Genomic DNA, 203323 nt, shown 5'->3' on the forward strand with positions numbered 1-203323 from the left:
GGTGGAGGTGGCCGAGCAGGCCTGAACCCCTCCTTCCGGTTAAGCGCCCCGGACTTCTTTTTAAGGCCCTTGCGAGCGTTAACTGCAGATGGAGGTGGAGCTGGGGAAGGGGAAGCTGGGGAAGAAGCTGGTGGAGGTGGCCGAGCAGGCCTGAACCCCTCCTTCCGGTTAAGCGCCCCGGACTCTTCGGGCGGGGAGGATAAACTATTGTACTTTAGTTACCGATCAGATGGAAACCGGCCCCGCCGCCGGTGAGATGGGGGTCATTTCGAAGTCTACCCTCTCTTCCACTTCAAACCGGCCCCGCCGCCGGGGGAGGCGCGGTCAGGACTTGATGAAGCCGGTGGGCGGTTTCCCCTTCTCGGCTACCTCGATTATCAGCCGGTAAGCCCTCTCGAAGAGCTGGAAATAGGAATCAGCGTCCCGGTATTTCTCGCGTTCCTCTTCCCCGGCGAACTCCAGGTAGCTGCGCACCAGGTCCAGGGCCACCTCGGCCTGGGTCTTGGAAAATATGCCGTCGGGCATGGTCTCCTCCTGTTTTTCTCGCAAGAGATGGCGCATTCCGCTTTAGCGGTCCCCGCCCTCCGGCGGACGTATTCCGCCCACCCTTTCCGGACCGCACATTCCTTTTTCTTACCAGAAGGGAGGTCGTATTTCAAACGCGTCCGTCACGCCGCGAGGGCAAGCCGACCGGCTACAGGGTTGGCGGAAGACAACCCCGGACATATGATATCCGTATGCGCCGCGCCTTAAGGGTCGTGGGCGCGAGCCACCCCACTAGGTCACGACCGGCGGGGATCGCGAGGAAATGGAGGCGCAGTCCGGTTTTGTCCGGACCGTTTCTTGAAAGGACAGGTTTTGGGTTACTCTCTGGCCGTTTTGGTATTTTTTGCCACGCTTGGCGTTCTTATCTTCCTCTACGCCCTCCACTTCCGGCGGCGCGCCTTCATCCTGGGTCCCGATAGGCTGTGGTCCGCCCTCTCCCGAGCCCTGGAGGGCGAGGAAAACCGCTCCCAGGAGGAATTGGAGGAAGCGGCTCGCGAGCTGGAGGCCAGGTTCGGCCGGGCCGTCCTGTTCTCCTGGGTACTCCTCGCCCTGAATCTCGGGGCCTGCCTGATCCTGACCTTTTTCACCATCCAACCCGCGCCGGCCCTCGCTCTTTGCGGACCTGCCGTCTTTCTCCTGTCCTCCGCCCTCTCCCTCGAGCTCCTCCGGGAGCTTCCCCGGACCCTACTGAAAGGGGGGCGGGATCGGAACCAGTGAACCGCGCTGCGCTCGCGCGGCGAGAGTGTTAAGTCAAGTGGAAAGGGCATGCCATAGTGATCACAGTAGTTTCAACGCTGTTGGGAGAGGGAGCAGGATAAGGAGACCCGATCCGTTCCGCTCCGTGGGGAAAGCGGAGAAGACGGGCCATCCGGAAGGAAAGCATCGCTACCATGAGGTATATTAACCATAGCCGTTGCGCCTCCGCACGGAGACCGGGAGTCGGGCCGGGGCGAAGTTGAAGAGACGTGCGCTACATCGCCCTTGACCCGGGGGCGGCGATCGGCCGGAAACCCGAAAACGGCGGGCGGAAGTGGAGCGAATGAAGCGAAGATATACCCATGACCCATGAGCGTTTTGCCCCGCGCGGGGAGCGGAACGGGAACCGGGGCGGCGGGCAAAGGGGGGCGCGATAGGTGCCCAAAACTCCGGGGCAGCGGACGACCGTTGAAGGGGAGCTGACGGAAAGCGAATACATCCATGGGCGAAACGGGAGGATCCGGTTGAGGAAGAGGGGCCTTCTTCTTTTCCTTCTGGCCATGGCAGCGTGGACGACCTTCGCCGTGCTCTGCCGCCTGGAAATGGCATTCTGGGGAGCGGCAGCCGCCCTGGCCCTCTCCTTACTGGTGCTCCTGCTCCTTCCCCGCGGACACAGGTTCAACATTCTTTCCGCCTTCTCTCTGCTCTTCTTCGCCGTGGCCACCGCCGCCGTTCCGGCTTTGGGAGAGACCCTCACGAACCGCCTTCCCAATCTGCTTGCCGGCGGGTTCGCCACCCTGTGCATCATGGCCGGCTACGGGGCGCTGGAGGGGGCGCTTTTTCCCGCTCACTTCCTGGAGCTGGATTACCCCGAGAGCATGCGCCGTAGCCCCATCCTGCGCCGGGCCTTCTGGGTGGTGACCCTGGCCTGGAACCTCCTCTTCCTCGCCGGCCTGGTCGCTGGCCTGGTGAGCATGCTGGCCTTGCGGGAATCCGCCGCCCTTCTGGTGTCCTCCACTTTCGCCATCGCCCTCTTCGGCCTGGGCATCCTGATCACCCCGCTTGTCCTTTCCCTCCTTCCCAGGCGAATGGAGGTGAGGCTGGTGGAAAAGGGGCCCCTGGCGCCCAGGTGGAAGCCTCCCCTTCTCACCCCGGGGACTTCCCGTGCCGCCAACGAGTTCGACGCCGTGGTGGTGGGTTCGGGCATAGGGGGCCTGGCCTGCGCCGCCCTCCTCTCCCAGGCGGGCATGAAGGTCCTGGTGGCGGAGAAGGGAAGGCTGGCGGGAGGGTATTCCCAGACCTACGAGTGGGAGGGTTATCCCCTGAATTCCGGGCCCACGGTGCTCCTAGGCGGCGGGGAAGGCGGAGTCCTCAACGCCTTGCTCCGGAGGCTCGACCTGGAGCACAGGGTCCCCATGCGCCGCCTCTCCTGGGGCATCGCCAACGGCAGGCTGGCCCTGCGCCTGGGCCAGGGGGCCGAGCCCGATATGGAAAAACTTTCCAGAAAATTCCCCACCTGCAGGGAAGGGCTGCAGCGGCTCCTCTCCGACCTCCGGCGCTTCCGGGGCGAGCTGAGGGACCGCGCCGACTACCTCTCCTCCCCCCTCCCCTCCAGCATCGAGGATTACCACGAGCAGTTCATCCGTCATCCCCTCTCCGCGCACTGGCAGAACCTTTCCTTCCGGGAGATGCTCGAGGATTACCTGGACGACGACCGCCTGGTGGACCTCCTGGGAAGGCTTTCCACCATACTGGGAGGCGAGCCCTCCACCTTCCCCGCCTACGAGGGGGCGCGATTGCTGGTCTCCCTGTTCATAGACGGCATCCACTATCCCGCGGTCCACATGTCCGGCCTGGTGGAGGCGCTGGCGGAAAAGGTTCGCCGTGGGGGCGGGAGGATAACCACCTCCTGCGGCGTGGAGGAGATACTCCTGCGGGGTGAGGGCACAGCATCCGTGCCCCTCGGCGTCCGGCTGGCCGACGGTACCCAAGCGCGAAGCGGCGTGGTCATCCTGGACGTGGACCCCCGCAGGGCGGCGGGAGGGCTTCTCCCTCCCTCTGCACTGGGGAGCGACTTCCTGCGGGAGATGGAAAGGCTCAGGCCCTCGCCCTCGGCCTTCCTGCTGCACCTCATCTTCGAGGAAGAGCTGCGCATCCCCGATCGTGTGTTCCTCTTCCCGGCCCGGCCGCGGCGGGTGCGCACCGGCGACACCTTCGTGGAAATCGACTCCCTCATCCTCTCCCGGGAAGCGTCCACCAAGGCCCCCCATGGCGGTTGCGTGCTCATGGTACGGGCAAACATACCGGCCGCGTGCTTCCCCGCCTTCGAGGACCAGCGGGACTCCGAGGAACTGGGGACGGAGCTCACCGCGCTGGTCAAGGAGGAACTGGCCTCCGTGCTCCCCGCCGTGAAGAGGGCGGTGAAGGAGTTCGTCACCCTGCCCACCCACCTGGCGCGGCTGGCTTCCCACGGGCAGGGAGCGGCCTTCGGGTTCGCCCCCCTGCTGACCCAGTGGTACTTCCGCCGCCCCGGACCCCGCCTCGCCCCGGCCAACCTCTACCTGGTGGGGGGCTGGAGCCGCTACGGGGGCGGCCTGGAGGGGGCGGTCCTGAGCGGGGCGGTGGTGGCCCGCGAGTTATGCGGAGAAAGCCCTTACGGATCGGCCGGTCCGTCATCCGAATACGCGGCTGTGAGAGCTCCGGCCGGAGAGGGTGCGCCGGGAGGCCGGAGCGGAGAGATGCCGGACGAAGAGGTGGGTACCGGTAAAGAGGCTCGGACCAGGAAACGCTCGAGGGGAAAGAGGGAGGACGGCCGCAAGAGGCGGTCGCTGTCGGGCTCGCTCCGGCGCGGCCGGCGGGCCGAGCGGGAGGAGGACGGGGAGGACGGGGAGGATGGGGAGGACTGAACGCAGGTTCACCATAGCCCAGATATCCGACCTCCACTGCGGGGACTTGAGGTTCGACCCCCGACTCATGGACAACTGCATCCGCGCCGTCAACGCCGTGCAACCCGACCTGGTGGTGGTGGCCGGGGACCTCACGGCCAACGGCTACCGCGAGGAGTTCGAGGAGGCCCGTGAGTATATAAGTACCATTGAATGCCCGCGCAAGATAATCATAGCCGGGAACCACGACTGCCGGAACGTGGGTTACCTCCATTTCGAGGAGCTCATGGGTCCCCGCACCTCCAGCATGAGCTTCTCCCACAGCGGCACCTGCGGGAAACACCTGAGCGAGCGGGTGGAGGTGGTGGCCGTGGACTCCAACAAGGCCGACCTCGACGACGGAGAGGTGGGCCGCCACAATTACAGCTTCATCAGGAAGGAGTTCTCCGCGGAGGTGACCTTCAAGGTCTTCGTGCTTCACCACCACCTGGTGCACATCCCGGGGACGGGCAGGGAGAGGAACATCGTCTGGGACGCCGGTGACGTCCTGCAGGTGCTCAGGGACACCAAGGTGGACATCGTCTTGAACGGTCACAAGCACGTCCCCTACGTGTGGCCCCTGGACCGCATGTACCTTATCACCTCCGGCACGGCCTCCACCTGGAGGACCCGGGGCTTCACCCCTCCCTCCTTCAACCTCATCGAGATAGTGGGGGAGGAGATAACCGTGCACATGGTCTCCAGCCCGGACGGGGAGAGGCGCACGGAGGTCTTCCCGCGCTGGTGGTGTCACGAAAGGTTCGCCAGCTACGGGCGTTAAGCCTGGCCGGGGACCGTCTTTTCCTCGCCCAGGACTTTCTCTATCCTCTCCAGGAGGTCGCTGAATACGTAGGGCTTGGCGATGTAGTCCGCGGCCTGTAGCTTCCTGGCCCTCTCCACGTCCTCGGGTCGGTTCTTCACCGTGGAGACAATTACCGGGATGGAGGCGGTCTCGGGATCCGACCTCAGGTCCCCCATGATCTCCCACCCGCTCCTTCCCGGCATGAGGATGTCCAGGACGACGAGGTCGGGCCTTTCCTCCCGGCACCTCTGGACGGCCGCCTTGCTGTCCATGCAGGAGATTACCCGGTATCCCTGCCTGGAGAGGCGGCGCTCCAGGAGCTCCACGATGACCTGGTTGTCCTCGATGATCATTATCTTGCCGCCGGGCATGATCGAACACCTCTCCCCCGAGGAGCAGGAAACTCCTTCCATCCGCACCTTCTCCATTATAGGGCAGGCGGCGGGCAGATTCCCACCCGCCGGGTATAGGAGTGTGGCCGTTACTTCGTGTCCTTCCCCGTTATTCGCCGGAGATAGTGGGTATAAGAGTATGAGAATGAGGTATGATTTGGGGAAGGGTTCTGGTAAAGTCCGGAAGGTAAGGGGGCGGGTAATGCCCACTCGGAAGTCAAGGGCCGATCCAGGGCATGAAGGGGCGGGAAGGGAACCATCGGATAGCAAACCAGTTCCCGCTCCGGCTTGACTTCGAACCCGGGCGGGAAGGAACCATCCGAACCCGTCCGGCGTCCGTTGAGAGGAAGTTCGCCGGGGCACCTGTTGAAGTCAGCACAAGGGAGACCACAGGGGGGTAAAGCGTCGGGATGCCGGAAACGGAGAAGGAAAGGAAAGGCGAGAACATGCGCGTCACGCTCATCGAACCCAAGGCGCCGGGGGTCCACGTATACGCCAAGTTCAAGCTCCCTCGCCTGGGGCTGCCCCTCCTGGGGGCCATGCTGGAAAGGGAGCTGGGAATACGACCTACCATCTATTTCCAGGAACTGGGGGGCATCAACTGGGAAGCGGTGGCCTCCTCCGACCTGGTGGGCATCTCCACCATCACCCCCACCGCCCCGGAGGCCTACTCCATTCTGGAGGAGGTCAAGAGGCGGGGCGACATACCCGTGGTCATGGGCGGGCCCCACGTGACCTTCCTCCCCGAGGAGGCCCTGAGCAGAGGGGCCGACTTCGTCATCCGCGGCGAGGGCGAGTACTCCTTCCTCGAGCTGGTGAGGCGCATTCGGGAGGGGCGGCGGGACTTCGACGACATCCCCGGCCTCTCCCACCGGGACGGAGAGGGGTTCCGCCACAACCCCGTGGTCCCCCGCGTGGACAACCTGGACGACCTGCCCTGGCCGGACCTGACCCTCATCCACAACTGGGAGAAGATACGCATCCTCCCGGTGATGACCAGCCGGGGATGTCCCTACAACTGCAAGTTCTGCTCCGTGACCAAGATGTTCGGGCGGCGCTACCGCTTCCGGGACACGGAAGACGTCCTCGCGGAGCTGGAAGCCCTCCACCGCCGCAACCCCAAGGCCACCATCTTCTTCTACGACGACAACTTCACCGCCAACGTGCGGCGTACCAAGGAACTCCTCCGGGGAATGATAGAGAGAGACCTTCGGGTGCGCTGGACGGCCCAGGCTCGGGTGGACGTGATCAGGGACCGGGAGCTCCTGGGGCTCATGCGCGACAGCGGCTGCCTCTTCCTCTACCTGGGGCTGGAGTCCATCAACCCCAAGACCCTGGAAAGCTACCGCAAGGAGCAGACGGTCCAGGACATCGCCGAGGCGGTGAAGGTCCTCCACGACTATGGCATCAAGGTACACGGGATGTTCGTCCTGGGTTCCGACGAGGACGACGTGAAGACCATCCGCGAGACGGTGCGCTTCGCCCGGAGCCTCAAGATAGACACCGTCCAGTTCCTGGTCCTCACCCCGCTTCCTGGCACCGAGACTTACGAGGAACTTCGGCTCCAGGGGAGGATACTCATCGAGGACTGGTCCAAGTACAGCGGGCACCACGTGGTTTTCAACCCCCGCAACATGACCCCCTACCAGCTGCAAAAGGAAGGGTCCATCCGCTCCATGCGCCGTTTCTACTCCACCTGGCAGTGTTGGAAGCTGGGGCTGCTCTTCCGCTGGAAGGAGATGGCCCTCTACGTCTACGCCCACCACGCCGTGAACCGCTGGCGCTCCCTCAATCGGGACTTCCTCAAGGAACTCAAGCAGAGGGGGTTCCGCATCCGCAAGCCGGGCACGGAGGATGGGAGCGCCGATGAGGGACAGGTTTCCTCCGGGGCGGAGATGGGGGGAGGTCCCCAGTCAGTGACACCCCTGAACCACAAGTCGGCATGAGAGCCGGGGGAGATAATCATGCCTCCGAACATGGGTCGTTCGTTGCCGGATTTATGCTGCTTCATGCATATAAACACGCGTGTGGCAATCACTCCGATCATGGGTCGTCCGTGAGTTCCTGGACGATCCCGTTCCATCACCCTGGCGTTCAGATGGAGCGGATTCGGACAGGAAAGGAAACGAATACAGGAGGAGCGGGGAAAGCTTGGGTCATCCGCGTAGCGTGAAAGTGGGGCGAATAGCGATAATCGTCTCATCGGAAAGGGCAGGCCCGCACCGGAGTTGAATATAATAAAGGTTCGTAGAAAAGGGGTCGTGTGGTCCTTGGGACTGCGGGCTTGAGGACAGCGTGGAACCATAACCGTCCCTGCTGCGGGCCAGGAAACGACAAGTGGGTCCGGGTCCAACCGCAACCGGGTTACGGAAGGGACGGGGCGTAAGACGGCTGTCCAGAACACAGCTTTCGGTGCGCAGGGAAGGGCGCCCGGGAGAGGCGCACGCGAGGAATCATGGAGGTGTTGGAGCATGAGGAAATACCTGGTGGTAATGCTGGCGGGGCTCCTGGCACTCACCGCGGCCGTCACCATAATCGGCTGCGGAGGCGAGAAAGACCTGGAAACGGCCAAGTCTCTAATGAAGGACGGAGACCTCTCCTACGACAAGGTGGAGACGGCGAAGAGTACCCTGGAGGAGAAGCAAGCCGACATAGCGAAGTCCCTGCTTTCGGGAGATAAGTCCGGCGTCACGCCCGAACAGATGGAACAGACCAAGGAAGATATAGGCAAGATCGTCTCCGGGGTGAAGGCCGACCTCCAGGCGGCCAAGGCCAGCTACGAGCAGATCCTCCAGCTGGAAGGCGTGGAGAAGTACAAGGAGTACGCGGAGAAAATGCTCGAAGTGGTGGAGAAGGACGAAGAGCTCCTGGCCCAGGTGGAGGCCCTGATCGCCAAGTTCATGCAGATGCTGTCCTCCATGCAGCCTGGAACCATGCCCGACCTGTCCGTTCTCCTTGAGAGCGAGGAGATGAAGAAGATAAACGAGCTTTCCGAAACTATAGACAACCTGATGAATGAGGCAAACAAGCTGAAGAAGGAGCTGGAATAGGAGGACTCCGGGCCAGAGGGAAGAGCAGCTCGCGGGCCGGGGGCATTTCCGCCTCCGGCCCCTTTTGATTTATTTTGTTATAAAATATTTAGCAGTACTTGCTGGTGCGGCTTTTACCGCCGGTAAACCAGACATGTTCGTTCGGAACAGGGGTGTTTCACCTTGGAACTCAAGGTCGGCTGCTGCGGTTTCCCCCAAGCCAGATCCATCTACTACCAGACCCTTCCCCTGGTGGAGCTGCAGAAGACCTTCTACCAACTCCCCAGGGTGGCCACCTCGTTGAAGTGGCGGCAGGAGGCGCCTCCCCACTTCGAGTTCACCCTCAAGGCCTGGCAGCTCATCACCCACCGGCCCTCCAGCCCCACCTACCGGCGGCTGACCCATCCCATCCCCGAGGAAAAGAGGGAGGCTTACGGGTCCTTCAAGCCCAGCCCGGAGAACTACCAGGCCTGGCAGGAGACCCTGGAGGTGGCTCACGCCCTGGAGGCGGAGATCGTGGTCTTCCAGACCCCGGCCAGTTTCGGGCCCGGACCCAAGAACATCGCCCAGATGCGAGAGTTCTTCACCACCATCGAGCGCGACGGGCTGAAGCTGGCCTGGGAGCCGAGAGGGGCCTGGAGCCCGGAGGAGGCGGGCAAGCTGTGCCGGGAACTGGATCTCATCCACGTGGTGGACCCCTTCCAGGGTCGCGAGAAGTGGGGGTCGATCATCTACTGGCGCCTTCACGGAATCGGGGGCTACAAGCACCGCTACACCGACCAAGAACTTAACAAGCTGGTTACCATCCTGAAGAAGAGCAAAAAGAAAAGAGCCTACGTCCTCTTCAACAACATTTACATGTGGGAGGACGCCCAGCGTTTCCTGGAGATATGGGAGAAGCGCAACTGAGCGCCGCGCCCCGAGCGTTTTCATCCCCGGGTGGGAAGTCACAGGTCCCAGGCCTCGTCCCCTTCATCCTCTTCGGCTACAGAGAATCCCATCATCCCTGCCACCTCCTCGAGGAAGGAGCGCGCATCGTCCAGGCAAGCGGAAGCGGTGACCGGGTCCGCCTCCATGTCCCCGGCGACGAAGACGCGGCGATATAACTCGGCCACCACGGGGAGAGCCCTCCGGTTCTCGGGGCTCAGCCCGTTCTCGAGGGCGGCTTCCCTGAACCGGCTGATGACCTCCTCCCAGGTAGTGACCTCGCCCTCCCTCCCCACCAAGGCGGCGCGGGCAGCGTAGATCATGGCCAGGAAGGAATTGGTGATGCACTCTCCCGGCAGGTCGCCGAGGAGCATCTCCTCCGCGACGCGGAAGGTGAGCAGGGCCTGGCTCATCCATTCCTCCCTTTCCTCGTCGCTGCTCCAGTCGAGGTTCAAATCTCCTCCTTTTACGCCATCAATGTCTTGTTGGGGTCCCCTCGTTTTTCCCTCGCGCGCCGTGAGGGCCTCGCCGTCCTTCCCCGATTAGCCTCCACGCCGGTCAAAAGGGGCGCCCCCCGGTCGAGCCCCGGAACCCCCACATCTCTTCTCTCCACGGATAGCATCCCTGGCCAAGGACCTTTCACCTTGGAAGGCGCTCAACGAGCTCCATCATTACTTGGCTCTTTGGATAGAATCCCGATCCAAGGAACTCCACCCAACATCATAACCTGATTGGCATGCGAACGACATCCGTGATCCTGGTTACGGGATGAGGAAGGGTTAATGCGCTTGGACTACGCAGGCCGGCCGTGCCCCGCATGCCAACCATGTCTAAGACCCGCACGACGGACGAGCGACATCCACGAAGTCCGGCTTTGCGTGCAGAGGGGACCAAGCACCGGCCACAGACATCGACCGTGTCCCGGTCCACGTTCTGTGGTATTTTGGGAGCAGCCAGGAACGCGTTCATGGAGGCGGCACTAAACATCCAGGGGTCCGTTTCTTTCCCTCCGGAACCAGGAAGCGGAAAAGGTTTCGCGAGGATATGGAGGTTCGTCTTGACAAGGCGACCGGGAAATGACTGAACGACGTAGGTATACCATGTGTTTGGCAGTATTGAACTGGAAACCATCGGCTTTCGTCCTGCAAGATTTCCATTTTCGGTCAACCTGTCGAGAGGACACTGGGCTCCTCAGGCATCAGGATACGGAAAAAAGTACTACCGTTTGGATATGCCGGGGAAGCAAAAGAGCAGGATAAGAAGAGTTCATGTCGAAAGGCGGCTATATCGTTAAAAAGATGGTGAGGGAGCCGGGAGCTGGGTTGGGCAGCTCGTCCTTGTAAGTATTCAGGAGACGCAGAGTATATCGTTAAAGATGGTGAGGGAGCCGGGGACGGAGGCCCTGGTTCTTCAACATGCCATCCCGGGACGGTGCGGCTCCGTCGGTGAAGGGTGGCTTTGGCGAAGCCAGGTGGTGCGTCAACTCCCTTGGATTCCGGGACGGTACGGCTCCGTTGGTGAAGGCAAGGAACGACTCAGGAGGGAGAGGTGGAGTTCTTCAAATATCACAGCCTGGGCAACGACTTCATCCTCATAGACGCGCTTAAATCTCCCGTGCGCCTCTCCCCCGAGGACATCCGGATGCTCTGCGACCGCCACCTGGGCATAGGAAGCGACGGCATTATCCTCATCGAACCCTCGCAGAAGGCCGCCTGCCGGATGGTGAACTACAACCCGGACGCCAGTGAGGCGGGGGTGAGCGGAAACGGCCTCCGCTGCCTGGCCAAGCACCTCTACGACACGGGCGGCTACACCGAAAAGCGCATGAGGGTGGAGACGCCCTCCGGAATAAGGGATATCACCATCCACACGGCCATGGGCAGGGTGACCACCATAGAAGTGAACATGGGCAAACCCGACTTCCGCCGCTCCTCCATACCCATGAAGGGCGAGGGGGAAGAGGCGGTAGACCAGCCCCTGGAGGTGGGCGGAAGGCGGCTGAACGTTACTTGCCTTTCCATGGGTTCCCCCCACTGCGTCCTCTTCCTGGAGGAGCCGGACGGGCACCTGGTACGGGAACTGGGGCCCGCCCTAGAGAACCATCCCGTCTTCCCCCTGCGGGTTAACGTGGAGTTCGCCCAGGTGATAAACATGTCCGAGATGAGGTTGCGCTCCTGGGAAAGGGGGGCGGGCGAGACGCTGGCCAGCGCCGCGGGAGCGGCGGCGGCGGTGGCGGCCGCCCTGCGCACCGGGAGGTGCAAGAGGAAGGTCCACGTTCAGCTTCCTGGAGGGCTCATGGAGGTGGAGGTGACCCCGAAAGGCGAGGTGCTTACGCGGGGACCGGCCCGGCGCGTGTTCAGGGGAGAGCTGGACGAGGACTGGAAGGAGAGAAGCCGCATCATCCTGGCTTAAGGAACCCGGACGGCTTCGGCGCAGGGGATGCACAGCTTCTTCCCGTCCACCTCCACCAGGCGGGTTTGCATGGTGGGCTCCCCGCAGCGCTCGCAGGGCACCGAAGGATGTATGACCGCTTCCTCCGGGAGCCGGAAATCCACCTCCTCCACCCGGAAGAGCTCCTTGAGGGGGGCTTCCAGCAATTTCCGCAGCACCCTCTCCCTCCTCGCCGAAGGCTCCTCGTCACCCGGCGGGGGAAAAGCATCCGCCCTCAGGCTTACCCTCACCGCTTTGCCGGGGTGGCTCCTAGAAGCGAAGGTGAAGACCTGTTTCCCATGATCACGGAAAACCAGGTTTCCCTTGCCGAAGGTGCAGCCGGCCAGGTACTGCACGGCATCCACGCTGCAGGAATCGTTTTCCACCACGCAAACCAGCTCCTCGTCCCGGGAGCGTTCTAGGCCCATCCTATCCATGGCCGCCCGGACGGCCCGGTACCCCAGGGCCAACCCCGGGCACAGGTGGCCGTGGAATCGGGCCGTCTCCTGCAGGTCCTCCGGCACCTTTACGTCACCGGGAATATCCATTCTCATCATCTCCCTTTATGTGTCCCAGGCCTCGACAGGTTGACCGAAAATCGTAATCTTGCAGGATCAAACCTGGTGTTTTCCCCATACCATAAAGGCAATCAAACGGTACATCTACGGCATTTGTCAATTTACGGTCACCTTGCCGAAATAATGAAAAGTCGTCTACTTCGATGCCCTGATGATATCCTCAATCGGAAGATGGGGGCCTGATTCAGAGCAGCCTCAGCCTGGCCGCCGCCTTGAGCGGCCAGACCAGGGCGCGTTTCATCAGGCGTGGGGAGGCGTGCATGACCTTCTCCACCTCCACCAGCTCCACCACGTTGCCGTCGGGGTCCTTGAGGTAGGCGAAGGAGCCGATGGTCCCAGAGCCCATGTCCACGCGGGTGGGGGGATGGTAGAGCTCCGCGCCACGGGCCAGGACCTGGTTGACCGTCCCCGGGAGGTCAACGACGTCGAAAGCCATCTCCATGAGCCCGATGTCTCCCCACCTCCGCCCCTCGTAGATCACCTTGCCGTGGTATTTCGGAGTATGGACCAGCTTGATTACCGCGCTCTCCAGGAGGGGCAGGGCGCTCTCCCCCTCCGGCCGGTGCCTGAGGACCACCATCTCCGTCTCCTTGCCCCCGGTGACCGGCTCCATCTCGGGAAGCGAACCCCGGAACTCGTAGAGGGTCTCCTCGAACCCCAGCACCTGGCGGTAGAAGGACAGGGACTTCTCCATGTCCCGCACCCCCAGGGCCACATGGCGGACCCCTCCCACCTCGGGCCTCCTTCCTCCCTCCTCCTCCACCAGCTGGATGAGGAGACCGTCCGGGTCCCGCAGGTAAGCGTACTTCTCGCCTCTCCCTTCACCCCATTCCATCCTCCTCACCGGGGTGAGGAAATCCACGCCCTTCCTCTTGAGATTCAGGTAGAGGTCGTCTAGCCGGAAGGCCTTGAGTCCCAGTTCCAGGTAACCGATGTCCCCCCATTCCACCGGCTGGGGGGGATCCTGGGGCCGGGTGGAGGTGTGCTCGATGAGCTCTATGGCCGCCCCTCCCCTCACGTTCATGGCCATGAGGGCCCGCATCTCCACCACCGCCCCGACTATGGGGGCCATCTCCTCCAGGTAGCTGGTCTTGTCGCTGAGCTTCACGCGGAATCCCAACAAGTCCCGATAGAATCGGTAGGTGCGCTCGGTGTCGTGCACGCCCATGCCCACGTGCTGGAAAGCGGTGATCATCCGTCATCCTCTCCTTTCCCGGTCCGTTCCGAAGCCCATCGGCCGGCTCCCCATACTTCCCCATACTTTATACCCACATCGAGGGACAAGTTACGTCGCTTATGCGAGAATGGGAGACGAAAATGGTGATGGAAAGAGGGTAGCGGTACATCCGGAGGTCGCCGTAAAAGTTCGCGTCCGCTCCGCGAAAGGGCACGGGAAGGCATGAAGGGCGGCGCGGTCACCCGAATACACCCCCGACCACGAGCCGTGCAGGTACAGGGAAAGGAGGGCGAGATGGAAAGAGGGTTGCGGGAGATGAAGGAGACGCCTCCGCGGCTGGTGGAGGGCGGCCAGGTTGTGGACTTCGGCGTTTTTCGGGAACCCTTCCGGGAACTCAATATCAGGGAGGCGGATATTTTCCGCCTCAAGCACCCCCGACTGCAGCCTTTGGCCGCGCTGCGCCTCAAGGAATGGCAGCATTTCGGGGTCATCCACCCGGAACATTACCTGGGGATGGTGGTCTTCGACGCCAAGTTCATGGGGGTCTCCTTTATCTACCATTACCGCCGGGGCACGGGCGAGATACACGAACACTCCCGCCAGGCCCCGGGAGCAAAAGCCCGCGTGGCGGAGTCGGTTTGGAGAGGAGAATGCTCCTTTTCCGCCCGTGGCTACTCCCTGCGGGTGGAGAACCGCCTGGAGGACGGCTATCACCGCGTGCTCCTTAACGCGGAGTCCCGGGGCATCCCGGGCATCCGGGGGGAATTCCGCATGCTCGAGGACCTGTCCCGTTTCCAGCCCCTGGTAGTGGTGAGCCCCTTCGCCCCCAACCGGCCCCTGTACACCCACAAGGCGGCCTGCCCGGTGGAGGGGCGGGTGACGGTGGGCGAGGAGGTCATCGAGCTGGACCCCGCCCGCGACGTCTGCTTGCTCGACGAGCAGAAGGCCTTCTACCCATACCGGAGCTTCTGGAGATGGATGACCTTCGCCGGGTACGACACCGGGGGCAGGCTGCTGGCCGCCAACCTGTGCCACAACAACATCGCCGACGACGAGCGATACAACGAGAACTGCTACTGGGTGGACGGCTGCATCTACCTGACCGGCGCGGCGCGTTTCGGCTACAGCGAGGCGGACGTGCTCGGTCCCTGGTTCATCCGGACCACGGACGGCTCCGTGGAGGTGGAGTTCCGGCCCCAGGGGGAACGGGCGGAGAGGATACGCGTGGGCCCGCTCCTCTCCGATTTCCACCAGCCCTTCGGGCTCTTCCGGGGGAAGATGGGCTCGGGAGGGGAAACGTACGCAGTTGAGGACCTTTTCGGGCTCTGCGAGCACCACGTGACCCGGTATTGAGAGGGCTGGTAAAACACGCGCCCGGGATCGACGGCAAAGCTCTTCTAGAGTCCGGCCACGTGACCCTGCATTAAGAGGGCTGGGAAAGCGCGGGCAGGAGTGAAACAGATTCGAATAAGTAAGCCCCTAAACGCCGCCTCCCCGCTTTCTCCGGCGGAAGGCCTCCCATGTTAGAATGGCCGCAGGAGGTGATAGCATGGAGATGCTCGTCTGCCCAGCCATGTCCGTGGACGATAAATACCGCACCCTCTACGCCGCCCTCATGGGCGTCTTCAACGACATCGCCCAGTACGCCACCTCCAGGCTTAGCCCCCGGCAACTCCAGGACCTGGTCAACGCGGCCATGCACGGCGTGGGATGGAGCGCCGGCAAGCGTCTGGTGAGGGTCTATCGCCTCAAGCCCACGGTGGAGGACGCCATGAAGCTCCTCCTGCTCCTCAACAACGAGTCCCTGGCTTACCTTCCCAAGCTGAAGCAGATCTACGCGGAGTTGGACGGCGACGTGGGATACCTCACCATACGCAGGGACCCCTGGTATGACTGGTACTTCAAGCACCTGCCCATCAACTGCGAGGAGAGCTGCTCTCAGCACGAGTTCACCGGCCTGGTCTCCCACCTGGGCGGCGATTTCCGGATAGAGGTGCTCGAGTCCCTTCCTCGCGGCGACGAGCGGTGCCGCTTCCGGATCACCATGGGCAGGTGAATGCGGGACCGGGAAGGACGGCGAGGGGGAAGGGAGCCAGCGCACCGGGAAGCGCCGCCCCCTGGACGGCGCGGAGTTCGAAGGAAGAGCGATGCCGGGGGCCCAGACGATCCTCGGGGGACCACAGATCGCGGCCGCGGACGAGGTTTAAATGGGGTGGAGAGGTACCGGAGACCCTCCCTGGCCATCGAGGTACCAACAGTCATAATCGGTCCTCTCTTCCATCTAAAAAGGAAGGGCGAAACAACTTACGGGCCATCGAGGTATCACCTGTCATGGCCGGAGATGACGCGAAGAACGGCAGCGGAGGGGCGCCGAAGGGAAACGCGGCGAGCGGCGAGCTCCCCGGGGAGGAAAGGGAATTCGCCGGCCCTACCCGGCTGGCCGCCGCGCTGCGTTCCGGGCGCTTCGCGGTCACCTGTGACCTCCATCCCCCGCGCGGCACGCGGATGGATGACTTTTCCAGGGAAGCCCTGCTCCTCGCCCCCCTCGCCGACGCCGTCTTCGTGACCGAGTCCCCGGGGGCCCGCCCCCGGGTGAGCAGCCTGGCGGGGTGCATCCTCCTCCGGGAGCTGGGGGTAGAGCCGGTCCTCCAGCTGACCTGCATCCGCTCCAACCGCATAGCCCTGAAAAGCGAGCTCCTGGGCGCCGCCGCCTGGGGGATATACAATCTACTCCTCCTGGGGGGCGACCCCGCCCGCCTGGGCGACCATCCGGAGGCCGTGGACGTGCGCTGCCTGGGCACCCCGGGCCTCATCGCCCTGGCCGCGGGAATGCGCAAAGGCGGCCCAGAGGTGGAGGGCGGTTCCCCGGGGATCCCCTTCCTCATCGGGGCCGCCGTGGACCACCGGGGAGGCCGCGCGGAGTTGGAGCGGGCGCGGGCCAAGCTGGAGGCGGGCGCGGACTTCCTGGTCACCCAGCCGGTTTTCGACGCCGCCGCCTTCGCCGGGTGGTGGGAAGAAGCCCGCGCCGTACTGCGGGAGCCCTCCCTCCTGGCCGGGGTACTGGTGCTGGGGAGCGCCCGGGCGGCGAGGTTCCTCTCCGGCGGACTTCCCGGCGTGGAGGTTCCGGGGGAAGTGATCCTGAGATTGGAAAAAGCTGCCAATCCAGACTTGGAGGGGGCGGCCCTGGCCGCGGAGACGGCGCGGGCCCTGCGCGAGATACCCGGCCTTTCCGGAATCCACTTCATGAAGGCCGCCCCCGCGGAGTCGGTTCGCAAAGCCGTGACCCGAGCCGGCCTGGTTTAGGCGAAGTGGCAGGGGAAGTACTCAGACGACTTCCCGGCGCAGCTCCTCCAGGTAGGCCCCGTAGAACCTCCCCTCCCGGAGCTCCCGGATGAGGTCCTCCTCGGTTCTTATCTCCCGCTCGAAGACAGTGACGCACTTCCCTACCTGCCAGAGGGCGTGCGCGTCGCTTCCTCCCGTCCCCGGCTTCCCCCACTCGCGGGCCAGCTCCTGGGCCTGGAGGTTGCTGCGGACCTTGTTGGCCCCGTTGTGGGTCTCGATGGCCACTATATATTCGGCGATTTCCCGGGGGAAAGCGTGACAGTGCCCGTGCTTGGGGTCCCACCCCCGGCAGGGATGGGCGGGGATGATGACCGCCCCGTCCTCCTCGACCATCTCCACCAGCTCCCAGAAAGTGGTAAGGTGGTACCGGGTGTCCCTGCGGAGACCGAAGACCAGCATGTCCCCGTAGTCGGTGTAGATCTCCACCCCCCGGAAGATGGGGTACCCGCGGTCCCCGGCGTACTCCAGCATGCGGTCGGCGCCGCGGTGGGAATGGTGGTCGGTGATGCAGATGGCGTCGATGCCCAGCTCCTGGACCCTCTCCAGGAGCTCGTCCGGGCCCAGCTGGGAACATATGGAACCCAGGTTGGTGTGGATGTGCAGGTCTATGATCAAGGCTACCTCCAGGGGCGGGAAAGCTCTATCCCCTCTACCTCGTGCGCGTAGGCGGCCCGGCACCTGCCGGCCTTTACCTCCCGCACCAGGTCCTCCTCGCACTCGACGTCCCGCTCGAAGACGGTGAGGCAGCGCCCCACCTGCATGAGAAAGTGGGCGTCGCTCCCCCCGATGCCGGGGATGCCGTACTCCTGGGCCACGGCCTCGGCCCTCAGGTTGGCCTCCTCGGTGTTGCCCCCGTTCTTGACCTCCAGGGCGTCCACGTGGGCCAGAAGGAACTCGGCCTTATCCCGGCCCATCTTGTCGTGGAAGCCCCGGTCGCTGCGGCAGGGATGGGCGGGGATGATTAACCCGCCCGCCTCCCTCACCTGCCGCAGGAGTTCCTCGAAGGGCACCCGCAGGGGGAAGGACGGCATCTCCAGGCCGAAGACCAGCATGTCGCCGCAATCCGTGTACACCTCCACCCCGCGCAGCACCGGAAACCCCAGCTTCTTTCCCAGCTCCCAGGCCACCTGCGCACCCTCCATCTCCTCGTGTTCCGTGACGCACACGGCGTCCAGGCCCAGCTCGCAGGCCACGTTTATGAGCTGCCGGGGATCGATGCGGGAGCAGGGGGAGCTGACCGCGGTGTGCACGTGCATGTCGATGAGCATGACTTTTTCGCCTCCTCCGGCCGTGCTGTGGTGCGCGGCCGGGGATATTCTTTCACAAACCGAAGGCACTTTTCAACAAAATCGATCACTTGCCAGGGAAAAGTACCCCATCCACATGCCGCAGGGTAACTATTTTCCATTATATGGCATCAAGGCCTGCCCGGTCCCCGCGTCCCGAGCGGTGTGATGGTGCCTTCTCGAGGGACTCTCATTTCTTGCCCGATTGCATCACCTTCTCCAGTCGGAGGGGGGCGGGAAGACTGCTTCATCTACATGCTTCGCTTTATAATTTCCCCATGGAAAGCGGAGTGAACCGGGACCTGCCCGAGGAGGGCATGTTCGCCGCCTACACCGTCCAGATCCTCCGGAGGCCGGTGCGCACCGAGGACGGCGTTCTTTTGGACACCCTGCGCCTGGGCCGCTTGCCGGAAAGGGGGGTCATCCTCTGCCACGGCTTCGGGGGGAACAAGAACATCCGAGGGCTGGTGGCGCTGGCCCAGGAATTATCCCTGGATTACACGGTGTATACCTTCGACTTCCGCGGGCACGGCCTTTCGACAGGCCGCTCCACTTTCGGCTACCGGGAGGTGCTGGACCTCAAGGCGGTGGTGGAGCTGGCCCGGGGCGACGGAAACCGCAAGCTGGCCGCCCTGGGCTTTTCCATGGGCGGGGTGGTGGTCATCCGCTACGCCGCCCTCTACGGGGGGCTGGACTCCACCCTGGCGGTGAGCGTCCCCGCCGACCTGTGGTCCGCCCGCGCCCCGGGGGCCAGGCTTATCCGCCTGCTCATGGGCAACCCCCTGGGGAGGCTGGTGGCCCGCATCCGGTACCGGGTGGCCGTGGATGCCTCCTGGAAGAAACAGGCCTCCCCCGCCGAGCTGGCGCCCCTCACGGGCCCCCAACCCCTGACCATCATCCAGGGGGAAGACGACTACATCTTCGAGGTGGAACAGGCCCGCGAGATAAAGCGGAGGGCCGGGGACCACTGCCGCCTGAAGACCTTCCCCCGCTTCGGCCACGCCGAACAGGGCTATGGACCTGAATTCCTGGCCTACGTGAGGGAGGTTCTGGCCAAGGACCTACGGTGACCGGCGGCGTTTAAGACCGCTTCTTCGCGAAAGACGAATCCCCGCCCGCGGCGGCACGGAAAACGACGTCGGTATGTGTCACCTGACCCCTTCTCCCGGTAAGGGCGATGGCGCGAACAACACGCTCCGCGGCTTCCTCCCGCCGGAGTCAACTACGCCTTCCAGGCGTGGAGGGTCAGGCCCCGGTAAAGATCGCTCTTTTTCGTCCGGGTTCAGGAAGGATGTCGCGGGATACCTCGGAGGCGAGGTCAACCACGCCGATGCTCACCCGTTTTCCACCAGGTCCAGGAGCACCTGCTCCAGGCGCTCCACGCCCTTCTCCCAGGAGAAGCATTCCTCGGCCAGCTCCCGGGCGCGTTCCCCCAGCCGGCAGCACAGCTCGTCGTCCCGGAGCAAGCGGACCACGGCCTCGGCGAATTCCTGGGGATCGTCGGCGATAATCATATCCTCCCCGTTCCGAGCCTCCACTCCTTCCGCCCCCAGGGAGGTGGTCACGATGGGGAGCCCCATGGACATGGCTTCCAGGATCTTTCCCCGGAACCCGCCCCCGATGCGCACCGGGTTGACGAAGACCTTGCTCCGCTCGAAGTAGGGGCGCACGTCCTCCACCGTGCCGGTGACCACCACCGAGGGATCGCGTCGGGCCAGCTCCAGCAGGTCGGGGGTGGGGTCCTTCCCCACCACGTAAAAACGCGCCTCCGGTACCCTCTCCCTGATACGCGGCCACATCGATTCGTGGAACCAGAGCACGGCATCACGGTTGGGGTCGTGGGGGTAGTTCCCCAGGAACATGACCGCCTCCTCGCGCTCGCATTCGCCGGACGCGCAGAAGTGATCCACGTCCACGCCGTGGGGAACCACCTCGATCCTGAGATCGTGGCGTATGTCCAGAAGCTCCTGCTTCCCCTCAGGGGTGAGGGTGAGCACCAGATCGGCGTCGGCGTACATGTCGAACTCGAACTTGCGGAGCCCCTTGAGGTTGAAGAGGGCGGAGATGCCCTCGCGGGAGAAGCGCTGTACCCTCCAGGCCTTGCGGCGCGCCAGGGAGTAGCACTCGTGCACGGACATGACCCGCTTCATGCCCGCAAGATCCGGGTTGCGGAACAAGTACTGGGCCACGGCGGAGTACTCGGAGACCACCACGTCGTAGCGGTGCCTTCCCACCATTTCCCGCAGGCAGGCGTACATCTCCGGGGAGTAAGCGTTCAGGAAATAGATGGGGACGGGCGAGAAGAGGAAATCCCAGGCCTTGCGGGGGAAAGGCCGGGAAGGAGGCATGGGCACCCCCCGGTAATCCAGGCAGAAGCGGGCCACTGTGTCCTGGTATTCCCGCTCCTCCTCGGAGACAAAGCAGAGAAGGGAAACGTTGTGTCGTTGAGAGAGGATGCGCACGCGGTTATACACCAGGATAGGGCCCCCGATGACCTTCTCGTGGGGCAACGTCTTGCACAGGAACAGGATGTCCATCTTCCTCACCTTCCTCGTTTCCTCCCTGGTTCCCGTTATCTTCCGTCTTTACAAGCCCTCCCGTTCAACGGCCCTTCCCTTCTCCGCCTTTCGCTCTCCCTCTTCTTATCAGCCTGGTATCTACCCCGACCTTCCCTGTCTTCTGCCACCGGACCATGCCCTTCTTCCGCCAGTGGTCCATTTCCTCGAGGCGACGCACCCGCATCGCCATCCTTGCATCGGCAAGAAAGCGCCCGCCTTTTAGCCTTCGGTATCACGGATGTTCCGGCGTTGAGCGACGGGCATCGGCATTCGCGCTTTCAGGCCCGAGTTCTTTTCTAACCTATGCAGGACCGTGAGGAGCAAGCCCGTTATATACCACGTCGAAGAAGAAGGCGCCCGCAGGAACCAGTGGGTTTGCCCCAGGGTCAGGAACATGGTGGACACCCCCTATACTTCCCCTCTTGTCGTAGAAGTAGGGCAAGGAGGTGTCCAGGTGAAAGGTTCAGTTGGAATCACCGCAAGTATCTACCACACCAGGCTTCCGCACCTACGCGCCCTGGAGAGGATGGCCAGGTGCCTGGACCTCTCCAGGGCGGCCGGGACAAGGCTTCCGGATTTCGAAGAACACCTTCTGAAGGTCGACCGTGCCGGCCGGCTTTCCGGAGCCTCAGGGCATGGCCTCCTTGACATGCTCGGCTATGGAAGAGGCCCAGGCTTCCACTTCCCCCCACTCGCGAAAGTCACCCACCGGTGCCTTGACCTTGTCAATCACCTTCCTCTCCAGGGACCCAAGCTCCCCGGGTTCTATCTTCCCCTTGAAGAGGGCGATGTCGAGGGGTTGAAGGGATTCCAGAAGCGACCGGAGGGGTTTCGGGGAACGCCAGCCGCTGGTCAACTCCTCCGGCTCGCCTTCGCCGGTGGGACCGCTGGAAAAGACCCACAGCGGGACCTTCGCCAGTTCCTCCCGCCACCTCTTCAGGAACTTGACGGCGGACTTCAGCCAGCGGCCGTAGTACACCCCGCTCCCCAGGACCACCGCTCCGTAACCGGATATATCTTCCACCTCGCCGGCAGGGATCACGTCCGCCTCCAGGCCCGCCTCCCGGAGCGCGGCCCCGATCCTCTCCGCCAGCTCCCCCGTGGCCCCGTGCTTTGTCCCGTAGGCCACCAGAACCTTCCCGCCCATTGATTTTCCTCCCTTCCATAAGCCGCGGAAAAAGCGAGGGCCCTTTACGCTAAAACCCGCGTCGGCCGTCCTCGTGTCACGCCGCTCTCCCGGCGAGTCCCCGTTGCTTTCCACGTCCAAGCGTTAATCGAAACGGTTTGAGGGCCCGCCATGAATATACCGGTCTCACGCGGGGCTCTCGTTCCCTCCCACACCCATGCTTCCCTTCCGCGCAGGAAATTAAATATGGTAAATGATGGTATCCCGATGTCGGTGCACATAATGACGCCCTCCCCGGGGATACCGGGGAGGGCGGTGCGGGTAGTCAGTTCTCATCGAGCCAGGCGGCGCAGCTCCCGCTTAAGGATCTTCCCGATGGAGCTCTTGGGAAGGGTTTCCAGGACGCGCACCTCCTTGGGCTGCTTGAAGGTGGGGAGGTTCTCCCGGCAGAAGGAGAGGATCTCCTCCGGCGTGGCATCGGCACCGAACTTGAGCGCCACGTAGGCCACGATCTCCTCCCCGTAGGTGGGATCGGGCACCCCGATGACCGCGGCCTCGGCCACCGCGGGATGGCGGTAGATGACCTCCTCTATCTGGGTGGGCATGATGTTCTCGCCGCCCTTGATGATGATGTCCTTCTTGCGGTCGGTGATGTAGAGGTAGCCGTCCTGGTCCAGGAAGCCCACGTCCCCGGTGTGCAGCCACCCATTGCGCAGGGCCTCAGCCGTCTCCTCGGGGAGCTTGTGGTAGCCCTTCATCACCTGGGGCCCGCGGATGACGATCTCTCCTATCTCCCCCGGCTTCAACGGCCGGTCTTCCTCGTCGAATACGGCAAGCTCCATGTTGTCGTAGGCCTTGCCCACCGCCCCGTCCCGCCATTCCTGGCTGGGGCGGAGGATGGCCCCCATCCCCGTGGACTCGGTTAGCCCGTAGAGCTGGCGCATGCGGCAGCCGAACTTCTCCATGAAGGCCCGCCGGAGCTCCAGGGGAAGGGGAGCGGCCCCGGCGATGGTGTCCTCCAGGGAGCTCAAGTCATAGTGGTCCACGTTGGGGTGGTTGAGGATGAGGGAGAACATGGTGGGCACGGCGGGGAAGAAATTGATACGGTACTTCTGTATGAGGCGCATGCACTCCTCCGGCTCGTACCAGCGCATGAGGATGGCCCGCGTCTCGCGGTGCTCGGAGAGGTTGCCGGCGTTCATGGCCCCCACCCCGTAGATGTGGGCCATGGGAAGGCACACCAGGCTCACCTGGGGTTTTTCCACCTCGTTGGCGTAGTAGGCGCTCTCCGCCGAGGTGATGAGGTTGCGGTGGGTGAGCATGACGCCCTTGGGCTTGCCCGTGGTTCCCGAGGTGTACATGAGCATGGCCACGTCGTCGGGGTCCCGGTCCTCGATGTCCAGGTGGGGGGAGTTCTCCTCCAGGAGCCTCTCGTAGGACAGGGTGCGCTCGGAGTCCTCCCCGCCCACCACGATGATATGCCGCACGCTCTCCAGGCCCGACGCGGCCTCCAGGACCTTGGGGGCGATGATGGTATCGGTGATCACCGCCGTGGCTCCCGCATCGTCCAAGATATAGCGGAACTCCTCCGCGGTGAGGACGAAGAGGATGGGGAGGGCCACCCCCCCGATGCGGAACACGGCACCAAAGGACTCGAAGACCTGGGGGCAGTTGGACATGGTCACCGCCACCACGTCTCCCGTCCCGATGCCCAGCTTCTTCAGCGCGTTCCCCAGGCGGTTGGAGTTCTTGATGGTCTCCAGGTTGGTTATTTCCCTCCCCTCGAAGACCATGGACACCGTCTCGCCCAGCCGGTGGTAGTGCTCCTCTCCCAGCATGGCCACGTTCATCCTTGACCTCCCTCCCTTCAAGTCCACGCGGAAATCAAGGCTTCTCGACCCGAAGATCCAGCCTTCCGGCTATAAAAACCCTCCCTTTTGTGCAAGGCGGGACCGCCGGGTCCAAGGCCTCGATGCGTTTTCTATTGCCGCAGAAGAAGCGGTGTGAAATGATGCAGGGGAACCGCCTCGCCCGGTTCGTTCCTCCCGCCGGGACAGCCGAATCTCGCCATCAAACCCCGATTGTAGTGTGGATAAATATATTCCATAATGTCAAGTTCGCTGCTTGTTCAAGGCCTGGAGAATGCGAGGAACGGAGAGCTCCAGCTGTAGTCTTCTTCCCGCCGCGATCTCGGGGGCGAATTCACGGATTAAATCCACCTCCTCCCGGGTGGGCGGGGGCAACTCCACCAACTCCTCGGCTACCTTCAGCTCCCAGGGCACCTCCGCCTTGATCTCCCCCACGGTATGACCCGGGAAGAGTCCGTAGAGGAAGATCTCGCCGCTCTCTTCCTCGAAATGAAAGACCCCTTTCGCGCTGTATAGTACCTTGGGTCCGCTTCCGGGAGGAAAGCCCGCCCGCTCGCGCGCCCCGTAGCCGTCCAGGTAACCGGGAGAGGACACATAATCCACCTTCTCCACGAACTTGCCGCCACGCATGGTGAGAACCGCCTTGCGGGCATAACCGAAGAACTCCGGCGCTCCTCCCGCTCCCATCATGCGCATCCGGAAGTTATCGTAATCCCCGAAAACGGTGGAATTCATGTTCCCAAAGCGGTCTATCTGCCCCACTCCCAGGAAGGTAACGTCAACCAATCCGCGGTTGACGATGGTGGCGAAGATGTCGATCATGTCGCAGGAGTAGGTGTAACCCCGTGTACAAGTGGGGTCGGCGATGTGCAGGGGGTTGCGGAAGGGCCGGATGTCCACCAGGCCCGCCTCGGTGAGGATGATGCAGTTGGGGGCGTGGGTGGCCTTGGCCAGGACACCGGCAGCCATGGGGATACCCTGGCCGATGACCACGATATCGCCGTCCTGAATTTCCTTGGCCGCGTTGGCCACGATTATCTCCGTTTCCGTATATTTAACCATTTACGAAACCCCCTTTCTCTTCCAGGGCCCGAAGGAACTCCTCGCGGGTCATCTGAAAGTTGAAGCTCACGTCATTATCGTCCCAAGCCCTCCTTCCCGTGGCCCCGTAATCGGCGGGAATGCTCGGATAGGGCTTGGCGCGAAGCTCCTGCAGGTACCTGACTCCAAAACGTTCCACGTAATGCTGCAGGTATTTCTGCCGGTTCTCGACCCCGTAAACCCACTCGTCCATCCAGGCTTGACCGCCCTCCTCGCTCATGGTCTGCATGAAGTAGACGCTGCGGAAGACCATGTCGTAATCATAGAAACCAAGCAGCTCGGATGGGTGTGCTCCCCAAGGCTCCTCGACCACCGCACAGACCCGGAAACCGGGAACGATGGTTAAATGAGGCGTCCTCAAGATGGTTTCCTCGTCCACCACCTGCTCACAGGACACGATGACCCTTTTCGAGGCCAGGCAAGCCCACTTGGAATTGATGAGGGCGCCCCATAGCTGGGCATTGCCGAACTTGTCCGCCCGCTGCACGTGCAGGACGGCCACGTCCGGGTTCCTTCCCTTCACCACCACCACCTTCTCTCCGGTGAAGGGGCAGGTCACCTCGCCGAACTTCTCCCCCTTGAAGGCGCGCTCCACGTGATAGACGTCGGTCTCCCGGATTCCGGACATCACCGGCAGGAAGGGATAGCCCATGGCTCCCGCCTGGAGCATGGTCAGGAGGGTATAGTTGGAATAGTCCTCTATCTCCAGCTCCCCCCTCCGCAATGCCCGTTCCAGGACGGTCTCGATCCGCTCCCCCGCTACCCGGAAGTTGTAGGCCATGACCAATTTCCGGACACATTTCCCCATTATCAACTGGTCTAACTCGTCGATCCCCCCCTGCTGGAACACGGTGAGGTCCTTCTTGCCTTGCCGTATGATCTCGTGCAATAGGGCATAGGGCGTGGCATACAGACAGTTGGCGATGACCAGGGAATCCCCGTCGGAGACGAACCTTTCCACTGCCTCCCGGGCAGTCATCCTCTTGTCCCTGTCCATGAATTTTTCAAGCATCTTCCTCTCCCCTCCCACGTGGCAATCGATCCCGTGCAAAGTTCTTCCTCGGGCCGCGCTTGCCGGACCCCGATACTTCCGGATATCCGGAAAGGTATCCGGCTTCCAACCATGGGGATGCGGATCCCCTTGGGATATGGTCATTCTTGTTCTATTCCAAGAAGGCGGGCGGCGTTATGGTAAAGCCACTTCTCCAGTATTCCCTCCTTAAGCGGCATCTGCTTTATTTCCTCCACCATCTCCGGAACGCTCATCCCCACGTAAAGCCAAGTGGAGCCGAAGACGATACGGTCGGCCAGGATGCTGTTGCCATATTCTACCAGAGGCTCCCAGCTCGTGTTGTGCCGTCCCACGTAGCGGGGGCGGACGGAGGAGAAGTCGATGTAGAGGTTGGGGTGTCGCCAGGCTACCGCCACCAGCTCGGCGGTCCAGGGCCAGCCGCCGTGTCCGGCCACCACCTTCAGCTCGGGGAAATCCAAGCATACCTGGTCGAGGTGGGAGGGATGAGCGACGTACATGGGAAGGCTGGCGTAGCTTATGGAGGTGTGGATCCACACCGGCACCCCCAGCTCCACGCACTTGGCATAGATGGGATAGAATTTCCGGTGATCGGCCGGGATTTGCTGCATGAAGGGGCGAAGGGCCACTCCGTGCAAGCCCAGTTCTTTCACCGCCCGCTCCACCTCACGCACGGCGTCCATCCCCTTGTGAGGGTCCACTCCCGCAAAGCAACGCAAGCGATCCGGATGCCGGCTCACCACGCCGGCATAGTAGTCGTTGGTGAGGCCCCTGACGCCCGATACGGTCTCCTCGTCAAAATTGAAGAGAACGGCGATCTCCACTCCCCAGGAGTCCAGGGTGGAGATAAACTGCTCCTCGCTCTGGGCAATGTGCCTCACCTTGGGTTCCATATATTTCCAGAGCTCCTCCTCGTTCATCTCCTCCTTGGCTCGGGCCAGCTCCTCGGCGGTAAGCCCGAACATGGGGGCAACCCGGGGACCGAAGACGTTCCTCAGGTATTCGGTCATCTGGGGAGGCAAGCCTACCACCTGGTCGATGATGCCCTCCAGAGTGGGGAGATTGCAGAGGCAATCGATGATCTTCAACTTCGCCACCTCCTTGCAGACATGCTCTTTCTAAATCACGTTTCCACCGGCAAAGACGCCGGGTATCCTGGTATTCCGGTTCTCGTTCACCACCGGCCCCCGGTTACTGCCTCCAGCTCCATGCCCATCTGGACGGAGAGTACGTGCTCCGGGATAAGCCAGGAGGAGAGGAGCGGGCAGTCACAGGCGATTAACGGCCGGTACGATCTACCTCTCCCCGCCTACCCGGGAGATGGCAACACTCTGTATTCGGCTCTCTTCGTGGATGAAGGTCAACGTATGCTCCAGGAGGAGGATGCCGAATCGTGCAGGCACTGTACCTCGTTGCGAATCAGTCCACCCGGCCAAAGTATGATCTCCAACACCGCCCCCACCGACGCCCCCTCCAGGGTCAGCCGAGGGCCATGATCATGCCGATATCCCCCGAACCCAGGATGGCCAACCTCCTGCCGAGGATACAGCCCCCGATGTTCATGTAGCGCCGGGAAGTTCCCGCGGTGAGGACCCCGAGCCGCCGCCTCACTCGGAATGCCCGCCCCGATGATGAGCGCCTCAGTCGCGGTGGTGAACATGCTCCCTCCCAGCACTATAAGTAATTCGCGTGCCTATCATATTGCGGCATCAAAGCGTGCGTCAAATTTTTGTCCTGCGGGATGGAAGGTGGGGAGAACGCGGGGGCCTCAAGATATCACCCCAGGTGGCGGGCATGGGCGGGCCATATTCGGGAGATATTTTCGCTCTTGAGGGATGGGTAGGGAAAAGACTGGGGATTACAATCCACAGTGTGGGGATGCTCGTAGTGGGACAGGTAATTTCAGCTTTTTGCGGGTGACCGGCGGGGAAAATACCGGTTAATTCAAGAGGTTATGCGGACGGCGGATGAAAGCGGCCGGGTGAGTAGGGGCGGTTGCGAAACATTGAGGTGGAGAACAGGGGACCGACGCGAGCCGCATCGCTTCCGGTAAAGATATACGCGACCCATCAACGAGAAGCGGGCCTAGCAGGCTTTTTCCCTTCAGACATCAGGCAAACCCTGATCCTACTATTTTCCTTTATTAAATTTTTGCATATTGCAATTATTCACTAATTCGGTTACCATGGAAGCGGTTCCTGGGAGAAGGCATCGAGTCCGGAACCGGGCTGGCCGGACACAATCGGCGGGATGCGTTACGCACCCGGAAATTCGAGACCGTCCCGGGATGAGAAAGGTCAACCGACCTGGATACGAGCCGGGCGGACCTCGGGATAGGGGCGTGCGTTCCCCGGGTTCGGAGCGGATGCCCTTTACCGCCACGTGAAACGGCCAGGTAGCCTCCACCGGAACGAGGAGCGGGATACATTGAGTCAAGCGGAGGATTTAAAGCCATGAGGTCGAGGATGGATTGGAGGGGTCGAACGGTGCTGGTCACCGGAGGGGGAAGCGGCATTGGGCTGGCTGTGGCCGCCGAGGCGGCGTCCCGGGGGGCCGTGCCCCTCCTGGTGGACATCAACCCGGAGGCGTTAGCAACCGCGGAGGCAACGGTGCGCCGCCAGGGCCACGGGGTCCACGCCTTCCGGGTGGACGTGACGGACATAGAAGCGGTGCGGGAACTGCGTCGTGCCCTCCGGGAGAGTTCCCTCTCCCCCGACGTCCTGGTGAACTGCGCCGGCATCACCCTGGTGGCCCACGTGACATCCACGGAACACGAGGAGTGGAAGCGCATCATCGACGTCAATCTCATGGGCACGGTGAACGTCATCCAGACCTTCCTGCCGGACCTCCTGAAAAAAAGCAGCGGTCACATCCTGAACATCGGATCCATCGACGGGCTGGTGCCCATACCCGGCCAGTCCGCTTACTGCGCCAGCAAGTTCGCCGTTACCGGTCTCAGCGAGGTCCTTTACTACGACCTGAAACCCCAGGGGATAGGGGTCACCCTGGTTTGCCCGGGGTACGTGAACACGCCCATGGCCAGGTCCCACCCGGTCAAGGACCTTCCCCTCCGCTTCCGCGGTTGGGAGAAGGTGGCCCGGCTCCTGGAAGCATTCAGCAGCCGGCCGGAGAAGATAGCGTCCCGGGCCCTGGACGGGGTGGAAAAGGGCCGCTTCCTGGTCATACCCGGCCTCCCCTCGCGCCTCATGTACCACTACCGGCGCCTCTTCCCCCGCCTGGCCGCGGCCTCCGGGGTGGCGGTGGGAAAGCTCTATGCCCGCCTGCGCCGCCTGCAGAGCCGGAGGGCCCTCCAGGGGTGCTCCTGAAGGATTCCCGAAAACGTCGTAACGCCCCGGAAAACCCCCGATAGAGAGCACCTTCCAATCGCTTCTTCCACTGCTTGCCTAAAACGCGGCGGCGTTCATCACCGCCCCTGGTCGGCCTGCCGGAGGGAAGCTTCGATGCTTTCCGGGGCGTCGATTCCCGCGCGGACTGGGAGACCGGGGAGGACCGTCCCCTGCGGGTGGAGGTCTAATCCGCGGTTTTAACCGTGGGGTGCCTGATGGGGAACCCGACAGTGCCTCCCTCTCCGTGAAGCCTCGTTAATCAAGCCTCACGAGTCCCCGACGATGCGTTCTTGGACTTGGAACCCCAGCCGCCTCGACCCCTATCGGCCGCCTTGAACGTCTTCACCATTCCATGGCGATGCATCCTCGGATTGGAAACCACCCTGCATGGGGAGGCAAGCTGGAGTTGACCCGTACGCGTCTACGGGGCATAATAAATATACCGACCGGTTGGTATGTTTTTTGAAGGGATCCGCTGCGGCGGGCGGGGTCGCGAGGGAGGAAGGAAATGGAAGAGAGCTTGTATCACCGGCTGGCGGAGCACCTGGACCGGGCCATCAACGGCGTGCCCATGTCTCCCCAGCTAATGGAGATCCTGCACATCCTCTACCCCGGGGAGGAGGCGGAGGTGGCCCTGAACCTGGCCATCTACGAGAACCGTACCCTCCCACAGCTTAAGGAGCTGATGCCGGACAAGGCCGACCGCCTGGAGGACCTCCTCATGAGCATGGCGAGGAGGGGCACGGTGCTCACGGTTCAGAAGCCCGGCAGGGAAAGGATATATCGCCTGCTCCCCAGCATCGTGGGCTTCGTGGAGGTCCCCTTCCTCTCCGGCGAGGACACCCCGGAGATAAGGCGCCTAGCCCAGCTGTGGAAGGAGTACCTGGACGGCAAGTTCGGCGAGGAACTGGCCCGCAACGTCCCCCTCATCCGGGTGGTGCCGGTGGGCGAGTCCCTGCGCGATGGAACCCAGGTGCTTCCCTTCGACGCCCTGGAGGAGCTCCTGGAAAAGGCTGGATTCTACGCCGTGGGACACTGCCCCTGCCGGCAGATCGCCAGGTACACCGGGGAAGGATGCGACCACCCCACGGAGAGGTGCATGCACTTCGGGACCCTGGGACGGTACATGGTGGAGGTGGGAAAGGCCCGGGCCATCGACAAGGAGGAAGCCCTGGGCATGCTGCGCCAGGCCACGGAGGAGGGACTGGTGCACGTCTGCGACAACGTCGACGGTCTCCTGCACACCATCTGCAACTGCTGTCCCTGCTGCTGCGGGTTCTTCCGCGCCAAGCTGAACCGCGGCCTGCACACCGTGTCCTCCTCCAGTTACGTGGCGCGGGTGGACGAGGAGGAATGCGCGGGCTGCGGCATCTGCGAGGAGCGGTGCCCGGTGGGGGCGGTGAAGGTCTCCGGGGACACGGCGGTGGTGGACCCCGAGGCGTGCATCGGCTGCGGGGTGTGCACCCCCACCTGCGGTGAGGAGGCCATCCGCCTGGAGGTACGGGAGAAGGTCTCCCCGCCTCCCAGCCTCCAGGACTTCATCGCCGCCCGCATGAAGACGTGAGGCGGGAAGGCGACCGGGATACCGGGCGTGGCGCGCCGGGGGAGGAGAAAAAGACACCCTCGGATCCCCTCCTTTCGCCAGGCGGGGAGGGGGAGGATGAAGCGAGGCGCCGGAGGTTCAACTGGTAATATTTGCCTTAAGGTGCAGACCCGATCCGAATTTCGAGGAGGCCTGTAAATGGGACGCAAAAGCGGGACGACCCTCCGCGCGGACGGCGGACCAAAGGCGGGCGCCTGCGGGAGCGGCGGCGAGCCCGCGCGAGTGGAAGCGACGCGGGACGAGCGCCCCACCAAGGGCGCGCGCACCCGGCAACGCATCGTGGGGCACGCTACCCTCCTCATGTACGCCAACGGCTACGCCCGCACCTCCATCGAGGACGTCATCCGCGCCGCGGGCATCACCAAGGGCAGCTTTTACTTCCACTTCCGGTCCAAGGAGGACCTGGGATATGCGGTCATCCAGAGCGCCGCGGATTATATCCTGGGCCGCCTGCGGGAGGCCCTGGAAAAACCCGGCCTCTCCTCCTGGGAACGCCTGGAGGCCATGCTGCGGGAGATACAGGGCATCGTGGAGGCCGCTGACTGCACGCGGGGCTGCATCCTGGGGAACCTGGCCCTGGAGACCAGCCACGACCATCCCGGCTTCCGGGAAGCCATCGCCGCTGCCTTCCGCGAGTGGTGGGACCTTATCGCCTCCCATCTGGAGAACATGAAAGAGGAGGGTCAATTGCCTCCCAACTTCGACTGCCAGGCCTACGCCCAGTTCGCGGTGAGTGCCCTGGAGGGCGGCATCATGATGAGCAAGGTGACCCGGGACCCGGGGCCCATGCGCACGGCGGCAAACCTCATGCTGGAACTCCTAAAAAAGGCATGGGAAGGGAAGCTTACCGCTGCGAAGCGGGTTCCCGCGCCCGGCGCGATCCGGAAACCGGGAAGGAAAGGACCGGGAAAGGAGGAGAAATGACCGAGGACGTTTACCGCCGATTGGCCGCTCACCTGGACAAGATGCCCATCGGGGCCCCCATGAGCGAGGAGCTCCTGGAGATCCTCCGCCTGCTCTTCACCCCGGAGGAGGCAGATCTCGCCTGTAAGCTACCCTTCACCAACACCGGCCTCGAGGACCTCGCTTCGCAGCTCGGCGGGGACCCGGAGGCCCTGCGGGGGATGCTCGACACCATGGCCACAAAGGGGACGGTCTTCAGGAGCACCAAGCAGGGGTTGACCAGGTACAGGCTGCTACCCACCCTGGTGGGCTTCTCGGAGACTCCCTTCTGGCCGGGAAAGGAAAACGAGACGGTGCGCCGGCTCGCTCCCCTGTGGATAAAGTACCTTTACCGGGGAGGATGGGGAAAGGAGATAGCCGGCCGCAAGGTTCCACTGGTAAGGGCGGTGCCAGTGGAGGAAGAAGTTTCCTCCACCTCCGAGGTCCTCCCCTACGAGACGGTGAAGGACCTGGTGAAAAAGGTGGATTACCTCGCCGTCGCTTACTGCCCCTGCAGGCAGATGAAGGCCTACGTGGGGGAGGGGTGTGAACACGAAAGGGAGAACTGCTTCCATTTCGGTTCCATGGGACGGTACATCGTGGAGCACGGAATGGGAAGGCAGCTCACCCTGGAGGAGACACTGAAAAAGCTGCAGGAAGCCCACGAGGAAGGCTTGGTCTTCTCCGCGGACAACTACCAGGGAAAGATTTCCACCCTGTGCTGCTGCTGCGGCTGTTGCTGCGTCTTCCTCCAGTGCCGAAAGGCCCTGGGCTACACCAACGCCATGGCGCCCTCCAATTACGTGGCCTCGGTGGATGAAGACGCCTGCACGGGATGCGGGACCTGCGAGGAACGCTGCCCGGTGGGGGCCATATCCCTGGACGGCAGGGAGACCGCCGCCGTAGACGCCGCCGCTTGCCTGGGCTGCGGCGTATGCGTGCCCACCTGCTCCGGTGAGGCGCTGGCCCTGAAGCGCCGGGAAGGAGCCGCGGGGATCCCGACGCTGGAGGAGTTCCTGGCCAGCCAGCTGGAAAGCTGATGGACGACAGTAGAAAGGAGACGGGAGGGAGAACGGGAAGATGAGCGAGGAAATCTACGAAAAACTGAGGGAGCTCCTGGACCGCCATCCGGCTGGATGTCCGCCGGCCGAGGAGATCATGGAGATTCTCAAGACCTTCTTCACCCCCGAGGAGGCCCGGGTGGCCCTAGGGCTGGGGTTCCGGCCCTTCCCCGTGGAGGAGGTCGCCCGGCGCGCCGGGGTGGGTCCCGAGGAAGCCCGGGTCCGCCTGGAGTCCCTGGCGGACAAGGGCGTGGTCTTCGCCCGGGAAAAGGACGGGGCCTGGGGGTACGCCCTGCTCCCGGTGATGCCGGGCATCTTCGAGTTCCCCTACATGAAGGGGCTGGACCCGGGGACGCGGGGGAAGCTCACCCCCCTGTGGAAGAGCTACCTGCCCAAGCTGTCGCGGGAATTCGGGACCCCGGAGGTCTCCTTCTCCCGCATCGTCCCCATCCAGGAGGAAGTGGAGAGCCAGCCGGGGGTGCTCCCTTATGACAAGGTCTACGACATGATAGACAAGGCCAAGGTGGTGGGCATCGCCCGCTGCGCCTGCCGGGAGCTGGAACAGAAGTGCGACGCCCCCCGCGAGGCCTGCATGCTCTTCGACGAGACCTGCACCTACCTCGTGGAGCGGGGCTTCGGCCGCTACTTGACCAAGGAGGAGATGAAGGAGAAGCTGCGCGAGTTCGACCGCGCCGGGCTGGTGCACCAGATAAACAATGTACAGGAGCGGCTGACCTTCGTGTGCAACTGCTGCCCGTGCTGCTGCGGGCTGCTGCGTGCCTCCCTGGAGTGGGGGAACCCTAACGTCTTTACCTCCTCGGGGTTCCTCCCGGAGAACGACCCCGGGCTGTGCACCGGCTGCGGTATATGCGCCGACGAGAGGTGCCCCGTGCGGGCCATCACCATCGACGACGGGCGGGCGGTGGTGGACGAGTCCCGCTGCATCGGCTGCGGGCTCTGCGTGACCGGCTGCCCTAACCAGGCCATGAGTCTGAGAAAGAAAGCGGGAGTCGTCACTCCTCCCGCCACGACCGCGGAGATGGGCATGCGTATCCTGGAGCAGAAGGGAAAGCTGGAAGGGTTCCTGGAGCTGCTCAGCCCGTAAGGTACCTTGTAGGCGGCATCTCCGGGAGAAGCCCGGAAGCACCGGGACGACGCCCGGAGGGCTCGAGGCTCCGGCGGCCGCGCGGCCCCGGAGAGACGCCCCGGGTCGGGCAGGGTTTCCGCCTCGGCCGCGGGAGGGTCCTTATCCCTGCGAGACGACCCGGGGCGAAGGCTCCGTGGCTTCCCGGCTTGCCGGCGCGTAAGGGGCCTGCCGGCTCGATCGAGATCACCAAGACATGTCCTTGGGGAAGTCCGGGAATCGCCGGAAGTCAATGCCTGGCGCAGCCCACTCCTGCTGCAGGCCCCCGGTTTTTTATACCAACATTTACCAACCCATCGGCTGCGCGGGGGGGCTTCGGTTCACATCCGCAGCACGAAGGGCCCCGGGATGGCCGTTCGGCGGACCGGAGCAAGGGGCCGCCCGGACGAGCTCAGTTGGCCATTACCGGTGCGCCGCTCCGGGCGATAGCCTGTAGTTTCTCGTTCAGGTACAGCTCACGGCAGAGGAAGCGCCTCTTCTTCCCGCTGGAGGTCTTGGGGAGGGTACCCGCCGGGACCAGGACCACCTCGCGCACGGGAACCCCGATCTCCTCGCGAACCAGGGAGGAAACGGCGCGGGCCGTCTCCATGGCGGCCTGGGGGCAGGAGAGACGGGTCTCCCCTACCAGAACCAGCCTTTCCCGTCCCCTCCGGGTGGTCACCCCGAAGGCCACCGCGTTGCCCTTGCGCATGCCCTCCACGCGCTCGGCGCAGCGCTCCACGTCCTCCGGGAAGAGGTTGCGCCCCCCGATGATGACCATGTCCTTGATCCTCCCCACCAGGAATAGGTTCCCTCCGGCCAGGTACCCCAGGTCCCCGGTGTGCAGCCAGCCACCCCGGAGGGCCTCCGCGGTGGCCGCGGCATCGCCCCAGTATCCCTGCATTAGGGAAGGACCACGCACGCACACCTCCCCCACCTCGCGCTCCCCAGCCGGGGTGCCGTCCTCCTTGACGATGCGGACCTCCAGGCCACGGAGCGGACGTCCCAGGGATACCAGGCAGCGGGCATCCGCGCTCTCCGGCGCGCAGGGGACGGCTTCTCCTCCTTCTTCGATTCCCCTCCTGGACACGTAATCTTTCTGGTAGATGTTACCAGGCTCCGGGAAGGTTACCGCCAGGGTGGCCTCGGCCAGCCCGTAGACCGGGTAGGGAACCTCCGGCTTGAGGCCGTACTCCGCGCCGGCCTCCACCAGGTCGTCCAGGACCTGCGGGTCGATGGGCTCCGCCCCGTTCAGGGCCAGGCGGAGGGAGGAGAGGTCTGTCCCCTCCAGCCCACCGGACCGCAGCACGCGGGTGGACAACGCGAAGGCGAAGTTGGGACCCCCGGTGATGGTGGCCCGGTATTCGCCGCAGGCACGGAGCCAGAGCGAGGGGTCGGCCACGAAGCGCTGTGGCGACATGAGTACCAAGCTGCAACCCGCGCCCAGGGCGGTGATCAGGAAGCCGATGAGCCCCATATCGTGGTAGAGGGGCATCCAGGAGACCACCGTGTCCCTGGGGCAGGCGCCCACCTTCTCGGCGATGGCCCGGGCGTTGGCCAGGATGTTACCGTGGGTGAGGATGACCCCCCGGGGCTCGCTGGTGGAGCCGGAGGTGAACTGGACCAGGGCCACGTCTCCCCTTCCCCGAGGCACGGGAGAGGCCTCCTCCCCGGCGGGGAGGTCTTCCATGGCCACCAGGCGGAACCCCCCACCCAAGTCCGACACCAGGGGGAGGAAGGCACCGGGGAGGGCCAGCACCTCCGCTCCCACCTTCTCCAGCCTCCGCCTGCTCTGCTCCATGAAGGAGGAGGGATCCACGGTGCGCATGGGGAGTGGAAGGGGCACGGCCACCGCCCCAATGGCCCAGCATCCCAGCAAGGTGAGCACGGTGTGAGGGGTGGTCTGGGCCATAATACCCACCCGGTCCCCGGGCCTCACCCCCAGCCCGGCCAGCCCCGCAGCCGCGCGCAGCGCCTCCCGCATGAGTTCACGAGGCGTGAAAACCCGCTCACCTTCCTCTTCAAGTATGATCAAGCCCCGGCTGGAGCGCTCAACACCCGATGCTACCCCTTCCCAGACATTGCTCGCTCTCCTCATAGGCACCTCCTCTCTTCTCCATCGGGCCGCGAAAATATCCGCTACCCACCTTCCCTTTCACGACTACCAAATCGGTTTACCCGGGATGGAACGGCGCGAACCAGCAACCGAATCCCGCACGAGCCGCGCATTTTCCCGAAGCCTGTCCTTGCCCTCTATGAACGCGCCTCTCGCAAGAAGTCGGAACGGTCCGAGCCGGGAATCGGAACCCGGAACTTGGTTTTTCCGCCCATCCTTCAACCAAGTAAACACGCGGGGCCGCACATGGTTACCGGAAATCCGGATTTTCCAAATCCACGGCACTGGAAATGAGGAATGGCGAGGCCGGCACGATTTGGAAAGGACACATCCCGGCATCGGGATGGGAATGGCGGGACCCCCGGTCCGGGGGTTGAGGGGCAGGCAAGTGGAGGGGAAGAAGAAATAGCGACCTTCCGCAAGCACACTCCCGTCACCGGGAGGAAACGGGAAGACACCTCCTCCGCAGGCTGACGGAATACAACGTGGGCGGAGGGAATCGGGCTTGAATCGGAAAGGCGACGGTTTCGATGCAACGGGAGCCCGACCGGGTTTGAGAAAGAAGGATCCGGACGAGCGCAGCGGAAATAGCGAAAACCCGGCCCTCGCCTGCAGGTGCGGGGGAAGCGGAGGTCAAGGGAGTCCAGGAAAGAAATGGGGCCTTTTGCATGCCCGGGTGAGGGGTGAGAACGAGGGTGTTAGAATATACCCCGGAGGGAGGATGATCCAGGAGCGACAATTCCGGAGCCACATCAGGGAAAACGCGGACTTACGCTTGTCCGGTCTGGGACCTCCGTCGACGGGTCACCTCCCGGCCACCCCTTCAATGTCAGCGGGGAAAAGGATGCGGATGCGGGGAGGAGGAGCTTAACGTCATTGCGGGGCAAAGCCCACGAAATCCATCCGGAGAAAGCGTGGATAGAGGAGGGAGGATCCATGGTCCGTCTTCCGACCAACCCTTCAACTGCAGCGAGTGGAGGGGGCGTGAGGGGAAATGGGGACCTTCGCCATCCCCGCGGCGTTAAGCCCACGAAATTCTGATCGATGACGAGTTGAGTGAGGAGGGAGGTGGGGAGCATGGAGCTCCAGGGGAAGGTGGTGCTGATCACCGGCGCAGCGCGGGGCATGGGCAGGCTGCACGCCGAGAACTTCTGCCGCGAGGGCTCCCGGGTGGTGATGACCGACGTCGACGAGGCGGAGCTCAACCGGGCGGCGGAGGAGCTCCGCGGGCGCGGGTACGAGGTGTACGCTTACGCCTTCGACGTCTCCGACCGGGAGGCCTGTTTCCGGGTGGCGGAAAGGGTGCGCCAGGAGGTCGGGCCGGTGGACGTCCTGGTGAACAACGCGGGGATAACCGACTGCCGGGCGGTGCTTGACCTGCCGGAACATTCCGTGCGCCGCATGATGGAGGTCAACTACTTCGGGTACGTGTGGATGATGCAGGCCCTGGTACCGGACATGGTCAGACGGGGAAGTGGCCACGTGGTGAACGTTTGTTCGGTGGCCGGGAAGACAGGCTCGGCCAGGATGGGTGGTTATTGCGCCACCAAGTTCGCGGACATCGGCATCACCGACGCCATCCGGCAGGAGCTGAGGGGAAGCGGGGTGAACTTTACCATCGTCAACCCCGGGTACGTGGCTACGGGCATGTTCGAGGGGGCCAAGGTGCCCTTCATCACCCGCTGGCAGGACCCCCGCAAGGTGTCCGAGGCCCTGGTGGAGGCGGTGAAGAGAAACCGCGCCGAGATATGCGTGCCCCGTTTCAACGTGCGGCTGGTGGCCTTCCTGAGGGGACTCTGCCTGCCGAAGCTGCTGGATTTTCTCTTCCACTTGCTGCGCGTGGACCGCTCCATGGACACCTGGAAGGAGGACCGCGGCCGACCTTTCTGAGGGATAAAGGGCTTTTCATTTCCTGCGGATTACCCACTCGCAGAAGGAGTCGCCGCGCGGGAGGGAGGCGGTGATCTCGAAATCCAGGGAGGGGTCCACCGCCCGCAGCCAGTGGCGGAAGATGGTGTTGTCGATGTCCTCGCAGGGCACCACCTTCTCCCGGCCCGCCTTCTTCAGGTTCTCCCACCACGAGCAGCGGGTCACCCGGAAAAGGACCTCATCCCCGCCGCGCACCTCACCCCGGCATTCCGTCCCGTCGATGCGGCAGATGTTCTCTATCAGGAGGTTCACCGTCTCCAGGTCCGGCGGCTCTCCCGAGGAGAGGTCCAGGTTCAGCATGCGGACCATGCGCTTGAGGACCACCAGCCCGTACTTCTTCCACACCTCCAGGTCCAGCCTCAGGGCGACCTCGAACCCGTATGTCGCTTCCACCTCCAGGAACCACAACCCGTCGATGGCCGTAAGGGCTCCCAGCCGCAGTTCTTCAAGTTGCCGGTCCGTAAGCTCCATGTTCACCCCCTACGCGAAACGTTTTCGCGGACGCGCCCAAGCGGAGGGCAGTGGGCCTACTCTGTCGCCCATGCGTTCCCTACCAATATTTTACATATTTTACCAGGAACCAAAAGTCCCCAAAAATGAGGTCCGGCAGGTGCGCCGGAGCCCCTACCCCAGGTGCTCCTCTATCTCCCTGGGTATCTCCAGGGGAGCATTGCCGGCGGAACACCGGGGAACGGCGGCCACCAGGGCAGTCAGCCTTTCGTAGGGCACGGAGACGAAGACCACTTCCCTCGGGTATTTCTGCATGCGCCGCGCCGTCCAGTCCCCGAAGGTCACGTTGGTGCGCCCCGTGACCACCGGGTAGGCGATGGCCGAGTGGCACAGGGCTCCGGTCACTTCCACCCGGAGCGGAATCCCGTCCCAGTAATGGTCAAGGGTGATGAGACGGCAGGCCTGCTCCGGGTCCACCAGGAAGACCACCAGGTCCGGCCGTATGGAGGCCTCGTCCGCCGGACCGACGACCACCCGGTCGGCCAGGCCGGTGGGGGGCGGGGAGCCCAGGGCCTGCATGCGGTGGAAGCTGACGATGGAATGGGTGAGCTTCTCGCCGCGGGTGAGGAAATTCTGGATGAAGCGCCGGCCCGGGCCGGAGGGCGGCTCGGACAGCCCGCAATGCCACGACCCTCCGGGACAGGAGGAATTACCGGCCTCGATGACGAAGGTCTCCCCCGCCGCGGCCCGCTTCAGGGCCCGGCAGAAGGAAATCCTCTCCCGGCCGACCACCTCTACCTCGTCGTTGGTGAAGGTCACCGCCACCGGTTTCCGCTCCAGGCCCAGGAGCTCCACCAGGATACCGACCTCTTCCTTCCACGGTGCTTCCATCTCCTTCCTCCTCGTTCCGCGCGAAGTTCTCCAACCCTCCATGTCGACCAGGATTCAACCGTAAACGATCTTACAGATAATACCAATTAACTTATCCTCGCTCCCTTCGAAGAAGGAACCGGTGCGCTTTCGTTGCTTCGAATATCTCGGCATCGCCCATCCTTATCCCACGTTCCCGCGGGCCGTGGCGGCCGATCGCCCGCCCCGTCACAATCCGGTCACCAACATCTCCGGAAGCTCCCTCAAAGCTCCAGCAGCTCATCTTCCAGCTCCGCCCCTCATCCACCAGTTCCGTCAATTCCTCGCCAATCTCCCTGAAGCGGGATTCCAGCTCCACGGCCAGGAGAGCCATGTCGTTCTGCCACTCCCCCAGGCTGGATTCTACGGAGGAGAGCTTGCCTGCATCCCGGCTCAAGAGTGCGGCCCTCAAATCGGTGATGATCGGCGCCAGCTCGCTCCATGCCTCGAGGAAGCGACGGTGGAAATTCCCCAGGCCTTCCGGCTGCTCCACTGCCTCGAGCTCCTTGAGGGATGTGCTGTAATAATCTTCCAAGGAATTCAGCGCCCGGACGGCCACCTCCTCCGAGGTCATCCCCATCGCCAGTGAGTCTTTCAGCTCCGCGTATCCCCTCGTCATGGCGGACATCAGCTCCTGGCAATATGAAACGAAGAGGTTGAACTCTCCATAAACCCGCTCTGCCTCCGCGTAGAAGTCGAGGAGGTCCCGGTGAAGTGATTCCGCCTCCTCCGGGGGCTGCAATCCCTCCAGGTCATTTCGCGCCTTTACAAAAGCCGCCATGGAGTCCTCCAGCAGCCCCTCCATCTTGACCAGGGCATCACGGATCTCCGAGGGGTCCTCCGGTTCTGATACGGAATCGGCGACCTCCTCCATTTCGGCAGCCAGCCTGTAAAGGGTCTCTCCCGCCTCTCCGTGTATGGCCCCGGCCTTATCCTTGTATTCCCCCCAAGCTCATTCCCTTCCCACGGGAAAGAAGAAGGAGGCAGAGAACGGCCGCCGCGGCCACCACCAGGATTAAGGTTCCCACAAGCGGATATAACCACCTCCTTCCGCCCTTGACGGCGGGGGGAGGGGGCGCGGGTATCCGTGGTCCCCCTCCCGGGGGCACGGGTACCCTGGCTTGATCCTCTTTACCCCTTCCGGAAGGTGGCGTCGCGGGGGCTTCCCTCAGGCATCTCCCGCAGCGGGGGCAGAAGACGGCCTCCTCCCTTACTTCCCTACCACAGTCGGGACAGAACGGCATGCAAACCTCCTTTCCTTTATCCTTCCCGTCCCAGACACCGTCGAGGCCTGCCGGACCGCCCCGGCGCTGCTCCAAAGCCTCCCCTCTAATTTTTCTCTCGACCGCCATATGCTTCAATTACGACCTCGGCGATTCCTTCAGAGCTTCAAGGCCGCTCCTCTATTTTTTCTCCCTATTCTCTTCCTACCGCGGGCCCGCATCATTTTCCCGATCCGGCACGTGTCCGTTTTTCTTCCCTGCGTTCAAGCATGGTGAGGAGGCTTGTGACGGCACTTTTCCCGGTGCGGCGGGGCCGTTATTTTACTCCGGTGTTTAAGCCTCGTGGAGAGGCCGATACTTGATCCTGAAAGCCAGTGGTTGGTCGCAGCGAGCGTCTCAGCGAGCGAGACCATTGCCACCGGCCTTTCCGCAAGAAGGAGGTAGCGTAGATGGCTGCCCGGCGGCACGTTTAATCCCTATACCCCGGGGGTACCAAAATTCAAGACCTGAGCCCCTGGCATGGGCAACCTTCACGCAGCCGGCGCCTTCCGGGCGTGCCATCCACGAAAACTGTTAGAATATCACCGAAAGAGTCCGGAGGAAACCTCGTCCAGGGAGGTCGATTGGTGGTGACATCACGCGGCCTCCCCGGAAGAAGGAAAGGCGGGAGCGGGAACGGAGGAGGTACCGCAGGTCGTGCGGCAAGAGACCCCGAACCCCGGAACCGGGCAGCACCGGGAAACGGAAACTGTGACCTCCGCGGGAGGAGCAGCCTCGGAAGGCCGGGGCTTGAGGGCGCCTCGGAAGGGTTCCGTAGGGGAGGCCGGCTCCGAGGAATCCGTGCGGGAGGTCGCCTACCACGAGCACGTCCTCGAGGAGGAACCCTTCTACTTGCCGGTGGGCGACGAGGTGGAGATCTTCCGCGCCGCCTACCGGGCCCGTCTTCCGGTGAGCCTCAAGGGTCCCACCGGGTGCGGTAAAACGCGCTTCCTGGAATACATGGCCTGGAAGCTGGGCCGGGAAGACGGGGAACCGCTCCCCCTGATCACCGTGGCCTGCCACGAGGACCTCACCGCCGGCGACCTGGTGGGCAGGTACATCCTGGTGGGCGAGGAAACGGTATGGGTGGACGGTCCCCTCACTGCGGCGGTGAAGGCGGGAGGCATCTGCTACCTGGACGAGGTGGTGGAGGCGCGTAAGGATACCCTGGTGCTCATCCACCCCCTGGCCGACCACCGGCGCATCCTGCCCCTGGAGAAGAAGGGCTGCCTGGTGAGGGCGCATCCCCGTTTCCTCCTGGTCATATCCTACAACCCCGGCTACCAGAGCATGCTCAAGGACCTGAAGATAAGTACCCGGCAGCGCTTCGCGGCCATCGATTTCACCTACCCCCCTCCGGCGGTGGAAGCGCGCATCATCGCCGGGGAGGCCGGGGTGGAGGAGAACCTGGCGAGGGAACTGGCCCGCCTGGGGGAGCTGGCCCGCAACCTGGGGGAGCCGGGGATGGAGGAAGGGCCCTCCACCCGCCTGCTCATCTACGCCGCCCGCCTCATCGGCCAGGGTGTGGAACCGCGCCGGGCCTGCGAGACGGCCCTGGTCTCCGCGGTGTCCGATGACCCGGTGGTGCAGCAGGCAATGCGGGACCTGGTGGCCGCCGTCTTCCCGTGACCCGAACGCCAGGGGTGAAGTCTTGACCTCTCCGCTCAATCTCGCCATCTACGCAAGGTCCGCGGCCTTCCGCCTTCGGAACGCGGCGTCAGGGGAAGGCGTGGAGGACGTCGGCGACGGCGATCGTCATGGCATTTTTTACCATGTGAGGGGCGGCTTCGGCATCTCCGACCGCCCGGAACCCCAGGCGCCGGGAGCCTTGTCGGGGAGCACCGCCCGGACGGCGGGAAGCGCGGCGCCGTGGTCCCGGAACCACGGGTCCGCGGCCCGGCAGGAACGGCCCGCAAACGCGGTGAGCCTGGAGGAGGCGCGGGCCTCCCTCTCCCTCTTCGGCAAGGGCATATGTTCCCGTTACCTGCAGGCCAAGCCCCTGGAGGAGGCGCCGGCGGCCCTGGCCAACCCCTGGAGGCCCTTTCCCTTCAGCGACGGGAGGGAGATATACCTCCCCGGCCTCCTGGACCTCTACGCCGACCGCAAGGATAACTGGAGGGTCCTCCGCCTCTACGTCTCCGCCCAGGTGGGTCAATGGGAAGCGGGCACCTTCGACCGTCCCCTTGAACCTGGAACCTTTCCCCGAAAAACCCGCCGCCTGCCTCCCGCCGCCGAGGAACCCCTGTCCTTCATCCGCCGCTTCCTGGAACTTTTTGCCATACCTGGGCTGGCGGGGGAGATCTTCCTCTTCCTGGAAAGCGCCCGCGTGCTCTCCCACCTCTCCCGATGCTACCTGGGCCTGGCGGCCGACCTCTCCTGGTATCTACCCCGCCTGCGCGCGCCCCTCGAGCCGCTGGACCACCGCTGCGCACTCTGGAACCTTTACTTCGACCTCCTCCAGCCCCTGGCGGGACCCGCGGGAGGGGGTTACCCCTCCGGCATGCTGGAGGCCGCGGAAGGGGTGGTTCGCGCTGGGGCCCACCTGAGGGACACCCTGTCCTGCACCGCCTCCGTATACCGGCTGCTGGCCCCCCTCTACCGCCGCCTCCCGGAAGGGATTTCCGGTTTTCCCTCCACGAAGGAGGGTTTCCCGGGCCTGGAGGTTCCCCTTCGCCGCCCCGGGGGCAGCAAACCCTCCCGCGGAGGTGAGGCGGAGGACGTCGAAGCCCTCGCCGTCCCGGAGGAGATGGAGGAGATCCTGGGCGCGGATTTCGTGTCCATCCGCTTTCCCGCAGGCCTGGGGGAATTCCTCCGACCGGGCATGCTGGGGCGGAAGCTGGAGGTCGGGAAGGCGGAAGGCCCCGGCCGGGAAAGGGCAACGGCGGGAGCGGCGGGCGCCGAGGGGAAAGCGCCGGGGCAAGAGGAAAGGAGGCTGCGCTATCCGGAATGGGATTACCTGGCCCGCGGCTACCGCCGGGACTGGACCACCCTCGTCCAGCTGCGGGCGGAAGAAAGGGGCGCCGCGGAGGCGGACCGCCTCATCCGGGGATGGGAGGAGCTGGTGAGGGAGGTCACCCGCCAGTTCCGCATGCTGCGCTACCGGGAGTGCAGCTGGAGGAAAAAACTGGTATCCGGCGAGGAGGTGGACATCCAGGCGGCGGTGGAACGCTGGGTGTCCCTGCGCTGCGGGCTGCCGCCCTCCGAGAAAGTGTACATGGAAAAGAGGCGCCTCACCCGGGAGGTGAGCGCCCTCTTCCTCCTGGACCTCTCCGCCTCCACCTCCGCGGAGATCACCAAGGGGGACCACGCCGGGGAGACGGTGCTGGACCTCCTCCTGGTCTCGGTGGCCATCATGGCCCGGGCTCTGGAACAGCTGGGCGACCGCTACGGCATCTTCGGTTTCTCGGGATACGGGCGGGACCGGGTGGAGTTCCTGCGCATCAAGTCCTTCGACGAGGCCATGGACGAGGCCGCCTGGCGTCGACTGGGAGGCCTCAAGCCCATGAAGAGCACCCGCATGGGGACCGCGGTGCGTCATGCCCGCCGCCTGCTGGACGCCGAGGCTTCCTCCCTCAAGCTCATGCTCCTGCTCTCCGACGGCTATCCGCAGGACTTCGATTACGGCGAGGACCGCTCGGACCGGGAGTATGGACTGCGGGACACGGCGCAGGCCCTGCGGGAAGCGGAGGCGGGACACATCGTGCCCTTCTGCATCACCGTGGATGCCGCCGGTCACGACTACCTGCGGCGCATGTGTCCTCCCCACGGGTACCTGGTGGTGAGCAGCGTGGAGGACCTTCCGCGGGAGCTGCCCAAGGTTTACCTCCGCCTCCGCGGCGCCTGAGAACCGGCCAACATCTTCAAACCCCGGCCCGTTGCTCGACTTTACCCATCCCCTTCCCTCCCTCCCGGATGCGCAGGGCAATGAACAGGGCGGCCACGAAGGCCAGAGCCACGAAGACCATGGCCCAGAAGAAGGACCCCTCCACCCCACCCATAGCTCCCTTTATCCCCTCCATGGCCAGGGTGATGACCACTCCTCCGGCATTCCCCAGCAGAAGGAGCACGCTGGTTGCCGTTCCCGTCAGGGCCGCTCCGGTGGTCTCCTCCGCCAGGGCCAGGAGCACGGGCAGGGCGCTGAGGAGGAAGAAACCCAGCAGCCCGCCCACCACGAATATATGTGCCGAACTCCTGAGGACCCCTATCAGGAATAGGGTGGGGGCGGCGGCCGCGGCGGCTAAGACCAGAAACGGCTTGCGGCGCATGAGGCGGTCCGAGATGGCGGGGATCACCAGGCATCCCACCACCCCGGCCAGGACCATCACCGCCCCGATGTTGCCCGCCGTCCCCGTCTCGATGCCCTTGGGCTTGAGTATCTTCTCGATGAGCTGCATGAGGCCCACGAAGACCCCGTTGCCGATGAAGATCACCGCGCAGAGAAGGCGAAAATCGTGCAGCCCGAAAAGGGCGCGCAGGGCCTTGAGGTCTATGGCCACCTCCTCCCCCAGGGCCTCGGACTCCGTGCGGCGCGGAGGTTTGGGCGGACGGGGCCTGGCCAGGAGGGCAAAGAGGACCAGCGCCGCAAGGGAGACGAGGCTGTAGATGAACACCACCCAGCGGAGGGAAGCGATGTGCCCCTCCCCGAAGGCCTTGAGGAGGGGCGGGGTGAGGGCCATGGCCACGATCATCCCCAGGAAGAGGGAGAGGGAACCCAGCCCGTTGGCCAGGGCCGATTCCTCGGTGGGAAACCAGGAACTCACCACCTTGGTGATGCTGTTGAGGACGAAGGGCTGGCCGACGGAAATTCCGATCATTCCTAAAAGCACCAGGACGTAGTTATCGGCGAAGAGGCGCAAGAAGGAGAAGGCGGTGGTCAGGACGGCCCCGATGAGCACCGCGGCCCGGAAACCCCTGCGGTCGATAATAAAGCCGGCGGGTATGGATACCGGTATGTAGACCAGGGGGAACATGGTGGCCAGAAGGACCACCTTGAACTCGCTCACTCCCATGAGCTCCTGGGTCTGGGAGGTAATGGGCGCGTAGTTGAGCCACATGAGCTGGGTGACCGCGGCCACCAGCATGAAGGAGGCCAGCACCACCCACCGGTAGCCATAAAGCCCGTATTCACCTTCTCCCTTCATTCCTGTCCCCCTTTCAGTTCCCCTGTCGCCTGGGCGGAACCGCCTTAAACGGTCACCGGCGGGGGTGTGGCTCCGTGGCTCGGAACCCATGTGCACCTGCCCGGATGGCCTCCAGGCGACACGGCTGTTCCTCAGCTTCTTTTTCCCTCCTTCTCCGCCGCGGCCATCTCCAATGCCCTACGTTCCAGCTCCTCCGAGTACCTCTCCCATAGGGAAGCCTCCTCCCCCGGGGCCTTCCACAACTCGAAGTGGCAGGTCTCCGCGCCGGCGGGGATGGTTCGGGTAAAGCGCACCTGCCAGTCGGTAAGCCAGCCCCTTTCCCTCAGGGCTTCCAGCATGCCCTGCACGAAGTAGCGCTGAACCCGGCAATCGAAAGCCCCGTACTGTTCCTGGTGGGGACACCAGAGGATATGGAAGCTGACCCGCTCCGGGGAATCTATGGTAGGTTTTTCCAGGGAGGCGTAGGCCACACAGTTGATCACCGTGGCGTAGAAGCTGGCCATTTCCGCCTCGGACAGGTCCTCGGGCCATTCCAGGCCCTCCAGGATCTGCCGGCCCACGTCCAAACCCACCCGGCGTAGGGCCTCCCTCACCACTTCCTGGCCCGCCTCCCCGAACTCGCGTTCACAGGCCTTGAGGACCTCGAGGACCGCCGTGGCCTGCATGGTTCCCCAGACCCACAGCACAGAAGGGTCGAAATCCGGGTTGGTGAGGACCTCCTCGCGCAGCCGTCTCAACCCCGCTTCGTAGGGGAACCGGAACCGAAATTCCCCCCACCTCTCCTCATCCTTCCTCTCGTAATGGGCCATCTTCACCTCCATCCACGTTGCCCCGCGGCCTGCAGGGGGCCAAGCTTTCCGCTGGAAGGTATTCTTCCATCCTCAGCATTCGGCTTGCGCCTCCGTAATCAGGGTATCATGCTGACAATTATCCCGTCTTCCGACGGTAAGGGAACGTTCCTGTAGGCTCCTTTGTAGGCAGAGACATCCCGATGTAAATGGAGACTCCTGGATCTACATATTTTTACACGAACCAGGGGAGCTTCACTAATCAGCGCAGACAATTATTTGTGACCATGCTTGAGTCCGTTTGGATGGAAGTAGTTACCATCACGCCACCTTCCGAGCGCCGCCTCGGAAAGGGAAAGCGGGCGGGCCGAAAAGTTGGAAAAAGTATCCCCTACCCAATAGCCGAAGGTTCCCACGGGAGGAGTGGATGGGAGACCCTGGAGGTCGGAAGGGACATGCGCCCGCAAGCCGTTCACCAGCGTTCCCGTGCGGAAAAGGTGAATGGGCGGAAAGGGATTTGAAGAGCCGCCTATATGCCACCCATCGCCGGTCTTATGGCGCGGAAAGCGGAAGGGAACCCGGCCATCACGCCGGAAGTAGTATGATGATAACTGCATAATGCGAAAACGCACGTGGCCGGTGCCGGCGCACTCCGGGCACCGTGAAGAGCGACGGATGACCTGCGGGCAGCGCTTGAGGAGGGTCCGGGAGGATAAGCGGCGTCGCCTGCAGACCCGATATCCATAAGGATGTCGGGCAGGCGTGGCGGAACCACGGGACCCTTCCCGCCCTGCGGTCGAGGGTCACCGACCAGTACAGGGATGTCGGCCAGAAGGGGTTGGGGAAGAAGGCTTTGAAGGGAAAAGGAGGGCTTATGAGAAGATCGCATTGGCCATACGTCCTGCTCGCGACGGTGTGTCTTGCGCTCCTGGCCTCGCTGCTGCTCCCAGGATGCGGGAAGGCCAAGCAGGTGACCGGGGAGGACAAGGGCGAGAAGGAAGAGGAAGTCGAGGGCGATAAGGAAGAAGTTGAGGGGGGCGGGGAGGGGAAGACGGTCACCCTGACCCTGTATTTCATCAAATCGGAGCCCTCGGATATATATCTCGTGGCGCAGAAGCGGACCATACCCTACACCACGGCGGTAGCCCGGGCGGCCATGGAGGAACTCATCAAGGGGCCCTCGGAGGGCAGCGGCCTGGTGGCCGCTTTCCCCAGCACGGTCAAGGTCCTGGACGTGAGCATCAAGGACGGCGTATGCACGGTGAACGTAAGCAAGGAGATCCTCACCGACAAGGCCAAGCATGGCGGCGCGGGAGCGGCTATCGAAGGTCTGGCGCTTACCTCCATCGCCAACACCCTCACCGAGTTCCCCACCGTCCAGAAGGTGAAGCTGCTCATCGAGGGCAAGCAGAGCGGGCAGGTAGACGGCTTCTACGTGGAGGACTTCTGGGGGCACGTCGGCCTTCCGGAGTACCTGGAAAGGGACATGTCCGTGGTCAAACAATAGGGGGTCAGGTCTTGAATTTTGATGCCCCCGGGGGTATGTGCTCCCCATCACGGGGCCAGGTTCTGAACCTGGAAGGCACCCGAGGCAACATGTACCGAAAGCATATCGGGCATTAAAGATTCGAGGCTTTGCCGCTCAATAGAAAAGCTTGGCCATCTCGTAGAGTTCAAGGTCCACTTTCTTGATGCCCGCCAGGGCCTCCGCGTAAGGGGCGGCCTTCACTTCCCCGGAGCACATGCAGGCCATGTGGTCGAAGAGCCCCTTCTCCACCATCTCCACCGCGAAGACCCCCAGGCGGGTGGCCAGCACCCGGTCGAAAACCGTGGGAGTCCCGCCCAGCTGCAGGTGCCCCAGGTGGGTGACCCGGGTCTCGTATCCCGTCTTTTCCTCGATCTCCCGGGCTAGCCACTCCCCCACCCCGCCCAGGCGGACGTGCCCGAAGGATGCAAGAACAAGATCAGGCCTCCTTTCAGGCTTTTCCGGCGCAGCCGAAGAGCCGCATCTTGCGGGCCACCACCTCCCGCATGGCCTCTCGGGCCGGGGCCAGTATCTTGCGCGGGTCTATGACTTCCGGGTTGCGGCCGAGGAAATCCGCAACCGCCCGGCGGAAGGCGTCCCGGACCTCGGTGTCGATGTTTATCTTGTCCACGCCTATGGAACAAGCCTCCCTGATCATCTCATCGGGGATGCCGCTGGCCCCGTGCAGCACGAGGGGCACGGACACCTTCTCCCGAATGAGACGAGGCGCTCGAAATTGAGCCGGGGTTCCCCCTTGTACCAGCCGTGGGCGTTGCCTATGGACACGGCCAGGGCGTCTATTCCCGTGCGCTCCACGAACTCCTCCGCCTGGTCGGGATCGGTCATGGAAGCCTCCCGCTCGGAGACCGAGATGCGGTCCTCGGTCCCCACAAGGCGGCCCAATTCCCCCTCCACGGAGACCCCACGGGCATGGGTCATCTCCACCACCTGCCGCGTCAAGGAGACGTTGTCCTCGAAGGGGAGGGAGCTCCCGTCGATCATAACCGAGGAGAAGCCGTGGTCCAGGGCGGTCCGCACCTCTTCCAGGGAGGTGCCGCGGTCCAGGTACAGGGACATGGGGACCTCCACCTGCTCGCTGGCCACCCTGGCGATGGCCGCCGGGTAGGCTACCCCGGCGTATTTCATAGCCCCTGGGGAGACGGCCAGGATGAGGGGCGACCTCTCCGCCGCGGCGGCTTCCACGATGGAGAGGGTGATCTCCAGGTTGTTGGTGTTAAAGGCTCCCACGGCGTAACCCCCGGCCATGGCTTTTTCCAGCAGCTCGGAATTGGTCATAAAAGGCAACTACGGCACCTTCTTCACGCTTCCGTATGTCTCCTAACCTAACGCCATCGATTCCGCCGGCCGAAGCCCGGGCCGCGGGCACTCTCGCCTGCCCGTTTACCGGTCGAGCCGGGGTTCCTCGCAAGATTCAAAAGATTCAAAATGTCATATCTATCATCTAGCCACAGGTACAAGGGCGGCTTACGGGTTCCTCCGGTCCTCTCCCCCTCGCTGCGTTAACCGTCCTTCCTTCTCCGCAAAACCGGGGGGTATCCGGGCCATACACCCGCCGCGATTTCCCGCTGACGCCTCAGCCGTTCTCGTGATATCCATGCCGGTCGACGACCGGTACTTCCCATGTATCCATCATCCCTTTTCCATCATTCCCACTTTGGTCCATGTTGACACCAGTACGTACCTCTTACCGGAAAAGAACCTTGAGGAGATATGCCTGGCGACATCCGACACCCTCGGCAGGGGGACGGTAGAAAGCGATTCCTTCGTGCCTTGCGATTCCATCCTCGAGAACATTACCATATCTTACCAAGCGGCGCACAAGTGTCGTTGAAAAGCGATTCCTTCATATCTTGCGATTCCCTCCGACCCATGCCCCTTGGAAGGCGATTTTTTCACATCCTGCAATTTCACGACTTCACTATCCTCGCGGGTCCTCCGGCAACCGAGCATGGAAAGGGCCTATCCGGGCATTACGTGCCGGAGAGGAAGCCCTTTCCCAAATCACTATAGCGTAACGGCCTGGCTTGCTTTCCGTATTACCTTCGTCTACGGGAGGTCTTGGGGTATGATGGTCTATCATATGCCCGCGCGGCCGGGGGACCGCCCGGTTCCGGTCCCCGGGCGCCTGAGAGTCACCGAGCTTCGGGCGAGGAGCTTGAGGGAGGGAGAGAATGCGTGTAGCTCTAGTCTACCCCGATTACTACCAGTCCGGCTGCATCCGCGGTGAGCCGCAGGGAAGGATACACCTCGGAAGCGGTTACCTTTCCGCCTGCCTCAAACAGTCCGGCCACGAAGTGGCCTTTCTCCACCTTGTGGAACCGATCGGCCGGGAGGAGTTCCTGCAGTGGCTCTGCAGCCAGGACGCCGGTCTGGTGGCCTTTTCCGCTACCAGCCTCATGTTCCCCAAGGTGAAGGAGATGGCCCGCTGGACCAAGGAGGAGACCGGCCTCCCGGTGGTGGCGGGAGGGGTGCATCCCACCCTGGATCCCGCGGGGACCCTCCAGGTCCCTTATATCGATTTCGTCTGCATCGGGGAGGGAGAATGGGTGCTGGTGGAGCTGGCCGAAGCCCTGGAAGGCCGGGGCCGGGTGGAGGATATCGAGAGTCTCTGGGGCCGGTGGCGGGGCCGGGAGTTCTCCACTCCCGTGCGCCCCCTGGTGGAGGACCTGGATACCCTGCCCTTTCCCGATCGCTCCATATTCGACATGTCCAAGATGGCCCCGGACCAGCGGGAGAGGATAACCGTGATGGCCTCCCGGGGCTGCCCCTACCGCTGCCGGTACTGCTCTAATCACGCCCAGCGCAAGGTGTACCCTAACGGGGACCGTTACGTACGCTTCCGCAGCGTGGACAACGTGCTCACCGAGGTGGAGGAGCTGGCGGAGAGGGCGGACGGTGTGGACCACGTGCGCTTCGACGACGACATCCTTACCCTGCGTCCCAAGTGGTTCGAGGAGTTCGTGCGCCAGTATCCGCGTCGGGTTAAACTGCCCTTCATCTGCAACTGCCGGGCCGACCTCCTGGATGAGGAGAAGGTGGCCAAGCTCAAAGAAGCCGGCTGCAAGACCATATGCATGGGCATCGAGAGCGGCAACCCCTGGCTCAGGAGGCACGTGCTGGGGAGGAGGATGACCGACGAACAGATACTCCGCGCCTTCCGCCTCTGCCGCAAGTACGGCATCGGGACCGTCTCCCTGAACATGATGGGCTTTCCCCACGAGGACTTCTCCATGGTCCTGGACACGGTGAAGCTCAACGCCCGGGCCGAGCCCGGGGTCACCCAGATAACCGTCTTCCACCCCTTCCCGGGGACGGAACTTTACCGCTCCTGCATCGAGGAGGGATACTACGTGGAGGAGGAGGAGACGGACACCATCTTCACCCGGCGCTCCGCCCTGCGCCTGAGGAAACTGAGCCACGAGCAGCTGGAGCTGGTGAGCGAGTTCATAACCCCGCTGGCCTACCTGTACAACCAGGTCTTCTCCCTCCCCTCTTCCCTCTCCGCGAGGCTGGAGAGGGCCCTGGACGCCTTCCTGGCCAGCCCGCGGGTCCCCTTCTCCTGGAAGCGTAGGCTGGGAGAGGAAATGCTGCGTCGCCTGCCCTGGGAGTGGTTCCTGGCCACCAAGTACTGAGGCTCGGCGACCCGGCCGCCCCTATTCCAGCGCTACTTCGACACGGGAATCCTATCGGCCCCCAGGTATTAAACCGGGAGACAGAAAAGGCAGGCGTGCTCCCGCCTTGGGAACTTCCTTCTCGCCCGCCGCGGCCGGGTGGCCGAAGATGGAAGATAGCGGAAAATATGAGGGGTTTTCACCGCGGGGAAATGCCTCCATGACCAGAAAAAAGGATCGAACTTCATGGACCTGGGTCATACCCGTGTTTCACCACGCCGGGAAAACATCCATGGCCGGAGAAAAAATCAAACCCGGCCACTTCACGGAACCGGCCGGGCTTTCCACTGGTAGCGGGGGGTGGATTCGAACCACCGACCTTCGGGTTATGAGCCCGACGAGCTACCTGACTGCTCCACCCCGCGTCGGCTCTGTTTATATTATAACGCACATTCAATGTGTGTGCGCTTTCGTCCACCAAGATACCAAGATAATATATTACCCTTGAAATCGAGAATGTAAAGTTTTCAGGTGCCAGGCCGGCCATGGAAGTGGGGAGGGAGGATTCCGGTCTCGAGCGAAATCATCCATGGATCGATGCATGGGTTCTGGCGTAGTGCCGGTGCAACGGGATCCCGAGCGCGCTGAGGCCCTCCTGGATTTCCATTATATTTCCAAAGAATTCACGGAGGGGGAAACGGCGGGGCAAGAACTCCAGATTAAAGCCTAAAATGGGGTACGGGAAACCTGGAACCGGCCCGGGAGGTGAGGAAGCTTGAGGGGCGGAAGGAGCGCCTGGATCACCCTTACCGCGTCGGCGGTCCTGGTCGCCTCCTTCGCCGTGGGCATGCCCCTGCTCTACGACCACCTGCGCAACAGCGCCGCGCGGGAAAGCGCGGCACGGACCGAGGAAGAGCCCCGGGTCCGTCCCCTCTACCACGACGAGCTCCTCGGCCCTCCCCTGTCCTTCGAGACCCCGGCCTTCATCAGCATCCCGTCCATCGGGGTGGATGAGGAAGTCAGGGAGGGAAGCGACGACGAGGATGAGCTCTACCGCCTCCTGGCCCAGGGACCCATCCACCTCCCTCACACCGGTTTCCCTGGCCAACCGGGTAACTGTGTGATAAGCGGCCACCGCACCACCTATACCCGCCCCTTCAACCGCCTGGACGAGCTCAAGCCCGGGGACTCCATCTTCATCCGGAACCCTCGCGGCATCTACGAGTACCGGGTCTACCAGGCCAGGTACGCGGACCCCGCCGAGAACGTGACCCTCCAGACCGAGGAGCCCGTGCTCACCCTGACCACCTGCGCCCCGGAGGGCAGGTCCACGCAGCGCCTGGTGATACGCGCCTCGCTGGCCGCCTTTACCCCGGTGGAGGAACTGGAGAAATGACCGGGCGGCGCGCCAGGCTTGTGTCTTTACTCTACCCCGAGGAAGAACCTTGGGAAAATTAAGGCAGCCTTGCTCCTACCGCATCGGAATCCCGGCGATCCCCTGACCCGGCCACACCACGGGAGACCCGGCGTCCTGGAAAACCGCCGGGCTCAGGCGGTCCTGACCTCCAGCCGCAGCACGCGACTTTCCGGAAAATGGTAGGAAACGTCCGATTCACTCTCCTCCAAGGTTTCGAATACGGAGGTCACGTAGCCCACCAGCCGGGGCGGGTGGAAGGGGTTTCCCAGGGCCATCTCCAGGTACCCAGCCCCGTAGGTCAGCTGGAGGGGCACCCCGTAACCGAACGCCATCAGGCGTTCCGCCATCTCCCGGTAAACCTCGCCCTCGCTGCGGGCGGAGAAGGCCGGTGGGTTTTTCAGGTGGTAATTCCTGGTTATCTCCACCAGTTCCCGGTCCAGGCTGCGTCCGGTCATCTCCTCCAGTTCCCTTATTATGCTCAGGAGGACATACCCGGTGCTGAAGATGTAGCGCGCCCCATTGAGGCGGTGATATATGGCCCCCTCCTCCTCCCGCCACTCGAGGACGGTGAGGGGGGAAGGCAGCCCGCAAGAGGGACAGGACTCGAACCCCACTTCCGCCGGCCGGACATCCTCACTCACGTCAGCCAGCTCCTCCTTGGCCGACCGGAGGCGGATAAGCGCCGCCCCGTCCGGCTCCCCGGCCTCCCGGGCTCCCGCCGCGGGCATGGCGGTGAGCAGGTAATCCTCTCCTTCCTTAAACCAAGCCATCTCGGCGGGCCTGCCCTCCACCAGCTCGTAGAACCCCTTGGCCCCCCAGGCTATGGATATGATGTCGAAGGGGTTGGCCACCCTGACCACGACCATCCCGTGCCGCCGGAAAGCCTCGAGCCTCAATCGTCCGAAGCCGAAAAGGGACATCTCGTCCACCACCCGCTGGATGACGGTCGCGAAGGGAAGGGAGCGGACCAGGAGGCGGCGCCACCCGTAGAGCACGTTGCGCTCCAGGTACTCATGGACCGAGGCCTTCTGCCCTCGGACGTAGAGTTCGGTGATGTTCACCCCCAGCCTGCCCTCTAGCTCCGCCCACAGGAAGGGGTAATAGGAGGCTTCGAAGAAGACCATACGCGTGGTGGGATCGGCACGCGAGGTGATGGACCCGTTAGCCCGCCAGGTATAGCGGTGGGAAAGGTTGCGGGGCAGACCGCAACGACGGCACCGGGAAAGACCCATGCTCGCCAACCACCTCCGACGCTCCGCCCGGCGGGCTCCACCGAGTAGAACCCACAAGCGGGAGGACCTTCCGTATCATCGCCATTCCAGTATAACCCGCCGAGCCATGACGGCAGGAGCCCGGGCCTACCTCCGGTAGTAGATCGGCCTCCTCTAATCACTGGGGGCAGGAGATCGGCCTCCCTTGAGGTCCATCCTTTTCAACCCATGGAGTTTATGTATCTCACCAACCCGGCACCAGGAGGCGGGGTTTCCCTTACTCGCTGACAAAAGGAGATCGGCCCCCCTTGATAGGCCTCCCATAATTAGATATCTCGTTTGAAGAAAGTCCCCTCCCCGCCGCCAGGGATTCGCGGTCAAGGGCCCAGAAAGGCACGGCCGAGGTGCGGCACGCCCCATTCTCAAGGAGTCGTGGTCCCGGTGAGCTCGGACATCCGGTCCAGCACCCGGCTCAACTGCTTCATCTTCTCCCCGTATGTCGCCCAGTCGCCGGAGCGCAGAGCCGCCTGGGCCTCGTCGTAGAGGCGGTTGGCCTCCGCCACCAGGGCCGCTAGGTCCCCCTCGGGCTGGGGTTGGGGCTGGGGTTGGGGCTGGGGTTGGGGTTGGGGTTGAGGCTGGGGTTCGGGAGCGGGTGTTGCCCCCAGGAGGGCCTGCAGGGCCTCCTTTAAGGTAGGCCGCATCTCCACCCGGTCTCCGTAGCCCACGATGACCCTCTTCAGCTGGGGGATGGCCGGGTTGGTGGCCAGGAGGTAAAGGGGTTCCACGTAGATGAGGGAATCCTCGATGGGGATGACCAGGGTGTTTCCCCGGATGACCCGGGAACCCGCCTGATTCCAGAGGGTTATCTGCTCCGAGATTTCCGTCTTCTGGTCCACCAGGGACTCGAACTGCTGGGTTCCCTTCACCAGCTTGCCCGCTGGAAAGGAGAAGTTGAGTAGCTTCCCGTAATTCGGAAAATCGCAGCGCGCCGCCACCCAGTCCACCATGTTGTCCTTTCCCCGAGGGTTGAAGGGGAGCATGAGCACCATCTCTTCCCTCTCCTCGCCGGGGATCTTCATGATCACGTAGTAAGGGGTGACCGGCTGGGGCTCGGCGCCCGCCCCGTAGGTCTCGGTGGAGACGTCCCAGACGTCCTCCTTCTGGTAGAAGGCGCTGACCTCGTCTATGTGATAGGTTCGGTACATCTCCATCTGGATGGAGAAGAGGTCCTCCGGGTAACGGACATGGCGCTTGATGTCCTCCGGCATCTCCTCCATGGAGGTGAAAAGGCCGGGGAATATCTTCCCGTAGGTGAGGGCTATAGGATCTTCGGGATCCGCCAGGTAGTAGGTTAGCCTTCCGTTATAGGCGTCGATGACTACCTTCACCGAGTTGCGGATGTAATTGAACTCGCCGTTGTAGGACTCGGAATAGGGGTAGAGATCGGTGGTGGTGTAGGCGTCCAGGATCCAGGCCAGCCGTCCCTCGTCGGTGAGCACCAGGTAGGGATCCCCGTCCAGGCGGAGGAAGGGAGCCACTTCCAAGGCCCGTTCCCTGATGTCGCGCCGGAACATGAGGCGCGAGTCGCGGTGGATGTAGCCGCTGAAGAGGAAGGATATGTCCCGGTTGCGGATGGAGAAGGCCAATCTCCTCAGGAAGTTGGAGACTGGTATCCCCCCCTCCCCCTCGTAGTAGGGTTCCACGAGCTTGTTGGTGTTACCCAGGGGATAGTCGATCTCCGGCGCTCCCGTGCGCACTACCACGTAATCGTGGGCGCGTTCCCCGTAATAGATCTCCGGCCGGGTGATCTGAAGCCCCAGACCCTCCTCCGAGACCGGTGGTATGTCCCGTATCAGGAGAACGGGATCCCCCTCCTCGGTAAGCTGGTTGGTGGGGCTCATGACCAGCCCGTAGCCGTGGGTGTAAGAGAGGTGCACGTTCTGCCAGGAGCGGGCGTCCTCGCGGAGCTGGTCGACGACCAGCTCCCGCCCGGATACCAGCATCTGTGTATAGACGCCGTCGAAGATCGTGTAGCGTTCCACGTCCACGTCGGCGAACTCGTATTCCTGCCTCAGCTCCTGCCGCTGGTTATATACTTGCTGGACCAGGCGGGGATCCCATAGGCGGATGTTGTTCACCGTGGCCGCGTTGTTCTCTATATCCTGGTAGGTTAGATCGGTCTCCGCGGGGAACAGGCGCCTCTCCACCGTGGCCCCTTCGCCCTCGTCCTGGATGCGGTAGGCGTCCTGGGTGAACTCGATGTTGTAGCCTATGTACTCGCTCTCCCGGGCCAGTTCCTTGGGCTTGACCACGTAGGTCTGGACGATAAAAGGATAGAGGGACCCGGCCAGGAGGGATATGACCACGATGCCCACCACCCCCGCCAGGGGAAGTCGCCAGCCCCGGTAGCGGATGTTGAACAGGAAAAGGACGGCGCACACCAGGCAGGTGGCGATAAGTATCCAGTAGGCCGGTATGCGGGCGTGAACGTCGGTATAGGTGGCACCGGCCACCGGGCCGTGGTGGGTATGGAGCAGAGCGAACATGTCCAGGCGGAAACGCCAAGCCTGGACCAGGAGCAGGACCCCGGCCAGAACCGAAAGATGGGCCTTCACGTGGGGCGCGAAGCGTTGTCCCTTGGCCCCGAAGTTGATGGCCCCGTAGAGAAAGTGGACCGCCGCCGCGGCGAGGGCGGCGAAGATGAGCACGGTGAAGAGCCAGCCGCTGAAATAGCGGAGGAGGGGGAACTCGAAGAGGTAGAAGCCCAGGTCCTTACCGAATACGGGGTCCACCCTGCCGAAGGAGGAATGGGTGAAGAATTTCAAAACATTCTCCCACTGGGCGGCCGATCCCCACCCGACAAAAAGGGAGATCAAGGCGGAGCCGATGAGCAGGCCCCGGTCCAGCCACCGACCGGCGCCCTCCCGAAAGCGCAGCACGGACTCCTCCACGGGGGAGAGCTCCGAAAGCGGTCTCTCGTAGCGGGGGGTGAGGCGCCGTGCCAGGTAGACGTTCCCGTAGAAGAGGGCGAAAAAGAGGGCGGCGAAGGCGAAGAAGAGCCATACCTGGGTCACGATCCTCTTCCAGAATACGGATGTGTAGCCCACCTCCTTGTACCACAGGTAGTCGGTGTAGAAGGTGGAGAGCCAGGAGGCGCTCAGTATGAGCACCACCAGGACCAGGATGATGATGCCCACGATCCACTTGGTGCGCGGGCTTATCCTCTCCCACCTCTCCCGGAATCCGCCTCCCTCTTCCCGGCGTTCTTTACGGCGCAGGAAGGGGACTTCCTCCCTGCTGGAGCGTCGAAAAAGGGATTCCCAGGGAAAACGGTCATTCTCCAAGTCGTCTCTCCTTCAAGTCATCTGCGGGAAAGTCGTGAACCGACGCCTCCTCAGGAGCCGTATCCCGCAACTTTCCTTGATTTCCATTCACCATCCGACTCCCTGCCCTTTCGTACCTTTCGAGCACGATCATCCTTAATAATATTCCCGCCGCGCCTGTAAAATAATTATCTCGCTCCCCTTGCCGGCAGGTGTAACGGCAGCGAGGAAGCGCGGGTTCACGAGATGCCCGCCAGCTTCTTGTAGGCCTCCACCACCGCGGGAAGGTTCTCCCCCGCTTTCCCCAGGCATACCAGGTCGGCCAGGTGATCGTGATAGGTGGTCACGGTGTTGAAGAAGATGAGCCTCCCTCCCCGCCGCTTGGTGTACTCGGGAAGGGCGGCGGCGGGATAGACCTCCAGGCTGCAGCCGATGACCAGCATGAGGTCCGAGGTGGAAGCCAGCTCCGCCGCCCTGGCCAGCACCCTCGAATTGAGCGGTTCCCCAAAGAAGATCACGTCCGGCTTGATGAGGGCCTGGTCGTCGGGGCAGCAGGCCACCCGGTCCCCGTCGGCGCTTAACTCTTTCATCTCCTCCAGGCTGAAGACGCGGCCGCAGCTCATGCAGTGCCCGGTGCGGTGGGTACCGTGCAACTCCAGGACGTCGGTGCTGCCCGCCCTCTGGTGCAGGTGGTCTATGTTCTGGGTAATCACCGCGCGGCACTTCCCAAGCCTTTCCAGTTCGGCCAGGGCGTAGTGAGCCGGGTTGGGTTCCGCCTTCTCCAGGGTGGGATTGAGCTCCCTGGCCATCTCCCAGAAACGTTCCGGGTGATGGATGAAGGACTCGTAGGTGCCGTACAGCAGGGGGTCGTACTTGGTCCACAGGCCTCCCGGGCTGCGGAAATCCGGGATGCCGGATTCCACCGATATGCCGGCCCCGGTGAGGGCCACCACCTGGATGGAATCTAAGATCATCTGCGCCGCGCGCCGGATGCAATCCTCGCTCACCTTCAGGTCACCTGCCGAGCAGCTCATCATGACAACCTTTCGTTCACCGCATGGGGAGATTATAACACGGGCGCAGGCGGGCGCTTCATGCCGTTTCGGGAAGGGTGAAGGTGAGGGCACAGGGCTCAGGGTGCCGTTCCCAGACTGTTGTGCCCTCCCTCCCAGGCCTGGTGATATAGGAAGTACATGGAACGCTCCGCCACCAGGCCCCGGTCCGATTCCACCCGGAGGGAGACGTCCCTGCCCTCTCCCACCTCCCGGTTCACGAAGAGGGTGGCGCGCCGCCGCGGCGGCACCTCCAATTCCTCTCCCTTCGTTTCCCCGTCGGGAAAGGCATAGGTGATGCTCACCCGCGCCGTCTCCTCGCCGGGATTGAAGAGGAGAAGCCACTCCTCGAATCCGGCGCGGGTGCACCCCTCGGCGAAGTACCAGTCCTGGGAGGGAGCGGCGGCGCCCACGGTAATGTGGCCGCCGTCCCACATGCCGCCGTAATTGAAGTACATGGGGCGTTCGGCGACGATGGGGCGGTCGGAATGCACGGCCAGGGCCACGTCACGCCCCGGTCCCACCTCCTGGTTGACGAAGATGGTGCGGCGCCTCCCCGCGGGCACGGTGACCTGGCTCCCTTTCTCCTCCCCTCCTTCGAGGTGGTAGCGCACCTGGACGGCGGCATCCTCGGTACCCGGGTTGGCCAGGCACAGCCACTCCTCGAATCCAGCGTGGGTGCACCCCTCGGCGAAGTACCAGTCCGGGGAGAGGGAGGGGACGCCCACGGTGATATGGCCCCCGTCCCACATGCCGCCGTAATTGAAGTACATGGGGCGTTCGGCGACGATGGGGCGGTCGGAATGCACGGCCAGGGCCACGTCACGCCCCGGTCCCACCTCCTGGTTGACGTTGACCGTGTACCGTTTCCAGGCCGGGACGGTATAGCTTCGGGTCTCCGAGTCGCCGTCGCCGAAGAGGTAATCCACTTCCACCGCGGCCTCCTGGGAACCCGGGTTGGCCAGGCACAGCCACTCCTCGAATCCGGCGTGGGTGCACCCCTCGGCGAAGTACCAGTTCTGCGAGGCCTCCAGCGCCGGGGCGGAGCAATGGCCACCCAGCCAGTCCGTGCCGTACCGGAAATAGACGGAGCGCTCGGCGTAGATCCTCTCCGTGGCGGTGACCTGCAGGGCCACGTCCCGGTCGGAGCCGATCTCGGAGTTCACGTAGACGTTGGTGCGGGAATGGGCGGGGAGGTTGTAATAACGGATGCGGTTGGCTCCCTGGGCCACCATGTAGGTCACGGTGACCGTGTACTGACTGTCATGGGGGTTGAAGAAGGTAAGCCATTCCTCGAACCCCGACCGGGTACACCCCTCGGCGAAGTAGGCGGGCACGGCCTGGGGCTGCTCATAAACGGTGAAGGGATAGGGGTTGCTGGAGCCCATGAGGGTGGTCACCACCACCGGGCCGCTGGTGGCGCCCTCGGGGACCATCACCACGATGTAGGTGTCCGTCCACAGGACGGCCGTCCCGGCGTCCACGCCGTTGAAGGTCACCGTGCTCACCGTCGGTACTTGCATGGGCCCGAAGTTCGTACCCTGGATGGTCACCGGGGTCCCCGGCCAGGCTGCGGAGGGCAAGATGTTTTCGATGACCGGAACCTGCTGGGCGACCACATCTTCCGCATCCGCACGCGCTCCTGCGCCTTCATCAGGCGCCGCCGCGGCGGGCGGCATGAGAAGGAGCAATGTGGCCAGCGTGATGAGCATCCCCCAAAAGAGGCGGCTTCGACGCGCAGAGGTGTTCATGGGCCTCCCCCCCGAATCATGTCCATCCAATCTTTATATAATGAACCGGGGCGCTTCCGAAACCCCGCCCGCCGCGGCCCCTCGAACACCCGCCCGGAGGGCTGCATTCCCATTATAAACCCAGGGCCACCGAAAGACCGCTTTCCGCGGCGGGTGCGCAATTCCTTTCCGGTCGGCGGCGGTTTTGCGATGAGCAATCAGTTCCCTTTCCGGCCGGCGGCGGCTTTGCGATAATAATAAGGGCGGCGGATAGAAAGGGTTGCCGATGCAAGGAAGGATTCTCATCATCGACGACGAGCCCGAGATACTCCACGCCGTCAAGTTCTACCTCGAGGACGAGGACTTCGAGGTCCACGTGACCACCGACGGGACCAGGGCCGTGGAGCTCGCGGAAGCCCTTCGCCCGGACCTCATAATTCTGGACGTGATGATGCCGGTCCTGGACGGCATCCAGGTCTGCCGCCAGCTGCGCTCCCGCACCCGCACGCGCATGATCCCCATCATCTTCCTCACCGCCCGGGAATCGGTGGAGGACAAGATACAGGGCCTGGAGGCGGGCGGGGTGGATTATATTACCAAACCTTTCGTAAACCAGGAGCTCCTGGCGCGCATCAGAGCTCACATCCGCCACAGCCGGGAAAACCTGGCCGGACACCCAGTCACCGGGCTCCCTGGAGCCTCCACGGTGGAGGGCGAGGTGAACCGCCGGCTGCAGCAGGGCAGGATATTCGCCGCCGTGTTCGCCGAGGTGGACCACCTGCAGGAATACCGTGAGGCCTACGGGGTGAGCCGCAGTGACCGCCTGCTTCTGCGCCTCTCCAGGATGTTCGAGGAGGAGATGAAGGCTCTGCCCGAGGAGGAGGGATTCCTGGGGCACCCCGCCTACTACGATTTCGTCCTCCTCTGCCCCCCGGAAAAGGCGGAGCCCCTGTGCGCCCGACTGGTGGAGCGCTTCGAGGCGGAGAAGGACCAGTTCTACCTGGAGCAACACCGCAAGAGGGGCGAGCTCGTGTACTACGACTACCGGGGGAACACGGTGAAAGCCCCCCTGGCCAACCTGGTGCTGGGCGGGGTCTGCAATTCCCGCCGGTTCGTGACCACTTACACCGCCCTGGCCGAGTGGTCGGCCCAGGCGCTCATGAAGGCCCGCTCCTACGGCAGGAGCGCGTATGTCCTGGAGGAATGAGGGTGGCCGGAGAACTGGTCCTGGTGGTGGACGACGAGCCCAACATCGTGGAGCTGGCCCGCCTCTACCTGGAAAAGGAGGGCTTCCGGGTGACCGAGGCGCGCAGCGGGGAGGAGGCGCTCCGCCTCTTCGAGGAGCTGCACCCGGCCCTCATGGTCCTGGACATCATGATCCCCGAACCGAACGGGTGGGAGGTGTGCCGTCGCATCCGCTCACGCTCCACCCTGCCCATCATCATGCTCACCGCCCGGGAGGACGAGGTGGACAAGGTGGTGGGACTGGAGCTGGGGGCAGACGACTACCTGACCAAGCCCTTCAGCCCCCGGGAGCTGGTGGCCAGGGTGAAAGCGGTCCTGCGCCGCACGACGTACTCGGGGGAACCCCGGGACGTACTCCACGCCGACGACCTGGTTATCGACGCCTCCCGCCGCAGGGTCTTCCAGCGGGAAAGGGAGGTGGAGCTGACCCCCCGGGAATTCGATCTCCTCTACACCCTGGCCCTCAACCGCGGCATCGTGCTGAGCAGGGAGAAGCTCCTGGAAAGGGTCTGGGGATACGACTACTACGGGGACACGCGGACCGTGGACGTCCACATCCGTCACATAAGGGACAAGCTGGGAGACAACCCGCAGGAGCCCCGCTACCTGGAGACGGTATGGGGAGTCGGGTACAAGTTTCGGGAAGGTAAGTGATGGGGTTCCACCGCAGAAGCAAACCCCTTTTCCGCTCCCTGCGCGCCCGCTTCCTCTTCCACTTCCTCCTCCTCACCGCCCTCAGCCTCCTGATATTCGGCTCCCTCTTCGCTTACTTCATCTGGAGGGAGAACCGGCGCCTCCTTGAACGGGCCCGCTCGGAGCTGGTGGAGCAGGCCAGGGAGATGGCCAACGACCTGCAGTTGGCACTCTCTCTATCTCGTCGCTACCCGGAAGCGCCGCTGCTCAACCTGGAACGCCTGGCCCAGCTGCTGCGTCTGGAGGGCAAGCTCATAAACGCCTTGAGCCTGGTGGTCGACCGAGAAGGATCCGTCGTCGCGCCACGCCTCCTCGCCCCGCGCGTCCCTCGCCGCCTGGACACCAACCTGCTGGCCGAGGACGAGGTCAGGGCGCAGGAAACGGAACTCCCCCAACTCGGTAAGGTGATGGTGGTTTCCCTGCCGCTGGCCCAGCCGGGCCTGGAGGGCAGGGAGGAATACTTCAACTTGGTGGTCATCAAGAGCACCGGAGAGCTGGTTACCTCCCCCGCCTCCACCCTCACCCGCTACCTGGCCCTGGCCGGCGGCGTGGCCCTGGCGGTCAGCGTTCTCCTGGCCCTATACCTCAGCAATTACGTGTCCCGTCCGCTGCACCGCCTCAGTCTGGCCGCCTGGGACCTGGCCCACGGCAACCTGGAGCGCAGGGTGGATGTCTCCGGCGGGGATGAGATCGCCAGGCTCGCGGAGTACTTCAACTACATGGCGGAGAGGGTAGCCCTGAGCGCGCGCCTGCAGAAGGAATTCGTGGCCAACGTCTCCCACGAGATACGCACCCCCCTGACCTCCATCGAGGGGTTCTCCCAGGCCCTCCTGGACGGGGTGGTGGAGAGCGAGGAGGACCGCAGGCGCTACCTGGAGATCATCGTCCGGGAGTCCAGCCGGCTGAAGAGAGTCCTCTCCCAGCTGCTGGCCCTCTCCCGCATCGACACGGGGGCCTGGGCCCTCCATCCCTCCCCCCTCTCCCCGCGCGCCTTCCTCGAGGGGCTGGCGGAGAAACTGCGCCCCCGGGCGGAGGAAAAGGGGCTGGAGTTCTCCCTGGAGCTCGCCGAGGGGCTCCCGGAGCTGGAGACGGACGCCGATGCCCTGGAACAGGTCCTGACCAACCTGGTGGACAACGCGGTGAAGTTCACACCGCCGGGGGGAAAGGTCACCCTCTCCGCCGACCTCATGCCCGCCGGCGACCTGCGCATCCAGGTTCGGGACACGGGGAATGGCATCCCGCCCGAGGATCTGGAGAGGGTTTTCGACCGCTTCTTCCGGGTGGATCGTTCGCGCTCCCAGGATCATGGGGGCTCCGGCCTGGGGCTGGCCCTCTGCCGGGAGCTGGTGACCCTCCTGGGAGGGGAGATCACCGCCTGGAGCGAGCCGGGCAGGGGGAGCGTCTTCACCGTGGACCTTCCGGAGCGTCCTCCCCGCGGGAGGTGAGCATGCCCGAACTCCCGGAGGTGGAGATAGTCCGCCGTCAGCTGGACGAGGAACTCGGGGGGGCGTGCATCGCAGCGGTGGAGGTCCTCCTGCCTCGTTTGGTAAAATATCCCAATCCAACCTCTTACCGCCGGGGGCTGCGGGGAAGGACGGTCCGGGGGGTAGGACGCCGGGGAAAATACCTCCTCATCCACCTGGACGATGATCGTATCCTGGTCATCCACCTGGGAATGACCGGATCCCTGCGCTTCGCCTCCCCGGGCGTGGAGCGGCCTCGCCACACCCACCTGGTCTTCCGCCTGGAGGACGGAAGGGAGCTCCTTTTCGTGGACCCCCGGACCTTCGGGGAGACCGCCCTCCTCAGGGAAGGAGACTTCCGTCCCCTCCCCGGCCTCCACCGCCTGGGTCCCGAACCCCTGGACGAGAGGTTCACGCTGGGGGAGCTGCGGCGTGCCCTGCGGGGCAGGTGCCGGATCAAGGCGGCCCTCCTGGACCAGTCAAGGGTGGCCGGCATCGGGAACATCTACGCCGACGAGGCTTTGCACCGCGCCGGCATCCATCCCCTGCGCCACCTGGACGAGCTCTCCCCGCGGGAGGTCACGCGGCTGCACCGGGCCATCCGCGAGGTACTGCGGGAGGCCATAGAGCGCGGGGGTTCCTCGGTGAGCGACTACGTGGACACCAGGGGCGAGAAGGGGAACTTCCAGGACCACCACCGTGTGTACCGGCGCGCCGGGAAGCCCTGTCCCCGGTGCGGGGAGATGATATGCCGAAAGCGGTTGGCAGGGCGCAGCACCTACTTCTGTCCCCGCTGCCAGAGGTGAGGGGGGCATGCCCCGGCTCGCGCTCGCCGTCACCTCCGGTTCCGGTCCCGCTGGAGCTCCTCTCCAGAGCGTGAAGGCGGGCAGGGGCGGCGGTCCGCCTGGACCACGGTCATCACTTTCCGGTACCGGCGGTACGCACCGGGAGGAACGTTGGCTCTCTTCGCCCCGATCCCGGCGTACCCCATCCGGAATGGAAAAAGGTGAGGGTGGCCCCCCAGAACATGGAGAGGACGCCCTTCAAGCCCAGGCTCGACCTCCCGTTGTGGCGCCGCCTCATCCTCACCGGAGCCTCCGCGATATCCAGGCCCCGGAGGGATGAGAGGCACAGCTCGGAGACCTCCGGGTAGCGGGCCGGTTTCCTCTCCACCAGGAGGGACATGGCACGGCGGGAATAGGACCGGAAACCCGAGGTGGGATCGGAGAAATCGCGCCGCACCCACAGCCGGAGGAGGAAACGGAAATAGGCCATTCCCACCCGGCGGGGAAGGGTTATCCTGCCCTCGTAACCGCCCCTCTCCATAAAGCGCGAACCCACCACTACATCGGCATTTCCCTTGAGGACCGGCCATAGGAGGGAGGGAATGTATTCGGCCGCGTGCTGCCCGTCCCCGTCCACCCTGACCGCGGCCCGGTAACCCCTCTGAAGGGCGTAGGCCATGCCCAGGCGCATCATCTCCCCAAGGCCGAGCTTCCTCTCCGACCTCAGGACCATGGCCCCCGCCCTCCGGGCCTCCACCGCCGTCCGGTCGGTGGACCCGTCGTCCAGCACCAAAACGTCCAGGCCGGGACATGTCTCCCGGACCTCGCTGACCACCTTACCCACGTTCCCTTCCTCGTCACGGGCCGGGACCATGACCAGGGCCCGGACTTCTCCCCGCCCGCCGCTTTCCCGCGGTTCGGCAGGGAGGTCATGGTGGTCCCCGCCACCCCCTTTCTCCCCCCGAAATGGCCTCCCTACCAGGACATCCACCAGGATCACCACCGCGGCCAGGGCCGCCAGCATATAGGCCATCCACATGGGTATGACCGTCCCCATGTCCTTCACCTCCTTGTCCTCCACACGCTTCGCATTCCTCTTTAAAACCAGGTGGGGCCCCGCTCCACCCACCGCCGACCATCCCCGGCGTGAGAACGGCGTTCCGGCCGAGGTCCACCCGAACAGCATCCCGGTCAGGACAGGCGCCGAGATGACCGCCAGGTCGGCCTGGTCCGGCGCGGCCTCCCCTACCTCCGGACGCACCTCGTGAAACATGCCCCGGGTCGCGTACCTGCCGGTCATGGCGTAGATGAAATCGCCCAGGATGCCGTTGGTTACGAAAACCAGGTCGCCGGGTTCGCTCCACTCCTCTACCAGCCACACCAGTTCCATGTTCTCCGGCCCGAAGGTCCTGGTACCCCCCGCCGGCATGCGAAGCTCATCGAGCCCCGCAAGGGCCGTTAAAGAGGTGGGCTGGAGCTCAAGTTGCAGCGAAGAGGAAGCGCCGCCGGCCGAGAAGGCTTGCGTACGCGGTGAAAGGCTCCCGGCGGCGGGCGCGCCCCTTCCTCCCGGAACCGCCGGTGCCGCGGGAAACGTGGTGCCGCTCCCCGGAACCGGCGGCCGTGGTGCGGAGGCGGTGCGGGAACCCCAGGAGAGCACGGGATCCACCAGCAGCAGGGGAAGGAGCAGGGAACAGGAAACCGCGGTCCACAGTGCCGACGACCAGGCCGGCGAGTTCACCCCCCTCTCCAACCATCCGCGCCCAGCCTCGTGGAGTGCGTCCAGGGCCACTGCCCCAAGCATGGCCAGGGGCAGGAAGACGTGTCCCTGCCAGAAGCGGTGAGGGTAAAAGAAAGCTATGGGCACCATGGAGAGAAAGTAGGAGGGCAGTAGGTACCAGCTCCCCTTTCTCCGATAGCAGTACACCATCCCGGCCACCGCCAGCGCCCAGACGGTAAGGTGGATGGCGACGCCGCCTCCCCCTCCCGGCCCCGAAAAGCTGAGGGCGTGGAGGTTGCCCAGGATCACCAGCGCCCAGGGGAGGTAGAGGAGGTAGGCCACGCCCAGCACGGCGAGTATCCTCCTCCAGGCCTTCCGGCGGTGGAGGAGGTAGATGAGCAGGGCCAGGGCCAGGAGGTGGCCCAGGACCAGGTGGGAATAAAGGCTCATGGCCAGGAGGACCACGGCCGTCACCGTCCGTTCCCTCTCCATGGCCAACAGGACCAGGGGAGAGATGACCAGGACCAGGGAAGCGGCGATGGTCACCCCCGTCTGCCAGAGGAACACGCCGGGAACGACCAGGAGGAGCAGGGAGAAAAAGGCCATGCGGGACCCGAAGAGCCCGCGCATGGCCCACCAGAGGGAGAGCATGATGAGGGGGAACATGGCCATGCAAACCAGGGTCACCGTGGCCTCCAGGGAAAGACCCAGGTCCTCGAGGAAGGACATCGCCACGTGCAGAAGGGGTGGATAGAGATGGGGCCTTCCCTCCGGGGCGTAGTCCCAGAAATCCCAGGTGGTCACCCCGCCCGCCTCCCGGAATCCCCGGGTCACGGCCATGTGGTAGGGAGCGTCCAGGAACACCGGGTACAGGGAGTGGTTGGCCAGGACCAGGACCAGGAAGAGGAGGACCAGGAGAGAGGAAAGCGCATCCCAGGCATCAAGCCTGCTCCCCAGCCTTTTTACGGTCCCCGCCATCCCCGTCATCTCCCGCCTCCATTCATCCCGCCGTATTTTTCACCCCCCGAGTAAGTAATCAGCCCCAGGTTTTAAGGATCTCTTGGGGAGATGTAAAGATTCGGTTAACAAAACCGCCGGGAAGCGGCAGGGGTATCGGCATCATGGGACTTCCCGCGGGATGCGAGGATTTCTCGGGGCCGTTCTCCCCAGCAAGGCGGGAGGTGGACAGGAGATGAAAATCGGTTCGAACTCCATGACCGGCTCATCCTCCATGGCAGGAAATGGGAAGAGTCGGCCGTTACCTGGGATACCGGAAGTACATGGGGCGCTCGGCCACGATGGGCAGGGAGGAGTGGACGCGCAAGGAATGGTCCCTTCCCGGCCCCAGGAGGTGGTTGACGTTCAGGGTGGTGCGGGAGTGGGGCGGGAGCTCCACCTCCAGGGGGATGACCTCCCCCTCCCCGGTGTGGAAGGCGAGGGTGCAGGGGGACTCCTCCTCCCCGGGGTTCTGGAGGCAGAGCCAAATCTCGAACCCCTCCCGGGTGGTTCCCTCGGCGAAGTACCAGTCCGTGGCCGGGGAGGGGGTGCCCAGGACGCAGTGGCCCCCGGACCACTCCAGCCCCCCGCCGAGGTCCCAGCGGTGCACGGTCATGCGGGCCGGGTCCATAGTCACGTCGTGCCCTCCGGCGGCCAGCACGGAAGTCGTTGACTGGAGCATGATGCGGAAGGCGTTGTAAGGGTAGCCGGTGTTGCGAGTTCCGTCGTGGTAGGGGTTGGTGTTCTCCGTGTAGGGCGTATCGGGGTCGTGCCTCCCGTAGCCGCTTACGGGATAGAGCACGTACTTAGCCGCGTACCAGTCCAGGGCCACCGGGTCGGTTCCCGCCAGCAGGATGTCGGCGCGCACCGCCTTGGAGTAGGGGTCGGCCGGACCGTCTGGGTGTGCCGGGCTGACCCAGATGGCGTCGATGATGTTCAGGTCCGGGTAGATGACCTGGTTCATTATCCGGCCCATGAAACCCCGGTAGAGGAGATCATAATGGACGTTGCTGGTCATGTGAATGCCGAGGACCCCCATGAAATTCTTGAGGGCGGCGGTCACCCCGGCCAGGTGGTGGGACTTGAGCACCGGCACGTTGATGAGCTTGACCCGGCCCTTGTCGTACCCGCTCCCCGTCCATATGCCCCGGCGCAGGGACATGCAGGTCCCCCTTCCGGTGATGAACTTGGGGTAAGAGACGTTTTCGCCCAGGATTACGTAGCCCTCCCGGTAGTCCCCGGAGTCGAACTCGTAGACCGCGTTGTCGGTGAAGGACCACCAGCTCAAGGCGGACACCCGGGAGGGGTCGCCGAAGGAATCCACCACCGCCTGGAAGGACTGGTAGATGTTCTCGGCGTTGTTGTAGCGCTGCGCGTAGTCCGGACCTCCCTTGCAGTTCTCCACCAGGACCACCTCCCCGGTGAAACCGTCGGGGTGCTCGAGCACCGCGGTTATCAGCCCCTTCACCAGGTCGGTGTTGGTCATGCCTCTTTGGTCCCAGGCGGCGTTGACCTTGATGAGCACCACGTCGTTCCGGCCGATGATCCCGTCAGGTCCCGCCCCGGGGTAATACTTATCGCTGCGGTAGAAGTTGAGCCCTCCTTCCCCCATAAGGCGGATGAGTCCCCTCACCCCGAGATGGTGGGGATCGGCCGTCGAGGGCACGGGCACGTGGTCCACCACGAAGATGTGGTGAGCGTCACCGGCGTCGGCGGCCTGCCAGGCCTCGGGGACCAGCACCGCGGCGCGAGAACGGGCCACCTCCAGGTCCGGCACTCCCTCCGGCACCCCGACGCCGGTAACCCTTCCCCAGTTTGCGAAGGGCAGGAGCAGGAAAAGAGTGGCGATTGGAAATATTATCCATCTCCTCCCCGTAAAGCGCGCTCCGAGGGTGCGGGCCAGCAAGGCACTACCCAGGGACACGATCCACCCGGAGTGGAACATGGCCGCCTGCTGGCAGGGATAACGCAGGCGGGAGGGCTTACTATCGCTCCTCAGGAGCAGCCACAGGAGGCAAAGCAGTGAAAACAGCGGGCAAGCGGTACGGCGCAGCAGGGCCGCCACCCGGCCGATTCGCGCCCTTGCCGGAGGAATCCTACGGATGCCCTCTTCACCCGTGCCACCCTCCGGCTTGGCCAGGTTAGAACACCGTTTTTTTGCCCGCGTCCCGTGTCCGCGATGGCGTGACCACTGCCGGAAACTTGAGGCAGAAAGGCATCACGGACCGCACCGGTTCCCCGGCGAGCTTGGAGTTCCGCGGTCTACTCTCGCTCCCTTTCCAGCTCCCTTTCAACCGGGCCTCCTCCAATTCACCACGGCCCGCGACGCCAGCCGTGGGGTCATAACCGCGGACGCTTCAGACCTCCCGCCTACCTCCTGCCCGCGACTTCCCGTTTCCGTTCCCCTTTCAAGCCGCCGCCTCCATGCCTTATTCTTCATGCCTTATCCACATTTCCCTCATGCCCCTTACCGGTACCATGCCCCGTACCGGTACCGCATCGCGACCCACCTCCCCAGGCCACCGGCCCCTACTCCATCCTCTCCAGGGCCTGTCGGGCGGCTTCCCTGACCTCAAGGTCCTTGTCCCGCAGGAGGTCCCGAAGCCGGTGCACGGCCTCGGAGGCACCTACCCTTCCCAGCCTCCGGGCGGCTTCAGCCCTCCTGGCCGCGGAGCGGGAGCCGAGCTCCTTCATCCTCCGGGCCGTGAACCCGGCCAGTCCGTAAATCCGCTCCACCTTTTTTCTAAGGGGTCCATCGGCCTGCTCACCCATCCTCAGGAGCACCTCCTCCAGGGCCGCGGGATGGGGATCCCGCAGCAGGTCCCGCAGGGCCTCCTCGGGGGAGATGCGGGGAAGAGCGGCGTAGAGGATGGTCTCGTAATTACGCATGGTCTCCAGGGTCCTGGCCCGGCGGTATATCTTCACGATGCGCGCCAGAAGGTAGAGGGAGAAGACGGCCAGGGCCAGAACCACGGCCGCCAGGAGGTAAAGAAGTATCCTGCCCACCAGTTTCCCGCTCCCCCGTTCCGTTCCCCGACCGCCTGACGGTGATCCGGCGCGCCATCATCTTCCGTCCCGGACCGGGACATCCTTATTATAAGCCGGTTATATGTTATAAGCCGGTTATATGCCGGGAAACGACATGCGGGTTGCTACCTCCCTTCCGTACCCCCTATGATGACTCAAGGTCCGGGGCCCTCCCGGTCCCGGCAGGCAGGAGAGGAAACCGGGATGCAACAGGCAAGGAGGGCGACCTTGATCATAGACGCCCACACGCATCTCTTCCCTCCCCGTGCCAGGGAGAGGCCGGCCTCGGTGAGCGAGGAGGAGCTGACCTTCCACCTCCTGTTCGCCTCCGGGAGCCAGCGCATGGTCTCCCCGGAGGAGATGCTTTCCGAGATGGACGAGGAAGGGGTAGACGCGGCCGTGCTCTGTCCTTTCCCCTGGACGACCCTGCGGGCCTGCGCCGAGAACAACGATTACATCCTGGAGGTCTCCTCCTCCTTCCCCGGACGCTTCATCCCCTTCGCCGTGACCAACCCCAAGTGGGGAAGGCAGGGCGTGGAGGAGGCCCGGCGCTGCCTGGAGGCGGGGGCCAGGGGCATCGGCGAGCTGCACGCCCAGCCCCAGGGGTTCGACCTCCTGGACGAAGGGCTCATGTCCCCCCTGCTGGAACTGGCCGTGGAATACGGGGTGCCGGTCATGGTGCACGTCAACGAACCGGTAGGCCACGTCTACCCCGGCAAGGGACCGGTGACCCCGGAGACCGTCTACCGCCTGGTCAGGGCCTACCCCGAGGCGGTTTTCATCCTTCCCCACTGGGGCGGCGGCCTTCTATTCTACGAGCTCATGCCCGAGGTGGCCGAGGAATGCCGGAACGTGCTCTACGATACCGCCGCCTCCCCCTTTCTCTATCGGCCCTCCATCTACCGGCTGGCGGCGGAGGCCGCGGGCAGCGGGAAGATACTCTTTGCCACCGACTACCCGCTCCTGCCCTACCGGCGCACCCTCGCCGACGCCCGCGCCGGATTGGAAAATACTTCTTTCCAGGACGCCATCCTGGGCGGGAACGCTGCCCGCCTCTTCGGCGTCGCAAGGAGTTGAGATCGCAGTGCGGCGCGGCGAGGAGCAGGGGCGAAGAAACGAGGGTGAGCCTCGCGCCTGGGTCCCGCACTCCGGTGGCCGGTCAAGGTCTCCGCGGTAGGCGGCTCCGGAAGCGGCTCCGGAAAACGGGCGGAAGGATTCGGGTTCTTCACAAGTGAATAAGGATAAAGAGCGGATGGACGGCGCGGCTCCGGCGGGAAAAGGGGTCCAGGCATGGTGGCGGGCGCTATCGCCACGCCCCTCTGCAGGGCCGGTTGGGAGTCGACGGCATCGGTGCTCCACCACGGTGAATTTTGCGGACGACGACAAGACAGGAGAGGGAAGCGGATGAAGGTTCTCCTGTGAGGCGAAGGAGTGTGGGGTGAAGGAGTGACGAGATGAGGACGCACAGCCTTGGAGGAAGGAAGGTCCTGATCGCCGGAGCGGCCCTGGGGCTGCTCCTGATCACCGTCATGGCGGGCTTATGCGGTTGTTCCCCGGCCAGGTCCTCGCGGAACGGGACGGGGCCGGTCCCCGCGCCGGAAAAGCCCCCCGTGAACCCCCTGACCGGCGAGGAGGTGTCCTCCTGGGACCTCCTCACCCGCCGCCCCCTGGCGGTCAAGGTGGAGAACGATCCCAAGGCCAGGCCCCAAAGCGGCATCGTGGACGCCGACCTGGTCTACGAGGAGCTGGTGGAGGGCGGGATGACCCGCTTCATCTGCGTCTACCTTTCCAGGGATTCCCAGGTCATCGGCCCTACCCGCAGTGCACGTCCCTCGGACATCGACATCACCTACTACCTCGACCCCCTGCTCATCTGCAGCGGCGGGGCCAGCCAGGTCATCTCCATGGTCAAGGCGGCGGGGTTGAAATACATCTCCGAGGACTCCGTGCATTTCTGGCGGGACCGCACCCGGAAGGTGCCCCATAACCTGTATACCAGCACCACCCTCCTCCGCCAGTACCTGGCGGAGACCGGCGATACATGCAACAAGCTGCCCCAGAGCGGGCTGGTCTTCACCTCGAGCGGCGGCGCGCCGGGGGAGGAGAACGCGGAGGGGGACTCGCAGAGCGTGATGTACTCAACCGCCACCACCATCACCATCCCCTACAAGGCAACTATCTGCGCCGCCTCCTACCAGTACGACGCGTCCACGGACACCTACCTGCGTTCCGTAAACGGCGTTCCCCACGCCGACCTTACCACGGGAAAGAGGGTGGCCCCGCGCAACATCATCGTGCAGTTCATCACCGTGACCGGGAGCGGCATCTACGACGTGACCGGCGCGGAGACCCCCAACCTGCAAGTCATCGGGAGCGGCAAGTGCCTGGTCTTCGTGGGCGGCAGGGTCTACCACGGCACCTGGAAGAAGCCCAATCGCAACTCCCCCACCCGTTTCCTGGACGAGAACGGGAGGGACATCCCCCTGCACCCGGGCCAGACCTGGATCCACCTGGTCACCGAGGACATCGGCGCCGTCTATAAATGAATGAAGGGCCTCCGCTCGGGGAAGGTGGAACCCGTGGCGCTTTCCGGCCATCTTCCAGCCGGATGCGTTCGCTCGTAAAGGAGTAACCAACGCTCAGGGGATGTGTAACTTCCCCGTCCGCTTCGCTCTCCGGTAATACCACCTGCCGTGCAGGTTCTGGTATCCCCAGGCCAGGCGGATGAGCCAGGGCAGGTCGGGGATCCAGAAGCCGTCCGGGGGCTCCTCGGAGGGCTTTACCCTCCCGGGCCGGATGTCGGCGATCACCATCCCCTCCCCCTCCTCGCGGGACCTGCGGGCCAGCACGCGGCCGGCCCCGTCCACGATCATGGTCTCCCCCAGGTAATACGAGCGGTAGGGGAGGCGGGGGAGGAGGGGCATACGGGCCTCGAAATCCTGGGCGTGGGCGGCGTGCACCACGGGCACCCCCAGCAGGCGGGCCATGCGCACCGGCGTCTCCCGCATTATCTCCAGGTTGCGCCGGTGGGCTTCCCCCTTCCCCGGCAGGGGGATGGCCCGGTCGGGGACCGTCCACCAGCATGAGCCCCCCACCAGGAGGTCCACCTTGCCACGCAGCCGGTGCACGGTGCGCGTGCGCACCAGCTCCCAGCACAAGGCCACCCCCACCGGTCCCAGCGGCGTCTGGAGTATCCCCTCGTCCTTCCCTCCCAGGTAGTAGCAGTTCTCCCACATGGTGGGCTGGTCCTTGTCGTGGACGGCGTACTCCCCGTCGGGGAAGGCCAGCACGAAGGTGTTGTAGTTGTCGCCTTCCCGCGAGGCGATGAAGGACCCTCCCACGTAGCCCCCGTGGCGGCGGGCCGCTCCCCGCAGCATCTCCAGGGCGGGCCCGTCGAAGGGAAGGGCCGCCCCCAGCATGTCCGGGTGAAAGGCCACCGCGGAGGTGAAGAACTCGGGGAGGATGACCATCTCGCAACCCCGGGAGAAGGCCTCCTCCACCAGTTTTTCGGCCCGCTCCAGGTTGTAGTCCACGTCCGCCAGCCTGGCGGTCATCTGCACGGCGGCCACCTTCATGACCGATGCCTTCATGCTCTCTATCCTTTCCACCGTAGGCCTGAGTTCCTTCCCGTCACTTCGATCCGCAGAAAGGCCTTGACTACCACTTTACCCCTCCAACGCTCCCGTGAGCAGGAGCTCGGGAAGCTCGGAGAGGCTCCTTATCACCGGGCAGTCGGGGTTCTCCGCCCTCCCGGCGCGGTCCAGGAGGACGGGACGGATGCCCGCCGAACGCGCCCCCAGCACGTCCGCGTAGTAATGGTCCCCCACGTGGACCGCCTCGCCCGGCTCCACCCCTACGCGGTCCAGGGCGGCGCGGAAGATGGAGGCCTCCGGCTTTATGCGCCCCAGGTTGGCCGAGCTGATGACGAACTCCAGGAAGCGGCTGAGACCCAGGTGGTGGCAGAGCCCCGGCAGGCGCACGTCCCAGTTGGAAACTATTCCCATACGCATACCCATCTCGTGCAATCTCATTACGGTGGGCATCACGTCGGGGTAAAGGGCCCACCGGTCCCCCTTCCCGAACTCCTCGTAGAGCTCCCTACCCAGTTCCCGAGAGGGTTCCACCCCCGCCTCCCGCATGGCCAGGGCGTACATCTCGCTCCACATGGCCGCCGCTTCCTCCTCGGAGGCCCAGAAGGTATCGTCCTCCCGGTAGCGCTCCTCGTAATAGCGGTCCGCCAGTTCCAGCCCCCTGCGGATGGCCTCCGGGTCCGCCCGCAGGCCGTGGGAGGCCAGGACCTCGGCGCACACCTCCTCCACGGAGGGGTGAGGCAGGAGCAGGGTGTTCCCGGCATCGAAAAAAACGGCTCTGATCATGTCCTTCCTTTCCCTGCGGGGATAACGCTCTTCACAAGGCGATTGTACCAGCCGGGGCCGACCTGCGGGATCGAGTCCCGGTGCCCTTCTCGCCGTGACCCCATTCCCCGCATCCGAACGCACGTCAAAGGTCCATCCCCGCAATCCCCCTCTCCCGTGCTTTCCCCGGCAAGAGCCGTCGAGGTCGATTGCCTCGGACAATATTTCCTGGTTCCCCGGCTCCCGGTAAAAAATCGTTCCAGGACAGGCCGCTGTGGGCCGTTGCCCTGGGAGAATTCCCGCGGGTCCGCCTTTTCTCCTTCTCCGCGCGGACTGCGCCCCGCCTCCCGACATAGGTTTTTCGCCCTGGGTGAGGGCAGGTCTTACAATATACGCATGGACGTGAGGCTCACCTTCGCCGTGGTCGCGGGGAAAGCGGCCACCACCGTCTCCCGGCGCCTGGGGCTAGGGGCGGGTTCCAACTTCCCGGGCCGGGTGGTCCTGCGCCTGCACCCCCGGGCTCCGGAGAAGATGGCCTCCAGGCTGGAACGGGGTTGCGTACTGGTCACCGGGACCAACGGAAAGACCACCACCTCCAACCTGCTGGCGGCCATGCTCCGCGAGGCCGGGTTGCGACCGGTGCACAATCGGGTGGGAGCCAACCTGATCTCCGGCATCACCGCCGCCCTGGCCCAGTCCTCCGACCGGCGCGGAAACCCCCAGGGCGACATCGGCCTCTTCGAGGTGGACGAGGCCACCCTGCCGGCGGCGGTGAAGCGCCTGCGTCCCCGCATGGTAATAGTTACCAACCTCTTCCGGGACCAACTGGACCGCTACGGGGAGCTGGAAACCCTGGCCCGGAAGATGGACGCGGCACTGCGGGAACTGGAGCCCGGGAGCCGTGTTCTCCTCAACGCCGACGACCCCCTGGTGGCCTCCCTGGCCAAGGACTCCCCGGCCGACCTGTACTACTACGGCATCGAGTCCGAGGAAGCCGCCGAGGAGGTGTTCCGCCACGCCGCCGATTCCAAGCACTGCCGAGCCTGCGGCGCGCCCCTCGCGTTTTCGGTGCACTTCTTCGGCCACATGGGAAAATATTCCTGCCCGGGCTGCGGCGCCTCCCGCCCCCGCCCTTCCTTCACCGCCGTCCGCGTGGAACTGCGGGGCGCGGCGGGCACCGAGGTGACCGTGTCCACGCCCGCCTGGGAGGCTCCCCTCCACCTGCCGGTGCCCGGACTGTACAACGTCTACAACCTGCTGGCCGCCCTGGCGGGGGCCCAGCTGCTGGGGATCTCCCGGGAGGAGGTAGAACGCGGGGTCCGGGGATACGTGACCGCCTTCGGGAGGGGGGAGCGCATCCCCGTGGAGGGGCGGGAGCTCTTCCTGGTCCTCTCCAAGAACCCCACCGGCTTCAACGAGGTCATCCGCACAGTGCGGGGGGAGGGAGAGGGACTGGTGGTCCTGGCCGCCCTCAACGACCGCATCGCCGACGGGCGGGACGTCTCCTGGATATGGGACGTGGACTTCGAGGAATTGGCCCCCCTTCCCCGCATACTGGTAGCCACGGGTACCCGGGCCCTGGACATGGCCCTGCGCATGAAGTACGCGGGCATGGAGGAAGGGCGCATCGAGGTCCACGGGAAGCTGAAGGAGGCCCTGCGGGCGGCCCTCTCCCATGCCCGGGAGGGGGAGACGGTGTACGCCCTCACCACCTATACCGCCACCCTGGAGCTCCGCCGCCTTCTCATCCGCCTGGGCGCGGCTCCCGGGCTGTGGGAGGGGGGAGGACCATGAAGGTTCGCGGACCCCGGGGAAAGCGCGTCGCCGGGAAAGCCATGACCACATCAGGAGGCCATGAGCCTCATGGCATGGGTATCCAAGATCAGGGGAAATCCAGCGCCCCGGGGCACGATCCCCTACACCGGGAGGCCGGTTTGGAGGTGAGACACGCATGAAGGGACTGACCTTGCGCCTCTGTCACCTCTACCCCGAGCTCATGAACATCTACGGGGACCGGGGAAACGTCATCGCCCTGGAACGCCGCTGCGCCTGGCGGGGCATCCGGGTGGAGGTGAGCCGCCTGAGCATCGGCGATTCCCTGGACTCGGAGGCCTTCGACCTTTTCTTCATCGGCGGAGGCCAGGACCGGGAGCAGATGATGGTCTGCGAGGACCTTTCCGCGGAGAAGGGCGCCGCCCTGCGGGAAGCGGTAGAGAACGGTGCCGCCCTGCTTTCCATCTGCGGGGGCTACCAGCTCCTGGGGAAAAGCTTCCTCACCTGGACCGGGGAACATCTCCCCGGCATCGGGCTCTTCGACGCGGAGACGGTGGGAGGCGACACCCGTTTCATCGGCAACGTGGCCGTGTTCTGCGACCTGGAGGGCGCCGAGGGCACCCTGGTGGGCTTCGAGAACCACTCCGGGCGCACCCGGCTGGGCCCGGGCTGCCGCCCCCTGGCAAGGGTCCTTCATGGGTACGGCAACAATGGCGAAGACGGGACGGAGGGCTGCGTGTACCGCAACGCCGTGGGCACCTACCTCCACGGCTCCATCCTCCCCAAGAACCCCCGCCTTGCCGACTGGCTCATCCTGCGCGCCCTGCGCCGCCGCCACGACCTGGAGGCGCTGCCTCCCCTGGACGATTCCCTGGAGGAGGCCGCTCACCGCGCCGCCCTCTCCCTCATCCGCCGGGAGAGCTTCCGGCGCGGGAGGATTTTCAGACTTGGAAAACGGTAAGGTGCTTTCGCCCATGGCGCTGATCGGACGGGCACCGGCGAAGGATGTTCGTCAAGAGAAGGAATATACTGGTAAAGAAAGGCTGAAGGAAAGGAATGTGACATGCGCTACGTGATCGTAGGCAATGGAGGCGCGGGGCTGCGGGCGGCGCAGACCATCCGCAAGCGGGACCCCAAGGGGGAGATAACCATCTTGGACCGGGAGCCCCATCCCTGCTACTACCGCATGCGGCTGCCCGATTACATCAGCGGCTGGAGGGAAAGGGACTCGGTATTCGTGGTCAAGGAGGATTTCTACCGGGAGAACGGCATCCGCTTCCTGGCCGGGCAGGAGGTGACCGCGGTGAAACCCGGAGAAGGAGCGGTGGAACTTTCCTCCGGGGAATCCCTTCCCTACGACCGGCTGCTCCTGGCCTGCGGTGCGCGCCCCCGGGAGCTCCCCGTCCCCGGCGGCGACCTGGACGGGGTGGTCTACCTGCGCACCCTGGACCAGGCCGAGGATATCCTCCGCCGCGGGAAGGAAGCCCGGAACGCCGTGGCCCTGGGCGGGGGTCTCCTGGGAGTGGAGATGGCCCGGGCCTTCAACGAGATGGGGCTGCGCACCCGCTACCTGATCCGCGAGGATCGCTTCTGGCCCCAGATGCTGGACGCCGCGGGTTCCCGCCTGGTGGAAAGGGTGCTGGAGGAGAAGGGCATCCAGCTGCTCAAGGAGGAGGGCATCGAGAAGGTCCTCGGAGAAGGCGGCAGGGTCAGGGCGGTTCACACTACCTCAGGACGGGAGCTGGAGACGGACCTCCTGGGAGTGGCCATCGGGGTGATCTCCAACCTGGAGTTCCTGGAGGGTAGCGGGCTGGCGACCGACCGGGGAATCCTGGTGGATGAGCGCCTCCTCTCCAACCTGCCCGACATCTACGCCGCCGGGGACGCGGCCCAGGCCCTGGACCGGTCCTCGGGTGAACACCGGCTGGTCACCTCCTGGCTCAACGCGCAACGCCAGGGGGAGATCGCCGGCACCAACATGAGCGGCGGCGAAGCGGTGCTGGAAGGAGTGGTGCCCTACAACGTCATCGTCATCTACGGGCTTCCGGTGGCCTGCGTAGGACTGGACCTCCCGCCGGAGGGCGAGGGATACGAGGTCCTCACCGGCGACTATCCCAGGGACGGGCGGTACCGCAAGCTGGTGCTCCGGGACGGGGTGCTGGTGGGGGCTACCTTCATCGGGGAGATCGGCGAGGCCCGCGCGGCGGAGACCCTCATCAAGCGGGGCATCGACCTCTCCGCCTGGCGCGGAAAGCTTTTCCAGCCCGGCTTCGACCTGCGCCAATTGGTATAATATACCAACCGGAAACGGGATCGCCATTCGGCGATCCCTTTCCCGGCAAGGGCAGGTACGGCACGGAAGCCGCCCCCTCACGGGAACTTCCGCGACAATGCGCTCCGGGCAGAAGGGGGAAAGGACTATACTCTTCCCGGTTACCACCTCGACATGACATTCCTTTGGGAAGGAGGAATCGCCCCCCTCTCCCACTGCGCATGACTTGTGGTTCTTCCCCACCTTAAACGGATGAGAATAATGGCCGACCCCCTTCCCTTACCGGCCCCGGCAGAGAACGATGGTTGATATTGCCTGCCCCGGACTACTGTGCTATAGAATATGAGGGATTTGAGCCCCTGGGTCGAGAGTCGGGAAAAGGAGGAGTATTTCATGGGAGAGCCAAGCGACAAGAGGCCGGTCATCGATCAGGACGAATGCACGGGTTGCGGGCTCTGCGTGGACGAGTGCCCCAACGACGTGCTGGAACTCAACGACGACGACGTGGCCTTCGTGGCGCGGCCTGAGGACTGCGACGGCTGCGGGACCTGCGCCGAGGAGTGCCCCTCCGAAGCCATAACCATGGAATAGGCGCGGATCGAGCAACGGGGGGAGCCCGGGCTCCCCTTTTTCATCTGGGGGGACGCATGACGGAGGGACAGGGGGGCGACCCGAAGGTCAACATCTTCTGGAAAATACCCATGTTCGAGTTCCTGGAGGCGGAGGAACTCGACCGGCTCTACTCTTTGTGCGCCAGGGAGCGATTCTCCAAGGGGGACTACATCTTCCTCGAATGTGACCCGCCACGCAGCCTTTATGTGCTGGTCAAGGGGGAGGTTAAGCTCCTCAAGCAGACCGACGACGGGCGGGAGATGATCGTGGAGATGGTTTATCCCGGCGAGATCTTCGGCGAGGAGGCCATCTTCGACGGCCAGCCCTATCCCATGACCGCGCAGGCCCTGGAGGATGTGGAAGTTCTTTCCATCTCCCGCAGCGACTTCTTCTCCTTCCTCCGCGACAACCCGGACCTGGCCCTGGAGATCATCACCCAGCTGGGAGCCCGCCTGCGCGAGGCGCAGAACACCATCCGGGCCCTGGCCATGGAGCGGGTGGAATGGCGCATCGCCCGCGTGCTGCTCATGCTGGCCCGAAAGGCCGGGGTCAAAGGGAAGGACGGGGTGAGCATCGACCTGCCCCTCACCCGGCAGGACATCGCGGACATGGCCGCCACCACCGTAGAGACCACCATCCGCGTGCTCTCCAACCTCAAGAAGCTGGGCCTGGTGGACACGGAGAAGGGGAAGATAATCCTGCGCGACCGCGCCAAGCTGGAGGAGATGGTAAACGAGGGCTGCGCCCAGCGCTGAATCCCCAGGCCGCCGTCCACCTGACGGCGATCATGGTGAGGGCGCCGGAGAACGTACTAGGATAGGCCCTGAAACGTGGATTGCCCGTGGGGCTCAAGGAGGAAGGAACATGGCGGAGGTGAAACTGTACTCCACTCCCACCTGCCCCTACTGCCGCATGGCCAAGGACTTCCTGGAGAAGGAGGGGGTCGAATTCACCGTGGTGGACGTCTCCGAGGACGAGCGGGCGGCGCGGGAAATGGTGGAGAAGAGCGGCCAGATGGGGGTTCCGGTCATGGAGGTGGAAAATACCATCGTCGTGGGTTTCGACCGCGGGGCCTACCACAAGGCCCTGGTCGAAGCCGGCGTCCTGGCTGAATGAGGGCATCGCTACGGCCCCCAGCACCCCTTTCCCCGGACGGCGCTTGCATAACGCGACGAACGTCGGGGGTGTCCCGAAGGGGAAGACGTTTCCATCCACGTCCAGGCCTACGGAGATGAACGAAGGGAAAGCACCGGACGGACGACTCCCGACCTTTGACATCCCCCTGCCCACCACGGCCATGGGCATCCTCCCCCATCGCGACCCGGAGAGGGCCCTTGACCTGGCCTTCTCCCTGGACATCCCCTTCTGGCCCCAGCTGCCCAACGTCTCCTACTCCGAGGACACCTACGTGCAGACGGTGCGCGGTTTTCCGGGAGCGGTGGTGGACCACCAGGGGCTGCGCATCGTCTTCGACGAGGAACTCTTCCTGGCCGGGCTCGAGGAGTACCTGGAACTGGATCCCACGGACGACCTCTTCGCCGTCTCCCCCGAGGAATCGCTGACCTACGCGGGTTTCCTGGAACGCGCCTCCGAAAAGCACACGGCCCTGCGGGGGCAGTTCATGGGCCCCATATCCCTGGCCCTCATGATCAAGGACCGGGAGAACAAGCCGGTCATCTACCGGGACGAGGTCCGGGAACTCCTCGTCCGGCACGTGGCCAACCGGGTGAACCGCCACCTCCACGACCTACGGGAGATAAACCCGCGCTCCTTCGTGTGGGTGGACGAGCCCGGGTTGGAGTTCCTCTTCACGGGCATCACCGGATATGCCGCGGAGAGCGCACGCACCGACCTGGCCCTCTTCTTCTCCCTGCTGGAGGGCCCGCGGGGAGTGCACCTGTGCGGGAACCCGGACTGGGACTTCCTCCTGCGCTCCGACCTCGACCTCCTCTCCCTGGACGCTTACAACAACCGGGAGATCCTCACCGGTTACCGGTCCGGCCTGGCCGCCCTCTTCCGCCGCGGGGGATCCGTGGCCTGGGGCGCCGTTCCCACCCACACCTCCCTGCTGGAGGGCGAGAACCCGCGGAGCCTGGCGGACAGGCTGCTGTCCATATGGAAAAGCCTGGAAGAAGAGGACCTGGAGCCCGGGAGGCTCCTGTCCCGCTCCCTGCTCACCCCGGCCACCTGCTGCCTGGTCAACCCGGACCTCACCGCCACCATGGAGAAGGCCTTTTCCATGCTCCACGAGGTGCGCGATCTCCTCGCCGGACGGACGAATTGAAAGAACGTGACGGCCGTCTTGTGTCCTCACGCACGGGTAGAATAACTTAGTCGGTGAGGTGCGGATGCCTTCCTGCCCGCCGCAGGAAAGAAGGGGAAAGGAACGGCCATGACCATGGAGAGGATTCGCAAGAGAGACGGGTCGGTGGTGCCCTTCGAGAAGGGGAAGATCGCCGCCGCCGTCCGCAAGGCCCTGGAGGCGGTAGGCGAGGGGGACCCCTCCCGGGCCGAATCCCTGGCCGACGAGGTGGTGGCCAGGCTGGAGGAGCGCTACGTCGGCGACATTCCCACCGTGGAGGAGGTACAGGACCTGGTGGAGGAGACCCTCATCGAGAGGGGACTCCCGCGCACCGCCAAGGCCTATATCCTCTACCGGGAGAAGCGGGCGGAGATTCGTCGCACCAAGGACTTTCTGGGGGTGCGCGATGAGCTCAAGCTAACCATCAACGCGGTCAACGTGCTCAAGAAGCGCTACCTGCTCAAGGACGAGAGAGGCCAGGTGGTGGAGACCCCGGACCAGATGTTCCGGCGCGTGGCCCGCGCCGTGGCCCAGGCGGAGAGGCTGTACGACCCCGGGGCCGACGTCTCCGCATGGGAGGAGGAATTCTACCGCCTCATGGTCTCCCTGGAATTTCTTCCCAACTCCCCCACCCTGATGAACGCGGGCACCGAGGTGGGACAGCTTTCCGCCTGCTTCGTCCTGCCCGTGGAAGACTCCATCCCCGGGATCTTCGACGCGGTGAAGAACATGGCCCTGGTGCACAAGTCCGGCGGGGGCACCGGCTTCTCCTTCTCCCGCCTGCGCCCCAAGGGTGACGTGGTGCAGACCACCATGGGCATCGCTTCGGGCCCAGTTTCCTTCATGCGCATCTTCGACGTGACCACGGAGATCATCCGCCAGGGGGGGCGCCGGCGGGGGGCCAACATGGGCATCCTGCGCTGCGACCACCCGGACATCCTGGACTTCATCACCGCCAAGGACCAGGAGGGTTTCCTCTCCAACTTCAACCTCTCCGTGGGCATCACCGACGAGTTCATGGAGGCCCTGGAGAAGGACGAGGTGTACCTACTGCGCAACCCCCGCAACGGGGCGGTCACCGGGAGCCTGCACGCGCGGGACGTCTTCAACCTCATCGTCACCCAGGCCTGGCGCACCGGGGACCCAGGGCTGATCTTCCTGGACACCATCAACCGCCACAACCCCACTCCCCACCTGGGGGATATAGAATCTACCAATCCCTGCGGGGAGCAGCCCCTGCTCCCCTGGGAAAGCTGCAACCTGGGGTCCATCAACCTCAAGGCCATGGTCCGGGACGGGAAGCTGGACCGGGAAAAGTTCCGGTCGGTCATCCGCACCGCGGTGCGCTTCCTGGACGACGTCATCGACGTCAACCGGTGGCCGCTGGAGGAGACGGAGAGGGTGACCAAGGGGAACCGCAAGATCGGCCTGGGGGTCATGGGCTTCGCCGACGCCCTGCTCATGATGGGCATCCCCTACGATTCCGAGGAAGGCCTGGAGGCGGCGGAGGAGATCGCCTCCATCCTGGAGGAGGAATCCCACCGGGCCAGCTCCGAGCTGGCGGCGGAACGGGGCAACTTCCCCAACTACCCGGGCTCGGTGTGGGAGAAGAGGGGTATCCCCATGCGCAACGCCACCACGGTAACCATCGCCCCCACGGGGACCATCAGCATCATCGCCGGCACCTCGTCCGGCATCGAGCCCCTCTTCGCCATTTCCTTCGTGCGCAACGTGATCGAGGGCACCCGGCTCATGGAGGTGAATCCCATCTTCGAGCAGGTAGCCAGGGAGAGGGGCTTTTACGGGAACGACCTGATGATGGACATCGCCCGCAGCGGCACCCTCCACTACGTGGAAGGCATACCGGAGGACATCAAGCGGGTCTTCGTCACCGCCTTCGACATCGCCCCCGAATGGCACGTGCGCATGCAGGCCGTGTTCCAGAAACACTGCGACAACGCGGTGTCCAAGACCATCAACTTCCCCTCCGACGCCTCCATCGACGACATCGAGGAAGCCTACCTACTGGCCTACCGCCTAGGATGCAAGGGGATCACCGTCTACCGCTACGGGAGCAAGCGGGAGCAAGTCCTCTACCTGGGAAGCGACTCCATGATGAGGCTCATGGAGAGGCCGGATTACACCATGGCAGAATCGGATTACGCCGGCGGCTGCCCCACTCCCCTGTGCTTCTTCTGAGGCCGGGGCGGGTGAACGGGAGCCGGTTTCTCGCGGAAGCCGAAGCAAAACCGCGGAGAGGAATCCGGATCCGCGTGGAAGCCGGGCAGCGCCGCGGCGGAGCGGGGTCGCGCGAGAGGTTTCCCATAACGTGCCCGCAGGGCGGAGGGGGTTCGAGGTTCGCCCGGTCCGCTGACCGGCTACTCGTAGGATTCGACCCCATGCTTGCCCCGGCTGGAGGGGAGAGAGCATGTTCTCCGGAAAAACATGAGCTGCCACGCGCCCCCGCGGCTCCCGTTCCAGGAAGGCCAGACGTGGACGCATGAGAGCCTGGGATCATGAAACTGTTGCTGATCTACTGTGGGGGTTCCATCCCTCCCCGCCCGGACCCTTTCTCGGTGACCTTCGATGACACCTTCGCGGAACGTTTCCTCCGCCACCTGGTCAACGAGGAGGGATACTGCAACGGGTGCGGGGCCCTTTGCGACCACTGCCGGGACACCTACGGGATCGATTTCACCGCGGATATCGCGGACGTAATCCAGCTTCCCCCCGTCCTCCCCTACTACCTGGACGACCCGGTGGAGCTCCTGGGAGGCGAACTCCCTCCCCACGAGGCCACGGTGGCCGTAAACGTGCACCAGGAGATCCTCCTGGCCCTGCCCGACCTTGCCTCCCGGGCCGGCTCCCGCGTCCTCGTAGCTCCCGCGGAGGGCCCGGAATGGGTGAGCCGGTGGGTGCGGGGAGAAGTGCGCAAGGCCTGCCGGCGGCTGGACATGGGGTGTGCCTTCCCCAAGCCCTTCTGTTCCCTGCAGCCCGGCATCCACCCCGCGGTGGACGAGTTCATGGAGCACTTCCGCATCGGGTATCCCCGCCTGAGCCTGGAGCTGGGGGAAGGTTACATAAAGGAGGCGCGGGTGCTGCGCAGCGCACCCTGCGGGAACACTTATTACGTGGCCTTCAACCTGAAGGGCGCTCCCCTGGACCCCTCGGTTGCCGAGGTGGTGGCCAAGTACTGGCACAGTTTCCCCTGCGTGGCCTCCATGGAGCTGGACCGCGAGTTGGGGGAGACCATCCTGCACGTGGGCGGTTTCATGCATTACCGCGCCGTCCAGGAGGCCCTGGCCGAGGTGGGGGTGGAGGTGGAGCTTCCCTCCTCCCCCGCCCTGGCCCGGATATCGGCCTGATCGGAGGCCAGGCCGGAGGGATATCACGGCAATCGATGAGTCTCGGTTAAACCTGGCGGTCAATCTCTGCTCCTCCGCTATCCCCGCAGCTCAAGAAACAAGGGAAGCCTTCTTCGTGACGGTTTCCGCTCCTCAACGCCTCATGAGTGGGACTCGGACAACAGGCGGACAAGCAGCGGACGGGTAGGAGAGAGTTCACGGTTTACGGGCGGGCACCGATCTGGAGGGCAGGATCTGGAGGAGAAAAACAAGGGGAAGCGAAAAATCATCAATTACCTCACGCGCGACAGCGTGTATCAAACGGCGACGCTGGGAGGAGAAAAGACAACCGGAACCATTCCAGTTATCCCGCGCTCGCCAGTATACGAGCGCATTAACCCCGGAAGGAGGAGAGCAAGGGAACCGGAACCTTAGTACCGTTCCCGGCTTAATAGAGGATGTCCCTTTTCCGATTATATTCATGGTGTACGGTAAGAAACCCGGGGAAAACAAGCGGACCCCCTCCGGGGGGCGAGTGCCATAGACGTCAAAGTGGCGATGGCCGGGGGAGGAAAGGCCATGGCGGGCAAGAGGATTCTCATCGCCGACGACGATCCCCATATCCGCCGGCTCATCTTCGAGCTGCTGACGGCGGAGGGCTACCAGCCGCTGACCGCCGAGGACGGCGAGGAAGCCCTGCGCGTGTGCCGCGAAGAAAATCCGGACCTCATCATCCTGGACATCATCATGCCCAAGGTGGACGGCATGGAGGTGTGTCGGCGCCTGCGCGATGAAACGGCGGCGCCTATCCTGTTCCTCACCGCCAAGGACGACATCACCGACCTGGTCAGCGGGCTGGCCATCGGCGGCGACGACTACATCACCAAGCCTTTCAAGGGAGCGGAGCTCATCGCCCGGGTGAAGGCCGCCCTGCGCCGCGCGGACATGGTGCGGGACTCCACGGAAAAGGAGGAATACATATCCGTGGCCGGCCTGGAGATCGACAGGCGGCGTCGGGAGGTGTCCGTGGACGACCGCCCCGTGGAGCTGACCCAGACGGAGTTCGACCTCCTGTGGCTCCTGGCCAGCCATCGGGGCACCGTTTTCTCCCGCAAGGAGATCGTCAAGGCCCTCTGGGGTTACGACGACCCGGGCATCTCCCGGACCATCGACACCCACATCGCCCGGCTGCGCAAGAAGATCGAGCGCGATTCCTCCAACCCGGAGTTCATCAAGACGGTCACCGGGGTGGGCTACAAGTTCTTTTGAACCGCTTCTGGATCGCCCAATCTGCTCGCGGAGGGAATGAACGCCCCCACCAGGAGCCTTCGTGGTGGGCCGTAAATCCTTCCAATCCGCCTCAATTCTAAAATACCACCCTGGTTGCGATCGCTCGAGAGGATGCGAACAGGAAGGAGACATGAACTTCGGATGGAGGGGCGAAAGGATAGGGGCGATGTGTTCACTATGTAGTGGACCAGGACAACACCTTCTAATCCGGAGGCGATTCTGGTAACATAAGGGGTTGCAACGGGCGCTTAGCTCAGCGGGAGAGCGCTGCCTTCACACGGCAGAGGTCGAGGGTTCAAATCCCCCAGCGCCCACCAGGAAACGGGCTTCCAGCCACGGGGCTGGGAGCCTTTTAAAAACGAAGGGTACCGCATGGGCGTACCGGGTGTGTTCGTCCTCCGCCGTCCAGTGATCCATGATCACCTCTGAGTTTCCCCAGATGAGGTATTCTCCTTTCCGCCAGTAGAAGCCGTTCTTGAGCTCCGGTACGATCCGGATTATCTTATAACGCCGCATTTCGCCGCTCCCCCCCGGGGATGTCTCTAATAAACTCATTGCCGCACCGGGCGTCGGGAGCCCAGGCCGTATCCTCGCTAAATACGTTCCATTTCCCTTTCGCCACTTTCCTTCCATGCTCTCGTTTTCGGGAAAGCCCATGGTCCGTTTAGTGGTGAACAGCCGGGCCCGCGCTCGAGCCTTTCCGGTGCACCCCGGTCAGCTCTTAAGAATATGCCGCCGCGGAACGATAAAAGATACGTTACCGGGCGGTTATCAACCTGGACGAGGGATGATCATGGCTGCAAAATGTCCTTCCTGCGGAGTTCCCCGCATCATCTCCCGAACGCACAGGTGGGAAAACGGATGCATTGTGAACAGGGCCGACGGCAGTGCCAACTTCAGCATCTACGAGGCCTCCTTCCACAATGGCGTCTTCGAGGAGCTGGAACGCCGCCTGGGTTCCACCATAAACCGCATGGTGTACATCGCCGGAAGAATTGCCGCCGCGGAGATCGCCAGGAATCTCTTCACCGCCAAACCGGCCGCCCAGAGGCTCATCTTCAGGACTCCCCTCTATCGCCTGACCCAGAAATGTCTCCTACTCTTCACTCGCTCCATCGGCATGGGCCGCATCGAGCTGCTGACCCACCGGCGGGGAAAGGAGGGGGCGGTAAGGGTGACCGATCCCTTCCATCTGGCCCACTGCACTGCGGTCATCCTGGGAGGACTGGACGTGATGTACGGATTCCCGGTATCCTTTACCGCCCGGGTGGAAGGTGAAAGTTACATAGGTGAGCTCATTCCCGGAAAGAGGGATTCCCTGGGCAGTGACGAAGCGTACCGCCGGTTGACCTCGGAGAAACTCCTTCCCTCACCATTGCGGGAGAAGATGTCGTTCTCCCCCTGCCGGCGTTGTGGGGCCCCCTCCGAACTGGGGCAATCCTTTTGTTTCGATCTCGAAAGCGGTGTCATCACAGAGAGGGAAACCGGCGACCGCCACATCTTCTATGGTCACCAGTCACTCCATGCCATATTGCGGGAATTCGAGCTCGAGCTGGGCCCTGAGGTAAGGGACCTCTTCGTGAAGGCGGAAAAGGACAGCTTTTCCGCCAAGCTGGCAGGAAATACGGATTACGATCTAGCTTGGAGAATAGAAACCCTCCGCCCCTACCTGGCCCTGCGGGGGATGGGTTTCCTGTCCCATCTCGAGGATGGCAGGGACGGAGCAAGCCTTGAGGTCTTAAACGCCTTCGTGCCCACGGTGGTGGTGGGGCGGGTGGCGGCCCTTTGGGAAAAACACAGGGGGAAGCCAGCAAGGTACGCATACAGGACGAAAGGGAGCACCCTATTGCTGCGCATCACCCCCACGACTTGATGCTCGCGTCGCCTGATGTACGACCCTCCCCCGGCGGGCGATGGAAGACGGCCGGCGTACAATTTTTCAAACCGCACGTATTCCCTTCATCCATAAAGATTCGAAAGTTCCGCGGTACGCTTGATGCTGAAGGCTGCGGCCCGGGCGGCGATCGCCAAGATGGTCATAAAGATTCGAAAGTTCCGCGGTACGCTTGATGCCCCGCTTAGTCGGGATGGAGGAGGGGGAGGAGTTCCGCGGCCTCGTCCAGCCAGGCGCCCTCCAAGCAGGAAGCTGCGTTGCGGTTCAGCTCCCGGGGAGAGGAAAAGGCCGCGTGGACGACGCGACCCCTCTCCAGGACCAGATGACAACAGGTCTCTCCCTCCGGTCCCTCGCAGCGCCCGAACCCCCGGCCGCTCCCATGCCGTCCCCGAGGTGCCTCCCAGGGGCCCTCAAGGGGATGCTGAAGCAGCGCTTCGATGATGGCCAGGGAATCCCCCACCTCCCCCGCTCTTACCTCCACCATTCGCCGCAGCGTTCCCTTCTTCCCCGCCGTCACGCGAGGAGACCAGCCGGGAGGCATGGAGAACGCCGGATCCTCCGCCCGTGCGTCCCATCCGCTTCCCAGGGCCCTGGCCAGGGGACCCACCCAGGCCTCCCATCCTTTCCAGGGTCCGCCGCACGCCGCCGTACCCGTCCCGCGTTCCCCGCTCCTCCCCTCCCGCGGAAGCCGGGCCAGGCGTCTCTCCGCCCAGCGGGGAGGGGAAAGAGCCGCCAGGCGCCGGTATAACCCCGCCCATTGCCGGCCCATATCTTCCATATCCTTCCATAATTCGCGGACTACCCTTTCCGCCACCCCGTTCCGCACCCCTCCGGGAACCAGCGCCTCCGCTATTCCCCTCCCGCCGGTCACCGTCCTTTCCAGCTCCGCGATCCCTTCACCCCAGCGCTTTAACCTTCGGGAGAGTCGAAACCGCCCGGAGAGCGCCGCCGCCGCGAAGAGCCAGGAACAGTGATATCGCATCCGCAGTAGCTCCAGCAGGACCGCGCGCACCGCCCGTGCGGAAGGAGGGACTGCGCATCCACGACCCTCCTCCAAGGCCAGAAGGAAAGAAAGAAGGAGGGGCAAATCCCCGCCCAGCGCTTCCCGTGCCCGTTCCGTCTCGCTCCCCGCCTTTCCTCCCCGGAGGCGCAGTGAGGGAGCCATGCGCAGGCACTCGATCACCCGAAGCACGCGCCCTCCCGCCGTCTCCACCAGCAGCTCCCCTCCCGCGTAGGGGAGGCAGCTCCTGGCGGGCTCCTCCCTTTCGCCGCGGCTTTTCCCCACACCCGGTACGCCTTCGCGGCTCGCCCGCCGAATGCTCCCCTCGCAGCCGACCGCCCCGTAGAGCAGCTCCAACCACCGGGCAGCGGAGGGGAAAAAGGAGGACGCCTTCTCCACCAGCCCTCCCCCTTCCCGTGAGAGCAGGTGAAGGGTCTTCCCCTCCCGGGGATCGAAGAAATGCAGGGATTCCCGTCCCACGGGGTCCACGTCCGCCATGAGCAATCGGAGACCCCGCTCGGCCAGGAAACGCAGCCTGGCCTCCCTCTCGCCGCCCGCTTCCGTCAGCCATACCCCGCGGGAAATGCCCTCTTTCAAGATTACCTCCGGGAAAAACCCGCTCCCAACCATTTCCGCTCCCGCTCCAGCAACCGCAAAGCACGGGACGGATTCCCGCCGGGGGAAGGGCCCTCCGCAGGATCGCCGAAGGCCGTTACCGCGTTGCGAGCGTTCCCGCCTTCAGCGCAAAAGGACAAGGGTCATCGCCCCCCACCAGCCCAGGAACATCGCCACTTCCGCTGTCACCGCCGCCAGCACCCAAACCCTCCCCCGACACCGGAAAGGATAAGGATAAGGCATGAAGCCCACCGGCGTCGCGGTGAGGGCCTTAGATCCTCGCTCCCCGTCGGGCATCCCGGTCGTTCCCCGCACCCGCGTCCCCCAGAGGAGTCCCAGCCCCGCCAGCACCAGTATGGAAGCCCAGGCAAGCGAACCCCAGGAGGAAAAGGGCACCTCCATGGGCAGGCCGTACTCCCGCATGAAGAGGTCCACCACCCGCCCCGGGTAGACCCCCACCAGGACAAGAACGGCAAGGAGCGGCAAAGAAACCGCCGCGGCAACCCAGGCCGGCGCGCCGTCCGCTTCACCGCCGGGCGCGAGGAGGGTCACCGTACCGCCCACCAGAAAAGCCAGGACCACGACCGGCCAGCCCAGGAAGAACACCGCCCCACTTCCGCCCGCATGACCCTCCACCAGGGAGCTCCCCGCCATCCACAGGGAACCGAAGCCGGCCAAGGGGGGAATCCCCAGGAGCGCGGCGCCGCCGGCCACCCCCGCCCACCGCCGCCACCCTCCTCCCTCCGAGGCCTCCAGCAGCAGGAGGGCGGGAATCCCCGAAAGTAACACCAGCCTGGCCGCCGCCGCGCCGCCCTGCCCTCCGCCGGAGAGGGAGAGGGCGAAGGCGCCCCCCAGGCAGGCCGCCACCCATCCCCGCACTCCTCCCCGGTTCGCGGAACGCAAAAGGGACAGGGCCGAGGAGGCCAGTACGGCGGAACCCACGCCCAGCATCACCCACTGCCATTCCCTGCCCGGGGAGAAGACCACCCGGACGGCCAGGAAGAGAAGGTACCCCCCGAGGACGGGGTTTACCACCTGGAGGTAGGGCAGCCGGTATGCCCTCCCCCGCCCGGAGAGAAAGGCAGCGCAGGCGTTGAGGGGAAAGACCCCCAGGCGCAGCAGGGCGGCGGCCAGCATGAGGACGAAGGCGGGAAGACAATCAACCTCCGCGGCGGGAAAGGAGGAGAGAAGTAGTCCCCGGGAGAGGCCCTTGAGGGCCATGAGCAGGACGGACAGGGCCAGGCAGAGGTCCGAGGCCAGGAAGGGGAAGAGCGCGGCCCAGCTTCGCGACCGTTCCCTCCCCGCCCGTTCGACCAGGAGGGCGGTGGCCGCCGCACACCAGGTAGCCAGGGCGCACCCGGCGGATAGGAGGATGAGATGACCGGAGAGCGCGGCGGTCATGGCCCCGGCTAGGGAGAGGTGGCCGAGGGCGCTGAGAACCCGCCGCTTCCGGCCCTCCGCCCCCTCCCTTCCGGCGAGAAGGAGCAGGGAAAGGGGCCCGGCCACCGCCAAAAGGACCAGGAAGACAAGGTTTACGGCCGTAAGGGTCCACCACCCCCAGCGGAAAGGTCCGGGGCCGACGTGCCTCTCCCACCCCCGGTAAGCCAACACGAGGAGCGTGGAGGCGGACAGGAACGACCATATGGATGGAACATATTTCCATCTGCTCTCCCCGGCGGGCACCACGCTCATCAGGGCCGCCACCAGAGCAGCCGCAGGCATGAAGGGAAGGAGGTAAACGGCCTTCATCTTCCCGAGACCACCCCCTTTCCCCCAACTGGTGGGTTACCCCCCAGTCGTGTCAGGACGTTCTTCTTCGCCATCCCCGCCACCCCATTCCGCGCCGTGATGCCCTCCGAGGGCCGATCTTAGAACCGCGACCACCATCCTCCGCGACGACGCCCTGGTCACGGCCCGAAGGCGGCCATGGACCCCCGGACCCGCGTTTCCGTCCCCGGGTCGTGCCGCGGCGCGTAAGCCGGCCCCGGACGCGTTCCCGGAACCCGGAAACCCCCTTCGGCCCTTTTCTCAACCCAGGGCGGAGGCGCCCACCATGAGGGCCAGGGAAAGGAGGGCGGGGACCGCCGCCCACCATTGCGACTTTCTCCTCCCCACCCGGCCCCAGCGGGAGAAACCGGCGCGCAGAAGGATGCTCAGCAGGAGCCATCCCAGCGTGGCCGGCAGCCAGAACGTGTATCCGCCGTTTCCCTCCCCAGGGTACCCCAGGAAGAGGACCGGGAAAACGGCCACCAGAAAGCCCCGTTCCGCGGCCCGCAGGCAGCGGGCCGTCAAGCCCTCGTGTCCTCCGCCCGGAAGGATAAGCCCGTTCTCCCATCCGGGATCACCCAGGACCAGTAGAACGGCGGAGAAGGCACCGGCGCCCAGGGCCGCGGCCACGGCGAGGCGGCCCGGTCCTTCCCAGAGGGCCAGGGAGGCGAAGAGGTGCTCGCCCTGGAAGGAGCGCAGGGAGATGTCCGGCCCTCCAGGGTAACGGAGGGAGGCAGCGGCGAGCAGGAACAGGAAGGTGGTGGCGCGCAGAAACGCGGTGCGGAAGGCAAGGGGTAGAAAGGCCTCCCCCCTCCAGGTTCCGGCTTCGCGCAGCGCGGCCAGGGGCAGCGCCTCGGCGGAGGCGAAAAGGAGGGCCAGGACCAGGAGGTTCCCCCTCGCCCCGATCAGCGACAACACGCCCAGGCCGAGGGCCACCAGGGAGGTGGAGAGGAAGAAGCCGGCCTGGGGAGACCACGTCCACCCGCCTTCCTGTCCCTCCAAGCCTACTCCGCCCCCGTCAGCGGGTCCTCCGAGGATGAGCTCCGCGGCCTTCCGGTCCAGGAAGAGGAGCAGGCTCCCTCCGGCCAGAAGGGTGCCCAGGCCCGGAAAGAACAGCAACCTCAGGACGTCCAGGACCGTCCGCATGACCACCATCCGCTCTATCCGCATTGAGGCTCGGCTACGCCCTCGTCTACCCCCGCAAAAACGGGGCGCGATTCCGGCGCGGCCAGGGTTTTCCCGGAGCCTCATCCCGGCCTCACCCGCGTCGCGCCCCGGTGCGGCCTAATTACGACCTCGCCTCCCGGCAGCCGGACGGGGCTGGACCACGCCCAGTGGCCGTCATCCTGCTCCAACCGCAGACGCGGGGAGGCCTAGCGCATACCCGAACTCCGGGTCCTGCCTCGATACAACCCACGCCCCTCCCACCTGACGCCTCAGCTCAAGCCGTGGCGCCGCCATTCCCCAGCAGCCAGATGGGGCTGGACCACGCCCAGTGGCCGTCATCTTGCTCCACCCGCAGGTAATAGAGCCTATCCCCTTCATACCCGTCGGTCAGCCGGAATCGGGCCTCCATCCCGCCCGAGGAGGACCAGGCCACGCGGAAATCCCCCCTCACCCCGCGCACCAGCTCCACGCGGCGCAGGGGCGCCGTTCCCAGCACCCTTCCCTCCAGTGTGACCGAGCCCGAGGGATAGTACTCCGTGCCCATGGGAAGCCCGTCGGCGTAAAGCTCCAGAACGATGCGGGCTCCCGTGGTGCCGTAGACGCGCCGGTTCCAGAGTGCCTTCCAGATCTCCTCGTCGGTCAGCTCCTCCGCCCACACGGCCGTCAGCCCCCGGGGGTACACGTCCACAGGATGCACCCTCTCGTTCACCGCGTAATCGTGGCGGTCGCTCCCCGCCACCACCCCCAGCCGGAGGCCAGTGGCCAGGGCTTCCTGGTAATAGTTACCATATCCGGGCGGGACCCGGTCGTCGCGCAGGGAGCGGGGGAACCAGCCCCGCGGGTTACCGTGGGTGACCGGGTAGGGACCGTCATATTTCTCGGATGCCCCGTGCATGCTGTAGATCTCCACCAGGCGCTGCTGCTCCGCATCCGCATCCCACCAGGTATAGGCTGGAGGAATCCTCATCCTCACCATCTTGGCCCAGTTGAAGGGGAGCACGAACACCCGTCGCCAGGAGGTGTGGTGGGGGACCACCAGGGCATGATGGCCGCGCAGGCAATCCCTCAGCTTCGAGGGGTCGTCGCTCTCCGGGCTCAGCCAGCCGTAGACGCGGGGATCCCTCTCCCAGGGCGCGAAGTAGACGCCCCGGTGACCGTAGCGGTGGTCGGACCACTCGTAACCCAAGAGGACCACGAACTCGCCGGGCCGGTTGAACTCGTCCCGCAGCTCGCGGATAAGCCTCCATTCCTCCTCCCTCCCCGAGGGCTCGAAGACCTCCATGGTGTCGTGCATGGTCACGGCCGCGAAGTCCAGGCCCTCCTCGTCCCGTGCCGCGCGGTAGAACTCCCGCGGCTCGAGGTTCCCATCGCAGAGGCAAGTATGCACGTGGAGGTCCCCCCAGAAGAGGCGCATCCCGCCGCCGAAGGTCACCGGGTTGCTCTCCCCCCGCAGGGAATCAGAAGATGCCCGCAGCCGGTAAACGCCCGGGTTGGCCAAGCGGTAGGGAACGGTGACCACCCCCCGGTTCCGGGGAGTGAAGACCACCTCGCGGGCGACCTCCATGCCCGGCGGAGGCTCGATCCGCGCCGCTCCCGCGAAGGTAGGGTCCACGTCGCCCCTGTGGTCCACGGCCCGGAGGTAAATCCTGCCAACACCCTCCCGGTCCGGGGAGGAGAGGACGGGCTGGAGAGCCGCCGCCTCCCCGCCCACCGCCTCCAGGACCGGGCTGCGCCCGATGTAGCGGTAGAGGCCCGAGGCCCTCTCGTCCACCTCCACCGCCAGGTCCACCCGGGAGGGATGGGCGGGAACCTTCCACCCCCGGCTCCCGCGGCTGCGGTCCCCCAGGAGGACCAGGATCTCGTCCCCCTCATCCAGGCGACCTCCCCGCACCCGGAGGCGGATCTTCCTCTGTTCCAGGTAGAGGTATCCCACGTCCAGGGGGTCCAGCCTCACGCCGCAGCGCCGCAGGAACTCCCGGCCCAGGAAGCGCAGGGCGCCCCGCAGGGGGAAATAACCCTGGGAAGCCACCTCCAGCCGGGCCCTGCCCGAGGTGCGCAGCTCGCAGCGGTAATAATTGGGAAGGCGGGGGTAGCGGTTCTGTATGAGGCCCCAGCCGTGGGCGTAAAGAAAGGCGGGCCTTTTCCCTTTATTACCAAAATCTACCAAACGGCATATGCCGATCTTCAAGCCCCCGTCCTCGGAGATGCCGCCCGGACCGCAGCGGAACCTCAGGGTGACCTCTGCGTATCCCGAACCTGCCCGTAACATAGCAGGCTCCAGCTCCGCCTCCCCCGGCGCGGTGTCCTTTGAGGGGGCGGGCTTGCGGCCGGACCGGAAGAACTCGGGATCGTAGAGGTAATCCATGATCCCGAGGAACAGGATGCCGGTGGCCGCTCCTGCCAACCCGGCCACGGCCTTCAACAACCTGCGCCACGCCTTCCTCATCCCGGCCCCCATTCCTTTCTCTTTCCCTCCCGCCCCCACGGACAAGGTTCCACGGGGTACGGCCAGCCCGGCCACGGCCTCCAACGCCCCTGTCAACAACTTCCCCATCCGTCGCTTCCTTGCCCTTCCCCACCCCTCCCGCTCCGCCGCACACGGGTTTACCGGGGATATTCTACCAGCATGGGAAAAGCCGAGTCCTTTCCAACCAGCCCGTCCGAGGGAAACCCTACCGGGAGGGCAGGGGCGAGCGAACCGGCCACCGCTCCAGGGGGGAAGTAAACCCGGTCCTTTCCATCCGGAAAGACAAGGTGCAAGGTTTAATCGGGACGGAGGCTCGGCATGACGACCCGCCCAGCCTTCCGGTTCTCCATCCAGAAAGAGAAAGTGCAAGGTTTAAAGTTCTTGCTCCCGGGGAGCGGGAATCGGGAACTTTCTGGCGGCCGGGAGCCACCTTCTTCATACCCCGGTCTCGACGGGCAAGGACCTCCACGGGCAACGTGAAATCGCGCATCCTGGCCTAAACGTGGATGCCCAGGAAATCCTCTCCCGGACGGGCTTTCTCCGGGTTGGCGCATTCCCGGCGGGCCGGCTTTTTCCCAAAAAGGACAAGTGGGCCGCGTCGTACCGTGCACGGCCGCGCGCGACCGGATCAACGGGCCAGGTTCATGCCCGAGAGGGCGAAATCGCCCAGCAGGGAGGCGCGGGTGACCACGTCCTCCCCGTAGCGGTCGCGGATAGCGTCCAGAACGGCGGTGAGCCTCTCCTCCCGGGAGTCCAGGCACTCCCAGATGGTGACCTGCCTCCCCTCCTCCTTGCGGCGCAGCTGGGACACGGAAACCCCCACCGTGGTCACCGGCTCCGTCCACAGCCCCGAGGAGGCCTCCCGGCGCAGAAGGTCCCGCGCCGCCGCGTAGATCGGCGAGGTGAGGTCGGTGTACTCGGCCAGGCTGCGGGCGCGGGCGTACCCCAGGGCGTAGCCCACGCGGAGGCGGAGATTCACCGTCCTCCCCAGGTACCCCTCCCGGCGCATGCGGCGGGTGACGGCGTCGCACAGTCCCAGCAGGGTGTTCTCCAGGTATTCAAGGTCCCGGGTCCCGCCCCGCAGGGAGAGGCTGTGGCCGAAGGACTTTATCCCCTGGTCCTCCCCGCCCGCCCTCACCGGGCTCCCGTCGCGACCGTGGGCCGCCTCCCAGAGCAGGCGCCCCACCACGCCGAACTTCCACTCCAGCACCTCCCGCGGCGCCCGCGCCAGGTCCCCCACCGTCTCCACGCCCATGGCCCGCAGGTGGCGGCGCATGCGCTCCCCCACCCCCACCAGCCGGTCCACGGGCAGGGGGGCCAGGATGTCCGGGAGCTGCTCGGGGGTGATCAGGGTCAGGCCGTCCGGCTTCCGGAACTCGGAGGCCATCTTGGCCACCAGCTTGTTGGGCCCGATGCCCACCGAGGCGGTCAGCCCCAGCCGGCGGCGTATCTCCCCCTTGAGCTCCCTCCCCAGCCGGAGGGCCTCCTGCCAGTGCCCTTTTCCCGGCGGCCGGGATCGCAGAAGGGGGGTGAGGTCCACGAAGACCTCGTCTATGGAAAAGACTTCCACGCGGTGGGAAAGCCGCTCGCAGAGGCGCCGGATGCGCCGGGCGTTGTCCAGGTACTTGGGGATGTCGGCATGCACGAAGCAGGCGTGGGGACAGCGGCTCCGCGCCTCCCACACCGACATGCCCGCCTTTATCCCCCAATGCCGCGCCTCGTAGGAGGCGGTGGCCACCACCCCGTGGGTGCAGAAATCGCTGGAGGTGTGGCAAACCACCAGGGGCCGGCCCCGGTACAGGGGCACGTCCCTCTGCTCCACGGAGGCGAAGTAGGCGTCCATGTCCAGGTGAAGGACGCACCGCCCCTCCACCGCGGCCCGCCCCTGGTCCGCGGCGCGCAGAAGCCCGTGCGCCACGTACTGGGTCATCTCCCGCCTCCACCTATCCCTCGCCGTGCACCCGCACCAGGCTCCACCTCATGCCGTCGGTGGAGAAGCGGAGCTCGTAGACCTCCGGGGTGTCGCTCATCACCGAGTAATAGAGCTCCAGGTAGCGCCCCCTGAGATCCCGGTAGGTTCCCAGCACCCGGCGGACGCGGTACCGGCGTCCGCGCCAGAGGAAAGCGGTGGGCCGCAGCCTTCCCCCGCGGAAGACCGCCGCCACGTCCACCGGTTCCTCCACCAGGGTGACCATGGCATCCCTCCCCGTCTCCAGCCGCTTTCACGCGGCGCCTGGCCTTTCCTTCCACATAACGTCCGGGCCGCGGAACCCCATCCCTCCGGAGGGTCTCCATCGTCCCGCGAAAGCCTCTGGCCGGGCCTGCCCGCGGCTAGTCCCTCGGCATCACGCCGGGCTGGGGCGGCCCTCTCCCGCCCCGCGGTCTCCGGAAGGCCCCCCGCCGCTCCGCGAAGGCCCCCTCAGGGACGCGAGGAGGGCTTGCGCCCTCCTTGGAAACGTTTTCCTGTTTCGCCCGCGCTCCGTCGCGCGGGCCCCCCTTCACACCCTCTCCCGCAGCAGGGAGACCACCTTTCCCACCACCCTCAGGTCCGCCTCCCCCTTCCTCACCCGGATGGGCTCGTAGCGGGGGTTGGAGGCGTGGAGCTCCACCACCTCCCCCCGGCGCCGCAGGCGCTTCACGGTGGCCTCCCCCTCCACCAGGGCCACCACTATCTCCCCGTCCTCCGCGCCCGGGTGGGGGTCCACCACCACCAGGTCCCCGGGGTGGATACCGTCGCCGATCATGCTGTCCCCCCTCACCCGGAGGAGGAATCGCCCCCTCCCTCCCCAGCGGCCGGGGACCGGGACCCATTCCTCCACCTCCTCGGAGGCGTAGCGGAGGGGGCCCGCCGGGACCTCGCCCACCAGGGGCAGGTAGGCCACCCCGCCCCGGAGGTCCTCCCGCACCTGTATGGCGCGCGCGCCGGGCGCCCGGGTTATGAAACCCTTCCTCTCCAGGGCCTCGAGGTGGCGCAGGGCTCCCCGGGTGGAGGAAAGGCCCAGGGCCTCGCAGAGCTCCCGCACGCTGGGCGGATAGCCCCTCCTTTCCAGGGTGGAGAGGACGAACTCCAGGGCCTCCTCCTGGCGGGGCGTGAGGCCCCTCCTGCCGCCTCCCTCCCCGCGGGCGAGGCGGGACCCTCTCCGCCGGGATGCCGGTCCGGCCATCTTCCTTCACCCCCCTCCCATTATAGTAAACATTTGTTTATCCGTAAACACCCGTTTAGGGATGAATTTCCGCAGCGGGTTTCCGGTCCGCGCTCTCCGGCATCTCTCCCCGTGGGGCGCAACCCCCCTCGCAAGGGGCGACATCCGTGATAGAGTAGGAAGAAAGGATACTTTTCTCCCCTTGCCGTACGAGAAACAGGTTTTAAACCTCCGGCGGGGGGGTAAATATTTGGTGGACCTCGCCGAAGCGGGACCAAGGTGGCGTTTCCGAAGAAACAACGGAGGTGAAAAAATGGTGCGGGGGCCTCACGGTCATGAGAAGACAGGCGTCGAAGTGCTGCGGGTTCTCTGCCCGAAGTGCAACAATCGGGTATCCATAGACCCCGGGGAGGACAAGGCCAAGTGCGCCAAGTGCGGTACCGTGGTCAAGCGTCCCTCCCGTCCCCGCTGAGGGACCCCCGCTTCTTCGACCCCCGGGCCGTCATCCCGTACGTGAAGAAGCCATGGCGAACGACGAGGTAAGGGAAGGAAACGAGCTGGACATCGTCCTTGAGGACGTGGGCGACCATTCCGTCATCGTCCTTTCTGGAGAGGTGGACGTCTACAGCGCCCCCAAGCTGCGCGACACCATAAGGAACCTGGTGGAGGAGGGCCGCTATCATATCGTGGTGGACCTGGAGAACGTGGCTTTCCTGGACAGCACCGGCTTGGGAGTCCTGGTGGGGGGACTGAAAAGGGTGAAGCACCACCAGGGCGACCTGGGGATAATCTGCAACCAGGAACGCATACTGCGCATCTTCCGCATCACCGGTCTCACCAAGGTCTTCACCATCTATCCCTCCCGGGAGGACCTCCTGGCGAACATCAAGGGGGCGTGAGCTTGTCCGGAGACAAGAAGGTGGCCTTCGAGCTGGAGATCCCGGCGAAAGCCAAGTACATCAGCTTGGCGCGCCTCTTCGCCGGTTCCATCGCCCGCCGCATGAACTTCAGCGAGGACAGTGTGGACGACCTCAAGATAGCCGTCTCCGAGATGTGCACCAACGCCGTGGTCCATACCGGGAACGGCACCGCGGATAAACCCCCCATAAACATCCGCTTCATCGTGGGGGAGGAATCCCTGACCATCGAGGTCCAGGACCAGGGCCCGGGTTTCGACCCCCGGTGCGTGCTGGAAAGCCAGCCCTCCGAGCTGCTGGAAAAGGGGTTCGGCATCCCCCTGATCCGCAGCCTGGTGGACGTGTTCGAATGCCATTCCAGCCCGGGGGGAGGGACCAAGGTCAGCATAACCAAGTTCCTGCCCGGCAGGGAGAGGCGTTAATCCCCCGCCGGGGCCCGGACGGTGCGTCCGGAAGGGGAAACCCCCACAGGAACCGTTTTCCCGGCCCGGACACCGATCGAGGCAGTTCACCCATGGATGAGGAAACGTACTTCCGCCGGCTCCGGCAGGAAATGGTTCGTACCCAGATAGCCGAGCGGGGCGTCCGGGACCCCCGGGTCCTGGAGGCCATGCTCCGTGTCCCCCGCCACCTCTTCGTTCCCGAGGACCTGCGCCACCGCGCCTACGAGGATACCCCCCTGCCCATCGGGGAAGGCCAGACCATAAGCCAGCCTTACATGGTGGCCTGGATGACCGAGCTCCTCGAGGCCGAGGAGGGGGACCGGGTGCTGGAGATAGGCACCGGGTCGGGATACCAGGCGGCCGTCCTCTGCGAGCTGGTGAAGGAGGTCTTCAGCATAGAGAAGAACCCCCTTCTGGCCCGGGAGGCGGAGGAAAGACTGCTCTCCCTCGGGTACACCAACGTGCGCGTCAGGGTGGGGGACGGCACCCTGGGATGGCCGGAGGAAGCCCCCTTCGACGGGATAATGGTAACCGCCGGCGCACCCTCCGTGCCCCAGCCCCTGCTGGAGCAGCTGGCGGAGGGAGGGCGGTTGGTTATCCCCGTGGGCTCGGCCACCATGCAGATGCTCACCGTGGTCAGGAAGGAGGACGGTGCCCTCCGCACCACGGAGGAGGGCTCCTGCATCTTCGTGCCCCTGGTAGGGAAGTACGGGTGGCGGCGGTTTAGGTGACCTCGACCCTCCGCCCTCACGGCGGCGGGCGGCTTTCCCCGCGAGGTGAAGGGGGGCGCCGGTCGGGGCGGCGACCCCTTTCCCCGCAGCGCGAGGTGACGATCTCGACTTCGAAGGCGGGAAAAAACCAGCCGGGTGGTATAATCTTCGCATGCGCGAGATCGTGGTGGTCATACCCACCTACAACGAGAGGGAAAACCTGGAAAGGATAGTGGAGGCCGTCCTGGCCCAGCCGCTGGACCTTTCCGTCCTGGTGGTGGACGACAACTCCCCGGACGGCACGGGGGAGATCGCCGACCGCCTGGCAGCCGAGGACGAGCGGGTGGAGGTCCTGCACCGCGAGGGAAAGGGAGGACTGGGCACCGCCTACCGGGCGGGCTTCCGCTACGCCCTGGAAAGAGGCGCCCAATACCTTTTCGAGATCGACGCCGACTTCTCCCACAACCCCGACGACATCCCCCGCCTCTACGAGGCGGCCAGGGGGGCGGATGCCGCCGTGGGTTCCCGGTACATCAAGGGCGGAGGCTGCAAGAACTGGAGCCTCTTCCGCTGGATGATCAGCCGGGGAGGCAACCTGTATACCAAGCTGGTGGCCCGCACCAGGACGGTGGACACCACCTCCGGTTTCCGCTGCTACACCCGCCGGGTACTGGAGGCCATCCCCCTGGACCGGGTGACCTCGCAGGGTTACGCCTTCCAGATCGAGATGACCTTCGTGGCCGAGGCCCTCGGATTCCGCATCGTGGAAGTGCCCATCATCTTCACCGACCGCAGGGGCGGGGAGTCCAAGATGGATTTCGACATCTTCTGGGAGGGCCTCAAGGTGGTCTGGGGACTGCGCCGCAAGTACGCGGACCTCCTCAAGGGCTGACCTTCGCCGCCCGGGCTGTCCTCTCCATATCCTCCGCGCGGGGGCCGGCCTTCCCGTATCCTTGCCGGCCGCAGCAGCGACTCCTACATCCCCTCCGCGTAGAGGCGCACCCGGTTGGGCCCCTCCGCCCGGGCGGCGGCCAGGGCGGCCAGCGCCCTCTCCAGAAGCGTCTCCTCGCTGTCGGCGCAGGCCGGGTAGGAGGCCACGCCGGCGCTCATGGTCAGGGTCTCCACTTCCTTCTTCTCCCGTGACGGGAAGGGGTACTCCTCCACCACCTTGCGGATGCGCTCCGCCAGGCGCATGGCCCCCAGCCTCCTGGTCTCCGGGAGGAGGACGGCGAAGGTGTGGCCCTGGTAACGGGCCGCCGTGTCCACCTCGCGCGTGTTGCGCTTGATGATGCTGCCCACGTCGGAGATTACCAGGTCCCCCAGGAAACGGCCGTTCCTCTCCACGTAATCCTCGAAGCCGTCTATCTCCAGGAAGACCAGGCACACATTGAGGCTGTAGCGCCGGGCGCGGCTTATCTCCTCGTGCAGCCGCTGCAGGAAGAAATTGCGGTTGTAGAGGCCGGAGGCGGAATCGGTCACCACGTTGGTCTCCAGCTCGGAGTACAGGCGGGCGATGAGCACCGCCAGGCCTCCCTGGTCGGCCACCAGGGCCAGGAGGGGCAGTTGCCTGGCTTCCGGGACCCCCCGGAAGACCAAGGCCAGTATCCCCGCCACCTTCCCCTCCGCACGCATGGGCAGGGCCAGGAGGGTCTCCACCTCCTCCGCCCCGAGGAAGGCCGCTTCCCCCGTCTCCGCCTCCACCGCGTGGTGCACCATGGCCCCGGTGTCGAAGGCCCGGCCACATATGGAATTCCCCACCTCGAGGGATCTGCCCACCGCCGACTCCAGCCTCTCCCCCCGGGCCAGGACCACCCGCATGGAATCCACCGCCTCACCCGGGAAAAGGATCATGCCCTCCCGGGCCCCGGAAAGGGCCATGGCTTTGTCCAGCAGCTGGGAGAGCTTGGGAAGGGGATCGGAGTAGGCCTCCACCACCCCGGCGCCGGCGCACACCGCAGCGATCTCCTGCAGCTCACCGCCCAGGCGGCGGCTGTCCGCGGCCAGCATGGAAAGCCTTTCCAGAAAAAGCGCGAGCGGCGAATCCTTCCCTACTTCCAGTACCTGGTAGTCACCGGCCGGGAGGCTCGAGCCCTCCACGTCGTCCGCCACCAGGAGGAGGTCAGGTGAGGCTTCCTTGAGGAACCTGCCGCGGGCGGTGAAGAGGGGCGGGGGATCCACCTCGGAGGGCCACTCCGGCGGCAGCTTCCCGGCCAGGATTCCCGTGATCCGCACCCCCTCGCACTGCGCCAGGACCCTGGCCAGCCTCCCGCAAAAGGAGTTGAAGCCCGCGAAGGCCAGGCGGATCTCCGTTTTCTCCGACCCTCGAGGTAGATCTTCCATTTCTTGCCAGCCGATTCAACGGGGCGAGCTGGAGCCTCGCCGCGCGGACTCGCCGCCAACATTGTAATCCATTCCTGCTCGGCTTGGGAAGAAAACCCATCTCTCCCGGGGACTTCGGGCAAACCGCGCTTTAAGGCCCGCGGAGGAAGCCCGGGCCGGGGCGCGGAAACGGGCGCCTCAGGGGAAGGCGCAGCGGGCCTTCCGGTGCTCCTCGTCCACCTCGTAGATGGGGAAGGGGAGCTCCGCGCCCTCGGGTATCTTGTGGACGTACTTGCGGCGGAACTCGGGGTCCTGCATGCGGCAGGTCATGGCCTTACGGTCGTACTCCGGGTGCACCTTCATGCGGTGCCAGATGTCCCAGAGAGGCTCCTCCTTGACGTTTCCGAAATGCAGGGGGGTGAAATCGCAAGGGGTGACGAACCCGTTGTGGGTGATGTGTATCTGCCACTTCACGCCGAAGCATCCCATGATGTGGGGGTCGTTCACGTGGCACATCATGCACACGCGGGGGCCTCGGAGATCCTTCCACTGTTCCTCGTGGAGGACCCGGAAGACCTCTCTCTCGGCATCGGTGAGGATGAGCTCGTCCTGCTTGAGGCATTTCCCGGTGGGGACAAGGTCGAAGACGGTGAGCTCCCGCACTCCCAGTTTTTTGCAGAGGGCCAGGAAATCGTGGTGATAGCCCCTGCGCACCCACTCCCGGCTCATGTAGGTGGAAAGGCCCACGTACATCCCGCGCGCCACCGCCCTCTCGATCCCCTCCATCACCCGGTCGTAGAGGCCGGGCACGCCGCGCAAGCGGTTGTGCTCCTCGGGGATGGGGCTGTCCAGGCTGACGAATATGGTGTCGCATCCCGCCTCGCTCAGGCGGTTCAGGTTCTCCTCGGTGAGGAGGGAACCGTTGGTGAAGAGGTCGGCCACGCAGTCGTTCTCCACGATGCGCCGGATGAGGATGTCCAGGTCGGGCCGGAGGAGGGGTTCGCCGCCGGTGATGATGATATCCGTGATGCCCAGTTCCGCGCACTGGTCGATGACCCGGCACCATTCGTCGGTGGTCAGGGTCCCCTCGCGGGAACGCCGGAAGGCGCTGCAGTGCACGCACCGGGCGTTGCAGTCGTGGGTGACGGCGATGGTCACGGCATGGGGCCCCCATTCCCTTCCCAGGCCCCGGTTTACGATATTGCGGTAAAACCTCTCGTAGGCCCGGGACTTCACCGGGGGCAGGTGATAGGAAAAGCGGTCCGGCCTGGCGAAGCGGATGAAGGGGATGTGAGGCCCGAGGCTCTTCAGCAGCCACCCTCCGGCGGCCATGAAGAGGGGGAAGGTGGGAGGCCCGAAGGCGCGGTAGAACTTGCGCCGCAGCCGGCGGGTGAGCGTCGGTCTTTTCTTGCTGCCGTCGTTCGAAGGCCTACCGTTCATGTTGTTCTCTTCCTCGCTCTCCTCCCTCCCCGGACGACGACCAGGGTGAATTATACAACAATCCCCCACCCGCGCCATGATCCGCTCCCATGCGGACCCATGCTCATACTCGACCATGGATCGACATGACATGAATGGTTATTATTAAAATACTTTCAAGTCATTATTGCTACCTGTTTTGAAATGCGTTCATCTTCCGCCTTCGAAATCCGCCAGGATCTGTCCTCGTGAAGGCCCGAGACCCCCGGTCGGAAACGGGATAACCATCATCAAGGACCCTCCAGGGCCACCGGCAGGCGCGTCGTCTCGGGAGGTAGCTCGGGGGTATGGGACCCTCTCAGCCGGGGCCGCCCCCACCTTCCACTGGGCCCTCTCCGGTCCCATCCACTCCACCGAGGGCCTCCTCTTCCTCCCTCTCCAGCTCGCGGCCGCCCACCACGATGCGCGGGAGGGTGGTGGCCAAAAGGCTTACCACCCCCATCCCCAGGAGCGCGAAGATGAGCGTGCGGGAGGCCACGAACTCGAGGGAGAGGGCGATCCCGGTGAGCAGCGCGGTCCACAGGTAGATGATGAACACCGCCTGCCTCTGGGAGTGGCCGATGTAAAGCAGGCGATGATGGATGTGCTCCTTGTCCGCGTAGTGGAAGGGTTTTCCCTTGCGCGCCCGCCGCAGGATGGCCAGGCCGGTATCCGCGATGGGCACGGCCAGGATGATGAGGGGGGTAAACAGGGTTGCCACCGCGGTCCTCTTGAGGATGCCCTGGATGCTCACCGCCCCCAGGATGAAGCCCAGGAACATGGCACCGGAATCGCCCATGAAGATGCTCGCCGGGTGGAAGTTGTGGCGCAGGAACCCCAGGCAGGCGCCGGCCACGGCGGCGGATACCACCGTGGCCTGGAGGGTGTTGGGGTCGCCCCCGATGCGCGTCCCGTAGAAGAAGAAGGCGGCGGCGGAAATGGTGCAAACCCCCGCGGCCAGCCCGTCCAGCCCGTCTATGAGGTTGATGATGTTGGTAAAGGCCACCATCCATACGAGGGTGAGGAGTATGGAGAGCAGGGGGCTGGCGCTCAGGTCGAGGACGTTGCCCCGAGGCAAGGCCACGGTGCTTATCTCCACCCCGAAGGAGATCAGCACCAGGGAGGCGGCCACCTGGCCAGCCAGCTTCATCCAGGGCGAGAGGCGCCGCATGTCGTCCACCGCTCCCAGGACGGCGACCAGGGAGGAGGCGATGATGATTCCCAGAAGCTGGTAGGAGGAGAGGGCGTCGGACATGCCCACCGGCCGGGCCAGGGAGGGGACGATGCGCACCAGCACCTTTCCGGCCAGGATGGAAAAGACCACGGCGACGAGGATGGCCAGTCCGCCCAAGGTAGGGGTGGGGTTCTCGTGCACCTTGCGGTCGTGGGGCATGTCCACCGCTCCCAGCCTTTCCGCCCACCTCCGGGCCACCGGGGTGAGGAACAGCGCCAGGAGCAGGGAAGCGGCGAAGATCAGGAGGTAGAGCAACCGGGTCCCTCCTCCAGCATGGGTATCAGCTGCAGTCCCGCCTCATCCGCCAGGTCATCGGCCAGGGTGTCCCGGTATCCCTCCCGGTAGTAGATCCTGGTGATTCCTGCGTTGATGAGCATCTTGGTGCACAGGACGCAGGGCTTGTGGGTGCAGTAGAGGACTCCCCCCCTTACCGCCGTGCCGTGCATGGCCGCCTGGATGATGGCGTTCTGCTCGGCATGCAGGCCGCGGCACAGCTCGTGCCTCTCGCCCGAGGACACCCCCTGCCGTTCCCGCAGGCATCCCACCTCCTCGCAGTGGGGAAGACCCACCGGGGCCCCGTTGTACCCGGTGGCCACGATGCGCTTCTCCACCACGATTATGCAGCCCACCCGGCGCCGCAGGCAGGTGGAGCGGGTGGCCACCTGTCCGGCGATGGACATGAAGTACTCTTCCCAGCTGGGTCTGCTCACTGCATCCTCCCGGTTTCCGGCGGCGTCAGAGGCCGGGATAGAGGGGGAAACCGGCCAGGAGCTCGTCCACCCGGCGGCGCACTTCCCGCATGACCTCCTCCGAGCCCAGGTTGTGGACCACGGTGGCGATGAGATCGGCGATTTCCACCATCTCCGCCTCCCCCATCCCCCGGGTGGTCACCGCCGGGGTCCCCAACCGGATCCCGCTGGTGACCGCGGGAGGCTTGTCGTCGAAGGGAACGTTGTTCTTGTTCACCGTGATGCGCACCGCGTCCAGGGCCTCCTCAACCTCCCGGCCGGTAAGACCCAGGGGGCGCAGGTCCACCAGCAGGAGGTGGGTGTCCGTGCCCCCGGAGACGATGCGCAGTCCCCTCTCCGCCAGGGCCTCCGCCAATTTCTTGGCATTTTTTACCACCTGGCGCTGGTAGGCGGCGAATTCCGGTTGGGCCGCTTCCTTCAAGGCCACCGCCTTGGCGGCGATGACGTGCATGAGGGGACCTCCCTGCAGGCCGGGGAAAACGGCGTGGTCCAGGTCCCGGGCATAGCGCTCCCGGCAGAGGATCATCCCTCCCCGCGGCCCCCGCAGGGTCTTGTGGGTGGTGGTGGTGACGAACTCGGCGTAGGGCACCGGGTCGGAGTGGATCCTGGCCGCCACCAGTCCGGCGAAGTGGGCCATGTCCACCATGAGCAGGGCTCCCACCTCGTCAGCGATCTCCCGGAAGGCCCGGAAGTCGATGTCCCGGGGATAGGCGCTGGCCCCGGCGATGATCAGGCGAGGCCGGCAGCGCCGGGCTATCTCCGCGATCTCCTCGTAATCCAGCCTCTCCGTCTCCCGGTTGACGCCGTAGAAGCGGGCACGGTAGAGGACCCCGCTGATGTTGGCGTGGGTGCCGTGGGTGAGGTGTCCGCCCGCCGCCTTGTCCATGCCCAGGATGGTGTCGCCGGGCTTGAGCACGCAGAAATAAACGGCCAGGTTGGCCTGGGCCCCGGCGTGAGGCTGCACGTTGGCGTGTTCCGCCCCGAAGAGCTCCTTGGCCCGCTGGATGGCCAGCCTCTCGGCCACGTCCACGAACTCGCATCCCCCGTACCAGCGGCGCCCGGGGTACCCCTCTGCGTACTTGTTGGTGAGGACGGAGCCCGCCGCGGCCAGCACGGCGCGCGAGGCGAAGTTCTCCGAGGCTATGAGCTCGATCTTGCGCCTCTCCCGCTCCAGCTCCCCGCGGATGGCCTCCGCGATTTCGGGATCCACGCGGGCGATCTCCTCCCAGTCGTTCATGCTTCCCCTTTTCCGGAGGCCTCCATCTCCGCCATCTTCCCGAGGCGCCGGGAATGCCTGCCTCCCTCGAAGGGAGTTTCCATCCAGGCGCGGACGATCTCCTCCGCCAGCCCGGGGCCGATGACCCGGGCCCCCAGGGCCAGGACGTTGGCGTCGTTGTGCAGGCGGCTGTAACGCGCGGTGTAGAGGTCGTTGCACACCGCCGCCCGCACCCCGGGGACCTTGTTGGCAGCCATGGCCATTCCGATGCCGGTGGCGCAGACGGCGATGCCCCGCTCCGCTTCCCCTTCTGCCACGCGCCGGGCCACCTTGAGGGCGAAATCCGGGTAATCGCAGGATTCCTCGGAGAAGGTACCCTCGTCCAGGACCTGGTGACCGTCACGGATCAACCACTCGGCTATCATCCGCTTGAGGGCGTAACCGGCGTGATCGCAACCCAGGGCCACCTTCATACCCGCCTCCCTAACGTGTCCACCTTCATCCTTCTCCGGCAGGCCTTCCCCTTCCGCCGGGAGCGGGAAGTCCGAAGAGGGCGTGCATGGCTTTCTCCAGGGCCATGTCCAGGTCCTCGGCCACGCCGATATAGACCTGTAGCGAGCTCCCGATGGGGTCAATTATATCAGAGGAGGATGACTGCATATCCGCCAGGTAGAGCGGCCCGGAGGGCGAACGGCGCAGTATGCTTAGGACCTTCTCCAGCCTCTCCGCCGCCTCGTCCTCGTCCCTGACCGTCGCCTCCCCCAGGCGCTCGAGGATCTCCCTTTCCCGGTGAGCCAGGTATCTTAAGGTGGTAGTTTTTTCCAGCGCGCAGGGGTTCATCCTCTCCACGGAGAGAAGGTGTTCCCGGGCCATGGCCAGTACCAGGTCCGCCTCCCGCAGCAGGCGGTCGGTGAGGGGGGATGCGCGGTGGCCCTCCAGGTCCACCCCCCAGAGGTCCACGGCCTGGACGGCGGCGGTGGTGGGCGGGTTCCCCTCCACGGCCGAAGTCCCCGCCGAGGCCGCGCGGATGAAGCGAAGGTGGGGATAATCCCTCTCCAGGCGTCGCTGGAAGAGGGCCTCCGCCATGGGGCTCCGGCATATGTTCCCGGTGCATAGAAAAAGGATCTTCACGCCTTACCTCCGGTTACCGGCGCCTGAGCGCCTCCTCCAGCTCTTCCCGGGTAAGGCTTCCGGGGCGGAGTATCTCCACCCCATCCTCCACCACCCGGACGACCGTGGAGGGCCTTCCCGTGCCCGCCCGACCCTGGTCCAGGACCAGATCCACCCTCTCCACCAGCAAGGGGTCGAGGTCCCCGGAATCCGCGGGGGGTTCTCTCCCGGAGAGATTGGCGCTGGTGACCGCCAGGGGCCCGGTCTCCCGCAGGAGTCGCAGGAGGAAGGGGTGGTCGGGGACGCGGATGCCCACGTTATCCGAGCACGGGGCCACCCACTCCAGCCATTCGAGGGAGGCCGCCCTGACCACCAGGGTGAGCGGACCGGGCCAGAAGACGGCCAAGCGGAGGAGGGGTTGCCTCCATTCCGTTGCCGCCAGTTCAGCGGCGCGCGCGGCGTCCTCCACCATCACCGGGAGAGCCCTGGCCGCATCCCTCCCCTTGACCTCGAAGATGCGCTCCACGGCCTCCCGCCGGTCCACCCGGGCGGCCAGTCCGTAGACCGTCTCCGTGGGGAGGATAACCAGGCCCCCGCCCGCCAGGGTCTCCGCGCAACGGGACAGCAGTTCCTCCTCGGCATGCTCCTCGAAACGCAGGATCTCGGGCATAAGGACATTCTACCCCAAGGGAGGAGGCGGGGTCCGATCGACCCATCGCAGGAAACCTGGGCCGGTGTGCGGCCGTGGGATCCCATGCGGCACCGACGGAGGAGGTCAGGCAGAAAGACTTGACCCATGGGAGAGGACAGGGCGGGAGAGGATGGGGACCGCCGGACCCCAAGGCCGGGAATACGGTCTTCGGACGCACCCGCTCCTAATGCCCGCCGTCCCTGTTGACGATAAATAAATGCTGAAAGGAGACCGGGGATGGTGAAGAAGACCCGGAGGCCACGTTCGGCCCCCCGGAGGCGGATTCCCTCCCGCGGCCCGGAGATACGCAGGAGGCGGCGGGGGAGAAGGATACGTGGAGAGGGAGATCGGTCTCCAGGCGGACACCGGCATCGGAGCTTCAGTTGAAGAATGAAATGGTACTGCCCGGAAGGGGATGAGGTCCCCGGGAAAGGAATGGCAGGATATGGCAGGTGACCTCCCGCGCGGAGAGGAGGCCGCCGGGGCGCTGGAAGCCGGCGAGGAACTGGCCCGGAGGGCGGTGGAGTTGCTCATCGCCCTCAACGCGGCCATGATCAACATCCACATGTATCCGCCCACCAGCGACATGATCAGCGCCTCGGTGGAGACCGCCTACGCCAGGTTGGAGCCGCTGCTGGCGGCCACGGGAACCCTCACCCTGGGAGAGGCAGACAACCTTCTCCTGGTCAACGGGGAGAGGCTCCACGACCGGGACCAGGCCCGCCCGCCCGTGCTCTCCTTCCTGGAGGGGCTGCGGCGCCGCGACGTGTACAGCATCTCCTTCGAGCGGGGCATGGACCAGCAGGAGTTCCTCACCTTCCTCTACATCATGGCCCGCGAACCCGAGGAGCTGCGCCGCAGCGGGGGCCTGGCGGAAGAGGTCTCCCGCCAGGGATGCGCTCACATCCAGGTCAACGAGAGGCGCTTCGTCTCGGTGACCGACGAGGATATGGTCACCACCGAGGCCCGGGAAAGGGCGGAGGAGATAAAGGCCGAGGAGGAGGAACTCCGCCGCCTGGAGGAAAAGCTGAAGGACGAGCGCTTCGTGGCCTACGTCACCGGGGCCCGGAGCCGACGTGAAGTGGGCGAGGAGGCCATCCGAGACGTCATCTCCAACCCGCCCCGCCTGGGGATGCTCCTGCGGCAGGCGGTCCGGGAAATCGTGGTGGTGAAGGAGAACCCGGAGGAAGCCCTGGAGGAAGTAGTGGGAGGGCTGGAAAGGATTGCCGTCCTCCTCGAGGAGGTCCCGGACCCGGAGCTCCGCCGCATGGACGGGGAGGAGGTGGCCCGCGCGGCGGCTTTCCTCGAATCCTCGGAGCTCAAGGACTTCCTCCTCCTGGAGAAACCCCCCGTCCTGGAGGCCCTCACCCCGCGCAAGAAGATCCTGGAGAGCCTGCGCGAGAACAAGACCCTGGACCTCCTGGAGAGCGTCATCCGCGAGCACGAGTACCTGCACCGGCTGTCCGAGGACCAGGGGGTGCCCTACAGCGAGGAGCAGGAGCAGAGGCGCCGGGAGCTCTCCACCCTCATCGACGAGATCTACCAGGCCTCGGTGGGCAAGCCCTGGGAGGGGAAGGTCAGCGACCGCATCTTCCAGGCAGACATGTGGAAGAAGATCGCCGAGGGCAAGGGGGAGAGGGGTAACGCCGGGGCCAGTACCCTCGTCTACCAGATAAGCAACCTGCTGGTCAACGAGGGACTCACCCTGGACATCGACGAGCTTTCCCGCACCCTGAGCATCGACGAGAACATTCCCCGTCTTCTCCAGAAGCTCTACCGGGCCCGAAGGCCCGAGACGGTGATCAGATTGGTGGAAAGCCTCCTGGACAACCTGGAGGACATGAGCCCGGAGATCCGCCTCAAGACGGCGGAGACCCTGCGCAACATCCCCGACGCCCTGGAGTTGAGCCGCCACCTCCAGGAGTTCCCGGTGGCCTACGAGATGAAGGATCGCCTTCTGGACCGGCTGGAGAGGGAACGGGAGCTCACGGAGATCTACACCACCCTGGCCGGTTGTCTGGCCGCACTGGCCCAGACCTTCATCCTGTCCAAGGATTACGACGCCGCCCTGGAGATCATCGACACCTTCTGGCGCCACCACGGGGAGGACGGGGGGCGCAAGCCGGAGCAGCGCAAGGTGGCCCTGGACGCCGTGGTCACCGTGGCCAGCCCGGAGGTCCTGGACAACCTGGCCGAGGTGCTCAAGGAGGGGGACATCCAGACCATCACCGAGGTGGCCGAGCTGCTCATCAAGTTCGAGGACCGCTCCGTGCAGCCCCTCATCCAGGTACTCAAGGACAGCGAAGACCTGCTGGTGCGGAGGGTGACCTTCGAGGCTCTGGAAAATATAGGTAAAGACGCCATCCTCAGCCTCATCAACGACCTGGAGAAGTACAATCCCTGGCACATGTACCGGAACATCATCTCCATCCTGGCGGAGATCAGCAACCGTTCCATCATCCAGTCCCTGGCCCGCTTCATCAAGCACCAGAACCCGGAGGTGCGCCGGGAGACGGTGAAGGCCATTTCCCGCATCCGCACCCCGGAGACCACCTCCCTGCTGGTGGAAGCCGTGGACGACCGGGATGAACAGGTGCAGAGGGAGGCCTGCCTGGGCCTGGGCCGGATGAGGGACGTGAGCACCGTCCCCGTGCTGGTGGAGGTGGTGCGCCCGCCGCGCAGCTTCCGTAAGGAGAAACGCCGCACCGGTTCGGTGAAGGCGGCCGCCCTGTGGGCCCTGGGGGAGATCGGCGACCACTCCGCCATCCCCTACTGCCGGCAGATCCTGCGGCGGGGGTCCTGGCTGCCCTTTCGACTGGGACGCCACGACCAGGTGAGGGCGGCGGCCGCCCTGGCCCTGGGCGCCATCGGCAGCGAGGAATGCCGCTCCATCCTGCAGGCCTACGCCGCCGACCGCAGCGAGGAGGTGCGCCGGGCGGTGGCGGAGGCCCTGCGCCGCATGCAGCGCCGCAAGGCCGCCTCCTGAACCTCATCACCCGGCTCTATCGCCGTTCTCCCCACAATGGTGGCCTACGCCGCAACCCAAGAAAGGGTTCCGCGTCCATGGCGTGGAGAGGTCCCGGGCGATGCCCGTATACAGGTTCGCGCCCTTGTTTCTTCCGACCCTCGACCGGCGCGGGAGGTCGGCGATGGCTTTCCTTAAGCTTCCCCTGTACCGCCCGCCTCCACGGCGAAGATGGGCGGGATGGAAAAATGGATGAGAGAAAAATCCCTGCCCAGTATCCTCTCCGTTTCCTTCCAGGCGTCCTCCAGGGAATCGGCCCACTGGAATCCCAGCCTCTCCACCACCTCCCGGCGCCGCGCCCCCACCACGATGACCCTTTCCAGGTGTTTCAGGGCCAGCCCGCACCAGTACCACACGTAGAAGGGGTGCACCCCGTGGTAGGAATATTCGTGCCGGTAGGCGTGGATATATTCCTTGCGGGCGGCGAAGTCTTCCTCGAAGCGTGCCTCCATCTCTGCCGGGTCGCGGGTGTGGGAGAGGACGCGTTCAAAGAACTCCACGTAGGGCAGGTGGTGCCGGCGGTGGAAACCGGGCCGGAAGGGCTGCAGGAGTACCATCACCCCTCCCTCGCGCACCGCCGGCCGGCCCAGGTGGAGGTTGAAGACGTAGCCCAGGGCGGAGTTGGCGGCCAGGAGGGGATTGATGCGCGAGAAGACCGCGTAGGGGCTGATGTCCGGCAGGGCCAGGAAGAGGGCGTCGCCCTGCTCCTCCAGGCGCACGTTCTGCTGGCGGAAGAGCTCCTCCAGGGTGAGGCGGTGCACCTCCCCCGGGTTCCCGGCATGCACGGCCACCGGGGCATAGGCGCTGCGCAGCCGGGAGGAGACCGCCGCCTTCGCCGCCGCGGGAAGGGGCCGGGAGAGGCGGAAGGGCAGGGGTACCCAGTCCCGGGAGAGGGAAAGGAGCCTCCCCAAGGGTCCCGGCCAAACCCGGTTGTTGAGCACCGTCTCCACGCTGAGCAGGCGGGCGTGCCGGGCCAGGTACTCGCCCTGGGCCCGCAGGACGGCGTGAAAGCGGCTGGCGGGGTCCATGACCGAGCCCCCCTCCACCAGCACCTTGACGTTGTGATGCTCCCGGATGGTACGGTAGGTCCCCAGCCCCACCAGGTAGGACTTCCAGCCCCCGTTCATGCTGGTCCAGTTGACGTTGACGTAGATGGTGAGGTCGGATTCCATTAATTTCCTATTGACCTCCACCCGGTAACCCTCCGGGGTGGTCCCCAGGTCCACCACGCCGGCGGGGTCCTCCGCGTCGTGGTTGGTTATCCGGGCTGGCCCCATCACCGCCCAGACCCTCTTTCCCAGGAGATGACGCAGCTCCCTCTCCGTCCACTTGCGGTGGAGCCCGACGGCGCACACCAGCTCCACGTCCTCCCGCCGCACCCCGAGGGAGAAGAGCTCCTCCAGGACGGCTTCCACGGCCAGGCCCCGCACGTCCCTCCACGCGGGAGGGAGGGGAAGGCAGGGGTCATCAAAGGCGATGGTCACCCGGGAGCCCGGGCCCACCAGCTCGGGGAGGGGCGGCGAGCCCACCGGTTGCCTGAGGGCCTCCCTTACCCTCACCTGGTAATCGGGGAGGGACGGGAGCGGGGGCGGGGCCTCCAGGACCCGGGTGCGCTCCGGAAGGTCCACCATCACCAGGTCGTCCCCGTAGAAGACAAGCCTCCTCATCCTTCACCCCCTCTGTCCTTCCTCGCGGCTTCCCCCGGCCCCCGTCCCCGGAGGCCAGTATCCTCTCCACCTCCGCGGGGTCCTTTCCCTGAAGCTCCTCCAGGGAGACGCGATGTCCCGGTTGGCCGGGGCGGACCGCCCGCCGGTTTTTCCTATCCCATGGCCCCGGAGGCCAGTATCCTCTCCACCTCCGCGGGGTCCTTCCCCAGCAACTCCTCCAGGAACCAGCGGTTGTGCTCCCCGAGAGCGGGCGCTGGGCCCCGGGGGCGGATGTCGCTCTCCGCCGCCTTCAGGGCCGGCCCGAAGATGGTGATGGTCCCCGCCCCCGGCTGCTCCAGGTCCACCAGCATGCCCCGGGCCCGGGTATGGGGCTCTTCCACCACCTGCCTCACGTCCCGGATGGGAGCTCCCGGCACCTCGTATTCCTGCATGAGCTCCCAGACTTCATCCGTGGTCAGCCGGGAGGACCATTCCTCGACGATCTCCTTGAGGGCCGGCTCGTTCGCGTTTCGGGCCATCAAATCCCGGAAGCGCTCGTCCTCCGCCAGCTCCGGGCGGCCCATGGCCCGGCAGAGGTTGTGGAACGGCTGGTCGCCCACGCAGATGATGAGCACGAAGCCGTCCCGGGTGCGGTAGGTATCGAATGGCGTCACGTAGGGATAGCGGTTTCCGGTTCGCCGGGGGACGTTACCGGTCACCGTGTAGTCCACGAACTTGGCCTCCAGGAGGTTGATGCCCACGTCGTACATGGAGATGTCCAGGTATTCCCCCTTCCCGGTCCTCTCCCGGGCGAAGAGGGCGGCGCACACCCCGAAGGCGGCGTAAAAGGCGGTGGAGATGTCCACGATGAGGGTGCCGGAACGGAGGGGCGGGCCGTCCGGAAACCCGGTGGTGCTCATCAGCCCGCTCATGGCCTGGATGACCGCGTCGTAGGCGGGCAGGTGGGAGAGCGGCCCGTACTGCCCGTATCCGGAGATGGAGCACATCACCAGCCGGGGATTGACCTCCTTCAGGGTCTCGTAGTCCAGCCCCAGCTTCTTCATCACCCCGGGGCGGAAGTTCTCCACCAGCACGTCGGAAACGGAGACCAGCTCCTTGAAAAGGTTTACCCCCTCGGGGTTCTTGAGGTCCAGGGTGATGCCCTTCTTCCCCCGGTTGAGGACGGCGAAGGAGGCCGAGAAGCCATCCTTATAAGGAGGGAAGAGGCGCGCCTCGTCGCCCAGCCCCGGCCTCTCTACCTTGATGACCTCCGCGCCCATGTCGGCCAGGAAGAAGGTGCAGCCCGGTCCGGCCACGGTGGTGGTGAAATCTATGACCCTGATGCCCTCGAGCATGGAACGCATGGTAAAACCTCCCTCCTCAAGCTTCTCCACGCATGGTTCGCCGTCCAACCGGCACCCATATAGATTTTTCCCGGTCATCCGCAGTTAAAACGCGTGGTCCCCGCGCGGCTCGGGCAACCGGTCGGTCGGTGTGGATAAACTTGTCCCTTCCCTGGAAAACATCGCCTGCCTTTTCTGCGGGCCGAATGACATGATCGCGGGCGCGGAATTATAATAGCCCGGGCCTATGATTGCGGATAAGGAAAGGGAATCGCCATGCGGGAAACGATGCGCGGTTATTCCCGAAGGGCGCGCCTTGCCGCCAGCCGGCGCCTGAGCATGTCCAATCTTTTCGAGATGCTGGCGATGGCTTACGACCAGGCGACGGCGCTGGAGCTTACCCATCCCTTCCTGCCCACCCTCTTGCCGCGGAGGGAATTATCCTTCGCCCAGGCCCTCCAACTAACCAACCTGGCGGCCGAGGCGCTCATCCGCGGCCTGGACCTGCGCAAGGGGCAACGGGTGCTGCTCCTGGCCCCGGAGGCGGGGGAGACACTCCTTTTGACGGCGGCGATGATCAAGGCCGGTGGGATCGCCGTTCCCCTTACCGGGTTCCCTGAGGGAGAAGTCCTGGACCTTCTCTTAAGGGAAGGCGGGATCCAAAAGGCCCTGCTGGGCAGCGGGTTTTTCCGGCAGGCGGCCCCGGGGAAGGCGGATCTCCTGCGTGGCCGGGAAGGCCTGCGGACCATGCCCGTGAACCGCGCGGACACGGGTCCCGGAGAGCTCTCGCTGGAGGAAGCCTGTGGGGAGTCCTCCGGGTTCTTCCTGCCCTACACCCTGAAACCCGCCAGCGTAGTCCTCCTCTCGCTGCGGGAAAAAACCAACGGGAATCCCCTCCTGGTAATGGCTACCAGCCGGGCGCTGCTGTTCCCGGCGCGATTCTGGGGACCACTCCTCCCGGTCAAAGCGGGGGAACGCTGCCTTTTCCTCCTGCCTCCGGACACTCCCTCCTCCCATGCCGCCGCGGTCCTGGCCCTTTGCGCCGGCCTGCGCCTGGAAACCTTACGGTACGACGACCCCGGTGTAATCCTTTCGCAAGTTAAGGCAAAAAGTCCAGGCGTGCTCATGGCCACGGCGCGCCAACTCCTGCTTCTGGCAAAGGAAGCTTCGGCATCTTCCTCGCTGGCCCCCGTGAGGTTGTGGATATCCGTGGGAAAGCTGGAAGAGGCATCTTTCGATCTGGTCAGGGAATGCGCCGTAAGGCGGAGCCGGAACGGGGAACAAGTCCTTTTATTGGAATTTCTTTCCATAAATGAAGCGGCTCCCCTGGCGCTCTTTCGACTTTCCCTCTTCGGGAGGAAACCACTTCTCCGTACGCCCTTCCTGCCCGTCCCGCCCCACCGGGTGAAGAGGTGCCCCAGAGGCCTTGAGGGTGGACGGGAAGTGGCGGCCATCAGGGGTCCCGCGGTGACCCCGGGCTGGTGGAACGACCTGGAGGCCTCCCTGCGGGCCTGGAGGGAGGGATGGTTCTATCCGGACGCGCCCTCCGGCCAGGTGAGCCTCCCGGGAATGGAGACCTAAAACCTTGGGGAAAAAACTCCAGGAACCTTTAAGAAGAGCCACTTGCACCGCCGAACCCTTTCCTAACATGCCGTCGCGGTAAGGGTATTCCGGCAAAGAGTTCAGCTATGTTTTCAACAAGCGAGTCCGGGCGTCTCGAGTACCCTAAGTATGAGATAGCTGAGCCCTGGTGCCTATCGAGAAGCCCGCCCACCACCTTTCAGAACATAGGACATGCTCGGGTTCAAAAACGTGGTGGATGCTCTCAATCCTGCCCTGGAGAAGAAAAATAAATAGGTCAGGGCGTGTCCATCCAAGCCAAAATTGTGTCGGGAAGGGCCGCGTGCTATCATCGATACCGGGTGATGGCTGTCGTTCTCACCACCTTGAGCGCCCTGGGAGGGAGTGGAACGCCGTTCCACGCTGTCCGGAAAGGAGGAAAGGTGTCCGCTTCCCGAGGCAGGAACAGGAAGAGCTTCGACCGCTTTCTTAGGCTTTACCGCTACAAGGACCTGGCCTTCCGCATGACCAACTGGCCGATCATCCGGCAGCTGGGAGGGCTGGTGGTCGATCCCCGCAACACCAACCTGACCTACGTTCCCATTTACCAGTATATGGAAATACCTCCGGGCGTCGCCGCCCCCATCTCGGTCATCGAGCACTTCATCCGCGAGGCCTCCCACCACGTCATCCTGTACCGCTGCCCCTGCCGGAGCGAGAACGGCTGCCGGGACTTCGACCCCTACTTCGGCTGCACCTTCCTGGGCCCGGCGGCGCGGGACGTGGACCCCGAGGTGGGACGCCACGTGACCGCTGGGGAGGCCCTGGGGCACCTACATCAGGCCACGGAGATGGGCTTGGTCTCCTGCCTGGGCAAGTTCAAGGGAGACGCTGTCATGCTGGGGGTGAGGGACCATCACCGTTTGATGACCATCTGCCACTGCTGTCCCTGCTGCTGCATCTCCACCGCCATCCCCCTGGCCTCCCGCGATGCCCGGGACCTCCTGGTGAGGATGGAGGGGCTGGTGGTGGAAGTGGACGGGGAAAGGTGCCGGGGCTGCGGCAAGTGCGTGCAGGCCTGCATCTTCCGCCAGGTGAGCCTGGAGGACAGGCAATCCATAACCGCTTCACTCACCGCGGGGGAATCGACCCTACCCGCCGGGCACCGGGCGACCGTCCCGGAAGACGCCGGCGCATCCCCCGGGATAGAGGAGGCCGGCGGTACATCGGAAGTTTACGGGGTCACCGCAAGCGGGGGCGCTAGGCGGTCCCGCAAGGTGGCGGTGATCGGCGAGGAGTGCAAGGGCTGCGGCCGCTGCGCTATGGTCTGCCCGGAGAAGGCCGTGCGTATCCGCATCGAGGATCCCTCCTACATGGAGGCCTGCGTGCGGCGCATCGCCTCCACCGTGGAGGTGCGGTGAACCCGTTCCCTTAACCCTCGTTTACCTTAACCCTCGTACCTCTCGATGAGCTTGGAGGCGATGAGGCCGGAGGCCACCGTGGAGGGCACCCCGCCCCCCGGGTGGGTGGAGGCCCCGACCAGGTAGAGGCCCTTGATGCTCTTGGACCTGGCCGCCGGGCGAAACACCGCCTGGGCCGGGAGGTCCATCTGCAGACCGTAGATGGCCCCTCCCGGGGAGAGCAGCCGCCGCTCGAAGTCCAGGGGCGTGGATACCTCCAGCACGGTGACGTGGTCCTTCAGCCCCGGGATGGCCTTCTCGGAGAGTCCGTCGATCATGCGCTCCGCCACCCTCTGCCTCTCCCGGTCCCAGTCGGTCCCCTCCAGCTTGTAGGGACCCATGCCCATGATGTTCAGGACGTGATGTCCCTCCGGGGCCAGGGAGGGATCGGATTCCGTGGGCCAGCAGATGAGGCCGTGCACCTTTTCCGGTATCTTCCCCCGCCGGAACTCGTTCCACCAGAAGTCGTTCATCATCTGCAGGGGGCCTATGGTCAGGCTGTGATGGGCCTCCAGGGGAGGGCGGTAATCCACTCCCACGTAGAGCATGACGCAGGACATGGAAACTTCGTAGCTCTTGATGCCGTAACGGGCCAGCCAGGGCAGGTGTTCCTCCCCGATCATCTCCAGGTAGAGCTTCTTGGCGTTGACATTGGAGACCACCAGGTCGGAGGTGATCTCCGTCCCGTCGGCCAGCCGCACCCCCTCCACGCGGCGGTCCCTCACCATCACCTTGTCCACCCGCGTGTTCAGGCGCACCTCCATGCCCAGCTTCTCCCCGAGGCGCCGGAAGGCCTGGGGGATCTGGATCATCCCCCCCTTGGGGTACCAGATGCCCTCGTGCTCGGAGTAAGGGATGAGGGCGATGAAACCGGGGGCCAGCTCCGGCGGCAGCCCGCAGTAGAAGGACTGGAAGGACATGGTCTGCTGCACCACGTCGTTCTTGAAGTACTTGAGGATGACGTCCTGGTAGCTTTGGAAGAAGAGGGGGAGGAACCTGAGCATGCGCGGATTGCGCAGGCCCATCTTCACCATGTCCAGCATGCCGTTGCAGGGATTGGTGAAGAAGGTCTCGATGGTCTGGCGCATCATGTCCGCGAAGTAGTCGGCCAAGCGATACCACTGCCTGGCGTCCTCCGGGGAGATGCGGGAGATGACCTCCGCCGTCCCCTCCAGGGAAAGGGGGTAGTTGATGCGCGAGCCGTCCTCGAAGATGTAACTGTAGATGGGGTCGCAGAGGACCAGGTCCACCTCCTTCTCGAAGCTGGTGCCCAGCTCCTCGAAGGCCTTACGGATGGGGTAGATCACCTCCACTATGGAGGCACCTACGTCGAAACGGTATCCTTCCCGCTCGAAGGTGGAGCAGCAACTTCCCACCCGGTCCGACTGTTCCAGGACCAGGACCTTCCTCCCCTGCCTGGCCAGGAGGGCGCCGGCGGATATCCCACCGCAACCCGCCCCGATGACGATGACGTCGTAATCGGCCATCTCTCCCAACCTCCTCGGATCACAAAGCGGCCTTCTTCATGCGCAGGGTGTCGTACTCGAAGCGCCGCAGGCAGACGTTGTTGGGGTCGTAGATCATCTTCATGGTCCGGTAGGTGTCCACGTAGGTGGCCGCCTGGGGGAAGACCAGGCCGATGAGATCGTGCAGGGGGCCCGCCCCCTCCAACAGGGGCCAGATGCCGAAGCACACCCCGGAGCCCTTGCGGAAGGAGGCGGCCATGGCCGCCAGGGTTCCGCTGATGGTGCGCAGGCTGTCCTCGGGGTTGGACTGGTCGATGAAGATGTCGAACTCGATGAAGCCCAGCCTCCCCATGTCGTAGGGCTGGAAGTAGGTGGCGATGAGGTCCGCGGAGATGACGTTGTCATCCGTCCCCACCTGGGAGGTCATGGCCCGCATCATCTCCCGGTTGATCTCCGGTAGATACTCCAGGTGGTCCAGCCCGAAGCCCACGAAGAAGGAGCCCTTGACCCGCTGCACGCGCACCGATTCCCGGAAAAACTTGGTAAATTTATCCACCCCCAGGATGCGCCCCTCGGAGATGTCCTCCACCACCTCCCAGTCCATGAACTCGAATTCCGGCGCCACGGCCAGGATGTCCTCCTCGCAGACCCGGCACTTGATCTCCGTTTCCTCCTGGGAATATCCCCCGGTTACCGGGACCACGTAGTGGCGGGGGAACATGGGGATGAGCTTGGCGGACTCGGCGTTGGTCTCCGCCAGGAAGATGCCCATGTAGGTGTTCTGGAAGTAGGCGTTCTCCACCACGATGTTGCGCTGGCTGACGGCCTTCAGGGCGGGAGCGATGTGCTCCCACTTCTCGCTGTCGCTTACGGGCACGGTGAGCTTCAGGTGGTTGGGCTCGGGGTAGAGGCGGATGGTCATCTCGGTGATGATGCCCATGGTTCCCAGGGAGCCCCGGATGAAGGCCCGCACGTCGGGCCCCGGCCCGGGCAGGTGGGCGTTGTCCGCCCCGTAGGCCTGCGGCCCGCAGACCATGACCTTGCCCTCCGGGAGGACGATCCTGTAGCCGATGATGTGGTCCAGTCCCACCCCGTACTTGTTGGCCAGGGTGGAAATATTTCCCATCATGATGTTGGAGACCACCGAGGCGTTGGCGGAGGTGGAGGGGTTGATGAGGCGCAGCCCCCTCTTGAGGGTCTCCGTCTGCAGCTGGGCGAAGGTCACCCCGGGGCCTATGGTGCAGTACATGTTCTCCTCGTCGATCTCCAGGATGCGGTCCATGCGCCTCAGGTCGCAGAGGATGCCCCCATAGGGCGTGATGGTCATGCCCAGGGTGTTCAGTCCCGTCCCGTAGGGGGTGACGTCCACCAGGTAGCGGTTGGCTATTTTCATGATGGCCACCACGTCCTCGGTGGAGCCCGGAAGGGCCACGATGTGGGGGTGGTTCATGGGCACCACCGACTGGTCCCTGGCATAGGCCACGGTGATGTTGATGTCGTTGGACACCCACTCCTCCCCCAGGGCTTCCTGGAGCTCCCGGTAGGCCTTCTCCAGGTTCTCCGGCCGGTTGTGGGTACCGTCTATCTCGTGCTTAACCGGCACCTTGATGATTTTCCTCTCCCGCAGGTCCTTCCACAGATCCTTCCCTTTCATCTCTCCCTCCTATGGGGTCAGGTCTTGAATTTTGATACCCCAGGGGGTATTTGTGTGATTATCCTGCACCTCCCGAAACCGCGCGGGTCCGCTCCACGGCGGCGGGCGGCCGGGGGCGTTCCCCCGTCGCACGCCGTTTTTTTAGGCTTCCCCCGGAGAAACAACCATCCATGATCCCCTCTCCCTTTCACAGCAGCTCGTAGATCTCGTAAACCGGCATGCCATTCCGGGAGAGGAGCTGGTCCGCGCAGTGGGGGCAGGCGGTGATCACCGCCTCGGCGCCCACGGCGCGCGCCTCCTCCAGCCTCTCGTCCGCCGTCCAGGCGGAAAGCTCGGGCCGCCCCGCCTTCACCCCCCCGCCCGCGCCGCAGCACCAGGAGTTCTCCAGGTTGCGCTCGAACTCCAGGAGCTCCAGGCCGGGAACGGCGGAAAGCAGCCGGCGCGGCGCCTCGTATATCTCGCACCACCGGCCCAGGAAGCAGGGGTCGTGGTAAACACCCTTGAGCTTCCTCTTCCCCTCCGGGGAGAAGGCCCCTTTCTTCAGGGCGCGCGCCAGCACCTCCGTGGCGTGAACCACCTCCAGGTCCATGGCCCGCGCGTACTCGTCGCGGAGCACCTGCAGGCAGTGGGGGCAGGCGGTGACGATGCAGGTGGCGCCGGTGGAGCGGAACAGCTCAATGTTCTCCAGGGCGCGCTCCTCGAACCCGTCGTGGTCTCCCAGGGCCAGGTTGAGGCTCCGGCAGCAGGGCTCGGCCTCACCCAGCACCCCGAAGTCAAGGCCGGCCGCCCGCAGTGCCCGGACAAGGGAGGAAAGCCTTTCCTCCCGTCCAGGGGCGGCGTAGGCGCAGCCCACGAAGAGAAGGTACTCCGCCTTCTCCCTGGTGAGGTCCCGCACTTCCAGGTCGCGGACAGCCTTGCCCTTGAACCCCTTCTCCAGCCCGAAGGGGTTGTCCCGCTCCCGCGTGGACCGGAGCAAGGGGGCATGGGCGGGCAGCGGACCCCATCCCTCCTCCACCGCCTTTTCCCGCATCAACTGGATGATACGGGTGGTGTGCAGCCCCTTGAGGGGGAAGCACATCTCCTGGCACAGGCCGCACAGGTTGCAGGAGTAGATGATCTCCGCCGTCTTCTCCGTGGGCTCGAATTCCAGGTTGGTGATGGCCCGGGCGATCTCCATCATCCCCGCCGCGTAGTAGGACTCGAAGCGGTACCGCGTGCCGCAGGGGCAGTTGGCGGAGAAGCGGGCGCTCACGAACTTCTGCACGTTGATGGACTGGCACATCTTGCACTTGCCGCACACCCAGTAGTCGTCCCGGTAATCGGTGAGCTTCTCCCTCTTCCTAGTAAGTCCCCGCTCCATGGGCTACACCCCCTCCATCAGCTGGCCGGGATTGAGGAGGCCCTTGGGATCCAGGACCTGCTTGAGCTGGCGTATCATACGGATGTTTTCCGGGTCCAGGCGCGAATAGACCAGGCGGGCCACCTCGCCCCGCGGCCGCCCCACGTGGGCCCCCCGGTCCAGGACTTCCCGGTAAGCCCGGAACCACGGCTCGGAAAGGCCCCGGTCGTCGGGACGGTGGTAGATGTCCGTCTCGCAGTAGAAGGCGGCCCCGTAGTAGCTGGGGATGGCCACCCGGCCCAGCTCGTATCCCTCCGCCGCCTCCGCCACCACCTCGAAGAGAGGAGCGACCTTCCTGGCGAAGGTGAAGCACTCCACGGTCTCCACCGCTCCCCGGTAGTGCGCCCGGTCCCTCACGTACCACGGCCACTCGAACTTCTCCCGCATGAGGGAGGCCAGCTCGCCTTCCTGCCGTTCGCCGCCCAGCCCCTCGGCCATTTCCCGCGTCTGCCGGTCCCATATCTCCACCAGTTCGGGGTGGTTGTCGAAGCCGAAGACCACGCTCCAGGGCGGGAGCTCCGCCGCCAGGGCGTCCGCCTCCGAGGGACTCCGGGTGAGGAGCACGGAGAGGTACCTCCGGTCGGCGACCACGCACTCGAAGACCTGGTCGTGCCGGGAGGCCAGGCGGGCGGCCTCCACCGCCGGCACCGCCTCCCGGAAGGCGTAGGCCGTCACCCTCCTCTCCTCCCACCTCCGGTAAATCCAGGCCTTCATGGCGTAGGGCATGCCGAAGACGTCCTCGCTGGCATGGAAGAAATTGGAATACATGGGCCCCAGGTCCTCGCGGAACTCCGAGTGGCCGTCCGGGGTATACTGGTCGGTGCCGCTCATCCACAGGCGGCCGTCAGCCAGGATGGCATGGAAGGTGGTGAACTGGTAGGGCCGGGTGGCCCCGTTGGCCAGGATGACGTCCCGGTCCAGGTAGGTCCGGACAATGGAGGAGGAGGTGGCCGCCGCGGGCATGAGGATGCGCAGTCCCCGCCGATCCAGCTCCTCCTTGAGACGCTCGAAGGTGACCCCGTATTCCACGAAGGCCAGGAGGTTCTCCTCGTCGATGCGGACGATACGATCGATGCCCGAAAGGTCGACGAGGACGCCCCCGGAGGAGGCGATCTCCGGGGAGAGGTATCCCCTGCGGTGGGTGTAGATGGGCACCCCCCGGGAATAGCACCAGGAGGCGACGTCCGAGAGCTGGAAGGAATCCCGGGGCTTCACCAGGGTGAGATCCAGCCGGGTCGGCGGGTCATGGAAATAGGCCGCCAGCTCCCGGGGATCGTCGGAGGCGATTCCCGGTCCCAGCGCTTCCCTCAGGTCCTCCGCCACCTTGGCCATTCGACCCACCTCCCTTCAGGTCTTCCACCAGGACCACCCACGCGATGCTTGCCATCCCGCCGGAAGCCGTCTTCACCTGCGTTCCCGTAACCCGGGCACCGAACGAAGGACCACGGGCCGCCGGTATCCTCCTCGGTCTTGCGCCATATGCGGGAATCGTTCCCTTTCCCCTTTCCACGGGTCCCCCTCCCACGACCCGATGCGGAAGGGCCAACGGGTCCGAAGCCTGTCCACCGGTCACGCCGGCGAGGTGGGAGCGGCTTACCGACCTCCCCCGCCGGATTCCGGCGCCCGGGAGGGGAGCTGTCTTGCTCCCGTGACCGGGAGCCGTTCCCGAGCGCCGCGACCCCCCACGCATTCCACTTAACCCCCATCCGTGCTCCACTCCCGGGGTTCCTCGCCTCGCCTCACCGGTCGTCGTACCTGCGCTCCGCGCTGCGCGCCAGGGCCCAGGCAGCCTCCACGCTCCTCTCGATGGAAAAATATACTGGTATGCCAATATCTTCCAACTCAGCAAACCAGCGCTCACCGTCCTCCCGGGAGGCGCCCAGGAAACAGGCCAGCACCGGCTTCTCCGGGTGTTCTTCCCTCGCCTCCCCCAGGAGGGCGGCGGCGTCGAACTCCGACTCCGGTACCAGGGTGAAGAGTACAACCAGCAGGTGCACGTCCTCCTGGTCCGCCATGGCCCGCAGGACTTCCCGGTAGCCTCCCTCCACCCCGGAGGAGAGGGTCGCCGACCAGATGTCGGCGGGGTTCCCCAGGGGAGCCCAGGCGGGAACATTCTTCCTTATCCGGTGCAGGGTCTCCTCCCGCAGGGGCGGAAGGCCGAGTCCCCTCCTGCGGCAGGCATCCGCCGCCAGCACCGTCCCCGCGCCGGTTATGGACACCACGCCCACGTTGGACCCCCGGGGTGGAGGGCAGTAGGAAAGGGCCTTGGCGCAACCGAAGAGGCCTTCCAGGTCCTCCACCTGGACCACGCCCGCCTGGGCCAGGGCTCCCCGGTAAACGGCGTCCTCTCCGGCCAGGGAGCCAGTGTGCCCGGCGGCCATTCGAGCCCCGAGGTCGGTCCTTCCCCCCTTGAGGAGCACCACCGGCTTGCGCGCCGTGACCTGCCTGGTCAGCTCCCAGAAGCGGCGGCCGCGCCCCAGGCCCTCCGTGTACACCGCCACCACCCCGGTCTGCGGGTCATCTCCCAGGTAGGAGAGGACGTCAACCTCGTCCACGTCGGCCTTGTTCCCCAGGCAGGCCACCTTGGCCAGGCCGAAGCGTTGGGTGGAGCTTATCCAGCGCGCGAAGCCGCCGGCGAAGAGACCGGTCTGGGCCACGATGGAGATGTTTCCGGGCCTCACCGGCTCGAGGGTCATGAGGGAAGTCGCCAGGCCCGATTCCGTGGACAGGGTACCCACGCTGTTGGGCCCCATGAGGCGCATGCCGGAGCGCCGCGCCGTCTCCACCAGCTCCTCCTGCATCCTTCGCCCCTCCTCGCCGTCGTCGGCGAAGCCCGCCGCGGAGACGATGACCCTCTTCACGCCCGCCGTGGCGCACTCCTCGACGAATTCACGGGTTCCCTCGCGGGGAAGGACGGATACGGCAAGGTCCACCTCTTCCCCCACCGCCCGCAGGTCGGGATAGGCGGAAAGCCCCATCACCTCGCCTCCATCGGGGTGAAGGGGATGGACGCGGCCCCGGTAGCCGAGGCGGATGAGGTTGGAGAGGACCACGTTCCCCAGCTTCATGGCCGTCTTGGAGGCGCCGGCCACCGCCACGCTGCGGGGGTTGAAGAAGCCCTCCATCTCCGAGATCACGTCGCCGGTCATGCCTCCCTCCCGTGCGCGTTATCGAGGATGCGGCGAGTTCGCGGCGCTCCTACTTGTATGGTGATGAACGATCCCGCGCGAACCTCACACGAAGTAGCGGAAGGGCATCTTGGGAAGCTGGGTGATGAGGAGCTTGGGATACCTCCAGTCGGATGGTTCGGTGGTGGCGGCCAGCCATGCTGCCAACCCCGCCGCCGCGCCCAGCGCCAGCATCAACCTCGTCCTCTTCTTCAAGCTATCGCCTCCCTCCCCCACCTTCGTGAGCGGCACGTCCTTCCCCGTTCTTTCCGTACCCAGGCCGCTTTCCGCGCTCCCGCCCCCGTTTTCCGATCCGCGGGCTCCAATCCCGATGGATCCCCTGGGTTCCCGGTGTCTTCACGGGTAGCGTCCCCGCGGCACCTCCATTTCCCGCCGGGCCCGGAAAGCCGCTCCACAAGCCGCCTTCTTGAACCCCTGGTCCGACCCCTCCTCTACGCCCGTCGCCTCCCAATTTCCGACTTCCCCCGGGGCCCGGGCTGCCCCAATCGAGACGCCGTCCCGGGCACCCTTAAAGGCTTCAGGCGTTGTCCCTCACCACCAGCCCCCCGGTGATGATGCCCCCGGCCACCACCGCCGGCACCCCTCCCCCGGGATGGGTGGAGGCTCCCGCCAGGTACAGGTTGCGGATGCACTTGGAGCGGTTGGCGGGGCGGAAAACGGCCATGTGGCTGATATCCGTCTGGATGCCGTACACCGCCCCACCGGGATGCAGGAGCATGCGCTCCAGGTCCTTGGGGGTAGCCATGTCCCGGTAGACCACGTGCTCGGAAAGGTCGGGTATCACGTAGCGCTCGATGGTCTCGACGGCCAGGTCTATATACCTCTCCTTGAAGCGGTCCCAGTCGTTCCCGGCCAGGTTGTAGGGAGCCAGGCCCATGTGGGTGAGCACGTGCTTTCCGGGAGGGGCCAGGTTGGGGTCCACCTTGGAGGCCCAGGAGATGAGCCCCATGACCTCGATGCGCCCGTCCTTCTCGTAGAGCTTGCCCTTCAGGTAGTAATCGCTCCAGTAATCGTTCATGGCCCGGGGATCGGTGAGGGTCAGGGTATGGTGGGCGCGCAGGGGCGGCTCGTAGTCCACGCCCAGGTAGATCATGGGGCAGGGCATGGAGAGAACCAGGGAGGTCACCCCCCTCCACACGTGCCAGGGTATGTGTTCCCTCCCGATCATGTCCATGTACAGCTTCTTGGCGTTGATGGCCCCTATCACGTTCCGGGCGGTGATCTCCGTTCCATCCCAGAGCTCCACCCCAACCGCCCGGCGGTTCTCCACCATCACCCGCACCACCCGGGCCCCCAGCCGGGTCTCTCCGCCCAGGTCGTGGAAGGCCTGCTGGATTCCGGCGGGGATGCGGATCATCCCTCCCTCCGGATAGAAGATGCCCTCGTGTTCCAGCAGTCCCACCACGGCGTACAGCCCGGCGCACATGTCCGGGGGCAACCCGGCGTAGAAGGACTGGAAGGCCATGGAAGCCAGGACGTCCTGGTGCTTGAAGTACTTGGCCACCACCTTCTGGTGGGTGGTGACGAACATGGGAAGCACGGTAAGCAGGCCGGGATACCTGGCGACGAGGCGCAAGGTGTCCATGAAGCCCAAGGAAGGGGCGTAGAAGAAATTGTCCACCAGGCCCCGTATCTTGGGCGCGTAATCCTCGGCAAACTTGAGGAAGGCCCTGGCGTCCTCCGGGGAGAACTCGGCGATGACCCGTGCCGTGTCCTCCACCGAGGTGGGATAGGCGAAGCGTACTCCCCGCGTGTTGTCGCAGTAGTCGTAGAGGGGATCCACGGGGATGAGGGGAATGTACTTTTCGCGCGGCAGCTCCAGGCGCCGGAAGAGCTCCTCGAAGGCGCGGGTCACCTCCACCACGCTGGCACCCACGTCGAAATGAAATCCCTCCGGGGTCTCGAAGGTGGAACAGCAGCCCCCGATGCGGTTCGACTGCTCGAGGACCAGGGTCTTCATCCCCGCCTTCTGGCAGAGTGCGGCGGCGGTAAGTCCCCCCACCCCCGCGCCGATCACCACCACGTCGTAGTCGGGCACCGGTATCCCCTTACCAGATAGTATTGGTGACTTATCGTTTTTATTATACTATCCGATTTTGATCTTGCAACCCTTCGGAAACGGCCGACCCTTATTGACCGCCGACTCCCTTTTCTCGGGCGGCAACCCGGAAGGAACGCACGGGGTCATCCAAGATCCTCTCAAAGGGCAGGAGCCCTTGCGCATCAATACCCGACTCGAAGTCCCGAATCCCATCTCCCCTACGGAATATAGACGGTCGCGGACCCCTTGCCGGGCCACGCGGCGGTGCATGGAATATATTTCCATGGTAACCCTTTTCCCACCCTCGCGTTTTCATGCGTAGAAAGACCCGCCGAACCAGGCCGCAGGGAGGGCAGGAAGATCTCTTTTCCAGGAGGTGACCCTGCACCATGCGTGCCTGGAAAACGGTTCAACTCGCCCGCCACCCCGCGAGGCCCTGCGCCGGCGAGCTCGTGGAGCTTGTGGCCGATTACTTCTTCGAGCTGCGGGGTGACGGCCGCGGCCGCGACGACCCCGCCGTGCTCGCCGGCCTGGCCTCCATCGCCGGCCATCGGCTGGCCCTGGTGGCCGTGGACAAGGGCAGTGGCAACGTCGAAAGGAGAAAGCGCCGGCAGGGGATGCCCCTGCCCGAGGGACTCCACAAGGCCGGGCGGGTCTTCTCCCTGGCGGCCAAGCTCCGCCTGCCCCTCCTGTGCCTGGTGGATACCCCCGGTGCCTTCCCCGGCCCGGAGGCCGAGGAGGGCGGACAGGCTCGGGCCATATCCGGGAACCTCTCCCGGCTGCTTTCCCTTCCCGTTCCCATCCTGGTGATCTTCACCGGGGAGGGGGGCAGCGGGGGTGCCCTGGCCCTGGGCATCGGGGACACGGTGCTGATGATGGAGAACGCCTACTTTTCGGTCATCACCCCGGAGGGATACGCTGCCATTATATGGAAAGACGCCGGGCGGGCGGGCGAGGCCGCGGAGAGCCTGGGCCTTGCCGCCGCCGACCTCGTGCGCCTGGGGCTGGTGGACGGGGTGATCGAGGAGCCGGGCGGCGGGGCCCACGCGGACCCCCGGGCCGCGGCCCTCAACCTGCGCCGCGCGGTGGATGAAAACCTTTCCCTCCTGGAGGCCATCCCCGTTCCCCGGCTGCTGGAGCGCAGGAAGGAACGTTACCGCCGCATCGGGGGCTTCCTGGAGGCGGAGGAGGTGGAGGATGGAAGCCTTCTGGCCGCCGGCGGCTGAGCTGCGGGACCTCATCATCGAGGTTGCCCGGGACATGGATTCCAACCTGCTGGTCGAGTTCCGTTTCCGGGCCGGTCGCCTGGACGGGGTCATGATCCTGCGAAAGGGCGGAGGGGGCGGGGAAACTCCTTCCCCGGAACACGGGGGAAGAGACGACCCCGGGGCATGCAGGCCACGCGCGGAGAAGGCGTGGACGTGCCTCCACCCGGACCCGGAAGCGCCCGAAGGTCCCTCCCCCGCTCCGGCGGGCGGACAAGGATATGGAAAAGCATGCCATGCGTGGTCCGGTTGCCTCCCCCGCCCGCTTCCCGGGGGGAACATGCCCGCTCACGGGAGGGGAGCGTCGGAAAGACCCCGACTTGGCGCTACCGGCCGACCGGCAGGGGAAGCAATTCACGGGAGCCATGCCACCGCGGAGGAACCCCGCGCCCGGAAAAGGTTCCTCGTGCTGCGTTCGCCGGAGGTGGGCGTGTGGTGCGGTGACCCTCGAGGAGAGCACGACGAGATCCTGGAGGCGGGCGCCGTGCTGGGCCGCGTGCTCACCCTGGCCGGTGACGAGTTGGTACGCGTTCCCCGCGGGGGAAAGGCGGCGAGGAGACTGGCGCGGGAGGGCGATCCCGTGGGGGTGGGGGAACCCCTGATCCTCTGGGAGGTGATGGAGTAATGAGGCCGGTATACGTCTTTCCGGGGCAGGGAAGCCAGCACCCGGGCATGGCCTCCGGGAGAACCACGCGGGACCCCGATGCGGCGCGCGTCTTCCGGTTGGCCTCCGAGATCTCGGGGATGGACATCGCCTCCCTGTGCCTGGAGGGAGACCCTTCCCTGCTGGCCCGCACGGACGTCTGCCAGCTCTCGGTGGCGGCCGTCTCCCTGGCCTGGCTCACCCTCCTGGAAAAGGATGGTTACCGCCCGAAGGCGGTGGCGGGACACAGCCTCGGCGAGTATTGCGCCGCCTGCGCCGCGGGATGCCTGGGCGCGGAGGACACCCTGCGCCTGGTCTGGACGCGCGGCAGGGCCATGCTGGAGTGCGCCCTCGAAAGGCCCGGCTCCATGCTGGCGGTGATCGGCCTGGGCGAGGAGGAAGTCCGGTCGCTGGTGGAGGAGGCGCGGGAAGACGGTTTCCTCCACCTGGCCAACCACAACAGCGAACTCCAGTGCGTGGTGGCCGGAGACACCGCCGCCCTGGAGCGTATGGAAGCATTTGCCAGGAAAAGTGGCGGGCGCACGGTGAGCCTCAAGGTCTCCGGGGCCTTCCACACCCCGGCCTTCAGGTCGGCCGCCGCGGCGGTGGAGGAAGCCCTGCAGTCCATGCCGGTGAAGGACCCCTCCGTGCCCTTCTTCTCCGGCTACTCGGGAACCGCCCTGGAGGACGGCGACTCCGTGGCCCGCGCCCTGGTGGAAGGCATGTATTCCCCCGTGCGCTGGCGGGACGTGCAGCGCGCCCTGCTCCCCCTGGCCGCGGAGGGCCAGGTGGAGGTGGGCCCGGGAAAGGCGCTCAACATCATGGCCCGCCGGGATCACCCCCACCTTGCCGTGTACCACGTTTCGGAACTGGTGGGCGGCGGATGATGCCGATGGACCTGGGAGTAGGCATGACTTTCGGGTGCATCCTAGTGGCCAACCGGGGGGAGATCGCCCTGCGGGTGCTCCGTACCCTCAGGGAGATGGGCATCCGGGGTGTGGTCGCCCTTTCCTCCCTGGACCTGGCCGATCCCCCTCCCCTGGCCGACCGGATCATCTGCGTGGGTCCCGGCGAGCCGGAAAGGAGCTACATGGACGCCCACCGGCTGCTCACCGCCGCCGTGGCCTGCGGTGCGGAGGCGGTGCACCCGGGATACGGCTTCCTCTCCGAGGACTCCCGCTTCTCCCGGCTCTGCAGGGAAATGGGGCTCGCCTTCATCGGTCCCTCCCCGGAAACCCTGGACCTCCTGGGAGACAAGGAAGCGGCCTGCCGCCTGGCCGGTGAAGTGGGCATACCCCACCTCCTCTTCTCCAGGGTGGACGGCGAGGCGGAAGCCCGCCGCGTGTCCCGGGAGCTGGAATACCCGGTGGTCATCAAGCCCGCGCGGGGAGGCGGCGGGAAGGGCATAAGAGTGGTCCGCGAGGAACGCGATTTCCTCCGCCTCTTCCGGGAAGCGGCGGCGGAAACCCCCTCCCGCAACCGGGAAGCGGGGTTTTACGTGGAGCGCTTTCTACCGGGAGCCAGGCACCTCGAGGTGCAGGTGATGAGGGACGGGCGGGGTAGGACGGCGACCTTTCCCGTCCGCGACTGTTCCCTGCAGTACCGGAACCAGAAGTGGGTGGAGGAGACCCCCGCCGCGCGGTGTACCGCCGCCCTGGTGAAGGGCATGGCGCGGGACGCGGCGAGGCTGGCGGAGGCCTCCGGCCTGGTGGGCATCGCCACCGTGGAATTCCTGGCGGCCGGTGATGGTTATTTCTTCCTGGAGGTCAACCCGCGCCTGCAGGTGGAACACGCGGTCACGGAGTTGGTCACCGGCGTAGACCTGGTGAGGGAGCAGGTCCGCCTGGCGGGGGGCGAACACCTCGAGGAACCGCCTCCGCCCCGCGGACACGCCGTGGAGGCCCGCCTTTACGGGCTTTCCCGGGGAGCGAGACCGCGACTTGTCCTCCCCGGTGGACCCGGGATAAGGGTGGATACCGCGCCGCAGAACCCCCGGGCGCTCCTGCGCTACGACCCCCTCCTGGCCAAGATATGCGCCTGGGGACCGGACCGTGCCCCCGCCGTGGCCCGCCTGCGGCGCGCCCTCGAGGAAACGGAGGTCGAAAACGCAAATACCAATCTATGCCAGCTACTGCGACTGGTCACCTCGGAGCCTTTCCGCTCCGGCGACTACCATCTCCAGACCATGGAAAGCGTGACCGGGGGGAAACCTTGGATCACTTGCGGGGAATAGGGAAGCTTATGCGCCGGGAGGGCAAGGCGGGAAGGTCGCATCGACCGGATGGATCCGCAAGTGGTTGTCCATCGCCTCGGCCGAGGAGCCCCGAACCTTGCCATTCGAGGGAGAAACGTACCAGGACCACGAAAGCCGATGTCGGGAGGAAAAATTGGATTACCTGCGGGGAATAGGGGAGTTCATGCGCCGGGAGGGCATCCGGGAGCTGGAGATCGAGGACGGCGAATGCCGGATATACCTGCGCCTCGCCCTCCCGGAGGAAGCGGCTCCCGGGACCGCAGAACGGGAACGGGAGATCATCACCGCCCCCCTGGCGGGCATCCTCCACCTCTCCCACCCCGGGGAAAAAGGTCCCTGCTGCGCGCCGGGGGAGGGCAGGAGACGAGGGGAGGTCCTCTTCTACGTCGAGGCCCTCAAGCACCTCAACGAGGTCCACGCGCCCTTCGACCTGGTGGTGGAGGAGGTGCTGGTCGCGGACGGTGCACGGGTGAGCGAGGGCCAGGCCGTACTCCGCGTGAGAAAGGAGGCGCCGGGTTGGGGGGAGTGACCATGACCGCCTGCGGTTCCTTCCTCCCGGGGCACGCGCTGCACAACCGGGACCTGGAAGGCTTCCTGGACACCAGCCACGAGTGGATATTCTCCCGCACGGGAATCGCGGAGCGGAGAATCGCGGGGCCCGGGGAGGACAACCTAACCCTCTCCCTGGAGGCCTCCCGGCGTGCCCTGCGACGGGCGGGGCACAAGGGAAGGGACGTGGACCTGGTGGTGGTGGCCACCACCACCGCCGACCGCATGGTCCCCTCGCTGGCCTGCAGCCTGCAGAGAGAGCTGGGGGCACGCGGCCCGGCCTTCGACCTCAACGCCGCCTGCAGCGGTTTCATCTACGCCCTGGCGGTGGCCTCCCGTTTCCTGGAGACGGGCGCGGCGAGGAGGGCGCTGGTGGTGGGAACGGAGACCCTTTCCCGTATCCTGGACTGGAAGGACCGCTCCACCTGCGTCCTCTTCGGCGACGGGGCCGGGGCGGCGATACTGGAGCCCTGCGGGGACGGGGAGGGCATCATCTCGGTCTGCCTGGGCGCCGACGGGGAGGGTGACCGGCTCATCCGCGCCGAGGGAGGAGGGGCACGGATGATGGCCTCCCTGCGCGGCAACCTGGACGGAGGCGAGGCCGGCCTGCGGGAACATCTCCCCTTCCTGGCTCGTGCCTGGGAGAAAGGGGACCCCTTCCTGCGCATGGACGGAAGGGAGGTCTTCAAGTTCGCGGTGCGCAAGCTCGAGGAGGTGGTGCGGGACCTCTGCGGACGGGCCGTCGTGGACCCCCGCGAGGTGGACCTCATTATCCCCCACCAGGCCAACCTGTGCATCATCGAGGCGGCGTCAAGGAGGCTGGGCGTCCCCCTGGAACGCTTCCACCTCAACCTGGAACGCTGCGCCAACACCTCCGCCGCCTCCATACCCCTGGCCCTGGATGACGCCCTTGGCCTGGGAAAAATTGACAAAGGAGACCTGGTCCTGCTGGTGGCCTTCGGCGCCGGCCTCACCTGGGCCGGCGCGCTCATGAGGTGGACAGGTAAGGCTTACGGAAAGGAGGAAAGATATTGAGCGCTGAGGGAAGGACGGCGCTGGTGACCGGCGGCTCCCGCGGCATCGGGCGGGCCATCGCCCTGAAACTGGCGGAGGGCTGCTCGCGTATTGCCATTAATTACCATAAGAACCACGCGGCGGCCGAGGCATGCCTGGAGATGCTCTTCGCGGCGGGGGTGGAGGCCATGGCGCTACCGGCGGACGTGTCCCGTCCCGAGGAGGTAAAGCCGATGATGGAGCGACTGGAGAGGACGTGGGGCGGGGTGGACATCCTGGTCAACAACGCCGGGGTCCGCCGCGACGGCCTGGCCGTCCGCCTGGGAGACGAGGACTGGGACCGGGTGCTGGACACCAACCTGAAGGGGGCCTTCAACTGTTCCCGCGCCGCCCTTCCGGGCATGATCCGCCGCCGCTGGGGACGGATAGTGAACGTATCCTCGGTGGCCGGCCTGGTGGGTAACCCCGGGCAGGTCAACTACTGCGCCTCTAAGGCCGGACTCCTGGGGCTCACGCGCAGCCTGGCCCGGGAGGTGGCACGCCGCAACATCACCGTGAACGCCGTGGCTCCCGGCCTTATCGCCACGGAGATGGTGGAGGATCTGGCCGGGGAGTGGCGGGAGCTCATTACCTCGCGCATTCCCCTGGGAAGGGCGGGTTCACCCGAGGAGGTGGCGGAAGTGGTAGCCTTCCTGGTTTCTGAGGCAGCCTCCTACGTCACCGGCCAGGTTATCTGCGTGGACGGGGGGATGACCTGTTGAGCTCCGTCCGGGAGATGCTGAGGCGTAGAGAGAGGGCCTCCCGGCTCTGGAAACCCTGTGCCGGTTGTGGACTGCGGGTGGAGGTCGAGGTGCTGGCCGGAAACCTCGGTGTCTGTCCCCTGTGCGGACACCACCACCGCCTGGCTCCCCAGGAGCGAGCCGCATGGCTCTTCGACGCCGGAACCTTTCGACCCCGGCGTCACCGCATGCGTTCCACCGACCCCCTGGGGTTCTACGCCCACTCGGACGACGGCGCCGGGCCCGGCCCCGAGGAGCCGGTGATCTACGGGCCGGGAAACATCGCCGGCAGACGGTGCGTGGCGGCGCTGATGGATTTCTTCCAAGCCGGCGGATCGCTGGGCGCGGTGGCCGGGGAGCTCATCTGCCGGGCTGGAGAGCTCGCCCGGAGCGAGGAACTGCCCCTCCTCCTGGTCACCGCCTCGGGAGGGGCGCGCGTGCAGGAGGGCACGCTGGCCCTTCTGCAGATGGCCAAGACCATGGTGACCATGAACGAATTGCACGAAGAAGGGATCCCCGTGATTGCCCTGCTCTGCGATCCCACCTGCGGGGGGGTCGCCGCCAGCTTCGCTTATGCCGCCGACTTCATCCTGGCGGAGCCGGGGGCCCTCATCTGTTTCACCGGCCCGCGGGTGGCGGAGCAGGCGGCAGGCATCAGGTTTCCGGAAGGCTTTGCGCGGGCGGAACGGCTGCTGGAGCGCGGTCTGGTGGATATGGTGGTCCCGCGACGCGAGCAGCGTCGGGTAATCGGTGACCTGCTGGCCTTCCTGGAGGGAAGGGGGTGAGGGAAAACCTCAGCGGGGAGGGAGGTTTTCGCGATTCCTCATCGCGGGCCGAATGCGTCGGATTTCCTTCCCACATGCACGGGAACGTTGGGTCATCGGGTCGGCAGGCCGGAAGATGACGGCATGGCCGGCCCGGAGAGGAGGAAAGGAGGACGAGGTGGACGAGCAGGCGCTATTCCGGAAGGTCCAGTCCGTGCTGGCCGAGAGGCTGGCCCGGGACCCGGGGGAGATAACCCGGGAATCGCGCCTCCAGGAGGACCTGGAGGTGGACTCCCTGGACCTGGTGGACCTCTCCATGGTCCTGGAGGACGAGTACGGCATCGACATCCTGGAGGGAGAAGTCGGCGACATCGTGACCGTGGGCGACGTGGTCAGGCTGGTCCTGGATCGCCTGCTGCAAAAGGAAGGTGAGGTGAAGTGAGGCGCCGCGTGGTCATCACGGGCATGGGACCGGTGACCTCCCTGGGCATGTGTCTTTCCAGTTTCTGGAATGCCTTGAAGGAGGGGCGCTCGGGGATCTCGACCATCACCTCCTTCGATCCCCGCGGGCTTCCCAGCCGCATAGCGGGGGAGGTCTCCGACTTCGATCCCCAGGCCTTCATGGACGGCAAGACCGCCCAGCGCCTGGACCGCTTCTGCCAGTTCGCGGTGGCCGCCGCCCGCCTGGCTCTCGACGACGCCGGCCTCCCGGAAGGGAGGGAGCTGGAGGAGGCGGGGGTGGAGGACCACCGCGCCGCGGTGGTGGTGGGCTCGGGCATCGGGGGGATGTCCACCCTGGAAAGCCAGCACCGGGTGATGCTGGAGCGGGGGTATGCCCGCGTCAGTCCCTTCACCATCCCCATGATCATCCCCAACATGGCCGCCGGGGTGCTGGGCATGGTCCTCGGCTTCCGGGGACCCAACCTGTGCACGGTCACCGCCTGCGCCGCCGGTGCCCACGCCCTGGGCGTGGGTTTCCAGCTGGTGGCGGGAGGTTGGGCGGACCTCTGCCTGGCGGGAGGGGTGGAGGCCAGCGTAACCCCCCTCTCGGTGGCCAGCTTCTGCTCCATGCGCGCCCTCTCCACCCGCAACCACGACCCGGAAGGGGCCAGCCGGCCCTTCGACGCCGATAGGGATGGCTTCGTCATCGCCGAGGGGGCCGGCCTCCTGGTGCTGGAGAGCCTGGAAGGCGCCCTGGAAAGGGGAGCCCGCGTATACGCGGAGCTGGCCGGCTTCGGGATGAGCTGCGACGCCTACCACATGACCGCCCCGGACCCGGAGTCGCGGGGGGCCGCGCTGTGCATGGAGGAGGCCCTGCGCTCGGCGAAGATGCGTCCCGAGGAGGTGGGCTACATAAACGCCCACGGGACTTCCACTCCCTACAACGACCGCGCGGAGACCCTGGCCATCAAGAAGGTCTTCGGCGAGCTGGCCTACCGCATCCCGGTCTCCTCCACCAAGTCCATGACCGGCCACCTCCTGGGAGCGGCGGGGGGCGTGGAGGCCATCGCCACGGTCATGGCCCTCCACGAGGGGGTACTTCCACCCACCATCAACCTGGAGAACCCGGACCCGGAATGCGACCTGGACTACGTCCCCGGGGAAAGCCGCCCGGCCGAGGCGCGGGCGGCCCTGAGCAATTCCTTCGGCTTCGGTGGCCACAACGCCTGCCTGGCCTTCCGGGCCTGGGAAGGAGAATAGAAGGCGGGCGGGAGCGGGGCGGCGTTCCGCCCGCCTCGCCGCTGGCTCCCGGGAGACAAGCGGAGCCCGCGGAAAGCGACCGGAAAGGCGGAAGGGGCAGGGGCGACGCCGAAGGCAAGTATCCCAGGAGGGGGAGCGTTTTCCTTGCCCCGCGAGGAGGAGGTTTCCCGGCCTGGCGATTTCAGGGGCGCAGGAGCTGGATGGTCACCTCCGAACCGGGCTCCAGGCGCCCCACTTCCTCCGGCAGGACGGCCAGGGCGTTGCCCAGGACCATGGACTTCAGTATCCCGCTCCCCTGGGGCCCGGTGGGGCGCGCGTGCCAGCGACCGTCCCTCCACTCCGCGATCACCCGGATGAACTCCGTCCGCCCCGTTCGCCTCCCGATGGGGGCATCCAGGACGGCGGTGACCTGGGGACGGAAGAGGGAGGAGCGTCCCATCATCTTGAGCAGGGCGGGACGGACGAACTGCTCGAAGGAGACCATCACCGAAACGGGGTTCCCGGGGAGGCCGAAGAGGGGCTTTCCCCCGATGTGCCCGAAGGCCTGGGGCTTTCCCGGGCGCATGGCCACCTTCCAGAAGTTCATCTCGCCCAGCTTTCCCAGGACGTCCTTGACCATGTCGTAATCTCCCACCGAGACCCCACCGCTGGTGACGAAGAGGTCCACGCGGTCCAGGTTGTCCATGATGGTCCGCTCCAGGAGGGCGGCGTCGTCGCGCACGATGCCCAGGCGCAGCGGTTCCCCGCCCGCCTCCCGGACCATGCCATAGACCGTGTAGCTATTGGAGTCCCGTATCTTTCCGGGAGGGAGCTCCGCCTCCACCTCCACCAGCTCGTCCCCGGTGGAGATGATGCCCACCACGGCGCGCCGGAAGCAGCGCACCCGGGCGTAACCCAGGGAGGCCAGCATCCCCAGCTCGGCGGGACCCACCGGGGTCCCGGCGGCGATGACCCTCTCCCCGGCCCGCACGTCCTCCCCCGCGCGGCGCACGTTGTCTCCCCTGGAAACTCCTTCCACCACCAGCACCCGCCCCTCCTCGGCGCGGGTCACCTCCACCGGGACCACGGCGTCCGCTCCCGGCGGTAGGGGTGCCCCGGTCATGATGCGCAGGGCCTGGCCGGGTCCCACGGCCACTTCCGCTGTGTACCCCGCCGGGAGGTCCCCGAGCACCTCCAGCTCCACCGGGCTGTCCTCCGCTGCCCCGCTCACGTCCTCCGCCCGCACGGCGTAACCGTCCATGGCCGAGTTGTCGAACGGGGGGATGTCGTTGACCGCCACCACGTCATCGGCCAGGGTCATCCCCAGCGCCTCCAGCAGGGGGACCTCCACCGGCTCCAGGGGCCGTATGGTCTCCAGTACCCTACGCCTGGCTTCCTCCACGCTCAGCATCTTGTCTCTCCTCCTACCCTGCACCTCGATCCCGGCCACCCGGGGCCGCCTTTTTCCTCACAGCGCAGGAGAATACCCTGCTTCACTCCGGCGGAGACCAGTCGCCTTTTTCCATATATTTCCTGGCCTCCTCCGAGAGCAGGTAATCGGCGAAACACCGCGCACCCTCGGCGTCAGTGTCCGGGTAAACCAGGGTTCCGACGGCCATTACGTGGTAGGGATTGGGAAGCTCCCCGTTCATCCCGAAGAGGGGCTCTGACTCCAGGTCCGGGGCCAGCCTGAGGAAGGTGCTGCTGTCCGCCAGGGTGTAGGCACCCTCCCGGGAAGCCTGGGCCAGCACCTGCTCCATGTCCCCCTCTACCACCCTGACCCAGTCGGTCGTCTCTCCCGCTTGCATGCCACTCAGGAGAAAGAAGATCCTGGACGCGGTCCCCGATTCGTCCGACCGCACCAAAAAAACCCTTCCGGAGGTGGCTATCCTCTCCAAGGCCTCCTCCGGGCTCCCCGCCTCCCTCACCCCGGCGGGATCGTCTGGCGGTCCCACCAGGAGGTAGGAATCGCGCATCACCTCCAGCCTGAATTCCAGGTAGCCGTTCCTCTCCAGGCGTTCCTCCTCCTCGGGGACGTGCAGGAGCAAAAGGTCGCACTCCCCGTGGACGGCCATCTCCAGGCCCTCGGCGTCGGAAACCGTTAAAAGCTCCACCCGGCTCCCGGTGCGCGCCTGGAAATCCTCAATCCAGGCCTCCAGGATGCCGAATCCCTGCAGGTCCGAGGTGGCCGCCAGGACCAGCGGTCGCCCGCCGTCCCCCTCGCAACCCCCGAGGGCGAGGGAGGAGAGGACGAGCAAAGCCGGCAGGAGTGCCGCCAATAAATGCGACTGCCGGAATCCTTTCCTCTTCATGCCTGGTGTCCTTCCTCGGTCATGCCCGCTGAATCAGTGCGGGGGCTACGTACGTCACCTATCCAGTATTCACCCTCTCCGTCTTCCCGTCAAAAGCCCCGAATTACCCTCAAAATCCTGAGGTCGGATGAACAATCCCAAACACATTCTTGTGAATTCTATGGAAGTAATACTCTGGGCTTCGGGACCCTAAAGCGTATATTAACCGCCGAATATGTCCACTCGGGAAGGGGCGGGGGTCCGGATGGTCCTGTAAGGCGGAACGCGAACGCCACGACGGTACCTTTTTCCAATCTCGAAAAGCCCGAATGCCTTCCCGCCCTTTCAAGTCGCCCTTTCGTGAACTCAGAAAGGCACCGGTCTCTCGGGTTGAAAAATCGATGTACCGGCCCCCCGTTCTCCCCTGCCCGGCAAGGCTGGTCGGCAATCCGAGATAGTCCCTCGTTCCCCGGCGTGGAAAGGTTTTCTCCCCTCTTGCCCGTCCTTATGTTCAGCCTCCAAGACCGACCCATCCCGTGCTCACTACTCCCGTGCCCCGCTGAAGGGCATTATATGGAGGGAGGTGGCCTTCAGGGCGGCGGTGAAAGCCTTCCCCGGGGCGATGCCCATCTCCTCCCGGGAAGGGCGGGTCACGTGGGCGGTGAGGGGGAACCCGCAGTCCAGGCGCACCTTCACCATCCCTCCCATCTCCCGCACCTCCAGGACCCGGGCGGAAAGCCGGTTGCGCGCCGAACCGGCCTCCTCCCCGGGGACGTGGAGGACCACCTCCTCGGGATGCACCAGGACCTTCACCCGGGAGCCTACCGGGAAATCCCCCAGGGCCAGCAGCTCCCCCTCCCCCACCCGAATGCGCACCATCTCTCCCTTCCCAGCCACCACCTCGCCTTCCAGGAGGTTCTCCGCCCCCAGGAAGGAGGCCACCTCCTCGGAAACCGGTCGGGCGAAGACCTCCCCCGGCTTCCCCACCTGTTGGAGCGTTCCGCCTATGAGCACCGCCAGGCGGTCGGCGACCTCCAGGACCTCGTGGTAGTCGTGGGAGACGTAGACGGCGGTGACCCCCGCCTCCCGCACCAGGAGGGGGAGGAGGCGCAGCATCTCCCGGCGGGTGGGAAGGTCCAGGTTGGAGAGGGGCTCGTCCAGGAGCAGCAGGCGGGGCCTGAGGATGAGGGCCCGGCCCAGGGCCACCTTCTGGGCCTCCCCGCCGGAGAGGGTGCGCACGTCCCGGGAGGCCAAGTGCTCCAGGCCCAGGCGCTCCAGCATCTCCCGCACACGTGCTTTTCTCTCCGCTCGGGGCATCCCCCTGACCTTCAGCCCGTAGGCCAGGTTGTCCTCCACGGTGCGACGGAAGAGGATGGGGTCCTGGAAGATCATGGTCATCTGCGCCGCCAGCTTCCGCCGCTCCCCGCGCTCCAGCGTGGAGAGCTGCTTCCCGTCCCAGAAAACGATCTCCCCCCTGGTAGGTCTTTCCAGCAGGTTGATGATGCGCAGGAGGGTGCTCTTCCCCGAGCCGTTGGGCCCCACCACGGCGGTGACCGACCCCTCCTCTATGTCCAGCTCTCCCACCTGGAGCACGCGCCGTCCGTCGTACTCCCGCTCGACGCCGCGCAGGGACAGGAGGGGAGTCATGCCACCTCCCTCCCCCTCAGCCTGGAGAGGATGCCCCTGGCTACCCTGCCCGGACCGTGGAAGGCCGTGCCCTGCTGGAGGAGGGTCATGAACCACACCAGTAGGAAGGTGATGCCCAGGAGGATGACCCCCAGGGCGATGGCCCGCACGCTGTCGCCGCGACCGACCTCCAGCACGGTGGCCGTGGTCAGGGTGCGAGTGTAGGGCTGGCCGTTGAGGAGCAGGTTGCCCCCCACCATCATGGCCGCCCCCACCTCGGAGATGACCCCCCCGAAACCGGCGATGACCGCGGCCAGGAGGGAAAGGCGGTTCTCCCGCAGCAGGGTCAGGGCGGCCCTCATCTCCCCGGCCCCCAGGGACCTGGCCTGAAGCCTTATCCGCGGGTCGGCGTTCTGCAGCGCGGCCATGGTTATCCCGGCGATGAGGGGCATGGCCAGCACCACCTCGGCCAGGATGATGGCCTTGGGGGTATACAGCCACTCCAGGAAACCCAGTGGTCCCCTTCTTTTGAGGAAGAGGTAGACGAAGAGCCCCACCACCACCGGGGGGAGGCCCATTCCGGCGTTGACCAGGGTGACCAGGAGCCGGCGGCCCCGGAAACGGTAGAGGGCCAGGACCGACCCGAGGGGGATACCCAGCAGCATGCCGACCAGGGTGGCCAGGGCGCACACGTAGAGGGTGAAGAGGGTGATCCTCATGACATAGGGGTCCAGCCTGGCGATGAGCCTGACGGCCTCCACCAATCCCTGCCATATCTCTCCCATCTTTTCCTCCCGGACTTAATGCGCCGTTTACCTCTCCGTCCCGGCCGCCGCTACCCAGGTCACCGCGCGCAACCTCGCACCCCCGAGCATTGTTCCCCCGCTACAGGGCGTCGGGGAAGAAAAGAGGTTCCCCGTACTCCTTCACGCCGAAGGTCTCCAGCAATTCCTGCGCTTTCCTCCCGGTGACGAAATCGGAGAAGGCCCGCGCCCCGGCCTGGTTCACGTCCGGCCACCTCTCCGGGTTGACCTCCATGACATGATAATAGTTGAAAAGAAGGGGGTCACCTTCCAGGAGCACGACCAGGTCGAGGTCCTTCTTCAGCTTGAGAAAGGTCCCCCTGTCGGTCAAAGTATAGGCCTTCTCCTGGGAAACGATGCGCAAGGTGTCTCCCATGCCCTTCCCGCTCTCCATGTACCAGGGGCCTGAAGGAGCCAGGCCGGCCTCTTCCCACAGGCTCAGCTCCTTGGTATGGGTTCCGGAATTGTCTCCCCGGGACACGAATTTGGCTCCCGCCTTAACGATCTTCTGCATGGCATCCGACGCTTTCACACTTGACCCCACGCCGGCCGGGTCCTCGGGGGGACCCACGATAACGAAATCGTTATGCATCACCGCCCGACGGTTGACGGCATAGCCTTCCTCCACCATCTTTTCCTCGTCCCCGGGGCTGTGCACCAGCATGACATCGCACTCACCGTTGCGGCCCATCTCCATGGCCTTGCCGCTTCCCACGGCGATAACCTTGACGGAGTAAGGGTATTCCTCCTCGAACATGGGTATCCAGGCGTCGAGCAACCCAGAGTCCTGGGTGCTGGTGGTGGTGGCCAGGATGAGCTCGGCTCTCGGCGCCTCTTCAGCGGCCCGGTTGCCGCATCCCGTGATCCATACCGTCACCGCCAGGGCCAGGACCAGGGCCAACATGAAGGTTTTCCTCGGCCTGCGCATCTTCTGCTTCCTTCCCCTTTCGCATGCTTTCCTACTTCTCTCTCCTGCTTCCCCTGCCTTGAACAAGCCAGCGAACCATCCGGCTATTCCCCGCCGGGAGACCGGAAGACCCCTCCATGGTCCCGGAGGTGACCCGGTCCCGCTCACCGATCTTCCGTTCCTCCGCGTGCTCCTTGCCGCCCGTGAACGGGTTCGCGCGCTCCCGGACCTCACTCGGGAGGAGACCGGGAAGGTACCTCCGTAAAAGAAGGAGTGAAAAAGCCCGCTCGGAGGCGGGCGTACCGGCAGTAAGCCGTTTTCGCCACCTCCTTTCCAAGCACGGGAGGCATGGAGGTTTCCCCCCACACCCTATCGGCTCATATCCATAGCCCTACGGCCTTAGGAACGGAGCTCGGAGGTTTTCGGTTCTACACCAATGTCAAGGTACCGGGCAAGAACCTCAGAAACAGCCCAGCGAGCATTTCACTATCTTGATGTTGAGGGCGTTGGCCGCCTTTCCCACCTCCAAGGGCGGCACACCCAGCTCCTCGGCCAGCTTCAGGGCCACGGCGCAGGGGATGCGCCCCTCCTCCGCCTTCTCCTTCACCGCTTGCAGGACCCTCTCCTCCACGTCCGGAGACATGAGCTCACCTCCCAGTTTTCCCGCGGTCCTCGAGAGCACCATTTCCCAGGCCCTTTCCCTTCCCAGCTCGGATACCATCACCAGCTTGGCCCGGGGATTGTGCTCCTTTATCCTCCTCTCCAACCCCAGGGCTTCCTCCCCGGGAATATCTTCCATCCCGTTGACCACCACGGTATGCGCCTTCTCCAGGGCCTCGAAGGCCGAGGGCTTGAAGTCGTCGAACCCGGTGGACATGACGAAGACGGCGTAGTCCGGCTCCAGGTGGCGCAGAACGCTGTTCCCTTCCACGATGACCACCGGGGCATCCAGGCGGGAGAGGGCTTCCCGGAGGTCCTGGGCCAGGGTCTCCGGGGTGGATCTCACCCACAGGACCGGGAAGGCTCCCGCCGCCCGCAACCTGGCGGTATCCGTGTCCGGCCGTTCCGGCTCCTCCCCCTCCTCCAGGATGACCTCTCCGGGCGGCCTCCTTTCGTGCACGGACACCTTCATGGCCGCGCAGGAAGGACAGCGCGAGGCGATGAAGGCAGCCAGGGAGCTCTTTCCCACGTCCTTGCCGGAGCCGGAGATGGTGATTATCTTCCTATCTTTTCCACGAAGCTCGTCATTTCGCCCCCGGGGGTCGGACGCCTCCATCCCCTTCCCAGGGGTACGAGAAATCTCGCCCTTCCTCCCATCTCCCCTCCCGCGGTCCCGGTCCGAAGCCGCGTAGGAAGAACCACCCTCCCTGGTAGTGACCACTCCAGGGATGCGGCCATGGGCTTGGACTATCCCGACCGATGCCGCACGGCAGGAATCGTCCGTGCAGGAAGACATCATTTCAGCGTGGAGTTCATGATCCTCGATAATCCTGTAAGGGTACGCACAGATGGAACCACCAGTGGGACGGGAAAGGGTTGGGGGACCAGTCTCCCTTCGGTCCAATGCGGACGTAGGCTCCGAAAAAAGCCCGTCCGGAGAGGACGGGCGTACATCACCACTCATTTCCCTCTCCTTTCCAAGCACGGGAGGCACCGGCGTTTCCCCCGGCACCCTATCGGTCCAGCCCCATAGCCTCCGGGCCTTAGGCGACTGGACTCGGAGAGCGCCTGTATCGGGTGTCAAACCGCAAAGGCGAGGGTAATTATAGACCCGCGGTGGGAAGGAGAGCAAGTCGCGTAGCGCCCTCGACCCTAACCATCCGCGCCGATGCCGCCGAAAATATACCGTGATGACGAACGACGTTCGAACGGATGTATAATGTCCACGGCTTCCGGTGGAGGGGAACGACGGCCGGGACGCGGGCCCGGCGAGGTGCCCGGGGCTTGGCCGCCGCCGGCAGGAAGGGGGCTCCGGTCATGGGCAAGCGGGACGAGGACGAGGAACGCTACCGGGCCATCATAGAGAACCAGGCCCTGGGGATAAGCGAGGTAGACCCCGAGGAGAACTTCCTTTTCGCCAACCCTGCCGCCCACCGCATCTTCGGCGTGCCGCCGGGAAGCCTGGTGGGCCGCAACCTAAGCGAGTTCATGGACGAGGATTCCTTCCGCGTGATCCGGCTGGAGACCGAGAAAAGGAAGCGGGGTGAGAGCAGCACCTACGACGTGGCCATACGCAGGGGCGACGGGAAGAGGCGCATCATACGGGTCACCGCCTCCCCCCGCTTCGATGAGCGCGGCAATTTCATCAGCGCCCTGGCCATCTACTCCGACGTCACCGAGCTCAAGAAAGCGGAAGAAACCCTGTACCAGAGGGAGAGGTATTACCGCGCCCTCCTCCACAACGCGGCGGACATGATCAGCATCCTGGACGGGGAGTTCCGCTTCCGCTGGGGAAGCCGCTCCACCGCCCTCACCACCGGCTACGACCGGAGCATCTACGGACGGACGATTCTGGAATTCATCCATCCCGAGGACCTGGAAAAGGCGCGGGCGGACATGAACAAGGTTCTCGAGAATCCCGGCGTACCTCTGTACATCAATTCCCGCTTCCGCCACGCCGACGGCAGCTACCACCACCACGAGGCCATAGTCACCAACCTCCTGCAAGATCCGGTGGTGGGGGGAATCATCATCAACTCCCGTGACATCACGGAGAGGGTGGCCATGGAGGAGAAGCTGCGGGCCAGCGTCCGGGAGCTGGACGCCTTCGCCGCCACCGTGGCCCACGATCTGCGGGTCCCCCTTTCCCTCATCTCCGGTTATGCCGAGCTTTTGAGATATGCCGATACCACCGAGGAGGAGCGGGAGGCATTCCTGGATAACATTACCAAAGCGGCCCGGAGGCTGGAGGAGATGACCGCCTCTCTCCTGGCCTACGCCCAGGCGGGGAGCCCCGAGGGAAAGCTCACCAAGGTGGACCCGGCGACGGTCATAGCCGAGGTGGCAGAGGAACGCGGTGCGGAGCTGGACTCCCGCGGAATAGCGCTGGAGGTGGAGGGGAACCTCCCCAACATCCAGGCCGACCCGCTCAAGCTGCGGCAGGTCTTCTTCAACCTCCTGGACAACGCCATCAAGTACACCTCAGGATGCGATAACCCCCACGTCCGCATAGGCGGAAGGCGGGAAGGAGATATGGTCACCCTCTTCGTGAGCGACAACGGCTGCGGCGTGGATCCGTCCATGGCTCAAGACATCTTTCTGCCCTTCCGGCGCGGGACCGGGGAGGCCGGCGGCCTGGGCATCGGGCTGGCCACCGTGAAGCGGGCCGTGGAGGGTTGGGGCGGCAGGGTGTGGGTGGAATCCACGCCTGGGGAAGGCGCCTCCTTTTATTTCACGGCCCGTGCGGCGGATGCCGGTTAATAAAAGGGTTAATAAAAGGATATGAGGGTCGAAAGAATTCAGCCTCCCTGCGAAGTCCTCGGAACTAGGAGGCAAACCGCTCGGCGCAAGTCACCTTTCATTCTATAAACTGGTAATTGGGGTCCTGCAAGCCGGCTTCCTCCATGACCTCGAGGAAGAGGTAGGTGAGGTCGTTGACCGCGTCCCGCCCCTCCCGGTCGGTGCCTCCCACAATGGCTGCCTGGACCACCAGGTATCCCCCGTAGTACCGGCTGATCTCGTAGTTGGGGAGGAAGTGGCCGATCTCCACTCCACGCCGCGGCTACCTCTATTATGCCATCTCCGATCAAGGCGGTGAGTGGGGATGTCGATTAATGCAAGGGGAGCCCGGAAGGAAGCTCACGGTCCCGGGCGTCAGGCCAAGCCCCACGGGTGGGGAACGGATCGAAGAACGGTAAGGGGAGACGTGCTGAACGGCGAGGAACGGTCCACGGAAAGAGAGCGGCTTCGGGCGGGCTTCGAGTCCGCCTCCCGGCGCCTGCTGGCCAAGGCCACCCTGTCGGCGGTCACCATCCCCCTCCTGGTGCTGGCCCTCTTCTCCCTGACCATCTTCAGGTTCACCGCCCGCCAGTACCTCGTCTACCTGCTGGCCGTGGTGGCGGTGGTCCTTCCCCTGGCCGTTATCCTTGCCCTGGCCTACCTGGGGATGCAGCGCTCTATACTCGAGAGGCTCCTCTCTTGGTACGACCGGCCGCGGGACCCTTCCGACCTGGAGGACCGTCGCCTGGCGGTACGACTGCAGAAAATCCTCCACGGCTCGGGCTTTCGCCACGGGCTCGTCGTGGCCGTGGGTATCTTCCTCAGTTTGACCTTGAGCGTAGCCCTCTTCGGCCGCTACGCCGACTTCACGCCCTACCTCACCGTATCCTACATCGCCCTTGGCTTCCTGCTGGCCCTGGTGGATTTCCTGGTTACCGTGTTCCTCTCCCATCGCGAGATGCGCCCGGTAATGGGAACCTTCCTCCGGGCCTGCCGGGGCTTCGGTTACCATACCGCCCCCGGGTTAGGGGGTAAGATCCTCGCCCTTTCCCTGGTCATCATGTCCCTCACCCTGGGCATAGCCTGGATAGCCTCCGCCTACCTGGCCAGCGACCTGCTAAGGAATGAGGTGAAGGCAAGGAGCGGGGACGTCATCCGCCTGCTGGCCGGGGAGCTGGCCCCGCATGTCCGGGCAGGGGATAGAGCCGGCCTGGAGAGGGCAATGGAGGAACTCTCCCCGGGCCCGGGGGTGCGAGTGGCGGTGCTTAACGGGCGCGGGGAACCGTTCTTCGAATACCGTTCGGAGTTAATCGAGGACTCCGTCTGGCAGGAACTGGTAAGCGCCTGTGCGGCGCCGGGCGACGGCCCCTCCAGCGCGCTGCGCACGAAAGAGAACCGGGAGTACCTGGTCGCCTCCTCTCCCCTCGAGGGCCTTCCCGGATGGACAGTCTTCCGCGCCGAGCGCGTGGATCCCTCCTTCCATGCCCTGTGGAGGCTCACCCCCACCATGCTGCTCCTCTTGCTGGTGAGTGCCGGGGTGGCCGCCTTCCTCACCCTGGTCATATCACGTAACATCTCCGACCCCATGCGCAGGCTGGTGGGCTGCTGCCGGGTGGTGGCCTCTGGGGACCTGGACGTGGTGGTGCCGGTGGACTCCCTCGACGACCTGGGAGAACTTTCCTCCTCCTACGCGGAGATGCTCGAATCGCTACGCACCATCAGCCTCGGGCTGAGGGAGACTTCCGGCGAGGTGAGCGAGGGAGCGGAGAGCATCGTGGCCGTCTCCGAGGAGTTCATGGCCGCCATCGAGGAGCTGAACGCCCTGGTGCAGGACCTCTCCGGCCAGATCGAGGACGAGGTGCGGCAGATACGCAACCTGGAGGAGATCATGCTCGGCGTGGCGGAGACCATCTCCATGGCCCATTCCCAGGCCAGCCGCACCGTGGAGATCGGCCGCGACGCGGAGAGGCTGGTCCTGGAGGGCAGGAAATGCGCCAGGGAGGCGGTGCAAAAGATAGCCGATTTCAAGGATCTCCTGGACACCTCCATGCAGGCCGTACTCTCCCTGGGCGAGAGCTCCAAGAAGATAGACACCATTGTGGAGGTCATCACCCGCATCGCCGACCAGACCAACCTGCTGGCCCTCAACGCGGCCATCGAGGCCGCCCGGGTCCCGGAACACGGCAGGGGTTTCGCGGTGGTGGCCGACGAGGTGAAGAAGCTGGCGCAGGAGGCGGCGGCCTCCGCTCACCGCATCAGCGACCAGGTGAGGGCTATCCAGAAGGACGTGGAAAGGACCATCAGCCTCATGGAGAAAGGGACCATGGGCATGCACGTGGGCATGGAGACGGTCAGTCTCACCGACCAGTCCCTGGCTTCCATCTCCGAGGTGGTGGGGCAGATGGCCCGCATGGCGGAATCCATCGCCCGGGCCTCCGCCGAGGAGCTCGAGCAGAGCGAGAAACTGGCCGCTTCCCTGGAGGCCATGCACCAGCAGGTGGAGAGCACGGCCCAGGCCTACGAGGAGATAGGGAACTCCTCGGAGCAGCAGACCCAAGTGACCGCGGAGCTCACCGGCACGGCGGAGAAGCTGGCGGAAATAGCCCACCGCCTCCAGGACATGGTCTCCAGGTTCAAGGTCAGCCCGCGCTGACCGGGGGGCGCCTGCTGGCCCATGGCCGCGCCTCCTCCAGCTGAGCGGCCAGGCGGAAGAGGACGGCCTCCTCCCCGAAGCGAGCCATGAAGTGCACCCCCACCGGAAGCCCTTCCCCGTTCCAGTACAGGGGCACGTTCATGGCCGGCTGCCCGGTTATGTTGCAGATGGGGGTAAAGGGCACGAAAGCCGCTGCCCTGACGACGCCGTAAAGAGGGTTGTCCGGAGGCGAGTCGAAGGTCCCCAACGGCGGCGGGGGCTCGGCCACGGTGGGGGTGAGCCAGAGGTCGTATTCCTGGAAGCGGCGCGCGAAGTCCCGGGCTACCCTCTGCAGGGCGGTCACGGCGATAAGGTACTGGGCGGCGCTGAATCCCCGCCCCATCTCAATGAGCGCCCAGGTGAGGGGCTCGAACATCTCCGGCGCGGGGGTCTTACCCACCGCGTCGGCCATGCCGTCGGCCATCCAGGCCTGGGCCGCTCCCCACAGGGTCATGAAGTGGGGGGTGATGGCCTCTACGTCAAGGCCGAGCCCCTTCTCCTCCACCTCGTGTCCCAGCTCCGCGCACAGGCGCGCCGCCTCCTCCACTGCCTTCATGCAGTCCGGGTGCACCTGGGCCTCCCCCTCCCCGGTGGTATAGGCGATGCGCAGCCGTCCCGGGTCGGCTCCCACCTCCTCGAGGAAGGGGCGGGAGGGAGGGGGAGCCCAGTAGGGGTCGCCGACATCCGGCCCCGCGGTGACATCCAGGAGGGTGGCGCTGTCCCGCACGGAGCGGGTTACAGCGTGCTCCACCACTAGCCCGCTGATGATGTCCCCCACCGCCGGGCCCAGGGGGTTGCGGGCCCGGGTGGGCTTGAGGCCGAAGAGCCCGCAGCAGGAGGCGGGGATGCGGATGGAGCCTCCACCATCGTTGGCGTGGGCGGCGGGCACCATGCCCGCAGCCACCGCCGCCGCCGAGCCGCCGCTGGAGCCCCCGGTGCTCCTTCCCGTGTCCCAGGGGTTGCGCGTTGGGCCGAAGAGGTGGGGCTCGGTGGTGGGGAGGATACCGAACTCCGGCGTGTTCGTCTTGCCAATTATCACCAGGCCGGCCCTCTTCAGCCTGGCCACCAGCTCGCTGTCGAAATCGGGGACGTAATCCTCGAAGAAGGCCGAGCCGAAGGTCATGCGCACTCCCCGGTAAGCGGCCAGCAGGTCCTTGAGGAGGAAAGGCACCCCGGTGAAGGGTCCCTCCGGGAGTTTTCCCTTCGCCTCCTCGAGGGCGCGCTCGAACATGGGCGTGACCACCGCGTTGAGCTCGGGGTTCAACCGTTCCACGCGACGGATGGCCGCCTCCACCAGCTCAGCCGGGCTCACCTCTCCCTTGCGTACCAGCTCCGCCTGGGCGGTGGCGTCCAGGTAAGCCGTCTCCTCCACCAGGGACATCTCCGCTCCCCCCTTTCTCGCCGATCGTCGCCTCGCAGGAACCGGCGCGCCATGCGGTCACCCCCGGGACCGTCTGGACACGAAGCCCCCCGCGGCCCAGGCGCCTTTCGCGCGCCAACCGAAGGTCCACCTAATATTTACCCCCCGCGCCCGGCGCTCAATCGGGAGAAGGCCGTGTCCATGGAATCCACACGAGGAAAGAAGATCGGATCCCATGAGGTCACGATTGTCATATGGCAAGTTCTTCCACTCACGACGTGTTCCGGGGTGTTGATCATCATATCCAGATATCGCTCCGGGAATATCCAGATATCGCCCTGGGAAGGAGAAAGGGGTGCAGGCCCCGCCGCCGGCCACCGGCTCTCCCCAAGATGACCGAAGATCGACTCAATGAGGCGGGCGTACACTTGATCACCGTCACTTTACTAAAGATCACCGTCACTTTACTAAAAACCGGTCCCCTTCCTCGAGTTACCGATCCCCGATCAACCCGTCGCGCCCCCAGGATGAGGGCGTGGTTGTTGGCCACCGTACCAGAACATGCCCCACGAGCGAAACCATCTGTCCGGTCTCCCATTGTGGTTAGACACCCCGACCTCAGGCGATGTCGGTCTCCGCGCGGCAGGCTCCGGCCAGCATCTCCACCGCCTCGCGGATGAGGCGCGAGACGTGCATCTGGGATATCTTGAGCTCGTGGGCGATACGGGTCTGGGTCATCCCCCTCCGCAGGCGCATTTCCAGTACCTGGCGGTGGCGGTGGGGAAGCCTGGAAAGGCCCTCCTCGAGCGTCACCCATTTTTCCACCTCCTCGAAGGCGGGGTCGTGTTCCCCCACCAGGGAGCCGAGGGTATCGCCCTCCTCCTCGCCGCACACGTAATCCAGGGAATAGACGTTTCCGGAACGTTCCGCCGCCAGTACCTCGATCACCTCTTCCTCGGAGACGCCCAACCTCTCGGCCAGCATGGCCACGTCGGGGCGCCTGCCCTCCTGCTCCAGGGACCTCCATTCCGCTTCCACCCGGTGCCGGAGGTCGCGCAGGGGGCGGGGCATCCGTATCAGATCCAGGTGGTCCCGGTAATGCTTCTTGAGCTCCCCTTCTATGGTGGGATAAGCGAAGGTGATAAAGGATATGCCCCGCGAGGGGTCGAAGCGCTGGATGGCCTTCCACATCCCCAGCGCCGCCAGCTGGAAGGCGTCCTCGTAGGGGAGGCGGTCGGAATGGTACTTGTGGGCGAAACGGTGCAGCAGGTCCCGGTACCCCTCCAGGAACTCCTCCTTGGCCCGGGGATCGTCCCCCCGCCGGATGCGCTCTAGGAGCTCGGCCTCCCTCCGGCGCCGCGCCTTCCTCTCCTCCGGCGAAGCCTTGCTCTTGACAGCCCCCGTCCCGTCCTTCATGCGACCTCCTCGCTCATCTACCCTAAACCGCCGCCGTGACCGCGGCACAATGCGGCACAATCATTCCTTTTTCCCCGGCAGCTGAAGCCGGCGCAACGATGCGTGGGCCTCAGCTCCCGCCTTCCGAGGCGAAATCCTCCAGCTTCAGCCCCAGCCTCCGGGCCAGGAAACGCCCCAGGTAGCGTCCCCCGCGCGCCACCTCCCGCACCGCCTCCACCACCTCTTCCGGGGTGCAGTCCTTGCTCACATAGCCTGAGGCTCCCAGGGAAAAGGCCCTCCTCACGTAGAGGGGGTCCTCGTGCATGGAGAGGACCAGCACCCTCATCTCCGGCTGCATTTCCCTTACCTCCTCCAGGACCTCCAGCCCGCTGCGGTCGGGAAGGCTTATGTCCAGGATGAGAAGATCCCACTTCTCTCCTCGCACCCGCCGGAGCAGCTCCTCGGCGTTCTCCGCCTCTCCACATAAATCCAGATCCTCCTCGCCTTCCATGATCCTTCTCAACCCGGCGCGGATGACCCGGTGATCGTCGGCCACCAGTATCCTCGTCCTCCCACCGCATCCCCCTCCGGAAGCACCCTCCATTCTCAATTCCTCACCATCTTTCCCAGTCCGCTGCGCCGCCACCCGGACGCCGAACCACCATGCTCCCCTCCCGTTCTATCTCCCAGCAACCTCCGCCCCGAAGGGGTCTTCCGGTCTCGACCCTCCATGGTCTTTTCCTGTCCTTCGGCCCCACCCGGAAAGCGGATCGCCGCCCTTCACGCTTTACCGTATGCGGGAGGAGGGCAGGTGCGGTAGAGGAATGTGTCCGGTTCGAGTGTAGGAATTTTCTTACCAGTGGAGGGCGGGCATCGATTCAATGACGTTATCGGTGGGCAGTCTGTTCTTCCCAGTAGAAATTTTCTTATCAGTGGAGGATAGACGTCGAGGCACGGGAGATGCGAAGGGAGAAGGCAGCTGCCTCAGGGAAGGAGGCCGTTGCGCAGGGCGTAGCGGGTGAGTTGAGCGTTGTTCTCCATCCCCATCTTCTCGAGCACGCGGGCACGGTAAGTGCTCGCTGTCTTCACGCTGATGTTCATCTCCTGGGCGATGTCCTTGAGGCGCTTTCCGGAGGCCAGCCCGAGCAGGACCTGGAACTCCCGCTCCGAGAGCCGCTGGTGCGGATGTTCCTCCACGGGGGACACCAGGTTTTCGGCCAGCCTCTCCGCCAGCCTGGTGGTTATGAAACGGCCCCCGGAGGCCACCTTGTGCAGGGCGGCCACCAGCTCCTCGGCCACCCCGTCCTTGGGCAGGTAGCCGGCAGCTCCGGCCTTCAAGGCCATGACCGCGTACTGGTCTTCGGGATAAACGGAGAGCACCAGTACCGGGAGGCGGGGAAAGGCCGCCTTCAGGTCTCTCAGGACCTCCAACCCGTTGCGGTCCGGGAGGTTGATGTCCAGGATCACCACGTCCCACCTCTCCTCGGACACGCGGCGCATGAGTTCCGCCGCCGAGCCAACCTCCGCGCAAGTTTCCACCCCGGGGTCTTCTTCCAGAATATGGATGATGCCCTTGCGCACCACCGGGTGATCGTCCACCACCAGGACCCTCATCTTCATGCCTTCCCTTTTCTCCGCGGACCGCTCCCCATCACCCGGAAACCGCGTATTCAACCGACCCGCGGTCCCGTCCCGTTCATCCGCAGGGGATCCTGACCTCCACGACCGTTCCTCCGCCCACCCGCCGGTCTATCTTGAGGGCGCCGCCCAGGGCGTAAGCCCTCTCCCTCATGCCCAGGATGCCCAGGGCATGGGGCGATTCTACCTCCTCTTCCTCAAACCCTTTTCCGTCGTCCTCGACGCGCATCACCAGTTCCCCTCCCTCCCGGAGGAGGCCGATTTCCACCCTGCCGGCCCCGGCGTGCCGGACCACGTTGGTCATCGCTTCCTGGGCGATGCGGAAGAGGGCCACCGCGGTGTCCCGGTCCGGGGCCTCGGCTCCCGGTTCCAACCGGAGCAGGCATTCCACCCCGTTCATCTCCTCGAACCTCTTCGCCAGCCACTCCAGGGCGGCCGGGAGCCCCAGGTCGTCCAGAACGCTGGGGCGCAGCTCGGTGGCGATCTGGCGCACCGCCCCTATGGTCTCGTCCACCATCTCCGTGAGCTCGGCCAGCTTTTCCACCGCCGCCCCATCCGGGGCCAGCTTCCTGGAAAGGAGAGAGATCTCTATTTTCATCCCGGTCAGAGCCTGGCCCAGGGTGTCGTGGACCTCCCGGGCTATGCGCCGTTTCTCCTCCTCCCTCACCGACTGGAGGTGGGCGGAGAGGGTGCGCAGTTTCGCGGCAGCCTCCCGCAGTTCCTCCTCCCTGCGCCTGCGCTCCCGGATCTCTTTCTCCAGCTTCTGCACCGCCGATTCCAGGTCCCGGGTCCGCTTCCGCACCACCTCCTCCAGCTGGTTACGGTACCGGTCCAGCTCCCTCTCCGACCACATGCGCATGACTGCCACCGCGTAAAGGTCGGCCAGGCGCGAGATCGCCTCCAGGTCGAAGGAGACGTAATCCCGGACGGAGTTGGCCAGGGCGATCTGGCCCACCAGCATGCCGCCCATGAGGGCGGGCACGGATAGGAAGCGCCGGATGGGTATGTGGCCCTCGGGCACCCCGGTGGAACGGGGGTCCCGGGAAGGGGAGTTGGTCAGGATCGGCCTGCGGTTCTTGAGCACCCATCCCCACAGGCCCTTGAACTCCCGGAAGATGTAGTCCTTTTCCCGCATGCGGCATTGCTCCCAGACATCCCGGGTCATGGTGGGGCATACAAGGTGGCCGGTCTCCTGGTCGATGTATCCCACGTAACCGAAGGGACTTCCGGTGAGCCTCTTGGCGTATTCCAGGACCTTCCAGGAAATCTCATCCAGGTCACTGGATACCAGGAGGGTGCGGGCCAACTCGGCCAGGGCCCGGTTCTGCTCCCTCTCCCGGACCAGGGCCTCCTCCAGCCGGGCGACATGGCTTTCCAGGCCGGCCGTGTCCTCGCCATCCCCGGCCCGGTAGCCCGGCGGATCGTTCTTCCGCTCACTCACCAAGATCCGGAACCTCCCCGGTAGCTTGAAACCGCTATCCCGAAAAGAACCTCAGGCTCACGCCCTTGAAGGGGGCTTCCGGCTCCGCTTCCGGCCTCCACGCCCATCGCCGCTTCTCTTGCCTTCCCCTGCATGTCACCCGTCGCCCTCTCCGGGCCGGCCCCCCGAAAGGGCGCGGCTCTCGCGGACGTCAAGCGCACGGGCCCCGACCGTTTCCGCGGGGCCGGGCCATATTTGAATCATAGCATCATGGCCTCCATGACCGGATACCCGCTTGTATCATTCGGACGCTCCGAGTTTCCGGGGCACGGTGGCCTGGAAATTCCCGGCAAAGCCCTTCTACCCCTCCCGCAAGCAACCTCGAAAGACTTCCAGGGCGGCAAGACGGGCGCTTTTGCTCCGCCGGGGCAGGCTTTCGACGTATCCGCAGCCCAACGGCGGCAACGTCATCGCCGCGCACCACGGGCACTTTTCACCGCCGGGGATGGGCCGATGCTCCCGCTTTCCCCTAACCAGCGGCCTGCGCCTTCCGTGCCCCGGGGCCATAACGCCTGTGCTCTGGACTCCCCGTCATTTCGCCCGGGGCCGATTTCCCGGGCTGGCCGCATGTCCGGGAACCTCCCGGGCCGGTATGGTGACCGGTAGGATTTTCTCCGGATACCTTATTTGAACAAACCCACACGACCGATATAAGGTATGGTTGGAAGCCGGGAATTGATCTCCGCCGGCCGCCGGAGGCGGAAAGAGGAGGTACGGGGCGAGTATGGCGGACGAGGAAAACGCCGGGAAAAAGGGTCACCCAGGGGACTCACGGGAGGAGCTCCTGAAGAGGCTGCGGGAGTCGGAGGAGCGCTACCGCCTGGTCTTCGAGCACACCCCCATCGGCGTCTTCTATTATGACTGCGACATGGTGATAACCGACTGTAACCGGCGCTTCGTGGAAATGATGGGAAGCTCCCGGGAGAGGATCATCGGCCTGGACATGCATCAGCTCAGGGACCAGGGCCCGGTGCCGGCCATCGCCGAGGCCCTGGAGGGACGGGAGGGGACCTTCATCGGTCGCTACGAGTCCACCACCGGAACGGGAAGGATATGGGCCTCGCTGCGCACCGCCCCCCTCCGGGACCGGGAGGGGCGCATCATCGGCGGGGTGGGCATCGTGGAGGACATCACCGAGCGGGTGAACATGCAGCGCCAGCTGGAGGAGAGGGAACGCTTCCTGCGCCGCCTCACCGACAACATGCTGGACCTCATCAGCCAGGTGGACGTGGAGGGTCGCTTCGTCTACCTGAGCCCCTCCAACCAGAAGGTGCTGGGTTACAAGCCGGAAGAGCTTATCGGCACCCACGTTTTCGAGCTGGTGCACCCCGAGGATCTCCCGCGGGTCACCGCCGCCTACCGGGATTCCGAGAAAAAGCTGGCCCCCGGGAGGGTGGAGTTCAGGGCCCGACGCGCCGACGGCGGCTACCTGTGGGTGGAATCGGTGGGCAACCCCCTCTTCGACGAGGAGGGGAACCTGCTGGGGGCCATCTTCGTCACCCGGGACATCTCGGAGCGCAAGAAGATGCAGGAACGCCTGGAGCGCCTGAACCGCTGCTTCCTGGAACTGGGCCCCGAATCGCTTTTAAACATAGTAACTCTGGTGGACGCGGCTAGGGAGATCCTGGAACCCGCCCTGGTGGTCTACGGACGTGTGGATCGCGGCCGCTACCAGGTCTATGTTTCCGCCGACCCCACCTGGAAGGGGTCGGCAAGCAAGGATGACGGCGGGCAGGGAGGTCCGAGCGATGTACCGAGGGCGGGCGGCGGATCCTTCCGCGAGGTGGAGGCCCCCGAGGAAATGGTCTGCTACCGGGTGGTGCGGGAACAGCGGGAGACCCCGGTGTGCTACGAGGACCTGGAACCAGCCGATTATTTCAGGTTGGGGCTGCCCGAGGGGGCCAAGGGACTCCGCTCCTTCCTGGGCTACCCGGTGCGGGTGGAGGGACGGGTGGTGGGATGCCTGGGCGCCTTCCGGGACCGGCCCGGACCCTTCGAACCCGAGGAGGCCTACCTCCTGGGCATGGTAGCCAGGGCGGTGGCCGGGGAGGAGGCGCGCCTCGCCCACCGGGAGGAGCTGCGCGACTTCATGGATATCGCCTCCCATGAGCTGCGCCACCCCATGACCATCATCAAGGGATATACCTCTACCCTCAGGAAGTACCTGGAGCGCATGGACCACAAGGCGGTGCGGTCCATGCTCGGGGACATCGAGAGCGGGGTGGACAAGATGGAGAGGATGATCTACCAGCTCCTGGATGCCGCCCGCCTGGAACGGGGGAGGATCTCCCTGGAGATGGAAGAGGTGGACCCCGCCCGCCTGGCCGCGGACCTCCTGGAGGAGGCGCGCGCCAGGTGGCCGGAGAACCCTTTCACGCTGTGTGCCCCGGCCGGCCTTCCCTCCGTCCGCGCCGACTTAGAGAAACTGGGCCAGGTGCTGGTCATACTCCTGGAAAACGCGGTCAAGTACTCGCCGCCGGGTTCCCCGGTGGAGGTGGAGATTGGCCCGGGCGAGGAAGGAGAAGTGGTCTTCTCCGTCCTGGATCGAGGCCCGGGAATCGCTGAAGGGGAGTGGGAGAAGGTCTTCGAGCGCTTCTACCAGGCGGACGGGCCCCGGAAGCGGCCCACCCACGGGCTGGGGCTGGGGCTGTACATAGCCCGCCGCATGGTGGAGGCCCATGGCGGGAGGATATGGTACGAGCCGAGGGAGGGCGGAGGTTCTTGCTTCCGCTTCACGGTCAGAACCGCTCGGGCGGGCTGAAACACCGGCGGCACCTTTTTAATAATCCCTGCAGCGGCTAATAGCTCCTTCCACCCAGGGAAGTTTTCCCTTCCGCTCCAGGTACCGTCTTGCCTCTCACACGACGAGGAGCTACCTTCTCGAGCGTTCGGCGAAGGGAATCCTCAAGCGAAATATCGCCCCGGGAGATAGGGGACCTGCTTCACCAGGTGCAGGATGAACCTCTTCCGGGACTCGTCCAGTCGGGCGAACTGCAGGACCAGGGCGGCCGCGATGCCCAGGGGCAGCAGCCTCTTGAGCAGGCCGCGAAATCCCTTCCTGGAATTTTCTTCCTCCACGATGACGGGAATCCGAGCCATCGTCTCTCACCTCCCCGAAAAATCCTCGGCCATACGACCGTTTCCGGCACCGGACATGGTGAACCCGTCACCATTTTCGCATTCCCGCGCGTTCCCCTTCATCCCCTCCCTGCTATGCACCAGGCTCACTCGTACCTGTCCACCAGGTCGGCGGCGATGATGCCCGAGCCGATGGTGGTGGGGACACCGCCCCCGGGATGGGTGGAGGCCCCGGCCAAGTAGAGGCCTTTCACCGCCCTCGACCTGGAGCGGGGGCGGAAGACGATCTGCGCCGAGAGATCCTGCTGCAACCCGTAGATGGCCCCGCCGGGATTGCGCAGGCGCCGCTCGTAGTCCAGGGGGGTGAGTATCTCCGCCACCTTGACGTGTTCCTCCAGGCCGGGAACCGCTTTCCGGGAGAGCCAGGCCACGGCCTCCTCGAGGAAGCCCCTCTTCTCGCGATCCCAGTCCGTCCTCTCCAGGCGATAGGGTCCCATGAGGATGACGTTGAGGACGTGGTGGCCCTCCGGGGCCAGCGAGGGGTCGGACATGGTGGGCCAGCACACCAGTCCGAACTGTTCCCGCGGAAGCAGGCCCCGGAGGCAGCTGTTCCACCAGTAATCGTTCATCTCCTCCAAGGGAGCGGTGATGATGGTGTGATGGGCGTTGAGGGGCGGCTCGTAATCCACCCCCAGGCAGAGCATGATCGCGGAGATGGAGGGCTGGTAGCTGCGGATGCCGTAACGCACCAGCGGGGGGAGGTGTTCCTCGCCCACCAGGTCCAGGTAGAGGGTCCGGGCGTTGATGTCGGAGACCACCGCGTGGCAGGTGATCTCCGTCCCGTCCTCGAGGACCACCCCGCGCACCCGTCCCCCGCTTACCAGCACTCTTTTTGCCGCGGCGCCCAACCGTAGTTCCATGCCCCTTTCCTTCCCGCAACGCGCCAAGGCCCCGGGGATGGAGACCATGCCTCCCCTCGGATACCAGACCCCCTCGTGCTCGCTGTATCCCAGGATGGCGAAGACGCCGGGAGCCAGCTCCGGGGGGAGTCCCACGTACCAGGCCTGGAAGGACATGGTCTCCAGGACCCGCGAGTCCTTGAAGTAGCGGGAGAGCACGCCCTGGTAGGAACCGGTGAAGAGTTCCCGGTACTTGAGCAACCCGGGGGTACGCGCGAAGACGCGCAGCAGGTCCCCGAAGCCGTTCATGGGGCTGGTGAAGAAGCCCTTGCGGGTCTCGGCCAAGAAGCCTCCCATGCGCCCGGCGAATTTTTGGTAATTCTTACCATCAGCCTCCGAGAGGCGGGAGAGGGCCTCCTCGGTGCCCTCTAGGGAGCGGGGGATGGTCACCTTCGTGCCGTCGCGCAGCACGCACGCGTACACCGGGTCGCAGGGGATGAGGTCCACCTCCTGCTGGAAGGTGGTCCCCAGGCGGCGGAAGGCCTCCTCGATGGGGCTGATGACCTCCACGATGGAGGCCCCCAGGTCGAACCGGAAGCCCTCCCGCTCGAAGGTGGAACAGCATCCACCCACCAGGTCACTCTGTTCCAGGACCAGCACCTTGCGCCCCTGCCCGGCCAGCACGGCCCCGGCGGATACCCCGCCGCATCCCGCGCCTATGACCACCACGTCGTAATCGGCCATCTCTCCAACCTCCTTGGAGTCACCCATGAAAATCGTTGTCAAGACAACTACTTGCAGGCCCGCTCCTTTAAGGTCTCCTGTTTAAGGACCAGAATCGATCACCTATCCGTGCTCTTACAATCGGACACACTTTACTTCGGGAGCCGGCCTCTCAATCAGTCCCTTTCCCTGTCCGGCACCTTCTTCTCCCCGATTTACCATCTGTCCCTGCATTTAATACCCTATACCCATTGGATACTGAATTTCGGCAGGCTTACCGAAAATTGAAACCTTGCAGGATGAAGCCCGGTGCTTTCAACGGCACAACACCGGTACACAGCCAATACGCCTACAGCATTCCGTCGTCTTCGGTCACCCCGTCGAGACTCGACCCTCAGACTTGTTTCGCTACCCCACGTCCATTACCGCATACCCCGGGGGTAGCTAAAAACAAGTTCGGACCCCTTGGACTTAGATCCTTATCCTCAGGTCGGAGAGGGGGAAGGACATGCAGGGGTGGATGAAGCCGGCCCTCTCGTCCACCCAGCGCTTGAGCACCCTCTCGGGGACGAAGACCTTCCCCTCCACGAGCCTGGTGCGGCACACGCTGCACTCCCCGGCCCGGCACAGGGCCTCCACGGTGAGGCCTGCCCTCTCCAGGGAACACATGAGGGGGCTCCCCGCAGCGGGCGGAAAAGGTCCTTCCCGTCCGCTCCTCGGTCACCGTGAAGAGGGCCTCGGGGTCCGCCCCCGGCCAGCCGGGCTCGGTGGTGATGTCCTGGAGAGGGCCGTAGGCCTCGCGCTTGATCCTCCGCCGGGGCACCCCCAGGGAGAGAAGGGCCTCGGTGCATAGGGGGTAGAGGGGGGCGGGGCCGCAGAGGAAGAAGGTCTTCTCCTGCGGGTTCTCCACCAGGCAGGAAATGGTATCCTTGTCCAGCAATCCGCAGAGGCCGGCATAGCCCTCCGGGGGCTCGGAGATGACCAGGTCCATCCGGAACCAGTCCTCCCCTTCCGCGAGCTCCCGGAGCTCCTCGCCGAAGATCACGTCCCCGGGGTTCCGGCTCCCGTAGAGGAGGTGAATGCGGAAGGGCCCTCCCCTCTCCGCCCGCTCCCGGATGATGGAGGCGAAGGGGGTGATGCCCGAGCCCCCGGCCAGAAAGACCTGCTCCCGGGTGTCGGTGAGGGGCTCAGGGTAGAAGCTCCCCGCGGGACCGGTGGAAAGGAAGGTGTCCCCCACCCCCACCCGGTCCAGCAGGTAGTCGGAGACGAAGCCGTTCTCCACCCGGCGCACGGTGAGGTCCCAGTAGTCCCTGCCCGGGGGGGAGGAGATGGAATAGGGCCGGGAGGTGAGCACCCCGTCTATCTCGCAGAAGAGGTTTACGTACTGGCCAGCGCGGAAGGAGGGAAGCTTCCCTTCCGCGGCCTCCATCCTCAGGGTCCTGGTGCTCTCCGTCTCCTGGATGACCTCCGCCACCCGCAGCCTCACCCGGTCGGGGTGGAGGGAGGAGAGGGCTCTCTCCACCACTATGTTGGGGGTTTCCCTGAGCTCCACGCCCTCCACCTGCTTCTCCAGGTCCGCCCGCAGCCTGGTCAGCGCCTCCGCCGACGGTCCGCCCTTCTCCAGGTCCTTGAGGACCTGGCGGGCGGTGAGGTACCCGGAGTACAGGGAGGGCTCGTACCCGCCCCCGATGTTCACCCAGGCCCCCGCGAAGTAAAGCCCCTCCACGGGGCCCATGGCCGGCATGCGCGTGAGGCCCGTCCCGGCGAAGTTCTCGTCGAAGCCGATGATGCTCCCCCCCGGGTTGCGGGAATAGCGCATGTTGGTGAGCGGGGTGGCCACCTCGACGACCTCGATGTGCTCCCGGAGCCCGGGGGCCACGCGCTCCGCCAGCTCCAGGACGCGCTCCGCCACCCGCTCCTTGGCCTCGAAGTAGCGCTCCGGGGGCAGCCTCAGCCACGGCTCGGCGTTGGCGATGCAGGTGCACACGATGCAGGAGGTGCCGGGGGGCGAGAATTCCTCATCCACGGCGTTGTAGGCGGTGACGGCGATGTCCGAGGGCTCCATTACCTCCCCCGCCTGCATCCTCCTCCAGTTGCCGTCCACGTCGAACCCGTCGCTGTAGAAGGTCTCGTGGTGGGTGAGCCCCAGGTCGCGGCAGGGGCGGTCCACGCCCAGGTAGAGGTTGACCGTGGAGGCCCCGGCGGACCAGGCTCCCAGCCGGCGCAGGTACCAGTCGGGGGTGTTCTCCCGGCCCAGGAGCTGCAGGCAGGTGACGTAGGGGCTGGCGTTGCTCACCACCACGGGGCAGAGTATCTCCGTCCCGTCCTGGGCCACCACCCCCCTCACCCTTCCCTTGTCCACCAGGAGGCGAGACGCCCCGTTGCGCAGCCAGACCTCGCCCCCCATCTCCTCTATACGGTCCATGAAGGCCTGGGAGAGGGCCTGGGACTTGCCCTTGACGTGCCAGGGGCCGAAGCGCAGGTAGCTCACCGTGCCCAGGGCGTAGGTGAGGAAGGAGATCCGGGAGGGCGGGCTGCAGTAATATCCGCAGATGACGTCCAGCACGGTGCGGGCCGCCGGTCCTTGATCAGCGGGTCCCTGACCTCCTGCAGGCTCTTGCCGAAGTAACGCAACAGAGTGGAAAATTCTTCCTGGTTCTCCATGACCATCTTCATGCCCACCCGGTTGGCGCGCAGGGCCTCGGAGGCGTAGCGGAACATGATGTCCGTGAACTCGCGTATCCCGTCCGTGTCGTCGGGGAAGCTCCCGCAGAGGGCCTCCACGTAGTTCTCCCGGCCGACGGGGACCACCACGTCCACGCCCCCCGGGAGCACGCAGCGGTAGAAATCGGGAATGGGTATGAACTCCACCTTTTCCGTGATTCCCAGCTCCTTGAACATCCTCCACAGGGGGCCGGGGTTCTTCTCGTCCCCCAGGCCGGAGAGCTCGTGCAGGGAGATCTCGAACTCGAAGCGCCCCCGCAGGAAGGAGGTGGCGTAGCCGCCCGGCACGTAATGCCTCTCCAGGACGAGCACCCTCCTCCCCTCCCTGGCCAGGTTGGCGGCGCAGGAAAGTCCTCCCAGCCCCGCCCCGATGACCACCACGTCGAAGTCCTTCATCTCCTCCTACCTCCCGCTGACCTTGCCGGCATATGCCTCCGCCGTTCCCGTCACTTCATTCACCTACTTAGTTAGCCCGCCTTTCCATTACATGCAGCCGCCGATGACCGGATGCTCGATCCCCAGGAGTGCGGTCAGGCGTATCCTCAGCATTTTCCACCCCTTCAGGATCCGTCGCCCCCGGACGCCTTTTCCAGGAATTTCCTTACATCCTCCCGGTGTTCCGGGGACATCACCCGCAGGGACTGCACGTAGGCCTCCAGGTCCAGCTGGTCGCGCAGGTCCATCCCGTAGGCCGCGTTCACGAAGCGCTTGGTGTGGGCCAGGACCTCCGGAGGCCTCCCGGCCAGCCTGCGGGCCAGCTTCATCACCTCGTCCCCTATCTCCCCGTGGGGTATCACGCGGTTCACCATCCCTATGCGCAGCGCCTCCTCGGCGTCCACGATCCGGGCGGAGAGGGCGATCTCCTTGGCCCTCACCAGCCCCACCCGCCGGGCCAGGAAGTAGGCGGAACCGAAATCGGGCACCAGGGAAAGGCGCACGAAGCTGAGGTAGAAGCGGGCCCTCTCGGTGGCGTAGGTGATGTCCGAGGCCATGGCCAGGCCGAACCCGCCGCCCACCGCCCACCCGTCCACCTCGGCGATGTAGGGCTTGGGACCCTCGTGAAGCTCGTAGATGAGCGCCCCCATGCGGCGCATGTTGCGGTTGAGGTACTCGGGTTCCATCCTCTCCCCCATGATGGTGAGGTCCGCCCCGGTGGAGAAGTTGCCCCCGTCGCCTCGGACCACGATGACCCTCACCTCGGGGTCGTCCAGGACGTGCCGCAGACCCTCCATGAGGGGCTCGATCATCTCCGCCCCCATGGCGTTCATGTTGGGGCCGCTCATTGTGCAGCGGGCCACGCCGTCTTCCACCTCGATCCTGAAGGCCTCGCTTTCCATCTTCTTCCTCCTGCCCTTTCCGCCATTTCTTGATCCGCGAACCCACCCGTCTCGTTACCCAGTAGTCATCCGCCCGGTTCACCCCTCTAGCAGGGTGAAGTGCTTCACGTCCAGCATGCTCCCGGTGCGCTCCTCCTCGAAGACCGCCTTGACCCAGGCCCCCACTTTTATACTCCGGGGATCGGTCTCCTCCAGGTAATGCAGGATGTAGGTGTCCGCCCCGTCCAGCTCGATGACCGCGTACCCGTAGGGCACCGGCTTCTTTTTGCCGGTGGAGGGATCTACGAAACTGAAGCTCACCACGGTGAAGGTGACGATCTCCCCCTCGTCGGAGACGGTCACCAGCTCGGTGAGCTCCACGAAGCTTGGTCCGCACACCCTGCGCGGGGGCACGTAGACCTTCCCGCAAAGGGGGCACCGCACCCCCACGAAGCGCTTGTTGTCCCGCAGTTCGGTGAGGAACTTGGACCCGTAAACGCCCGCCGACCAAGGGAAGGGCTGTTCCGCCTCCCTGCTCTCCAGCTTGATGAGTTCCTTCCTCTCATCGTTTATCTCCCTCACTCCCCGCCTCCGCTGCGGACCTCATCCCCTCCGTTCGCAGCCGCGCAGGATGAGGTCGAAGAATATCTCCGCTATCTCGTCGGCGTTGTACTTGCCGTCCGGGTGGAACCACACGGAGAGCCAGTTGCACATCCCGGATATGGCCCGCACGGCCATGGGCACGTCCACCTCCCGGAACTTCCCCTCCCGGATGCCCTGTTCGAGGAGCTCCCGGTAGTAGGACTCGTACTCCCGGCTCAACCCGCGGATGAAGCACTTCTTCTCCGGGGGAAGCTCTCCTTCCTCGGCCAGGTACACGGCGAAGACGTCCCCGTGGGCGGAGAACATGCTCACGTGCCAGCGGAGGAGGCGGCGCAGTTTCTCCTCCACCGTGCCCGGCTCCTCCATGATCCGCTTGGCCCCCTCCATGAGGCGCTCGGTGGCCGACTCGCAGATGGCGTAGAGCAGGTCGTGCTTGTTGTCTATGTAGTAGTAGAGAGCCGGCTTGGTGACGTTGAGCTCGGCGGCGATGTCGTCCATGGTGGTGGCCCGGTATCCCTTCTCCCGGAAGAGGCGGGCCGCCACGGCCATGATCTCCTCCCACCGCGTCTTGTTCATCTCTCCATGCCCTCCGCTTTAACGATCTTGGGTCGTCTCACCATCTCCTCGGGCTCGGACCGCTCGGTCACCCGTCACCTCGAGCCCGTCCCGAGAATCCCTTTCCTCAAGTCACCCCTCAACCGTGCCTCCCCCTTCCCCCGTCCGCCCGGCCCGCCACATCGCCCCCTCCCTCAGGCGTACAGCCCCAGGCTGGTGGCGATGATCTCGAGCATTTTCCTCGTCGAAGAAGAGCGATTTATCCACGTCCCCTCCTCGGTGCTCGCCGGCTGTTCTACCCTCTCTTTCACAGGATGCAGCTCCGTGCCCGCTTTCTGCTCCCGGTTCCAGCGGGTGGAAACAAGGCGCTCCTGTCTCTCTCCTCTCTTGCGCGGTTCCCCGGCCGAAAATCCGGCCTGACCGCCTCTTCCAGGAGCAGGAACTCCGCCGCGCCCAAGGCGAACGTTCCATCCCCATGCCCCATGGAGATATTTACTTAACGTTTGGTAAATTATTTTAAAACGCGGTTATTGTCAAGGTGCGCAAAAAGGATGCGGATGTAAAACCGGCCACCACGTTCCACCTGGACTTGGCTAGCCGATGCAGGTCGATAACGAGGGTTTTCCGCAGTCCCGCCGCCCGAAGACGGGGTAACGCCGCGGATAGTGCGCCCGCCACGCCCCACACCTTCCCCGCGACCGGACAAAGGGGAACCTACCTCCTTCCCGGATAATGCTCGGGAATCGACCCCGTTGAGGGAATGAGGAGGGAACCTCGTGGGGGACCCTCGGCAAGGGGACGAGAAGGCTCCCGGCTTCAGGAGCGGAAGTGGTAGCTGCCGTTGAGGAGGCGCCGGACGGCCACTTCCAGGAATTCCCTCTGGAGCCCGGGAGCCACGCCGCCCCGCCTCTGCCAGGCCAGGACGGCGCGAAGCAAGCGCACCACCTCCAGCGGAGAGAGGCCGGAAAGCGCTTCCCGGAATTCCGGCCGCCCCTTCCCCGCCAGCAGGGAGAGGAGGGACCATTCCCGGGCCGTCCTCTCCCGCTCCGGCTTCACTTTTTCGCGGTAGACCTCGCCCGGTGAGCCCCTCCCGTCGCCGCGGGCCGCCTCGCCCGCCAGGTAGCCGGTGGCCAGGGCGGAGGATATGCCCTCCCCCAGGGCGTTCATGAACCCGGCCGCCTCCCCCGCCACCAGTACCCGGCCGGTCCCCAGGCAGAAGCGGTTGCGCGCCGCGGGGAAGATGACCCGGCACCCCATCTCCATGGCCGGCCTCCCTCCGCCGAAGCCGAACTCCTCCCGCAGCATGGCATGGAAGGCCTGGCGCGCGGGGCGCAGCTTCCGGCCGCGCCGCACCGAGGTATCCACCACCACCAGGTCGTCCTTGGCATAGACCGCCGGGTAGACCCCGTAGTCGGCATTCAGGAACACGTGGAACACGTCTGGATCTAGGTCCACCCGGCAGGCGTGATACTCGTGCCGGGTGACGATCTCCGGAACGCCGGCGGGAAACTCGGGGTCCAGCTTCCTGGCCACGCGCGACATTCCTCCGTCGGCGGCAATGAGCACTGCCGTCCTGAGCCTTACCGTCTTGCCATTCCTTTCCAGGAGGAGCTCCACCCGATCGCTCCACTCCGCAAAATCCGAAAGGGTCGTGCCGTCCCAGACCTCCGCCCCGGACTCCCGGCACAGCCAGGCGTCGAACCTGTCTCGCCACACGTTGAGTCCCGGGACCTGTACGTCCACCCAGCGTCCCTTCGCGTAATGAAGGCGCTCCGACCGGATATGCAGCGGCCAGGCTCGGACCTCCTCGGGGATCTCGCCGTAATGGCGGGCCAGGAACTCCCGGGCCTCGGTAAAGATATAACCGGAACATGGCTTGGGCCGCGGAATTTTCTTTCTTTCCACCAGAAGGGTGCGCAGTCCGCCCTCCACCGCCGCCCGGGCGGCCGCCGCCCCGGCCGGCCCTCCCCCGACCACCACCACGTCGTAGTCCACGCCCTTCATATCCACCCCACAGTCACGTTATTCTCTTCCACCGGGGCAAGATTCCGTCACGAACTGTCTGTTTCCGACCATTACCATTATTGGCATAAAATTACACCTTCACTCCGCAGTCACCCTCCTCTCCTCCACCGTTGCGCAGCTGCGCGGGAAATCTTTCATCGCCGGCCCCTCATGTTGCAACCCATCCCCTTGAAGGCTGCCCCGGTCTCTTCCCCCGCCTCACGGCCACAGCGGAATCGGCGGGAAACCGCTCATAACCAATGGCCGTGCGCAGCCCAGGCTCCTCGCCCTAACACTTTACCATATAAACGTTGTCTCTTTGTCTGAAGAATTCCGGGTGTTGCCCTCACGGAATCTCATTCGGGCGGACCGCGGTCGGGTGGTGTAAGATATTCAGGACTGGAACTGGCGGTAGGGCCCACCGGTCGTGGGAGTGGGGTCGTCCCGTGAACCGCATTGCTTCGTCTCACGGAAGTGCGGGTGCGACCCTGATGAATCGGGCCTCGATTCGAGGGAAGGGGGAATCGCGCCATGAAAAAAGGCAGGGTGGTGAAAGGTGGACTGCTGTTTTTGGGGTGCGCCGCGGGGGCGGCTGCTATGCGCTCCTTCGCCGGGATGCCACTGCCGGAGGAGGAAACCGACTACGCGGCGAGCCTAGAAACCCGCCAGGAAACGTTGCACACTCGTGACGGAGCCGTCCTGCGCTTAAAGAGGTACGTGAAAGAGGGAGGGCAGCCGGTCATCCTGGCCCACGGGTTCACGGGAAACGGGCTGGAGTTCGACCTTCCCCACCGCCGCCAGAACCTGGCCGTGTTCCTGGCCGAAAACGGATACGACGTGTGGGTGTCCAGCTTCCGGGGTTGCGGCCGGGACCCCTACCGGAGCGAGGCGCCGCACTGGAGTCATTCCGTGGACCACCTGGCGGCCTTCGACGCCGAGGCCCTTGTCCGGGGAGTGGCAGAGGCCACCGGGAAAAGGCCCTTCTGGATAGGGCACAGCATGGGCGGTATGGTGCTCTATATGTACCTGCAGGGAGTGACCATGGAGGCGGGCCCCGACGAGGCCCTCTGCGCCGACCCGGACCTGGCCGCGGAGCGCAACCGTTCCCTGTTGGGAGGAATTGCCATCGGCAGCCCTCCGGGACTCCACCAGGGCGGCGGCGACTGGATAACCTTTCTCTCCCGTCTGCCCGCCTTCCGCGCCAACACCAGGGCCCTCATCGCCTACCTGGAGCGGATGGACCGCTCCTCTCCGTGCATCGACTTCGGCCGCCTGGGGGCCGTGTGCATTAAGACCCCCCGACTGGGGAAGCTGCTGGCCGTGCGGGGACCCGTCGCCCGTGCACTGTATAACGTGAAGAACGTGGACCCAGACGTGGGATACAGCCTGCTCCGGTGGGCTTCGGACAAGGTAACCGCCCGCATGACCATCCAGATATTGCGCCTGGGTCTGGACCCGGACTTCAGGTCCTACGACGGAACCTGGAACTACACCGCAGGGATGGAGCGCATCACCGCCCCGCTGTTCTTCATCACCGGGAGCCGGGACTTCGCGGGAGCGGACAACCTGCGCCTGCAGGGTTACGAGGCGGTATCCAGCTCCCTCAGGGATTACCGGTGCTACCCGGAATACGGACATACCGACCTGGTGATGGGGAAAAGGGTCCAAGAGGAGGTGTATCCCGAGATCCTGGAGTGGATGAGGAAGGTGGAGACCGGCAGCTGAAGCAGGCGCAGTGGCCTACGAGTCATCGGTATGAAGGTGATGGTAGTACCTGTCAGGGTTCCTCCTCTTCCTCCTCCATCCCTGGACCGGCTTCCTTCGCCTCGGCGATCCATCGGCTCAGCACCTCCACGATCTTTCGGGCCTGCTCCACGCTGGAGATGTTGAACTTGGCCTGCTGGCGGTATTCTCCTCCCATCCTCCGGTACCGTCGCAGGGTGAAGCGGTCGGGGCCGTATCCCTCCCTCGACCTCTCCCACTGGCGGTAGCGGAAAAGGACGGTGGCCCAGGTGCCGCTGGAGATGATCTCCTTGTCCAGCTCCTGGACCACCTGTACCCCGTCCTCCTCGTAGTTGATGGTCACGTCCTCGATGTCCTCGAACAAGGTCCCTCCTTCCCGTTCCCCTCACAATTCCAGCACCAGCCCCACGGGGCAGTGGTCCGAGCCCTCCACATCGGGGAGGATGAAGGCCTCCTTCACGCTGCCCTCCAGGTCGGAGCTGACGAAGAAATAATCGATGCGCCATCCCACGTTCCGCTCCCGGGCCCCGGTCTTCTGGTCCCACCAGGTGTAATGGCCGGGTTCCGAGTTGAAGAGGCGGAAGGTGTCCAGGTATCCACGCTCCACCAGGCGGTCCATCCAGGCCCGCTCTTCGGGGAGGAACCCGGAGACCTTGCTGTTCTCCTTCGGCCGGGCCAGGTCGATTTCCTTGTGGGCGGTGTTGAAGTCGCCGCCGATGACGATACCCCTGCCCTTCGCCCGCAGCGCCTCCACGTGCTCCAGGAAAGCCTCGTAGAAATCCAGCTTGTAGGCCAACCTCTCCCGCGACTGCTTCCCATTGGGGAAGTACACGTTGAAGAGAAGGAAATCCCCGTAATCGGCCGAAAGCATCCGGCCCTCCTCGTCGAACCGGGGTATACCCATGCCACCGCGAACCGCTACGGATTCCGGGCGGGAATAGATGGCCACCCCGCTGTATCCCCGCCTGCGGGGGGCGGAGAACCAGGCGCGGTAGCCCTCCACCTCGCGCAGCTCGCGCGGCAGCTGGTCCTCGTGGGCCCGGGTCTCCTGGAGGCAGAGCACGTCCGGCCGCGCGCCCAGGAACCAGCCCAGGAAGCCCTTGGCGTGGGCGGCGCGCAGCCCGTTCACGTTCCAGGAGACAAGGGTCAGCCGCGACATGCCCCTATTTTACAACGGGCAACCTTACCGTATCCGGCCCCCTCCACGCCTCCCATTCCGGAACAGGATGATAAAGGGGAAAGCATGCCTGAGATCATAGTTGAAAAGCTCCCACCCCCATCCGCCCCTTCCGCACTCCATGATCTCAAAAGGATACGGGCACGAAAATCGCTCCTCCATGGCGGGCTCGATCCCCATCCCGAAGGGAAACGCCAAGGTGTCATGCACTCCGTTAAGCCACGGGGAAAATACGGGAATCTTATAGACGGAATTCGGGTATATTCAAAGTGGAAGGGCCGTGCGGCCGGGAGGTTAAGTTGGGCGGAGGAAAGGGCGGCGCCTGTAACGGCGGGAGGAATGATCCCTCCGGAGATTCCGGGCCCACACAACAGGATCCGACGGAGGCCGGAGAACACTTCCGGGGCGGGGAGAAGGAGACCGCCTTCCCGGCCCGGGAAGTGGCCCTGGAGATCCTGGAGGCGATGCCGGAAGCCGTGGTCTGCGTGGACCGCGAGGCGCGCATCGTCTACCTCAACCAAGCCGCCGAGGAACTGTGGGGGTGCCGGGCGCGGGAGGCCTGCGGCGCGGACATGGCCGGGCTGATGGTACCCGAGGATCGACGCGAGGTATTCCGCCAGGCCTTCCGGGACATGGCCTCCAGCACCGAGGACGGGTTGCTGGGAAGGAGACACCGCTTTCCCTCCTATAGGAAGGATGGGACCCCCTTCACCGCCGAGGTCTCCCTCACCTCCTTTACCCACCGGGAAGAAAAATACTACCTGGCAGTGACCCGCGACGTGACCGAACAGCAACGGACGGAGGAATCCCTGCGCCAGCTCAGCGAGCGTTACCGCGTCCTTCACGACAATGCCCGGTTCGCCGTCTTCTCCTACGACCGGAACCTCATCCTCACCGACATGAACCAGGTGGTCACCGACCTCCTCGGGTATTCGGAGGAGGAACTGCTGGGACGCAACGTCCTCGAGCTGGGGGTCCTGCACCCCGACGACTACCCGCGGGTGACAGCGGCCATGGGGCAGCTCTTCGCCGGCCATTCCGCGACCCGGGAGGACCTGAGATTCTTCCGCAGGGACGGATCCGTCATCATCGCCCACGTGATAGGGGTCCCGTTGACGGACGAGCGGGGCGAGGTTCTCGAGATCATGAACATCGCCCACGACGTAACCGAGCAGCGGCGCTTGGAGGAGGAACTGGAGTCCCACCGACGCCGCCTGAAGGAAGAGGTGAGGGAAAGGACGCATGAGCTAGAGGAGGCCCTGAAAGGGCTGGAACGCAGCGAAAGGTATTTCCGGGCCCTGACGGAGAACACCTACGACCTCATCGCCGTCCTGGACGAGGACCTGAAGATACGCTACCTAAGCCCCTCGGTGAAGAGGGTCTCGGGGTACACGCCCGAGGAAGTCGCCGGGAGGAGCAGCCTGGATTTCATCCACCCCGAGGACGTGCCCTCGCTGGTGGACCGTTTCACCCACCAGCTGAAAAACGGCGGGGTGACGGAAAGAGCGGAATACCGCTGGCGGCATAAGGACGGCACCTACCGGTGGCAGGAGGCGGTGGCTTGCAACCTCATGGAAGACCCCGCGGTGCGGGGCATCGTGGTCAACGCCCGGGACATAACCGAGCGCCGGGAGGCGGAGACGAAGCTGCGGGAGAGCGAGGAACGTTACCGGTCGTTGGTGGAGACCTCCCCAGACGCCATCGTGGTAACCGACCTCGAAGGGAAGATAAACATGGTCAACCGCGCCGTCGTCGAAATGCTCGGCTACCGGGATCCCGAGGAGGTACTGGGTCGTAACGTCCTGGAGTTCATTTCCATCGAGGATCATGCACGGGCGGTGGAGTCCATGCGCGCCCCCACCGAAGGGGAGCAAGTGCGCCGGGAAGAATACATAATGTTGAGGAAGGACGGGGCGCGTCGCTGGGTGGAGATAAGTGCCTCCCTCCTGCACGACGCGAGCGGTAAGCCCTCCGGTTTCATCGGTATCACCCGTGATATTACCGACAGCAAGCGGATAAGGACCAATCTCGAAACGCTTAACCGGACTCTCCTAAGCCTGGGCCATGATTACATGAACAATATCTCCAACATCGTCCTCGCCGGACGGGAAATACTGGAGGCCAGGCTGGCACGTTACGGTAGGATACAGGGGGGGCGGTTCGAGGCCTTCACCTCGGAGCGTCCCGAGGATGGCCTCCTGGTGCGGGAGAACCCGGAGAATTATCTGTGTTACAGGCTCATGCAAGCCGGGTTGAACACACCGGTATCTACCAAGGACCTGGACCTCTCCCTTCTGGAAAAGGATCCCGACGCCGTCTCTATCCGGCCCCGTGAGATCCTGGCCTTTCCCGTGCACATCAAGGGCAAGCCCGTTGGATGCCTGTGTTTCTTCTTCACCGAGGAGCGGGATTTCACCGCCGCGGACATCGACATCCTGATCATGCTGGGCAGGGCCCTGGCCATCGAGGAGGACCGCTGGGAATACCAGGAAAGCCTGCGCGAGTTCGTGGACATCGCCTCCCACGAACTACGGCACCCCACCGCCCTGCTCAGTGGCTATTCCCAGCTGCTCAGGGAGCAGGGAGGGCAGATGGAGGAGGCCACCCGCGCGGAGGTCACTGAGGCTATAATTTCGGCCGCGGATCGATTGGCGGAGATCGCTGACGGCCTGGTTCACGCTTCACTCCTGGAGAGGAATCGGTTCACCATTCGGCGCAGCAGGCAGGACCTTGTAGGGCTGGCTCGCGGGACTATCTCCGAAATGGAGAAACGTTTCCCGGAAAGGAACTTTCGCCTGGCTGTGAAGGGAGTTATGGGAACCTGCTCCCTGGACCCCCTGCGTATCCATGAGCTCCTGGTTATCCTCTTGGAAAACGCGGTGAAGTTCTCACCCCCGGATACGGAGGTGGAGGTGGAGGTAGAGGTAAAAGCCGACCCCGGAGGAGTCCTGGTCTCCGTTTTGGACCGGGGCAAGGGGGTCCGGGAGGAGAACCGGGAGCGCATCTTCGAGCGCTTCTACCAGGAGGAAAAGGCGCTCTACCATTCGGAGGGCCTGGGCCTGGGGCTCTACCTGGCCCGCCGCATCGCCGAGGCCCACGGCGGGCGGATCTGGCACGAACCACGTCCGGGGGGAGGTTCCGTTTTCCGGGTTTTCATCCCCTATCTGTGATGTGCCTGCCCTCGATAGACGCGAACCGGAAACGGTGGCGGGACGTGAGAGCCGCCTACCTAGGCGCCCCGACGGGGCCGAAGGTCCGGAAACGGCAGGGTGCGTGCGGCTTCGAGCCTCGGCTTCCTGTTTCTTCCTCCTCCCGCCAACGGTCCCCCGCAGCGCAGGAGCCGGTCCGGCAAGGCCCGCGAAAAGACACGAAAGGGGCGGACGAGGACCCGTCTCGGACCTTCCGTTTCCTGGAAGTCAACGCCGGTGATACTCCCCGAGCGACGTGCCTTCGTGTTCCCGTCATGGCACCCGGAATCCGATTCGTATATCCTTGGGTCCATGGACGTCGGAAAATGGAAGGAAGGTCGGTTCCTGGAGAGGCCCAATCGCTTCCTGGCCGTGGTAGAAGTGGAGGGAGAGAGGGCGGAAGTCCACGTGCCCGACCCGGGACGGTTGAGAGAGCTCCTCCTTCCGGGCGTACGGGTGCGCCTGCGGCCCGCCTCAGGACGAGGAAGGAGCACCTCCTGGGACCTCATCGGCGTGGAAAGCCCGCAAGGATGGGTGAATATCGACTCCTGGCTCCCTAACCTCCTCTTCGCCGAAGCCGTGCGCGAGAAACGATTGGAAGAATTTAAAAGCATATCCCGCCTCACGCCCGAGTATCGCTACGGCGAGAGCGTCCTCGACTTCCTCCTGGAAGGGGGCGGCCGTCCCTGCCTGGTTGAGGTCAAGGGCTGCACCCTGGCCGTGAATGGGGTGGCCCTCTTCCCTGATGCCCCTACGGCGAGGGGAACCCGCCACCTTGAAGAGCTCATGCGGGCTACGCGGGAAGGCTACCGCGCCTGCGCCGTCTTCGTGGTCAAGCATCCCGGGGCCCGGACCTTCGCCGCCAATGCGGAGACCGATCCTGTCTTTGCCGCCGCCCTCCACCGTGCCACCTCCTCCGGGGTGGAGGTCATCCCCTACCTGGCTCCCTGGAGGGGCCGGGATATCCGCCTGGAACGCCGCCTCCCCCTGGCGGAACCGGAATCTAGGATCACACCCCTTCGTCGCAAAGTTCCAGGAAGCGCTGCAGGAGGGTGACCCTGGCCCGGATGGCCTCCACCCAGAGGGCGAGCCTTTTCCTTCCCTTCGGCGTAAGGCGGTAAACCTTCCTCTGGGGTCCCCTCTCCGCGCTCGTCCAGCGCGAGGTGACCAGGCCCTCCTCCTCCATGCGCCTCAGCCTGCGGTAGACGGCGCCCACGTCGGGCAGGGGTCCGGGCAGGGGCACCTCATCCATCTTCCGCATCAGCTGGTAACCGTGCGCCGGTCCACGGTTGAGCAGGAAAAGGATGCGCGGTTCGATGAACCTCTTCCCGGGTCCCTCCCGTATATATGCGTTTATGTCCGCGAGGATGTCGACCTGTTTCAGCTTGCTTCCGGCCAAGGTCCCTCCCCGGTCCTGAAAAGGCCTTCCACTTCACCGCCCCAACTATAATATGTCACGGACATATATTGCAAATTCCGCGCAACCCTGGGAAGGCGGTTCCCTAGATCCGCCGTTCGCTTCATCCGCCCCGGGACCGGTTGTGCCGGTGACCAATTTGGATATATGTCATTGACATACATCTACTATACACATATATTAATCGCGAACCCCTTTCAAAGGAGGTGCCCTGATGAAAGTGGTGAACGCGATGGAAGCGGAGGCCATACCCAACCCCCACGGCGTGCACGCTTCGAGGATCTACGACACCGACCACGCCCAGGCGGTACACATCCTGCTCCGGCCGGGGGAGAGCCTGAAGCGGCACGTCACCCCCGTGGACGTCTTCTTCTACGTCCTGGAAGGCGAGGGGACGGTGGAGATCGGCGAGGAAAGGAAGCGAGTAGGAAGGGATACCCTGGTGGAAAGCCCGGCCCGCATCCCCCACCGCTGGGTGAACGACGGGGAGGGGGACCTCCGTATCCTGGTGGTGAAGGTCCCGCGGCCGCGGGAGGAGACGAGGATACTGTAAGCCTGGAGCGGAACGGTTACGTGGGGCGCTGGACGTCCGCCGCAGGGTAATCACGGCGCGCATGTGACCTTCCTGGCACGCCTCCGTGGCACAGGAGGAGCAACGCTGGAACTCCACCGCCCATGCCCTTCCGGTGCTCGCGGCATGACGAACGTCCGGTGCGGCCGCAGCGTCAGCCGATAAGGGTAAAGCCGGGACCGCCATCCGCTGGGTCCAAGCCTGCCACCGGAGGGAAGGCTGGCGTCGCCGTCGTAAGGACTCGCCCCTCTTTCCCGCGGGGATGGACTGCCGCGCGTTCCCGCCGCAAAGAAAGAAGGCGTTCTCCCGTTTATCCGGCTCCCTGGCGGGGAAACATAATCGACATACATCGAGGGAAGGCAAGGAGGTAAGGACATGGAAGAGGGACGCATTTCCTACCACGAGTCGGTAAGGCGCGCCTACCGGCGCCTGAAGGAGGACGGGATCACCAACATCTGGGACCGCTACGAGGCCCAGGGCCTCGGAAGCGACCCGGACAAGAGGTGCCCCTTCTGCATGGGCGGCGTGCGCTGTGACCTGTGTTCCAACGGCCCCTGCCGTGCCGACGCCGAGAAGGATAAGCGGGGGGTGTGCGGGATCACCGCCGACGGGATGGCCATGCGCATGATGGCCCTGCGCAACGTCATGGGGGCTTCCACCTATCATTATCACACCGAGCAGACCATGAAGACCCTGCGGGCCACGGCACAGGGCAAGACCCCCTTCTCCATTACCGAGCCCGCCAAGCTGCGCGACTTTGCTTCCCGCCTGGGATTGGACGTCTCCGGCAGCGACGTAGAGGTGTCCCTGCGCCTCTGTGACTTCTGCGAGGCGGACTTCAACCGCAAGGCGGACCAGCCCAGCCTGATCGTGGAGGCCCTGGCCACCCCGGAGCGCAAGGAGATATGGAAGAAACTGGACATCTTCCCCGGCGGCATCTACGGGGAGATGATGCGGGTGACCAGCTCCTGCCTGACCAACGTGGACGGTTACTACGCCAGCTTGGCCCTCAAGGCCATGCGCATGGGCATCGCCATGGCCTACCAGAGCCAGGTGGTCAACGAGTACTGCCAGGACGTGCTCTTCGGCATCCCCCGTCCCCATCCCATGCGCGTGAACCTGGGGGTGCTCGATCCCGATTACGTCAACGTGCTTCCCAACGGTCACGAGCCCTTCCTGGGGTTCGCCATGGTCCAGCTGGCCCGCAAGCCGGAGTGGCAGGAGAAGGCCCGCGCCGCCGGCGCCAAGGGCCTGCGGGTCATCGCCAGCATCGAGACCGGCCAGGAGATGATCCAGCGCTGGACCATGGACGAGGCCTTCCACGGCTTCACCGGCAACTGGATCATGCAGGAGGCGGTGCTCTCCTCGGGCTGCGTGGACCTCTTCGCCGCGGACATGAACTGCTCTATGCCTATCGACCCCATCTACGCCGAGCGCTACCGCTTCAGGCTGGTCCCGGTGAGCGACCTAGTGGCCTTCGAGGGGGTGAACGACCGTCTGGACTACGACCCGGAGCGGGCCGAGGAACAGGCGGCGCAGCTCCTGGAGATGGCCATCGAGAACTTCAGGGTGCGGCGCGGGGCGGTGGAGCCCCTCACCGGCCAGCCGGTGGGCGAGGCGGTGGTAGGTTTTTCCACGGAGAGCATCCTGGAAGCCCTGGGCGGTTCCCTGGACCCTCTCCTCGAAGCCCTCAAGGCGGGGACTATCCGGGGGGTGGCCGGGCTGGTCTCCTGCACCACCCTGCGGGACACCGGGCAGGACGTGCACAGCGTGGCCGTGGCCAGGGAACTCATCAAGCGCGATATCCTCATCCTCTCCATGGGCTGCGGCAACGCGGCCATGCAGGTGGCCGGCCTCTGCCTGCCCCAGGCCGCGGAGCTGGCCGGCCCCGGCCTCAGGTCCCTGTGCGAGAAGCTGGGCGTGCCGCCGGTGCTGAGCTACGGGACCTGCACGGATACCGGTCGGCTGGCGGACCTCCTGGCCGCCGTCTCCTCCGCCCTGGGCGGGGTGCCCATCCCCGACCTCCCGGTGGTGGCCGCTGCCCCCGAGTACATGGAGCAGAAGGCCACCATCGACGCCGTCTTCGCCCTGGCCCTGGGTCTCTACACCTACGTGAACCCGGTGCCCACGGTGACCGGGGGGCCGAAGCTGGTGGAGCTTCTCACCTCGGGGTGCCGCGAACTCACCGGCGGGCAGCTGCACCTGGAGAAGGACCCCGTGGAGGCCGCCGAGGGCATGCTCTCCCACATAGAGGAAAAGCGCAAGGCACTGGGAATCTGAGCCCTGAAACCCCGGATGTTCAGGCGCGGGTCGAAGGGACCCGCGCCTTTGCTTCCTCATCTCAAGACGGCCGGAGGCAGGCCTCCAGGAGCAACGTCCTCCCCGCCGGACCCTGCGCGCCGTCGATCGGAAAGCCGGGGCCCCGGAACAGGAGACCGTCCCTCCCCGATCCGGCCTGACCTCCCGTCTCCCGGGAGCGCCTCAAGCCCGCGCTCCGCAAACCCTCGTCCGGTCGGAAGGGACCGGACCCCGGCCACCGGGATGGCTTTATCCGGGGAGCTTCAGGGTCTCCACGACCTGTACCGGGACCTCCTTGTTCTTGAGGCCCGCCATGGCCGGGAAGCGGAGGGCCCGCTTCTTCCCGTCCCTGGTCCTTATGTACAGGGAGGTCTCCGAGAGCCTGGAGAGAAGCTGCATGTCCACGGGCGCGTACTTGAACCCGCTGTGCACGGAGGCCGCCTCCAGCTCCGTGAGGGGGATGGACTCCTCCCCCTTGACTTTATTCATCATGGAAAGTATTACCAGGAAGAGCCGGCAATCAGTGAAAGCCACATAGTAGTATTTTACCCCCTTCCCCTACGCCCATCCCATGGTCACCACCTGCTCACCGGGCTGCAGGAAAGGGGTAACCTTCTCCTGCATGTCCGCTTCCGTGATCTTGACCATCTCACCCTCCTTTGACTCGAGGACTTCTCATCGCCGCGCGGAAGGATCGTCATTCTTGCCGACAAGAAAAGGCAAACGTCAAACTTCTTTCCGCCGACGCCTTTTATACATTTTTTGGTTAAGAAACCAAGGTGAACCTTAGGGCCTCAGCCGAGAAAGTCGCGGGAGTCGCCGTGCTTCCTTTCGGGGAAATTCCATTTTGGGGTCACATCTTTAATCTTCCGTTGGAATGCTGAAACGGAGAAAAGACATCGGGATCCGAAGATGGAAGATGCGCCCCCAATTTTGACCCCCTAGCGCCGTTCTGGATTGCTCGGCAGGGCGTTGCCCATTAAAATATACCTGACGGGGAGAATGGCAACCAGGCGGCAGCTTGAGATTTGAAAACGAATGTACGCTTGTTCGGCCGGTGGTTGGAGAGGAACTCTTGTTTTTGCAGTAAAAATGCTCAGGAAAAGCGGGTAAGACCTTCTCATTAGCGCTACGAACAAATCCGAGAATAGGGGGTATTCATGATGACCCTGCTGCAAACGAGGGGGGTTCCATCGCAAAGGGCATTAAAGCTGAAGGAACGGCTGCTTTCCAGCCCTTATGAAATCGACATCGAGCGCGCGCGGTACTACACGAGGGTATGGAAAAGGATGGAGGATGCGCCACCCTGCATGCGCGCGGCCTGTGCCCTGCGGGAGACCTTGCAGAACATGAGGATAAGGATAGATGAAGACGAACTGCTCGTGGGGGTGAAAACCTACAAGCGATTAGCCGGCGTCATACCGGTGGAGCGAGGCGAATTCAACAGCGTACTCGAGATGGAGCTGGATCAACTGCTCTCTAGGGAGAGACGCAGGTTTCACATAACGGACGAGGAGCGCAGGGAACTGGAGGAAGAAATACTTCCCTATTGGAAAGACAAGACGGCTCGGGCCAAGAAAATAGAGCTCTGGAAAAGGGAAGGCCTATATGAAACCCCGCTCCTGGGCCCCGTCTCCCTATACCGTATCGTCAGGGCTATGGGTCTCGGAAATGCGGCCAAGATCGCTTCCCTGACGATGGGAGGCGGCATTAGGAACCTTCCGAAGGTTCCCCGCAAGCTCAGGGAATTGGCGGGGATCAGGCCCAACCTCGCCCTGACCGTCTTCGACGTGCAGGGACACCTGGTTCCGGGCCATAAAAGGGTACTGGAGATGGGCTTCGAGGGAATAGCGGACTTGGCAGCCCGGGAGCTGGAAAAACTGCAACCGGGAACCGACGACTACGAGCATCGAAGGGATTTCCTGGAAGCAACCCAAGTGGCCGCCCGGGCCGTTTGCGATTATGCCCTTCGCTACGCGGATCTCGCCGAGAGGATGGCCGCGGCGACAAACGGCAAGCGAGGGGAGGAACTTAGGCAGATCGCTGAGCGATGCAGGCAGGTACCCGCAAAACCTCCCCGGAACTTCATGGAAGCCCTACAATCCCTTTGGATGACCCAGGTGGTTTTGTGCATCAGCTACGGCATGGCCGAGATACTATCCCCAGGCCGAGTCGATCAATACTTGTACCCGTATTACCAGCAGGACCTGGATGCCGGTCGGATAACTCGAGAGAGCGCTCTTGAAGCCATCGAGGAATACTACGTTAAGCTGGGCACCTTTCTCATCATGCTGGTGGAGATCGGGAAGGATACCGCAAGCGAAATGGGAGTCGGATCCAACACGGTGACCATCGGGGGCTTGGACCGTCAAGGAAACGACGCCACCAACGAGGTTTCGCACCTCTTCCTGGAAGCCCATGAGAACTTGAGGGCCTTGGCGAACAACCTCTGCATAAGAATATCCTCCAAAACTCCCCGGGAATTCCTGAAGAAAGCCTGCGAATCCCACCGATATACCTCCGGCCACGCCTTCTTCAACGACGAGGTGATCGTGAAGGAACTCGTGGAGGACGGTTATTCGCTCGAAGACGCCAGGGATTACTCCATCGTGGGATGCGTGGAACCGACCTCCACCGGGAACAGCTTCGCCTGCACCGCGGGAAACGACATTTCCCTGGCCGGCGTGCTGGAGATGGCCTTGAACGAGGGTCGCATGCTTTTTTCCGGCCGCCGGGTTGGAGCTAAAACGCCTGATCCACGAAAGTTTACGAGCTTCGAGGACGTGAAAAGAGCGTTTGCCGAACAGCTGTCCTTTAATGTAAAGAAGCTGGTACGGGCAATTGAATTAAAGGATCAATCCTACGCCGAATCCTTTCCCAGCCCTCTTATCTCCTCAACGCTCGAGGGTTGCCTGGAAAGTGGCAAAGACATGACCAGAGGAGGGGCACGTTATAACTACGGATCCATCACCGGCAGGGGCCTGGGTACGGTGGCCAACTCCCTTGCTGCCATTCGGTGGGCCGTATTCGAGGAGAAAATTGTAACCATGGAGGAGCTTATCCAGGCACTGCGCAATAACTTCCGGGGAAGGGAAGCGCTGAGACAGAAGCTGTTGCGCATGGCCCCCAAGTACGGAAACGACGACGACCGAGTCGACGAGCTTGCCGCCTGGGTGTCCCGGTTGTTCTGTGACGAGGTGAGGAAGAACGCCTGCGGTAGGGGAGGTTTTTACCGTCCCGGTATATTCTCCTATGGAGTCCATGTGGTCGATGGCCTCTTCTTAGGCGCGACTCCCGACGGAAGACTTGCGGGAGAACCGGTATCCAACGGAATATCGCCGGCCAACGCCACGGAGTACAACGGTCCCACGGCCGTTCTTCGCTCCGCCGCGCTCTCGACATGCGCCCCCTTGAGCGACGGAACGGCCCTGAACCTTAGGCTTTCCCCGACTCTTCTGGAATCCGATGAAGGCGTGGAAAAGCTTTCCTTCCTCATCGACGGGTATTTCGTCCTGGGAGGGAGGCACGTGCAGTTCAACGTGGTGGACACGGCGACCCTGAAGGACGCCCAGGCTCACCCCGAAAAATATCCCGACCTGGTGGTGAGGGTCTCCGGTTACTGCGCTTACTTCACCGATCTAGGTAAATCCATCCAGGACGAAATAATCGCCAGAACGGAATTCTCGAATCTATAACCGCGAGTCTTCCCCGTCGCCGGATACCGGGAGGGCCGGAATTGCCATACGGGCCGTAGTCGTTAGATATTCCCGCTTCCACCAAGGACTAGAGGGGAGGCCCATCCGGGGGCAACACGGCGAGGAAAATCGATGCCCGGTCCTTCATCACCCATCGGGTAAAGAAACATCCAACCGCCCACCAAGGCCGGCATTCTCGGCAAACTCCTCGGTTCACCTACACTCCTGAGCATATCCCCACGAATTACTGTTCCATTCCCGCTTGTCCGATCGTTGGCGTATAAAATTTGAGTTGGTCTCCGAAAAGGTGGATTATCCTCGTTTTCCCACGAATGCCACTCCGACTTGAGCTAGCGCGGCATTCTTCATATCCTGACACAGCCAGGCACGATTTAGAGCTACCTGCCTGAAAACCGCACGAGTACAGGAAAATGGTCCAAGCAATACAAGGATAATCCTCCCCCGGCGCCGAAATATTTGGTAAATATAGCCATTCCAGGTACCTACTTTCGTAGGATTCCGACATCGAAGAAGGAAAGGCGACCATCCCCGTTCAGACGCCCCTGGATTAGAGCATGGTCGCCCTGGCCGAGACGGGACCCCACCCCGAGATGGTGCCCGATATCTTCCCCTGGGAGGTCTTCGGGGAGCTGGAGGAAAGATACGAGAAGACGAGGAGGAAGTATAAACGCAGAGAGGCGAGGAAGAAAGGGGGGCTCAGGAGAAAGCGGGGAAGACCGCCGCCCTGCGCAAGAAAATTCCTCGAGGTAGAGGAATACGAGCTCTCCCAGTGCGAGTCGGAGGAGCCGGGCCCGGGTGGGATGCCCGCGCATCCCTTCCTCTCCCTCCTGCGCTGCTTTCTTCTCTTCTCGCCCTCTTCTACGAGTGCGAGGGAGGCGTGGAACATATCGCGAGGGAGCTAGAGCGCAATTCCCGCTTCGCGGAAGTATGCGGCTTTACCCGTAGGGAGACTCCCAGCCCCCGCTCCCTTCGCCGCTTTGCGCGCATCATGTCCACAGAAGGCCTGTGGACCGAGGTCTCGAGACTCGCGGTCGAGCACAACCTGGTGGAGGGGGTCATCCCCCGCAACCTCTCGGTGGCGGCCATAGACACCACCCACCACGACGCCTCCGCTAAGGTGAGGGGGGGTCGGTCGCGGCCTGGCGGACCTGCCCCCGCCTCTCCTCCTGTCCCGATCCCGTCTTCACCCTTGACTGCTTCGTCGTAGACGCATCTGCCATTATTCCTGGTCTGGCGGGAAGCGCAACCGACCGCGCTCAATAGTCCAATGACCTGGTTCCGGTGGCATCTGTTCAGTGCGATGAACTCGTCCAAGATTCTCGTCCTCTCTTGTTTGGATGCTTTGTTATAGCGTTGCCTGATGGCATCCGTCAGTTCATTCTGGGACTGCTTGCTGATCTGTTTCCTCATGCCGCTCCCCCCAGTTTCTGGTAACAATTCTATGAGGCAACGGCATTATTTCGGCAGCAGAATCAGTGAGGCAATGCGGCCGGGGCTTTTAATTGTTGCTGATCGCTTGATCGGCATCAAATCAGATTCTGCTTCAACGTCAGGGCGCCGCGGGGGCAAGCTTCCACGCAAATACCGCAACCGGTGCATCGTGACTTAAAGGCGGTCAATAGCTCGTACGTCTCGCATATCTCCCCGGGTTTCCTCCCTCGCGGATGAACGAAAAAAACGCCTTCCGGGCAGAGCTTCATGCACTGAGCGCAGAGAAGCGGGTTCTCCAGGCATTTCTTCCCGTCAAGCTTTACCTGCGCGGTGGTGCCCCTTTCCCTTCCGCGACGCAGTGTACCGCCGACACGGTCGGCCACGCTCCTCACCTTGAGCATTATCTCTCCGGTAAAAATATCGCTCGTCCTCATGCCCAGAAAATGAAGCAGCGTGGTCGAAACCTCGAGTATCCTCGACGGTTTCTCCAGGAGATTTTCCCGCATTTCGACCCCCTTCCTAACCATGCACCTCAATACATATCCTTGTACTTGGGCAAGGTTTCCCTTCCCACGAGGGTTATGGCACCCGTCGAACAAGCTCTTCGGCAAACTCCACAGCCGAAACACTTTTCATAGTCGACCGCCACCACATCCGATTCCGGCGCGTAATGAAGGGCGCCGAACTGGCAGCGCTCCAGGCATTTCCCGCATCTGTTGCAGGACGACGTGTCCACGCGGGCCAGGTATTCTCCTTTCCGGGAGATCCTTTGTATACCCCAATCGCGCCTCGCCCTCATGAAAATGCAGGTGGGATACTCACACGAACATATACCGAGCAAGAACGGGGTTTTCAGGGTGGCCAAATGGTGCACCAACCCCTGCCTATCCGTCTCGTCGAGAAACTTTTCCGCTTCCTCCAGGGACAGGGGCTCGAACTCCGGCGTAAAATCGATAAAATCGCTGAGCGGCCTGGCCCACGGGAAATTGACGCCGTAGAAAAGGCACATGGGCTCGTGGCGTTTCCCTCCCAGCATTCTTCGACAGACACAGGAATACCTGGCGATACCGCCGTTTTCATCTGCCAGGCGCAGGGTGGCCTTGGCATCTTCCACGGGAACCACCTGCCCCCCGTGCCAGGTATTCACCCAACCGTTGAGAATTCTGCGAAAAAGGCTCCTGAGAACCGGGACATGATTCATCACCCAGTCTACAGTCGGGAGAAGGGCACCGAGTTCCTCTTCCAAATGTAAAAAGTATTCTTCGCAGAATGCTTGCCTGTCCGGATCCCGTAACATGGTCTCCGAATAATTCTTCGCCTGCAGATACCATTTCTCACCGGCGCCATGGGCTATGCACCAATCGCACAATTATCATCCCTCCTCGCAGCCCATATTTTCCTCTTAACCTGCGGTCTCACATAGATCAAGAAAGGTTTTTCGATTTAACATTTCAACCGACAGGCGAAAACATTCATGATCACGCGTCTGCTTCGCCACCTCCCCTGCAATTGTCCACCCAAATTCGCATCCTCATCCCCCAACATATTATACGTTTTTCGCCTTCTTACCTTGCATTTGACCTAACCTTAAACCTGACATTGTTATGGAGGCCTCCTATTCCGGGGCATCCCGTGAACCGGGCAGCCGAACACCCCGGAACTTCGCCGGGGCATACACACTCTATTTTCGGTAACCGTCCGGGGCATGTTGGATGATTTGAGAACGTAATTATGTCCGGAAGACCCGTGGTGAATATGCGAGTTTCGGGGAGCACGATCCTTCATTTGGAGGGGAGATAAACGTTGAGAGCTTCCAAAAGAGCCAAGCTGCCGTTGCCGTTTCCGATCATCTTCCTTGGTTTTCTCTTCTTCCTACTTTCCATTTGCCTTCCCGGCGGATGCTTGAAAAACGGAGGTGGCTGCCGGCCCATCCAGGTCGTTCAGCAGGAAAACAAGCAGCCGGAAGAGATTCAAACGCATGTCAGTCCCTCACGGAATGAGCCGGATAAAAGTCCCCCATCTGCGGTGGTAGCGGAAATGGAAAAGGCGGAGCGCGTGCGCCTCTTTCAATCTCGTTCCCGCCACCTCAATTTCATGATTTACTACCGGATCAACAAGGTGAGAAAAGCGCATAACCTGGGGGTTCTGGCCTGGGATTCCGATCTCGAACAAATAGCTTGAGAGCACAGCATGGACATGGCTACGAGAAATTATTTTGACCACGTCAGCCCTGAAGGAAAGGACTTCTCCAACCGTTATTGCGAATACGGGTACACCAGGTGAACCAGGATAGGCAACAGTGAATACATAGGCGGTGAAAATCTATTCCTCGACAGTGTCATTCGCTCTTATACATCCGCCGGCAAGACAATGCGCATTTTAACCTATGACTTTTATAGCCTGGATGAGTTCGCGTCCAAGGTCGTAGATGGGTGGATGAACAGCCTGGGCACCGGGAAAACATCCTCACTCCCTTCACCCGCGAGGGTATAGGTGTTCACGTAACCGTCAAAGGCAACGTATACATCACCCAAAATTTCTCCTGAAAAACAGGCTCAACTTCTTCGCTCAGGTACCCCCACGGTCATTTTACATCTCGACCACTGCGAACATAGAACCCCCCTGAAATCGTCTCCCCTTTCCTCCGGCAGCGGATGTCCTGCTTTTCCGAGCAATAGTAAACTGCTGCTATTTTTCTTTCTAGTTTCCATTTCTCTTTTTCAGGGTTCTCAATAGGACAAGACCGAGCAAAATGAGGGGGGCGTTTTCCTTCGCCTTTATCCATAATTCCTCGATCCGTCTCTTCTGCTCCTCTCTCCTCGTTTGCAAGGCCTCCACGATTTCCAGGGCCACTTCCCTGACCTCTTCCACCTTCTCGCCCAACATCCTTCCCCGCGGGTCCCGGGAAAGATAATTTTTGAGATCCTGGGAAGCAATTTCCTTTATTTTCTTGAGCCTGGAGACCCCGACGGCGGTCGAGACACCTCCCGTGAAGATCATTCCAATCATCACGGCCATGGTGGATAACCACAACCTTTGGAAAAAGAGGTCGACCAGAAGGATGAGTAGAACTACGAATACGACACCGGCCAAGGAGATCGTCACCAGTCCGAACACGGCCAATCCGAGGGATAAGCTCGACTTGGCCAGACTCTCTTTTACTGCCGAGGCAAGGACTTCCTTTTGTTCCTTCGCCTGTTGCAAGAAGTCTGCGACGATCTTCCTGCCCTTTTTCGCCTTTTGAACGATCTCCTTCATCTTCACCTTCCTTTCCTTGTCGCTTTGGTTCAAAAATGTAAAGATCGCTTGTTCCCTGAATCGATATCTCGCCGCCGCCTCTTCCTCAAGTGCCGGTTTGCACGTCGAAACGCTCGGCGAGAACTTGTAAGGCCAAGGATCGATCGATTTTCCCGGAGGCGGATCTGGGTACTCCGTCCACGAAGAACACGTGTCTCGGCCGCTTGTAACCGGCCATCCGCGCTCTGCAGTACTCGATTATTTCCTCCTCGGAAGCGCTCTCGCCTTCCCGCAACTCCACCAGGGCGGTTACCGCCTGCCCCCAGCGTGGGTCGGGTACTCCCACGACGGCGACATCGTACACTTTGGGATGGGATTTTATGATCTCCTCCACTTCCTCGGAATAGACCTTTTCTCCCCCGGTGTTTATTAGATAACTTCCTCCCCTCCCGATGAGATTGAAGCTTCCTTTCTCGTCGACCGTCCCCTCGTCACCGACGAAAAACCATCTTTCACCGTCAATGACGCGGAAATCGTTCGCCGTTTTGCGGGGACACTTCCAGTACCCGAGGGCCATGTAGCCGCCGTACAGAAATTCCCCTATTTCCCCGGAACCCGGCATCACATCCCTGTTCTTCTCCGGGTTGTACACTCGACAGGGAAAGACCTGCCTTCGATACAACCCTTTTCTCGATATGTTCGCTCCCGCGGGCCTGATTTTCTTATCCACGGAGGAAGTCACCGCTGCGAACGCCCCGCTTGATTCGCTTGTTCCCATGGAGTCCACGAGCAATACGCCGGGTATTCTTTCCAGCAATTCCTTCTTGATGTGAGGCGACCATCGGACACCGGACGAAACGATGGCCCAGAGGCTGCTCAAGTCATAGCGCCGACCTTCTTTCTCCGCTTTTCGCAGCTCTTCCACCAGGGGAAGCGCAAAGGCGTCGCCGACGATGACGCAGGTATGGACGCGGTGCCTCTCGATTGTTTCCCAGAACTCCCGTGGCACGAAAGGATGGGGGGTCGGCAGAAACACGATGGTGGCCGCGATGGAGCCGAGATAGGTGAAGGCCCCCTCGTACCCCGCACCATGGAACAGGGGAGCGGAACAGAGAAAACGAATGCCCTCCCTCTGCAAAGCTCCGAGTACTTTCAAGGCATAGGGATTACCGGCAGTGAACTTGAAAAAATTGAGAAACGCCGCCTTGCACGCCTCCGACTTCATGATCCGCCGAAAGGTCCCCGAGGTCAGCACGCGGTCGAGAGCCGCGACAATTCTTTTGTTGGAGGAAAAGAGCACCGATATCCCGTGCACGGCATCGTCCGGTAATTCAGCCAGACGGTCGACGATGGGGATGATGTTGTTCACCAGCATCATGTCCAGCCCTCTTACCCTTTGCTCGCCGTCCCATACGGTTCCCTTGGGAAAACCAGTCGTTCCTCCCGTATACATCAGGTAGCAAAAATCGTCGTTGAAAACATCGACACGGGGATTACTCTCATCGTCGGAAAGAAGACCGCCGTAAGAAATGGTGCCCGCCGGTACATCAACAACTTCCCTGCCTACACCGTAGACGATAACCTGTTTCAGCAAGGGAAGATCCTTTCTTACTTTCAGTGCGACGTCGACGTAGGGTTCCTCCACAAAAGCGACGACGGCGTCGGAGTCCTCGAGTATGTACTTGACTTCCTGCTCCACGAAACGAGGGTTCACGTTCACAGGAACCGCCCCGATCTTCGAGGCCGCGAAATATATCTCCATCCATTCAATGGAGTTGAAACCCAGTATGGCGACCCTTTCCCCCTTTTGCACCCCTAACCCCCGGAGACCATGCGCCAAGCGGTTGCATCTCCGGTTGAACTCGTTCCAGGTAAGCTTCCTCTCGCCCTGGATGAAGGCGGGTCTCCACCCGAAAAGCCGTGCGTACGTTTCCACCTTGTATTTCCAGGTGTGGTTTCTTTTTCTCCGGCCCGGATACACCTGGCGATAGTTTTCGAAATCGTCGTGTTCGATTTCCCTGACTCCCAGCAACTTCCCTTGAGCCCCCATCTCAACCTCCCCCTTCGAAATCGTGCAGCGTTCCGGTTGCCAAGGCGGCTTCCTTCTTTCCGGCGCTCTCCAGGCCCCTGACTCCGCCTCCTGCACTGTATGGCATGATCAAAGACCCGACGAATGAGTTTCTTTTTAAACCGACCGCCGCAAGGAAAAACCCCCATGCATTTTTTTCTACGGACAGCCTTCAAAATCCCCTCGGCCCCGCCTTATCCCGATAAAACAAACTCTAGTCCCCATCCGCTCCCGTTACCTCCGCCCATCCATGAAACAAGGATACGAGGGGCGGAAATTCACCCCCATATCCGGGTATCCTCGGCCTACCTTCCACAGGCATGAGGACAAATCACTCTTTGGATCAAGCATTTCATCCTTGCCGGCCGCCGTGGAAACCTAGGCCGGGAAGACGAAGGGGATGCCGTATCCACGCGCAACTAAACATGTAGATGCAGCTAAGTTGGTATTGCCATCCTTGAAGGAGGGGAAACGATGGACATGCCATGGTTAGAGGAAGACTGTGCGGTCGGCATTCCAACCACGTTAGAACCCTATCCCGAGATTCCAACTCACCACTTTCTCGACCACGCCGCCGATAAATATCCCAAGATGGGATGTGTTCAATTGGGCTTGGAGCTCAGCTATCGAGATTTGAAGGAGAAGGCGGACCGACTGGTGAATGCTCTTCGCGAACTGGGGGTGGACAAGGGGGATCGGGTGGCTACCATGCTACCCATTTCCATGCAGTTCCTCATCGCCGACACCGGTATCTCCCCCTTGAGGGAGATCCTTTGGGACCTGTACGAACGGCAGGGGAGGCCTCGAGGGAGGCATTGATTCTCTCCAATACAGCCGGAAAGCCCCTGGACCGCACCAAGTTCTATCCCCGCTTCAAGCGGGTCCTGCAGGAGGCCGGGCTTCCCGATATAAACCGTCCATGACCTAAGGCCTTTCTACGCCTCCCTGGCCGTGGCCGGAGGGATGGACCCCCGGGCCTTGATGGAGGCCATTAGCCACGCCTCCATACAGACCACCATGAACCTGTACGCCGGGCTCTTCCCGGGGGCTTACCGGGAAGCGGTGAAGAGGAGGCCATCATGAACGCGGCGGGAGCGGTCACCTGGCTCCCGAAGGGGGGAGGAAAATGATCCAAAGGATCCAAATGATCCCCATCTTCTTACGGAAACGCAAATCGCGGCTGAAGTTTCGGCAGTATTTCGGGAGTAAAAACTTCTCGGGTCTCAAAATAGGACAACCAAGCCAGGAAACATGGCCCCTGACCTGGTTTTTTACTGGAGCCCCTGGGGAGAATCGAACTCCCGACACAGGGATTAGGAATCCCTTGCTCTGTCCACTGAGCTACAGGGGCGCACCTTTAATTTTACCTCACCTTCCCGGGTGGGATGCGATAGGCCCACGGAATCCCCTTCCTCATGGGACGGCGGGCCGTTCACCCGGGGCCAGACATTTATATAGCACAATTCGGCCCCGCGCTCGACCCTTCAGGAAGGGCCTTTTCCGGTCCACCGCCTGGGAACGACCGTTCCCGTCCTCCGGGTCCTTCCCGCACGTAGGCATGGCCGCGTCTCCCCGCTCCGGCACCATGTAAAAAGGCCGATGCACCTTTCATCCGGCCTCCGGCAAGAAGCCTGGAAGAAAGGAGGTACGGCACGCGAAGGGAGATCTATACTCATGGCCCACCGATGGAAATGCAGCTGATTCCGAGTTGCCGTAGTCCACCGCTGGGATAAAAAGGGGCCCCGGGGCTTCTATCCCGCGGGGCCCTCGTGCGCCAGGTGCGTCATTCCAACTCGGGCATGAGATACCACGTGCCGTCGACCTTCTTCAGGTTGAACTCCGTATCGTTGAAGACCTCCTCCGGGTCGTCAACGCTCTCCTCAACCCGTTCACCGTAGTAGTCGGTATAGGTGGCCTTCCCGGCAACCACGGTCACCGTGGCCAGGTTCCCTTTCACTTCCGACCTCAGCTGGAGCCCAGTGATCTTCAGGTCCCCCTCCGGGAAGGTCTCTTGGAGATAATCCCTCAGCAGCTCCTCGACGCTGTCGTAATAGTCCTCTATCTCCTTGTTCAACCTATTGAGCTGAGAGGGCTCGATGAGGCTGACAAGCAACTTGACGTCACCTTTCTCCATGGCCTGGAAGAACTTTTCCACCTTCGCCTCAGGACCCTCCCCACCGCCTACGAACCACTTGGGCCCCACGGCGAAGCCCAGTACCAGGACCACCGCCACCCCGGCGGCCAGCAGGATCAGGAAGACGGTCAGGAGGACCTTCCCCGCGCCGCTCTTTTTCGCCGGAGCGCCGGCAGGCGGAGCCGGTGCCGAGGGAACTGTACCAGGGTAAGGGCCCCCCGTCGGCGGTTGGGGAGGCGCTCCAGGCATTGGGGCCTGGTACGACGGCTCCGGCCGCTGCACCGATGGAGGGGGAGGAGGGGCCCGGAAAGTCTCCCCCGTCGGGGGCGGGTGGGGTGGTCCCGGAGGCGGTTCCGGCATCTGTGAGGCGGCCGGTGGGGCCTCGGGCTCCATCCCTCCCAGGGGAGCGCCGCACGCGGTACAGAAAGCGCCCCCGGGATCGATTTCCGCCCCGCACCGTGAACAATAAGACATGACTTACCTCCTTGATCGAAGCCGACAATGAATTTATGTTAACTCTTTCCGGGACAAACCGCCATGACGCCGGCCTTTTCCTCCGTCTCCTCTACAGTTTTTGCTTCCGAGGCCGGATGCAGCACCATGTTCCCCAGGTCGAACATTGAGAGATCACCCCTTTCTTCCTGTCGACCTGCTTGTTTACCAGGATGACGGGGTGGTCTCTCAAACCCCTTATAGCGGCCTTACTTGAAATGTGGGCAGCATGGGGATATTATTTTAAAGGAATTCGGCCAAGAAGGCCGGGGGAAAGAAAATTCGCGATAAGATCAGGGAGCCACGGAGGTTCCAGGGGGAGTGGATTCCCCGAAGGTCCGTGGTTTTTCTTTTTCTCGAAGGAGGTGCCAGATGCATATTCCGGACGGATTCCTCAACACGGGGGTGAGCGTGGCCACCGGGGTAGTCGCCGCGGGCGCGGTGGGCTACGGCCTGTACAAGGCCCGCGAGGAGCTGGACGAAAAGTCGGTTCCCCTCCTCGCCCTCTGCGCGGCCTTCATTTTCGCCGCTCAGATGCTCAACTTCCCGGTGGCTGGGGGGACTAGCGGCCATTTCCTGGGTGGGGTGCTGGCGGCGGTGTTACTGGGACCCTGGTTAGGGGGGCTGGTGCTGGCCCTGGTACTGTTGGTACAATGCCTGGGTTTCGCAGACGGGGGCCTGACCGCCCTGGGAGCCAACGTCTTCAACATGGCGGTAATAGGGACGGTGGTCATGTACTACATCTTCAGGGGGCTGAAGGCGGTACTCCCCAGGAGCCGCACCTATTTCCTGGCGGCCACCGGTATAGGCGCCTGGCTATCGGTGGTACTGGCCTCCGGCGCCTGCGCCGTGGAATTGGCCATTTCCGGTACCTCCCCCCTGAGTGTGGCCCTTCCGGCCATGCTGGGCATACATGCCATCATCGGCGTGGGGGAGGCCATCATCACCGTATTGGTGGTCAGCGTGGTCCTGGCCGTACGCCCCGACCTGGTGCGGACCTATGACCTTCCGGGACCCGCTTCCGTGCTTGCAGATTCGGAGGTGAGCCGGTGATGGAAGCGCGCAAGAAGGGGATTTATATCTTCATCCTGGCTGGCTTTCTGGTGTCGGTGGCCCTAGCCCTGCTGGTCAGTCCCTGGGCCTCCTCCGCTCCGGACGGGCTGGAAAAGGTAGCCGAGGACAAGGGCTTTATAGAAAAGGCCGAGGAGACGGACCCCGCCTGGGAGAGCGCACCCATACCCGACTACGCCGTGCCCGGCCTCACCAGGGAAGCGGTGGACGAGGAGACGGGCGAGGTGGTGGAGGAGCCCACCAAGCTGGCCACCGCCTTGGCCGGCCTAGTGGGAACGGTGGCCATCTTCCTCATCGCCTGGGGACTGGCCCTGGTGCTTAAGAAAAAGAAGCCGGAAGAAGCGGGGCAGGCGCCCTGAACCCGGTAGGACCGGTGAGCCCGCCTTGATGGAGAGAGCTTGAAGCACGCTTTCCTGGACGAGTACAGCCACCTGGAGAGCCCGGTGCACCGGCTGGACCCCCGGGCCAAGCTCCTGGGTTTCATGGTCCTCATCGTGGTATGCGTGACCACTCCCCCCAACCTCTACGCGGCCTTCGCCGCCTACCTGGGGTTGGAGGTGGCCCTGCTGTTGCTCTCCCGGCTGCCCTGGAAGCACGTGCTCAAGCGCCTGCTCATCGTGCTCCCTTTCATCCTGGTGGTGGCGGCCTTCATTCCTTTCTTCAGCAGGGGCGGGGGGAGCTATAACCTCGGCCCGGTGAGGATATCCGGGCACGGGCTCCTGGTGCTCTGGAACGTGGCCGCTAAGTCCACGGTGAGCGTACTGGCGGTGATACTCCTCTCCTCCACCACCCCCTTCCCCGACCTGCTGCGGGGCATGGAGAAGATGAAGGCGCCGCGCCTCCTCATCTCCTTGCTCAGTTTCACCTACCGCTACATCTTCGTGCTGGTGGACGAGGCGCAGCGCATGAAAAGGGCCCGGGACTCCCGGGGCTGGAGCGGGAAGTGGATCTGGCAGGCCAAGGTCATCGGGCACATGATCGCGGCGCTGTTTTTGCGCTCCTACGAACGGGGCGAGAGGGTTTACGCGGCCATGCTGGCCCGGGGTTACGGGGGTCGGGTGCGGGCACTGTACCTGTACGAGTTCGGTATCCTGGAGGTCGGGTTCGCGGCCCTGGTGTCCCTCTTCCCCCTGGCCGCCAGGCTCCTGGCCTGATACGGAGAAAGGGAGTCGAGAAGATGCACCACAGGCCGGCAGTGGAGATAAGGGGCCTTTACTACGCCTATCCCGACGGTACCCCCGCCCTCCGGGGCGTGGACCTTCTGGTGGAGGAGGGGGAATCGGTGGGCATCGTGGGCCCCAACGGGGCCGGAAAGTCCACCCTGCTCCTGCACCTGAACGGCATTCTAACCGGCCGCGGCGAGGTAAAGATATTCGGGCTCCCGGTGGTGAAGGAGAACCTGCGGGAGATCCGCCGCCGGGTGGGGCTGGTCTTCCAGGACCCCGACGACCAGCTCTTCTCTCCCACCGTCTTCGACGACGTAGCCTTTGGCCCCCTGAACATGGGGTTTTCCCGCCAGGAGGTGGCGGAGGCGGTGGAGCGGGCCCTGCGGGAGGTGGGCCTTACCGGGCTGGAAAGGAAATCGGCCTTCCACCTGAGCTTCGGGCAGAAGAAGCGCGCCGCCATCGCCACCGTGCTGTCCATGAATCCCGACCTCCTGGTGCTGGATGAACCTTCCAGCAACCTGGACCCCCGCGCCCGGCGAGAGCTCTCCGAGCTCCTGCAGGGGGTGAAGATAACCAAGGTAGTGGTCACCCACGATTTGCCCTTCGTGTTCGAGAACTGCGAGAGGGTCGTGGTCATGGACGCCGGAAAGGTGGTGGCCGACGGGAACGTCTTCGACATCCTTTCCAACGAGGAACTTCTCCAGCGCCATGGCCTGGAGCTCCCCTGCGGTTTCTTCCCCCTGCGCCCGGAAAGGAGCGACCGGAAGGCGGAGAAAAATCCCGGGTAGCTCATGACAGGCCCCGAAAGTTGGGGCAACGGGATCAAGGGCCGCTTTCTCTGTTAAGGCATTCCAGCTTGGTGTAAGGCATGCCGGGGACCATTCCATTCCCGCCGAATGATCTTCGCACGCATTTCGGTTAACCCACGAGGATTTCATTAATAAATAATCGCTCGAAGGAAAAGCGGTTTAGGCTTACACCACGAGGGGTCGACAGACGTGGAACCTCAATTGCTCACATCGCGGACGAAGGCGAAGTTAAAACCCTCGCCGCGGAGGACATTTATCATCTCTCCCACCACCGTGGGAACGTTGGGGTGGTTGAAGTGGCAGATGCCTATGGCCATCCCATGTTCGCGCGCCACCTCCGCCAGGGTGCGCATTGCGGCGCGCAGGCTCTCCGGGTCCCTCTTGTTGTCGATGAAGACCTGATTGCGCCGCCGCGGCATGCCCAGGCTCACCGCCGCCTCCGAGACCATGCTGTGGGTGGAGGCGTTGCTGTCCACCACGTAAAGGCCCCTCTCCTGCGCCCACTGGCACATGTAGGTCATGAGCTGGAGGTCGTTGCACCCCCTTCCACCCTGGTGGTTGTTGATGCCCTCGGCGTGGGGGACGCTGGCCAGGGCCTTGTCCAGGGCGGCGAAAGCCTGTTCCTTACTCATCCCCACGTTCAACTGCCCGTAACCGGAGTAGCTGTCGGGCGGGTTGTTCTCCGTGGGCATGTGCAGCATTATCTCGTAGCCCTCGTCGTAGAGCTTCTCGATCATCCAGTGCAGTTCGTTGCAGTAGGGGAAAACGGCGAAGGTAAGCGGGGCGTCGATCTTCAGCCACAGGTCCAGGGTGTCCGACGAGGAACCCGTGTCGTCCACCACGATGGCGATGGTCGGCGGCTCGGGATTGGACTCCTTCAGGTTGGGCCGGCGGGCCGCTCCCTCACCGTCGCTCCCGGAGTTCCCCGCCACGCCTCCTTCCGCCGCGCTCCCGCCTTCTTCTCCCGAGCTTCCCCGACTGAAGAGGCCGGCATGGGTAAAGGCGAGAGCCACGATCACCAGCCCTACCAGGATGGTAAAGGTGCGCAGGAGGGCGAAGGCCCGCTTCCTGCTCATCCTTCTTCTCCCGGGTCTCCTTCCCCCCGGATAAGCCCTTCCGGTGCCTGCTTTCACGATGCCGCTCCCAGATCCGATACTCCGACCGCCACCATGTTTCCCCCAGCACGCGTGACCTGCGATTCAGGGTAAGTCTACATGTTACCGCTGACATTTTACATGGCCATTGACATCCAGGGCTCCTCATTTTTTTCACGCAACATGATTTTTTCGGGCACCTGGTCCCATGGGGATGCCCATCGAACCCGGCACCCACGGATAACGGCTCCCCCTGCTGCTCCCGGAGCAGCGCCACAGGAACTCGATCCCTTAACCGACGGGGGCTCCAGGTCCGTCCCGGAAATTGTCGCGGGTCCCCCTTCGCCGTCCCGGGAAAGATTTATCCAGGCCGGGCTTTCTCGTGATCAACGCAAGAGGTGGACGTTGCCCAGGTGCAGGCGGGTAAGGCCGGCCTCCCGGGCGGCGGCCAGGCACTCCTCGGCCTGGCGCCGGGAGGTGACCGGCAGGTCCCGCATGGCGTGCTGGGGATGGAAGGCCAGGAGGGAATAGGGGATGTCCGGGTCCAGGGAGGCGATGAAGGAGGCGATGCGCCCCACCTCCTCCGCCTCCACGTAGCCGGGGACCAGCAGCGTGCTGGCGATGACGGGAGGAGGTTCGGGGCGCTCCGGGATGCGCGAGGCCGCGTAGGAGAAATTATCCAGGGTGGTAGAGTTTTCCACGCCACACAGGGCGCGGTGCAGGGAGGGGGTGAAGGCCTTGAGGTCGAACTTTACGCACCCACCGCTTTCCAGGGAAAGGTCCAGGGCCCGCCGCAGCAGGCCCCGGTGCATGCTCCCGTTGGTCTCCCAGCAGATGCGCAAACCGTCTCCTCTACTCTCAAGGGCCAGCTCGGAGGCGCGCAGGGCGAAGGGCATCTGGGGGGAGGGGTCGCCACCGAAATAGCATATGCAGGCGGTCCTCTGGTCGGCGGCCCGGGCCAGCTCGTGCGGGGTGCAGGCCGGCGCCAGGCGGGCGGTAAGGAAGCGGAATTGGGAGTTCTGGCAGAACAGGCAGTCGAAGGAGCAGGCGCCCAGGAAGACGGCCAGGTTGAACTTTCCCCGCTCCGTGCTCCCGGCGCACACCCATTCGGCCACGCAGTTGGTGGGCAGGGGGTCGTAATAATACTCCAGGACGCCCTGGCGGGCGGTTCCGGAGAGGTGGAACAGTTTACCATCTTTTACCATACGAAGCCCGCAGAACCCCTTCTCCCCCTCCCCCATGCGGCACCGGTTCCCGCACATGCGGCAGACCACGCCTCCTTCGGCGCGAGGCGGAAGGGGAGGCAGTTCGAAGGGGGCACGGGTGCGCGCGTGAGCCTCGCGAACCAGCTCCTCCGCCCCCTCTCCCTCTCGCAAGGCGCAAGAGGGGCAGAGGCGCAGGAAGGCGGAGACGAGGGGCGAACCTGCGCCGCACAGGCGACAGGTCTTCTCCTCTTTCACTTCTCTTCCGCCTCCGTACCTCAACACGCACCGACTTCCTGGGCACTTTCTCCCGATAGCTTTCGACCTCTTCCCCGGCTATCCGCCTATCCCACGAACCGGATTCCGGTCCCGCATCTCCTATCCTAACTTCCGTCCCCGCGGGATTGAAGGAGGAATGTGGAACCCTCCGGACTTGAACCGACGACCTGGAGAAAAACTAACGACGGTTCACCCCCCATGGCAATAGTAGGGACATGTACCGATAATGTATTTAACGGACCGCGAAAAGGAGAAAGCGAGCAAGTGCTAAAGGGTGGAATAGGAGCAAAGTAGGTACCGGAGCAAGCAAAGTGGCAAAAAGTCCGATGTGGTCCTTGTCATCCGGATCGATATGCCGGAGACCCGTAAACGCCGTCACGGTACGGCGTTATCCTGAAGGTACGCCTTATCGGGGTGGCAGACGGAAACGCTACGGGCGGACCGGGGAGGATCAAGGAAGACAGGGTAAAGCGCGAACCTTCACGGAAGGGAACCCTCGTGGAAGGAATGCACGATCCGGAGGAGAGAGAACGGAGGATAAACAGGGCGGGCAACGCCGTCAAGTGGGGGTTCGTCATCCTCTTGGCCGCCCTGGCGGGCTTGATCGCCCTGCTCCAGCTCTTCCGCACCCCGGCCGCCCAGGAACCACTGGAACTGGCGGTGCGTAAACTGGAGGAGGGGGACATCGAGGGGGCCATGGCCTACGTGGACCCCGAAGGACAACTAGGGGTCCTATGGTCCGAGAACGTCGGTGGGATAAGGAAACGCCTCTCCGAGCTGGCGTCGAAGTACCGCCTGGAATTCTCCTCCCTGGGGTGGAGGACGCGCACGGAAGGAGACTTCGCGGAATCCAGCCTGGAGAAGGGGAGGGTGTCCGTGTACCTCCAGGACCAGGAGGGCCCGCCCCTGGCCGTCTACGACCTCAGGGACTCGGAACTGGTCTTCTACCTGCAGAGGAAGGAAGGCACCTGGCTGATAGAGGGGATAAATTACGACCTGGAAGAGCTCCTCTCAAGTGGACTGGACTTCCCGTGAAAGCCGGGTATGGAACGAGCGGGACGGATTCCGGGCCCGGAGGCGGAGGATAAAAAAATGCCGGGTTCCATGAGCGAAAGGAGCGCATTTCCCATGTGCAGAGCCGAAAAGACAAGCGGGCGTCGTACCCATCGGTTGACGGCCGAAAGCGCCCGGCCATGGGGCGCCGGCAAAATCGCAGGGCCATACCTTTTCGCGGTTGAGCCGGTTAAGTCAGGGCGCGGGGCGCACGTCCCAAAACGGACGGCTCGCCGTTCATTCCCATACGCCTGCCGTGGCGATAACCGCCATGGTCGCGGGGGATTAGCGACGGGGTCGGCGGCCGCTGTCCTCGTGGCCATCGCGGCCCTCCTGGCAGCCCTCCTTTACGCCGGCTGTTACACCTCGACGCCGGAGGGCACGGTCCGGGAATTCATCCGGGCTCGCATGGCCGGCGACGAGAACCGTGCCGCCGGGCTCACCGTGGAAGGCGACCTCACGGAGTACCTGGGTGGGGAGGGCTTCCTGGCCGGATCAGGGGTTTCCTTCGACGCCTGGACGGCGGAGCTATCCGGAGATCGCGCCCGGGTGGTCGTCCACTTCCGGGGGGAGGAAGGAGAGGCGGACGTCTCCTACATCTGCCGTCGCGTGGGTTCGAGGTGGAAGGTCTCCCTGCGCGAGACCGAGGAGTTCCGGCTTCCGGATCTGAAGTTGCTCGGGGAAGAGGAAAACACATGATCCCGCGCCCGATACGTCGTCTTTAGAACAACCCTATATCTTCCTTCAGGACGCCGATCAGGGAATGAAAACCCTTGAAGTCGATCCCACCCGCCGGGTGGTGAGGTCCTTAAATCCCAAGACCGCCCCCGCCAGGCCCGCCATGCAACGAGCCGCGTAGCTTGCTCCGCGCCCTGGACGGAATCCACTAGGAGGCCCTTTTCCCGGAGCGGGAATTCTTCCTCCCCTGGGCGTTCCTCTTCGCCGCTTTCCCCGTGGAGGCGGAGGTCCCGCCCGCCGTTGCCTTCCCGGACGAGGCTCCCTTGGCCACCGCCTTCTCCTCGCCGCCCTCCAAGGCGGCTTTCCCGGAAGCGGCCTCGGTCGAGCGGGAGCGGGCTTTTCCGTCGGGGTAGAGGGCGATCTTGAAGACCTGCTCGATATCCGTCACGGGCACGAACTTGAGGTCCTTGCGGATGAAATCGGGGATCTCTTCCAGGTACTTCTGGTTCTCCTCGGGAATGATCACCGTCTTTACCCCGGAGCGGTGGGCGGCCAGGACCTTCTCCTTGAGTCCGCCTATGGGGAGGACCTTCCCGCGCAGGGTGATCTCGCCGGTCATGCCCACGTCCTTGCGCACCTTGCGCCCGGTAACGGCGGAGATGAGGGCGGTGGCCATAGTCACCCCGGCGCTGGGACCGTCCTTGGGGATGGCCCCCGCCGGGACGTGGATGTGCAGGTCGTGCTTCTTGAAGAACTCCGGGTCCACGCCGTAGCGGTCAGCCACGCTGCGGCAGTAGGTCAGGGCGGCCTTGGCCGACTCCTGCATCACGTCGCCCAGCTTCCCGGTAAGGACCAACTCACCGCTCCCCGGCATCACCTGGCACTCCACGAAGAGGACGTCCCCGCCGGATTCCGTCCAGGCCAGTCCCGTGGCCACTCCCACCTCGTCCTCCTCCTCCAGGACCTCGAAGCGGTAGCGCACCGGTCCCAGGAGCTCGTGAAGGTCCTTTTCGGACACCTTCTTGCTCTTGCGCTTGCCCATGGCGATGTCCTTGGCCACCTTGCGGCAGATGGAGGCGATCTCGCGCTCCAGGTTGCGCACCCCGGCCTCCCTGGTGTAGCCGCGGATGATGGCCCGCAGGGCCTCGTCGGTTATGGTGAGCTGGTTCTTCTTCAGCCCGTGCTCCTCCAGCTGCCGAGGGATGAGGTGCTCCTTGGCGATATGCAGCTTCTCCACCTCGGTGTAACCGGGCAGCTCCAGCACCTCCATGCGGTCCAGGAGGGCGGGGGGTATGGGGACCACCGTGTTGGCGGTGGTGATGAACATTACCTTGGATAGGTCGAAGGGGACGTCAAGGTAATGGTCGGAGAAGGAATAGTTCTGCTCCGGGTCCAGCACCTCCAGGAGGGCCGCTGCCGGGTCGCCGCGGAAATCCATGCCGATCTTGTCCACCTCGTCCAGCATGAACACTGGGTTGTTGGAGCCCGCCTTGCGGATGCCCTGGATTATCCTCCCGGGAAGGGCCCCGATGTAGGTGCGGCGGTGGCCCCGGATCTCCGCCTCGTCGTGCATGCCGCCCAGGGAGACGCGCACGAACTTGCGACCCAGGGCCCGGGCGATGGACTGCCCCAAGGAGGTCTTGCCCACGCCGGGAGGGCCCACGAAGCACAATATGGGGCCCTTCATATCCTCCTTCAGCTTGCGCACCGCCAGGTACTCGATGATGCGGTCCTTAACCTTGTCCAGATCGTAGTGGTCCTCGTCCAGTATCTTGCGGGCCCGCTTGATGTCCAGGTTGTCCTCGGTGCTCACGTTCCAGGGCAGGCTGGTAAGCCATTCCAGATAGGTGCGGGCCACGGTGTACTCCGCCGCCGCCACCGGCATCTTGGCCAGGCGGTCCAGCTCCCTCTCCGCTTCCTTGCGCGCTTCCTCGGGCATCCCGCTCTGCTCAATCTTCTCCCGGAACTCGTTGATCTCCATGGTCCGCTCGTCGACCTCGCCGAGTTCCTTCTGGATGGCCTTGAGCTGTTCGCGCAGGAAGTACTCCCGCTGGCTCTTGGACATCTCCGTCTGGACCTGGGACTGTATCTTGGAGCCAATCTCCAGGATCTCGATCTCCTTGTTGAGGTAGAAGGTAAGTTTTTCCAGCCTTTCCTTGACGTTCACCGCTTCCAGGAGCTCCTGCTTCTCCTCCAGGGTGATGTTGATGTTGGAGGCGATGAAGTCGGCCAGGTTGTTGGGCTCGGAGATGTTCATGGCAGCGATGAAGATCTCGTTGGGCAGGTAGGGGGCCATGGAGACGATCTTCTTGAACTGGGCCAGGATGTTGCGGGCCAGGCCCTCCACCTCCACCGATTTCTCCACCACTTCCCGCACCTTCTCCACCCTGGCCTTCATATAGGGGTGGGTCTGGACAAAATCCACGATACGTATTCTCTGCACCCCCTGCACGAAGAGCTGCATCGAGCCGTCGGGAAGCTTGAGCATGCGGATGATGGCCGCCGCCGTTCCCATGTGGTAGATCTGCTCGGGTCCCGGGGTCTCCACCTCCTCCTTGGCGGCCATGGCCGCCACCAGGCGGTCGGCGGTGAGGGCGTCGTCGATGAGCTTGACGTACTCCTCCCTGGTGATGAGCAGGGGCATGATGATGTGGGGGTAGATCACCGTGTCCTTCAGGGGGAGCACGGGGAGTATCTCCGGTATATAGGGTTCGGTCATCCCCATGGGGAAATCGCCGTCCGGCAACGCGCTTACCTCCTTCTCAAGTCCTTTCCTTCAGAAACGGCTGCCTCACTCCTCCTGGATATCTACGCTGCGTAGGTTCTGCTTCCGGCGCTTGGGAAGATGGATCTCCAGAAAACCCCTCCGGTACACGGCGCGGGTGCCGTCGGGGTCGATCTCCGCCGGCAGCTCGAAGGTCCTCTCGAAATCGCCGTAGCTTATCTCCAAAAGATAGGTGTTCTTCACCCCGGCGGGGCGGATGGGGTTGCGCCGGCCCCGGATGTTGAGTACCCGCCCGTGGAGGGTTACCTCCACCTCGCTCTCGTCCACGCCCGCCAGGTCCATGAGGACCGTGAAATGTTCGGGACACTCGTAGACGTCGCACAGGGGCTTCCAGGCCTTCTCGAAGACCGCGGAGGGCTTCTTCCAGCGGGGGAGGTGGCTGAAGAAGCGCTCCATCTCCGCGCGCATCATGACCACTTCGTCAAAATCGTCGTCACGGAATGCCCCGGCCACTTTCAAGACCCCTTTCGCCTGTCCGATGGACGTCGAGAACCGCCAAACTACAAGATGAGCCGGATAGGAACTTCACCGGTTCGCACAGCGTTCTCCTCCGCCGGCAACGGCGCCCATTATTTTTAATTATACCCCAGGGACAGTTCTCACATCGTAAGATCGGATTCCACGTTTTTTGGGGGCTATTAGGACGGCCAACGGATTAAGGGAGCCGGCCTCAGGGGGTGAAATCCATGCCCGAGACCTTCTCCTCCTCGGTGGCCAGTGCCTCCTTGAGCTCCCGGCGGATGTGGATATCGTGGCTCCGGAACGGGGCCAGGGACCATACCCCTTCCCGCACTCCCCATTCGTGGAGGCCCGGCTTAAGCTGGTCCCTGAACGCCAGGTCCACCGCCCGGAAGAGAGCGTTGTCGTCGCGCAGGATGAGGGAAGTCAGCACGTGGGACGGGGATTCCCGGGAACGGTCGCCGCCCGCCAGGATGACCAGCAGGCTGAAAGATTCGGCCGCCCGGAGAACCCCGTCGTTGAAGGCTCCCGGGGTACAGAAGATGATGTCCGCTCCCTTCTTCGCCGCCTCCTGGGCGAAGGCTCGGGCCTGCTCTTCATCGCGACAATCGTCAACCAGGTAGGAAAGGAGGTTTGCCTGCGGGTAGGCGGTCAAGACCCCGTGTGCGAAGCCCGCCTGATACCGGGCCGTACGCGGATCAGCGGCGCAGCCGATGAAGGCCACCACCGGCAGGCGGTTGACGAGGGGGTGCTCGCCGCTTACCGTCAACCTGCCGGCGAGAAAGCCGCAGAGGTAAGCCCCTTCCTCCACCCGGTAACGGATGTAGGCGTCGCCCTCTCCACCGGGGGGAACGGAGTCCCCAGGGTAGTCGAGCCATACCCGGTGGGTAACAGGGTTACGACCCGGCGAATGTGAAGTGCTTCCCTCCGGCGCTTCCCCACATCCCACGAGCATCCAGCGCGAAGGGTCACCATCCTCCGGATAGTCGCCGACGTCCTCCGAGGGGCCGGGCACTACGAGCTCCGCCTCCAGGCCCAACTCGGACCCTATTCTCCGGCAGCCGTAATCCAGAAGGGGGTTGCGCTCCTCCCCAACGGTCCCCTCGCGGAACCCCAGGACCAGGACGCTGCGGGAAGGCTTTTCGGAACGGGAACAGGAGGAAGCGAGGAACGCGAGAAGCAGAAGGCAGAAAACGGCGGCCAGGAGTCCGAATCTTTTAGATGAAGGCGATGTCCTCCTGTGCATCTGCGACTCCCGGTCGAGCCCCTTCGGCGCGTTCGCTGCCATTATAGCATCCACCTGCCCAACCACCATCTCCGGGAAAGAGGAACCCACCCTTGACCGCCGGTACGGAAACTTCTCACGGAGGTTGCGGAAGAAGGATTTTCGTTCCCGGAGCGGTTTCGGTATCACGGGCGACGCGTGCGGGAAGCACGATTCCCGGTCCTTCCACCTGCACGTTCCAGCCGTCCGTGGTTTCAGCATTTCAGGCAGAGGGTACGGGAATCACGGTTAATAAGACTTCCGCGTGTACATACCGGCTATCCATGGTCCCGGTATCAGGGACAGCAGACACGGGAAGCGTTTTCACGCCGCGGACATGAACTTCCAACCCGCGGGAGGAGGATGCGCCGGGAGTACGAAACTCCGACGTCATGCGCGGGAGCGGGTCGCAAGGAGGATGGACAGCGCCACGAGGACGGCGGCCAGGCCCAGGGTCCAGGTAACCGTCTCCCCCAGGAAGAGGCGGGCCAGGAAAAGGGCCAGCACGGGCTTGAGGTAGAAGAGGCTTGCCCCCCGCGAGGCCTCGACCCTGCGCATGCCCCCGAAGTACAGGAGGTAGCCGACCCCCACGGTGACCACTCCCAGGTACACCAGCCACCCCCAGGTCGCGGGATGGTAACCTGCCATATCCTTCCATTCCCCTCTGAGGGTAAGGAAGATGGCGAAGAAAAGCGAGCCCGCGGCGATGCTCAGGAGGGACACGGTCAGGCCACCGAACTCCCCGGCGTATCTCTTCCCGTACACGGTATAGACCGCCCAGCACAGGGCGGAGCCCAGCACCATGGCGTGGCCCAGGAAATCCTCCCGCGCCAGGAGGCCCGCGAAGCGGAACCCGGTCACCGCCGCCAGGGCGCCTACCAGGCCCAGCCCAATGCCCACCCACCCCCGAAACCGCAGCCTCTCCCCGAGGATCAGGGAGGCCAGAAGGGCGGTGAACACGGGGTTCATGGAGAAGATGACCGCCGCCGAGGAAGCCCTGGACAGGGCTACCCCGCGGTGAAAGAGATAGAAGGCCAGGAACACGCCCACCCCGCCGAGGAAGGCCATGGCCGGCAGGTGCAGGCGCAGGGCACGAAAGACCGTCCTCCTGCGCTTCCTCCCCGCCGTGACCACGGGGAGGAGAAAAAGACCGCCCAGCATGAAGCGCAGGGCGGCGACCTGTTCCGCTTCCAGGGGTCCCTGGAATCGGCTCCCCGCCTGTAGATATCTCGAGACCACCTCGATGGTGCTGAAGAGGACGATGGCGCCCAGCACCATAAGGTAGCCGGTCCTCTTCGACCCGCCCGGCAAGGTGCCTCCCTTCGCCCCGCACGGTGTCCCTACCACGATCCGCCCGCCATTCTACTACAGGAAATGAGGGTCCCACCTCCGCAACAAGGCGATATTCGACGGGGAGGGAAAACGATCGCGTTCTACCCTGGTTCTTCCACGGATTGTATAAACCTATGCCCAAGGTATCCGCCACCCAGGAAAAGCCCTTGGAATGTCACCTCCCGCCGGCCGGTTTGGTAGCGTCAAGGATTTTGTGTCAGCCACCTAGCCTTCCTCCTCCCATCCCAGG

The 203323-nt window shown here is 64.4% G+C and carries 164 protein-coding genes, 3 tRNA genes, 1 pseudogene and 2 riboswitches; of the genes and pseudogenes, 76 read left to right on the forward strand and 92 right to left on the reverse strand.

Going from position 1 to position 203323, the window contains the following annotated elements; all coding sequences use genetic code 11:
• Positions 1 to 324 precede the first annotated feature (324 nt).
• Complete coding sequence (locus QME84_03395; GenBank protein MDI6873313.1) at positions 325 to 525, reverse strand: hypothetical protein; 201 nt, start codon at positions 523 to 525, stop codon at positions 325 to 327.
• Positions 526 to 858: 333 nt separating this feature from the next.
• Here QME84_03395 and QME84_03400 point away from each other — a divergent pair, with 333 nt between their 5' ends.
• The 3 genes from QME84_03400 (at position 859) to QME84_03410 (ending at position 4947) form a co-directional block, all read left to right on the forward strand.
• A complete protein-coding gene (locus QME84_03400) occupies positions 859 to 1263 on the forward strand; it encodes a hypothetical protein (protein MDI6873314.1) in 405 nt (134 codons plus the stop codon).
• 503 nt (positions 1264 to 1766) lie between these two features.
• Positions 1767 to 4148 carry an FAD-dependent oxidoreductase gene (locus QME84_03405; protein MDI6873315.1) on the forward strand — a complete coding sequence of 794 codons (2382 nt, stop codon included), beginning with the start codon at positions 1767 to 1769 and terminating at the stop codon, positions 4146 to 4148.
• Positions 4135 to 4947 carry a metallophosphoesterase gene (locus QME84_03410; protein MDI6873316.1) on the forward strand — a complete coding sequence of 271 codons (813 nt, stop codon included), beginning with the start codon at positions 4135 to 4137 and terminating at the stop codon, positions 4945 to 4947. Before QME84_03405 ends, QME84_03410 begins: the two co-directional genes overlap by 14 nt.
• Here QME84_03410 and QME84_03415 read toward each other — a convergent pair.
• The gene (locus QME84_03415) at positions 4944 to 5381 is read right to left on the reverse strand and encodes a response regulator (protein MDI6873317.1); all 438 of its coding nucleotides are present in this window, start codon (positions 5379 to 5381) and stop codon (positions 4944 to 4946) included. The two genes, QME84_03410 and QME84_03415, sit on opposite strands and share 4 nt — an antisense overlap.
• 389 nt (positions 5382 to 5770) lie before the next feature.
• Here QME84_03415 and QME84_03420 point away from each other — a divergent pair, with 389 nt between their 5' ends.
• The 3 genes from QME84_03420 to QME84_03430 all read left to right on the forward strand — a co-directional run bounded on the left by QME84_03420 (position 5771) and on the right by QME84_03430 (position 9298).
• Positions 5771 to 7306 carry a radical SAM protein gene (locus QME84_03420; GenBank protein MDI6873318.1) on the forward strand — a complete coding sequence of 512 codons (1536 nt, stop codon included), beginning with the start codon at positions 5771 to 5773 and terminating at the stop codon, positions 7304 to 7306.
• 525 nt (positions 7307 to 7831) lie between these two features.
• A complete protein-coding gene (locus QME84_03425; GenBank protein MDI6873319.1) occupies positions 7832 to 8410 on the forward strand; it encodes a hypothetical protein in 579 nt (192 codons plus the stop codon).
• A gap of 162 nt (positions 8411 to 8572) precedes the next feature.
• A complete protein-coding gene (locus QME84_03430; GenBank protein MDI6873320.1) occupies positions 8573 to 9298 on the forward strand; it encodes a DUF72 domain-containing protein in 726 nt (241 codons plus the stop codon).
• Between the two features lie 38 nt (positions 9299 to 9336).
• Here QME84_03430 and QME84_03435 read toward each other — a convergent pair whose 3' ends face one another.
• A complete protein-coding gene (locus QME84_03435) occupies positions 9337 to 9771 on the reverse strand; it encodes a HEPN domain-containing protein (protein MDI6873321.1) in 435 nt (144 codons plus the stop codon).
• 1093 nt (positions 9772 to 10864) lie between these two features.
• Between QME84_03435 and dapF the strand changes: the two genes are divergently transcribed.
• Positions 10865 to 11728, forward strand: a complete 864-nt coding sequence (gene dapF / locus QME84_03440; protein MDI6873322.1) for a diaminopimelate epimerase — start codon at positions 10865 to 10867, stop codon at positions 11726 to 11728.
• Here the strand turns inward: dapF and QME84_03445 are convergent.
• Together QME84_03445 and QME84_03450 are read right to left on the reverse strand one after the other, a co-directional pair.
• On the reverse strand, positions 11725 to 12300 hold the full coding sequence (locus QME84_03445; GenBank protein ID MDI6873323.1) for an FmdE family protein: 576 nt from the start codon (positions 12298 to 12300) through the stop codon (positions 11725 to 11727). The genes dapF and QME84_03445 overlap by 4 nt on opposite strands.
• Before the next feature lie 208 nt (positions 12301 to 12508).
• Positions 12509 to 13519, reverse strand: coding sequence for a VOC family protein (locus QME84_03450; protein ID MDI6873324.1), 1011 nt, complete (start codon positions 13517 to 13519; stop codon positions 12509 to 12511).
• Between the two features lie 276 nt (positions 13520 to 13795).
• Here QME84_03450 and QME84_03455 point away from each other — a divergent pair, with 276 nt between their 5' ends.
• From QME84_03455 to QME84_03465, 3 genes are all read left to right on the forward strand, one after another.
• Positions 13796 to 14854 carry a DUF2804 domain-containing protein gene (locus tag QME84_03455; protein MDI6873325.1) on the forward strand — a complete coding sequence of 353 codons (1059 nt, stop codon included), beginning with the start codon at positions 13796 to 13798 and terminating at the stop codon, positions 14852 to 14854.
• 196 nt (positions 14855 to 15050) lie between these two features.
• Positions 15051 to 15557, forward strand: a complete 507-nt coding sequence (locus QME84_03460) for a hypothetical protein (protein MDI6873326.1) — start codon at positions 15051 to 15053, stop codon at positions 15555 to 15557.
• A 275-nt stretch (positions 15558 to 15832) separates the two neighbouring features.
• The gene (locus QME84_03465; GenBank protein MDI6873327.1) at positions 15833 to 16804 is read left to right on the forward strand and encodes a methylenetetrahydrofolate reductase; all 972 of its coding nucleotides are present in this window, start codon (positions 15833 to 15835) and stop codon (positions 16802 to 16804) included.
• 21 nt (positions 16805 to 16825) lie between these two features.
• On the opposite strand, the gene QME84_03470 is transcribed toward QME84_03465, so the two are convergent.
• The gene (locus QME84_03470) at positions 16826 to 17458 is read right to left on the reverse strand and encodes a PHP domain-containing protein (protein MDI6873328.1); all 633 of its coding nucleotides are present in this window, start codon (positions 17456 to 17458) and stop codon (positions 16826 to 16828) included.
• Positions 17459 to 17460: 2 nt separating this feature from the next.
• A complete protein-coding gene (locus QME84_03475; GenBank protein ID MDI6873329.1) occupies positions 17461 to 18111 on the reverse strand; it encodes a PHP domain-containing protein in 651 nt (216 codons plus the stop codon).
• Positions 18112 to 18407: 296 nt separating this feature from the next.
• Here QME84_03475 and QME84_03480 point away from each other — a divergent pair, with 296 nt between their 5' ends.
• A complete protein-coding gene (locus tag QME84_03480) occupies positions 18408 to 19199 on the forward strand; it encodes an alpha/beta fold hydrolase (GenBank protein MDI6873330.1) in 792 nt (263 codons plus the stop codon).
• Between the two features lie 264 nt (positions 19200 to 19463).
• On the opposite strand, the gene QME84_03485 is transcribed toward QME84_03480, so the two are convergent.
• The 7 genes from QME84_03485 to QME84_03515 all read right to left on the reverse strand — a co-directional run bounded on the left by QME84_03485 (position 19464) and on the right by QME84_03515 (position 27423).
• Complete coding sequence (locus QME84_03485; GenBank protein MDI6873331.1) at positions 19464 to 20666, reverse strand: glycosyltransferase; 1203 nt, start codon at positions 20664 to 20666, stop codon at positions 19464 to 19466.
• Between the two features lie 649 nt (positions 20667 to 21315).
• A complete protein-coding gene (locus tag QME84_03490; GenBank protein ID MDI6873332.1) occupies positions 21316 to 21834 on the reverse strand; it encodes a flavodoxin domain-containing protein in 519 nt (172 codons plus the stop codon).
• A gap of 311 nt (positions 21835 to 22145) precedes the next feature.
• Positions 22146 to 23663, reverse strand: coding sequence for a long-chain-fatty-acid--CoA ligase (locus QME84_03495; protein ID MDI6873333.1), 1518 nt, complete (start codon positions 23661 to 23663; stop codon positions 22146 to 22148).
• A gap of 261 nt (positions 23664 to 23924) precedes the next feature.
• A complete protein-coding gene (locus tag QME84_03500; protein MDI6873334.1) occupies positions 23925 to 24743 on the reverse strand; it encodes a CoA-transferase in 819 nt (272 codons plus the stop codon).
• Positions 24736 to 25833: a CoA-transferase gene (locus tag QME84_03505; GenBank protein ID MDI6873335.1), complete on the reverse strand. Its 1098-nt coding sequence runs from the start codon at positions 25831 to 25833 to the stop codon at positions 24736 to 24738. The genes QME84_03500 and QME84_03505 overlap by 8 nt, the downstream gene beginning before the upstream one ends.
• A 101-nt stretch (positions 25834 to 25934) precedes the next feature.
• Positions 25935 to 26900, reverse strand: a complete 966-nt coding sequence (locus QME84_03510; GenBank protein MDI6873336.1) for an amidohydrolase family protein — start codon at positions 26898 to 26900, stop codon at positions 25935 to 25937.
• A gap of 391 nt (positions 26901 to 27291) precedes the next feature.
• Positions 27292 to 27423: a hypothetical protein gene (locus QME84_03515; GenBank protein ID MDI6873337.1), complete on the reverse strand. Its 132-nt coding sequence runs from the start codon at positions 27421 to 27423 to the stop codon at positions 27292 to 27294.
• A gap of 842 nt (positions 27424 to 28265) precedes the next feature.
• Between QME84_03515 and QME84_03520 the strand changes: the two genes are divergently transcribed.
• From QME84_03520 to QME84_03540, 5 genes are all read left to right on the forward strand, one after another.
• Entirely contained in the window at positions 28266 to 29138 is an 873-nt protein-coding gene (locus tag QME84_03520; GenBank protein ID MDI6873338.1) for an SDR family NAD(P)-dependent oxidoreductase, read from the forward strand.
• 529 nt (positions 29139 to 29667) lie between these two features.
• Positions 29668 to 30723, forward strand: coding sequence for a 4Fe-4S binding protein (locus tag QME84_03525; protein ID MDI6873339.1), 1056 nt, complete (start codon positions 29668 to 29670; stop codon positions 30721 to 30723).
• A gap of 177 nt (positions 30724 to 30900) precedes the next feature.
• Positions 30901 to 31686 carry a TetR/AcrR family transcriptional regulator gene (locus QME84_03530; protein ID MDI6873340.1) on the forward strand — a complete coding sequence of 262 codons (786 nt, stop codon included), beginning with the start codon at positions 30901 to 30903 and terminating at the stop codon, positions 31684 to 31686.
• Entirely contained in the window at positions 31683 to 32744 is a 1062-nt protein-coding gene (locus QME84_03535; protein ID MDI6873341.1) for a 4Fe-4S binding protein, read from the forward strand. The genes QME84_03530 and QME84_03535 overlap by 4 nt, the downstream gene beginning before the upstream one ends.
• 40 nt (positions 32745 to 32784) lie before the next feature.
• The gene (locus QME84_03540) at positions 32785 to 33870 is read left to right on the forward strand and encodes a 4Fe-4S binding protein (GenBank protein MDI6873342.1); all 1086 of its coding nucleotides are present in this window, start codon (positions 32785 to 32787) and stop codon (positions 33868 to 33870) included.
• Between the two features lie 430 nt (positions 33871 to 34300).
• Here QME84_03540 and QME84_03545 read toward each other — a convergent pair whose 3' ends face one another.
• On the reverse strand, positions 34301 to 35986 hold the full coding sequence (locus QME84_03545; GenBank protein ID MDI6873343.1) for a fatty acyl-AMP ligase: 1686 nt from the start codon (positions 35984 to 35986) through the stop codon (positions 34301 to 34303).
• A 1095-nt stretch (positions 35987 to 37081) separates the two neighbouring features.
• Here QME84_03545 and QME84_03550 point away from each other — a divergent pair.
• Positions 37082 to 37894, forward strand: a complete 813-nt coding sequence (locus QME84_03550; protein ID MDI6873344.1) for an SDR family NAD(P)-dependent oxidoreductase — start codon at positions 37082 to 37084, stop codon at positions 37892 to 37894.
• A 15-nt stretch (positions 37895 to 37909) separates the two neighbouring features.
• Here the strand turns inward: QME84_03550 and QME84_03555 are convergent, their stop codons facing one another.
• From QME84_03555 to QME84_03565, 3 genes are all read right to left on the reverse strand, one after another.
• On the reverse strand, positions 37910 to 38404 hold the full coding sequence (locus QME84_03555) for a DUF6125 family protein (GenBank protein ID MDI6873345.1): 495 nt from the start codon (positions 38402 to 38404) through the stop codon (positions 37910 to 37912).
• Between the two features lie 153 nt (positions 38405 to 38557).
• A complete protein-coding gene (locus QME84_03560) occupies positions 38558 to 39274 on the reverse strand; it encodes a DUF169 domain-containing protein (GenBank protein MDI6873346.1) in 717 nt (238 codons plus the stop codon).
• A gap of 91 nt (positions 39275 to 39365) precedes the next feature.
• Positions 39366 to 40166: a hypothetical protein gene (locus QME84_03565; protein MDI6873347.1), complete on the reverse strand. Its 801-nt coding sequence runs from the start codon at positions 40164 to 40166 to the stop codon at positions 39366 to 39368.
• A 1189-nt stretch (positions 40167 to 41355) separates the two neighbouring features.
• Between QME84_03565 and QME84_03570 the strand changes: the two genes are divergently transcribed.
• Both QME84_03570 and QME84_03575 read left to right on the forward strand, forming a co-directional pair.
• Positions 41356 to 42183, forward strand: a complete 828-nt coding sequence (locus QME84_03570) for a CbbQ/NirQ/NorQ/GpvN family protein (protein ID MDI6873348.1) — start codon at positions 41356 to 41358, stop codon at positions 42181 to 42183.
• 100 nt (positions 42184 to 42283) lie between these two features.
• The gene (locus QME84_03575; GenBank protein ID MDI6873349.1) at positions 42284 to 44398 is read left to right on the forward strand and encodes a VWA domain-containing protein; all 2115 of its coding nucleotides are present in this window, start codon (positions 42284 to 42286) and stop codon (positions 44396 to 44398) included.
• A gap of 16 nt (positions 44399 to 44414) precedes the next feature.
• On the opposite strand, the gene QME84_03580 is transcribed toward QME84_03575, so the two are convergent.
• Together QME84_03580 and QME84_03585 are read right to left on the reverse strand one after the other, a co-directional pair.
• Positions 44415 to 45695, reverse strand: a complete 1281-nt coding sequence (locus tag QME84_03580; protein MDI6873350.1) for an MFS transporter — start codon at positions 45693 to 45695, stop codon at positions 44415 to 44417.
• A gap of 131 nt (positions 45696 to 45826) precedes the next feature.
• Positions 45827 to 46504, reverse strand: coding sequence for a hypothetical protein (locus tag QME84_03585; GenBank protein ID MDI6873351.1), 678 nt, complete (start codon positions 46502 to 46504; stop codon positions 45827 to 45829).
• Positions 46505 to 47357: 853 nt separating this feature from the next.
• On the opposite strand from QME84_03585, the gene QME84_03590 reads away from it, so the two are divergent.
• Positions 47358 to 47990, forward strand: a complete 633-nt coding sequence (locus QME84_03590) for a GerMN domain-containing protein (GenBank protein ID MDI6873352.1) — start codon at positions 47358 to 47360, stop codon at positions 47988 to 47990.
• A gap of 135 nt (positions 47991 to 48125) precedes the next feature.
• Here the strand turns inward: QME84_03590 and QME84_03595 are convergent, their stop codons facing one another.
• Complete coding sequence (locus tag QME84_03595) at positions 48126 to 48407, reverse strand: 6-phosphofructokinase (protein ID MDI6873353.1); 282 nt, start codon at positions 48405 to 48407, stop codon at positions 48126 to 48128.
• A gap of 52 nt (positions 48408 to 48459) precedes the next feature.
• Positions 48460 to 49304: pseudogene (gene fba / locus QME84_03600) on the reverse strand (class II fructose-1,6-bisphosphate aldolase).
• An 896-nt stretch (positions 49305 to 50200) separates the two neighbouring features.
• Between fba and QME84_03605 the strand changes: the two are divergent.
• Complete coding sequence (locus QME84_03605; protein ID MDI6873354.1) at positions 50201 to 51661, forward strand: radical SAM protein; 1461 nt, start codon at positions 50201 to 50203, stop codon at positions 51659 to 51661.
• A 327-nt stretch (positions 51662 to 51988) separates the two neighbouring features.
• Here the strand turns inward: QME84_03605 and QME84_03610 are convergent.
• Positions 51989 to 52065 (reverse strand) — tRNA-Met (locus tag QME84_03610).
• Positions 52066 to 52415: 350 nt separating this feature from the next.
• Here QME84_03610 and QME84_03615 point away from each other — a divergent pair.
• On the forward strand, positions 52416 to 53036 hold the full coding sequence (locus QME84_03615; GenBank protein ID MDI6873355.1) for a class E sortase: 621 nt from the start codon (positions 52416 to 52418) through the stop codon (positions 53034 to 53036).
• A gap of 152 nt (positions 53037 to 53188) precedes the next feature.
• Here the strand turns inward: QME84_03615 and QME84_03620 are convergent, their stop codons facing one another.
• The 4 genes from QME84_03620 to QME84_03635 form a co-directional block, all read right to left on the reverse strand.
• A complete protein-coding gene (locus tag QME84_03620; GenBank protein MDI6873356.1) occupies positions 53189 to 54289 on the reverse strand; it encodes a hypothetical protein in 1101 nt (366 codons plus the stop codon).
• A 401-nt stretch (positions 54290 to 54690) separates the two neighbouring features.
• Complete coding sequence (locus tag QME84_03625; GenBank protein ID MDI6873357.1) at positions 54691 to 57612, reverse strand: UPF0182 family protein; 2922 nt, start codon at positions 57610 to 57612, stop codon at positions 54691 to 54693.
• 218 nt (positions 57613 to 57830) lie between these two features.
• The gene (locus QME84_03630; protein ID MDI6873358.1) at positions 57831 to 58625 is read right to left on the reverse strand and encodes an NAD-dependent deacylase; all 795 of its coding nucleotides are present in this window, start codon (positions 58623 to 58625) and stop codon (positions 57831 to 57833) included.
• Positions 58626 to 58723: 98 nt separating this feature from the next.
• Positions 58724 to 60394, reverse strand: a complete 1671-nt coding sequence (locus QME84_03635) for a DUF5719 family protein (GenBank protein MDI6873359.1) — start codon at positions 60392 to 60394, stop codon at positions 58724 to 58726.
• Between the two features lie 265 nt (positions 60395 to 60659).
• On the opposite strand from QME84_03635, the gene QME84_03640 reads away from it, so the two are divergent.
• The 4 genes from QME84_03640 to mutM are packed head-to-tail and all read left to right on the forward strand — an operon-like array spanning position 60660 to position 64580.
• Entirely contained in the window at positions 60660 to 61580 is a 921-nt protein-coding gene (locus QME84_03640) for a response regulator (GenBank protein ID MDI6873360.1), read from the forward strand.
• Complete coding sequence (locus QME84_03645) at positions 61577 to 62272, forward strand: response regulator transcription factor (protein ID MDI6873361.1); 696 nt, start codon at positions 61577 to 61579, stop codon at positions 62270 to 62272. The genes QME84_03640 and QME84_03645 overlap by 4 nt, the downstream gene beginning before the upstream one ends.
• The gene (locus QME84_03650; GenBank protein ID MDI6873362.1) at positions 62272 to 63756 is read left to right on the forward strand and encodes a HAMP domain-containing sensor histidine kinase; all 1485 of its coding nucleotides are present in this window, start codon (positions 62272 to 62274) and stop codon (positions 63754 to 63756) included. Before QME84_03645 ends, QME84_03650 begins: the two co-directional genes overlap by 1 nt.
• A gap of 2 nt (positions 63757 to 63758) precedes the next feature.
• Complete coding sequence (gene mutM, locus QME84_03655; GenBank protein ID MDI6873363.1) at positions 63759 to 64580, forward strand: bifunctional DNA-formamidopyrimidine glycosylase/DNA-(apurinic or apyrimidinic site) lyase; 822 nt, start codon at positions 63759 to 63761, stop codon at positions 64578 to 64580.
• A 112-nt stretch (positions 64581 to 64692) separates the two neighbouring features.
• Here mutM and QME84_03660 read toward each other — a convergent pair whose 3' ends face one another.
• From QME84_03660 to QME84_03670, 3 genes are all read right to left on the reverse strand, one after another.
• Positions 64693 to 67254, reverse strand: a complete 2562-nt coding sequence (locus QME84_03660) for a glycosyltransferase family 2 protein (GenBank protein MDI6873364.1) — start codon at positions 67252 to 67254, stop codon at positions 64693 to 64695.
• Between the two features lie 280 nt (positions 67255 to 67534).
• Positions 67535 to 69337, reverse strand: a complete 1803-nt coding sequence (locus tag QME84_03665) for a DUF362 domain-containing protein (protein MDI6873365.1) — start codon at positions 69335 to 69337, stop codon at positions 67535 to 67537.
• A 464-nt stretch (positions 69338 to 69801) separates the two neighbouring features.
• A complete protein-coding gene (locus tag QME84_03670; GenBank protein ID MDI6873366.1) occupies positions 69802 to 70278 on the reverse strand; it encodes a hypothetical protein in 477 nt (158 codons plus the stop codon).
• Between the two features lie 249 nt (positions 70279 to 70527).
• Here QME84_03670 and QME84_03675 point away from each other — a divergent pair, with 249 nt between their 5' ends.
• Both QME84_03675 and QME84_03680 read left to right on the forward strand, forming a co-directional pair.
• Entirely contained in the window at positions 70528 to 71376 is an 849-nt protein-coding gene (locus QME84_03675) for an amidohydrolase family protein (GenBank protein MDI6873367.1), read from the forward strand.
• A gap of 377 nt (positions 71377 to 71753) precedes the next feature.
• Positions 71754 to 72845 carry a DUF3048 domain-containing protein gene (locus tag QME84_03680; protein ID MDI6873368.1) on the forward strand — a complete coding sequence of 364 codons (1092 nt, stop codon included), beginning with the start codon at positions 71754 to 71756 and terminating at the stop codon, positions 72843 to 72845.
• 93 nt (positions 72846 to 72938) lie between these two features.
• Here QME84_03680 and QME84_03685 read toward each other — a convergent pair whose 3' ends face one another.
• Positions 72939 to 73907, reverse strand: a complete 969-nt coding sequence (locus QME84_03685; protein MDI6873369.1) for a carbon-nitrogen hydrolase family protein — start codon at positions 73905 to 73907, stop codon at positions 72939 to 72941.
• A 57-nt stretch (positions 73908 to 73964) separates the two neighbouring features.
• The gene (locus tag QME84_03690) at positions 73965 to 74675 is read right to left on the reverse strand and encodes an HAD-IA family hydrolase (protein ID MDI6873370.1); all 711 of its coding nucleotides are present in this window, start codon (positions 74673 to 74675) and stop codon (positions 73965 to 73967) included.
• Between the two features lie 375 nt (positions 74676 to 75050).
• Here QME84_03690 and QME84_03695 point away from each other — a divergent pair, with 375 nt between their 5' ends.
• The 12 genes from QME84_03695 to QME84_03750 all read left to right on the forward strand — a co-directional run bounded on the left by QME84_03695 (position 75051) and on the right by QME84_03750 (position 88120).
• The gene (locus QME84_03695) at positions 75051 to 76448 is read left to right on the forward strand and encodes a MurT ligase domain-containing protein (GenBank protein ID MDI6873371.1); all 1398 of its coding nucleotides are present in this window, start codon (positions 75051 to 75053) and stop codon (positions 76446 to 76448) included.
• Positions 76449 to 76605: 157 nt separating this feature from the next.
• Entirely contained in the window at positions 76606 to 77388 is a 783-nt protein-coding gene (locus QME84_03700) for a glutamine amidotransferase (protein ID MDI6873372.1), read from the forward strand.
• A gap of 102 nt (positions 77389 to 77490) precedes the next feature.
• Positions 77491 to 78720, forward strand: a complete 1230-nt coding sequence (locus QME84_03705) for an FAD-dependent oxidoreductase (protein MDI6873373.1) — start codon at positions 77491 to 77493, stop codon at positions 78718 to 78720.
• Between the two features lie 372 nt (positions 78721 to 79092).
• Positions 79093 to 79290, forward strand: coding sequence for a ferredoxin family protein (locus QME84_03710; protein ID MDI6873374.1), 198 nt, complete (start codon positions 79093 to 79095; stop codon positions 79288 to 79290).
• A 56-nt stretch (positions 79291 to 79346) separates the two neighbouring features.
• Positions 79347 to 80066, forward strand: a complete 720-nt coding sequence (locus QME84_03715; GenBank protein ID MDI6873375.1) for a Crp/Fnr family transcriptional regulator — start codon at positions 79347 to 79349, stop codon at positions 80064 to 80066.
• 109 nt (positions 80067 to 80175) lie between these two features.
• The gene (locus QME84_03720; GenBank protein ID MDI6873376.1) at positions 80176 to 80427 is read left to right on the forward strand and encodes a glutaredoxin family protein; all 252 of its coding nucleotides are present in this window, start codon (positions 80176 to 80178) and stop codon (positions 80425 to 80427) included.
• A gap of 115 nt (positions 80428 to 80542) precedes the next feature.
• Complete coding sequence (locus QME84_03725; protein ID MDI6873377.1) at positions 80543 to 81595, forward strand: hypothetical protein; 1053 nt, start codon at positions 80543 to 80545, stop codon at positions 81593 to 81595.
• Between the two features lie 108 nt (positions 81596 to 81703).
• On the forward strand, positions 81704 to 83812 hold the full coding sequence (locus QME84_03730; protein MDI6873378.1) for a vitamin B12-dependent ribonucleotide reductase: 2109 nt from the start codon (positions 81704 to 81706) through the stop codon (positions 83810 to 83812).
• Between the two features lie 317 nt (positions 83813 to 84129).
• Complete coding sequence (locus QME84_03735) at positions 84130 to 84978, forward strand: DUF166 family protein (GenBank protein ID MDI6873379.1); 849 nt, start codon at positions 84130 to 84132, stop codon at positions 84976 to 84978.
• A gap of 558 nt (positions 84979 to 85536) precedes the next feature.
• On the forward strand, positions 85537 to 86226 hold the full coding sequence (locus tag QME84_03740) for a response regulator transcription factor (GenBank protein ID MDI6873380.1): 690 nt from the start codon (positions 85537 to 85539) through the stop codon (positions 86224 to 86226).
• Positions 86227 to 86489: 263 nt separating this feature from the next.
• Positions 86490 to 86564: transfer RNA gene (locus QME84_03745), tRNA-Val, on the forward strand.
• Positions 86565 to 87115: 551 nt separating this feature from the next.
• Positions 87116 to 88120: a hypothetical protein gene (locus QME84_03750; protein MDI6873381.1), complete on the forward strand. Its 1005-nt coding sequence runs from the start codon at positions 87116 to 87118 to the stop codon at positions 88118 to 88120.
• Between the two features lie 205 nt (positions 88121 to 88325).
• Here the strand turns inward: QME84_03750 and QME84_03755 are convergent, their stop codons facing one another.
• The 7 genes from QME84_03755 to lexA all read right to left on the reverse strand — a co-directional run bounded on the left by QME84_03755 (position 88326) and on the right by lexA (position 98321).
• The gene (locus QME84_03755; GenBank protein MDI6873382.1) at positions 88326 to 89738 is read right to left on the reverse strand and encodes a hypothetical protein; all 1413 of its coding nucleotides are present in this window, start codon (positions 89736 to 89738) and stop codon (positions 88326 to 88328) included.
• 141 nt (positions 89739 to 89879) lie between these two features.
• Complete coding sequence (locus tag QME84_03760; GenBank protein ID MDI6873383.1) at positions 89880 to 91505, reverse strand: hypothetical protein; 1626 nt, start codon at positions 91503 to 91505, stop codon at positions 89880 to 89882.
• 279 nt (positions 91506 to 91784) lie between these two features.
• Complete coding sequence (locus tag QME84_03765; GenBank protein ID MDI6873384.1) at positions 91785 to 92669, reverse strand: hypothetical protein; 885 nt, start codon at positions 92667 to 92669, stop codon at positions 91785 to 91787.
• A 295-nt stretch (positions 92670 to 92964) separates the two neighbouring features.
• A complete protein-coding gene (locus QME84_03770; GenBank protein ID MDI6873385.1) occupies positions 92965 to 95136 on the reverse strand; it encodes a CehA/McbA family metallohydrolase in 2172 nt (723 codons plus the stop codon).
• A gap of 649 nt (positions 95137 to 95785) precedes the next feature.
• Positions 95786 to 97087: a DNA polymerase IV gene (gene dinB / locus QME84_03775; protein MDI6873386.1), complete on the reverse strand. Its 1302-nt coding sequence runs from the start codon at positions 97085 to 97087 to the stop codon at positions 95786 to 95788.
• A gap of 13 nt (positions 97088 to 97100) precedes the next feature.
• The gene (locus QME84_03780) at positions 97101 to 97352 is read right to left on the reverse strand and encodes a DUF6504 family protein (protein MDI6873387.1); all 252 of its coding nucleotides are present in this window, start codon (positions 97350 to 97352) and stop codon (positions 97101 to 97103) included.
• Positions 97353 to 97655: 303 nt separating this feature from the next.
• Positions 97656 to 98321, reverse strand: a complete 666-nt coding sequence (gene lexA, locus QME84_03785) for a transcriptional repressor LexA (GenBank protein MDI6873388.1) — start codon at positions 98319 to 98321, stop codon at positions 97656 to 97658.
• Between the two features lie 292 nt (positions 98322 to 98613).
• Between lexA and QME84_03790 the strand changes: the two genes are divergently transcribed.
• The 5 genes from QME84_03790 (at position 98614) to QME84_03810 (ending at position 101262) form a co-directional block, all read left to right on the forward strand.
• Positions 98614 to 98772, forward strand: a complete 159-nt coding sequence (locus QME84_03790; protein MDI6873389.1) for a hypothetical protein — start codon at positions 98614 to 98616, stop codon at positions 98770 to 98772.
• Between the two features lie 52 nt (positions 98773 to 98824).
• Positions 98825 to 99199, forward strand: a complete 375-nt coding sequence (locus QME84_03795) for an STAS domain-containing protein (protein ID MDI6873390.1) — start codon at positions 98825 to 98827, stop codon at positions 99197 to 99199.
• A 2-nt stretch (positions 99200 to 99201) separates the two neighbouring features.
• Complete coding sequence (locus tag QME84_03800; GenBank protein ID MDI6873391.1) at positions 99202 to 99639, forward strand: ATP-binding protein; 438 nt, start codon at positions 99202 to 99204, stop codon at positions 99637 to 99639.
• Between the two features lie 92 nt (positions 99640 to 99731).
• Positions 99732 to 100391, forward strand: coding sequence for a protein-L-isoaspartate(D-aspartate) O-methyltransferase (locus QME84_03805; protein MDI6873392.1), 660 nt, complete (start codon positions 99732 to 99734; stop codon positions 100389 to 100391).
• Positions 100392 to 100542: 151 nt separating this feature from the next.
• Positions 100543 to 101262, forward strand: coding sequence for a polyprenol monophosphomannose synthase (locus QME84_03810; GenBank protein ID MDI6873393.1), 720 nt, complete (start codon positions 100543 to 100545; stop codon positions 101260 to 101262).
• Positions 101263 to 101345: 83 nt separating this feature from the next.
• On the opposite strand, the gene QME84_03815 is transcribed toward QME84_03810, so the two are convergent.
• The 8 genes from QME84_03815 to QME84_03850 form a co-directional block, all read right to left on the reverse strand.
• Positions 101346 to 102710, reverse strand: a complete 1365-nt coding sequence (locus tag QME84_03815) for a sensor domain-containing diguanylate cyclase (GenBank protein MDI6873394.1) — start codon at positions 102708 to 102710, stop codon at positions 101346 to 101348.
• Between the two features lie 177 nt (positions 102711 to 102887).
• Positions 102888 to 104129, reverse strand: a complete 1242-nt coding sequence (locus QME84_03820; GenBank protein MDI6873395.1) for a radical SAM protein — start codon at positions 104127 to 104129, stop codon at positions 102888 to 102890.
• A gap of 337 nt (positions 104130 to 104466) precedes the next feature.
• The gene (locus tag QME84_03825) at positions 104467 to 105636 is read right to left on the reverse strand and encodes an MraY family glycosyltransferase (GenBank protein ID MDI6873396.1); all 1170 of its coding nucleotides are present in this window, start codon (positions 105634 to 105636) and stop codon (positions 104467 to 104469) included.
• Positions 105621 to 106091, reverse strand: coding sequence for a cytidine/deoxycytidylate deaminase family protein (locus QME84_03830; protein ID MDI6873397.1), 471 nt, complete (start codon positions 106089 to 106091; stop codon positions 105621 to 105623). Before QME84_03830 ends, QME84_03825 begins: the two co-directional genes overlap by 16 nt.
• Positions 106092 to 106116: 25 nt before the next feature.
• Entirely contained in the window at positions 106117 to 107367 is a 1251-nt protein-coding gene (gene glyA, locus QME84_03835; GenBank protein MDI6873398.1) for a serine hydroxymethyltransferase, read from the reverse strand.
• Complete coding sequence (gene rpiB, locus QME84_03840) at positions 107364 to 107819, reverse strand: ribose 5-phosphate isomerase B (GenBank protein MDI6873399.1); 456 nt, start codon at positions 107817 to 107819, stop codon at positions 107364 to 107366. Before rpiB ends, glyA begins: the two co-directional genes overlap by 4 nt.
• A gap of 25 nt (positions 107820 to 107844) precedes the next feature.
• Positions 107845 to 108477 carry a hypothetical protein gene (locus QME84_03845; protein ID MDI6873400.1) on the reverse strand — a complete coding sequence of 211 codons (633 nt, stop codon included), beginning with the start codon at positions 108475 to 108477 and terminating at the stop codon, positions 107845 to 107847.
• Positions 108478 to 108490: 13 nt separating this feature from the next.
• The gene (locus tag QME84_03850) at positions 108491 to 109126 is read right to left on the reverse strand and encodes an L-threonylcarbamoyladenylate synthase (GenBank protein MDI6873401.1); all 636 of its coding nucleotides are present in this window, start codon (positions 109124 to 109126) and stop codon (positions 108491 to 108493) included.
• 466 nt (positions 109127 to 109592) lie between these two features.
• Here QME84_03850 and QME84_03855 point away from each other — a divergent pair, with 466 nt between their 5' ends.
• Entirely contained in the window at positions 109593 to 112133 is a 2541-nt protein-coding gene (locus QME84_03855) for a HEAT repeat domain-containing protein (protein ID MDI6873402.1), read from the forward strand.
• 173 nt (positions 112134 to 112306) lie between these two features.
• Here the strand turns inward: QME84_03855 and QME84_03860 are convergent, their stop codons facing one another.
• Both QME84_03860 and QME84_03865 read right to left on the reverse strand, forming a co-directional pair.
• Complete coding sequence (locus tag QME84_03860) at positions 112307 to 113839, reverse strand: lactate racemase domain-containing protein (protein MDI6873403.1); 1533 nt, start codon at positions 113837 to 113839, stop codon at positions 112307 to 112309.
• A 152-nt stretch (positions 113840 to 113991) separates the two neighbouring features.
• Positions 113992 to 115182, reverse strand: a complete 1191-nt coding sequence (locus QME84_03865; protein MDI6873404.1) for a CoA transferase — start codon at positions 115180 to 115182, stop codon at positions 113992 to 113994.
• Between the two features lie 255 nt (positions 115183 to 115437).
• Here QME84_03865 and QME84_03870 point away from each other — a divergent pair, with 255 nt between their 5' ends.
• Together QME84_03870 and QME84_03875 are read left to right on the forward strand one after the other, a co-directional pair.
• Entirely contained in the window at positions 115438 to 116742 is a 1305-nt protein-coding gene (locus QME84_03870) for an AMP-binding protein (GenBank protein MDI6873405.1), read from the forward strand.
• A 422-nt stretch (positions 116743 to 117164) separates the two neighbouring features.
• Complete coding sequence (locus QME84_03875) at positions 117165 to 118142, forward strand: 4Fe-4S binding protein (protein MDI6873406.1); 978 nt, start codon at positions 117165 to 117167, stop codon at positions 118140 to 118142.
• A gap of 26 nt (positions 118143 to 118168) precedes the next feature.
• On the opposite strand, the gene QME84_03880 is transcribed toward QME84_03875, so the two are convergent.
• From QME84_03880 to QME84_03910, 7 genes are all read right to left on the reverse strand, one after another.
• Positions 118169 to 119668: an NAD(P)/FAD-dependent oxidoreductase gene (locus QME84_03880; protein MDI6873407.1), complete on the reverse strand. Its 1500-nt coding sequence runs from the start codon at positions 119666 to 119668 to the stop codon at positions 118169 to 118171.
• Between the two features lie 19 nt (positions 119669 to 119687).
• Positions 119688 to 121301, reverse strand: a complete 1614-nt coding sequence (locus QME84_03885; protein MDI6873408.1) for an FAD-binding oxidoreductase — start codon at positions 121299 to 121301, stop codon at positions 119688 to 119690.
• 187 nt (positions 121302 to 121488) lie between these two features.
• The gene (locus QME84_03890; GenBank protein ID MDI6873409.1) at positions 121489 to 122661 is read right to left on the reverse strand and encodes a (Fe-S)-binding protein; all 1173 of its coding nucleotides are present in this window, start codon (positions 122659 to 122661) and stop codon (positions 121489 to 121491) included.
• 3 nt (positions 122662 to 122664) lie between these two features.
• A complete protein-coding gene (locus QME84_03895; GenBank protein ID MDI6873410.1) occupies positions 122665 to 124032 on the reverse strand; it encodes an FAD-binding oxidoreductase in 1368 nt (455 codons plus the stop codon).
• A 407-nt stretch (positions 124033 to 124439) separates the two neighbouring features.
• Positions 124440 to 125849, reverse strand: coding sequence for a CoA-binding protein (locus tag QME84_03900; protein ID MDI6873411.1), 1410 nt, complete (start codon positions 125847 to 125849; stop codon positions 124440 to 124442).
• 84 nt (positions 125850 to 125933) lie between these two features.
• Positions 125934 to 126083: a hypothetical protein gene (locus tag QME84_03905; protein ID MDI6873412.1), complete on the reverse strand. Its 150-nt coding sequence runs from the start codon at positions 126081 to 126083 to the stop codon at positions 125934 to 125936.
• A 322-nt stretch (positions 126084 to 126405) separates the two neighbouring features.
• Positions 126406 to 127926, reverse strand: a complete 1521-nt coding sequence (locus tag QME84_03910) for an NAD(P)/FAD-dependent oxidoreductase (GenBank protein MDI6873413.1) — start codon at positions 127924 to 127926, stop codon at positions 126406 to 126408.
• A gap of 392 nt (positions 127927 to 128318) precedes the next feature.
• Between QME84_03910 and QME84_03915 the strand changes: the two genes are divergently transcribed.
• The 10 genes from QME84_03915 (at position 128319) to fabF (ending at position 136898) form a co-directional block, all read left to right on the forward strand.
• Positions 128319 to 129155, forward strand: coding sequence for a carboxyl transferase domain-containing protein (locus QME84_03915; GenBank protein MDI6873414.1), 837 nt, complete (start codon positions 128319 to 128321; stop codon positions 129153 to 129155).
• 445 nt (positions 129156 to 129600) lie between these two features.
• A complete protein-coding gene (locus QME84_03920; protein ID MDI6873415.1) occupies positions 129601 to 129819 on the forward strand; it encodes a hypothetical protein in 219 nt (72 codons plus the stop codon).
• Positions 129819 to 130724, forward strand: coding sequence for an ACP S-malonyltransferase (locus QME84_03925; protein ID MDI6873416.1), 906 nt, complete (start codon positions 129819 to 129821; stop codon positions 130722 to 130724). The genes QME84_03920 and QME84_03925 overlap by 1 nt, the downstream gene beginning before the upstream one ends.
• A gap of 5 nt (positions 130725 to 130729) precedes the next feature.
• Complete coding sequence (locus QME84_03930; protein MDI6873417.1) at positions 130730 to 132070, forward strand: biotin carboxylase N-terminal domain-containing protein; 1341 nt, start codon at positions 130730 to 130732, stop codon at positions 132068 to 132070.
• Between the two features lie 154 nt (positions 132071 to 132224).
• Positions 132225 to 132620, forward strand: coding sequence for an acetyl-CoA carboxylase biotin carboxyl carrier protein subunit (locus tag QME84_03935; protein MDI6873418.1), 396 nt, complete (start codon positions 132225 to 132227; stop codon positions 132618 to 132620).
• Positions 132608 to 133675, forward strand: coding sequence for a beta-ketoacyl-ACP synthase III (locus QME84_03940; GenBank protein MDI6873419.1), 1068 nt, complete (start codon positions 132608 to 132610; stop codon positions 133673 to 133675). The genes QME84_03935 and QME84_03940 overlap by 13 nt, the downstream gene beginning before the upstream one ends.
• Positions 133672 to 134415, forward strand: coding sequence for a 3-oxoacyl-[acyl-carrier-protein] reductase (fabG, locus tag QME84_03945; protein ID MDI6873420.1), 744 nt, complete (start codon positions 133672 to 133674; stop codon positions 134413 to 134415). Before QME84_03940 ends, fabG begins: the two co-directional genes overlap by 4 nt.
• A complete protein-coding gene (locus tag QME84_03950) occupies positions 134412 to 135218 on the forward strand; it encodes an acetyl-CoA carboxylase carboxyltransferase subunit beta (protein MDI6873421.1) in 807 nt (268 codons plus the stop codon). The genes fabG and QME84_03950 overlap by 4 nt, the downstream gene beginning before the upstream one ends.
• 157 nt (positions 135219 to 135375) lie before the next feature.
• On the forward strand, positions 135376 to 135639 hold the full coding sequence (locus tag QME84_03955) for an acyl carrier protein (GenBank protein ID MDI6873422.1): 264 nt from the start codon (positions 135376 to 135378) through the stop codon (positions 135637 to 135639).
• A complete protein-coding gene (gene fabF, locus QME84_03960; GenBank protein MDI6873423.1) occupies positions 135636 to 136898 on the forward strand; it encodes a beta-ketoacyl-ACP synthase II in 1263 nt (420 codons plus the stop codon). The genes QME84_03955 and fabF overlap by 4 nt, the downstream gene beginning before the upstream one ends.
• A gap of 181 nt (positions 136899 to 137079) precedes the next feature.
• Here fabF and QME84_03965 read toward each other — a convergent pair whose 3' ends face one another.
• The 6 genes from QME84_03965 to QME84_03990 all read right to left on the reverse strand — a co-directional run bounded on the left by QME84_03965 (position 137080) and on the right by QME84_03990 (position 143147).
• On the reverse strand, positions 137080 to 138327 hold the full coding sequence (locus tag QME84_03965) for a molybdopterin molybdotransferase MoeA (protein MDI6873424.1): 1248 nt from the start codon (positions 138325 to 138327) through the stop codon (positions 137080 to 137082).
• Positions 138328 to 138370: 43 nt separating this feature from the next.
• Positions 138371 to 139189 carry a hypothetical protein gene (locus QME84_03970; protein MDI6873425.1) on the reverse strand — a complete coding sequence of 273 codons (819 nt, stop codon included), beginning with the start codon at positions 139187 to 139189 and terminating at the stop codon, positions 138371 to 138373.
• 522 nt (positions 139190 to 139711) lie between these two features.
• Positions 139712 to 140815, reverse strand: a complete 1104-nt coding sequence (locus QME84_03975) for an ABC transporter ATP-binding protein (protein ID MDI6873426.1) — start codon at positions 140813 to 140815, stop codon at positions 139712 to 139714.
• A complete protein-coding gene (locus tag QME84_03980; GenBank protein MDI6873427.1) occupies positions 140812 to 141579 on the reverse strand; it encodes an ABC transporter permease in 768 nt (255 codons plus the stop codon). The genes QME84_03975 and QME84_03980 overlap by 4 nt, the downstream gene beginning before the upstream one ends.
• A 100-nt stretch (positions 141580 to 141679) precedes the next feature.
• Entirely contained in the window at positions 141680 to 142525 is an 846-nt protein-coding gene (locus tag QME84_03985) for a substrate-binding domain-containing protein (protein ID MDI6873428.1), read from the reverse strand.
• A gap of 289 nt (positions 142526 to 142814) precedes the next feature.
• A riboswitch (molybdenum cofactor riboswitch) is annotated at positions 142815 to 142934 on the reverse strand.
• 30 nt (positions 142935 to 142964) lie between these two features.
• Complete coding sequence (locus QME84_03990) at positions 142965 to 143147, reverse strand: hypothetical protein (GenBank protein MDI6873429.1); 183 nt, start codon at positions 143145 to 143147, stop codon at positions 142965 to 142967.
• A gap of 970 nt (positions 143148 to 144117) precedes the next feature.
• A riboswitch (molybdenum cofactor riboswitch) is annotated at positions 144118 to 144239 on the reverse strand.
• A gap of 242 nt (positions 144240 to 144481) precedes the next feature.
• On the opposite strand from QME84_03990, the gene QME84_03995 reads away from it, so the two are divergent.
• Positions 144482 to 145924: a PAS domain S-box protein gene (locus QME84_03995; GenBank protein MDI6873430.1), complete on the forward strand. Its 1443-nt coding sequence runs from the start codon at positions 144482 to 144484 to the stop codon at positions 145922 to 145924.
• A gap of 97 nt (positions 145925 to 146021) precedes the next feature.
• Here QME84_03995 and QME84_04000 read toward each other — a convergent pair whose 3' ends face one another.
• Entirely contained in the window at positions 146022 to 146213 is a 192-nt protein-coding gene (locus tag QME84_04000; protein MDI6873431.1) for a pyruvate formate lyase family protein, read from the reverse strand.
• 156 nt (positions 146214 to 146369) lie between these two features.
• On the opposite strand from QME84_04000, the gene QME84_04005 reads away from it, so the two are divergent.
• Positions 146370 to 148595, forward strand: coding sequence for a methyl-accepting chemotaxis protein (locus QME84_04005; protein ID MDI6873432.1), 2226 nt, complete (start codon positions 146370 to 146372; stop codon positions 148593 to 148595).
• Here the strand turns inward: QME84_04005 and QME84_04010 are convergent.
• The 5 genes from QME84_04010 to QME84_04030 all read right to left on the reverse strand — a co-directional run bounded on the left by QME84_04010 (position 148582) and on the right by QME84_04030 (position 154468).
• A complete protein-coding gene (locus tag QME84_04010; protein MDI6873433.1) occupies positions 148582 to 150015 on the reverse strand; it encodes an amidase in 1434 nt (477 codons plus the stop codon). The genes QME84_04005 and QME84_04010 overlap by 14 nt on opposite strands.
• A 597-nt stretch (positions 150016 to 150612) precedes the next feature.
• The gene (locus QME84_04015) at positions 150613 to 151410 is read right to left on the reverse strand and encodes a sigma-70 family RNA polymerase sigma factor (GenBank protein MDI6873434.1); all 798 of its coding nucleotides are present in this window, start codon (positions 151408 to 151410) and stop codon (positions 150613 to 150615) included.
• 109 nt (positions 151411 to 151519) lie between these two features.
• Positions 151520 to 151993, reverse strand: a complete 474-nt coding sequence (locus tag QME84_04020; GenBank protein MDI6873435.1) for a response regulator transcription factor — start codon at positions 151991 to 151993, stop codon at positions 151520 to 151522.
• Between the two features lie 380 nt (positions 151994 to 152373).
• Complete coding sequence (locus QME84_04025) at positions 152374 to 153009, reverse strand: response regulator transcription factor (protein MDI6873436.1); 636 nt, start codon at positions 153007 to 153009, stop codon at positions 152374 to 152376.
• Positions 153010 to 153085: 76 nt separating this feature from the next.
• The gene (locus QME84_04030; protein ID MDI6873437.1) at positions 153086 to 154468 is read right to left on the reverse strand and encodes a GAF domain-containing sensor histidine kinase; all 1383 of its coding nucleotides are present in this window, start codon (positions 154466 to 154468) and stop codon (positions 153086 to 153088) included.
• Positions 154469 to 155231: 763 nt separating this feature from the next.
• On the opposite strand from QME84_04030, the gene QME84_04035 reads away from it, so the two are divergent.
• A complete protein-coding gene (locus tag QME84_04035; protein ID MDI6873438.1) occupies positions 155232 to 157268 on the forward strand; it encodes a PAS domain S-box protein in 2037 nt (678 codons plus the stop codon).
• A 143-nt stretch (positions 157269 to 157411) separates the two neighbouring features.
• On the opposite strand, the gene QME84_04040 is transcribed toward QME84_04035, so the two are convergent.
• From QME84_04040 to QME84_04075, 8 genes are all read right to left on the reverse strand, one after another.
• On the reverse strand, positions 157412 to 157606 hold the full coding sequence (locus QME84_04040) for a hypothetical protein (GenBank protein MDI6873439.1): 195 nt from the start codon (positions 157604 to 157606) through the stop codon (positions 157412 to 157414).
• A 125-nt stretch (positions 157607 to 157731) separates the two neighbouring features.
• Positions 157732 to 159228 (reverse strand): NAD(P)/FAD-dependent oxidoreductase, encoded by a 1497-nt coding sequence (locus tag QME84_04045; GenBank protein MDI6873440.1) that lies wholly within the window; start codon positions 159226 to 159228, stop codon positions 157732 to 157734.
• 373 nt (positions 159229 to 159601) lie between these two features.
• A complete protein-coding gene (locus tag QME84_04050) occupies positions 159602 to 161773 on the reverse strand; it encodes an FAD-binding oxidoreductase (GenBank protein ID MDI6873441.1) in 2172 nt (723 codons plus the stop codon).
• On the reverse strand, positions 161695 to 162327 hold the full coding sequence (locus QME84_04055; GenBank protein ID MDI6873442.1) for an FAD-dependent oxidoreductase: 633 nt from the start codon (positions 162325 to 162327) through the stop codon (positions 161695 to 161697). The genes QME84_04050 and QME84_04055 overlap by 79 nt, the downstream gene beginning before the upstream one ends.
• Before the next feature lie 164 nt (positions 162328 to 162491).
• Entirely contained in the window at positions 162492 to 163268 is a 777-nt protein-coding gene (locus tag QME84_04060; protein ID MDI6873443.1) for an enoyl-CoA hydratase-related protein, read from the reverse strand.
• 78 nt (positions 163269 to 163346) lie between these two features.
• Positions 163347 to 163829: a Zn-ribbon domain-containing OB-fold protein gene (locus QME84_04065; GenBank protein ID MDI6873444.1), complete on the reverse strand. Its 483-nt coding sequence runs from the start codon at positions 163827 to 163829 to the stop codon at positions 163347 to 163349.
• A gap of 21 nt (positions 163830 to 163850) precedes the next feature.
• Positions 163851 to 164426, reverse strand: coding sequence for a TetR/AcrR family transcriptional regulator (locus QME84_04070; GenBank protein MDI6873445.1), 576 nt, complete (start codon positions 164424 to 164426; stop codon positions 163851 to 163853).
• 795 nt (positions 164427 to 165221) lie between these two features.
• Complete coding sequence (locus tag QME84_04075; GenBank protein ID MDI6873446.1) at positions 165222 to 166409, reverse strand: FAD-dependent monooxygenase; 1188 nt, start codon at positions 166407 to 166409, stop codon at positions 165222 to 165224.
• A gap of 531 nt (positions 166410 to 166940) precedes the next feature.
• Between QME84_04075 and QME84_04080 the strand changes: the two genes are divergently transcribed.
• Positions 166941 to 168134, forward strand: a complete 1194-nt coding sequence (locus tag QME84_04080) for an alpha/beta fold hydrolase (protein MDI6873447.1) — start codon at positions 166941 to 166943, stop codon at positions 168132 to 168134.
• 52 nt (positions 168135 to 168186) lie between these two features.
• Here the strand turns inward: QME84_04080 and QME84_04085 are convergent, their stop codons facing one another.
• Positions 168187 to 168516 (reverse strand): hypothetical protein, encoded by a 330-nt coding sequence (locus QME84_04085; protein ID MDI6873448.1) that lies wholly within the window; start codon positions 168514 to 168516, stop codon positions 168187 to 168189.
• A 21-nt stretch (positions 168517 to 168537) separates the two neighbouring features.
• Entirely contained in the window at positions 168538 to 169311 is a 774-nt protein-coding gene (locus QME84_04090) for an exodeoxyribonuclease III (protein ID MDI6873449.1), read from the reverse strand.
• A 317-nt stretch (positions 169312 to 169628) separates the two neighbouring features.
• On the opposite strand from QME84_04090, the gene QME84_04095 reads away from it, so the two are divergent.
• Positions 169629 to 172499 (forward strand): PAS domain S-box protein, encoded by a 2871-nt coding sequence (locus tag QME84_04095; GenBank protein ID MDI6873450.1) that lies wholly within the window; start codon positions 169629 to 169631, stop codon positions 172497 to 172499.
• A 330-nt stretch (positions 172500 to 172829) separates the two neighbouring features.
• Positions 172830 to 173573, forward strand: a complete 744-nt coding sequence (gene sfsA / locus QME84_04100; GenBank protein ID MDI6873451.1) for a DNA/RNA nuclease SfsA — start codon at positions 172830 to 172832, stop codon at positions 173571 to 173573.
• Here the strand turns inward: sfsA and QME84_04105 are convergent.
• Positions 173527 to 173916 (reverse strand): PadR family transcriptional regulator, encoded by a 390-nt coding sequence (locus tag QME84_04105; protein ID MDI6873452.1) that lies wholly within the window; start codon positions 173914 to 173916, stop codon positions 173527 to 173529. The genes sfsA and QME84_04105 overlap by 47 nt on opposite strands.
• A 232-nt stretch (positions 173917 to 174148) precedes the next feature.
• Here QME84_04105 and QME84_04110 point away from each other — a divergent pair, with 232 nt between their 5' ends.
• Positions 174149 to 174487, forward strand: a complete 339-nt coding sequence (locus QME84_04110; protein MDI6873453.1) for a cupin domain-containing protein — start codon at positions 174149 to 174151, stop codon at positions 174485 to 174487.
• A 393-nt stretch (positions 174488 to 174880) separates the two neighbouring features.
• Positions 174881 to 176785: an anaerobic carbon-monoxide dehydrogenase catalytic subunit gene (gene cooS / locus QME84_04115; protein ID MDI6873454.1), complete on the forward strand. Its 1905-nt coding sequence runs from the start codon at positions 174881 to 174883 to the stop codon at positions 176783 to 176785.
• 267 nt (positions 176786 to 177052) lie between these two features.
• Here the strand turns inward: cooS and QME84_04120 are convergent, their stop codons facing one another.
• A complete protein-coding gene (locus tag QME84_04120; protein MDI6873455.1) occupies positions 177053 to 177337 on the reverse strand; it encodes a hypothetical protein in 285 nt (94 codons plus the stop codon).
• 629 nt (positions 177338 to 177966) lie between these two features.
• Here QME84_04120 and QME84_04125 point away from each other — a divergent pair.
• The gene (locus QME84_04125; GenBank protein ID MDI6873456.1) at positions 177967 to 180498 is read left to right on the forward strand and encodes a pyruvate formate lyase family protein; all 2532 of its coding nucleotides are present in this window, start codon (positions 177967 to 177969) and stop codon (positions 180496 to 180498) included.
• A gap of 575 nt (positions 180499 to 181073) precedes the next feature.
• Positions 181074 to 181421, forward strand: coding sequence for a hypothetical protein (locus tag QME84_04130; GenBank protein MDI6873457.1), 348 nt, complete (start codon positions 181074 to 181076; stop codon positions 181419 to 181421).
• 624 nt (positions 181422 to 182045) lie between these two features.
• On the opposite strand, the gene QME84_04135 is transcribed toward QME84_04130, so the two are convergent.
• Positions 182046 to 182477 carry a 4Fe-4S binding protein gene (locus QME84_04135; GenBank protein ID MDI6873458.1) on the reverse strand — a complete coding sequence of 144 codons (432 nt, stop codon included), beginning with the start codon at positions 182475 to 182477 and terminating at the stop codon, positions 182046 to 182048.
• 5 nt (positions 182478 to 182482) lie between these two features.
• Positions 182483 to 183196: a 4Fe-4S binding protein gene (locus QME84_04140; GenBank protein MDI6873459.1), complete on the reverse strand. Its 714-nt coding sequence runs from the start codon at positions 183194 to 183196 to the stop codon at positions 182483 to 182485.
• 557 nt (positions 183197 to 183753) lie between these two features.
• Between QME84_04140 and QME84_04145 the strand changes: the two genes are divergently transcribed.
• Positions 183754 to 184131 carry a hypothetical protein gene (locus tag QME84_04145; GenBank protein MDI6873460.1) on the forward strand — a complete coding sequence of 126 codons (378 nt, stop codon included), beginning with the start codon at positions 183754 to 183756 and terminating at the stop codon, positions 184129 to 184131.
• A 519-nt stretch (positions 184132 to 184650) separates the two neighbouring features.
• On the opposite strand, the gene QME84_04150 is transcribed toward QME84_04145, so the two are convergent.
• Entirely contained in the window at positions 184651 to 185208 is a 558-nt protein-coding gene (locus QME84_04150; GenBank protein ID MDI6873461.1) for a phage holin family protein, read from the reverse strand.
• Between the two features lie 85 nt (positions 185209 to 185293).
• Positions 185294 to 187237, reverse strand: a complete 1944-nt coding sequence (locus tag QME84_04155; GenBank protein ID MDI6873462.1) for an AMP-binding protein — start codon at positions 187235 to 187237, stop codon at positions 185294 to 185296.
• A 492-nt stretch (positions 187238 to 187729) separates the two neighbouring features.
• On the opposite strand from QME84_04155, the gene QME84_04160 reads away from it, so the two are divergent.
• Positions 187730 to 188074: an AMP-binding protein gene (locus QME84_04160; protein ID MDI6873463.1), complete on the forward strand. Its 345-nt coding sequence runs from the start codon at positions 187730 to 187732 to the stop codon at positions 188072 to 188074.
• Between the two features lie 456 nt (positions 188075 to 188530).
• Here the strand turns inward: QME84_04160 and QME84_04165 are convergent.
• Together QME84_04165 and QME84_04170 are read right to left on the reverse strand one after the other, a co-directional pair.
• Positions 188531 to 188606: transfer RNA gene (locus tag QME84_04165), tRNA-Arg, on the reverse strand.
• A gap of 432 nt (positions 188607 to 189038) precedes the next feature.
• On the reverse strand, positions 189039 to 189638 hold the full coding sequence (locus QME84_04170) for a hypothetical protein (GenBank protein MDI6873464.1): 600 nt from the start codon (positions 189636 to 189638) through the stop codon (positions 189039 to 189041).
• Positions 189639 to 190253: 615 nt separating this feature from the next.
• Here QME84_04170 and QME84_04175 point away from each other — a divergent pair.
• The 4 genes from QME84_04175 to QME84_04190 are packed head-to-tail and all read left to right on the forward strand — an operon-like array spanning position 190254 to position 192906.
• The gene (locus QME84_04175) at positions 190254 to 190934 is read left to right on the forward strand and encodes an energy-coupling factor ABC transporter permease (GenBank protein ID MDI6873465.1); all 681 of its coding nucleotides are present in this window, start codon (positions 190254 to 190256) and stop codon (positions 190932 to 190934) included.
• Positions 190934 to 191311 (forward strand): PDGLE domain-containing protein, encoded by a 378-nt coding sequence (locus QME84_04180; protein MDI6873466.1) that lies wholly within the window; start codon positions 190934 to 190936, stop codon positions 191309 to 191311. Before QME84_04175 ends, QME84_04180 begins: the two co-directional genes overlap by 1 nt.
• Before the next feature lie 39 nt (positions 191312 to 191350).
• Positions 191351 to 192106, forward strand: coding sequence for a cobalt ECF transporter T component CbiQ (cbiQ, locus tag QME84_04185; GenBank protein MDI6873467.1), 756 nt, complete (start codon positions 191351 to 191353; stop codon positions 192104 to 192106).
• Positions 192107 to 192129: 23 nt separating this feature from the next.
• Positions 192130 to 192906 (forward strand): ATP-binding cassette domain-containing protein, encoded by a 777-nt coding sequence (locus tag QME84_04190; protein MDI6873468.1) that lies wholly within the window; start codon positions 192130 to 192132, stop codon positions 192904 to 192906.
• A 218-nt stretch (positions 192907 to 193124) separates the two neighbouring features.
• Here the strand turns inward: QME84_04190 and QME84_04195 are convergent, their stop codons facing one another.
• A complete protein-coding gene (locus tag QME84_04195) occupies positions 193125 to 194003 on the reverse strand; it encodes a divergent polysaccharide deacetylase family protein (protein MDI6873469.1) in 879 nt (292 codons plus the stop codon).
• Positions 194004 to 194407: 404 nt separating this feature from the next.
• Positions 194408 to 195481 (reverse strand): radical SAM protein, encoded by a 1074-nt coding sequence (locus tag QME84_04200; protein ID MDI6873470.1) that lies wholly within the window; start codon positions 195479 to 195481, stop codon positions 194408 to 194410.
• A gap of 519 nt (positions 195482 to 196000) precedes the next feature.
• On the opposite strand from QME84_04200, the gene QME84_04205 reads away from it, so the two are divergent.
• Positions 196001 to 196537 carry a hypothetical protein gene (locus QME84_04205; GenBank protein MDI6873471.1) on the forward strand — a complete coding sequence of 179 codons (537 nt, stop codon included), beginning with the start codon at positions 196001 to 196003 and terminating at the stop codon, positions 196535 to 196537.
• A 333-nt stretch (positions 196538 to 196870) separates the two neighbouring features.
• Complete coding sequence (locus QME84_04210) at positions 196871 to 197254, forward strand: hypothetical protein (protein MDI6873472.1); 384 nt, start codon at positions 196871 to 196873, stop codon at positions 197252 to 197254.
• A gap of 187 nt (positions 197255 to 197441) precedes the next feature.
• On the opposite strand, the gene lon is transcribed toward QME84_04210, so the two are convergent.
• The 4 genes from lon to QME84_04230 form a co-directional block, all read right to left on the reverse strand.
• Positions 197442 to 199958, reverse strand: coding sequence for an endopeptidase La (gene lon / locus QME84_04215; protein MDI6873473.1), 2517 nt, complete (start codon positions 199956 to 199958; stop codon positions 197442 to 197444).
• 66 nt (positions 199959 to 200024) lie between these two features.
• Positions 200025 to 200471 (reverse strand): Hsp20/alpha crystallin family protein, encoded by a 447-nt coding sequence (locus QME84_04220; protein MDI6873474.1) that lies wholly within the window; start codon positions 200469 to 200471, stop codon positions 200025 to 200027.
• 217 nt (positions 200472 to 200688) lie between these two features.
• Positions 200689 to 201723 (reverse strand): BMP family ABC transporter substrate-binding protein, encoded by a 1035-nt coding sequence (locus tag QME84_04225; GenBank protein MDI6873475.1) that lies wholly within the window; start codon positions 201721 to 201723, stop codon positions 200689 to 200691.
• 408 nt (positions 201724 to 202131) lie between these two features.
• Positions 202132 to 203052 (reverse strand): DMT family transporter, encoded by a 921-nt coding sequence (locus QME84_04230; protein MDI6873476.1) that lies wholly within the window; start codon positions 203050 to 203052, stop codon positions 202132 to 202134.
• Positions 203053 to 203323 lie beyond the last annotated feature (271 nt).

The sequence above is a fragment of the Actinomycetota bacterium genome, assembly GCA_030019255.1.
GTDB lineage: Bacteria > Actinomycetota > Geothermincolia > Geothermincolales > RBG-13-55-18 > Solincola_A.

Excerpts from the sequence above, each read along its gene's own strand:
- QME84_03395 (MDI6873313.1), bottom strand. The coding sequence starts at position 525 with ATGCCCGACGGCATATTTTCCAAGACCCAGGCCGAGGTGGCCCTGGAC.
- QME84_03410 (MDI6873316.1), top strand. The coding sequence starts at position 4,135 with ATGGGGAGGACTGAACGCAGGTTCACCATAGCCCAGATATCCGACCTC.
- QME84_03415 (MDI6873317.1), bottom strand. The coding sequence starts at position 5,381 with ATGGAAGGAGTTTCCTGCTCCTCGGGGGAGAGGTGTTCGATCATGCCC.
- QME84_03420 (MDI6873318.1), top strand. The coding sequence starts at position 5,771 with ATGCCGGAAACGGAGAAGGAAAGGAAAGGCGAGAACATGCGCGTCACG.
- QME84_03425 (MDI6873319.1), top strand. The coding sequence starts at position 7,832 with ATGAGGAAATACCTGGTGGTAATGCTGGCGGGGCTCCTGGCACTCACC.
- QME84_03445 (MDI6873323.1), bottom strand. The coding sequence starts at position 12,300 with ATGAGAATGGATATTCCCGGTGACGTAAAGGTGCCGGAGGACCTGCAG.
- QME84_03450 (MDI6873324.1), bottom strand. The coding sequence starts at position 13,519 with ATGATCACCGCTTTCCAGCACGTGGGCATGGGCGTGCACGACACCGAG.
- QME84_03455 (MDI6873325.1), top strand. The coding sequence starts at position 13,796 with ATGGAAAGAGGGTTGCGGGAGATGAAGGAGACGCCTCCGCGGCTGGTG.
- QME84_03460 (MDI6873326.1), top strand. The coding sequence starts at position 15,051 with ATGGAGATGCTCGTCTGCCCAGCCATGTCCGTGGACGATAAATACCGC.
- QME84_03465 (MDI6873327.1), top strand. The coding sequence starts at position 15,833 with ATGGCCGGAGATGACGCGAAGAACGGCAGCGGAGGGGCGCCGAAGGGA.
- QME84_03475 (MDI6873329.1), bottom strand. The coding sequence starts at position 18,111 with ATGCTCATCGACATGCACGTGCACACCGCGGTCAGCTCCCCCTGCTCC.
- QME84_03480 (MDI6873330.1), top strand. The coding sequence starts at position 18,408 with ATGGAAAGCGGAGTGAACCGGGACCTGCCCGAGGAGGGCATGTTCGCC.
- QME84_03485 (MDI6873331.1), bottom strand. The coding sequence starts at position 20,666 with ATGGACATCCTGTTCCTGTGCAAGACGTTGCCCCACGAGAAGGTCATC.
- QME84_03490 (MDI6873332.1), bottom strand. The coding sequence starts at position 21,834 with ATGGGCGGGAAGGTTCTGGTGGCCTACGGGACAAAGCACGGGGCCACG.
- QME84_03495 (MDI6873333.1), bottom strand. The coding sequence starts at position 23,663 with ATGAACGTGGCCATGCTGGGAGAGGAGCACTACCACCGGCTGGGCGAG.
- QME84_03500 (MDI6873334.1), bottom strand. The coding sequence starts at position 24,743 with ATGGTTAAATATACGGAAACGGAGATAATCGTGGCCAACGCGGCCAAG.
- QME84_03520 (MDI6873338.1), top strand. The coding sequence starts at position 28,266 with ATGAGGTCGAGGATGGATTGGAGGGGTCGAACGGTGCTGGTCACCGGA.
- QME84_03525 (MDI6873339.1), top strand. The coding sequence starts at position 29,668 with ATGGAAGAGAGCTTGTATCACCGGCTGGCGGAGCACCTGGACCGGGCC.
- QME84_03530 (MDI6873340.1), top strand. The coding sequence starts at position 30,901 with ATGGGACGCAAAAGCGGGACGACCCTCCGCGCGGACGGCGGACCAAAG.
- QME84_03535 (MDI6873341.1), top strand. The coding sequence starts at position 31,683 with ATGACCGAGGACGTTTACCGCCGATTGGCCGCTCACCTGGACAAGATG.
- QME84_03540 (MDI6873342.1), top strand. The coding sequence starts at position 32,785 with ATGAGCGAGGAAATCTACGAAAAACTGAGGGAGCTCCTGGACCGCCAT.
- QME84_03545 (MDI6873343.1), bottom strand. The coding sequence starts at position 35,986 with ATGAGGAGAGCGAGCAATGTCTGGGAAGGGGTAGCATCGGGTGTTGAG.
- QME84_03550 (MDI6873344.1), top strand. The coding sequence starts at position 37,082 with ATGGAGCTCCAGGGGAAGGTGGTGCTGATCACCGGCGCAGCGCGGGGC.
- QME84_03555 (MDI6873345.1), bottom strand. The coding sequence starts at position 38,404 with ATGGAGCTTACGGACCGGCAACTTGAAGAACTGCGGCTGGGAGCCCTT.
- QME84_03560 (MDI6873346.1), bottom strand. The coding sequence starts at position 39,274 with ATGGAAGCACCGTGGAAGGAAGAGGTCGGTATCCTGGTGGAGCTCCTG.
- QME84_03565 (MDI6873347.1), bottom strand. The coding sequence starts at position 40,166 with ATGGAGGAGGTCGCCGATTCCGTATCAGAACCGGAGGACCCCTCGGAG.
- QME84_03580 (MDI6873350.1), bottom strand. The coding sequence starts at position 45,695 with ATGAAGGGAGAAGGTGAATACGGGCTTTATGGCTACCGGTGGGTGGTG.
- QME84_03585 (MDI6873351.1), bottom strand. The coding sequence starts at position 46,504 with ATGGCCCATTACGAGAGGAAGGATGAGGAGAGGTGGGGGGAATTTCGG.
- QME84_03590 (MDI6873352.1), top strand. The coding sequence starts at position 47,358 with ATGAGAAGATCGCATTGGCCATACGTCCTGCTCGCGACGGTGTGTCTT.
- QME84_03605 (MDI6873354.1), top strand. The coding sequence starts at position 50,201 with ATGCGTGTAGCTCTAGTCTACCCCGATTACTACCAGTCCGGCTGCATC.
- QME84_03620 (MDI6873356.1), bottom strand. The coding sequence starts at position 54,289 with ATGGGTCTTTCCCGGTGCCGTCGTTGCGGTCTGCCCCGCAACCTTTCC.
- QME84_03630 (MDI6873358.1), bottom strand. The coding sequence starts at position 58,625 with ATGAGCTGCTCGGCAGGTGACCTGAAGGTGAGCGAGGATTGCATCCGG.
- QME84_03635 (MDI6873359.1), bottom strand. The coding sequence starts at position 60,394 with ATGAACACCTCTGCGCGTCGAAGCCGCCTCTTTTGGGGGATGCTCATC.
- QME84_03640 (MDI6873360.1), top strand. The coding sequence starts at position 60,660 with ATGCAAGGAAGGATTCTCATCATCGACGACGAGCCCGAGATACTCCAC.
- QME84_03645 (MDI6873361.1), top strand. The coding sequence starts at position 61,577 with ATGAGGGTGGCCGGAGAACTGGTCCTGGTGGTGGACGACGAGCCCAAC.
- QME84_03650 (MDI6873362.1), top strand. The coding sequence starts at position 62,272 with ATGGGGTTCCACCGCAGAAGCAAACCCCTTTTCCGCTCCCTGCGCGCC.
- mutM (MDI6873363.1), top strand. The coding sequence starts at position 63,759 with ATGCCCGAACTCCCGGAGGTGGAGATAGTCCGCCGTCAGCTGGACGAG.
- QME84_03660 (MDI6873364.1), bottom strand. The coding sequence starts at position 67,254 with ATGGCGGGGACCGTAAAAAGGCTGGGGAGCAGGCTTGATGCCTGGGAT.
- QME84_03680 (MDI6873368.1), top strand. The coding sequence starts at position 71,754 with ATGAGGACGCACAGCCTTGGAGGAAGGAAGGTCCTGATCGCCGGAGCG.
- QME84_03690 (MDI6873370.1), bottom strand. The coding sequence starts at position 74,675 with ATGATCAGAGCCGTTTTTTTCGATGCCGGGAACACCCTGCTCCTGCCT.
- QME84_03695 (MDI6873371.1), top strand. The coding sequence starts at position 75,051 with ATGGACGTGAGGCTCACCTTCGCCGTGGTCGCGGGGAAAGCGGCCACC.
- QME84_03700 (MDI6873372.1), top strand. The coding sequence starts at position 76,606 with ATGAAGGGACTGACCTTGCGCCTCTGTCACCTCTACCCCGAGCTCATG.
- QME84_03705 (MDI6873373.1), top strand. The coding sequence starts at position 77,491 with ATGCGCTACGTGATCGTAGGCAATGGAGGCGCGGGGCTGCGGGCGGCG.
- QME84_03710 (MDI6873374.1), top strand. The coding sequence starts at position 79,093 with ATGGGAGAGCCAAGCGACAAGAGGCCGGTCATCGATCAGGACGAATGC.
- QME84_03715 (MDI6873375.1), top strand. The coding sequence starts at position 79,347 with ATGACGGAGGGACAGGGGGGCGACCCGAAGGTCAACATCTTCTGGAAA.
- QME84_03720 (MDI6873376.1), top strand. The coding sequence starts at position 80,176 with ATGGCGGAGGTGAAACTGTACTCCACTCCCACCTGCCCCTACTGCCGC.
- QME84_03725 (MDI6873377.1), top strand. The coding sequence starts at position 80,543 with ATGAACGAAGGGAAAGCACCGGACGGACGACTCCCGACCTTTGACATC.
- QME84_03730 (MDI6873378.1), top strand. The coding sequence starts at position 81,704 with ATGACCATGGAGAGGATTCGCAAGAGAGACGGGTCGGTGGTGCCCTTC.
- QME84_03735 (MDI6873379.1), top strand. The coding sequence starts at position 84,130 with ATGAAACTGTTGCTGATCTACTGTGGGGGTTCCATCCCTCCCCGCCCG.
- QME84_03740 (MDI6873380.1), top strand. The coding sequence starts at position 85,537 with ATGGCGGGCAAGAGGATTCTCATCGCCGACGACGATCCCCATATCCGC.
- QME84_03760 (MDI6873383.1), bottom strand. The coding sequence starts at position 91,505 with ATGAAGGCCGTTTACCTCCTTCCCTTCATGCCTGCGGCTGCTCTGGTG.
- QME84_03765 (MDI6873384.1), bottom strand. The coding sequence starts at position 92,669 with ATGCGGACGGTCCTGGACGTCCTGAGGTTGCTGTTCTTTCCGGGCCTG.
- QME84_03770 (MDI6873385.1), bottom strand. The coding sequence starts at position 95,136 with ATGAGGAAGGCGTGGCGCAGGTTGTTGAAGGCCGTGGCCGGGTTGGCA.
- dinB (MDI6873386.1), bottom strand. The coding sequence starts at position 97,087 with ATGACCCAGTACGTGGCGCACGGGCTTCTGCGCGCCGCGGACCAGGGG.
- QME84_03780 (MDI6873387.1), bottom strand. The coding sequence starts at position 97,352 with ATGGTCACCCTGGTGGAGGAACCGGTGGACGTGGCGGCGGTCTTCCGC.
- lexA (MDI6873388.1), bottom strand. The coding sequence starts at position 98,321 with ATGGCCGGACCGGCATCCCGGCGGAGAGGGTCCCGCCTCGCCCGCGGG.
- QME84_03790 (MDI6873389.1), top strand. The coding sequence starts at position 98,614 with ATGGTGCGGGGGCCTCACGGTCATGAGAAGACAGGCGTCGAAGTGCTG.
- QME84_03795 (MDI6873390.1), top strand. The coding sequence starts at position 98,825 with ATGGCGAACGACGAGGTAAGGGAAGGAAACGAGCTGGACATCGTCCTT.
- QME84_03805 (MDI6873392.1), top strand. The coding sequence starts at position 99,732 with ATGGATGAGGAAACGTACTTCCGCCGGCTCCGGCAGGAAATGGTTCGT.
- QME84_03810 (MDI6873393.1), top strand. The coding sequence starts at position 100,543 with ATGCGCGAGATCGTGGTGGTCATACCCACCTACAACGAGAGGGAAAAC.
- QME84_03815 (MDI6873394.1), bottom strand. The coding sequence starts at position 102,710 with ATGGAAGATCTACCTCGAGGGTCGGAGAAAACGGAGATCCGCCTGGCC.
- QME84_03820 (MDI6873395.1), bottom strand. The coding sequence starts at position 104,129 with ATGAACGGTAGGCCTTCGAACGACGGCAGCAAGAAAAGACCGACGCTC.
- glyA (MDI6873398.1), bottom strand. The coding sequence starts at position 107,367 with ATGAACGACTGGGAGGAGATCGCCCGCGTGGATCCCGAAATCGCGGAG.
- rpiB (MDI6873399.1), bottom strand. The coding sequence starts at position 107,819 with ATGAAGGTGGCCCTGGGTTGCGATCACGCCGGTTACGCCCTCAAGCGG.
- QME84_03850 (MDI6873401.1), bottom strand. The coding sequence starts at position 109,126 with ATGCCCGAGATCCTGCGTTTCGAGGAGCATGCCGAGGAGGAACTGCTG.
- QME84_03855 (MDI6873402.1), top strand. The coding sequence starts at position 109,593 with ATGGCAGGTGACCTCCCGCGCGGAGAGGAGGCCGCCGGGGCGCTGGAA.
- QME84_03860 (MDI6873403.1), bottom strand. The coding sequence starts at position 113,839 with ATGAGGAGGCTTGTCTTCTACGGGGACGACCTGGTGATGGTGGACCTT.
- QME84_03865 (MDI6873404.1), bottom strand. The coding sequence starts at position 115,182 with ATGCGTTCCATGCTCGAGGGCATCAGGGTCATAGATTTCACCACCACC.
- QME84_03870 (MDI6873405.1), top strand. The coding sequence starts at position 115,438 with ATGCGGGAAACGATGCGCGGTTATTCCCGAAGGGCGCGCCTTGCCGCC.
- QME84_03880 (MDI6873407.1), bottom strand. The coding sequence starts at position 119,668 with ATGGCCGATTACGACGTCATCGTCATCGGGGCGGGTTGCGGTGGGATA.
- QME84_03885 (MDI6873408.1), bottom strand. The coding sequence starts at position 121,301 with ATGAAAGGGAAGGATCTGTGGAAGGACCTGCGGGAGAGGAAAATCATC.
- QME84_03890 (MDI6873409.1), bottom strand. The coding sequence starts at position 122,661 with ATGGAGCGGGGACTTACTAGGAAGAGGGAGAAGCTCACCGATTACCGG.
- QME84_03895 (MDI6873410.1), bottom strand. The coding sequence starts at position 124,032 with ATGGCCAAGGTGGCGGAGGACCTGAGGGAAGCGCTGGGACCGGGAATC.
- QME84_03900 (MDI6873411.1), bottom strand. The coding sequence starts at position 125,849 with ATGACCGGCGACGTGATCTCGGAGATGGAGGGCTTCTTCAACCCCCGC.
- QME84_03915 (MDI6873414.1), top strand. The coding sequence starts at position 128,319 with ATGCGTGCCTGGAAAACGGTTCAACTCGCCCGCCACCCCGCGAGGCCC.
- QME84_03925 (MDI6873416.1), top strand. The coding sequence starts at position 129,819 with ATGAGGCCGGTATACGTCTTTCCGGGGCAGGGAAGCCAGCACCCGGGC.
- QME84_03930 (MDI6873417.1), top strand. The coding sequence starts at position 130,730 with ATGGACCTGGGAGTAGGCATGACTTTCGGGTGCATCCTAGTGGCCAAC.
- QME84_03970 (MDI6873425.1), bottom strand. The coding sequence starts at position 139,189 with ATGAAGAGGAAAGGATTCCGGCAGTCGCATTTATTGGCGGCACTCCTG.
- QME84_03975 (MDI6873426.1), bottom strand. The coding sequence starts at position 140,815 with ATGACTCCCCTCCTGTCCCTGCGCGGCGTCGAGCGGGAGTACGACGGA.
- QME84_03980 (MDI6873427.1), bottom strand. The coding sequence starts at position 141,579 with ATGGGAGAGATATGGCAGGGATTGGTGGAGGCCGTCAGGCTCATCGCC.
- QME84_03985 (MDI6873428.1), bottom strand. The coding sequence starts at position 142,525 with ATGCGCAGGCCGAGGAAAACCTTCATGTTGGCCCTGGTCCTGGCCCTG.
- QME84_03990 (MDI6873429.1), bottom strand. The coding sequence starts at position 143,147 with ATGTCTCCGGACGTGGAGGAGAGGGTCCTGCAAGCGGTGAAGGAGAAG.
- QME84_03995 (MDI6873430.1), top strand. The coding sequence starts at position 144,482 with ATGGGCAAGCGGGACGAGGACGAGGAACGCTACCGGGCCATCATAGAG.
- QME84_04010 (MDI6873433.1), bottom strand. The coding sequence starts at position 150,015 with ATGTCCCTGGTGGAGGAGACGGCTTACCTGGACGCCACCGCCCAGGCG.
- QME84_04015 (MDI6873434.1), bottom strand. The coding sequence starts at position 151,410 with ATGAAGGACGGGACGGGGGCTGTCAAGAGCAAGGCTTCGCCGGAGGAG.
- QME84_04020 (MDI6873435.1), bottom strand. The coding sequence starts at position 151,993 with ATGGAGGGTGCTTCCGGAGGGGGATGCGGTGGGAGGACGAGGATACTG.
- QME84_04025 (MDI6873436.1), bottom strand. The coding sequence starts at position 153,009 with ATGAAGATGAGGGTCCTGGTGGTGGACGATCACCCGGTGGTGCGCAAG.
- QME84_04035 (MDI6873438.1), top strand. The coding sequence starts at position 155,232 with ATGGCGGACGAGGAAAACGCCGGGAAAAAGGGTCACCCAGGGGACTCA.
- QME84_04040 (MDI6873439.1), bottom strand. The coding sequence starts at position 157,606 with ATGGCTCGGATTCCCGTCATCGTGGAGGAAGAAAATTCCAGGAAGGGA.
- QME84_04045 (MDI6873440.1), bottom strand. The coding sequence starts at position 159,228 with ATGGCCGATTACGACGTGGTGGTCATAGGCGCGGGATGCGGCGGGGTA.
- QME84_04055 (MDI6873442.1), bottom strand. The coding sequence starts at position 162,327 with ATGAAGGACTTCGACGTGGTGGTCATCGGGGCGGGGCTGGGAGGACTT.
- QME84_04060 (MDI6873443.1), bottom strand. The coding sequence starts at position 163,268 with ATGGAAAGCGAGGCCTTCAGGATCGAGGTGGAAGACGGCGTGGCCCGC.
- QME84_04070 (MDI6873445.1), bottom strand. The coding sequence starts at position 164,426 with ATGAACAAGACGCGGTGGGAGGAGATCATGGCCGTGGCGGCCCGCCTC.
- QME84_04075 (MDI6873446.1), bottom strand. The coding sequence starts at position 166,409 with ATGAAGGGCGTGGACTACGACGTGGTGGTGGTCGGGGGAGGGCCGGCC.
- QME84_04080 (MDI6873447.1), top strand. The coding sequence starts at position 166,941 with ATGAAAAAAGGCAGGGTGGTGAAAGGTGGACTGCTGTTTTTGGGGTGC.
- QME84_04090 (MDI6873449.1), bottom strand. The coding sequence starts at position 169,311 with ATGTCGCGGCTGACCCTTGTCTCCTGGAACGTGAACGGGCTGCGCGCC.
- sfsA (MDI6873451.1), top strand. The coding sequence starts at position 172,830 with ATGGACGTCGGAAAATGGAAGGAAGGTCGGTTCCTGGAGAGGCCCAAT.
- QME84_04110 (MDI6873453.1), top strand. The coding sequence starts at position 174,149 with ATGAAAGTGGTGAACGCGATGGAAGCGGAGGCCATACCCAACCCCCAC.
- cooS (MDI6873454.1), top strand. The coding sequence starts at position 174,881 with ATGGAAGAGGGACGCATTTCCTACCACGAGTCGGTAAGGCGCGCCTAC.
- QME84_04125 (MDI6873456.1), top strand. The coding sequence starts at position 177,967 with ATGACCCTGCTGCAAACGAGGGGGGTTCCATCGCAAAGGGCATTAAAG.
- QME84_04130 (MDI6873457.1), top strand. The coding sequence starts at position 181,074 with ATGGTCGCCCTGGCCGAGACGGGACCCCACCCCGAGATGGTGCCCGAT.
- QME84_04135 (MDI6873458.1), bottom strand. The coding sequence starts at position 182,477 with ATGGTTAGGAAGGGGGTCGAAATGCGGGAAAATCTCCTGGAGAAACCG.
- QME84_04150 (MDI6873461.1), bottom strand. The coding sequence starts at position 185,208 with ATGAAGGAGATCGTTCAAAAGGCGAAAAAGGGCAGGAAGATCGTCGCA.
- QME84_04155 (MDI6873462.1), bottom strand. The coding sequence starts at position 187,237 with ATGGGGGCTCAAGGGAAGTTGCTGGGAGTCAGGGAAATCGAACACGAC.
- QME84_04160 (MDI6873463.1), top strand. The coding sequence starts at position 187,730 with ATGGACATGCCATGGTTAGAGGAAGACTGTGCGGTCGGCATTCCAACC.
- QME84_04170 (MDI6873464.1), bottom strand. The coding sequence starts at position 189,638 with ATGCCTGGAGCGCCTCCCCAACCGCCGACGGGGGGCCCTTACCCTGGT.
- QME84_04175 (MDI6873465.1), top strand. The coding sequence starts at position 190,254 with ATGCATATTCCGGACGGATTCCTCAACACGGGGGTGAGCGTGGCCACC.
- QME84_04180 (MDI6873466.1), top strand. The coding sequence starts at position 190,934 with ATGGAAGCGCGCAAGAAGGGGATTTATATCTTCATCCTGGCTGGCTTT.
- QME84_04190 (MDI6873468.1), top strand. The coding sequence starts at position 192,130 with ATGCACCACAGGCCGGCAGTGGAGATAAGGGGCCTTTACTACGCCTAT.
- QME84_04195 (MDI6873469.1), bottom strand. The coding sequence starts at position 194,003 with ATGAGCAGGAAGCGGGCCTTCGCCCTCCTGCGCACCTTTACCATCCTG.
- lon (MDI6873473.1), bottom strand. The coding sequence starts at position 199,958 with ATGGGGATGACCGAACCCTATATACCGGAGATACTCCCCGTGCTCCCC.
- QME84_04225 (MDI6873475.1), bottom strand. The coding sequence starts at position 201,723 with ATGCACAGGAGGACATCGCCTTCATCTAAAAGATTCGGACTCCTGGCC.